177 protein-coding genes, 6 tRNA genes, 1 other RNA gene and 2 pseudogenes (2 of these 186 running past the window's edge) are annotated in these 230686 nt (G+C 60.7%); 83 read left to right on the plus strand and 103 right to left on the minus strand.

Going from position 1 to position 230686, the window contains the following annotated elements; translation table 11 throughout:
- Together ACV8MC_RS23770 and ACV8MC_RS23775 are read left to right on the plus strand one after the other, a co-directional pair.
- Positions 1-1164 carry the end of a PAS domain S-box protein gene (locus tag ACV8MC_RS23770; RefSeq protein ID WP_024012383.1) on the plus strand. 2115 nt of this gene lie to the left of the window's left edge, so 1164 of the gene's 3279 nt are visible here — the last part of the coding sequence; its start codon lies beyond the left edge, outside the window; it ends in the stop codon at positions 1162-1164.
- Between the two features lie 94 nt (positions 1165-1258).
- Positions 1259-2950 carry a molecular chaperone HscC gene (locus ACV8MC_RS23775; protein ID WP_310215419.1) on the plus strand — a complete coding sequence of 564 codons (1692 nt, stop codon included), beginning with the start codon at positions 1259-1261 and terminating at the stop codon, positions 2948-2950.
- On the opposite strand, the gene ACV8MC_RS23780 is transcribed toward ACV8MC_RS23775, so the two are convergent.
- From ACV8MC_RS23780 to uvrB, 13 genes are all read right to left on the minus strand, one after another.
- Positions 2947-5640: a DUF805 domain-containing protein gene (locus ACV8MC_RS23780; RefSeq protein WP_457263743.1), complete on the minus strand. Its 2694-nt coding sequence runs from the start codon at positions 5638-5640 to the stop codon at positions 2947-2949. The two genes, ACV8MC_RS23775 and ACV8MC_RS23780, sit on opposite strands and share 4 nt — an antisense overlap.
- On the minus strand, positions 5637-6332 hold the full coding sequence (locus ACV8MC_RS23785) for a DUF1266 domain-containing protein (protein WP_095179489.1): 696 nt from the start codon (positions 6330-6332) through the stop codon (positions 5637-5639). Before ACV8MC_RS23785 ends, ACV8MC_RS23780 begins: the two co-directional genes overlap by 4 nt.
- A 188-nt stretch (positions 6333-6520) precedes the next feature.
- Positions 6521-6967 (minus strand): Hsp20 family protein, encoded by a 447-nt coding sequence (locus ACV8MC_RS23790; protein ID WP_016773925.1) that lies wholly within the window; start codon positions 6965-6967, stop codon positions 6521-6523.
- A gap of 119 nt (positions 6968-7086) precedes the next feature.
- On the minus strand, positions 7087-8046 hold the full coding sequence (locus tag ACV8MC_RS23795) for a tRNA dihydrouridine synthase (RefSeq protein WP_150635758.1): 960 nt from the start codon (positions 8044-8046) through the stop codon (positions 7087-7089).
- A 175-nt stretch (positions 8047-8221) separates the two neighbouring features.
- Entirely contained in the window at positions 8222-8665 is a 444-nt protein-coding gene (locus ACV8MC_RS23800) for an acyl-CoA thioesterase (RefSeq protein WP_016773923.1), read from the minus strand.
- Positions 8666-8711: 46 nt separating this feature from the next.
- Positions 8712-9545 carry an alpha/beta fold hydrolase gene (locus tag ACV8MC_RS23805; RefSeq protein ID WP_457263746.1) on the minus strand — a complete coding sequence of 278 codons (834 nt, stop codon included), beginning with the start codon at positions 9543-9545 and terminating at the stop codon, positions 8712-8714.
- Positions 9546-9575: 30 nt separating this feature from the next.
- On the minus strand, positions 9576-10115 hold the full coding sequence (locus ACV8MC_RS23810; protein WP_041478525.1) for a TetR/AcrR family transcriptional regulator: 540 nt from the start codon (positions 10113-10115) through the stop codon (positions 9576-9578).
- 181 nt (positions 10116-10296) lie between these two features.
- Positions 10297-10372 (minus strand) — tRNA-Glu (locus ACV8MC_RS23815).
- 80 nt (positions 10373-10452) lie between these two features.
- Positions 10453-10528: transfer RNA gene (locus tag ACV8MC_RS23820), tRNA-Ala, on the minus strand.
- A gap of 53 nt (positions 10529-10581) precedes the next feature.
- Positions 10582-10657, minus strand: a tRNA-Glu gene (locus ACV8MC_RS23825).
- Between the two features lie 79 nt (positions 10658-10736).
- Positions 10737-10812, minus strand: a tRNA-Ala gene (locus ACV8MC_RS23830).
- Between the two features lie 188 nt (positions 10813-11000).
- On the minus strand, positions 11001-12482 hold the full coding sequence (gltX, locus tag ACV8MC_RS23835) for a glutamate--tRNA ligase (RefSeq protein WP_457263748.1): 1482 nt from the start codon (positions 12480-12482) through the stop codon (positions 11001-11003).
- A gap of 277 nt (positions 12483-12759) precedes the next feature.
- A complete protein-coding gene (uvrB, locus tag ACV8MC_RS23840) occupies positions 12760-14775 on the minus strand; it encodes an excinuclease ABC subunit UvrB (RefSeq protein WP_024012378.1) in 2016 nt (671 codons plus the stop codon).
- A gap of 337 nt (positions 14776-15112) precedes the next feature.
- On the opposite strand from uvrB, the gene ACV8MC_RS23845 reads away from it, so the two are divergent.
- A complete protein-coding gene (locus ACV8MC_RS23845) occupies positions 15113-16309 on the plus strand; it encodes an amino acid aminotransferase (protein WP_457263750.1) in 1197 nt (398 codons plus the stop codon).
- A 224-nt stretch (positions 16310-16533) separates the two neighbouring features.
- Positions 16534-16734, plus strand: coding sequence for a hypothetical protein (locus ACV8MC_RS23850; protein WP_056784354.1), 201 nt, complete (start codon positions 16534-16536; stop codon positions 16732-16734).
- Here ACV8MC_RS23850 and ACV8MC_RS23855 read toward each other — a convergent pair.
- Both ACV8MC_RS23855 and ACV8MC_RS23860 read right to left on the minus strand, forming a co-directional pair.
- Positions 16731-16961 (minus strand): hypothetical protein, encoded by a 231-nt coding sequence (locus ACV8MC_RS23855; protein WP_375123386.1) that lies wholly within the window; start codon positions 16959-16961, stop codon positions 16731-16733. The two genes, ACV8MC_RS23850 and ACV8MC_RS23855, sit on opposite strands and share 4 nt — an antisense overlap.
- Positions 16958-17170: a hypothetical protein gene (locus tag ACV8MC_RS23860; protein ID WP_457263753.1), complete on the minus strand. Its 213-nt coding sequence runs from the start codon at positions 17168-17170 to the stop codon at positions 16958-16960. Before ACV8MC_RS23860 ends, ACV8MC_RS23855 begins: the two co-directional genes overlap by 4 nt.
- Positions 17171-17180: 10 nt before the next feature.
- Here ACV8MC_RS23860 and ACV8MC_RS23865 point away from each other — a divergent pair.
- Positions 17181-17256: transfer RNA gene (locus tag ACV8MC_RS23865), tRNA-Asn, on the plus strand.
- A 112-nt stretch (positions 17257-17368) separates the two neighbouring features.
- Here the strand turns inward: ACV8MC_RS23865 and ACV8MC_RS23870 are convergent.
- On the minus strand, positions 17369-18892 hold the full coding sequence (locus ACV8MC_RS23870; protein WP_024012376.1) for a nucleobase:cation symporter-2 family protein: 1524 nt from the start codon (positions 18890-18892) through the stop codon (positions 17369-17371).
- Between the two features lie 301 nt (positions 18893-19193).
- On the opposite strand from ACV8MC_RS23870, the gene ACV8MC_RS23875 reads away from it, so the two are divergent.
- On the plus strand, positions 19194-19529 hold the full coding sequence (locus ACV8MC_RS23875) for a BrnA antitoxin family protein (RefSeq protein WP_457263755.1): 336 nt from the start codon (positions 19194-19196) through the stop codon (positions 19527-19529).
- Here the strand turns inward: ACV8MC_RS23875 and ACV8MC_RS23880 are convergent.
- The 10 genes from ACV8MC_RS23880 to ACV8MC_RS23925 form a co-directional block, all read right to left on the minus strand.
- Entirely contained in the window at positions 19526-20359 is an 834-nt protein-coding gene (locus tag ACV8MC_RS23880) for an arylamine N-acetyltransferase family protein (RefSeq protein ID WP_457263756.1), read from the minus strand. The two genes, ACV8MC_RS23875 and ACV8MC_RS23880, sit on opposite strands and share 4 nt — an antisense overlap.
- Before the next feature lie 100 nt (positions 20360-20459).
- Positions 20460-21254: an exodeoxyribonuclease III gene (gene xth / locus ACV8MC_RS23885; protein WP_457263758.1), complete on the minus strand. Its 795-nt coding sequence runs from the start codon at positions 21252-21254 to the stop codon at positions 20460-20462.
- 83 nt (positions 21255-21337) lie between these two features.
- The gene (locus ACV8MC_RS23890; RefSeq protein ID WP_041478518.1) at positions 21338-22780 is read right to left on the minus strand and encodes a mechanosensitive ion channel family protein; all 1443 of its coding nucleotides are present in this window, start codon (positions 22778-22780) and stop codon (positions 21338-21340) included.
- A 330-nt stretch (positions 22781-23110) separates the two neighbouring features.
- A complete protein-coding gene (locus ACV8MC_RS23895; RefSeq protein WP_150741426.1) occupies positions 23111-23977 on the minus strand; it encodes a pirin family protein in 867 nt (288 codons plus the stop codon).
- Between the two features lie 158 nt (positions 23978-24135).
- Positions 24136-27342 (minus strand): transporter substrate-binding domain-containing protein, encoded by a 3207-nt coding sequence (locus ACV8MC_RS23900; RefSeq protein WP_457263761.1) that lies wholly within the window; start codon positions 27340-27342, stop codon positions 24136-24138.
- A gap of 10 nt (positions 27343-27352) precedes the next feature.
- The gene (locus ACV8MC_RS23905; RefSeq protein ID WP_056784337.1) at positions 27353-27985 is read right to left on the minus strand and encodes a response regulator transcription factor; all 633 of its coding nucleotides are present in this window, start codon (positions 27983-27985) and stop codon (positions 27353-27355) included.
- A gap of 125 nt (positions 27986-28110) precedes the next feature.
- Positions 28111-28545, minus strand: coding sequence for an ANTAR domain-containing protein (locus tag ACV8MC_RS23910; protein WP_041478514.1), 435 nt, complete (start codon positions 28543-28545; stop codon positions 28111-28113).
- Positions 28546-28775: 230 nt separating this feature from the next.
- Positions 28776-31475 carry a magnesium-translocating P-type ATPase gene (mgtA, locus tag ACV8MC_RS23915; protein ID WP_457263763.1) on the minus strand — a complete coding sequence of 900 codons (2700 nt, stop codon included), beginning with the start codon at positions 31473-31475 and terminating at the stop codon, positions 28776-28778.
- Positions 31476-32150: 675 nt separating this feature from the next.
- Positions 32151-33488, minus strand: a complete 1338-nt coding sequence (locus tag ACV8MC_RS23920; protein ID WP_041478512.1) for a lysine N(6)-hydroxylase/L-ornithine N(5)-oxygenase family protein — start codon at positions 33486-33488, stop codon at positions 32151-32153.
- Between the two features lie 133 nt (positions 33489-33621).
- On the minus strand, positions 33622-34104 hold the full coding sequence (locus tag ACV8MC_RS23925; protein WP_016773904.1) for a sigma-70 family RNA polymerase sigma factor: 483 nt from the start codon (positions 34102-34104) through the stop codon (positions 33622-33624).
- A 280-nt stretch (positions 34105-34384) separates the two neighbouring features.
- Here ACV8MC_RS23925 and ACV8MC_RS23930 point away from each other — a divergent pair, with 280 nt between their 5' ends.
- Genes ACV8MC_RS23930 through ACV8MC_RS23940 form a run of 3 tightly spaced genes read left to right on the plus strand, consistent with a single transcriptional unit; the run spans position 34385 to position 38921 of the window.
- Positions 34385-35548 carry an efflux RND transporter periplasmic adaptor subunit gene (locus ACV8MC_RS23930; protein WP_457263765.1) on the plus strand — a complete coding sequence of 388 codons (1164 nt, stop codon included), beginning with the start codon at positions 34385-34387 and terminating at the stop codon, positions 35546-35548.
- Positions 35549-37519 carry a MacB family efflux pump subunit gene (locus ACV8MC_RS23935; protein WP_457263767.1) on the plus strand — a complete coding sequence of 657 codons (1971 nt, stop codon included), beginning with the start codon at positions 35549-35551 and terminating at the stop codon, positions 37517-37519.
- A gap of 7 nt (positions 37520-37526) precedes the next feature.
- A complete protein-coding gene (locus ACV8MC_RS23940) occupies positions 37527-38921 on the plus strand; it encodes an efflux transporter outer membrane subunit (RefSeq protein ID WP_457263769.1) in 1395 nt (464 codons plus the stop codon).
- A 575-nt stretch (positions 38922-39496) separates the two neighbouring features.
- Here ACV8MC_RS23940 and pvdP read toward each other — a convergent pair.
- Positions 39497-41122, minus strand: a complete 1626-nt coding sequence (pvdP, locus tag ACV8MC_RS23945; RefSeq protein WP_457263770.1) for a pyoverdine maturation tyrosinase PvdP — start codon at positions 41120-41122, stop codon at positions 39497-39499.
- Positions 41123-41329: 207 nt separating this feature from the next.
- Between pvdP and pvdM the strand changes: the two genes are divergently transcribed.
- From pvdM to ACV8MC_RS23970, 5 genes are all read left to right on the plus strand, one after another.
- Positions 41330-42694 (plus strand): pyoverdine-tailoring dipeptidase-like protein PvdM, encoded by a 1365-nt coding sequence (gene pvdM, locus ACV8MC_RS23950; RefSeq protein WP_457263772.1) that lies wholly within the window; start codon positions 41330-41332, stop codon positions 42692-42694.
- Positions 42691-43977, plus strand: coding sequence for a pyoverdine-tailoring periplasmic protein PvdN (gene pvdN, locus ACV8MC_RS23955; protein WP_457263773.1), 1287 nt, complete (start codon positions 42691-42693; stop codon positions 43975-43977). Before pvdM ends, pvdN begins: the two co-directional genes overlap by 4 nt.
- A gap of 36 nt (positions 43978-44013) precedes the next feature.
- On the plus strand, positions 44014-44901 hold the full coding sequence (pvdO, locus tag ACV8MC_RS23960) for a dihydropyoverdine dehydrogenase (protein ID WP_457263774.1): 888 nt from the start codon (positions 44014-44016) through the stop codon (positions 44899-44901).
- 109 nt (positions 44902-45010) lie between these two features.
- A complete protein-coding gene (locus tag ACV8MC_RS23965; protein WP_073474054.1) occupies positions 45011-46660 on the plus strand; it encodes a cyclic peptide export ABC transporter in 1650 nt (549 codons plus the stop codon).
- A 115-nt stretch (positions 46661-46775) separates the two neighbouring features.
- Entirely contained in the window at positions 46776-49259 is a 2484-nt protein-coding gene (locus ACV8MC_RS23970) for a TonB-dependent siderophore receptor (RefSeq protein ID WP_177327015.1), read from the plus strand.
- Between the two features lie 907 nt (positions 49260-50166).
- Here the strand turns inward: ACV8MC_RS23970 and ACV8MC_RS23975 are convergent.
- The 6 genes from ACV8MC_RS23975 to ACV8MC_RS24000 all read right to left on the minus strand — a co-directional run bounded on the left by ACV8MC_RS23975 (position 50167) and on the right by ACV8MC_RS24000 (position 76695).
- On the minus strand, positions 50167-51129 hold the full coding sequence (locus ACV8MC_RS23975; protein WP_457263776.1) for an alpha/beta hydrolase fold domain-containing protein: 963 nt from the start codon (positions 51127-51129) through the stop codon (positions 50167-50169).
- 69 nt (positions 51130-51198) lie between these two features.
- Positions 51199-63513, minus strand: coding sequence for a non-ribosomal peptide synthase/polyketide synthase (locus ACV8MC_RS23980; protein ID WP_457263778.1), 12315 nt, complete (start codon positions 63511-63513; stop codon positions 51199-51201).
- Between the two features lie 13 nt (positions 63514-63526).
- On the minus strand, positions 63527-71350 hold the full coding sequence (locus ACV8MC_RS23985; RefSeq protein ID WP_457263779.1) for an amino acid adenylation domain-containing protein: 7824 nt from the start codon (positions 71348-71350) through the stop codon (positions 63527-63529).
- Positions 71347-74748, minus strand: a complete 3402-nt coding sequence (locus ACV8MC_RS23990) for an amino acid adenylation domain-containing protein (RefSeq protein ID WP_457263781.1) — start codon at positions 74746-74748, stop codon at positions 71347-71349. The genes ACV8MC_RS23985 and ACV8MC_RS23990 overlap by 4 nt, the downstream gene beginning before the upstream one ends.
- Positions 74749-74935: 187 nt before the next feature.
- Positions 74936-75919 carry a TauD/TfdA family dioxygenase gene (locus ACV8MC_RS23995; protein WP_457263782.1) on the minus strand — a complete coding sequence of 328 codons (984 nt, stop codon included), beginning with the start codon at positions 75917-75919 and terminating at the stop codon, positions 74936-74938.
- Positions 75920-75954: 35 nt separating this feature from the next.
- Entirely contained in the window at positions 75955-76695 is a 741-nt protein-coding gene (locus ACV8MC_RS24000; protein WP_150741409.1) for a thioesterase II family protein, read from the minus strand.
- A 136-nt stretch (positions 76696-76831) separates the two neighbouring features.
- Between ACV8MC_RS24000 and ACV8MC_RS24005 the strand changes: the two genes are divergently transcribed.
- A complete protein-coding gene (locus ACV8MC_RS24005; protein ID WP_457263784.1) occupies positions 76832-77965 on the plus strand; it encodes a cupin-like domain-containing protein in 1134 nt (377 codons plus the stop codon).
- A gap of 111 nt (positions 77966-78076) precedes the next feature.
- Here the strand turns inward: ACV8MC_RS24005 and ACV8MC_RS24010 are convergent, their stop codons facing one another.
- On the minus strand, positions 78077-79249 hold the full coding sequence (locus ACV8MC_RS24010) for an MFS transporter (protein WP_071171619.1): 1173 nt from the start codon (positions 79247-79249) through the stop codon (positions 78077-78079).
- Between the two features lie 234 nt (positions 79250-79483).
- Here ACV8MC_RS24010 and ACV8MC_RS24015 point away from each other — a divergent pair, with 234 nt between their 5' ends.
- From ACV8MC_RS24015 to ACV8MC_RS24030, 4 genes are all read left to right on the plus strand, one after another.
- Complete coding sequence (locus ACV8MC_RS24015; RefSeq protein WP_457263786.1) at positions 79484-80284, plus strand: glucose 1-dehydrogenase; 801 nt, start codon at positions 79484-79486, stop codon at positions 80282-80284.
- On the plus strand, positions 80277-82103 hold the full coding sequence (locus ACV8MC_RS24020; RefSeq protein ID WP_457263788.1) for a glycoside hydrolase family 15 protein: 1827 nt from the start codon (positions 80277-80279) through the stop codon (positions 82101-82103). Before ACV8MC_RS24015 ends, ACV8MC_RS24020 begins: the two co-directional genes overlap by 8 nt.
- A 389-nt stretch (positions 82104-82492) precedes the next feature.
- Complete coding sequence (locus ACV8MC_RS24025; protein WP_353187689.1) at positions 82493-82882, plus strand: hypothetical protein; 390 nt, start codon at positions 82493-82495, stop codon at positions 82880-82882.
- 12 nt (positions 82883-82894) lie between these two features.
- On the plus strand, positions 82895-83527 hold the full coding sequence (locus tag ACV8MC_RS24030) for a BRCT domain-containing protein (protein ID WP_353187690.1): 633 nt from the start codon (positions 82895-82897) through the stop codon (positions 83525-83527).
- A gap of 2 nt (positions 83528-83529) precedes the next feature.
- Here the strand turns inward: ACV8MC_RS24030 and ACV8MC_RS24035 are convergent, their stop codons facing one another.
- Positions 83530-84552: a GlxA family transcriptional regulator gene (locus ACV8MC_RS24035; RefSeq protein ID WP_353187691.1), complete on the minus strand. Its 1023-nt coding sequence runs from the start codon at positions 84550-84552 to the stop codon at positions 83530-83532.
- Between the two features lie 89 nt (positions 84553-84641).
- Here ACV8MC_RS24035 and inhA point away from each other — a divergent pair, with 89 nt between their 5' ends.
- The 4 genes from inhA to ACV8MC_RS24055 all read left to right on the plus strand — a co-directional run bounded on the left by inhA (position 84642) and on the right by ACV8MC_RS24055 (position 88799).
- Positions 84642-85328, plus strand: coding sequence for an isonitrile hydratase (inhA, locus tag ACV8MC_RS24040; RefSeq protein WP_150635801.1), 687 nt, complete (start codon positions 84642-84644; stop codon positions 85326-85328).
- A 209-nt stretch (positions 85329-85537) separates the two neighbouring features.
- A complete protein-coding gene (locus ACV8MC_RS24045; RefSeq protein ID WP_457263790.1) occupies positions 85538-86329 on the plus strand; it encodes a CPBP family intramembrane glutamic endopeptidase in 792 nt (263 codons plus the stop codon).
- A 102-nt stretch (positions 86330-86431) separates the two neighbouring features.
- Positions 86432-87997 carry a methyl-accepting chemotaxis protein gene (locus ACV8MC_RS24050; RefSeq protein WP_056784262.1) on the plus strand — a complete coding sequence of 522 codons (1566 nt, stop codon included), beginning with the start codon at positions 86432-86434 and terminating at the stop codon, positions 87995-87997.
- A gap of 331 nt (positions 87998-88328) precedes the next feature.
- On the plus strand, positions 88329-88799 hold the full coding sequence (locus ACV8MC_RS24055) for a hypothetical protein (protein ID WP_305382568.1): 471 nt from the start codon (positions 88329-88331) through the stop codon (positions 88797-88799).
- A 172-nt stretch (positions 88800-88971) separates the two neighbouring features.
- Here the strand turns inward: ACV8MC_RS24055 and ACV8MC_RS24060 are convergent.
- Positions 88972-89326: pseudogene (locus tag ACV8MC_RS24060) on the minus strand (DUF6124 family protein).
- Positions 89327-90659: 1333 nt separating this feature from the next.
- The gene (locus ACV8MC_RS24065; protein ID WP_258707853.1) at positions 90660-91340 is read right to left on the minus strand and encodes an alpha/beta family hydrolase; all 681 of its coding nucleotides are present in this window, start codon (positions 91338-91340) and stop codon (positions 90660-90662) included.
- Between the two features lie 92 nt (positions 91341-91432).
- On the opposite strand from ACV8MC_RS24065, the gene ccoN (ACV8MC_RS24070) reads away from it, so the two are divergent.
- From ccoN (ACV8MC_RS24070) to ACV8MC_RS24115, 10 genes are all read left to right on the plus strand, one after another.
- Entirely contained in the window at positions 91433-92857 is a 1425-nt protein-coding gene (gene ccoN, locus ACV8MC_RS24070; RefSeq protein WP_217850964.1) for a cytochrome-c oxidase, cbb3-type subunit I, read from the plus strand.
- A gap of 10 nt (positions 92858-92867) precedes the next feature.
- A complete protein-coding gene (gene ccoO, locus ACV8MC_RS24075) occupies positions 92868-93476 on the plus strand; it encodes a cytochrome-c oxidase, cbb3-type subunit II (RefSeq protein WP_003223389.1) in 609 nt (202 codons plus the stop codon).
- Between the two features lie 3 nt (positions 93477-93479).
- Positions 93480-93677, plus strand: a complete 198-nt coding sequence (locus tag ACV8MC_RS24080) for a cbb3-type cytochrome oxidase subunit 3 (RefSeq protein WP_024012336.1) — start codon at positions 93480-93482, stop codon at positions 93675-93677.
- The gene (gene ccoP / locus ACV8MC_RS24085; protein ID WP_310215322.1) at positions 93674-94627 is read left to right on the plus strand and encodes a cytochrome-c oxidase, cbb3-type subunit III; all 954 of its coding nucleotides are present in this window, start codon (positions 93674-93676) and stop codon (positions 94625-94627) included. Before ACV8MC_RS24080 ends, ccoP (ACV8MC_RS24085) begins: the two co-directional genes overlap by 4 nt.
- A 481-nt stretch (positions 94628-95108) precedes the next feature.
- Positions 95109-96551, plus strand: coding sequence for a cytochrome-c oxidase, cbb3-type subunit I (ccoN, locus tag ACV8MC_RS24090; RefSeq protein ID WP_024012334.1), 1443 nt, complete (start codon positions 95109-95111; stop codon positions 96549-96551).
- The gene (gene ccoO / locus ACV8MC_RS24095; RefSeq protein ID WP_007917161.1) at positions 96551-97159 is read left to right on the plus strand and encodes a cytochrome-c oxidase, cbb3-type subunit II; all 609 of its coding nucleotides are present in this window, start codon (positions 96551-96553) and stop codon (positions 97157-97159) included. Before ccoN (ACV8MC_RS24090) ends, ccoO (ACV8MC_RS24095) begins: the two co-directional genes overlap by 1 nt.
- Before the next feature lie 5 nt (positions 97160-97164).
- Positions 97165-97350, plus strand: coding sequence for a CcoQ/FixQ family Cbb3-type cytochrome c oxidase assembly chaperone (locus ACV8MC_RS24100; protein WP_016775513.1), 186 nt, complete (start codon positions 97165-97167; stop codon positions 97348-97350).
- Positions 97347-98330 (plus strand): cytochrome-c oxidase, cbb3-type subunit III, encoded by a 984-nt coding sequence (gene ccoP, locus ACV8MC_RS24105; protein WP_457263792.1) that lies wholly within the window; start codon positions 97347-97349, stop codon positions 98328-98330. Before ACV8MC_RS24100 ends, ccoP (ACV8MC_RS24105) begins: the two co-directional genes overlap by 4 nt.
- 524 nt (positions 98331-98854) lie before the next feature.
- Complete coding sequence (locus ACV8MC_RS24110) at positions 98855-99109, plus strand: type II toxin-antitoxin system Phd/YefM family antitoxin (RefSeq protein ID WP_056786773.1); 255 nt, start codon at positions 98855-98857, stop codon at positions 99107-99109.
- On the plus strand, positions 99109-99528 hold the full coding sequence (locus ACV8MC_RS24115; RefSeq protein ID WP_252869093.1) for a type II toxin-antitoxin system VapC family toxin: 420 nt from the start codon (positions 99109-99111) through the stop codon (positions 99526-99528). The genes ACV8MC_RS24110 and ACV8MC_RS24115 overlap by 1 nt, the downstream gene beginning before the upstream one ends.
- A gap of 38 nt (positions 99529-99566) precedes the next feature.
- On the opposite strand, the gene ACV8MC_RS24120 is transcribed toward ACV8MC_RS24115, so the two are convergent.
- Positions 99567-100571, minus strand: coding sequence for a metallophosphoesterase family protein (locus tag ACV8MC_RS24120; protein ID WP_457263795.1), 1005 nt, complete (start codon positions 100569-100571; stop codon positions 99567-99569).
- A gap of 483 nt (positions 100572-101054) precedes the next feature.
- Here ACV8MC_RS24120 and ccoG point away from each other — a divergent pair, with 483 nt between their 5' ends.
- The 6 genes from ccoG to hemN all read left to right on the plus strand — a co-directional run bounded on the left by ccoG (position 101055) and on the right by hemN (position 108179).
- Positions 101055-102470, plus strand: coding sequence for a cytochrome c oxidase accessory protein CcoG (gene ccoG / locus ACV8MC_RS24125; RefSeq protein ID WP_073474016.1), 1416 nt, complete (start codon positions 101055-101057; stop codon positions 102468-102470).
- Positions 102471-102483: 13 nt separating this feature from the next.
- Positions 102484-103023: a FixH family protein gene (locus tag ACV8MC_RS24130; RefSeq protein WP_056784237.1), complete on the plus strand. Its 540-nt coding sequence runs from the start codon at positions 102484-102486 to the stop codon at positions 103021-103023.
- A gap of 213 nt (positions 103024-103236) precedes the next feature.
- Positions 103237-105687, plus strand: a complete 2451-nt coding sequence (locus ACV8MC_RS24135) for a heavy metal translocating P-type ATPase (protein ID WP_457263797.1) — start codon at positions 103237-103239, stop codon at positions 105685-105687.
- Between the two features lie 23 nt (positions 105688-105710).
- Complete coding sequence (ccoS, locus tag ACV8MC_RS24140; protein WP_039763029.1) at positions 105711-105923, plus strand: cbb3-type cytochrome oxidase assembly protein CcoS; 213 nt, start codon at positions 105711-105713, stop codon at positions 105921-105923.
- Positions 105916-106599: a sulfite exporter TauE/SafE family protein gene (locus ACV8MC_RS24145; protein WP_041479091.1), complete on the plus strand. Its 684-nt coding sequence runs from the start codon at positions 105916-105918 to the stop codon at positions 106597-106599. The genes ccoS and ACV8MC_RS24145 overlap by 8 nt, the downstream gene beginning before the upstream one ends.
- 197 nt (positions 106600-106796) lie before the next feature.
- Entirely contained in the window at positions 106797-108179 is a 1383-nt protein-coding gene (gene hemN, locus ACV8MC_RS24150) for an oxygen-independent coproporphyrinogen III oxidase (protein WP_236169137.1), read from the plus strand.
- Here the strand turns inward: hemN and ACV8MC_RS24155 are convergent.
- On the minus strand, positions 108176-108658 hold the full coding sequence (locus ACV8MC_RS24155; protein WP_150741395.1) for a hypothetical protein: 483 nt from the start codon (positions 108656-108658) through the stop codon (positions 108176-108178). The two genes, hemN and ACV8MC_RS24155, sit on opposite strands and share 4 nt — an antisense overlap.
- A gap of 154 nt (positions 108659-108812) precedes the next feature.
- Between ACV8MC_RS24155 and fnr the strand changes: the two genes are divergently transcribed.
- Positions 108813-109547 carry a fumarate/nitrate reduction transcriptional regulator Fnr gene (fnr, locus tag ACV8MC_RS24160; protein WP_016773865.1) on the plus strand — a complete coding sequence of 245 codons (735 nt, stop codon included), beginning with the start codon at positions 108813-108815 and terminating at the stop codon, positions 109545-109547.
- 75 nt (positions 109548-109622) lie between these two features.
- Positions 109623-110171 carry an adenine phosphoribosyltransferase gene (locus ACV8MC_RS24165; RefSeq protein WP_024012326.1) on the plus strand — a complete coding sequence of 183 codons (549 nt, stop codon included), beginning with the start codon at positions 109623-109625 and terminating at the stop codon, positions 110169-110171.
- 110 nt (positions 110172-110281) lie between these two features.
- Here the strand turns inward: ACV8MC_RS24165 and ACV8MC_RS24170 are convergent, their stop codons facing one another.
- From ACV8MC_RS24170 to dnaX, 5 genes are all read right to left on the minus strand, one after another.
- Positions 110282-111430 (minus strand): acyl-CoA dehydrogenase family protein, encoded by a 1149-nt coding sequence (locus tag ACV8MC_RS24170; protein WP_150741394.1) that lies wholly within the window; start codon positions 111428-111430, stop codon positions 110282-110284.
- Between the two features lie 192 nt (positions 111431-111622).
- Entirely contained in the window at positions 111623-112225 is a 603-nt protein-coding gene (gene recR / locus ACV8MC_RS24175) for a recombination mediator RecR (RefSeq protein ID WP_016773861.1), read from the minus strand.
- 66 nt (positions 112226-112291) lie between these two features.
- Positions 112292-113326 (minus strand): NADP-dependent oxidoreductase, encoded by a 1035-nt coding sequence (locus ACV8MC_RS24180; protein ID WP_236169138.1) that lies wholly within the window; start codon positions 113324-113326, stop codon positions 112292-112294.
- 260 nt (positions 113327-113586) lie between these two features.
- Positions 113587-113925, minus strand: a complete 339-nt coding sequence (locus tag ACV8MC_RS24185; protein ID WP_003223337.1) for a YbaB/EbfC family nucleoid-associated protein — start codon at positions 113923-113925, stop codon at positions 113587-113589.
- A 66-nt stretch (positions 113926-113991) separates the two neighbouring features.
- Positions 113992-116076 carry a DNA polymerase III subunit gamma/tau gene (gene dnaX / locus ACV8MC_RS24190; RefSeq protein ID WP_457263800.1) on the minus strand — a complete coding sequence of 695 codons (2085 nt, stop codon included), beginning with the start codon at positions 116074-116076 and terminating at the stop codon, positions 113992-113994.
- A 145-nt stretch (positions 116077-116221) separates the two neighbouring features.
- On the opposite strand from dnaX, the gene ACV8MC_RS24195 reads away from it, so the two are divergent.
- Positions 116222-116971, plus strand: a complete 750-nt coding sequence (locus ACV8MC_RS24195; protein WP_095180855.1) for a substrate-binding periplasmic protein — start codon at positions 116222-116224, stop codon at positions 116969-116971.
- 20 nt (positions 116972-116991) lie between these two features.
- Here the strand turns inward: ACV8MC_RS24195 and ACV8MC_RS24200 are convergent, their stop codons facing one another.
- From ACV8MC_RS24200 to ACV8MC_RS24235, 8 genes are all read right to left on the minus strand, one after another.
- Positions 116992-118959 (minus strand): hypothetical protein, encoded by a 1968-nt coding sequence (locus ACV8MC_RS24200; protein ID WP_375123352.1) that lies wholly within the window; start codon positions 118957-118959, stop codon positions 116992-116994.
- 36 nt (positions 118960-118995) lie between these two features.
- Entirely contained in the window at positions 118996-119496 is a 501-nt protein-coding gene (locus ACV8MC_RS24205) for a hypothetical protein (RefSeq protein WP_457263801.1), read from the minus strand.
- A 202-nt stretch (positions 119497-119698) separates the two neighbouring features.
- Positions 119699-119795, minus strand: an RNA gene (gene ffs / locus ACV8MC_RS24210) — signal recognition particle sRNA small type.
- A 131-nt stretch (positions 119796-119926) separates the two neighbouring features.
- Positions 119927-121090: a zinc-binding metallopeptidase family protein gene (locus tag ACV8MC_RS24215; protein ID WP_457263803.1), complete on the minus strand. Its 1164-nt coding sequence runs from the start codon at positions 121088-121090 to the stop codon at positions 119927-119929.
- Between the two features lie 275 nt (positions 121091-121365).
- Entirely contained in the window at positions 121366-123723 is a 2358-nt protein-coding gene (ligA, locus tag ACV8MC_RS24220) for an NAD-dependent DNA ligase LigA (RefSeq protein ID WP_457263804.1), read from the minus strand.
- A gap of 162 nt (positions 123724-123885) precedes the next feature.
- Positions 123886-124749 carry a cell division protein ZipA gene (zipA, locus tag ACV8MC_RS24225; RefSeq protein WP_305382552.1) on the minus strand — a complete coding sequence of 288 codons (864 nt, stop codon included), beginning with the start codon at positions 124747-124749 and terminating at the stop codon, positions 123886-123888.
- A gap of 259 nt (positions 124750-125008) precedes the next feature.
- A complete protein-coding gene (smc, locus tag ACV8MC_RS24230; RefSeq protein ID WP_457263806.1) occupies positions 125009-128497 on the minus strand; it encodes a chromosome segregation protein SMC in 3489 nt (1162 codons plus the stop codon).
- A 2-nt stretch (positions 128498-128499) separates the two neighbouring features.
- Positions 128500-129159 (minus strand): GntR family transcriptional regulator, encoded by a 660-nt coding sequence (locus ACV8MC_RS24235; RefSeq protein WP_457263807.1) that lies wholly within the window; start codon positions 129157-129159, stop codon positions 128500-128502.
- Positions 129160-129427: 268 nt separating this feature from the next.
- Between ACV8MC_RS24235 and xdhA the strand changes: the two genes are divergently transcribed.
- From xdhA to guaD, 4 genes are all read left to right on the plus strand, one after another.
- On the plus strand, positions 129428-130882 hold the full coding sequence (gene xdhA / locus ACV8MC_RS24240) for a xanthine dehydrogenase small subunit (protein ID WP_457263809.1): 1455 nt from the start codon (positions 129428-129430) through the stop codon (positions 130880-130882).
- A complete protein-coding gene (gene xdhB, locus ACV8MC_RS24245) occupies positions 130875-133274 on the plus strand; it encodes a xanthine dehydrogenase molybdopterin binding subunit (protein WP_457263811.1) in 2400 nt (799 codons plus the stop codon). Before xdhA ends, xdhB begins: the two co-directional genes overlap by 8 nt.
- 118 nt (positions 133275-133392) lie before the next feature.
- The gene (xdhC, locus tag ACV8MC_RS24250) at positions 133393-134250 is read left to right on the plus strand and encodes a xanthine dehydrogenase accessory protein XdhC (protein ID WP_323621434.1); all 858 of its coding nucleotides are present in this window, start codon (positions 133393-133395) and stop codon (positions 134248-134250) included.
- Positions 134251-134263: 13 nt separating this feature from the next.
- Positions 134264-135568 carry a guanine deaminase gene (gene guaD / locus ACV8MC_RS24255; protein WP_457263812.1) on the plus strand — a complete coding sequence of 435 codons (1305 nt, stop codon included), beginning with the start codon at positions 134264-134266 and terminating at the stop codon, positions 135566-135568.
- Between the two features lie 249 nt (positions 135569-135817).
- Here the strand turns inward: guaD and ACV8MC_RS24260 are convergent, their stop codons facing one another.
- Complete coding sequence (locus ACV8MC_RS24260) at positions 135818-136582, minus strand: GntR family transcriptional regulator (protein ID WP_007918375.1); 765 nt, start codon at positions 136580-136582, stop codon at positions 135818-135820.
- 358 nt (positions 136583-136940) lie between these two features.
- Between ACV8MC_RS24260 and ACV8MC_RS24265 the strand changes: the two genes are divergently transcribed.
- A complete protein-coding gene (locus ACV8MC_RS24265; RefSeq protein ID WP_457263814.1) occupies positions 136941-138131 on the plus strand; it encodes a benzoate/H(+) symporter BenE family transporter in 1191 nt (396 codons plus the stop codon).
- A 243-nt stretch (positions 138132-138374) separates the two neighbouring features.
- On the opposite strand, the gene ACV8MC_RS24270 is transcribed toward ACV8MC_RS24265, so the two are convergent.
- Positions 138375-138719 (minus strand): YggL family protein, encoded by a 345-nt coding sequence (locus ACV8MC_RS24270; RefSeq protein WP_016773843.1) that lies wholly within the window; start codon positions 138717-138719, stop codon positions 138375-138377.
- A 234-nt stretch (positions 138720-138953) separates the two neighbouring features.
- Here ACV8MC_RS24270 and dacB point away from each other — a divergent pair, with 234 nt between their 5' ends.
- Positions 138954-140414 carry a D-alanyl-D-alanine carboxypeptidase/D-alanyl-D-alanine endopeptidase gene (gene dacB / locus ACV8MC_RS24275; protein WP_041479117.1) on the plus strand — a complete coding sequence of 487 codons (1461 nt, stop codon included), beginning with the start codon at positions 138954-138956 and terminating at the stop codon, positions 140412-140414.
- Positions 140415-140573: 159 nt separating this feature from the next.
- On the opposite strand, the gene ACV8MC_RS24280 is transcribed toward dacB, so the two are convergent.
- Positions 140574-142958 (minus strand): sensor domain-containing diguanylate cyclase, encoded by a 2385-nt coding sequence (locus tag ACV8MC_RS24280; protein WP_457263817.1) that lies wholly within the window; start codon positions 142956-142958, stop codon positions 140574-140576.
- A gap of 144 nt (positions 142959-143102) precedes the next feature.
- A complete protein-coding gene (gene rlmKL, locus ACV8MC_RS24285) occupies positions 143103-145373 on the minus strand; it encodes a bifunctional 23S rRNA (guanine(2069)-N(7))-methyltransferase RlmK/23S rRNA (guanine(2445)-N(2))-methyltransferase RlmL (protein ID WP_024012311.1) in 2271 nt (756 codons plus the stop codon).
- Positions 145374-145903: 530 nt separating this feature from the next.
- Here rlmKL and rmf point away from each other — a divergent pair.
- On the plus strand, positions 145904-146119 hold the full coding sequence (gene rmf, locus ACV8MC_RS24290) for a ribosome modulation factor (protein ID WP_003223300.1): 216 nt from the start codon (positions 145904-145906) through the stop codon (positions 146117-146119).
- A gap of 298 nt (positions 146120-146417) precedes the next feature.
- Here rmf and ACV8MC_RS24295 read toward each other — a convergent pair whose 3' ends face one another.
- Positions 146418-147437, minus strand: a complete 1020-nt coding sequence (locus tag ACV8MC_RS24295) for a quinone-dependent dihydroorotate dehydrogenase (RefSeq protein ID WP_457263819.1) — start codon at positions 147435-147437, stop codon at positions 146418-146420.
- 218 nt (positions 147438-147655) lie between these two features.
- Here ACV8MC_RS24295 and ACV8MC_RS24300 point away from each other — a divergent pair, with 218 nt between their 5' ends.
- The 8 genes from ACV8MC_RS24300 to cobA all read left to right on the plus strand — a co-directional run bounded on the left by ACV8MC_RS24300 (position 147656) and on the right by cobA (position 159533).
- Positions 147656-148867 (plus strand): CmpA/NrtA family ABC transporter substrate-binding protein, encoded by a 1212-nt coding sequence (locus ACV8MC_RS24300; protein ID WP_457263821.1) that lies wholly within the window; start codon positions 147656-147658, stop codon positions 148865-148867.
- Positions 148868-148882: 15 nt separating this feature from the next.
- Entirely contained in the window at positions 148883-149458 is a 576-nt protein-coding gene (locus ACV8MC_RS24305; protein WP_007916390.1) for an ANTAR domain-containing response regulator, read from the plus strand.
- Between the two features lie 562 nt (positions 149459-150020).
- Positions 150021-151232: a nitrate/nitrite transporter gene (locus tag ACV8MC_RS24310; RefSeq protein WP_016773839.1), complete on the plus strand. Its 1212-nt coding sequence runs from the start codon at positions 150021-150023 to the stop codon at positions 151230-151232.
- A gap of 7 nt (positions 151233-151239) precedes the next feature.
- On the plus strand, positions 151240-152913 hold the full coding sequence (locus ACV8MC_RS24315) for a protein kinase domain-containing protein (RefSeq protein WP_457263823.1): 1674 nt from the start codon (positions 151240-151242) through the stop codon (positions 152911-152913).
- A 375-nt stretch (positions 152914-153288) separates the two neighbouring features.
- The gene (gene nirB, locus ACV8MC_RS24320; protein WP_016773837.1) at positions 153289-155742 is read left to right on the plus strand and encodes a nitrite reductase large subunit NirB; all 2454 of its coding nucleotides are present in this window, start codon (positions 153289-153291) and stop codon (positions 155740-155742) included.
- Positions 155739-156056 carry a nitrite reductase small subunit NirD gene (gene nirD / locus ACV8MC_RS24325; RefSeq protein WP_016773836.1) on the plus strand — a complete coding sequence of 106 codons (318 nt, stop codon included), beginning with the start codon at positions 155739-155741 and terminating at the stop codon, positions 156054-156056. The genes nirB and nirD overlap by 4 nt, the downstream gene beginning before the upstream one ends.
- Positions 156056-158767, plus strand: coding sequence for a nitrate reductase (locus ACV8MC_RS24330; RefSeq protein WP_457263824.1), 2712 nt, complete (start codon positions 156056-156058; stop codon positions 158765-158767). The genes nirD and ACV8MC_RS24330 overlap by 1 nt, the downstream gene beginning before the upstream one ends.
- A 13-nt stretch (positions 158768-158780) precedes the next feature.
- Positions 158781-159533 (plus strand): uroporphyrinogen-III C-methyltransferase, encoded by a 753-nt coding sequence (gene cobA / locus ACV8MC_RS24335; RefSeq protein ID WP_353186973.1) that lies wholly within the window; start codon positions 158781-158783, stop codon positions 159531-159533.
- Positions 159534-159621: 88 nt separating this feature from the next.
- Here the strand turns inward: cobA and ACV8MC_RS24340 are convergent, their stop codons facing one another.
- The 8 genes from ACV8MC_RS24340 to ppsA all read right to left on the minus strand — a co-directional run bounded on the left by ACV8MC_RS24340 (position 159622) and on the right by ppsA (position 167853).
- Positions 159622-160656 (minus strand): OmpA family protein, encoded by a 1035-nt coding sequence (locus ACV8MC_RS24340; RefSeq protein ID WP_039762998.1) that lies wholly within the window; start codon positions 160654-160656, stop codon positions 159622-159624.
- A 107-nt stretch (positions 160657-160763) separates the two neighbouring features.
- Complete coding sequence (gene sigX, locus ACV8MC_RS24345; protein ID WP_016773832.1) at positions 160764-161354, minus strand: RNA polymerase sigma factor SigX; 591 nt, start codon at positions 161352-161354, stop codon at positions 160764-160766.
- A gap of 90 nt (positions 161355-161444) precedes the next feature.
- Entirely contained in the window at positions 161445-162269 is an 825-nt protein-coding gene (locus ACV8MC_RS24350; protein ID WP_016773831.1) for a mechanosensitive ion channel family protein, read from the minus strand.
- Between the two features lie 2 nt (positions 162270-162271).
- Positions 162272-162520 carry a hypothetical protein gene (locus ACV8MC_RS24355; protein WP_003223293.1) on the minus strand — a complete coding sequence of 83 codons (249 nt, stop codon included), beginning with the start codon at positions 162518-162520 and terminating at the stop codon, positions 162272-162274.
- Positions 162521-162583: 63 nt separating this feature from the next.
- On the minus strand, positions 162584-163579 hold the full coding sequence (locus tag ACV8MC_RS24360) for a zinc transporter ZntB (RefSeq protein ID WP_016773830.1): 996 nt from the start codon (positions 163577-163579) through the stop codon (positions 162584-162586).
- Positions 163580-163600: 21 nt separating this feature from the next.
- On the minus strand, positions 163601-164092 hold the full coding sequence (gene rraA / locus ACV8MC_RS24365; protein ID WP_039762996.1) for a ribonuclease E activity regulator RraA: 492 nt from the start codon (positions 164090-164092) through the stop codon (positions 163601-163603).
- A gap of 210 nt (positions 164093-164302) precedes the next feature.
- The gene (locus ACV8MC_RS24370) at positions 164303-165292 is read right to left on the minus strand and encodes an alpha/beta fold hydrolase (RefSeq protein WP_252879746.1); all 990 of its coding nucleotides are present in this window, start codon (positions 165290-165292) and stop codon (positions 164303-164305) included.
- A gap of 185 nt (positions 165293-165477) precedes the next feature.
- The gene (ppsA, locus tag ACV8MC_RS24375) at positions 165478-167853 is read right to left on the minus strand and encodes a phosphoenolpyruvate synthase (protein ID WP_056784146.1); all 2376 of its coding nucleotides are present in this window, start codon (positions 167851-167853) and stop codon (positions 165478-165480) included.
- Positions 167854-168027: 174 nt separating this feature from the next.
- Between ppsA and ppsR the strand changes: the two genes are divergently transcribed.
- Complete coding sequence (ppsR, locus tag ACV8MC_RS24380) at positions 168028-168846, plus strand: posphoenolpyruvate synthetase regulatory kinase/phosphorylase PpsR (protein WP_016773826.1); 819 nt, start codon at positions 168028-168030, stop codon at positions 168844-168846.
- Between the two features lie 133 nt (positions 168847-168979).
- Here the strand turns inward: ppsR and prpD are convergent, their stop codons facing one another.
- The 6 genes from prpD to ACV8MC_RS24410 form a co-directional block, all read right to left on the minus strand.
- The gene (prpD, locus tag ACV8MC_RS24385) at positions 168980-170464 is read right to left on the minus strand and encodes a 2-methylcitrate dehydratase (RefSeq protein WP_457263830.1); all 1485 of its coding nucleotides are present in this window, start codon (positions 170462-170464) and stop codon (positions 168980-168982) included.
- Between the two features lie 186 nt (positions 170465-170650).
- Positions 170651-171841, minus strand: a complete 1191-nt coding sequence (prpF, locus tag ACV8MC_RS24390) for a 2-methylaconitate cis-trans isomerase PrpF (protein ID WP_457263832.1) — start codon at positions 171839-171841, stop codon at positions 170651-170653.
- A gap of 52 nt (positions 171842-171893) precedes the next feature.
- Positions 171894-174488 (minus strand): Fe/S-dependent 2-methylisocitrate dehydratase AcnD, encoded by a 2595-nt coding sequence (gene acnD / locus ACV8MC_RS24395; RefSeq protein WP_457263834.1) that lies wholly within the window; start codon positions 174486-174488, stop codon positions 171894-171896.
- A 198-nt stretch (positions 174489-174686) separates the two neighbouring features.
- Positions 174687-175814, minus strand: a complete 1128-nt coding sequence (gene prpC, locus ACV8MC_RS24400) for a bifunctional 2-methylcitrate synthase/citrate synthase (protein ID WP_252869074.1) — start codon at positions 175812-175814, stop codon at positions 174687-174689.
- A 138-nt stretch (positions 175815-175952) separates the two neighbouring features.
- Entirely contained in the window at positions 175953-176846 is an 894-nt protein-coding gene (gene prpB, locus ACV8MC_RS24405; RefSeq protein WP_024012298.1) for a methylisocitrate lyase, read from the minus strand.
- Positions 176843-177565, minus strand: a complete 723-nt coding sequence (locus tag ACV8MC_RS24410; RefSeq protein WP_177180867.1) for a GntR family transcriptional regulator — start codon at positions 177563-177565, stop codon at positions 176843-176845. The genes prpB and ACV8MC_RS24410 overlap by 4 nt, the downstream gene beginning before the upstream one ends.
- A gap of 404 nt (positions 177566-177969) precedes the next feature.
- Between ACV8MC_RS24410 and rloA the strand changes: the two genes are divergently transcribed.
- From rloA to pabB, 4 genes are all read left to right on the plus strand, one after another.
- Complete coding sequence (gene rloA / locus ACV8MC_RS24415; protein WP_041479149.1) at positions 177970-178506, plus strand: retropepsin-like aspartic peptidase RloA; 537 nt, start codon at positions 177970-177972, stop codon at positions 178504-178506.
- A 5-nt stretch (positions 178507-178511) separates the two neighbouring features.
- On the plus strand, positions 178512-180047 hold the full coding sequence (gene rloB / locus ACV8MC_RS24420; protein ID WP_024012295.1) for an osmotic stress tolerance membrane protein RloB: 1536 nt from the start codon (positions 178512-178514) through the stop codon (positions 180045-180047).
- A complete protein-coding gene (locus ACV8MC_RS24425; RefSeq protein WP_056784132.1) occupies positions 180047-181033 on the plus strand; it encodes an alpha-L-glutamate ligase-like protein in 987 nt (328 codons plus the stop codon). The genes rloB and ACV8MC_RS24425 overlap by 1 nt, the downstream gene beginning before the upstream one ends.
- 303 nt (positions 181034-181336) lie before the next feature.
- Positions 181337-182680, plus strand: a complete 1344-nt coding sequence (pabB, locus tag ACV8MC_RS24430; RefSeq protein WP_457263837.1) for an aminodeoxychorismate synthase component I — start codon at positions 181337-181339, stop codon at positions 182678-182680.
- 94 nt (positions 182681-182774) lie between these two features.
- On the opposite strand, the gene thrH is transcribed toward pabB, so the two are convergent.
- Positions 182775-183392, minus strand: coding sequence for a bifunctional phosphoserine phosphatase/homoserine phosphotransferase ThrH (gene thrH / locus ACV8MC_RS24435; RefSeq protein ID WP_457263839.1), 618 nt, complete (start codon positions 183390-183392; stop codon positions 182775-182777).
- A gap of 165 nt (positions 183393-183557) precedes the next feature.
- Between thrH and ACV8MC_RS24440 the strand changes: the two genes are divergently transcribed.
- The 3 genes from ACV8MC_RS24440 (at position 183558) to ACV8MC_RS24450 (ending at position 187194) form a co-directional block, all read left to right on the plus strand.
- On the plus strand, positions 183558-184298 hold the full coding sequence (locus ACV8MC_RS24440) for a phosphoadenylyl-sulfate reductase (protein WP_041479156.1): 741 nt from the start codon (positions 183558-183560) through the stop codon (positions 184296-184298).
- A 574-nt stretch (positions 184299-184872) separates the two neighbouring features.
- Positions 184873-186411: an NCS1 family nucleobase:cation symporter-1 gene (locus tag ACV8MC_RS24445; RefSeq protein ID WP_095180832.1), complete on the plus strand. Its 1539-nt coding sequence runs from the start codon at positions 184873-184875 to the stop codon at positions 186409-186411.
- Positions 186412-186465: 54 nt separating this feature from the next.
- Positions 186466-187194 carry an aspartate/glutamate racemase family protein gene (locus ACV8MC_RS24450; protein WP_150741371.1) on the plus strand — a complete coding sequence of 243 codons (729 nt, stop codon included), beginning with the start codon at positions 186466-186468 and terminating at the stop codon, positions 187192-187194.
- Between the two features lie 131 nt (positions 187195-187325).
- Here the strand turns inward: ACV8MC_RS24450 and ACV8MC_RS24455 are convergent, their stop codons facing one another.
- Positions 187326-188249 (minus strand): LysR family transcriptional regulator, encoded by a 924-nt coding sequence (locus ACV8MC_RS24455; protein ID WP_457263842.1) that lies wholly within the window; start codon positions 188247-188249, stop codon positions 187326-187328.
- A gap of 125 nt (positions 188250-188374) precedes the next feature.
- Here ACV8MC_RS24455 and ACV8MC_RS24460 point away from each other — a divergent pair, with 125 nt between their 5' ends.
- Complete coding sequence (locus ACV8MC_RS24460) at positions 188375-189121, plus strand: 3-oxoacyl-ACP reductase family protein (RefSeq protein ID WP_056784118.1); 747 nt, start codon at positions 188375-188377, stop codon at positions 189119-189121.
- A 62-nt stretch (positions 189122-189183) separates the two neighbouring features.
- Here the strand turns inward: ACV8MC_RS24460 and ACV8MC_RS24465 are convergent, their stop codons facing one another.
- Positions 189184-189879 carry an HAD-IA family hydrolase gene (locus tag ACV8MC_RS24465; RefSeq protein WP_056784114.1) on the minus strand — a complete coding sequence of 232 codons (696 nt, stop codon included), beginning with the start codon at positions 189877-189879 and terminating at the stop codon, positions 189184-189186.
- Positions 189880-190118: 239 nt separating this feature from the next.
- Between ACV8MC_RS24465 and ACV8MC_RS24470 the strand changes: the two genes are divergently transcribed.
- The 6 genes from ACV8MC_RS24470 to ACV8MC_RS24495 all read left to right on the plus strand — a co-directional run bounded on the left by ACV8MC_RS24470 (position 190119) and on the right by ACV8MC_RS24495 (position 197565).
- Positions 190119-194975 (plus strand): RHS repeat-associated core domain-containing protein, encoded by a 4857-nt coding sequence (locus tag ACV8MC_RS24470; protein ID WP_457263844.1) that lies wholly within the window; start codon positions 190119-190121, stop codon positions 194973-194975.
- On the plus strand, positions 194972-195358 hold the full coding sequence (locus ACV8MC_RS24475; RefSeq protein ID WP_081932527.1) for a hypothetical protein: 387 nt from the start codon (positions 194972-194974) through the stop codon (positions 195356-195358). The genes ACV8MC_RS24470 and ACV8MC_RS24475 overlap by 4 nt, the downstream gene beginning before the upstream one ends.
- Before the next feature lie 180 nt (positions 195359-195538).
- Positions 195539-195775, plus strand: a complete 237-nt coding sequence (locus ACV8MC_RS24480; protein WP_457265598.1) for an Imm50 family immunity protein — start codon at positions 195539-195541, stop codon at positions 195773-195775.
- Between the two features lie 277 nt (positions 195776-196052).
- Positions 196053-196466 carry a DUF6896 domain-containing protein gene (locus ACV8MC_RS24485; RefSeq protein ID WP_041479379.1) on the plus strand — a complete coding sequence of 138 codons (414 nt, stop codon included), beginning with the start codon at positions 196053-196055 and terminating at the stop codon, positions 196464-196466.
- Between the two features lie 299 nt (positions 196467-196765).
- The gene (locus ACV8MC_RS24490; protein ID WP_409037392.1) at positions 196766-196924 is read left to right on the plus strand and encodes a DUF6896 domain-containing protein; all 159 of its coding nucleotides are present in this window, start codon (positions 196766-196768) and stop codon (positions 196922-196924) included.
- 419 nt (positions 196925-197343) lie between these two features.
- Positions 197344-197565, plus strand: a complete 222-nt coding sequence (locus ACV8MC_RS24495; protein WP_305382516.1) for a hypothetical protein — start codon at positions 197344-197346, stop codon at positions 197563-197565.
- Positions 197566-197633: 68 nt separating this feature from the next.
- Here ACV8MC_RS24495 and ACV8MC_RS24500 read toward each other — a convergent pair whose 3' ends face one another.
- The 4 genes from ACV8MC_RS24500 to ACV8MC_RS24515 form a co-directional block, all read right to left on the minus strand.
- Entirely contained in the window at positions 197634-197801 is a 168-nt protein-coding gene (locus ACV8MC_RS24500) for a hypothetical protein (RefSeq protein WP_016773805.1), read from the minus strand.
- A gap of 118 nt (positions 197802-197919) precedes the next feature.
- Positions 197920-198339 (minus strand): YMGG-like glycine zipper-containing protein, encoded by a 420-nt coding sequence (locus tag ACV8MC_RS24505; RefSeq protein WP_024012287.1) that lies wholly within the window; start codon positions 198337-198339, stop codon positions 197920-197922.
- A 135-nt stretch (positions 198340-198474) separates the two neighbouring features.
- The gene (locus tag ACV8MC_RS24510; RefSeq protein WP_457263848.1) at positions 198475-198846 is read right to left on the minus strand and encodes a bacteriocin; all 372 of its coding nucleotides are present in this window, start codon (positions 198844-198846) and stop codon (positions 198475-198477) included.
- 312 nt (positions 198847-199158) lie between these two features.
- Positions 199159-199347 carry a hypothetical protein gene (locus ACV8MC_RS24515; protein WP_122698972.1) on the minus strand — a complete coding sequence of 63 codons (189 nt, stop codon included), beginning with the start codon at positions 199345-199347 and terminating at the stop codon, positions 199159-199161.
- A gap of 221 nt (positions 199348-199568) precedes the next feature.
- On the opposite strand from ACV8MC_RS24515, the gene ACV8MC_RS24520 reads away from it, so the two are divergent.
- Entirely contained in the window at positions 199569-199847 is a 279-nt protein-coding gene (locus ACV8MC_RS24520; RefSeq protein ID WP_252885633.1) for a hypothetical protein, read from the plus strand.
- 55 nt (positions 199848-199902) lie between these two features.
- Here ACV8MC_RS24520 and ACV8MC_RS24525 read toward each other — a convergent pair whose 3' ends face one another.
- The 6 genes from ACV8MC_RS24525 to ACV8MC_RS24550 all read right to left on the minus strand — a co-directional run bounded on the left by ACV8MC_RS24525 (position 199903) and on the right by ACV8MC_RS24550 (position 203231).
- A complete protein-coding gene (locus ACV8MC_RS24525; protein WP_016773801.1) occupies positions 199903-200223 on the minus strand; it encodes a YbjQ family protein in 321 nt (106 codons plus the stop codon).
- Positions 200224-200291: 68 nt separating this feature from the next.
- Positions 200292-201572 (minus strand): Y-family DNA polymerase, encoded by a 1281-nt coding sequence (locus ACV8MC_RS24530; protein WP_457263849.1) that lies wholly within the window; start codon positions 201570-201572, stop codon positions 200292-200294.
- Positions 201559-201990, minus strand: a complete 432-nt coding sequence (locus ACV8MC_RS24535) for a LexA family protein (RefSeq protein WP_236169525.1) — start codon at positions 201988-201990, stop codon at positions 201559-201561. Before ACV8MC_RS24535 ends, ACV8MC_RS24530 begins: the two co-directional genes overlap by 14 nt.
- 136 nt (positions 201991-202126) lie before the next feature.
- Positions 202127-202459, minus strand: a complete 333-nt coding sequence (locus ACV8MC_RS24540; RefSeq protein WP_256811932.1) for a type II toxin-antitoxin system HicB family antitoxin — start codon at positions 202457-202459, stop codon at positions 202127-202129.
- Positions 202456-202710 (minus strand): type II toxin-antitoxin system HicA family toxin, encoded by a 255-nt coding sequence (locus ACV8MC_RS24545; protein WP_256811930.1) that lies wholly within the window; start codon positions 202708-202710, stop codon positions 202456-202458. Before ACV8MC_RS24545 ends, ACV8MC_RS24540 begins: the two co-directional genes overlap by 4 nt.
- Positions 202711-203141: 431 nt before the next feature.
- Positions 203142-203231 (minus strand) — tRNA-Ser (locus tag ACV8MC_RS24550).
- Between the two features lie 296 nt (positions 203232-203527).
- Here ACV8MC_RS24550 and ACV8MC_RS24555 point away from each other — a divergent pair.
- The 3 genes and pseudogenes from ACV8MC_RS24555 (at position 203528) to ACV8MC_RS24565 (ending at position 206263) form a co-directional block, all read left to right on the plus strand.
- Positions 203528-204217 (plus strand): crotonase/enoyl-CoA hydratase family protein, encoded by a 690-nt coding sequence (locus ACV8MC_RS24555; protein ID WP_076566844.1) that lies wholly within the window; start codon positions 203528-203530, stop codon positions 204215-204217.
- A 219-nt stretch (positions 204218-204436) separates the two neighbouring features.
- Positions 204437-205159, plus strand: a complete 723-nt coding sequence (locus ACV8MC_RS24560; RefSeq protein ID WP_252869066.1) for a 1-acylglycerol-3-phosphate O-acyltransferase — start codon at positions 204437-204439, stop codon at positions 205157-205159.
- Positions 205160-205291: 132 nt separating this feature from the next.
- Positions 205292-206263 (plus strand): annotated as a pseudogene (locus tag ACV8MC_RS24565) (magnesium and cobalt transport protein CorA).
- Between the two features lie 69 nt (positions 206264-206332).
- Here the strand turns inward: ACV8MC_RS24565 and ACV8MC_RS24570 are convergent.
- From ACV8MC_RS24570 to ACV8MC_RS24580, 3 genes are all read right to left on the minus strand, one after another.
- Entirely contained in the window at positions 206333-207061 is a 729-nt protein-coding gene (locus tag ACV8MC_RS24570; RefSeq protein WP_122602841.1) for an amidotransferase, read from the minus strand.
- A 91-nt stretch (positions 207062-207152) separates the two neighbouring features.
- Positions 207153-209297 (minus strand): 3-hydroxyacyl-CoA dehydrogenase NAD-binding domain-containing protein, encoded by a 2145-nt coding sequence (locus tag ACV8MC_RS24575; protein WP_457263853.1) that lies wholly within the window; start codon positions 209295-209297, stop codon positions 207153-207155.
- Between the two features lie 24 nt (positions 209298-209321).
- On the minus strand, positions 209322-210527 hold the full coding sequence (locus ACV8MC_RS24580) for an acetyl-CoA C-acetyltransferase (protein WP_457263854.1): 1206 nt from the start codon (positions 210525-210527) through the stop codon (positions 209322-209324).
- A 577-nt stretch (positions 210528-211104) separates the two neighbouring features.
- On the opposite strand from ACV8MC_RS24580, the gene ACV8MC_RS24585 reads away from it, so the two are divergent.
- Entirely contained in the window at positions 211105-211926 is an 822-nt protein-coding gene (locus tag ACV8MC_RS24585) for a c-type cytochrome (protein ID WP_252878162.1), read from the plus strand.
- A 60-nt stretch (positions 211927-211986) separates the two neighbouring features.
- On the opposite strand, the gene ACV8MC_RS24590 is transcribed toward ACV8MC_RS24585, so the two are convergent.
- The 10 genes from ACV8MC_RS24590 to ACV8MC_RS24635 form a co-directional block, all read right to left on the minus strand.
- Complete coding sequence (locus tag ACV8MC_RS24590; RefSeq protein ID WP_095180819.1) at positions 211987-212790, minus strand: transglutaminase family protein; 804 nt, start codon at positions 212788-212790, stop codon at positions 211987-211989.
- Positions 212787-213737 (minus strand): alpha-E domain-containing protein, encoded by a 951-nt coding sequence (locus ACV8MC_RS24595; RefSeq protein ID WP_016773788.1) that lies wholly within the window; start codon positions 213735-213737, stop codon positions 212787-212789. The genes ACV8MC_RS24590 and ACV8MC_RS24595 overlap by 4 nt, the downstream gene beginning before the upstream one ends.
- Before the next feature lie 12 nt (positions 213738-213749).
- Entirely contained in the window at positions 213750-215159 is a 1410-nt protein-coding gene (locus ACV8MC_RS24600) for a circularly permuted type 2 ATP-grasp protein (protein ID WP_051600399.1), read from the minus strand.
- A 477-nt stretch (positions 215160-215636) separates the two neighbouring features.
- A complete protein-coding gene (locus ACV8MC_RS24605) occupies positions 215637-215984 on the minus strand; it encodes a ribonuclease E inhibitor RraB (RefSeq protein ID WP_003223226.1) in 348 nt (115 codons plus the stop codon).
- 209 nt (positions 215985-216193) lie between these two features.
- Entirely contained in the window at positions 216194-216427 is a 234-nt protein-coding gene (locus ACV8MC_RS24610) for a hypothetical protein (RefSeq protein WP_095180818.1), read from the minus strand.
- Between the two features lie 289 nt (positions 216428-216716).
- The gene (gene speE / locus ACV8MC_RS24615; RefSeq protein WP_457263856.1) at positions 216717-217592 is read right to left on the minus strand and encodes a polyamine aminopropyltransferase; all 876 of its coding nucleotides are present in this window, start codon (positions 217590-217592) and stop codon (positions 216717-216719) included.
- Between the two features lie 241 nt (positions 217593-217833).
- Complete coding sequence (locus tag ACV8MC_RS24620; protein ID WP_016773784.1) at positions 217834-218025, minus strand: PLDc N-terminal domain-containing protein; 192 nt, start codon at positions 218023-218025, stop codon at positions 217834-217836.
- A 71-nt stretch (positions 218026-218096) separates the two neighbouring features.
- On the minus strand, positions 218097-218627 hold the full coding sequence (locus ACV8MC_RS24625) for a hypothetical protein (RefSeq protein WP_457263857.1): 531 nt from the start codon (positions 218625-218627) through the stop codon (positions 218097-218099).
- 158 nt (positions 218628-218785) lie between these two features.
- Positions 218786-219304, minus strand: coding sequence for an ankyrin repeat domain-containing protein (locus tag ACV8MC_RS24630; protein ID WP_150741359.1), 519 nt, complete (start codon positions 219302-219304; stop codon positions 218786-218788).
- A 94-nt stretch (positions 219305-219398) separates the two neighbouring features.
- Positions 219399-221237, minus strand: a complete 1839-nt coding sequence (locus ACV8MC_RS24635) for a long-chain-acyl-CoA synthetase (protein WP_457263859.1) — start codon at positions 221235-221237, stop codon at positions 219399-219401.
- Between the two features lie 385 nt (positions 221238-221622).
- Between ACV8MC_RS24635 and ACV8MC_RS24640 the strand changes: the two genes are divergently transcribed.
- Positions 221623-221901 (plus strand): DUF3509 domain-containing protein, encoded by a 279-nt coding sequence (locus tag ACV8MC_RS24640; protein ID WP_016773780.1) that lies wholly within the window; start codon positions 221623-221625, stop codon positions 221899-221901.
- 175 nt (positions 221902-222076) lie between these two features.
- Here the strand turns inward: ACV8MC_RS24640 and mtnC are convergent, their stop codons facing one another.
- From mtnC to aroC, 5 genes are all read right to left on the minus strand, one after another.
- Positions 222077-222760 (minus strand): acireductone synthase, encoded by a 684-nt coding sequence (gene mtnC / locus ACV8MC_RS24645; protein ID WP_056784055.1) that lies wholly within the window; start codon positions 222758-222760, stop codon positions 222077-222079.
- Between the two features lie 4 nt (positions 222761-222764).
- On the minus strand, positions 222765-223310 hold the full coding sequence (locus ACV8MC_RS24650; RefSeq protein WP_038861971.1) for a 1,2-dihydroxy-3-keto-5-methylthiopentene dioxygenase: 546 nt from the start codon (positions 223308-223310) through the stop codon (positions 222765-222767).
- Positions 223311-223402: 92 nt separating this feature from the next.
- Positions 223403-224029 (minus strand): methylthioribulose 1-phosphate dehydratase, encoded by a 627-nt coding sequence (locus tag ACV8MC_RS24655; RefSeq protein ID WP_457263861.1) that lies wholly within the window; start codon positions 224027-224029, stop codon positions 223403-223405.
- Positions 224026-225171: an MFS transporter gene (locus tag ACV8MC_RS24660; RefSeq protein WP_024012224.1), complete on the minus strand. Its 1146-nt coding sequence runs from the start codon at positions 225169-225171 to the stop codon at positions 224026-224028. The genes ACV8MC_RS24655 and ACV8MC_RS24660 overlap by 4 nt, the downstream gene beginning before the upstream one ends.
- Positions 225172-225205: 34 nt before the next feature.
- Positions 225206-226297, minus strand: coding sequence for a chorismate synthase (aroC, locus tag ACV8MC_RS24665; protein ID WP_024012223.1), 1092 nt, complete (start codon positions 226295-226297; stop codon positions 225206-225208).
- 130 nt (positions 226298-226427) lie between these two features.
- On the opposite strand from aroC, the gene ACV8MC_RS24670 reads away from it, so the two are divergent.
- Positions 226428-227381 (plus strand): alpha/beta hydrolase, encoded by a 954-nt coding sequence (locus ACV8MC_RS24670; RefSeq protein WP_258707825.1) that lies wholly within the window; start codon positions 226428-226430, stop codon positions 227379-227381.
- A 99-nt stretch (positions 227382-227480) separates the two neighbouring features.
- Positions 227481-228272 (plus strand): hypothetical protein, encoded by a 792-nt coding sequence (locus tag ACV8MC_RS24675; protein WP_125918579.1) that lies wholly within the window; start codon positions 227481-227483, stop codon positions 228270-228272.
- Between the two features lie 58 nt (positions 228273-228330).
- Here the strand turns inward: ACV8MC_RS24675 and prmB are convergent, their stop codons facing one another.
- Entirely contained in the window at positions 228331-229239 is a 909-nt protein-coding gene (prmB, locus tag ACV8MC_RS24680; protein WP_016773773.1) for a 50S ribosomal protein L3 N(5)-glutamine methyltransferase, read from the minus strand.
- Positions 229240-229478: 239 nt separating this feature from the next.
- Between prmB and ACV8MC_RS24685 the strand changes: the two genes are divergently transcribed.
- From ACV8MC_RS24685 to ACV8MC_RS24695, 3 genes are all read left to right on the plus strand, one after another.
- A complete protein-coding gene (locus ACV8MC_RS24685; protein WP_016773772.1) occupies positions 229479-230069 on the plus strand; it encodes a cysteine hydrolase family protein in 591 nt (196 codons plus the stop codon).
- A gap of 131 nt (positions 230070-230200) precedes the next feature.
- Entirely contained in the window at positions 230201-230521 is a 321-nt protein-coding gene (locus ACV8MC_RS24690; protein ID WP_041479344.1) for a hypothetical protein, read from the plus strand.
- Between the two features lie 74 nt (positions 230522-230595).
- Positions 230596-230686: the 5' end (the start) of a Smr/MutS family protein gene (locus ACV8MC_RS24695; protein ID WP_252883427.1), read on the plus strand. 467 nt of this gene lie beyond the right edge of the window; only the first 91 of its 558 coding nucleotides appear in the window; it begins with the start codon at positions 230596-230598; the stop codon falls past the right edge of the window.

The following is a 230686-nucleotide window of genomic DNA, read 5'->3' on the forward strand; positions in this document are numbered from 1 at the left end:
ATCAACGATTCCCTCGGCCACCCGGTCGGCGACACCGTGCTGAAAATCATCACCGCGCGGCTCGAAGCCAGTGTGCGCATGGAAGACACCGTGGCGCGCCTCGGTGGCGATGAGTTTGTGGTGTTGCTCAGCGGCCTCGAAGGATCGCGCAGTGAAGTCAGCGAGCAAGTGCGCGCGCTGGCTGACACCATTCGCGAACTGCTCTCGGAGCCGATGTTCCTCGATGGCCAGCGCCTGCAAGTGACGCCGAGCATTGGCGTCGCGCTGATCCCCGATCACGGCTCGACCCCGACCGACCTGCTCAAACGCGCCGACATCGCCCTGTACCGGGCCAAGGATTCCGGGCGCAACACCACGCAGATGTATCACAACACCATGCAGAAAGCGGCCAGCGAACGCCTGCGCATGGAGACCGACCTGCGCCTGGCGCTGTCGCGCGGCGAGTTCAACGTGCACTTTCAGCCACAGGTCGATGCCCGCGACAACCGCATCATTGGCGCCGAAGCCCTGGTGCGCTGGAATCATCCCGAACTCGGCGCGCAATCGCCCACCGAGTTCATCAAGGTACTGGAAGACAGCGGCCTGATTCTCGAAGTCGGCACGTGGATCCTCGATGAAGCCTGCAACGCCTTCAAACAACTGATCGCACTGAAACTGGTCGACCCGCTCAACTTCAGCCTGTGCGTGAACATCAGTCCCCGGCAGTTCCGCCAGAACGATTTCGTCGAACGCATCGAACACAGCATGACCAGCCACGGCCTGCCCTGCTCTCTGCTGAAACTGGAAATCACCGAAGGCATCGTCATTCAGAATCTGGAAGACACCATCAGCAAAATGCGTCGTCTGAAAAAGCTCGGCGTGAGCTTCGCCATGGACGATTTCGGCACCGGTTATTCGTCGCTGACTTATTTGAAGCGTCTGCCGGTAGACACCCTGAAGATCGACCAGTCGTTCATCCGCGATGCGACCACTGACTCCAATGTTGCCGAGATCATTCGCGCGATTGTCGCGATGGCGCGCAGCTTGGAATTGGAAGTGATTGCCGAAGGAGTGGAGACGCCAGCACAGCTGGCGTTTTTGCAGGGGCTGGAATGCCATTTGTATCAGGGCTATCTGCACAGCCGACCGGTGGGGTTGGAGGATCTGAAAAAACTGCTGCCCTGAATCGGCGGTCGCACAGACTGGCAACAGAGCAACAATTGCCACGGTTTGCGTCAGCCTGTAGGGTCGCGTTTTTTGCGCCGCTTCGAGATCAACCATGCAGGATGCATCCCTTCCCCGCCCGGCCCTGCTGGGCATCGACCTTGGCACCACCAACAGCCTGATCGCCGTCTGGCGTGAAGGCCGCGCCGAACTGATCCGCAACGCCCTCGGCGATGTGCTGACACCGTCGGTGGTCAGCCTTGATGAAGACGACACGATTCTGGTCGGCAAAGCCGCCCGCGCCCGCCTGACCACGCACCCGGAACGCACTGCCGCCGCGTTCAAGCGTTTCATGGGCAGCGACAGGCAAATCCAGCTCGGCTCTCGCCAGTTCAGCCCGGAAGAGTTGTCGGCGCTGGTGCTTGGCTCCCTCAAGCAAGACGCGGAAGCCTTTCTCGGCCAGGCGGTCACAGAAGCGGTCATTTCCGTACCGGCATATTTCAGTGACGAGCAGCGCAAGCGTACCTTGTTCGCCGCCGAACTGGCCGGGCTGTCCGTGACGCGCCTGATCAACGAACCGACCGCTGCCGCCATGGCGTACGGCCTGCACGAACAGAAGTTCGAACGCACGCTGATTTTCGATCTCGGCGGCGGCACGTTCGACGTCACCGTGCTCGAATACGCATTGCCGCTGATCGAAGTGCACGCCTCCACTGGCGACAACTTTCTTGGCGGCGAAGACTTCACCGCAGCCCTGTTGCAGGCCTGCCTGAAAAATTGGCAACTCACCCCCTCAACGATCGATGCACAAGCCATGGCCAGCCTCGGTGATGCCCTCGAACAGCTGAAATGCAAACTCGGCGAAGGCGCGCAGCAGTTGAGCTGGCGGCATGCCGAGCAGACATTCGAATGGGAACTGGATGAAGCCGCTGCAGTGAAAATATGGGAGCCGTTGCTGGCCCGCTTGCGCGCGCCAATCGAACAGGCTCTGCGCGATGCCCGACTGAAACCGCGCGACCTCGACAGCCTGGTGCTGGTCGGTGGCGCCACGCGCATGCCGGCGGTACAGCAAATGGTCGCCACGCTGTTTGGACGCCTGCCTTATCGGCATCTTGATCCAGACACTATCGTGGCGCTGGGGGCGGCGACGCAGGCGGCATGCAAGGCGCGGGACGGTGCGGTTGAGGAATTGATTCTGACCGATGTCTGTCCGTATACGCTGGGGATTTCGACCAATCGTGGCGAAGGCGTCAGTGGCGCGTTCTCGCCGATCATCGAGCGCAACACGGTGATTCCAACGTCACGGGTGCAGCGTTACTCGACGACGTTTGCGCAACAGACTGAAATCCGTATCGCGGTGTATCAAGGGGAACGCCCGTGGGTGCGCGACAATATTTTCATCGATTCTTTCGACATCCAGTTCACCCCTAGTGAGCAACTGCAGAGCCTCGATGTGCGTTTCAGTTATGACATCAACGGCCTGCTGGAAGTAGACGTCACGCTTCTGGAAACCGGCGAACGTTACGGCCACAGCATCGACCGCAGCCCGACCGGACTGGATGAACAGGCGCGCAGAGACAGCCATGCCCGGCTCGCGACGCTCAAAGTCCACCCTCGCGACGCCCTGCCCAACCGCACCCTGCTCGCACGTCTGGAGCGAGCATGGATGCAAAGTCTGGGCGACGAGCGTGCGCGCATTGCCGAGTGGATGGATACCTTCAACACCGTGCTTGCCGGCCAGCAACCCGGCGCAATCGCCAGCCACCGCTCAGCGCTGAATGATGCGCTGGATCAGATGCGTCTTTAGCCGTTCAGTCGCCGCAGAGCCGCCTGCAATCCGCCGGACAACATATCTGCCCCCCCGTCCGGCGGCACGCCGTAGCGATTGGGCAGTTTGTCTCCTGGAAAACCGAAGAGCACCAGCGGCAGGAATGGCAGAAACGGCGACAATCCAAGAAATATCAGCAGTGTCGGTATGCCCCGACCCATATCGTGCAACCGCCGTAGCACTGCCGCGAACAACAGCAGTACGCCAAGCAAAAAGATGACCATCCCGCCAATCGTCGTGCCCGTTATCAGCCCGGCTATTGGGGTTACCACCACGCATCCCAGGACCTGAGCGATAAAAGCCTTGCGCCCCAGCCGTGATCCGAGGCGCCAAAAAGCTTTCGCTGGTACTGGCTGGACATCACTGTTGGCTAACAGCAACCGCTCCGACCACGACAGCAACGCGCAAAGTGCCAAGCGCAAACCGACGCTGTTCTGCACGTCATCCTTACCCTGCTGCAGTTGCCGCAATACTCGCGTTTTCGGCACACCGGCAGCGCCGTAGCGAATCAAGCTCTTGAGCGCATCCAGCGCCTCATAGGCCAATAGTTTGTCGACACCGAAATCCGTCAACACCTTGCGCGGTGGCCACACCGGTTCGCCCTTGATCAGACCGTCGCGAAAGCCTTCGAACCAGTCATCCTCGCAACTGACCGCTTCAATCGACTGCAACAACGCCTGGTGTTGCTCGACGCTCAGGCCTGGATCGTGGTAGAGCACGCCCCAGAACATCAACAAGCCCAAGAGGTCGTCACCGCACGCCGCACGGTCACTTTCGACGCAGGTGTAAAGCAGGGCATTGGCGGGCAGCCTGGCGCTATCGAGGGCCTGCTCCACGCTGAATAATTGTTGCACCAGCAAACCGTGCACAGGATCGTCACCCTGCAGCCAGCCGAGCAAACCGGCGCCATCGCCCTGCTCACGCAGCAAGCGCCGCAATAGCGGCTGCAGTCGGCTCAAAGGATGCGCAGGATTGAACGGCAAACGCTCCAGACACTGCGCATCAATCAATTGCAACCAGCGCTCGGGTTGTTCCAGCAATGCCAGCAAAAACACGGTTTGAGCGTGCCAATCCCAGATCGCCGTTCCCAACCCGATCGGCGGCAAACCTGTCGCGCGCCGACTCAACTGGAGCATGAGATCAAGCTCCGAGAGGTCATTGCCGTCTTTGACCGCACTCAGCTCGAACGCGTCGGCAATGCGTGCAAGCGCCGTGTCGCTATAGGGCCGTAAGCGCTGCAACCACAGACGACAAACCTTGTGCAGCGCACCTTCGGACAACGCGAGCGGCAATTGCGGTGAAAGTGTTTGCGAGTCAGTGAAAGCGCTCATGGCCTGCGCAACAGGCGCCTTGGCCAGCCAGAGCAGATGCTGCCTGGCCTGATACTTGAGGCCGGTCAAAACCAGGCATTCCAGCGCATCCACCGGCAGCGGTTCGTCGACAATCTGCTGCAACAAGGCCGAATCACCACGATGCAGCGCCCAGGCGTGCCGGTACAGACGCAGCAAACGGCTGTCGTGGTTTTCGCCGATCAACTGCGCGAGCAATGGCAGCTCGTCGCCCGCCATGCGCCAATCAACAAAGCTTTGCGCCAGTGCATCAAGCTTGAGCCGTCCGACACCCAACCAACGCGTCAAGGTCTCGGGCCGCTGTGACGGACTGCCATACACCTGGCACTCAGCGCCCAGCTCGTCCGGCCAAACGGCGCAGTCCTCCAGACGATCGAACGCCTGAATCAGCAACGGCAGAAAGGTCGGCTGACGCTTGGCACACAGCTCCAGCAAGCGACTCTCTGCCGCGGGATGGCGATGTTCGCTCCAGAGCCGAATCCAGCATGGAAACGCTTGATCGTCGTGCCCCAACAGACTGTACTGACACGCCAGCAGGTACAGCCAGTCGACGTTATCCGGCGCGGCATCGTGCTGTTCGGCACAGCACTGCAGGAACGTCGGCGCGCCCATCCCCGCTTGGGTGAACTGCACCAGCAACCGCTTGAGGTACGCGGCATCGTTGGGCAACGGCAAGCACGTGTGCCGACTGGCGAACTCGGCGAACTCGTGAAGCGGACGCTGAGTAAAGATGAAATCGAGGCTACGGGCATACCACAGCGACTCGGTCTGTGCCGGCTCTGACCAGGCGCTCATCAGATCCGTGTCGAACGGGTCGGGCGCCTTGATGCGCTGCAAAAAGCCTTCTACCGCTTGCGCATCGTCGAATGCCAAATCCAACAGTTGCTGGTCCCAGGCCATGCGTTGCGCCAACAGATTCGCACAACGGTAGGACAACGGACCGGCGCCGGACAGTCGGTGGTACAAGCCCCAGTTGAGGTCATCGAAAACCTCCAGTGACAAGTCATCCAGCGTCCGGACGAATGCCTGCCACGCCGCGTGATTGAAGCGTCGCGCGGGATCATCCAGCAGCGCACAGAAATCCAAGAAAGCTTGAGGCGCCCGAACGACATTGGCTTGTGCAGCGTCAATCTCGTCTTCAGCCTCTTCCTGCTGCTCTTCACGGGCCAGACGCAGGGCACTCTCGTAGGCCATGCGCAGCGCCTGAAAACCTTCCGGGTCGGTTTCCGGATGGTGCGCCGGCAAACGGGCGCGATAGGCGCTGCGAATCAGGGTTTCGTCAGTAGTCGGTTCAATGCCCAGTCGAATCCAGCAACTCATGACCAGTCGAACTCCCCAAGCGATGCCGGACGAGACGGCGGATCAATATCCATGTGCCAAGGCAGATCGGCGAGAAAGTGTGGAATGTTTTGCGCAAGGCCTCGGGCAATCCTGGTGTTGAAAGCGCTGGTGCCCTCACGACTCATCTCGACCGCCAGTTCATCATCGCTTTTGCTCATGCAGCACCAAAAAGTTCGTCCCACCAGAAAGCCGTTGAAATAAGCCATCCAGCTGCCGTAATGAAACTGCGCCCTCAACGCCAGACGACTGTGCAACCAGTTGCTCTCGGCCAGATCGATCCATTGATTACGCACGGCGCAGCGCAACAGAAAGCCCATGCGGCCGTAATCCCAGGACAGAATGCCGCCGGGACCACAGCTGCCGAAGGTACGGCTGGCAAATTCATGCAGGACGCGCTCGCGCGGGCTCAGATCATTGAGCAACGACTGCCATTCACTCGGCAGGCATCGCTGCCACGCCAGATAGGCCCCGCTGAGGTGCTTGGCATGGCCGTCGTCGGTCATCCATCCGAGCATGTCGAACAACTGTCGGCGATCATCGATACCCCAACTTTCCTTGAGGTTGATGTAACGATCGTTGCAGAACGCCGGGTCGTCATACCCGGCGCCGGTGTTGAGCGCGGCCATTGGTGCGGACAACGCGCACAGCCAGCGCTGTTGAATCTCGTCCATGAAAAAAGGCTCCAGGCCGACCGCTGGGAAATGGGGGTCGGCAAAACTGCGCAGATTGTAAAGAGCCCCGACAACAGCGGCAAACCCTGCATCGCTTTGATTGCGCGCACAAAAAAGGCCCCGACGTATCGGGGCCTTTCGTTCAGCGGCTTATCGCCGATTCGGGCGATTGTGTGTCAGCACATGAATCAATGCTGCAGCGCCGGCTGCTGCGCTCCATTGATCGGGATGCGCTTGGCTTTCGCTTCTTCCGGGATCACACGGAGCAGGTCGATGCTCAGCAGGCCGTTGCGCAGCGCAGCGTCCTTGATCTCGATGTGATCGGCCAGACGGAACGACAGCTTGAAGGCTCGCTGGGCGATGCCTTGATGCAAGAACGTGACGCTCTCGTCAGTGTCACGCTTGCCGCCACTGATGGTCAGCACACCCTTTTCGACTTGCAGGTCCAGGTCTTCTTCCTGGAAACCGGCGGCCGCGACGACGATACGGTATTGGTCATCACCGTGTTTTTCGACGTTGTAGGGTGGATAGCTGCTGCCAGGCTCGTTACGCAGGGCGGTTTCGAACAGGTCGTTGAAACGGTCGAAACCTACCGAGGAACGGAACAGTGGCGCGAGAGAAAATGCAGTACTCATGATTCAAATCTCCTGAAAACAATCAGCAAGGTTTTGTGTCTCCGCGACCCGAATTCGGCATCGCGTAACCCTTAGATAGGGACCGCTGTTTTGATTTCAAGAGAATATTTTGAGATTTTTTATGCGGCTTCGACGAGCGGCAATCCGAGCAAGCGCGAGACTTGATCCGGCTCGGTTTCGCGACGCAGAACAGTGAAAAGCTCGGCGGCTTCCGGGTAGTTGCGCGTCAACATGGCCAGCCATTGCTTGAGGCGACCGGGCGATTGGCGTGCGGTCATCTGCGCCTTGGCCTGCAGCCAGAAGTCCTGAATCAGCGGCATCAGCTCGGCCCAGGTCATCTCGACGACCTCGTCGCCAGCGCGCGCCGCAGCGATCTGCCGAGCGAGATCCGGGCGGGAGACCAGCCCCCGACCGAGCATGATGTCTTCGACACCACTGATTTCGCGGCAACGGCGCCAGTCTTCGACGCTCCAGATGTCCCCGTTGGCGAAGACCGGGACCTTGACCACATCCTGCACACGCGGGATCCACTCCCAATGAGCCGGCGGTTTGTAGCCGTCCATTTTCGTCCGCGCATGTACGACGATGTGCTCTGCCCCGCCTTCGGCCAGCGCCGTGGCGCAGACCAGCGAGCCGTCAGGACTGTCGAAACCCAGGCGCATTTTCGCGGTGACCGGGATGTGCGCCGGGACGGCGCGACGGACATGCTCGACGATCTGGTTGAGCAGCTCCGGCTCCTTGAGCAGCACGGCGCCGCCACGGGATTTGTTGACGGTCTTGGCCGGGCAGCCGAAGTTGAGGTCGATCACTTCCGAGCCAAGCTCGCAGGCCAACGCCGCGTTTTCCGCCAGGCACACCGGATCGGAACCGAGCAATTGCACGCGCAGCGGCACGCCGGACGCGGTGCGAGCGCCGTTGAGCAGCTCGGGGCCGAACTTGTGGAAATAGGCCGGCGTGAGCAACTGGTCGTTGACCCGAATGAACTCGGTCACGCACCAATCGATGCCGCCAACGCGGGTCAACACGTCGCGCAGGATGTCGTCGACCAACCCTTCCATGGGCGCCAGAGCAATTTGCATGGGGAAACACTACTTGAAGAAAAAACGTGCGGCAGTTTACTGGATATCGCACAAATCCGCAGAACTACACATATCTCTGTGGGAGCGAGCCTGCTCGCGAAGGCGGTCTGTCAGTTGACGCATGCGTAACTCACGCGATGCTTTCGCGAGCAGGCTCGCTCCCACAGGGTGAGATTCACATGGCTTCTGCAATCTGGATCGCCGGGCCATAGCCTTCGATAAATTCCGCCGGCATACGCTTGGGCTTGCCGGTCGACAGTTCGATGCACACAAATGTGGTCTGCGCGCGCAACAGGGTGGCGTTGTCGCTGGGGCGTTTGAGCTGGAAATGCCGGGTCATTTTCAGGCGCTGATCCCAATCGACGATCCAGGTCGCCAGTTGCAGTTCATCGCCTTCATAGGCGGCGGCCAGATAATCGATTTCGTGGCGGACAACGGCCATTGCTCGGTCCAGACGCCGGTATTCGACCAGGTCCAGGCCGAGGCGCTGCGAATGGCGCCAGGCGCAGCGCTCGAGCCAGGTCACGTAAACGGCGTTGTTGGCGTGCCCGAGCCCGTCGATGTCTTCGGCGCCTACTTGCAGATCAATGGTAAACGGCGTTGCCCGATCCCAGCCCATGCCCCACTCCCGGTCAAAGTATTCAACCGGGGCAGTGTAACGGAGCTCAGGCTGATTGGCGCGCCTGAAGGCTGCGACCGGCAAGCAGTGATAACACACCATCAATCACTCGAGGGTCGGCCAGCACCCGCTGATGGCCGCCGCTTTCCAGGCGCAGCAGGCGGCTGTCGAACCAGGCTTCGTGAATCAATTGCGATTCTTTGACCGAGACAAAATTGTCGTCCTCGGCATGGACGATCAGGCCGGGCATATCCAGTTGATAGTGGGCCACGTCCAGCGTTGCGGCGCGCATGCCGACGTCCTGCTCGACCTGACGAATAAACGCCGAACGCGCGCGCGGCGGCATGCCGACCATTCGCGCGAAACCGCGCAGCACGCCGAGAATCCGCGACGGTGCGGCGATGCTGACCAGGGTTTCGGTGCGCAGCCCCAATTGCACGGCGAGCATCGCGCTGGCGCCGCCCATGGAATGGCCGATAACCGCTTGCAGCGGCGGCAATTCGGCAGCGGCTTCAAGCATGGCGCGGGCGAACAGCACTACATTGGCTTCTCGCCCAGGGGAGCGACCGTGTGCCGGGCCATCGAGCGCGACGACGGTATAGCCAGCATCAACCAAAGCGTTTATCAGCGAAGCGAATTGCGTTGGCCGCCCTTCCCAACCATGCATCAGCAACACTGTAGGACCTTGGCCCCAACGCAGCGCCGACAGACCGAAGCGCAATGTGATGCGTTCGGAGCTGGCCAACAGCGGCAGCTCCCAATCGCGCAGCGGTAGAGCGCGGGGCGTCATGAACGCCAGACGCATTTTGCTTGCCACCAGTCTCGGTGCAAACCAGCCCAAGGTACCGTTAACGCCACAAACCCACTTCAACGCGTTCATCGCACTCTCCTCAGGCTTGTTGCCTTTAGGTCAACGCACCGCCGACTTGGCGGCGCGCAGCAATCGATCGGATAAATCTCCCGGACCCAGCGCTCTGGCCAAGGCCAGACCACCGACCATCAACGCGACATCGGCCAAAGCCTTGTCGGTGTCCTCAGGGCTGGCCGCCAGTTGCGCGACCATCAATTCCAAATGCTCGTTCAGCGCAATGCGGAACGACTCCGGCAAACGCCCCAGCTCCCCAATCGAGGCCGGGATCGGGCATGCAGCTTCGCTGGAATCCCGGTGTTTGCGTGACAGGTAGAACGCAGCCACCAAAGCGCGACGCTCTTCGCCGGTCAGATCGGCGTCCATGTCGGCAATCAGGTCGCGACGGCGGCCCAGCAGCTGTTTGAACGCCTCGAGCATCATCGCGTCCTTGCTTTCGAAGTGCGCATAGAAGCCGCCGACAGTCAGCCCGGCGGCGCCCATCACTTCACCCACGCTCGGGTCTGCCGGGCCGCGTTGAATCAATGCGGCGCTGGCAGCCTTGAGGATGCGTTCGCGGGTTTGAGCTTTTTTATCGTTCATCGTTGCCTCCGAATATTACGACTAGAATATTATTCGCATAATAATATTCCGCAAGTCATGAATATGACCGCTGGTCTGAAGCACAGTGTAAGGAAAAAGGAGAGTTGGCCAAACGCCGGACAAACAAAAGGGCCATTCAATAATTGAATGACCCTTATAAATCCCGCAGAGCGGGTAATCGTGGCGTCCCCTAGGGGACTCGAACCCCTGTTACCGCCGTGAAAGGGCGGTGTCCTAGGCCACTAGACGAAGGGGACACAAACCCTTCTATACAACTGATCAGTGCTGAGAGCTGATCGATTCAAGGCCGGTGTGGCCAGACCTTGAACTGTAAAATTGGTGGAGCTAAGCGGGATCGAACCGCTGACCTCCTGCATGCCATGCAGGCGCTCTCCCAGCTGAGCTATAGCCCCGGATTTTTCGCCTCGCGGCGGAGTGATCTCTTGCAACATCACTTCTGTAAAACTGGCGTCCCCTAGGGGACTCGAACCCCTGTTACCGCCGTGAAAGGGCGGTGTCCTAGGCCACTAGACGAAGGGGACGCAAACCCTTCTATACAACTGATCAACGCTGAGTGTTGATCGCTTCAAGGCCGGTGTGGCCAGACCTCGAAGTGTAAATTGGTGGAGCTAGACGGGATCGAACCGTCGACCTCTTGCATGCCATGCAAGCGCTCTCCCAGCTGAGCTATAGCCCCTCATCGCTGAGGACGGGGCGAATCTTAAGGGCGTATCGAAAGCCTGTCAAACTTATTTTTGAAAAATTTCAAAATTTTTTGCCGGGATAACAATCACTTACCGCCCTCCCCCGTAAATTCGGGAGAAACGCCGAAGGCAGGATCAAAAGATCGCAGCCTTCGGCAGTCCTGCAGAGAAGCAAAAGCAATCAGGCGATGGCGCCCAAGAGCTTTTCCCATTCCTTGTTTTCTTTCTTCGACACGCCGCCCAGCAGGTCAATCGCCTGGCGCAGACGGAAACGGGTCAGGTCCGGGCCGAGGATTTCCATCGCATCGAGCACCGACACCGAACTGGCCTGCCCGGTGATCGCAGCAAACATCAACGGCATCGCATCGCGCAGTTTCAGCTCGAGGGACTCGACCACCGCCTGGATCGTCGCGGTGATGCTGTCCTTCTCCCACTGCCGCAGGCTTTCCAGTTTCCACAGGATCAATTGCATCAACTGGCGAACCTGATCGCCGGAGAGCTTTTTCGACTCAAACAGCTTGGCATCCGGATTCACGCCGCCGGCAAAGAAGAACCCCGCCAGCGGTGCGACCTGGCTGAACGTTTCAACACGGCCCTGAACGTGCGGCGCGATTTTCATCATATAGTCGGAATTGAACGCCCACTTCTGCACGCGGGCGGCAAACTCTTCCACCGGCAGATCGCGCAGCCACTGGCCATTGAGCCACGACAGTTTCTCGATATCGAAGATCGGCCCGCCGAGGGAAACGCGCTTGATGTCGAAGTTGTCGACCATTTCCTGCAGCGAGAACTTCTCGCGCTCGTCCGGCATCGACCAGCCCATGCGCCCGAGGTAGTTGAGCATCGCTTCCGGCATGAAGCCCATGCGCTCGTAGAACGTCACCGAGGTCGGGTTCTTGCGCTTGGACAGCTTGCTCTTGTCCGGGTTACGCAGCAGCGGCATGTAGCACAGCTCCGGTTGTTCCCAGCCGAAGTATTCGTACAGCAAAATCAGTTTCGGTGCCGATGGCAGCCATTCTTCGCCACGCAGCACGTGGGTGATGCCCATCAGGTGATCGTCGACGACGTTGGCGAGGAAGTACGTCGGCAGGCCGTCGGTCTTCATCAGCACCTGCATGTCCATGCGATCCCACGGGATCTCGACGTCGCCACGCAGCATGTCCGGCACCACGCAGACGCCTTCGCTCGGCACCTTCATGCGAATCACGTGCGGTTCGCCAGCGGCCAGGCGCGCCGCGACTTCTTCCTTCGACAGCAGCAGCGCGCGGCCGTCGTAGCGCGGAGTTTCGCCACGAGCCATTTGCTCGGCGCGCATCTGATCGAGTTCTTCAGCGGTGCAGAAGCACGGGAACGCATGGCCCATGTCGACCAGTTGCTGGCAGTACTTCTGGTAGATGTCGCCGCGCTCGCTCTGCCGATACGGGCCGTGCGGGCCGCCGACATCCGGGCCTTCGCTCCAGTCGATGCCGAGCCAGCGCAGGGCGTCGAAGATCTGCTGTTCGGACTCGCGGGTCGAACGCAACTGATCGGTGTCTTCGATGCGCAGGATGAACTCACCGCCATGCTGCTTGGCAAAGCAGTAGTTGAACAATGCGATGTAAGCGGTACCTACGTGGGGGTCCCCGGTAGGCGATGGCGCGATGCGAGTGCGGACGGTGGTCATGGCTTGTCTCGAAAAAATGAAGAGCAGAACAATCAAGCGGCGAATGGTAACAGGCGACACCCGCCCCGCTCCAGCGGGCAGGGTATTTAAGCCAGATGCCCTAAGCCCTTCGGATGGTGTGAAGGCCATTCGCGAGCAGGCTCGCTCTTACAGAGATACACAATGATCGTTCCCACGCTCTGCGTGGGAAAGCATCCTGTGACGCTCTGCGTCACGCGAGCGATGGGACGCAGAGCGTCCCGGGCGGCATTCCCACGCAGAGCGTGGGAACGATCCCTTAAACCGTAAGCAATCGTTCGCGCAGTTTGGCAATCTCGTCACGCATCTGCGCCGCCGCTTCAAACTCCAGATCCCGCGCCAATTGGTACATCTTCTCTTCCAGCGCGCGGATGCGTTTGGTGATTTCGCTTGGCGAGCGCAGTTCGGCTTCGTACTTGGCGTTCTCTTCGGCGGCCTTGGCCATGCCTTTGCGCTTCTTGCTGCGCGAGCCCGGTACGGTGGCGCCTTCCATGATGTCGGCGACGTCCTTGATCACACCTTTCGGGGTGATGCCGTTTTCCAGGTTGAAAGCGATCTGCTTCTCGCGACGGCGCTCGGTCTCACCAATCGCGCGCTCCATCGAACCGGTCATGCGATCGGCGTAGAGGATCGCCCGGCCATTGAGGTTACGCGCCGCGCGACCGATGGTCTGGATCAGCGAGCGCTCGGAACGCAGGAAGCCTTCCTTGTCAGCATCGAGAATCGCCACCAGCGACACTTCCGGCATGTCGAGGCCTTCACGCAGCAGGTTGATCCCGACCAGCACATCGAACACGCCGAGGCGCAAATCGCGGATGATCTCGACGCGCTCGACGGTATCGATGTCCGAGTGCAGATAACGCACGCGCACGCCGTGGTCGGCGAGGTAATCGGTCAGGTCTTCGGCCATGCGCTTGGTCAGCGTGGTGACCAGCACACGTTCTTCGATCGCCACGCGCTTGGTGATTTCCGAGAGCAAGTCATCGACCTGAGTCAGTGCCGGCCGCACTTCAACCTGCGGGTCGACCAGGCCGGTCGGCCGCACCACTTGCTCGACCACGCGCCCGGCGTGCTCGGCTTCATAGTTGCCGGGGGTCGCCGAAACGAAAATGGTCTGCGGGCTGACTCCTTCCCACTCGTCGAAACGCATTGGCCGGTTGTCCAGCGCCGAAGGCAGGCGGAAGCCGTACTCCACCAGGGTTTCCTTGCGCGAACGGTCGCCCTTATACATCGCGCCGACCTGCGGCACGCTGACGTGGGATTCGTCGATCACCAACAAGGCGTCGGCAGGCAGATAGTCGTAAAGGGTAGGCGGCGCCGCGCCGGCCGGACGCCCGGACAGGTAGCGCGAGTAGTTTTCGATGCCGTTGCAGTAACCCAGTTCGAGGATCATCTCCAGGTCGAAACGGGTGCGCTGCTCCAGGCGCTGGGCCTCCACCAGTTTGTTGTTACTGCGCAGGTATTCGAGGCGCTCCTGCAATTCGACCTTGATGCCTTCGATGGCGTCGAGCAGGGTTTCCCGAGGCGTCACGTAGTGGCTCTTCGGATAGAAAGTGAAGCGCGGCATCTTGCGGATGACTTCGCCGGTCAGCGGATCAAACGCGGAAATGCTCTCGACCTCGTCGTCGAAAAGCTCAATGCGGATCGCTTCCAGATCGGATTCCGCCGGGAAGATATCGATCACATCACCGCGCACGCGGAACGTCGCCCGGGCAAAATCCATGTCGTTGCGGGTGTATTGCAGGTCAGCCAGGCGCCGCAGAAGTGCGCGCTGATCGAGCTTGTCGCCGCGATCAACGTGCAAGACCATTTTCAGATAGGTTTCCGGGCTGCCCAGACCATAGATGCACGACACCGTGGTGACGATGATCGCGTCCTTGCGCTCCAGCAACGCTTTCGTCGCGGACAGGCGCATCTGCTCGATGTGGTCGTTGATCGACGCGTCCTTCTCGATGAAGGTGTCGGACGACGGCACATAGGCTTCGGGCTGGTAGTAGTCGTAATAGGAAACGAAGTATTCAACGGCGTTGTTCGGGAAGAACGCCTTGAACTCACCGTACAACTGCGCGGCCAGGGTCTTGTTCGGCGCCAGAACCAGCGTCGGACGCTGTACCTGGGAGATGACGTTGGCGATGCTGAAGGTCTTGCCCGAGCCGGTCACACCGAGCAATGTCTGGTGCGCCAGTCCGGCGTCAATGCCCTCAACCAACTGGCGAATGGCTTCCGGCTGATCGCCGGCAGGCTCGAAGCGGGTGACTAGCTGGAATTCCGACATACACACCTCTGGATTCGCGGCGCTCCGCGTCAGACGGAGCACCACGAGGACGACCGCAAACGACCGATGTCGCGCAAGAAAAAACCTGGATTGTGCTGAATGTGGTGGCGATTGCCTGACCTTTCAAGGCAAACGTCCTACATCCGGTAAAGAGTCTGACAAAGTCAATCGACTAACGGTCCAGAAATAATCGGAAAAACTTACCCCAAAAGCCGATTCGCCTGTCGCCATTGCGCGGTGATGGCCTCTATACTAGTTCCCCGTTTGTGCACCGCTCTAGTGCATTCGGCTGGAGCGCTACACGTCCCTCCACTCTCCATTCAGAGCCGCCGTAATAATGAGCCTGTTCTCCGCTGTCGAAATGGCACCCCGCGATCCAATCCTGGGCCTCAACGAAGCATTCAACGCCGATACCCGGACCGCCAAGGTCAACCTGGGCGTAGGCGTGTACTGCAACGAAGAGGGGCGAATTCCACTGCTGCGCGCGGTGATCGAAGCCGAGACGATTCGCGTCGCGCAACACGCTTCGCGCGGTTACCTGCCGATCGATGGCATCGCTGCCTACGACCAGGCCGTGCAGAAACTGCTGTTCGGCAACGACTCGCCGCTGATCAGCGCCGGTCGCGTCATCACCACTCAGGCCGTCGGCGGGACCGGCGCGCTGAAGATCGGTGCCGACTTCCTCAAGCAACTGCTGCCGAACGCCGTCGTGGCGATCAGCGACCCGAGCTGGGAAAACCACCGCGCGCTGTTCGAGACCGCTGGTTTCCCGGTGCAGAACTATCGTTACTACGACGCTGCCACCCACGACGTGAACCGTGCCGGCATGCTCGACGACCTCAACGCCCTGCCGAACGGCTCGATCGTTGTCCTGCATGCTTGCTGCCACAACCCGACCGGCGTCGACCTGACCCCGGCGGACTGGAACAAGGTGCTGGAAGTGGTCAAGGCCAAAGGTCACGTGCCGTTCCTCGACATGGCTTACCAGGGTTTCGGCGACGGCATCGATGAAGACGCCGCCGCTGTGCGCCTGTTCGCTGAATCCGGCCTGACCTTCTTCGTCTCGAGCTCGTTCTCCAAATCGTTCTCGCTGTACGGCGAGCGCGTTGGCGCACTGTCGATCATCAGCGAATCGAAAGAAGAAAGCGCGCGCGTGCTGTCGCAGGTCAAGCGCGTGATCCGCACCAACTACTCCAACCCGCCGACCCATGGCGCCAGCATTGTTGCTGCGGTGCTGAACAGCCCGGAACTGCGCGCACAGTGGGAAGCCGAGCTGGCCGAGATGCGCCTGCGCATTCGCGGCATGCGCGAGCAGATGGTTGCCCTGCTGGCGGAAAAAGCCCCGGGCCGCGATTTCAGCTTCGTTGGTCGTCAGCGCGGCATGTTCTCCTACTCCGGCCTGACCACTGAACAAGTGCATCGCCTGCGCAACGAGTTCGGCATCTACGCCCTGGACACCGGCCGCATCTGCGTGGCTGCCTTGAACCAGAGCAACATCAAGGCTGTGACGGACGCGATCGTTCAGGTCATCTGATTTCGCCGCGCGATGAAAAACGGGAAGCCTTTGGGCTTCCCGTTTTTATTTGTCCCTGGAACCGCCGTGCAACCTCTAGACTGCACACAATTCAAATCTGTGGGAGCGAGCCTGCTCGCGAATGCGGTCGACCAGTTGATGTTATGTCATCTGACAAGACGCTTTCGCGAGCAGGCTCGCTCCCACAGGACATGAGCCGAACCCGGAACCTTGCGAGAACCCACATGAAAAACGACAACCTGCGCGCTGACCGTGACGACCTGGATGATTTCGTCCCGCGCGCTCCGGCCAAGCGTGAAAAGAGCCTGGTGCTGCAAGTCGCCACCGGGGTATTCCTCGGTGGCCTGGCCCTGTGGCTGGTGCAACTGGCGGCGACAGCGGTCTATGCCAAGCTGATGCTCGGCACGATTACTTTCGGCAGTTAAGCCAGTTCAGCCGAGCGCTGGGTGGCGGCATCGTCGTAAATCACATACAGCGATTCGGCGACCTGGCTTTTGATGGCCTTGCTGCTTTCGAGACCGAGGACGAAACCTTCGGCCTTGCCGCCGGCGCGGTTCAATTCTTCGGCGGTACTGGCGCCGATGATTGCCTCGAAGAGTTTTTCGGCGTGCGGGCCGATCCCTTTGGGCAGGCTGATCTGTGCAGTGCTCATGCGAGCACCTCGATGTTACGGGTGATTTGAGTCATGGCGCGTACCTTTGCGGCGAATGGCCGGTAGCGCGTGTGACCACTTCCGGGCTGCCATGGTAGACCTCTGAAGTCTTTCTGGTAACCGCCAATCGCTGACAAAATGCCGTCCGTCCCCATGAATCGCAAAAATTGCCAGGCGATGCTTGACTTCTCTTTTTGAATCAGTAACATACGCACCAATTCCGCAATAGCTCAGTTGGTAGAGCAAGTGACTGTTAATCACTGGGTCCCTGGTTCGAGTCCAGGTTGTGGAGCCAAATAGCAAAGCCCCTGAATCGCAAGGTTCAGGGGCTTTTTTGTGGGCGCACGAAAAATACCAAAAGGCCGATCTGTTGGGCAGATCGGCCTTTTCCCTTTCAGACGCAGCGGTCAGACATGTTCGCTGCTTTTCACCTGCACCTTCGGCGCGCCGTGGCCATGATCATGGTCATCCGGCTCGATCACCGGCACTTCCTTGCCATCGCAATCATGCAGCTTGCCGTCGCTGAAGTAATCGCCTTCACGCAGCGCGGCGAGATCGCGATAACGCAGCGTGCGCTCTTCGGCTGCGGCGAACACCGACTGCTGATCCGAGTTGCCGGTCGTGAAGTGGTTGAACGCCAGGTTGAGCAGGATCGCCATGATTGCCGATGAACTGATGCCCGAATGGAAAATCGTCGCGAACCAGCTCGGGAAGTGATCGTAGAAGTTCGGCGCTGCGATTGGGATCATGCCGAAACCGATCGAAGTGGCGACGATGATCAGGTTGACGTTGTTGCGGTAGTCCACCTTCGACAACGTGCGAATGCCACTCGCCGCCACGGTGCCGAACAGCACGATCCCTGCGCCGCCAAGAACCGAAGTCGGCACGGCGGCAATCACCCGCCCCATGAACGGCAGCAGCCCGAGGACGACGAGAAACAGACCGCCGGTGGCCACCACGAATCGGCTCTTGATCCCGGTCACCGCCACCAGGCCGACGTTCTGCGCGAAAGCACTTTGCGTGAACGATCCAAAGATCGGCGCAAACATGCTCGACAGCATGTCGGCGCGCAGGCCGTTGCCCAAGCGTTTGGAATCTACCTTGGTGTCAATGATTTCGCCCACGGCAAGGATGTCTGCCGAGGTTTCCACCAGCGTCACCATGACCACAATGCACATCGACAGGATCGCGGCGAAATGGAAGGTCGGCATGCCGAAGTGGAACGGTGTCGGGAAGCCGAACATGGGACCGGTGGTGACACTGGAGAAATCCGCCATGCCGAGGAACACCGCCAGCACCGTGCCGATGACCATGGCCAGCAGAATCGACAGCCGAGAAATGGTCGCGCTGCCAACCTTGCTCAACAGCAACACCAGCACCAGCGTCACCGCTGCCAGACCGATGTTCTGCATGCTGCCGAAGTCCGGCGCGTGGCTGTTGCCACCCATTGCCCAGCGTGCGGCCACTGGCATCAGCGTCAGGCCGATAGTGGTGATCACAATGCCGGTGACCAACGGCGGAAAGAACTTGGTGATGCGCGAAAACACTGGCGTGATCAGCAAGCCGATCAACGAGGCGGCAATCACCGCGCCCAGCACCGATTGGAAACCGCCCTCCCCGCCACTGCTGACGATCGCGACCATGGTCGCCACACCAGAGAACGATACGCCCTGGACCAGCGGCAGCTGACAGCCAAAAAACGGCAGACCCAGGGTTTGCAGCAACGTCGCCAGCCCCCCCGCAAACAATGAAGCAGCAATCAACAGACCAATGTCCGCCGGCGACAGACCGGCCGCCTGGCCAATGATCAGTGGCACCGCAACGATACCGCCGTACATGGTCAGAACATGTTGCAGGCCGTAAGCCATATTCGCGCCGACCCCGAGGTTTTCGTCCTCGGGCCGTTGGTGTGAAACATGGGGCGTTTTCATGGTGGGGGGTTCCCTGGTTTTTGTTATGCGCACACTGTATTCAATACTCAGGACAAATGTCCATAGAGTTGTATACAACTTGTCAGTCACATAATGGTTAGGTAGCCATCCAACCTTCTAGTCTGCGCTTCTTGCCCCAACAAATTCGGCAACACATCCCCGCTGCGTCCGCGCCAGTGCCCACCAGGCTGAAGTGTCTACGGCGACCGACGGTGTAGTTGCGCTCTTTTTGATGCATATAAAGTATGCATAATGAAATTGAGGAGATTCAGTTACGACCGGAGTTAAGGAGGCTTGACCGATGAAAGACGAATATGACTTTTCCGCAGGTAAACGCGGCGCAGTAGCGCCGAGCAAGGGCAAGACCCGCATCACTATCATGCTTGATGACGCGGTGATCGAAGCGGCGCGTACCGCCGCAGAAACCGAGGGCTTTGGCTATCAGACCGTGATCAACAACACTCTGCGCCATGCGCTGCTTGATGGCGCACGCCAGCAGGAAAGCGCTGACGATTCAGGTCTGACGGGGCAATTCAAGAAAGGCATCACCGCCACCGATCTCAAGAGTCTCGAGAGAAAGCTGTCAGCGGCAATCGGGGAGATCCGTCGCGTATTGGAGCCTGATGTAAAGCCTTAGATGGAGGCTGGCGCGATTACCCGAGCCAGCGCTTGCCGCACACGCGGTGAATCAGGCACTTGAAGATCAAACTCACGCCGCAGCAATTTCATCAGCTCGTCGACATCCGCCACCTCGCGCCGCTCACTGTCCGCGCCCATGTGATGAATGGCAAAACTGCCGTTGTTCAGGGTTTTGCGCCAGCCAGCGCCGGTGCGCGCCACCATCAGGCGCTGGGCAAAAGGTGACTCGGGATGCGTCGAGACGTACCAGTTGCCGACGGTGTAATCGATGTCTTCCTGGCGCTGCAGATCAAACAGGTACATCGGCCGCCACTCGCCTGCGACCTGGGCGCGCAGCAGGTAGCCATCGGTTTGCTTGTCGATGCAATAGGGTTCGTGTGGGGTGGGTTGTTCATGTTCGCTGTCGAGCAAAAGCGGTGCGGTCGGCACCATGCCGCCAAAGCCGACGTCGGTGATGTAACGCACTGCGTCGATGGTGACCAGGCTCAAACGATGGGTTCGCGCCGTCCAGCTGCCTTCCGGTTGATTCATCACGACGCGCCCGCTGATCGCCCGCGCGTCGAAGCCCAATTCAAGCAGCAGCGCATAAAACAAATGGTTGAGTTCGTAGCAGTAGCCGCCCCGCCCTTGCTGCAGCACCTTGCTTTCGATGGAGTCCAGGTCGATCGACACCGGTTCACCCATGATCGTAGCCAGATTTTCGAAAACAAATTCGGCGGTATGGCGCAGTTGCAACTGACGCAACGTATCCAGTGTCGGTGGCGGCGGCGCATCGAAACCCAAACGTTGCAGATACAGATTGGTATTGCTCAGCCGTAGCGCACTCATTGCTCGATCCTTATGCATGGGCCGCAGAACACTGCGTGGATATTGCCCTGTATACGGGATCAGGCACGGCTTCCGACAATTGATTTCGCCAATCGCCCGCTCAGCGCTTTTTCCGCGAAGCGATGCGAATCCATGTCGGTGCATGGTCGCTGGCGTGCGGTTCGTTGCGCACCCAGGCGTCGACGCCGGCATCGTGCAGATACGGGCTCAATGCCGGGTTGAGCAGCAGGTGGTCGATGCGCAGGCCGGAGTTGGTTTGCCAATGGTTACGGAAATAATCCCAGAAGGTGTAGATGCGTTCTTCGGGATACACGTGGCGCAGGGAATCGGTCCAGCCCTGGCCCAGCAGGCGCTGATAGCACTCGCGGCTTTCGGGTTGCAACAAAGCATCCTTGAGCCAGGAGCGGGTGTTGTAGATGTCCATGTCGGTGGGCACGACATTGAAGTCACCGGCGAGCACCACCGGGTGATCGCTGCTTTGCAGGTCTTTGGCGTAATTGATCAGACGCTCGAACCAGGCCAGTTTGTAATCGAATTTCGGCCCCGGCTGCGGGTTGCCGTTGGGCAGATACAGGCAACCGACCAGCACACCGTGCACCGCCGCTTCGATATAGCGGCTGTGCGTGTCATCGGGATCGCCGGGCAAACCGCGTCGACTCTCCAACGGCTGCGCATCACGCGCCAGAATCGCCACGCCATTCCATGACGCCTGGCCCTGCCAGATCGCGCCGTAACCGGCGGCCTCCAGTTCGGCGGCGGGAATTGCGCTGTCGACTGACTTGAGCTCTTGCAGGCAGGCGATGTCCGGCTGCTCGCGCTTGAGCCATTCCAGCAGATTCGGCAGCCGCGCGCGCATGCCATTGACGTTGAAGGTGGCGATTCGCAGGTTTTTCATCGTCTGCAACTCCTGCCCGGTGGGATTGCAAATTGTGACCCTGAGAACGCCGCGCAGGTTGCATCGAATGACAATGCGACAGCTCAGACGCGATTACGCAGCCATTGCAGGAAGCCTCTTTTCGGCGCGACCACGGGCGCTTCCTCGGTCAGCGACTGCGCCTTGTGCAGGCGGAAATCGAGCAACGCCTGCATCGCATCATGGATGTCATGGCGCGCGTCCAGGCACGGTTTCAGGTAGGACTTCTCGATGCGATACAGGGCGCAGAAAGTCTTCGCGGAAAAATCCGCCGGCAGCGCGGTGTCGGAGAGAATCCCGGCCTCGCCGATCACCTCGCCCGGCCCCATGCGCCCGGATTCCAGGGGTGCACCATGGCGCTTGAGCGTCACCGAAACCACGCCGGATTCAATGATGAACAAATGATCGCTGACCTCCCCGCCCGCCAGAATCGTTTCGCCGGCGCGGAAGGTTTGCAGGGTCATGTTCTGGCTGAAGGTGTCTTTCTCTTCTTCACGCAGAGTCGAGAAGATCGGTGAGCTTTCTAACAACGCCCTTGGCCGCGACAACTGCGGTGCGGCGCTGGTCTCGTTGCTCGACAGCAGGTTGACGCCGGAGGCCTGCAAATGCCGGTAAGCGAGGTCGAACAACTGATTGCGCACCACGCGCTTCTCGCCCATCGAGGCGACAAATCCACTGATTTCGTATTCCGCGCCGCCGCTGGCAGAACTCTTCAACGATACGCTCGGCGCCGGCGTGTCGAGCAATTGCCGGCAACCCTGCATTGCCCGCTCCAGCGCCTCGATCACTGAGCTGGGCCGGGCATGGGGGCTGACAGGCACGCTGACGGAAACGCCGAACATATTGCTCGGTCGGCTGAAGTTGATGATTTTGGCTTTCGCCGCCAGCGAGTTGGGTATCACGGCCATGCTGCCCTGGCTGGTTTGCAGACGCGTGGCGCGCCAGTCGATGTCGGTGACGCGGCCCTCGGTGCCGTCGATGGAGATCCAGTCATCGAGTTGATAGGGCTTGGTGGTGTTGAGGACGATGCCGGAGAACACGTCGCTCAACGTGCTCTGCAAGGCCAGACCGACGATGATCGCCAACGCGCCGGACGTCGCCAGCACGCCTTTGACCGGCAGATCGAGCACGTACGCCAGCGCCGCAATGATCGCGATGAGGAAAATCACCGCGCCGAGCAAGTCCTGCAACAGCCGGCCGGTATGGCCGACCCGCTGCATCATCACCGCGCCGATCAACACCGTCAGGGTGCGTGCACCAAACAGCCACCAGCCGATCTGCAACCCGGTCGCCGCCAGATGCAGCGGCACGTTGTCGGCCCACGGCGCCGGTTCCATCGGGTTGAGACCTTCGTTGAACAGCACAATGCTGAACAGGGCGAAAATCAGCACCCGCACCAGCAGCTTCCATTCGCTGCCGCGAGAGCTGATCAGCCGCCACAGGCCAAGATCGAGCAGGATCAGGATCAACGCGCTAAACAACGGGTGTTCGGTCAGCAGAGACAGCATCAAACAACTCCGACAAAGGCCAATCGCGAGAAGATCGCACAGATTGGCACAGTGTAGGAGCAATTGATTTCGGTGGATGAACCGCCGCTTGAAAACACTGCGAAACCCTGTAGGAGCTGACGAAGGCTGCGATCTTGAAGATGTGGGACGCGGAGCGTCCCCGGCTGCATTCCCACGCAGAGCGTGGGAACGATCAGACGCTGAAAAACCTGTGGGAGCGAGCCTGCTCGCGAAGGCGTCCTGTCAGTCACTACCTCTTCGACTGAATCAGAGCATTCGCGAGCAGGCTCGCTCCCACAGGGGAGTTTCAGTTGCCAGTAAAGCTCGGGGTCAGGCGTGCATCCGGCCAAAACGCCCGGACTGGAAGTCGGCGAAGGCCTGATGAATTTCCTGCTCGGTGTTCATCACAAACGGGCCATGGCCGACGATCGGTTCGTCGATCGGCTCGCCGCTGAGCAGCAATACCACCGCGTCTTCGCTGGCCTGGAGAGTGAGTCGATCACCGTCGCGTTCGAACAGCGCCAACTGCCCGACCCCTACCGATTCCGCGCCGTTGACCTGCACCGAACCCTTCAACACCACCAGTGCGGTGTTGCGTCCTTCGTGCAGATCAAGCGTCAGCAGCTTGCCGGCATTGAGGCGCAGATCCCAGACGTCGATCGGCGTGAAGGTGCGCGAAGGTCCGGTGTGCCCGTCGAATTCACCGGCGATCAGACGCAGGCTGCCGGCGTTGTCCTTGAGCGCGATGCTGGGAATGTCGCGGTCGAGAATGGTCTGGTAACCCGGCGCGGCCATTTTGTCCTTGGCCGGCAGGTTGACCCACAGCTGGACCATTTCCAGCTTGCCGCCGGTTCTGGCGAAATTCTCCGAATGAAACTCTTCATGGAGGATGCCGGACGCTGCGGTCATCCACTGCACGTCGCCCGGGCCGATGGTGCCGCCGCTGCCGGTGGAGTCACGGTGCTGCACTTCGCCGTCGTAAACGATGGTCACGGTTTCGAAACCACGGTGCGGGTGCTGGCCGACGCCACGCTGTTCAGTGGTCGGGGTGAATTCGGCGGGACCGGCGTGATCGAGCAGCAGAAACGGGCTGATGTGCTTGCCCAGGTTGTCGTAAGAGAAAAGTGTGCGCACCGGGAAACCATCGCCGACCCAATGGCCGCGCGGGCTGGTGTAAATGCCGATGATGTTTTTCATGGGGTCTCCAATGGGTAAATGCATTGGATTAAGCCTAAAGGCATATCGAATATTCGACTAGACGGTGAAAACCGGCTTGAGTGTTCCATGTGCAGAACAATTGGGTCAGCAGCGCGCATTTCGCGAGCAGGCTCGCTCCCACAGCAGACTGCATTGGTTCAGAGGCACCGTGCGAGGCCGTGCATGGCGTCGCGCAGCTTGCCGATGGCACGCTCGATAAACGCGTTATCACCGTCTCGGCACGCCGTGTCCAGATCTGCACACGCCGCAACAACCCGCGCAGCGCCGACCATTTGCGCGCCGCCCCTGATGCGATGGGCCAGCTCACGCAGGCCGTTGCGGTCGCCGACGTGGATATGATCCAGAGCCTGGAGATCATCACGCAGGCTGTTGCCGACTTCCTTGCGCAAACGCTCGATCAACGAGTGATCGGTCCCGGCCATCTGCTCCAGGGCACTCAGGTCAATCTCGACCGACTCGGCGCCAGGCGGTTCATCTTCGTGAAGCTCGCAACGGCGGGCGCCGTTCATGGCTTCAGCCAGATCATGCAAGCGAATCGGTTTGAACAGGCAGCCGTCCATGCCGGCATCCAGACAGCGCAGGCGCTCTTCGATCTGCGCGTTGGCCGTAAAACCGAGGATCAGACAGGGCCTGCGGCCGCTGGCGGCTTCTTCGTTGCGAATCGCCTGTGCCAGCTCATAGCCATTGCGTCGCGGCATGTTGCAGTCGGTGATCACCACATCGAAGGCCTGGGTTCGCCAGCGGTCCAGCCCCTGTTCTCCGTCGCCCACGTCTACCGTGCGATGCCCCAATTCACTCAGTTGCCAGCACATCAGCAAGCGATTGACCGGGTGATCGTCCACCACCAACACGCTTAATACACACGTCGCGGCCGCCGCCTCGGGCGTTGCCAGTGTGGTCGTCACCGACGTCAGCAGCGGCAACTGGATATTGATTTTTACTCGCGTGCCTTGCCCGAGATCACTATCGAGACCCAGCGTGCCGCCCATCATTTCGCAGAGATTACGGCTGATCACCAGCCCCAGGCCGGAACCGCTGCGCGCCGCTTGAAGGCTATTGCTCGCTTGAACGAACGGGCTGAACAGGCGCTTTTGATCTTCAGCACTTATACCGATGCCGCTGTCTTCGATCAGCACTTGCACACTCACTTGCTCGTGCGATATCGCAACGATCTGCAGACGCAGGCTGACCTCGCCTGCCTCGGTGAATTTGATCGCATTGCTCAACAGGTTGGACAGCACCTGTTTGAAGCGCGTCGGATCGATCAGCACATCCACGTCGGCGCGCGGATCAAGCTCGATGCGCCACAACAAGCGTTTCTGCCGCGCCAGCCCTTCGAACACTCGACATACCGACGACACCGTCTCCCGCAGGTTGGCCCGCTCGGGCGCGAGGGACAAGTGCCCCGATTCGATACGAGCGATATCGAGAATGTCGCCAATCAACGCCAATAATTGCTGGCCGGCATTCGACGCCACCTGAATGGCGAGTCGATCGGTCACGCCCTCCTCTGCGCGCTTGAGGGCCAGTTCGAGCATGCCGATCAGGGCGTTCATCGGCGTGCGGATCTCGTGGCTCATGGTCGCCAGAAAAGTGCTCTTGGCCCGACTGGCTTCGTCCGCCGCGTCTTTGGCCTGTTGCAGTTGCAGCAACCATTGCTGACGCTGGTGGATCTGCCGGCGCTGCCAGCCAATCCACAGCAGTGCCAACAGAAGCAAGGCAGCTGCGCTGGCGAAACCAAGCAGAATCTCCTGACGGTGGCGCAGCCAGTAGCTGTTCTCGACCACTACATCGTGGCTCCAGCGCTCCACCAGTTCATCCATTTGCTGCGGCGCAATGCTCAGTAACGCCTTGTTCAGGATCGAGTGCAGCAATGCCGATTGCGGCGCCGTGGCCAATGCGATGCGCGCCGGCTGATCGCCAACGGTGCCGGTAATTCGCAGGCGATCGCGGTACTGCCGGGCAATCAGAAAACGCGCCACCAGCAACGAGCTCACCGTTACGTCGACCTGTCCTCGGGCAATCAGCGCCATGCCTTCGGCGGGGCTTTTCACTTCGACCAGACGTAGTCCGGGCACGCGTTGCAGCAGGTATTCGCGCAACGGGTGGCCGCGATAGATGGCCAGGCGTTTGCCCGCCAGGTCGTCGAGCGGCAATGGATGTGGCCCGTTCGCCGCACTGACCAGCACGAACGGATTGTTCAGATAGGCGCGGGTGAATTGCAGCTGCGCTTCCCGCTCGGTGCTCGGCGTCACCACCGGCAGGACATCAAGTTCACCCGCCTGGAGCTGCTCGAACTGATCGTTCAACGAGGTGCCACGCACGATCTCGAAATTCAGCCCGCTGCGCTGAGCGATGAGGCTCAACAACTGCGCTGCCAGGCCGTTGAAGCGTCCCTCGGCATCGAAAAACGCCAACGGCGCGAAGTCTTCGACCGCGCCCACCCGCACCACCGGGTGCTGATCAAGCCACTGCTGTTCAGCGGCGCTGAGCTGTACCCGCGACTGTTCGGCCATCTCGGCGAGGCCGACGCTCCAGCGCTGTTCGATCAGATGCCGACGCTCCATGGGCACGGCCAGCAAGGCCTTGTCGACGATGCGTTTGAGCACCACATCGCTGCGCAACAACGCAAAGGCGAACGGATTGGCGTCAAGCCCCGACGGCCCGGCCAATTGCAGGTCGTTGCGATAGTTGGTGTTGATCAGATAATTGGCGCTGATGAAGTCGCCCAGGTACACGTCGTCGGCACCGAAGGCGACCGCGCCGAGTGCATCCATGGCCGAAGCATAAAGCTGCACGTGGGCGCCGGGGTAGAACGCCTGAACATGGGCCAGTGGCAGGTAATCCTCGACCATGGCGATGCGTTTGGCCGTCAGGTCGGCGGGCAGCTTCTCGTCGTGGCGCGTGACCAGCATCGGCTGATCTTCAGCATAAGGCCGCGACAGAATGAAGGCCGGATCCGCCGCTTCGAAACTGTTCGAGGTGCCCAAGAGTTCGACATCGCCGCGCTTGAGTGCGGCCATCAGTGCCGGCCGATCGGCGAAACGCCGCACTTCGATCCTGATGCCGAGCAGTTGCGCCAGCAGATCGGCGTAATCGGCGGTCAGCCCTTCCAGCTCATGCTGTTGGCGGGTGATTTCGAAGGGCGGGTAATCCGGGCCGGAGATGCCCATGCGCAAAACTGGATGCTCACGCAGCCACTGGCGCTCCCGATCATCGAGGCGGACCTGGATACCCCCAGGTTCGAGGCGCGCCAGCACCTCCAGTGTCTGCGGCTGATCATTCGCCCAGACCGAGGCGGCAAGCCCCAGCCAAATCCCTAAAACCCGCAGTCCCTGCGTCATGTCGAGGTACTCAGATCAAGTGATTGCGCTTGGCGAACTCACGCAGAAGCACCAGCGAACCCAGGCCAAGTTTCGCCATCATGCGGGTCTTGTAGGTGCTGACAGTCTTGTGACTCAGGTGCATCTCCTGGGCGATGGCTTTGTTTGGTTTGCCCAACGCCAGGTTCACGAAAATGCATAACTCTCGATCGGACAGCTGAGCGATCAGCTCCTGTTCAGTGCGTTGAACCGCGTTGTACAGACCGCTGGTATTGGGCAACGCGGAGAAATAGGTGTGGCCGGACATCAGCGCCTTGATAGCATCGTGCAGCAGCGTCAGATGATTGCTCTTGGTCACGTAACCCCGCGCGCCCGCGCGCAAACAGCGCTCCTGGTAATGCGTGGGCTCATGCATGCTGAACACCAGGATCCGACAGCGTGCCGTCGGCGCTTTGATCTGGATTCGCGTCAGCACTTCCAGCCCGTCCATGGACCCCAACCCGAGATCGAGCACGACCAGGTGCGGATCATGCGCGCAAATCAACGGCACGACTTCATTGCCATTGGACGCTTCATGAATCTGCGTGAAGCCTTGAGCCTGCAGGACGATTCGAATGGCCGCGCGCACGACTGGGTGATCATCGACGATCAGCGCTGACTTCATTGGTACTCCTGCAAAATCGAAGACACCGCAACAGTCTGTCCCGGAGTCGGTGGCCGCGCCGGCACTGTTACATGGATGAGCAAGAGAATCACCTGTCAGGTCTGACAGTTGTGCAGAGTGGTTTTTTATGCATTGGCATGGCGCAACGACGCGTGAGAGTCGGGCGGTGCCTGGCGTTCGTCGCAAGCTTCGACTCTCGCCATCACCTGCCCGATGAGCTGTGAATTGGGCAATGGCGTCGGGCTGATCTGCGCGTTTTCCTGAGCAAACCCCGCAACCGCCAGCAAGGGCGCCGACGGTTCGTTGTAGATCAGAGCGTGGCGAACCTGTGGGTGATCGAGCAGAAAGCCCGACAGATCGAGGGAGCCTGCCGCCAGCTCGGCATTGATCACCAATACATCGAACGGCTCGCAGCCGTAGTCGACCAGGGTCAACAATTCGCCGAGATTCTGCACCGGGGCGACGCGGTAGTAGCCGAGCGAGTTGAACAGGCGCTCGATTTTCATGCGATGAAAATGCTGCGGGTCGGCGATCAGGATGCGCAACGCTTTGTTGCTCATGGTCATTCTCCCGGTGAGGTTTGGGGAGGGCAAGACTACGCAAGCGCCGGGGATAGCTCTGTAGGACTTTTCCTAAAAATCCGCTCATTCATCCGGCGGCCCCGACGCACCAATATCCCCTGTGGGAGCGAGCCTGCTCGCGAAGGGGCTATACCAGTCAGAGACGTATTGACTGACACGGCGCCTTCGCGAGCAGGCTCGCTCCCACAGGGGAGAGCATTCCATGGCTGCTATTGCCAGCCGAATCGACGGATGTAGAAGCCTTTCACCGCTTGGGTCAAAGCCATGTACGCGAGCAGAATCATTGGCAGAAACGCGAAATACAGCGACGGCAGCGCCTGCAATTTGAAGTAATGCGCCAGCGGCCCCATTGGAAGGAAGATGCCGACTGCCATGATAATCGCCGTCATCACCATCAGCGGCATGGCTGCACGGCTTTGCAGGAACGGAATCTTCGGCGTGCGGATCATGTGCACGATCAGCGTCTGGGTCAGCAACCCGACCACGAACCAGCCGGACTGGAACAGTGTCTGGTGATCCGGGGTATTGGCGTCGAACACGTACCACATCAAGGCGAATGTCGTGATGTCGAAGATCGAACTGATCGGGCCGAAGAACAGCATGAAACGCCCTACGTCAGCCGGCTGCCAGCGCTGCGGCTGTTTCAGCATCTCTTCGTCGACGTTATCGAACGGAATGGCAATCTGCGAAATGTCGTACAGCAGGTTTTGCACCAGCAGGTGCATCGGCAGCATCGGCAGGAACGGGATGAATGCACTGGCCACCAGCACCGAGAACACATTGCCGAAGTTGGAACTGGCAGTCATCTTGATGTACTTGAGCATGTTGGCGAAGGTACGCCGCCCCTCGAGCACGCCCTCCTCCAGCACCATCAGGCTTTTTTCCAACAGGATGATGTCCGCCGCTTCCTTGGCGATGTCCACCGCGCTGTCCACGGAAATGCCGATGTCGGCGGTGCGCAGCGCCGGCGCGTCGTTGATACCGTCGCCCATGAACCCGACCACATGGCCGTTGCCCTTGAGCACACGGACGATGCGCTCTTTGTGCGACGGCGTGAGTCTGGCGAAGACGTTGGTCGTCTCGACCGCCACCGCAAGCTCAGCATCGCTCATGCGCTCAATGTCATTGCCCAGCAGCAAACCCTGTTGGGCGAGGCCGACCTCGCGGCAGATCTTTGCTGTGACCAGCTCGTTGTCACCGGTCAACACCTTCACCGCCACGCCGTGCTCGGCCAAGGCCTTGAGCGCTGGCGCGGTGCTTTCCTTCGGCGGATCGAGGAACGCCACGTAACCGATCAGCGTCAGTTCCTGCTCATCGGCCAGGCTGTAAATCTCGCGGCCTGCTGGCATTGAGCGAGCCGCGACCGCCACCACGCGCAGACCTTCAGCGTTGAAGGCGCCGGTGACCTGGCGAATTCGCGCCAGCAATTCATCGCTCAATGCCTCATCAACTTCGCCGTGACGCACCCGGCTGCACACCGCCAGCACTTCTTCCACCGCGCCTTTGCAGATCAATTGGTGGGGCTGACCGCGGCCCTCCACGACCACCGACATGCGCCGGCGATTGAAATCGAACGGGATTTCATCGACCTTGCGAAATGCACTGCCGACTTTCAATTCGCGATGGATTTCGACGTGTTCCAGCACCGCCACATCCAGCAGGTTTTTCAGGCCGGTCTGGTAGTAGCTGTTGACGTAGGCCAGTTCCAGCACATGGTCAGAATCCTCACCCCAGACGTCGACATTACGCGCGAGAAAGATCTTGTCCTGAGTCAGGGTGCCGGTCTTGTCGGTGCACAGCACGTCCATGGCGCCGAAGTTCTGGATCGCGTCGAGGCGTTTGACGATGACTTTTTTGCGCGACAGAAATACGGCGCCTTTGGCCAGGGTCGAAGTGACGATCATCGGCAACATTTCCGGGGTCAGGCCGACGGCAATCGACAGCGCGAACAGCAGCGCTTCGGTCCAGTCGCCCTTGGTGAAACCGTTGATGAACAGTACCAGTGGCGCCATGACGAACATGAAGCGGATCAGCAGCCAGCTGACCTTGTTGACGCCCTGCTGGAACGAGGTCACCGCGCGGTCCGTCGCGCCGACCCGTTGCGCCAACGCACCGAAATAGGTGCTGTTGCCGGTGGTGAGAATCAGCGCAATCGCGCTGCCGGAGACAACGTTGGTGCCCATGAACAGAATGTTGTCCAGCTCCAGCGGGTTACGCGTGTCGCGATCGGTCTGCCGGGTGAATTTCTCCACCGGCATCGATTCACCGGTCATCGCTGCCTGGCTGACGAACAGGTCCTTGGCGCTGAGCACGCGGCAATCGGCGGGAATCATGTCGCCGGCCGAGAGCACGATCAGATCGCCGGGCACCAGTTGCCTGATCGGCAGCTCCCGGCGTGGGCCATCGCGGCGCAGCACCGTAGCGGTGTTGCTGACCATGGCTTTGAGCGCATCGGCGGCCTGATTGGATTTGCTCTCTTGCCAGAAGCGCAGCAGCGTCGACAGCACCACCATGGAGAAAATCACCACGGCCGCCTTGAGGTCTTCGGTCAGCCAGGAGATCACCGCGAGCAAGGTCAGCAGCAGGTTGAACGGATTTTTGTAGCAGTGCCACAGATGGGTCCACCACGGCAGCGGCTGCTCGTGTTCGACTTCGTTGAGGCCGTGTTGCGCGCGCAGTGCATCGGCCTCGACCTCGGTGAGCCCCTCGCCGTGCGTGCCCAACGACGACAGCAGCGCGGCGCTGTCGGCATGGGCGGCAGCCACCAGCGTACTGGCCAGCGTCGGCGGCACTTCACGGTTGACCCTGGTGTCGTTGATCGAATCCAGCAACGCGAGGCGACGGAAGTGCCGGGCGATGTGACGGCTGCGCAGAAAGCCTGCGAAAAATTCCTTGAGTGTAAGTTTCATGGCTGTGTCCCCTGTGGTCAGCCGGGAAACCGTCGAGCAGGTACCGCCGCGCCCTGGCACCGGGACAACCGGCACGGCAAGGCGTAGCGCGCCCGTCGGGAATGACAGGCGTGTCGATAGGCGGCGCTGACGACTGAGGTCGCCATCACGCTTGGTTCAGCGTCGTTGAGAAGGACGTCGAGACACGATCCGGAACGGGTCGTGCACGGGATGCCGCTGCTCGCTGTTACGGCGAGACAACGGCAGGGAAAGGCTGCGCGTTATCTTGCCGAGAATCTGCCGGTGATCGAGACCGGCCGACAACTGTCACTCGAACAAGTACCCACTGTGGGTCTCCGCAATTGATGAAAACGCGCGCAGCTTACGCCCGCAGCGAAACGGCTGGAAGAGGTGTTTGCCGGGAATGTGGCGGGTGTTCAGGAAGGGTTCAGAATTTCCCCGCGATCGTTCCTACGCTCAACGTAGGAACGCCTCATCGGACGCTCCGCGTTCGGCTTCTGAAAGGGACGCGGAGCGTCCCGGCTGCATTCCCACGCAGAGCGTGGGAACGATCATATGTAGGGCTTTCCATGGCCCCTTCGCGAGCAGGCTCGCTCCCACATTTTGCCCTGCGTTCACAGATCCATTGTGGGAGCGAGCCTGCTCGCGAAAGCGGTGTGACAGGCGCCGCAGAACTCAGCTGGCAGTCGCCAACAGCAACTCCGCCACAGAACGGCTGTGCCCGCGCTGTTTGCCATGCTCGTACAACGAGCCAGCGATTTCATCGGCGCGAATCGGCAGCACCGACAGCAGCGTATCGCTCAGGCCATGGCTGGCCTGGCAGAAGCCCTGCATATATATGCCGGCCTTGCAGCGCTCGTCGGTGATCAGTTTGTAGTTGCGATCGACTTCGAATTCGCCGAGATATTCCTCCAGCGGCGCGAGCAATTTGCGGTGCATCTGGCGCTCGTAACCGGTGGCCAGCACCACGGCGTCATAGATTCGCACCGTGACTTCCCCGGTGGCGTTGTTGCGCACGGCCAGTTCGATGCCGTTTGCCGTCGCAGTGGCGCTCTCGACGGTGGTCAGGGTGCGGAACGCATGGCGGGCAATCCCGGAAACCTTCTGCCGGTAGAAGATGCCGTAGATGCGTTCGATCAGGTCGATGTCGACCACCGAATAGTTGGTGTTATGGTACTCGTTGACCAGACGCTCGCGCTCGACGCTGTTCTGCTGGAACACCAGATCAGTGAATTCCGGCGAGAACACTTCGTTGACGAACGGGCTGTCGTCCGCAGGCTTCAAGGCCGAGCCGCGCAGGATCATGTCGACCTGCACCGACGGGAATGAATCGTTCAGATCGATAAAGGCTTCCGCCGCGCTCTGTCCGCCTCCGATGATGGCGATGCTCATCGGTTGATTGTTCACGCAAGGCTGTCTGGCCATTTGCGACAGATACTGCGAATGGTGGAACACCCGATGATCGCCCTTCAGCGCCTTGAACGCCTCCGGAATGCGCGGCGTGCCGCCAGCGCTGACCACCACCGAACGCGTGGTGCGCACGAATTGCTGGCCGTCGCTGCCCCGGGAAATCACCCGCAACGCTTCAACCTGCTGGTTGTGCAACACCGGTTCGATAAACTGCACTTCTTCACCATAACGGCTCTGCTCGGTGAACTGCCCGGCCACCCAGCGCAGGTAGTCGTTGTACTCCATGCGGCATGGATAAAAAGTGCCGAGGTTGATGAAGTCGACCAGACGCCCGTGGTGCTTGAGGTAATTGACGAAAGAATACGGGCTGGTCGGATTGCGCAGGGTCACCAGGTCCTTGAGGAAGGAAATCTGCAACTCGCTCTGCGTCGACAATGTATTGCCGTGCCAGCTGTAGGTGGCCTGCTTGTCGAGGAACAGCACATCCAGTTCGCCCTGGATCCGGCCGCGCTCTTGCAGGGCGATGGCCAGTGCCAGGTTCGAAGGGCCGAAACCGACGCCGATCAGGTCGTGAACGATGGGCGATGCAATTGCCTGTGTCATTTCCAGTGTCCTCTGGATGAACCCCTCAACGCGGGGAAATAAAGCCTGGGTGGCCTGACCGGCCTGAATCAGGTCAGCAGGTCGTCTGTTGAGTAGGAACGAGGACGATGAAAGGAAATTTAACCGGCGCGGATCACTGGCCATCCCATTGCTGGATGCGCAGGCGGCAATGTTTCATGGCGTTGACGATGTGTTTTTCCACCAGCGCCCGGGAGATGCCGAGGGTCTGGGCGATTTCCGGATGGGACATTCCTTCGATCTTGCGCAGCAGAAAACTGTCGCGGCACAGCGGCGGCAACTCGGCCAGTGCGCGCTGGAGCATTTCCAGGCGCTGTCCGTGATCAAGGGTGCCGTGAGGCGAGGGAGTGAAATAGCGCTCTTCGTTATCGAGCACGTCCAGCGATTCGACCTGCCGCAGCGCGTTGCGGCGGTGATCGTCAATAACCAGGTTCAACGCGGTGCGATAAAGGAAGGCCCGTGGTTGTTCGATCGGCACCTCGCTGGAGCGCTCCAGCACGCGTACGTAGGCGTCATGCACCACATCCTCGGCGACCTGACGGTTGCCCAGTCTGGCGTTGAGGAAACACACCAGCTCACGATAGTAGTTTTCCAACATGACTCCCGACCGCATCGATGCCGTTTCTGTCCTTGAGCGCACTGATCAGACCTGCGGATCACGCAGTAGCAAGATAGTGGCAACTTGAGGTGCGTAATTTATAGTAATTCTCATATAGATTTAAAGAGTTGATTCCATATCCCGGACAAATAGTCGTCGCCCGGCGTGCGGTAACTCGATGTGTCTGCGGCTAAATTCCGTCGCCCATGCCTCGTTTACAGGACAGCCCCTGTGTCTGTCGTGCCTTGCGACGGGCCGCAACCACTGGCCGGAACCCTGCATGAATCGTCCCCGCCCCGCCCGTCGCTCGCTGTTTGCCGCCCTCTGTCTGATTCCCGTGATCGCCGTTGCTGCCTGGCAGGTTTTGCCACCCGGTCGCGACGCCGTTGCCACTGTGCAGGTCAGCCGGGGCGATATCGAAAACAGCGTGACGGCGCTCGGCACCTTGCAGCCCCGCCGCTACGTGGATGTCGGCGCACAGGCTTCGGGGCAGATTCAGAAGATTCACGTCGAGGCTGGCGATACGGTCAAGGAAGGCCAGTTGCTGGTGGAAATCGACCCGTCGACACAGAAAGCCAAGCTCGATGCCGGGCGCTTTTCCATCGAAAACCTCAAGGCGCAGTTGCAGGAGCAACGCGCCCAGCACGATCTGGCGCAGCAGAAATACCAGCGCCAGCAGAAACTCGCCGCCGGTGGCGCCACCCGCGAGGAAGACGTGCAGACCGCCCGCGCCGAGGTCCGTGCGACCCAGGCGCGCATCGACATGTTCCAGGCGCAGATCCGCCAGGCCCAGGCCAGCCTGCGCAGCGACGAAGCGGAGCTCGGTTACACGCGCATCTACGCGCCGATGAGCGGCACCGTGGTCGCCGTCGGTGCGCGCGAAGGCCAGACCCTCAACGCGCAGCAACAGACCCCGCTGATCCTGCGCATCGCCCGACTGTCGCCGATGACGGTATGGGCCGAAGTTTCGGAGGCCGACATTGGCCACGTCAAACCGGGCATGACCGCTTACTTCACCACCCTCAGCGGTGGCACTCGGCGCTGGAGCAGCACGGTGCGGCAGATCCTGCCGGTGCCACCACGTCCGCTTGAACAGAATCAGGGCGGCAGCCCTACCAGTGGTCGCAGCGGCAGCGAACGGGTGGTTCTTTATACTGTGCTGCTCGACGTCGACAACGCCGATCACAGCCTGATGACCGACATGACCGCCCAGGTGTTCTTCGTCGCCGAACAGGCGCAAGACACCCTGACCGTGCCGACTGCTGCCCTGCAACCGGGCTCGCGTCCGCAGTGGCAGCGGGCGCAGATCGTCGCTGCCAACGGTGATATTCAAACGCGGGAAGTGCGCACCGGCATCAACGATCGCCTGCGCACCCAGGTGCTGGAAGGTCTGGCCGAGGGCGAGCATGTTCTCAGCGCGCCGGCCGCTGGTCATGGAGGCTGAATGCACACGCCTCTGATCGACCTGCGGCAGATCCGCAAAGCCTACGGCGGTGATGACAGCCCGCGGGTGGAAGTGCTGCGCGGGATCGATCTGTCGATCCACGCCGGCGAATTCGTTGCGATTGTCGGCGCCTCCGGTTCAGGCAAATCGACGCTGATGAACATCCTCGGCTGCCTCGACCGACCGACCAGCGGCGAATACCGCTTCGCCGGGGAAAACGTCGCTCATCTGGACAGTGATGAACTGGCCTGGCTGCGCCGCGAAGCGTTCGGGTTTGTCTTTCAGGGCTATCACCTGATCCCGTCCGGCTCGGCGCAGGAAAACGTCGAGATGCCAGCGATCTATGCCGGCACCCCGGCCGCCGAGCGCCATGCCCGAGCTCACGCGCTGCTGGAACGTCTCGGTCTCGGCACTCGCACCGGCAATCGTCCGCACCAACTTTCCGGCGGCCAGCAACAGCGGGTGTCGATTGCCCGTGCGCTGATGAACGGCGGCCACATCATCCTCGCCGACGAGCCGACCGGCGCCCTCGACAGCCACAGCGGCGCTGAAGTGATGACCCTGCTCGACGAACTCGCCGATCAGGGCCATGTGGTGATCCTTATCACCCACGACCGCGAAGTGGCGCAACGGGCCAAACGCATCATCGAAATCCGCGACGGCCTGATCATCAGCGACAGCGCCGAGCACGCGTGCGCGCCGCCTGCGGCCAATCCGGGCGCGTTGCAAGCGGTCGACCTGCGCCAGCGCCTGAGCAGCGGCAGCAACCAGACCGGCGCCTGGAAAGGTGAACTGGTGGACGCTGTACAAGCGGCCTGGCGAGTGATGTGGATCAACCGCTTTCGCACCGCGCTGACCCTGCTGGGCATCGTCATTGGCGTGGGCTCGGTGGTGGTCATGCTCGCCGTCGGCGAAGGCAGCAAGCGTCAGGTCATGGCGCAAATGGGCGCGTTCGGCTCCAACATCATTTACCTCAGCGGCTCGGCGCCGAACCCGCGTACGCCGGAGGGCATCATCACCCTCGACGACGTCGCCGAACTGTCCGCCCTGCCCCAGGTGGAACGGATCATGCCGGTCAACGGCTCGACCGCCGGGGTGCGCTTTGGCAACGCCGACCACAGCAGCTACGTCGGCGGCAATGACACCAACTTTCCGCAGATTTTCAACTGGCCGGTGATTCAGGGCAGCTACTTCACCCAGGCCGACGAGGACAGCGCCGCCGCCGTCGCGGTGATCGGCACCAAGGTTCGCGACAAGTTGCTCAAGGATGTCGCCGACCCCATCGGTCAATACATCCTCATCGAAAACGTGCCGTTCCAGATCCTCGGCGTGCTTGCGGAAAAAGGCGCCAGCTCCGGCGACTCCGATAGCGACAACCGCATCGCCGTTCCCTACTCGGCGGCGAGCACGCGCCTGTTCGGCAGCCGCAATCCGCAATACGTGGTGATCGCGGCCAAGGATGCGCGCAAGGTCAAGGACGCCGAACAGGCCATCGAACAGGCGATGTTGCGTCGGCACCACGGCAAGAAGGATTTCGAGCTGACCAACAATGCCGCGATGATCCAGGCCGAAGCGCGCACGCAAGGCACGCTGTCGCTGATGCTGGGGGCAATTGCGGCGATTTCCCTGCTGGTCGGCGGTATCGGCGTGATGAACATCATGCTCATGACCGTACGCGAACGCACCCGCGAGATCGGTATTCGCATGGCCACCGGCGCCCGTCAGCGCGACATCCTGCGGCAGTTTCTCACTGAAGCCTTGATGCTCTCGGTGGTCGGTGGTATCGCCGGGATCGGCCTGGCGCTGCTGGTCGGCGGCGTGTTGTTGCTCAGCGGCGTGGCGATCGCCTTTCAAGGGCTGGCGGTGATCGGTGCGTTTGCCTGTGCGCTGGTCACCGGCGTCATTTTCGGCTTTATGCCGGCCCGCAAAGCTGCCCGGCTTGACCCGGTCACGGCCCTTACCAGTGAATGATCGACCTATGAAAGTGCGACTGACGTTCCTCGCCGCCAGCCTGTTGCTGGCAGCCTGCAGCAGCCCGGCGCCGCGCCTCGACAGCGGCGTGCAACCACCGAGCGCGTGGCAGTCCGCCGACAGCCATGGCGCGCTGCAGAGCAATCGACAATGGTGGACGCAATTCGGCAGCCCCGAGCTGGCGCGACTGGTCGAACAGGCGCGGCTGGGCAGCTACGACCTCGCCGCCGCCGTGGCACGGGTCAGACAGGCCGAGGCCAGCGCAACCATTGCCGGCGCCCCGCTGCTGCCCGAACTCAAGGCCGGGCTGAACGCCAACCGGCAGAAACTGATCCACGGCAAGGGCTACAGCCAGTTGGATGTCAGTCCCGAGAATCGCTCGCTGGATTATTACGATGCCGAGCTCAGCGCCAGTTACGAAATCGATTTCTGGGGCGGCAAGCGTGCCGCGCGCGACAGTGCCGTGTTCGCTGTGCAGGCCAGCGAGTTCGACCGCGCCACCGTCGAGCTGACCTTGCTCAGCGGCGTCGCCAACAGTTACACCCAGGCCCTGGCCCTGCGTGAGCAGGCGCGCATTGCCGAACTCAATCTGAAAAATGCGCAGAATGTGCTGCATCTGGTGCAGACCCGTTTCGACGCCGGCAGCGCCACCGCGCTGGAACTGGCCCAGCAGAAAAGCCTGGTGGCTGAACAACAGCGTCGCCTACCGCTGGTGCAACAACAGGCCCGCGAAGCACTGATCAGCCTCGCCGCCCTGCTCGGCCAACCGGTGCAAGCGTTGCCGTTGCCCGAGCAATCCTTCGCCCAATTGCACTGGCCGGACATCGCCAGTGGCGTGCCGAGCGACTTGCTCAGTCGGCGTCCGGACATTGCCAGCGCCGAGGCCAGACTGGCGGCGGCGCAGGCTGATGTCACCGTCGCCCGCGCCGCGATGCTGCCGAAAATCACCCTGACCGCCAGCCTCGGCAGCGGCGCCGACCTTGCCGCCGACCTGCTGCGCACGACGTTCTACAACCTGTCCTCGGGGCTGACCGCGCCGATCTTCAACAACGGCCGCCTCAGCGCCGAACGCGACAAGGCCAAGGCGCGGCAGGATGAACTGCTGGAGACCTATCGCGGGGCAATCATCAACGGCTTCGCCGACGTCGAAAAAGCCCTCAGCAGCATTCGCGGCCTCGACGAACAACGGCAATGGCAAAGCGAAGAACTGAACCAGGCACAGACCGCTTTCGACATCGCCCAGAGCCGCTACCAGGCCGGCGCCGAAGACCTGCTCACCGTCCTGCAAACTCAGCGCACGCTATATGCGGCGCAGGACATGAACGTGCAACTGCGCCTGTCGCGGTTGCAGGCGAGCATTGCCTTGTACAAAGCGCTGGGGGGTGGTTGGGAAGTGATCTAAGGGCGATGCGTCGACTGAACTGACGCCTTCGCTGGCAAGCCAGCTCCCACAGGGATCAGGGTAAATCTGCTGTTCATTCGTATCTTTGAGATAGCTATCGCGAGCAGGCTCGCTCCCACAGAAAAGCAAAGCAGCGCAGCTGCCCGCGGCGAAGCCGCCCCACTCAACAATGAGCGTTAGCTCGAGTGCTTTTGATCTTGATCTACCGGCGACGTCGGAAGGCTGAGCGGAGGGATTGATCCGGGCGTGGGAGCGCAGCGACCGTCTGGCGCAGCCAGACACAGCGGAAGGAGGTGCAGCGAAGCAAACCGTAGCCGCTGCGCCCGGATCGATCCCGCAGCGAAGGAACCCGAGCCTGCGAGGGCCGAACGCAGGAGCAAGCGTTTTTTTGCTTACTTTTTTTAGGCGTTTGTAAAAAAAGTGAGTCGCCGTAAGGGCGAAACCTTAGGTAGTCGTTACCGCAGCGATGGATATGTACTCACTCAAAATGCCCCCACCGCCCCAAAAAAAGCCTCCGCGAGCAGGCTCGCTCCTACAAGGGATTGCGACCAATTCAGAGTGTGTGTTGAACCAATCTAGAGCTGTCGGCCCTTGACCTTCAGGTGTCGCGCATACCAAGGGCGCTGTGGCACTTTGCGGAACAGCCCGGTCATGTTGTCTTCATCGCCGAAGGTGATGCGCAGTGCCAGTTTCATGGTCTCCGGGTCCATCTCCACTGAGCGTCCGACTTGCAGGCCGGGCACGGTGCTGCAGCCGTGGGTGTCGGGGCCGAGCCAGGGGTCGGCGACTTCCACCCAGCGTCCCGGTGCAAACCACGGCACGCCGTTGACTTCCAAACGACTCACTTCGCCCGGGTGAAAACGTTCATGGGCGCGGAACCAGTCTTCCAGGCGGTCATCAATCCAGCCATGGAAACGCCAGAACACCGGGTTTACATGGGAGGAAAACGGGTCGCCGAGAAAGTCGTTTTCCGGCGCATACCAGCGCGCGGCGAAGTCCGCCTGATCGCGCGCCATCGGCACCGGAATGTCGTTGGACGGATCACGCGCCACCGAGGCCCAGCGCATGTGCAGCCAGTCGTGCAGGCCCAGTTCGACTTCCGAACCGAACTGGCCAAGCGTCAGTTTCGACAAATAACGCGGATCACGGTACTGCGATTCCCAAACCAGAAAATTGCTCTGAAAAGTCTCCGCCGCTTTGATGTCGCTGACCCACTTGGTGTACTCGTCATCGCCCTCGGCCAGCCAGGTCGGCGGCAGGGAATTGCCGTCGTGATTGTCGAAATAACGCGCGAAGCCCTGGCGGTCCCGTTCCAGCTCAGGCTGCGGCTGCGGAAACGCCGGCCAGGAAGGCAAATCCTGCATCGAGCGGGCGATGCCGAGCATGTGCCGATGCATAAAGAAAAAATCCACGCCCGAGCCATTGCGATCCTTGCTTGGCCCACGGGCGTCGCGCTCTTTGTCACGCGGCCCGGGCTGCCAGCCGATGCCGCGCAGCGCTTCGCGTTTTTTCTCCGGGAGCTTGTGCCACTTGTCGCGGGTGGCGTGCCAGAGCTGGTGGAACAACCGATGCTCGGGCGCCACCAGCCAGGCCAACAGTTGCGGATTGAGCCCGGTGCGTTCGCGGGCTTCGGGAAAGCGTCGCTTGATGGCGATAAACTGATTGTCCAGCTCGGGCAACGCCAACGGCCGATCCAGGCGCAAGACCTGCCCGGTGAACGTGGCGCTGCCGGCATTGCCGAACGCCGCCCAGACCTCATCCAGTCTGACTTTGAATTCATACACCGGCGGTGCAAGTGGCGCATCGGTGCGCAGCAGGCGCCAATACATCTCGGCGCCGTTGCCCGGTGCCAGATCGCCAATCACTTGATAACGCACAGGCCCTTCGGCACGCAGATTCGCTCCGGTGTCGAGATAACCGCGCAGGCCGCGACCACGGTGGGCGATGTCGAGAAACAGCTCCAGGCCTTGCGCCGGCAAACCATCAAGCCCGGCCGCCGCACCGGTAAAGCGAATGTCCCAGACCCCACGCAAATTGTCCGCCAGCTGTTGCCCGGCGGTGTCCGCCAGATCGACCGTGGCCTCGCCCGGGGTGATCGGAAACTCCTCGCGGGTCAATTCACGATGTGCATAAAAAGCGGCAGGCAGCGCGGCGCCCGTGAGTGCCATGCCCGCCATGAACCAGCGTCGAGAGATCGTCATTGCCCTACCTGTGTCAGCCATGAAGCAGGCTTTATCCAAGCTAGAACGTTTGCTCGGCGGGGAAATTTACGCCGCCGGCAAAACATCCCTGCGCCGCTGCCGGGCATTTGTAACGCGCGCCTAAATTAGCCCTGCGGCCACTCGTTCTTCCCAGATAGCAAAGGCCCCTGCGCCTGTACCTCGACGGCGAACCTGAATGAGATGGCAATGACAAAACCGCGTTGGAAAAAGGCTCTATTCATCGGCCTGCCGCTGGCCCTGGCGATCAGTGCCGGCGCAGGATTTCTGGCCTGGGATTACTGGAACAACCCCGGCTATCCGGTGAAGGTGATGAAACAGGCGACGGAGTTGCAGGATCGCCTGCTGTCGTTCGACAGCCACATCACCGTACCGCTGAGTTTCGGCAGCCACGACCACGAAGCCGACAAGGATGGCTCGGGCCAGTTCGACCTCATCAAGGCCAATCGCGGACGCCTGTCCGGCGCGGCGCTGACGGTGTTCGGCTGGCCGGAAATGTGGAACGGCCCGAACGCCCCGCACCGTCCCACCGAGGGCTTTGTCGAAGAGGCGCGCAACCAGCAGGAAGTGCGCTACAAGATCATTTCCGGGATCGTCCGCGACTTCCCCAATCAGGCCGGCATCGCCTACACGCCAGATGATTTCCGCCGCCTGCACGGCGAAGGCAAGTTTGCGATTTTCATCAGCATGCTCAACGCCTACCCGCTGGGCAATGACCTGAGCAAGCTCGACCTGTGGGCCGGGCGCGGCATGCGCATGTTCGGTTTCAGTTACATCGGCAACAACAGCTGGGCCGACTCGTCGCGGCCGCTGCCGTTTTTCAATGATTCGCCCGACGCCCTCGATGGTCTGTCGGACATCGGCAAACAAGCGGTGCAGCGCTTGAACGATCTGGGCGTGATCATCGATGTGTCGCAAATGTCGACCAAGGCCCTCGAGCAAGTCGCCGAACTGAGCCGCACACCGCTGGTGGCCTCGCACTCGGCGCCCCGGGCGGCGGTGGATATCCCGCGCAACCTCAGCGACAAAGAACTGCAACTGATCAAAAACAGTGGCGGCGTGGTGCAAGTCGTCGCCTTCTCGCAATACCTGAAACCGCTGACCCAGGGCACGCAGGACAAACTCAATGCGTTGCGTGCGCGCTTCGATCTGCCGCCACTGCCCAATCTGGCCATGGCACTGATGCCGGGCGATCCGATCATCACCGCCTGGTCGGAACAGAAGCTCGGCCAATACGCCAGCGGCCTCTACGCGATCCTCGAAGAAGAACCGAAAGCCACCCTCAAGGACTTCGGCGACGCCATCGATTACACAGTGCGCAAGATCGGTATCGACCACGTCGGTATCGCCTCGGACTTCAACGACGGCGGCGGCATCAAGGGCTGGGAAAACGTCGGCGAGATTCGCAACGTCACCGCCGAACTGCTGCAGCGCGGCTACTCCGAAGCGGACATCGCCAAGCTCTGGGGCGGCAACTTCATGCGCGTCTGGGATCAGGTACAAAAAGCCGCGAAACCGGCGCTGGCGTCGCGCCAGAAGGTGGCGCGACCATGACCGATCGTCGCACTTTCCTCAAGCAGGCCGGCCTGCTCGCCGCCGCCCTGCCCCTGGGCGCCAGCCTGACTACACCGGCGGCCGTCGCTGCCGTGCCGACTGCCTCGCGGGACAAATGGGCGCAGTTGCGTCAAATGTTCGATCAGGATCCTCAGGCGATTCACTTCGCCAATTTCCTCGTCACCTCGCACCCCAAACCGGTGCGCGAAGCGATCGAACGCCATCGCGCGGCGCTGGATCTGAATCCGGGTCTGGCGATGGATTGGGATCTGGGCGTCACCGAGAAGCGCGAAGAAAACGTGCGCCACTGGGCCGGCCAGTATCTGCAAGCCAAACCGGCGCAGATCGCCCTGACCGGCAGCACCACCGAAGGCCTGGCGATGATCTACGGCAGCGTGCAGGTGCGCGCGGATCAGGAAATCCTTACCACGGTTCACGAGCACTACTCGACGCGCAATATTCTCGATTTCCGCAGCCGGCGTGACGGCACGCGCGTGCGCAAACTCAAGCTGTTCGAAACCCCGCAGAGCATTTCTCTGGATCAGGTGCTCGACACGATCAATCGCAATATCCGCCCCGAAACCCGCGTGCTGGGCATGACCTGGGTGCATTCGGGCAGCGGCGTGAAGCTGCCGATCCGCGAAATCTCGCAATTGGTCGACGAGCACAACCGCCAGCGTGCCGATCAGGATCGGCTGATCCACGTGGTCGATGGTGTGCACGGTTTTGGCGTCGACGACTTGAGTTTCCCGCAGATGAACTGCGACTTTTTCATCGCCGGCACGCACAAGTGGATGTTCGGCCCGCGCGGCACCGGCATCGTCTGCAGCCGCACCGAAGAACTGAAATACGTCAGCCCCAGCGTGCCGACCTTCTCCGAGGCCACGGCCTTCTCGACCATCATGACCCCGGGCGGCTACCACGCCTTCGAGCATCGCTGGGCGCTGGACGAAGCCTTCAAGTTGCACCTGCAGCTGGGCAAAGCCGAGGTGCAGACGCGCATTCATCAGCTCAACAGCTACCTCAAGCAACGCTTGCAGGAGCACCGCAACATCGAATTGGTCACCCCGCTCGCCTCGCAGTTCTCCGCCGGTTTCACCTTCTTCCGGATCAAGGGCCAGGACAGCGATGAAGTAGCTGCCTGGCTGATGCAGAACCGGGTGATCTGCGACGCGGTCAGCCGCGACGTCGGGCCGGTGATTCGCACCGCGCCGGGCTTGCTCAACAGCGAAGCCGAAGTGGATCGCTTCATGGACATCCTCAGCACCAAGCTGCGTGCCTGACCCTCGACTGCCGTTTTCCTTTCAAAGAGACGACCCATGAAAAAGCCTCACGCGTCACTCCTCTCCAAAGCCCTGCCCGCACTGGCGCTAAGCGCCCTCTGCGCTGCCCTGTTGCCCGGCACCGCGCACGCGGCGACAGCACCCGCTGCGGGCAAAGTGTTCAAGGATTGCAAGGACTGCCCGGAAATGGTCGTGTTGCCGACCGGCAGTTACACCATGGGCACGCCGGACGATGAGGTCGGCCGCCAACCCGACGAAGGCCCGCTGCACACGGTGACGTTCAGCAAACCATTCGCTATCAGCCGCTCGCAGGTGCTGGTGGGCGAATGGGACGCCTATGTGCGCGAAACCGGCAACAAGCCCTACGACTTCGATGACCGCCCCGGCCGCCGCTGCACCGCCGGCAAGCCGGAATTCAAACAGACGCCCCGCGACCCGGCGGTGTGCATGAACGTCGCAGAAGCCCAGGGCTACATCGACTGGCTGTCGAAAAAGACCGGGCACGCCTATCGCCTGCAAAGCGAATCGATCCGCGAATACGCCGCCCGGGGCGGCAGCACCGGGCCTTTCCCGTTCCCGTTCGATGAGGGCAAGGATTACCAGATCTCCAAACACGCCAACACCTATGGCGCAGCCGACGGCTACAACTTCACCTCGCCGGCCGGCACCTTCCCGGCCAATGCGTTTGGCGTGTTCGACGCCCACGGCAACGTCTACGAATGGACCGCCGATTGCTATCACCCGGACTACTCCGGAGTGCCCGCCGACGGTCGCCCATGGACCCAGGAAAACTGCGAACGCCAGGTCATTCGCGGCAACGACTGGGGCGAGGCGCCGATCTTCTCGCGCTCGGGCAACCGCAACAGCAGCTGGCCGACCAGCAAGGGCGACTGGCTGGGCTTTCGCGTAGTGCGCGACCTCTGATCCCGCCCTCGACGAGCGCAGCCACGCCTGCGCTCGGTTAAAGAAACTCCGCGACCATTCGTTTTCCTTAAGTACCGGCACTCCCTCCGCATCGAAGCAGGAATCCTCCATGACCAAGCCTACGCGTGGGGCGATCAACGAATTGTTCGCCCTGCTCAAGCCCTTCCGCCTGATCGTCTCGGCGTCCATCGTGCTCGGCATGCTCGGCGGCCTGAGCGTCACCGTGCTGCTGGCGACCATCAACAACGCCCTGCATTCCGATGACGGCCTGACCCGCACCGTGGTGATGATCTTTGCCGGCCTCTGTGCCCTGGCCCTGCTGACCACGATCCTGTCGGACATCGGCACCAACTACGTCGGCCAGCACATCATCGCCAAACTGCGCAAAGAGCTGGGGGAGAAAGTCCTGTCGGCGCCGATCGACCAGATCGAACGCTATCGCAGCCATCGCCTGATTCCGGTGCTGACCCACGACGTCGACACCATCAGCGACTTCGCCTTCGCCTTCGCGCCGCTGGCGATTTCCATGACCGTGACCCTCGGCTGTCTAGGCTATCTGGCCATGCTGTCGTGGCCGATGTTCCTGATGATGCTGGTGGCCATCGCCATCGGCACCACCATCCAGGCCATCGCCCGGGCCAAAGGCATGCGCGGTTTCTACGCCGCCCGCGATTCCGAAGACGAACTGCAGAAGCACTACAACGCAATTGCCGAAGGCGCCAAGGAACTGCGCATTCACCGCCCGCGCCGCCAGCGCATGTTCGTCGCCGGCATTCAGAAAACCGCCGAGAAAATCTGCGACACCCAGATCAGATCGATCAACACCTTCGTCATCGCCAAGTCGTTTGGCTCGATGCTGTTCTTCGTCGTCATCGGCATGGCCCTGGCCCTGCAATCGCTGTGGCCGAGTGCCGACAAAGCGGTGATGAGCGGTTTCGTTCTGGTGCTGCTGTACATGAAGGGGCCGCTGGAGCACCTGATCAGCACCCTGCCGATCATCAGCCGCGCGCAGATTGCCTTCCGCCGCATTGCCGAACTCAGCGAACAGTTCTCCTCACCGGAGCCGCACCTGTTGCTGCAGGATCAGGGCAGCAAGCCAGCCGCCGTCAACAGCCTGGAACTGCGCAACGTGCGCTACGCCTTCCCGCCCGTGGAAGGCAGCGAGCCGTTCCGCCTCGGCCCGGTGAACCTGCGCATCGAACAGGGCGACATTGTGTTTATCGTCGGTGAGAACGGCTGCGGCAAGACCACGCTGATCAAATTGCTCCTGGGCCTGTACGCGCCGACCGAGGGCGAAATTCGCGTTAACGACAAGCCAATCACTGCGGTCAATCGCGATGATTACCGGCAGAACTTCACGACGATCTTCGCCGACTACTACCTGTTCGATGATCTGATTCAGGGCGATCGTGAAGTGCCGCAGGATGCCACCCGCTACCTGGAACGTCTGGAGATTGCGCACAAGGTCAGCGTGCGCGACGGCGCGTTCAGCACCACCGACCTGTCCACCGGCCAGCGCAAACGCCTGGCACTGGTCAACGCCTGGCTCGAAGAGCGCCCGGTGCTGGTGTTCGATGAATGGGCGGCGGATCAGGACCCGACCTTCCGGCGGATCTTCTATACCGAGCTGCTGCCCGACCTCAAGCGTCTGGGCAAGACCATCATCGTGATTTCCCACGACGACCGTTACTTCGACGTCGCCGATCAACTGGTGCGCATGGAGGCCGGCAAGGTCAAAAGCGAACTGCAAACCGCTTGATCGAAGCAGCCGCGACCGGGCCGGAGAAAAAACTTTTCCGGTTTGCCGCGGCTTCCTCGTCTTAATGAGATGAATAAGAACCATTAACAACTATACCTGCCAAGGTCTTAACCTCATGTCCGCATCCCGTTTCATGCTTCGCCCTCTGACTCGAGCCCTGCTGATGCACGGCGCGACCCGCACACGCCTGGCCGGTAGCGGCCTGGGTCTGGCACTGACCCTTGCAGCAGCGCCGTATGTCCAGGCCCAGGAATGGACCCTGAACATCCCGGCCCAACCGCTGGCCCAGGCCCTGCAAACCCTCGGTCAGCAGACCAGCCTGCAAATCATCTACAGCCCGGAAAGCCTGCAAGGCCTGCGCTCCAGCGCCCTCAATGGCCGCTATCAGGATGACGAGTCGCTCAAGGCCATGCTCAGCGGCACCGGCATCCGCTATCAGCGTGACGGCAACACCGTCACCGTGCTCGGCCCGGCCACCAGCGGCAGCGCGATGGAACTGGCGCCGACCAACGTCAACGCCAACCGCCTCGGCGCCACCACCGAAGGCAGCAACTCGTACACCACCGGCGGCGTGACCATCGGCAAGGGCGTGCACTCGCTGAAGGAAACGCCGCAATCGGTCACGGTGATGACCCGCAAGATGCTCGATGACCAGAACCTCAACACCATCGAACAGGTGATGGAGAAGACCCCGGGCATCACCGTCTACGACTCGCCAATGGGCGGCAAGTATTTCTACTCGCGCGGTTTCCGCATGACCGGCCAGTACCAGTACGACGGCGTGCCGCTGGACATCGGCAGCAGCTACGTGCAGGCGGACAGTTTCAACAGCGACATGGCCATCTACGACCGCGTGGAAATCCTCCGCGGCGCGGCGGGCATGATGAAGGGCGCCGGCGGCACCGCCGGCGGCGTCAACTTCGTGCGCAAGCGCGGCCAGGACACCCCGCACACGCAACTATCGCTGTCGGCCGGCACCTGGGACAACTACCGCGGCCAGGTCGACACCGGCGGCCCGCTGAACGACGCCGGCACTGTCCGTGGCCGCGCCGTGGTGACCCAGCAGACCCGTAAGTATTTCTACGACGTGGCTGAACGCCGCGACCAGATCTACTACGGCGCCCTGGACTTCGACCTCAGCCCCGACACCACCCTCGGTCTGGGCATGGCCTATGAAGACGTCGACGCCACCCCGTGCTGGGGCGGCCTGCCGCGCTACGCCGACGGCTCCGACCTGCACCTGAAACGCTCCACCTGCCTGAACACCTCGTGGAACAACCAGCGCAGCAAACGCGCCACCTACTTCGCCGACGTCAAACACCAGTTCAACGATGACTGGTCGCTGAAAGTCGCCGGTGTGTACTCGCGCAACACTCAGGACATGGAATATTCCTTCCCGAGCGGCACAGTGCCATTGGGCGCCACCGCCACCAACACGCTGATGCTCGGCAGTACCTATGACTACGATCAGCGCGACTACGGTTTCGATGCTTACGTCGATGGCAAATTCGACGCCTTCGGCCAGCAGCACGAACTGATCGTCGGCGCCAACGCCAGCCGTTCGCACAAGGACGACTTCTATGCGGTGGCCGCGTTGCCACAGCGCCAGAACGTGTTCAACCCGAACCACAACATCCCGCAGCCGGATGAAAGCTACTACCTGGCCAACGCCTCCCGTGGCGGCCCGGTGGACATGCACATCAAGCAATACGGCGCCTACTCGATCGCCCGCCTGAAACTCGCCGACCCGATGACCCTGGTACTCGGCAGCCGGGTCAGCTGGTACAAATCCGACACTGACTCGGTGCAGTACTTCCGTGGCGAAGGCACCGAGGTCAACACCCAGTCCACCGAAACCGGCCAGGTCACGCCCTTCGCCGGCCTGCTCTACGACCTCAACGACAACCTGACCGCCTACGCCAGCTACACCGACATCTTCACCCCGCAAGGCTCGTACAAAACCATCGACGGCAGCACGCTCAAGCCGCTGATTGGCCAGAGCTACGAGCTGGGGATCAAGGGTGAGTGGTACGACGGTCGTCTGAACACCACGTTCAACCTGTTCCGCACCATCCAGAAAGATGCGGCCCAGGATGACCTGCGGTGCGAAGACAGTTCGTGCCAGATCAACTCGGGCAAGGTCCGCGCCCAGGGCTTTGAAGCTGAAGTCAGCGGTGAAGTGATCGACCGCCTGCAACTGTTGGCCGGTTATACCTACACCCAGACCAAGGTGCTGGAAGATGCCGATGCCACTCAGGATGGCGCGGTCTACAACTCTTACGTGCCGCGTCACCTGTTGCGCGTCTGGGGTGATTACGCCCTGAGCGGGCCGCTGGACCGTGTGACGATTGGTGCGGGGGTCAATGCGCAGACGGGCACCTACCGGGTTTCGCCTCTGGGCGGCGACAATGTCGATGGCGCGGGTTATGCGGTCTGGAACGGTCGCATTGGTTATAGGATTGATGACACCTGGTCGGTGGCGTTGAACGGCAACAACCTGTTCGACAAGCGTTATTACGCGACTATTGGTACCGAGGGGTTCGGTAACTTCTACGGGGATCCGCGCAATTTTGTGATGTCGGTGAAGGCTGATTTCTGATTTTTTGATTTGAGCTGTGAGAGAGCCCCGCATTGTGAGATGCGGGGCTTTTTGGTTTTTGGTTTTTGGTTTTTGGGATTGGGGATTGGGGGGCATATCCGTTGCTGCGGTGAAGGCTACTTAGGGTTCCGCCCTTACGGCGGGTCACTTTTTCCAAACGCCGGAATGCCGGCCCAGCGAAAAGTAACCAAAAAGGCTTTGCCCCGGCGTACGGCCCGCTCGCTGGGGCTCGGGGTACCTTCGTTACGGGACCGATCCGGGCGCAGCGGCTCCGGTTGGCTTCGCTGCACCTACACTCGCTGTGTACGACTGCGTCGTACGGTCGCTGCGCTCCCACCCCCGGATCGATCCCGTAACGAAGCCTGCCGAAGGGGCAAAAGATCAAGAGCCAGAGCAAAAGCCCCTCACCCTAGCCCTCTCCCGAAGGGAGAGGGGACTGACCGAGGTGTTCAGGCGAAATACGCCGACTTGCGATATCGAGTCGAATGCAGATTCTGAAAAGCCCGCAAATCGGCTCCCTCTCCCTCGGGAGAGGGCTGGGGTGAGGGGCGAATCCAACACAGATCCAAAGCAGACCACACGCTTTTCACCACTCAACAATGAGCGTTAGCTCGAGTGCTTTTGATCTTGCTTTTGATCCACCGGCGACGTCGGAAGGCTGAGTGGAGGGATTGATCCGGGGGTGGGAGCGCAGCGACCGTTTGGCGCAGCCAAACACAGCGAGTGTAGGTGCAGCGAAGCAAACCGGAGCCGCTGCGCCCGGATCGATCCCGCAGCGAAGGAACCCGAGCCTGCGAGGGCCGAACGCAGGAGCTAGCGTTTTTTGCTTACTTTTTTTGGCGCTTGTAAAAAAGTAAGTCGCCGTAAGGGCGAAACCGCCAGCAGCAACACCAAAAAAAACGGATATTCACCCCATCCAAAAAGCCCGCGCAAGCGCCCCACCCACCCTCGAATAAACCTGCAGAACCCCAGGCACCACCGCCCCCAACCGCAACAAATCATGAGTCAACCCGGCACAAATCTCGACCTCGACCTCAACCCCCTGCCCACGCAGCCTGTCGACATAAGCCTGCCCCTCATCCAGCAACGGATCAAACCCCGCCAATACGACAATGGCCGGCGCCACCCCACGCAAATCCTCCGCCAGCAACGGCGAAAAACGCCAATCCAGATAATCCTCCGGCCCCCGCGCGTAGTGCTGATAAAACCACTCCAGCGTGTCGTTCTCCAGCAGGTACCCCTCGCCAAACAACAGCCGCGAATCATGCACCCGCGAAGCATCGGTCACCGGATAACACAACAACTGCGCCTTCGGCGCGATAGCCACCGTGTGCGGCTGCCGCACCGCCTGAATCGCCAGCACCGTCGCCAACGTGGCACCCGCGCTGTCGCCACCAAACGCAACGCGCGAACCATCCAGGCCGAGGCTCGCAGCCTCTTCGGCCAGCCAGGCCAAAGCGTCCTCGCCATCCTCCAGCGCTGTCGGAAAGCGATGCTCCGGCGCCAGTCGATAACCGACCGAAAGCACCGCACACGGCGTGCGCTGACAAAACTCGCGGCAGACGCCGTCGTGGGAATCCAGACTGCCAACGACAAATCCGCCACCGTGGAAATACACCAGCACCGGCAGCGGCGATTCAACACCGCTGGGCCGATACAAACGTAACGCCAGCGCCGCACCGTCACGGGCCTGTGTTTCGATCTCGGTGACTTCAACATCCTGCGGCGCCGGCCAGCGCAGTTGCGCGGTGGTCTGCTCGAAGGTGGCGCGGGCCTCGCTCGGGGTCAGTTGGTGCATGGCCGGCAGGCCGGCGTCCTGGCTGTCTTGAGCGAGGTCGAGGAAAGCTTCCAGATCAGGGTGTAACGACATCGTTAAAAATCCTTGTATCCGCAATAGGACGGGCGCGCCTGGGCAGCGCCCGCGCAAAAGACCGGGCGATCAACCCACACGCGCCATGCAATGTTCGATCAACGCTTCAAGTTCACGCTGGTAATCGCTCATCAGCGCATCCATGGTGCCGGCGCGGTAACGCTGGCTGCTGTAGATGCAGCGCAAGGCCAGTTGCCCGTCATAGACCTGGCCGACGATTTCCAGCCAGTTGCCCAGGTTGGCCTTGAGGCTGTAGTTGTCGCCGGTTTCTTCCAGTGCCGGCACCAGCAACGCCTGTTCATCGAAGCTCTGGTCGAACTGCCCGAGGTAGTTGAACGTCACCCGTGCCTGCGGCAATGCAGCCAGTTGCGCCGAGATTTCCGGCCCGGCCAGATGACGCAGCACGCCATAGCCGATGCCTTTCTGCGGTACGCCCGCCAGTTGCGCCTGCACATCGATGATCGACTGGCCGATGTCATCGCTGTCCGGGCGCAAACGCACCGGGAACATGCTGGTGAACCAGCCGAGGCTGCGGCTCAGGTCGATCGATTCGAAGAGGTCTTCGCGCCCGTGCCCTTCAAGCAAAATCAACGCCGACGGTTGCTGGCTCCAGCGGCACAGGGCGCGACTGAGCGCTGACAACAGCAAGTCGTTGATCTGCGTGCCGTACACCGCCGGGGCCTGTTTGAGCAGTTGTTCGGTGTGCTCGCGGGACAGCTTGAGCCGCGCCTGCGCCTGTTGCCGCACGAGGTTCTTGCCGCGCGGGTTGTCGCACGGCAGATCAACGCTGGGCTGATCCAGTTGCTCCAGCCAATAGCTCAATTCCTGCTCGGCAATCACCGGCGCCTGCGCCTGCAATGCCTCGGCAAACGAACGATAACTGCTGGTGCGAATCGGCAGCTGCGGCGCCAGCCCCTGCACGCACGCCTCATAAGCGACTTTCAGATCGTCGAGCAGAATCCGCCACGACACGGTGTCGACCACCAGGTGATGAATCACCACCAGCAAGCGCGCCTGGCCATCCGGCAACGCCACATGCATGACCCGCCAGACCGGTCCGTCATCGAGTTTGAGGCTGCGCTGCGCGAGGTTGGCCAAGGCTTCGACCTCTTCGCTGCTTTGCGCTTCACGGCGCCACAGCACAGCCTCGTCGGACGCGCAGCTGCTATAGCGCTGCAACCAGCGCCCGCCGTCATCGGAAAAACGCAGGCGCAACGAATCGTGATGCTGTTCGATCAAGCCCAGCGCCTGTTCCAGGGCATCGAGATCTAGCGGCTGACGTGCGCTGAGCAGCAACGACTGGTTGTAGTGATGCGCCTCGGCCATGCCTTCGGCGAAGAACCATTGCTGGATCGGCAGCAAATTGAACGCACCCTCTGCGGCAACCTGAGTCTGGTCCGGCAACGCTTGCCCGGCGCCCTCCTTCGCCACTTGCTGCTCGACAATGCCGGCGATGGTTTGATAGCGCATCAGATCACGCAGCTTCAGCTCCATCTGCAGGGTCGGGTGGTTTCTCACCCGCGAGATCACTTGCAGGCTGAGGATCGAATCGCCGCCCAGTTCAAAGAAGTTATCGCTGATACCGACCTGCTCGACCTGCAACACCTGCGCCCAGATTTCCGCCAGCAGGCGTTCCTGCTCGGTGCGCGGGGCAACATATTCGTCGCTTTTGAACTCCGGCTCCGGCAAGGCCTTGCGATCGAGCTTGCCGTTGGGCGTGACCGGGAACGCGGTGAGGCAGACGATCTGCGCCGGCACCATGTATTCCGGCAGCGAAGCGCGCAGCCCGGCCTTGAGTTCATCGCCGATGTCTTCACCGCTGGCGGTGACCACGTAGCCGATCAGTTGCTTGCCGGAGGCATTGTCGCGGGCAATCACCAGCGCATCGCTGACCGCCGGCAACTGACGCAGGCTGGCCTCGACTTCGCCTAGCTCGATGCGGAAGCCACGGACCTTGACCTGATGGTCGATGCGCCCGACGTAATCGACCACCCCGTCCGGGCGACGACGCACCAGATCGCCGCTGCGGTACAGGCGCTCGCCAGGGGCAAACGGGTTGGGCACGAAGCGCTCGCCGGTCAGATCGGGGCGGCCGTAGTAACCACGGGCGACGCCGTAACCGCCGATGTACAACTCACCGGCAAAACCCGGCGGCAGCGGATTCAGATCGTCGTCGAGCACGTACAACGAACGCGCACCGACCGCGCGGCCAATCGGCGCGTATGCCGCTTCGCACTGCTGGCTGATGGCGACTTTCCAGAGCATCGGCGTGACCACGGTTTCGGTCGGGCCGTAGCCGTTGGTGAAGTATTGCGGACGCAACGCCGCTTTCACCTGTTCGAAGGTCTGCTCCGGCACCGCATCGCCACCGAAGCAGTAGATGCGTACCGGTGGCGGCGCGATGCCGCTGGCGGCTGCGTACTCGGCCAGTTGCTTGAGATAGGCCGGCGGGAAACAAGCGATGGTCACGCCGTAATCGTGCAGGGCCTGATAGGTCTGCTCCGGCGTCCACAGGCATCCGTCACGGATCACCAGACGACCGCCGCTGTACAAGGTACTCAGCCAGCGTTCATGAGCGCCGTCGAAGGCGAAGGACATGAAGTGCAACTCGCGACTGCTCGCGTCCATTTCGTACAGCTCAGCGATGGCCTGGCAGTGCATGCTCAGCGGTCCCTGGGTGACGGCCACGCCTTTCGGCCGTCCGGTGGAGCCGGAGGTGTAAACCAGATACGCCAGGCTCTGCTCGTGAACATCGCAGACCGGTGCGGCATCGCTGTAAAGACTGCGATCGAGTTGATCGATTTCCAGACGCAACACGCCATGCGGCGCCGGTAACGTCGCCCGCAGGCTGGTTTGCGTCAGCAGCAGGGCCATGCGCGAATCTTCGATCATGTACGCCAGACGCTCGGGCGGGTAATCGATGTCCAGCGGCACGTACGCCGCACCGCTCTTGAGCACGGCGAGGAAACTCACCAGCATTTCCAGCGAGCGCGGCAACGCCACGCCGATCACCACTTCCGGCCCGGCGCCATGGGCGATCAGGCACTGCGCAAGTCGATTGGCCTGCCGCTCCAGTTCGGCGTAGCTCAGGCTTTCGCCGGCGCATTGCACCGCGATCGCGTCGGGCTGCTGTTGCGCATGACGACTGATCAGCTCCGGCAACAGGCGAGGCTCATGGCGGTGCGCCGGCTCGGCACTCCAGGTCTGCGCCGCTTGCCATTGTTCGGCGGACAGACGCTGCAAGTTGCCCAGCCGCTCATACGGCGCGGCCATCATCGCCGCGAGGGTGTTTTCCAGGGTCAGGCGAATGCCTTGCACCGCCTCGGCGCTGAAGTGGCTGCGCAGGTACAGGTACTCGATCGACAACTCGTCGCCGAGCATCACCGCAAGGTCCATCGGCACGTTGGTCACGCCATGGCCGATGGATTTGCCAAAGGTCAGCTCGGTGTCGGTTTCTTCCTGCAAGCGCTCGTCGATCGGGAAGTTCTCGAACACCACGATGCTGTCGAACAGCGCCTGACCTCCGAGGTTCGACCAGCGCTGCACATCGGCCAGCGGTGCCTGGGAGTAATCGCGAATGTCGAGGTTGTACGCCTGCACTTCGCCCAGCCAGTCGGCCAGGCGCTGATCGGCCTGCGGCGTCTGAATGATCGGCAAGGTGTTGATGAACAGGCCGAGCATGTTGCCGACTTTCGGCAGACTTTCCGGACGCCCCGATACGGTGGCGCCGAAGGTCACCGTCTGCTGGCCGGTGTAGCGTTGCAACAGCAGCAGCCACGCGCCCTGAATCAGCGTGTTGGGGGTGATGCGCAAATCGCGGCAGAACTCCAGCAGGCGCGCGGTTTGCGCCTTGTCCCAATTCGAATAGAGCGCATCGTGACCGGTAACGTCGGCACTGTGGCGCGGGTGCATCGCCTGACTCAGCGCAGTCGGTTCGTTGACCACCGCCAGACGCGCCTTCCAGAACAGCTCTTGGGCATCCTGATCCTGCGCCTGCAACCAGGCAATAAAGTCGCGATAGCGGCCGTTCTCGCCAGTCACCTGGCCCGTGGAATAGAACTGCAAGACCTCGCCGAACAACCGCGAACTGCTCCAGCCGTCCATCAGAATGTGGTGGCTGGTCCAGATCATCTGGTACTGCTCGTCGCCCAGCTGCAACAGGGTCACCCGCTGCAAACGCGCCACGGACAAGTCGAAGCCCAGTGCGCGGTCGGCGCTGGCGAACTCAGCAATCGCCGCCTCGCTGCAATCCTGCCCACGCCAATCGAGCACCTGCATCTGCAACGGTACATGGCGATGCACCACCTGCAGCGGTTTGGCCAGCCCATCCTGCCAATGGAAACTGGTGCGCAGGATCGCCTGCCGCACAATGATGAATTCCCAGGCCTGGCGGAAACGCTCCACGTCGAGGCCCTTGATCGGCAGGCTGACCTGTTGCACGTAGAGGCTGCTGCCGTTATCCGACAGCGTATGGAACAGCATGCCTTCCTGCATCGGCGAGAGCGGATAGACGTCTTCGATCAGTTCCGCCGGCACCGGCAAGGCATCGAGTTGCGCCTGATCCAATTGCGCCAACGGGTAGTCGCTGACGCTGGCGGATTGCGCGTCTTCAAGCGAAACCACTGCGGCCAGTTTCTGCACCGTCTGCTGCTGGAACAGGTCCTTGGGCGTGAAGCAAATGCCCTGCTGACGCGCGCGGCTGACCAGTTGAATCGAGATGATCGAATCGCCGCCGAGGGCGAAGAAATTGTCGGTCACGCCGACCTGCTCGATCTTCAGAATGTCCTGCCAGACCTCGGCCAACTGCTGCTCCAGCGCCGTCGAAGGCGCGACGTAATCGCGTTGTGCCTGATTGGCATCCGGCGTCGGCAAGGCCTTGCGATCAAGTTTGCCGTTGGGTGTCAGCGGCAACTGTTCGAGGAACAGCCACTGCGCCGGCACCATGTAGTCCGGCAGATGCGCCTTGAGCGCGGCTTGCAACTCAGCACTCAGGGCGTCCAGTTGCGCAAGACTCTGATCAGCCTCGGCCGGCACCACATAAGCCACCAGTTGCTGGCCGCCAACGCCGTCCACCGCCAGCACCACGCCTTCGCGCACACTGGCCTGGGCCAGCAGACGCGCTTCGATTTCCCCCAGTTCGATACGGAAGCCGCGCACCTTGACCTGATGGTCGATGCGGCCGACGTATTCGATACGGCCGTCGTCCATGAAACGCGTCAGGTCGCCGGTGCGGTACATGCGCTCGCCGTTGCTCGCCAACGGGTTGGGCACGAAGCGCTCGGCGGTCAGGCCCGGGCGCAACAGATAGCCACGGGTGATGCCCTCACCGGCCAGATACAGCTCCGCTGCGATGCCGAGCGGAGCTGCCTGCAATTGCCCGTCGAGCAGGTACGCGGTGGTGTTGCGCAGTGGCCGGCCGATATTGGCCTGGCCGCCGAGTTCGCGGCGGGTCCAGGTCGAATACGTGGTGTCTTCGGAAGGCCCGTACAGATCGTAAACGTGGGCAACCGAAGTCTCGCGGTACAAGGTGTCGACCAGCGCCTGCTTGAGCGGCTCGCCGGCCAGATTGATGATGCGCACGCCCGGCGGGATCTGGCCGATGCGTTGTAGCGCGGCAATCGCCGATGGCACGGTGTTGATCAGACGCACCTGATCACGCTCGGGCAAGTCCGCCAGCTCCAGGGCATTGCGCGCCATGACCATGGACCCGCCGCGCGCCAGGGTGACGAAAATCTCCCACACCGACAAGTCGAAGCACACCGACGTCGAGGCCAGCACGCCTTGCAGATCGTCCTCGCTGTAGACCTCGGCGGACCAATCAATCAGCGCCTGTACGTTGCGATGGGCGATGGCCACGCCTTTCGGTTTGCCGGTGGAACCGGAGGTGTAGATCACGTAGGCCAGATTGGCCGAGTCGGCGCGCGCCGGCAGGTTGTCCGGCGCTTGCGCGGCGAACGCCTCACCGCCGGCCTCGACCAGCACCACCTGCGCTTCGGTGGACGGCAGTTGCGCCAGCAAGGCTTGCTGGGTCAGCAGGACTTTCGCCTGGCTGTCGTCGAGCATGTAGGCCACGCGGTCGGCCGGGTAGTCCGGGTCCAACGGCACGTAGGTGCCGCCGGCCTTGAGCACCGCCATCAGGGCGATCACCAGTTCCGCCGAACGCGGCAGCGCCACGCCGACGCGCACTTCGGCGGTGACACCCAGCGTCACCAAATGCCGGGCCAGCTGATTCGCCCGCAGGTTCAGTTCGCCATAGCTCAGGGCCACGCCGGCATGACTCAACGCCAGTGCCTGCGGATGCGCTGCGACCCGTGCTTCAAAGCTCTGCGAGATCAACCGCTCGGCCGGATAAGCCGCGTGATTGTCGTTCCACTGCGCCAGCGTCTGACGCTCGGCCAGCGGCAGCAGACCGATCTCGCCGAGTGCACGCTGCGGCGCTGCGATAAATTGCTCGAGCACTTCACGCAAATGCGCCGCCAGACCAAGCACGCTGCGCTCGGCGAAGTGCTCGGTGAGGTAGTTGAAATCGAGGTTGAGCACTTCGCTGGCACCAGCGATCAGGGTCAGGCCGTAGTTGGTCTGTTCACGATGCTCCAGACCGGAAAAGCGCAGCCCGCCCGGATTGGCCTCCAGCGCTTCTGACACCGGGTAGTTCTCGAACACCAGCAAAGTGTCGAACAGCGCTTCGCCACTCAATGCGGCCAGACGCTGAATGTCCTGCAACGGCGTCTGTTCGTAGTCGCGCAACAGCAGGTTCTTGTCCTGCACGCTGCGCACCCAGTCGCCCACACTGAGGGTGGCCTGCGGGCTGGCGATCACCGGCAGAGTGTTGATGAACAGCCCCAGCTGTTCTTCGATGCCCGGCAAATCCACCGGACGCCCGGATACCGTGGCGCCAAACGCAACGGTGGCCTGGCCGGTATAGCGCTGCAACACCAGCAGCCATGCCGCCTGCACCAGGCTGTTGAGGGTCACCTGTTGCTGACGGGAGAAGCTGTTCAGACGCTGGGTCAACGCTTCATCGAAATGCAGACGATGCATCTGTTTGCCCGGCCCCGGCACGGTGCGTCCGTGGCAGGCGGAGGCCAGTCGGGTCGGCTCGTCGAGTTCGGCCAGTTGCCCGCGCCAGAATTCCTGCGCGGCCGCCTTGTCCTGGCCCCGTAGCCACACCAGAAAATCCCGATAGCGACCCTGCGCGCTCGGCACCGGCTGTCCGGCGTAATCCTGCAGCACCTCGCCGAACATCCGCGAGTTGCTCCAGCCATCCATGAGGATGTGGTGGCAGGTGAAAATCAGTCGATGGCGATCGTCGGCAGTGCGCAGCAGGCACAGGCGCAACAGCGGCGGATTCTGCAGATCGAAGCCACGTTCGCGGTCGGCCTGCGCCCGTGCTTCAAGCACCGCCGGCAGATCGGCGGCATCGCGCACATCGATTTCCGGCATTTCCAGGGTCAGTTGGCGGTTGATCACCTGCAACGGCGCATCGAGGCCATCGCGGCCCCAGATGAAACCGGCGCGCAGCACTTCATGGCGATCGACCACCCGTTGCCAGGCTTGCTGGAACCGCGCGACGTCGAGGCCGTCGATGTCCAGCAGCATCTGATAGACGTAGGCGCTGGCATCCGCGTCGTACAGGCTGTGGAACAGAATGCCCTGCTGCATCGGCGCCAGCGGGTAGATGTCCTCGATGCGCTGGGCGGCGATCGGCAGGCTGTCCAGATGCGCCTGGGACAAACCGGCCAGCGGCACGTCGGACGGAGTCAGCCCCCCGGAATGACTGAGGCAGTGGTCGATCAATTCGCTCAGCGCCACTTCGTAGGCACGGGCCAAACCGACAATGGTCGCCTCTTCGAAAACGTCGCTGCTGTAGGTCCAGGTCAGGCTCAACTGGCCCTGATAAACCCGGCCATCGATGGTCAGCCAGTTGGCCATCGGCGCGTTCGCGTCCTGACCGGCGCCCTTGTCCTCGGTGGCCGGCCGCCACAAGGCGTCTTCATCGAAGTTGTTATCGAACTGGCCGAGGTAGTTGAACGTCACCTGCGGTTGCGCCAGTTCATGGAGTGCCGCTTGTGCTTCGGCGGTGCCGAGATAACGCAGCAAGCCATAGCCAATGCCCTTGTTGGGGATCGCGCGCAGTTGCTCCTTGATGCCTTTGATCGAGGTTTCCAGGCTGGCGTTTGGCGTCAGGCGCACCGGGAACATGCTGGTGAACCAACCCACGGTGCGGCTCAGGTCGATGTCATCGAACAGGTCTTCGCGGCCATGGCCTTCGAGCTGCACCAACGCGCTGTCGCTAGCGGTCCACTCGCAGAGCACCCGCGCCAGTGCGGTCAGCAGCAGGTCGTTGACCTGAGTGCGGTAGGCCGCCGGGGCCTGTTGCAGTAACTGGCGAGTGCGTTCGGCGTCCAGCCGCGTGTCGACGCTGCGTTCGAAGCGGTTGTTCAACTGGCCCTGCGGATTATCCAGCGGCAAACCGAGCGGAACGTCGCGCAACTGCTCGCGCCAGTAGCTGAGTTCGCTGCCCAGCGCCGCGCTGCGCGCATGTTCTTGCAGGCGCAAACCCCAGTCCTTGAACGCGCTGGTCTTGGCCGGCAGATGCACGCTCTGTCCGCTGCTGATCTGCTGATAGGCGTTCTGCAGGTCTTCGAGCAGGATCCGCCACGACACGCCATCGACCACCAGGTGATGAATCACCAGCAACAGACGCTGACTGGCGTCCGGCATATCGATCAGCGCCGCGCGGATCAGCGGGCCGTTGTGCAGGTCGAGGCTGCGTTGCAGGTCCAGGCACAGTGCTGGCAGTGCCGCGCTGTCGTCCAGCGTAAAGCTGCGCAACAAGTCTTGTGGCTGATCCGCCGCGCCGTGGCTTTGCTGCCAGCCCTGCTCGGTTTGGCGATAACGCAGACGCAAGGCGTCATGCTGTTTTTGCACCTGCGCCAGGGCCTGTTGCAGCGCCGCAGCTTGCAGGGTTTTCGCCGGGGCCAGCAGGATCGACTGGTTCCAGTGATGCCGCGCCGGGATGTCGCTGTGGAAAAAATATTGCTGGATCGGCGTCAGCGGCGCGTCGCCCAGCACTTCACCCTGCTCCGTCTGCACCGCGTCGCTCTGCTGCGCGACGGTGGCCAGACGCTGCACGGTCTGATGCTGAAAAATGTCCTTGGGCGTAAAGCGAATGCCGGCCTGCCGCGCGCGGCTGACCACTTGAATCGAAATGATCGAATCGCCGCCCAGCTCGAAGAAATTATCGTGAAGCCCGACCCGCTCGACCTTGAGCACGTCCTGCCAAATCTCCGCCAGACGCTGTTCCAGTTCGCTGCGCGGCGCCGCATAAGCCTCTTGCACTTGCGCAACGTCCGGCTGCGGCAGTTGTTTGCGATCGAGCTTGCCGTTGGCGGTCAGCGGCAGACGGTCGAGGAACGCCCAACTGACCGGAACCATGTAATCCGGCAGGGTTTCGCGCAGGTGCGCCTTGATCGAATCGCGCAGGGCGCCCTGCTCGTCCGCGTTCACTGCCTCGACGGGCACGACCCAGGTTGCCAGTTGCTGGCCGCTGAGGCCGTCCACCGCCAGCACCACCGCTTCGCGCACCTGTGGATGCTTGAGCAGTTGCGCTTCGATTTCGCCGAGCTCGATGCGGAAACCACGGATCTTCACTTGGTGGTCGATACGACCGATGTACTCGATCACCCCGTCGCCGCGCAGGCGTGCGAGGTCGCCGGTACGGTACAGACGCTGGCCGGCCTTGCGGTTGAACGGGTCCGGCACGAAGCGGGTGGCGCTCATGCCAGCCTGATTCAGATAACCACGAGCGAGACCGGCGCCAGCGATGTACAACTCACCGATGCAGCCTTGCGGCACCAGGTTGAGCGAGCTGTCGAGCAAGTACCACGACAGGTCGACAATCGGCGCGCCAATCGGGCTGCTGTGATTGCTGTGCAGATCCGCCAGCGACAATGGCCGGTAGGTCACATGCACGGTGGTTTCGGTGATGCCGTACATGTTGATCAGCGTCGGCGCGCGGTCGCCAAAACGCTCGAACCACGGGCGCAGATTCTGTACTTCCAAAGCCTCGCCGCCGAACACCACGTAACGCAGGGCATTGCTGCGCGCAGATTCACAGGCAACCTGCATCAACGGCTTGAATGCCGACGGCGTCTGGTTCAACACCGTGACGTTTTCATCGCAGAGCAGCGTGTAGAAATCCTCCGGCGAACGGCTGACGTCGTGGGGCACCACCACCAGTTTGCCGCCGTACAACAGCGCGCCGAAAATCTCCCACACCGAAAAGTCGAACGCGTAGGAATGGAACAGCGTCCAGCTGTCCTGCGCGCCGAAATCGAACCAGTGCGCGGTGGCGCTGAACAGGCGCATCACGTTGCCGTGCGGCAGCAACGCGCCCTTGGGTTTGCCGGTGGAACCGGAGGTGTAGATGACGTAGGCCAGATTGTCCGGCGTGGTCAGGCATGGCGGGTTGCTTGCGATGCCGTGCTCCGGCGCCTGATTCAGATCGAGGCAGATCAGCCCCGGCGGCAGCGGCAATTGCCCGAGCAAATGGCCCTGGGTCAACAGCAATTGAATACCGCTGTCGTCGATCATGTAGCTCAAGCGGTCATCCGGGTAGCTCGGGTCCAGCGGCACATAGGCGCCGCCCGCTTTCAGCACCGCGAGAATGGCGACGATCATGTCCAGCGAACGCTCCACCGCCACGCCGACGCGCACGTCCGGGCCGACGCCCTGCTCGAGCAGCGTATGCGCCCACAGGTTGGCGCGGTGATTGAGTTCAGCGTAAGTCAGGCGTTGCCCGGCAAAGCTCACCGCCACCGCATCGGCATGCCGCTCGGCCTGGGCCTCGATGGCTTGCTGGATGCACTGGGTCAGCGGTTGTTCAATCAGCGACGGATTCCATTGCGCCAACAGCTGTTGCTGCTGGCCGGCGTCGAGCATCGGCAATTGGCCGATGCACCGGGTCGGCTCGGCGACGATCGCCTGCAACAGCGCGGTCCAGTGTTGCGCCAGTCGCTCGATGGTCGCTGCGTCGAACAGGTCAGTGGCGTACTTGAGCACGGCTTCGATGCCGTGGGCCTGCTCGGTGGTGTTGAGGGTCAGGTCGAACTGCGCGGTCTGGCTCTGCCATTCCAGCGGTTCGATGTTCAGGCCGTTGAGGCGTGTGGCGACGCTTGCGCGGCGCTCGGCCTGGTGGTTGAACATCACCTGGAACAGCGGACTGTGGCTGAGGCTGCGGCCCGGCTCCAGCGCTTCGACCAGTTGCTCGAAAGGCAAGTCCTGATGCGCCTGCGCCTCCTGCGCGGTCTGTTTGACCTGACGCAGCAGTTCGACAAACGGCAGCTCTGCGTCGATGTCCGCCTTGAGCACCTGGGTGTTGACGAAGAAGCCGATCAGGCGCTCGATTTCCACTCGGCCACGGTTGGCCACCGGCACGCCGACACGGATGTCGCTTTGCCCGCTGTAGCGATGCAGCAAGGCCTGAAACGAAGCCAGCAGCAACACGAACAGGGTGACGTTTTCCTGCCGGGCAAAGGCCTTGAGGGCATGGCTCAGCGCCGGATCAAGAATCAGGTTATGGCTGGCGCCGGCGAAGCTTTGATCGACCGCGCGCGGGCGATCCAGCGGCAACTCCAGCACCGGTTGTTCGCCGCCGAGTTTTGCCTGCCAGTAGGCCAGCTGCCGCTCCTGCTCACCGGCCTCCATCCACTGGCGCTGCCACAAGGCGTAATCGGCGTATTGAATCGGCAGCGCCGGCAGACCGGCGTCGTGACCGAGGTTGAAACCGGCATAGAGCTGCACCAGTTCCTCGATCATCACTTGCAGCGACCAGCCATCGGAAACGATGTGATGCAGGGTCAGCACCAGCACATGCTCAGCGGGGTTGACCTGTAGCAGCGCGGCACGCAGCAACGGGCCGTGCTGCAGGTCGAAAGTCTTCTGGCTCTGGGTCTGGACGAAAGCCTCGATCGAACGCTCCGGGTCATTCGCCAGATCAGCGCTCAGGTGATGAATATCGAGGGTAAAAGGTCCTGCGGGCAGGACCACTTGCAAGGGTTGCGCGCTGTCTTGAGAGAACACCGTGCGCAAGGTTTCGTGGCGCTCGATCAGCGCCGCAATGCTGCGTTCCAGTGCCGGCACATCCAGCGGCCCTTGCAAGCGCAGGGCCGTCGGAATGTTGTAGGCCGCGCTGTGCGGTGCCCACTGCCAGAGGAACCACTGGCGCTGCTGAGCGTAGGACAGCAACAACGGCTCTTCAGCCGTGCGCTTGAAAACCGGGGCAATGTCAAAGAGGTTGACGCCTTTCTGCTTGAGCAGAACCGCCAGAGCCTTTCTTTGCTTAGCCGAAAGTTGTCCTACCGACTCGATTAACTCTTGCACGCGTTTTTCCCTCTCAAGAAATCAGTTTTTCCAGATCATCGAGGGATAGACGTTTGAGGGCCTCCAGTGATTTAGCCAATTCATCCTGAACGGGCGACATTTCGACGCGCAGCGCTTCGATCCGCGCGCAGAAATCCTTGAGCGTGTCGGTTTCGAACAGCGCCTTGAGCGGCACCTTGTCGCCCAGACGTTCCTGCACCCGGGTCACCACCAGCGTCGCCAGTAACGAATGGCCGCCGAGCTGGAAGAAGTTGTCCGCCAGCCCTACCCGCTCGACTTCCAGCACTTGCTGCCAGATCGTCGCGACCTCCCACTGCAAGTCGCTTTGCGGTGCCTGGTATTGCTCCTGCGTCGGGCTCTCGCCCAACGCCATCAGCGCCTTGCGATCGAGCTTGCCGTTGGGCGTCAGCGGGATCGCGTCGATCAGGTGCAGATGCCCCGGCACCATGTGCGCCGGCAAGCGACTGGCCAAGGCATTGCGTACCCGCTCGGTCAGCGTCGACCGCTCGCTGTCCGGCGCGGCGACGAGGTAGGCATGCAGGTGTTTGCCAGCGGCGCCGTCCTGCGCCAGTACCACCGCTTCGCCGATATCGTCGAGTTCCAGCAGACGCGCTTCGATCTCGCTGAGTTCGATGCGGAAACCGCGAATCTTCACCTGATGGTCGGCGCGACCGATGTACTCGATGTTGCCCTCGTCGCCCTGGCGCACCAGATCGCCGGTGCGGTACAGGCGCTCGCCGTTGCTCGCGTAAGGATTCGGCACAAAGCGTTCGGCGGTCAGCGCGGCGCGGCGCAGATAGCCGCGCGTCACCCCGGCACCCGCCAGATACAGCTCGGCCGCCACGCCCTCGGGCAGCGCCTGCAACTGACTGTCGAGCAGGTAGGCCACGGTGTCGTCCAGTGGCCGGCCAATGTTCGCCCGGCCCTGCGGCGTGCGCAGGGTGAAGGTTGAATAAGTGGTGTCCTCCGACGGCCCGTAGAGGTCGTAGACCTGCTGCACCTGAGTGCTGGCGTAGAGGCTGTCGACCAGACTCTGCTTGAGCGGCTCGCCGGCCAGATTGATGGTGCCGACCGAAGTCGGGATCTGCCCGGCCCGTTGCAACGCGGCAATCGCCGACGGCACAGTGTTGATCAGGGTGACCTGCTCGCGCGCCGGCAAATCCGCCAGCGCCAGAGCGTTGTCGGCCAATACCAGACAGCCTCCGCAGGCCAGCGTGACGAAGATTTCCCACACCGACAGATCGAAGCAGATCGAGGTCGAGGCCAGCACACCGCGCAATTGTTCTTCGCGATAGACACCCGCTGACCACTGAATCAGCGCCGACAGATTGCCGTGGCTGATCGCTACGCCTTTCGGCTTGCCGGTGGAACCGGAGGTGTAGATCACGTACGCCAGATTTTCAGCCGCGAGGTTAACCAGCGGCGCAGTCGCCGGGTATTCGCTGGCGACGTTCTCGTCCACCAACAGCACCTGCGCACTCAACGACTCGGGCAGCATCGCCAACGCCGCCGGCTCAGTGAGCAAAACAGCGGCGCGGCTGTCGTCGAGCATGTGCAGCAAGCGTTCCTGCGGGTAATCCGGGTCCAGCGGCACGTAGGCGCCACCGGCCTTGAGGATCGCCAGCAAGCCGACCAGCATGTCCGGCGTGCGGCGCATGCACACGCCGACGCGCACTTCCGGCCCGACGCCCATGCCTTGCAGCTTGTGCGCCAGACGATTGGCTCGGGCATCGAGGTTTTGGTAAGCGATGGATTGCTCAGCGAACAGCACCGCGTTCGCCTGCGGTTGACGTTGCACTTGCGCGGCAATGTACGCCAGCACCGTGCGTTGATCCGGCGCGGTCGCGGGTGCCTTGCCCCACTCGATCGCTTGTTGCCGTTGTGGCTCGGCGAGCAGTTGCAGCGCCCCCAGCGGCTGCGTGGCGTCGGCGAGGAACTGCTCGAGCAGGCCTTGCAACTGCGCACTCAACGCATTGATCGCTTGAGCGTCGAAACTGGCCTGATCGTAACTCACGCCCAGACTCAGCTCGCGGCCGGTGACCGCCACCAGCGTCAGCGGATAGTTGGTCTGTTCCTGCCGGCGGATTGCCGAGAATTTCAGGCCGGTCTGCGGACCCTGAGCCAAGGCCTCGGCCATCGGGTAGTTTTCGAACACCAGAATGCTGTCGAACAACGCGCCGGCACCCGCCCCGGCCCAGCGCTGAATGTCATACAGCGGCGTGTGTTCGTGCTCGCGCAAGGCCAGGTTGAGGTCTTGCACCTGTTGCAGCCATTGGCTGACGCCGATCTCCGGCGATGGCGCCGCCACCACCGGCAAGGTGTTGATGAACAGACCGATCTGCTGCTCGACACCCGGCAAATCCGTCGGCCGTCCGGCGACCGTCGCGCCGAACGCCACGTGATCCTGGCCGGTGTAGCGCTGCAACAGCAACAGCCACGCCGCTTGCACCAGCGTATTAAGGGTGACTTTCTGCTCGCGGGCGAAGCGGTTCAGTTCTGCGGTCAGCGGTTCGCTGAACACATGCTCGTGATCGGCATAGCCGCTAGCCGCGTGCCTGACCGGCATGGCACTGGCCAGTCGCGTCGGCTCTTCGAGATCCGCCAGCGCCGTGCTCCAGAACTGCCGACTGGCTTGCGGATCGCGCTGGCCGAGCCATTCGATGTAATCGCGATAACGCCCCTGCCCTGTGCTCGGCACGATGCCGGCGTAACGTTGCAGCACTTCGCCGAACAACTGCGAAGTGCTCCAGCCGTCCATGAGGATGTGATGGCAGGTGTAGATCAGGTGATGAGTGTGCTCATCGATGCGCACCAACGTCACGCGCAACAGCGGTGCGTCGAGCAGATCGAAACCGTTGTGCAGATCTTCAGCGGCGAGATGATCAAGCGCGGCATCCAGGCCAGCGCGACCGCGCCAGTCCTGCACCTGCCACGGCATCTGCACACGGCTGCGGACCACCTGCACCGGCGCGGCGGCATCCTGCGGCCAGACGAACGCCGTACGCAGAATATCGTGGGCTTCGAGGGTCTGCTGCCAGGCCTGGCGGAAGCGCTCGGCGTCGAGCTGCTCGACATCGACGCGCAGCTGATTGGTGTAGGCCGGGCTGTCCGGCTCGTTACGGCTGTGGAACAGAATGCCTTGCTGCATCGGCGACAGCGGGTACAGATCGACGATGTCACGCGGCGCAATCGGCAATGCCGACAGCTGCGCCTGGGTCAGGTTGGCGAGGTTGAAATCCGAAGGAGTCACGCCACCTGCGCCGCTCGCGCAGCAATGTTCGATCAGGCGTTGCAGTTCGCGGCGATAGGCCTCGGCCAGCGCCTCGATGGTCTCGGCGCGGTACATGCCGGTGCCGAAGGTCCAGGTCAGTTCCAGCTCACCACCGAGGACCTGACCGTCAACACTCAGCCAATTGCCCAGCGGCGCTTGCCCATCCTGATTGGCGCCAGTGCCGTCGCTGCTTGGTAAGAACAACGCGCCCTGCTCAGCGCTGAACGCGCCGTCGAACTGACCGAGGTAATTGAAGGTCACCCGTGGTTGCGCCAGCGTCTGCAACTCGGCAGCACGCGTGAGGTAACGCAGCACGCCATAACCGATGCCTTTGCCCGGCACGGCGCGCAGTTGCTCCTTGATCGCACACAGCGATGCAGCGGGATTGGCCTGCGGGGTCAGGCGCACCGGGAACAGGCTGCTGAACCAGCCGACCGTGCGGCTCAGGTCGATGTCGTCGAACAGGTCTTCACGACCATGGCCTTCGAGCTGGATCAACACCGAAGGCTGCTCGCTCCAGTCACACAACACCCGCGCCAATGCGGTCAGTAACAGGTCGTTGATTTGCGTGCGGTAGGCCGCCGGGGCGACTTTCAGCAGTTTGTCGGTCAATGTCTGGCTCAGGCGCGTACTGGCGCGGGCAGCCTGGGCGCGGGTCTGGCTGTCCTCGGCGAAATCCCGTGGCAGTGCCGCGTCAGCCGCCGCCAGGGTCTGGCGCCAATAAGCGCTTTCGGCCGCCAACGTTTCGCTCTGTGCATAACGATGCAACTGCTCGGCCCAGTTGTGCAGCGAACTGTTCTGGCCCGGCAACACCGGCGCCGTCCCCGCCGCCAATGCCTGGTAAGCCTGCTGCAAGTCCTCAAGCAGAATGCGCCACGACACGCCGTCGACCACCAGATGATGGATCACCAGCAACAAGCGCTGCTCGGCGTTCGGCAGGTTGACCAGCACCGCGCGCAGCAAGTGCCCGCGTTGCAAATCCAGGCTGCGCTGCGCCGCGTCGGCCACGGCCGGCAAGGCATCGAGGCTGTCCAGCTCGCGTACCCAGAGCAATTCGGCATCACCCTGCGGCTGCGGCAGTGCCTGCCAGTGATCGCCCGACTGCACAAAGCTCAAGGCCAGCGCTTCGTGCTGTTCGACCAACGTCGCCAGCGCCTTGCGCAAATGCACGGCGTCCAGCGCCAGGGTCGGTTGCAGCATTACCGACTGGTTCCAATGCTGGCGCTGGGCAATCGGCGTCTCGAAGAAACGCACCTGAATCGGTAGCAACGGCAACGGCCCGCGAGCCACTGGTGCGGCGACGGCAGCCGGTTTGGCTTCGATCAGTCTGGCCACGGCAGCCAGTTGGCCGATGGTCTGTTTTTCGAACAACTGCTTGGGGCTGAGCTTGATGCCCTGGCGCTTGGCCCGGGCGATGATCTGCAAGCTGAGGATCGAGTCGCCGCCCAGTTCAAAGAAGTTATCGCTGCTGCCGACCCGCTCAAGCTTGAGCACCTCAGCCCAGATCGCGGCCAGTTTCTCTTCGATCTCACCGACCGGCGCGACGAACTGCTGGCTGACCACGCCGGGCACTGGCAAGGCACGCTTGTCGAGTTTGCCGTTGGCGGTCAGCGGCAGCTTTTCCAGCAACACTAACTGCGCCGGCACCAGGTAATCCGGCAGCCGCGCCTGCAATTGCTCGCGCAGATCCTGCGCCTGCACCTTCGCGCCCGCTGCCGGCACGCACCATGCCAGCAGTTGCAGGCGCGCCGGATCGTCATCCAGTGGCAGCGCGAGCACGGCGGCTTCGCTGACACCGTCGAGGCTGAGCAACACCCGCGCGACTTCCGCAGGCTCAACACGGTAGCCGCGCACTTTGACCTGATCGTCGGCACGACCGATGAATTCCAGCGCCTGCTCGCGATTGCGCCGGACCCGGTCGCCGCTGCGGTAGACCCGCGCGCCCGCTGCGCCGAACGGGTCGGGCAGGAAGCGTTCTGCGGTCAGCGCTGGCTGATTCAGGTAACCAAGGGCAACGCTGTCGCCGCCGATGTACAGCTCACCGGCGACCTGATCGGCTACCGGGTTGAGCACATCGTCGAGCACATAGACATGGGCACCGGCCAACGCCGTGCCGACCGGAACACTGCGTGCTTGCGCGGCAAGCACTTCGACCTCATGGGTCAGCACGCCCACGGTGGTTTCGCTCGGCCCGTAGTGGTTGATCAGGCGGCAGCCCGGCTTAAGTTGCTGAACGCGCTCGACCAGCGCCGGCGAACAGGCTTCGCCGCCGACGATCAGCGCGTGTTCCGGCAACGCATCGGCAGGCTTGGCCGCCTGCAACAGCGCGGCGAGATGTCCGGGGACGATTTTCAACACGCCAACGCGATGGCGGGCCATGTATTCGGCAAAGCGATCCGGATCGAAGCCGAGTTCTTCCGGCAGCACATGCAGCAATCGGCCCGAGCACAACGCGCCGAACAGCACCGTGAAGCCAAGGTCGGCGGCGATGGTCGAGACCAGCGCCATGCTCGCCTCCGGCGCCGGCGCCAGACGCTCGAGTACACCGCGCACATAACTGCCCAGCGCGCCGTGGCTGACCAGCACGCCCTTGGGTTGCCCGGTGGAACCGGAGGTGTGAATCACGTAGGCCGGCGACTGCGCATACAGCGTCAGCTCAGGCGCGGATGCCGGCAGTGACTGCCATTGCCCCGGCGCAAACTCCAGACCCTGACAGCCCTCAGCCGCCAGTTCGCTGAGCCGTGCGTCGCCTTCAGCACCGATCAGCGCCCGCGCCTGGGCAGCGCCGAGCATCTGTTGCAGGCGCGCGCTTGGCGCCTTGACGTCGAGCGGCATGTACACCGCGCCAGCCTTGAAAATCGCCAGCAGACAAGTCAGCCAGTCCAGCGAACGCTCCAGCAGCACCGCCACCGGTTCGCCGACACTGACGCCCTGCGCACGCAAATAATGGGCGAGACGGTTGGCTTGTTCATCCAGCGCCTGGAAAGTCACCGTTTGCTTGAGATCCCGAGCGGCCAGCGCCAGCGGCTGCCGGGCCACTTCACGCGCCCAGTGTTGCAACACCGTCAACGCCGGTTCGCGGTGAATGGCAAGCACAGCAGGCCGCCGCGTGGCCACGGTGTGCAATGGCGCCTGCGGCGAGTTGAGCAACTGTGTAAACAGGTCCAGCAACATCGGCACAAAACCGGCGACCGTTTCAGCCCGGTAGAGATCGCTGGCGTAGGTCATCTGACCGTGGATCAGTGCGCCGTCGTCGGTGATGTCCAGGGCCAGATCGAAATGCGTGCCGTCCTTGGCCAGCGGGTATTCGCTGACGGTCAGGCCGGGCAAGGCCATCGAGCGTTGTTTCTGCATGCCGACGTTCTGGTTGAACTTGGCCTGGAACAGCGGGTTGTGGCCCAGGGTGCGTTCGGCGACCAATTCGTCGACGAGTTGCTCGAACGGCAACTCCTGATGTGCCTGTGCGCCGAATGCCGCTTCACGCACATGCGCCAGCAAATCGGCGAAACTGCCGCGCTCATCGACCTGGCAACGCAGCACCTGGGTGTTGACGAAGAAACCGATCAGTCCCTGGACTTCGGCGCGGCCACGGTTGGCATTCGGCACGCCGACACGAATGTCGCGCTCGCCGGCCAGACGCGAAAGGAACAGCGAGAACCCGGCCAGCACCAGCATGAACAGGCTGATGCCCTGGCTGCGGGCGAAGACGTTGAGCTGTTGCGACAGGTCGGTGCCGAAATCAAAGCTCAGGGTCTGTCCTGCAAAGCTTTGCGTCAGCGGTCGGGCAAAGTCCGGCGCCACTTCCAGCAGCGGATGTTCGTCGCCCAATTGCTGACGCCAGTAGTCGAGCTGGCGTTCACCCTCGCCGGCCTCCAGCCAGCGCCGCTGCCAGATCGCATAGTCGGCGTATTGCAACGGCAGCGCCGGCAATTGCGGCTCGCGCTGCAGGCTGAACGCCTGATAGCACTGCACGAATTCCTTGACCATGACGTCCATCGACCAGCCATCGGAGACGATGTGATGCATGCTCACCACCAGCACGAACTCATCGTCGGCCAAAGCAAACAGGCTGGCGCGCAACAGCGGGCCGTGGCGCAGATCGAACGGTTGCGCGGTGACGTCTTGCACGTGTTGCGCGAGCAGTTCTTCGCGCTCTTGCGCGGCGGTGCCGGTCAGATCGAAGCGTTGCAGCGCAATACTTTGCTGCTCGAGGATCAGCTGATGCGCTTGATCGCCGTCGGTGTGAAACACCGTGCGCAACACTTCATGGCGCGCCAGCAGATGATCGAACGAGCGGCTCAGGGCTGACTCATTCAGCGAACCTTTGAGACGCAAGCCAGCGGCCATGTTGTACGCGGCGCTGTGCGGTTCCAGTTGCCACAGGAACAGCAGGCGTTGCTGGGCGAACGACAGGGGAATCTGCCCGCAGTCGTGGCGGCTGACCGGCAACGGCAACAGGCTGAAGTCCTTGCCCTCCTCGCGCAGTTTGGCGAGAAAGAGCCGACGCTGTTCCAGCGGCAAGCCGACGAACCTTTTTGCAATACGTTCCGCCATCGTGCCGCTCATACTTCTTCTCCTTGCAAAGCATTCATGAACTGATCCATGTCGGACCAGTCGTCGTCGCCGCTCACCTCGGCCAGTTGCCCGAGCACCTCGGCGAGATCCGCCAGCAGCGGGTTTTCGAACAGGCTGCGCAGTGGCAGCACCACGCCCATCTGCTCCTTGACCCGGGCAATCACCTGCGCGGCCAGCAACGAATGGCCGCCCAGCTCAAAGAAGTGATCGTCCAGGCCCACACGCGGCACGTGCAGCACCTCGGCCCAGACCTGCGCCAGACACTGCTCGGCCGGCAATTGCGGGGCGCGGTAATCGCCCTGCAACTGCGCAGGATCCGGCGTCGGCAAGGCCTTGCGGTCGAGCTTGCCGCTCGGTGTCAGCGGCAGGTTCGCCAGCAACAGCAGATGCCCCGGCACCATGTAATCCGGCAGGCTGGCTTGCAGCGCGGCGCGGGTCTGCTGACGGAATGCCGCTTGCGTCGCCGCGCTGGCGAGCACCGCAGGTTCTGTCACAACGTAGGCGACCAGTTGCGCACCGCCCGCGAACGGCACCGCCAGCACCACTGCTTCGCGAACGCCCGGACATTGCTGCAGGCGCGATTCGATCTCGCCCAGTTCGATGCGGAAGCCGCGAATCTTCACCTGATGATCGACCCGGCCGACGTACTCCAGCGCGCCATCGCCGCGCAGCCGCGCACGATCGCCGGTGCGGTACAGGCGCTGACCGTCGGCGAAAGGGTCGACAATGAACCGCTCAGCGCTGAGGCTCGGCTGACGGTGATAACCGCGCGCCAGCCCCGGCCCACCGATGTACAACTCGCCCACCGCGCCTTGCGGCAGCAGGTTCAGATCATCGTCGAGCACGTACAGACGCCGCGCCGCCAGGCGCTTGCCGATCGGCATGCCGCGCCACGACACGTCCTGCGCGGTCAGCGCGGTGCAGTCATGAATCGTCGAGACCACCGTGGCCTCGGTCGGGCCGTAGGTATTGAGCAGGCGCACATGGCCGAGCCCGGCCTGTTGCCACAAGCGCAAACCGTCCACCGCCATGGCTTCACCGCCGACGTGAATCTGCCGCAGCGCGCCGAAACTTGCCGGCGGTTTCGCCGCATATTCCTGCACCAGCCAATACCAGTAGGCCGCTGGCAGATCAGCCAGGGTAATGCCCTGATCGATGATCACCTGATGCAGCGTCGCGCTGTCCCACAGCGGTGCATCGCGCATGACCACGCTGGCGCCATGGCACAGCGGCGGGAAAAACTGCTCGACGAAACCGTCGAAACTGCTGGTGGCGAATTGCAGAACCCGGTCGCCTTCGCGCAGATCGCTGTAATCGATGGCGCGGGCAATGAACTCGCTCAGCGCGCCATGACTGACCGCCACGCCTTTCGGCCGTCCGGTGGAGCCAGAGGTGTAGATCACGTAAGCGAGGTTGTCGGCTTCGACCGTGACCGGCAGGTTGTCGCTCTGCTCGCTGGCGGGCAACTGCTCCAGACACAGGCATTCGATGCCGTCGAGCGGCGGCAGGCTGGCGAGGCTTTGCTGGTCGCCGAGCAACAGTTGCAAACCACTGTCAGCGAGCACATGGCGCAAGCGTTCGGCCGGGGTCTGCGGATCCAGCGGCACGTAGGCGCCGCCGGCCTTGAGCACGGCCAACAGCGCCATCGCCAGTTCCAGCGAACGCCCCAGCGCAACACCGACCAGCACGTCCGGGCCGACACCCTGTGCGCGCAAATGGTGGGCCAGACGATTGCTGCGAGTGTTGAGTTCGTCGTAGCTGAATGCCGGCGCAGACGCTGTGGCCAACCGCACCGCCGGCGCTTGCGCAGTCCGTGCGACTTGCGCTTCGAACAGGCTTTGCACGCTAGTGAAACGAGGCGCTGGCGCGGTGGCCTGGATCAACCCGTGGCGTTCGCTGTCGGCGAGCATCGCCACTTCGCCGATCAACTGCTGCGGATCGCGGCACACCGACTGGAGAATGTTGCGCCAATGCCCGGCCAGCGCGGCGATGGTTGAAGCATCAAAAATATCCGTGGCGTAAGTGAAGGCAGCAAACAATTGCTCGCCCTCCTCGCGAGTGTCGAGCATCAGGTCACTGGTGGCCGCATGTTGCCGGCCGCTGCCGGCCAGTTGCTCCTCGCTCAAATAGCCCACGCGCAAACCCGAGGCCAGTTGCGCCTGGTGCAGATCGGTGACCAGCGGCTGGTGGTTGAACATCACTTGGAACAGCGGATTGTGGCTCTGGCTGCGCGCCGGTTGCAGGGCTTCGATCAGGGCGTCGAACGGCAGATCCTGATGGGCCTGGGCGCCGAGGGCGGCCTGGCGCAGGTTCTGCAGCAACTCGGTGAAGGGCGTTTGTGCGGTGACCACGCTGCGCAGAATCTGCGTGTTGACGAAGAAGCCGATCAACCCTTCGGTTTCACTGCGGGTGCGGTTGGCGATCAGCCCGCCGACACGAATATCGGTCTGGCCGCTGTAGCGATGCAACAGGGTCTTGAACGCTGCCAGCAACACCACGAACAAGGTTACGCCCTGACGCTGGGCAAGGTTTTTCAGCTCTTCGCGCAGGGGTGCGTCGATCACCGTTTCCAGGCGTGCGCCCTGATGACTGGACTGCGCCGGATAGGCGCGATCGGTGGGCAATTCCAGCACTGGATGTTCGTCGCCCAGTTGCGTGCGCCAGTAGTCCAATTGCCGCTCGCGCTCACCGGCCTCCAGCCAGCTGCGCTGCCACAGTGCGTAGTCGCGGTAATGCACGCTCAACGGCGCCAGCGTCGGATCACGCCCGGCGACCAACGCGTCGTAAGTGCGCATGAATTCGTCGATCAGAATGTTCATCGACCAGCCGTCGGCGATGATGTGATGCAGGGTCAGCAGCAGCACATGTTCCTGCTCGGCCAGGCGTAACAGACGCAGACTCAGCAGCGGGCCGTTCTGCAGGTCGAAGGCCTGGGTCGCCTCGGCCATCATGTGCTGCTGCGCCAGCGGCCAGCGCTGCGCTTCGGGCACCGTGCTCAGGTCAGTGACGGGCAGTTTTAGTGGCTTTGGTTCGGCCACACGCTGGAAGGCCCGCTCGCCGTCCTGGCCGAAGGTGGTGCGCAAACATTCGTGGCGCGCCGCCAGACGGCTGAAGGCCTGCTCCAGTGCCTCGACTTGCAACTCACCATCCAGACGCACCGCCATCGGCAGGTTGTAGGCGGCGCTGGTCGGCTCCAGCTGCCAGAGAAACCACATGCGCTGCTGCGCGTAAGACAGGCCGTCACGCTCGGCGATGCCGTCGCAGGCGGTCATGGGCAGCTGCGCAAAATCGATGCCTTCGCGGGCCATGCCGGCTAGGAACAGACGGCGTTTGTCCTGGGGCAATTCGATAAAGCGGCGGGCTAGTTTCTGTGCGTCTGCGGCATTCATGCGTGGAGTCCTTGCTGATCGGCGGCGTGACCTGGAGACCCGGTCGTATCAACAAGAACGAATGGCCGGCGCGATGATTTAGCGCGCCAGCGGCAATCACGGCCCGACGGTTCAAAGGCCAGACAGACAAATGCCGAAGCCGGTACAGGCCCGGATTCGGCATTTGAGTTGAAGGGTTGCGAACAGGTCAGCGCACGTCCTGCGAATGCCCCTCGGCCATGGCCACGATGACTTTGCGCGGCCCTTCGAACGGTGAGCGCGCGTGAGCCGAGAGCATGTTGTCGAGCATCAGCACATCGCCCTCCTGCCAGGGGAAACTGATCGCACAGTCGTCGAGCACCGCGCGAATCTGCGCCAGCACATCGTCTTCGATCGGCGAGCCGTCGCCGTAGTAGACGTTACGTGGCAGGTCTTCTTCGTCGACGATGTCGAGCAAGCTTTCGCGCACATCCGCTGGCAGGTTGGAGATGTGAAACAGGTGCGCCTGATTGAACCAGACGTGGTCGCCGGTCACCGGATGCACCGCCACCGCCTGACAGGTCTGCCGCGTGCGCAGCTCACCGTCGTCCTTCCACTCGCAGACAATGCCGTGGGCCTTGCAGTAGGCCTCGACGACTTCTCGGTCTTCGGTGTTGAACACGTCTTCCCAGGCCACATCGAGGCCATTGCCGAAGTTGCGCACGTACATCAGGCCTTTGCTGACGAACCGCTCGCGGATCGCCACGGGGATGCGCCGGTAGACTTCGCGGCTGTCGGCAATCGGCGTCTCACCGCCGGACCTGGCGGCGATCATGCTGTAGAACCAGATCTTCATCGGCCAGTCGCGGGAATAGGCCTGCTCGTTGTGCAGCGGAATGCTTTGGTGCGCCGGGTATTCGGTGGAGGTGTACACGCCTTGGGTGACGTTGGTACGCGGCGTCGAGCCGAACTCGTAGTTGAGCAATGGATGGCCGAAACTCGCGGCAAACTGGCGAAACTGCTCGGCGCCGTCGAGGCGGAAGCCGCGAAACAGCACGCCACCGTCGCGCAGCAGATGCTCGTCGACCAAGGCCTTCAATTCATCGAATACCGCCAACAGATCGGTGTCGGCATCGCTTGCTTCGACCAACAGCGGCAAACGTCCGCGCTGCGGCAGCAGTGGCCGCACGGAAAATCCCAGAGCAACAGCCATGACTGGCCTCCTGAAAATGATAGATGGGTCGCGTCTCAGAACGCCGGTTGCGCGGCCTGCGCATGGCGCCGGTGATGCACTTCCAGATGCGTCTTGATCGTGCGAATGACCCGCGCTTCATGTTCATGAATGAAGAAATGCCCGCCGGTCATCATGTCCACCGAGAAGCTGCCCAGGGTCTCCTTGCTCCAGCCGATCAGTTGCTCGGTGGTGGCGCGGTCTTCCTTGCCACCGAGCACGTGCACCGGGCAATTGAGTAGGGGCCGCTCGGCAGGCGTGAAGCGCCCGCACATCATGAAATCGGCGCGCAGCACCGGCAGGGTCAGGCTCATCAATTCCTGATTGGCGAGGATTTCTTCGCTGGTGCCCTGAAAGGTGCGCAACTGTTCGATGAGTTCCTCATCGCTGCGCGGTTCGGCAAAGCCTCGGTCGTAATCGCTGCGCATGGACGGTGCGGCGGTGCCGGAGGCGAACAGCGCCAGCGGCTCCGGCACACCCAATTCGCGAAAGGCATGGGCCATTTCGCAGGCGAGCAACGCACCGAGGCTATGCCCGAACAACGCATACGGGCCTTGCAACCCCGGCTTGTGCTCGCGCGCCAGTTGCCGCGCCAGTGCGCGCATGTCGGTTTGCAGCGGTTCATCGAACCGCGCGCCACGTCCCGGCAGTTCCACCGGTTGCAATTGCAGCCACGTCGGCAGTTGACGCCGCCAGCGGCTGTAAACCATGGCGCTGGCGCCCGAATAGGGCAGGCACAGCAATGTCAGCTTGGTCACCGCGCTTTCCTTGAAAAATGTGTCTGCAAGAAAGACGGATCACTCGCCGGACAAATTAGTCGCCCGGTCGCTAAATTCCCCCGCCAGCCGCTCGTTGCCTGTTCAGGAAAAAAACAACAATCGCGAGGGAATCACCGTGGACCTGCAGAGCATTCTGGGCAAGTTGTTCGCCAACGCCGGCGCGGTCGGCATCGAGGGGGTTTTCCAGTTCATCTTCAGTGCGCAACAGGCGTACTGGTATGACATCAAGACCAGCCAGCGCACCGCAGCCGGTCGCCACCCCAGCCCGGACGTGACCATCGAAGTCGCGGAAAAGGACTTTTTGGGGATCATGGCCGGCGTGGCCAACGTCGAGGAACTGTTCGCCAGCGGGCGCCTGAAGATCGGCGGCAACATGGGCCTGGCGACAATGCTGCCGCAGATCATCGACCACGCCCGCCAGGGAGGCGGCACGGTGGAAAAGGTCGACATGAACAAGCGCTACCCGACGCCGCCACGCTTCAGCGAAAAGCTCACTGCCGCGCTGCCTCGGCAGACCAGCGTCGAACGTCGCACACGCGCCGAGTTGAGCCGGCACGAATTCGAAACCCGGTATCTGCCCAACGGCATTCCGTTGGTGATCAGCAATGCCCTGCACGACTGGCCACTGTTCAGCCTGAGCCGCGAGGAGTCGCTGGTGCATTTCGCCGAACTGCAGGGCATCACCCGTCATGGCGATTACGTGAAGAAGACCTTTTCCACCGAGCGTGATTTCCGCTCGACCTCGATGGCCGAATTCATCGCCTCGCTGGACAGCCCGGCGGTCAAAGGCGCGGATGGCGAGCCGCCGGCGTACATGGGCAACAACATCCTGCCCGCGCAATTGTTGCAGCAGATCCAGTACCCGCCCTACTTCGACACGTCGCTGTTCATTCCGCCACGTATCTGGATCGGCCCCAAGGGCACGCTGACGCCGTTGCACCGCGATGACACCGACAACCTCTTCGCCCAGGTTTGGGGGCAGAAAAAATTCACCCTTGCCGCGCCGCATCACCGCGAGGCACTGGGCACTTGGTCGACCGCGCCCAAGGGTGGCCTGGATGGCTGCGATTTCAACCCCGATGCGCCGGACTATGAACGCTTCCCGGCAGCGCGGGAGGTGACGTTTTTGCGGGTGACGCTGGAGGCTGGGGATCTGCTGTTCCTGCCCGAGGGCTGGTTCCATCAGGTGGAGTCCGTGTCGACTTCGTTATCAGTCAACTTCTGGGTCAACTCAGGACGCGGCTGGTAACACCGCAAAATAACTGTGGGAGCGAGCCAGCTCGCGAAGGCGTTGTATCAGGTATGAAGATATTTACTGACACACCGCCTTCGCGAGCAGGCTCGCTCCCACAGTGGAATTTCATTTCAAGTGACGGAAACTTTGGAACGCTGAAATCAGCACCACCGCCCCCGCCGCAATCGCCAGCCAGAATCCGCTGCGCGCGCCAAACGCATCGACCAGCGCGCCGGAACCGGCGGCGCCGATCGCCACGCCGATGCTCAGTCCGGTCACCAGCCAGGTCAGGCCTTCAGTCAGTTTGGCCGGCGGCACGATGCGTTCGATCAACGCCATCGCAACAATCAACGTCGGCGAAAAGAACAGTCCGGCGATAAATACCGCGATCGACAAGCCGAGGATGTTGCTCGCCAAAAGCAGCGGCAGCGTGGTCACTGCCGTCGCCACGCCGCCGTAGAGAAACAGGCGCGGCAGCGGCAGTTTCGAACGCATCGCACCGAAGGCGATGCCGGCCAGGCATGAGCCGATCGCGTATACCGACAAGACAATACTCGCCGCTGCCGGCTGGCCCTGGTGCTGGGCGAAGGCGACGCTGACCACATCGATCACCCCGACGATCACGCCCATCGCCAGCATCAACGCCAGCAGCCATTGCACGTCGGTCGAGCGAATGATCGAGCCCTGATGCTGCGACTCCTGCGCGTGCACCGGTGGTTCGGTGCTGCGCTGGGCGACAAACGCCGTCACGCCGATGGCCAGGGCCAGCAGCGCCGCCAGCGGCCCGGCCTCGGGAAACACCGCGACCGACAAGCCCACCGACAGCGGCGGCCCGACGATAAAACACACTTCGTCGAGCACCGACTCCAGCGCATACGCCGTCTGCAATTGCGGCTGGCCACGATAGATCTCGGTCCAGCGCGCCCGCACCATCGCCGACATGCTCGGCATGCACCCGGCCAGCGCGGCAAAGACGAACAAAGTCCAGTCCGGCGCCTGCAAACGCGTGCACAGCAGCAACATCAATAACCCGCCGCCACCGGTCAGCGCTGCGATCGGCAGCACCCGCCCCTGACCATAACGGTCCACCAACCGCGATACCTGCGGCGCGCAAAACGCCGTGGCCAAGGCAAACGTCGCCGCCACCGCCCCCGCCAGCGCATAACCGCCGTTCAACTGCGCAAGCATGGTGATGAGGCCGATGCCGGTCATGGAAATCGGCATGCGCGCCAGCATCCCGGCCAGCACAAACGCACGGGCGCCGGGGGCGGTGAACAATTCGCGGTAGGGGTTTGCCATCGATTGCAGCCTCATCAGGGGCGGCCAAGTTGCCATAGCCTTGAATGCCGTGGAAGCGCGCAATTGTTAGCGGTCTGTGAAGGCCCCTTCGCTCGCACATTCGAAATGCCGTCCCCCGGTGGGAGCGAGCCTGCTCGCGAAGGGGCCGGCGCAATCACCGCATCCAGCAAATGAACTCTCAGCGTCTGCCATCAGTCAGCTACTTAAGTCTCTGGAACCAAGGCGCGAATCGTCATGCAGATTTCCCTCGCTCATCAGGTGGCGCTGGTCACGGGTGCCAGCTCCGGCATCGGCCATGCCGCCGCCAAAGCACTCGCTGCGGCCGGTGCTGCGGTCGTGATCAACTACAACAGCAGCGCTGAACCTGCGGAAGAACTGGCCGCGCAAATCAACGCCAAGGGCGGCAAGGCCCTCGCTATCGGCGCCGATGTTTCGAAAGAAGAAGATGTCGAGCGGCTGTTCAAAGAGACCGTCGAAGCCTTCGGCTCGCTGGACATTCTGGTGGCCAATTCCGGCCTGCAAAAAGACGCCGCTGCCGTGGACATGACGCTCGACGACTGGAACACGGTGATCGGCGTCAACCTCACCGGGCAGTTCCTCTGCGCACGGGCGGCGTTGCGGATTTTCCAGCGTCAGGGCGTGCGCGAAGGCGTGTCGCGCGCGGCGGGCAAGATCATTCACATGAGTTCGGTGCACCAGCGCATTCCATGGGCCGGGCATGTCAATTACGCGGCGTCCAAGGGCGGCGTCGATCAATTGATGCAGAGCCTCGCCCAGGAAGTCAGCCACCAGCGCATCCGCATCAACAGCATCGCGCCCGGTGCGATCAGCACGGCTATCAACACAGAAGCCACTGAAGGCGCGGCCGGCGACAAACTTCTTGAGCTGATTCCGTACGGGCGCATCGGCGATGTCGAGGATGTCGCCAACGCAGTGGTTTTCCTCGCTTCCGACCTGTCCGATTACATCGTCGGCACCACCCTGTTCATCGATGGCGGGATGAGCCTCTATCCGGAGTTTCGCGGCAATGGCTGAGCCTGAAATGGAACAACAAAGTCCCATCGGTGCCCACGGCATCATCGGCGACATGCGCAGCGCCGCACTGGTCAATGACAAGGGCAGCGTGGATTTTTTCTGCTGGCCGGAGTTCGACAGCCCGACGATCTTCTGCTCGCTGCTCGATACCCCTGAAGCAGGGATTTTCCAGCTCGCGCCGGACTTGCCGGATGCACGCCGAGAACAGATTTATCTGCCCGACACCAATGTCTTGCAGACCCGTTGGCTGAGCGAACACGCAGTGGTGGAAATCACCGATCTGTTGCCCATCGGGGACGATGTCGACGCCCTGCCGCTGCTGATGCGCCGGGTGCGCGTGGTCAGCGGTTCGGCAACGTTCAATCTGCGTTGCGCGGTGCGCCACGACTACGGCCGCGCCGACACCCGGGCAGAAATGGACGAAAAAGACGTAACGTTCCACGCCGCTGGCCAGCCGTCGATACGCCTGGCTTCAGATCAGGCAATGCAGATCGATGCGCAAGCGGCCGTCGCGCAGTTCACCCTCAAGCACAATGAAACCGCCGCGTTCATGCTCGGCGGCAGCGACGATCCGCGTTTTGCCGAAGGCGCCGGCGAGTTGTGCATGGAGCGCACCCTCAAATACTGGCGCGGCTGGATCGGCCAATCCAACTATCGCGGGCGCTGGCGGGAAATCGTCAATCGCTCCGCCCTCGCCCTGAAACTGCTGACCTCGCGTCGCCACGGTGCGATTCTCGCCGCCGCCACCTTCGGCCTGCCGGAAACTCCCGGCGGCGAACGCAACTGGGATTACCGCTACACGTGGATCCGCGATGCCTCGTTCACGGTTTACGCGTTCATGCGCCTGGGCTTTGTCGATGAAGCCAACCACTACATGCAATGGCTGCGCGGACGGGTCAGCGATTGCTGCGGCAAACCGATGAAGCTCAACATCCTCTATGCCATCGACGGCCAGCAGGAGTTGCCGGAAACCGAGCTGACGCACCTGGCCGGCCACGGCGGCGCGCAACCGGTGCGCATCGGTAACGGCGCTTATGACCAAATCCAGCTGGATATCTTCGGCGAGCTGATGGACGCCGTGTATCTGGTCAACAAGTACGGTGATGCGATCTCCCACGAAGGCTGGCGGCATGTCGGCGAAGTGGTCGATCAGGTCTGCGAAAACTGGCAGAGCGAAGATGTCGGCATTTGGGAAATGCGCGGTGAGACCCATCATTTCCTGCACTCGCGGCTGATGTGCTGGGTGGCGCTGGACCGGGCGATCCGTCTGGCTTCCAAGCGTTCGCTGCCGGCGCCGTTCGCCCGTTGGGATGACACCCGGCAAGCGATCTACACCGACATCTGGGAAAACTTCTGGGACGAAGAACGCGGGCATTTCGTTCAGTACAAGGGCGGTACCGCACTGGATGGCTCGATGCTGCTGATGCCGCTGGTGCGCTTCGTCAGCGCCAAGGATCCGCGCTGGCTGTCGACCCTCGAAGCGATCGAAAAAACCCTGGTGCGCGACGGCATGGTCTATCGCTATCGCAACGAAGACGCCAACATCGACGGCCTCAGCGGCACCGAAGGCGCGTTCGCCGCGTGTTCGTTCTGGTACGTCGAATGCCTGGCCCGCGCCGGCCAGGTGGAAAAAGCCCACCTGGAGTTCGAGCAATTGCTGCGATATGCCAATCCGCTTGGGCTGTACGCCGAAGAGTTCGACAGCCATGGCCGGCATCTGGGCAACACGCCGCAAGCGCTGACGCATCTGGCGCTGATCAGTGCGGCGAGTTTTCTTGATCGCAAGTTGAGTGGCGAGAAGAGTTCCTGGCAGCCGTAGGGCTGTTTTTTCGTCAGCGCATGTCAGACCTATCCCTGACTGGACGGGATTTTTCCACAACGGGCCTGCCCGCCAGCCAACGGCAACAGGCCCATACCTAACGTGAAACCTGCACGGCGGTTATGTCTGGCGACAGTCTGTGTAAAAACTGCGCCTACAAAAGCCACACACGTTACGTTGAAACGCTTCCCGCTACGTACGCTTACACGCCGAAATACCTTGTTGCCAGCCGTTACATCCACACCTACCATCCAACGCAATGGTCGAGATAAGAAGCCAATACCTCAGTCAGTTCCTTCTCCCTCTGGGAGAGGGCTAGGGTGAGGGGCTTTTGATCTTTTACGGGCACAGCGGAGCTGTCCAACCACACCCGAATTCAAGGAAGCGGAATGCCTCATCACGTCCAGCGCACCATCGACTCCCCTCTTCGCACCGGGCTGAGCCGCACCCAGCTCTGGGAAGCCGCCGACCAAGGCCTGATCAAATGCTGGGAAATCGGCCGCCAGCGCGCCGAACGCTTTCCCGAACTGGCCCAGCGCTGCTTGGCCGATGAACTGCCGGTGCTTGGCTGGAAGGGTGGCGTCAGTCGCAGCCTGAAAAAAAACGAGAAGTACGGCTCACTGAAATATCTGGCGCAGTGGCAGGGTCTGCGCGGTGAGGATCTGGATATTGATCTTGCGCAGGAGCGTTCTCTGATGTGTTCGCGGACGAAGATGAAGGTGACGTTTACGCCGGATCGGACGAAGTATTTCAATCAGGTGGCGGAAGTTGAGGCTTAAGGAGAAGCAGAGATGGTCGATTTGCATCAGGAGTTTCAAAGCAGCGGTTTCTTTCACGAAGCGCGTATTGATCGTCGCTCTGCGGATGCCTTGGTTGGTGTCGCAGCGGGACTTGCCGCCGACGGCAAGATCAACCAGCAAGAAGCAGAATTTCTCAAGACATGGATTGAAACTCATCTGGTTCATCTAAGCGATCCGGTGGTTAACATCCTTTACAAGCGCCTTGCCGAGATGCTCAGCGATGGCGTGCTGGATTCGGATGAATCAGTGGAGCTTTTGGGAATGCTTCATCAGTTTGCCGGGCTGCCCGTAGGGTCAATCCAAACCTTTACAGCGCCAAATGCCCTACCCTTCGATAATCCTTTCCCAACCTTGAGCTGGACGGATCGCGTCTTTCTTTTTACCGGCGTCATGGCTTACGGGCCGCGTAAGGAATGCGAATTGCGCGTGACTGAGCGAGGAGGACTGATCGGTGGCGCCGTCAGCAAAAAAATTCATTATCTGGTGGTAGGCAGCATCGGTAATGAGCAATGGCTTCACAGTACCTACGGCACCAAGATCAAAAAAGCCGTCGAACTTCGGGACAGCGGCGTACCGATAGCAATCATCAGTGAAGACCATTGGCAAAAAGTGTTGTTTGGTTAGCCTTAGGTCATTGGTCGATCTTCATCAATAGGACCCAAAACGCCTGAAGGCATTGGATCTGTTGCAACGCTGACCGAAAACCGCTCCCGATAAGCCTGCGGCGTCACGCCAATCGCTCGCAGAAAACTGCGCCGCAGCGTCTCTTCACTGCCAAAGCCGCAATTGGCGGCGATGCGTTTCACCGGCAAGCCGGTATCGCTGAGCAGTCGGCGGGCGGTTTCGACGCGGATCAATTCGATCGCCCGCGCCGGGGTCTGGCCGGTGTCGGCGCGGTAGTGGCGGATGAAGCTGCGTTCGCTCATGCCAGCCTGTTCGGCGAGGGTCGGGATGCCGAGGTCGCAGGTCAGGTTCTCGGCGATCCAGGCGTGCAGTTCATCGAAGCGGTTGCCCTGTTGTTGCAGCGACAGCGTCACGCTGAACTGCGACTGTCCGCCCGGGCGTTTCAGGAAGACGACCAAGTGCCGGGCGACGTCGAGGGCGATATCGCGGCCGAGGTCTTCTTCGACCATGGCCAACGCCAGATCGATACCGGCCGTGACCCCGGCGGAAGTCCATACCGGGCCGTCGTTGATGAAAATCGGATTGGCTTCCACGTGCAGATTGGGATGTTGCGCGGCCAGTTGCTCGCAGCGCGTCCAGTGGGTGACCACGCGGCGGCCATCGAGCCAGCCGCTGGCCGCGAGTAGAAAGGCCCCGGTGCATACCGAAGCCACGCGCCGGCAGCCGCGCGCATGTTCGCGTACCCAGTCGACCAGTTGCAGATCTTCCGATGCCGCATAAATGCCCCAGCCACCCGAGATGATCAATGTGTCGCTGGGCGTTTGCGGCAACGGTTCTGCGAGCACCGCCAACCCCGCCGATGACATCACCGCCCCGCCGCCGCTGGCGATCACGCTCGGCGCATAGGGTGTGGGCAAACCGCGCTGGCGAGCCAGATCGTTGGCCGAGGCGAACACCTGCAGCGGCCCGGTGACATCGAGAATCTGCATGTTGGCAAACGCGAGGACGTGAATGGCTTTGGGCATTTGGCGTAATTCGTGGGGTGATTGGCGTATGCGCCAGAACCTACCCGCCTACAGTGAAGTCGTCCACTTCTTTCAACGGAGCAAGAACGATGACGCTGCAGATCGGTTTTCTGTTATTCCCGCAGGTTCAGCAACTCGACCTCACCGGCCCCTACGACGTCCTCGCCTCGTTGCCCGGCGTGCAGGTCCACCTGATCTGGAAGGATCTGATGCCAGTGACATCCAGCACCGGGCTGCTGCTGAAACCGACTACGACTTTCGAGGATTGCCCGGATCTGGACGTAATCTGCGTGCCCGGCGGCAGTGGCGTCGGGCCGTTGATGGAAGATCAGCAGACGCTGGACTTCATTAAACATCAGGCCGCCCAGGCACGTTACGTGACCTCGGTGTGCACCGGCTCGCTGGTGCTCGGCGCGGCGGGCCTGCTGCAGGGCAAACGTGCGACCACGCATTGGGCGTATCACCAGTTGCTGCCGACGCTGGGCGCGGTTGCGGTGAAGGATCGGGTGGTACGCGACGGCAATCTGTTTACCGGTGGCGGAATCACCGCCGGGATCGATTTCGCCTTGGTGCTGGCGGCGGAACTGGTCGATGCCGACACGGCGCAACTGGTGCAGTTGCAACTGGAATATGCCCCGGCACCGCCGTTCAATGCCGGCAGCCCGGACGTGGCGCCGATCGCGGTGGTCGATGAAGCGCGGTTGCGCGCGGTGCCGTCGTTGAAGCTGCGTACCGAGATTACCGAACGCGCAGCGGCCAAACTGGGCCTGCGCTGATATCCAGCCGAATGCAAAACCTGTGGGAGCGAGCCTGCTCGCGAAGGCGGAGTGTCAGGCGCCAGTGACGTCATCTGGAAGACCGCATTCGCGAGCAGGCTCGCTCCCACATTTGATTTGTGTCTGGCATGACTGCCACACCTTCACTTGTCCCACCTCCCTCGCCCGTGTAGAAAGCCCCTTCCAGAAATCTCGCACAAGGACTTTCGATGAAGGCGCTGCCCTGGCTCTACCTCGCGTTGCTCGGCCTCGGTTACGGATTGGCCCTGAGCTACGGCCAGCTCGGTTGGCTCGCATTGATCTCCGTGGGGCTTTTGCTGTTCGCCGCATTCGCCGTGCGCCAGCAACAAGTGCCAGTCGCGCGTTGGCTCGGCCATGGCCTGTTCATCGTTCTGGCCGTGGCACTGGCGCTGCACTGGCTGCCGGGCTTCGCCAACGGCCGCGTGATCAATCCGCAACGTTTCACTGACAACGCCGTGCCGTTCGCGATGTACTTCAATCTCGACAAACCGCTGGTGGGCTTCTGGTTGCTGCTGGTTTGTCCGTGGATCGTCGCGCGGCGATCGTTGCGCCTGACGGTCTATGCCACCGCCCTCGCCCTGACGCTGTGCGCGATTCTCGCCCTCGGCGGCGCGCTTTTACTTGGCGTGATCGCCTGGGCACCGAAATGGCCGGATCAGGCCTGGCTGTGGGTGCTGAACAATCTGCTGCTGGTGACGCTGGTCGAGGAAGCGCTGTTTCGCGGCTATATACAGGGCGGGCTGAGCCGTCGCTTCAAGCACCTGCCCTACGGCGACAATCTCGCGCTGCTGTTGGCCTCGCTGTTGTTTGGTCTGGTGCATGCCGGCGCTGGCTGGACCTGGGTGTTGCTGGCGGGACTGGCCGGGGTCGGCTATGGTCTGGCCTACCGTTTCGGCGGACTGGGCGCGGCGATCGCCACCCATTTCGGCCTGAACCTGTTGCACTTCGGCCTGTTCACCTATCCGATGCTGGCCAGTTGACGCAAGCGCGGTTTTGCGACGGCGTACTTAAATCTGAAAAAAAACTTCAATAAAAACCTGTCGGCGCCGACAACCATTCAAAGCCTTGCGGATTGAAAAACCATGCGTAACAACCAGCCCATTACACAACGCGAGCGGACCTTTCCAGCTCAGCAACGGTTGATTTCCACCACCGATGCCAAGGGCGTGATCACCTACTGCAACGACGACTTTGTCGAGATCAGCGGGTTTTCGCGGGAGGAACTGATCCGGGCGCCGCACAATCTGGTCCGTCACCCTGACGTGCCGTCGGCGGTGTTCTCGCACATGTGGGGCACACTGAAACAAGGCTTGCCATGGATGGGCATCGTCAAGAATCGCTGCAAATCCGGTGACCACTATTGGGTTAACGCCTACGTCACACCGGTGTTCGATGGCAGCCAGGTGATCGGTTACGAGTCCGTGCGCGTCAAGCCCACCGCCGAACAGATCCGCCGCGCCGAAGCGCTCTACCAACGCATCAACCAGGGCAAGTCGGCGATTCCATCGACGGACAAATGGCTGCCGCTCCTGCAGGACTGGCTGCCGTTCATTCTGGTCAGCCAGCTGAGCTTCATGATCGGCGCGACGCTGAACTCGCAGTGGGGCTTCGCCCTCGCCGCCGGTCTTTCGGTGCCGTTGGGCCTGATGGGCCTGCAATGGCAGCAACGCGGGCTCAAGCGCCTGCTGCGCCTGGCCGAACAGACCACCTCCGACCCGCTGATCGCGCAGATGTACACCGACAGCCGTGGCGCCCAGGCGCGTCTGGAAATGTCGATCCTCAGCCAGGAAGCGCGCCTGAAAACCTGTCTGACCCGCCTGCAGGACACCGCCGAGCACTTGACCGAACAGGCCAAGCAGTCCGACGCCCTGGCGCACAACAGCTCCACCGGCCTGGAACGCCAGCGCGTGGAAACCGAACAGGTCGCCACCGCCGTCAACCAGATGGCCGCCACCACCCAGGAAGTCGCCAGCCACGTACAGCGCACCGCTGACGCCACCCAGGAAGCCAACCGCCTGACCGGCCGCGGCCGCGACATTGCCGGGGAAACCCGCGAAGCGATTCAGCGCCTGTCGGTGGTCGTCGGCGAAACCGGCCTGACCGTGACGCAACTGGCCAAGGACAGCGACGAAATCGGTGGCGTGGTCGACGTGATCAAAGGCATCGCCGACCAGACCAACCTCCTCGCCCTCAACGCTGCGATTGAAGCAGCGCGTGCCGGTGAAATGGGCCGTGGTTTTGCGGTCGTGGCTGACGAAGTCCGCCAACTGGCGCAACGCACCAGCGAATCCACCGGGCAGATTCACGCCCTGATCGCCAAGTTGCAGCAGACTGCCTCCAGCGCCGTGCAAACCATGGAAGCCGGGCATCGCCAGGCTGAAGAAGGCGTGGCGCGGGTCCTGGAAGCGGATCAGGCACTGGTCGGCATCAGCGAAGCGGTGGCCAACATCACCGACATGACCACCCAGATCGCCGCCGCGACCGAAGAGCAAAGTGCCGTGGCTGAAGAGATCAGCCGCAACATCAGCAATATCTCGGAACTGGCCGATCAGACCTCGGAACAAGCGCACAACTCGGCGTTGCTCAGTGAAGAACTGACGAAGACGGCCAACACGCAGTATTCGTTGGTGGCGCGGTTTAACCGCTGATTGGAAGGCTGGAATGAAAAAACCCGGATGGCGTGAGCCTTCCGGGTTTTTTCTTGTGTCAATGAACTACTCAATAGGATTTGAGTAGGTTGAGACTGTGCTTGAGTAGTTCAGTCATGCATTGCGCCGCCTGCCAAACCCAGACATCTAATATTGAACTTCATCAGAAAGTTTTGCGCTGCACATTCGGAAATCCTGGCGAAAATCCACAGAATACAGCGTATGTCTACTGTCAGGTCTTACAGTAGACATTCAAGTTTCAGGGGCATATCTATAAATTGTTGAACAGATGGTTTTCATTGTTATCACGATATGACCAAGGAGCTAAAAAATGAGCAAACATAGCATCCTCATCCCAAAACCAGGTGCCATTCCAAAACAGTCTAATGTTTTCACTTGGCAATTCGGCACCAACCCTGAAACCACGGCCACTATAATTTCTTTTGAGCTACGTCATTTTATTCCGACGGGCGAAAAGAGCTGGTCAATCTCAGGATCTACAGGAACACTGGAGGAGAAGAACATCTTTCTCTACTCTTTCTCGATCCCCTATACCAGTGACGCCCCGTTCCATAAAACTTATACGTTAGAAGACGGGCTGACATTCCAGCACGGCCACTCGTCACCTGGACCCTCTGGGTTTTATGGATTTACTTATGTTGATGCTGATGAAGCCACGGTCACTATCGACATCCATCCCACCAAGGGGATTGCTAAAGGTACATTTGAAGCAAAGTTCAAAAGCCATGGATACCGAACGCAGCCTATAGGTACTTTCAACTTGCTTAGGGATGATTTGTGATTTTTCGCGACAACGTTTCGATCAGATTGCATCCCCGCCCTTTTAGCCGTATGGCGCTTCGCGAACAGGCTCACTCCCACACTGGATCTGCGCTGATCACAGATTAGGTGCCAGACACCAATCCCCTGTGGGAGCGAGCCTGCTCGCGAAGAGGCCATAACAGCCAGCGAAATTATTGAGGCAACTTCAGCTTATCCAGCAGTCGATTGACCAACAGTTCGTTGAGCATGATCACCTGTTGCAGCGCCAGCAGTGGTTTGCGTTCCGGGCCGCCTATCGAGTTGGCGATGTTACCGGCCATGGCATGCGCGTATGAAAGCGACTCGCAGGCCTCGACCAACAGGGTTTCGTCATCCAGCGTGGGGTCCCCGACATAGATCGGGCGATATTTTGGAGAGCTTGGTGGAGCGGCCAGATCTTCGGGTTTGAGGTAGTAATCGAGGGCGCGGTCGGTGGCTTCCTGGATTTTTTGCGGATCGAGAGCGCGGTCGTGGGGGGGGTGGCGGGTTGGGGGTGACTTTGAACATGGGCGTACTCCGGTTTCGAATATTGGGAGCCAACACCCTCGCTACCAAACGAAAGGTGGTGGTCATACGCAGGTTGGTAGACCGGTCGAAACAGGAAACCCGGCGCTCACAAAGGAGCCCCACGCATGCCCACCATAAAAGTCGAGCCCCGAAACGGGACTGCATACGGTGACGCTATACAACGGTTTCGACGCGGGCTACCAAACCCCATCACTGTTTCTCAGTGACAGACAAACGATATAGCCCGCCGCCTAGACGCGTAAGCCGGCGGATTCTGGCGTAGGCGTAGGCAATGGCGCAAGGAGTTGTAGCCGGGATGGCGTAACGGGTCGTGTAGTTTAAACATTGGTATTTGATGATGTTTAAGTTCAGAGATTGCCTCTGACAGGCAGGTGGTTTGATGTCGTCTGGAAGGGAGCTTTCGCGAGCAGGCTCGCTCCCACATTTGGATCGGGTACATCAGTGAGGGATTGGTCGGCTTGGAGGCCGCCATCGCTGGCAAGCCAGCTCCCACAGGGATTTGGTCCAAACGGTAGAGATTGGTCGACTGGGAGACCGCCATCGCGAGCTGGCTCACTTCTCCAAGGAGCGCGGTGTACATCAGGAAGAATCAGGTCGGCTGTCAGACCGCCTTCGCGAGCAGGCTCGCTCCCACATTTAGATCGGGTACATCAGTGGGGGATTGGTCGGCTTGGAGGCTGCCATCGCTGGCAAGCCAGCTCCCACAGGGATTTGGTCCAAACGGTAGAGATTGGTCGACTGGGAGACCGCCATCGCGAGCTGGCTCACTTCTCCAAGGAGCGCGGTGTACATCAGGAAGAATCAGGTCGGCTGTCAGGCCGCCTTCGCGAGCAGGCTCGCTCCCACAGAAAAGCAAGGCAGCGCAGCTGCCCGCGGCGAAGCCGCACCACTCAACAATGAGCGCAAGCTCGAGTGCTCTTGATCTTGATCCACCGGCGACGTCGGAAGGCTGAGTGGAGGGATTGATCCGGGGGTGGGAGCGTAGCGACCGTCTGGCGCAGCCAGACACAGCGGAAGGAGGTGCAGCGAAGCAAACCGGAGCCGCTGCGCCCGGATCAGTCCCGGAGCGAAGGAACCCGAGCCTGCGAGGGCCGAACGCAGGAGCTAGCGTTTTTTGCTTACTTTTTTAGGCGCTTGTAAAAAAGTAAGTCGCCGTCAGGCGAAACCGCCAGCCGCAGCTCCCGAAGCAACGGATATGCCCCCAAGAGCAAGATCAAAAGCTAGCCCCCTCACCCCAACCCTCTCCCCCAAGGGGGCGAGGGGGAAAGGGAGCAGGTCTTCATGCAACGCAAAATCCCGGCCCGGCTCAAAATCAGTCACCGAGAAATTCAGCCACCTTCTGCGCAGCACCCGCCAAATGATCGGAATGCGTAAACCCAGAAACCTTCAACGGCTTCAAATCATGATCCCCCGCCACCAACCAAAACACCTCAATCCCCGGCGCTAACGAATACCCCTCAACCGCCTCGCGATTCCCCAGAGCGTCCCGCTCTCCCTGCACAATCAACGCCCGCGTGCGCAACGAAGCCAAATGCTCAACCCGAGGCTTCTCCGGCTTCCCCACCGCATAAAACGGATATCCCAGACACACCAACGCATCCACCCCCAACTCATCCGCCACCAGACTCGCCATCCGCCCACCCATGGACTTGCCGCCAATCGCCAACGGCCCAGCGACATGACGCCGCACAAGCGCAAACACCTCCCGCCAGCAATCCAACAGTTTCGGCGCAGGATTCGGCGGCCGCTTAACCCCATCCACCCGCCGCTGCGCCATATACGGAAACTCAAAGCGCAACACGTTGACCCCAAGCCCGGCAAGGCGCCCAGCCATGTCGTTCATCCAGTCGCTATCCATCGGCGCCCCCGCCCCGTGCGCCAGAATCAGCGTTGCCGAAGCCTCACCAACAGCGGCATCCCAAAGCCACCCATGATCGAGCACACACTGCGCCCATTGATCCCCGTCAATACTGGCCTTGTGCTGTTTGTCCATGCTTGCCTCGCTTTTAGTCTGCCTATAACTCCAGGCGAAGGATTCGCGTCGTTTGCGCGCGCTCACTTCGGCTGAACCGTGGATGGGGAACCATGAACACTTCTATCAGTACCGCCTACAACTACAAGGTGGTCCGCCAATTCGCCATTATGACGGTGGTGTGGGGCATCGTCGGCATGGGCCTCGGGGTTTTTCTCGCGGCGCAATTGGTCTGGCCGGAACTCAACTTCAATTTGCCCTGGACCAGTTTCGGCCGTCTGCGCCCGCTGCACACCAACGCGGTGATCTTCGCCTTCGGTGGCTGCGCGCTGTTCGCCAGCTCTTTCTATTCGGTGCAACGCACCTGCCAGACGCAATTGTTTGCGCCGCAAATCGCCGCGTTCTGCTTCTGGGGCTGGCAACTGGTGATCCTGCTGGCGGCGATCAGCCTGCCGCTGGGTTACACCAGCTCCAAGGAATACGCCGAACTGGAATGGCCGATCGACATCCTGATCACCATCGTCTGGGTCGCCTACGCGATCGTGTTCTTCGGCACGATCATGCAGCGCAAGACCAAGCACATCTATGTGGGCAACTGGTTCTTCGGCGCGTTCATCATCACCGTGGCGATCCTCCACATCGTCAACAACCTTGAGTTGCCGGTGAGTTTCACCAAGTCCTACTCGGTGTACGCAGGTGCAACCGACGCCATGGTGCAGTGGTGGTACGGCCACAACGCTGTGGGCTTTTTCCTCACCGCCGGTTTCCTCGGCATGATGTATTACTTCGTGCCGAAACAGGCCGAACGTCCGGTGTATTCGTATCGCCTGTCGATCGTGCACTTCTGGGCCTTGATCACCCTGTACATCTGGGCCGGCCCGCACCACTTGCACTACACCGCGCTGCCGGACTGGGCACAGTCACTGGGCATGGTGATGTCGCTGATCCTGCTGGCACCGAGCTGGGGCGGCATGATCAACGGCATGATGACCCTCTCGGGCGCCTGGCATAAGTTGCGCAGCGACCCGATCCTGCGCTTCCTCGTGGTGTCGCTGGCGTTCTACGGCATGTCGACCTTCGAAGGGCCGATGATGGCCATCAAGACTGTCAACGCCCTCTCCCACTACACCGACTGGACCATCGGCCACGTTCACGCCGGCGCCCTCGGCTGGGTAGCGATGATCTCGATCGGCGCGCTGTACCACATGATCCCGAAAATCTTCGGCAAAGCGCAGATGCACAGCGTCGGCCTGATCAATGCGCACTTCTGGCTGGCGACCATCGGCACCGTGCTCTACATCGCCTCGATGTGGGTCAACGGCATCGCCCAGGGCCTGATGTGGCGCGCGGTCAACGAGGACGGCACGCTGACTTACTCCTTCGTCGAAACCCTGGTGGCCAGCCATCCGGGCTTTGTCGTGCGGCTGATCGGCGGGGCGATTTTCTTAAGCGGCATGTTCCTGATGGCTTACAACACCTGGCGCACCGTGCGGGCCTCGCAGCCTGCCGACGTCGTCGCTGCCGCGCAGATGGCCTGAGGAGTCCGCCATGAAACACGAAACGATTGAAAAGAACGTCGGCCTGCTGATGCTGTTGATGGTGTTCGCCGTGAGCATCGGCGGCCTGACCCAGATCGTCCCGCTGTTCTTCCAGGACGTCACCAACAAACCGGTGGAGGGCATGAAGCCATACACCGCGCTGCAACTGGAAGGTCGCGACATCTATATCCGCGAAGGCTGCGTCGGTTGTCACTCGCAGATGATCCGTCCGTTCCGCGCCGAAACCGAGCGCTACGGGCACTACTCGGTGGCCGGCGAAAGCGTCTGGGATCACCCGTTCCTGTGGGGTTCGAAACGTACCGGTCCGGACCTCGCCCGCGTTGGCGCGCGTTACTCGGATGACTGGCACCGCGCGCACTTGTACAACCCGCGCAACGTCGTGCCGGAGTCGAAGATGCCGGCCTACCCGTGGCTGGTCACCCAAGCGGTCGACAGCAGCCACACTGAAACCAAGCTGAAAACCATGCGTACCCTCGGCGTGCCGTATACCGATGACGACATCAGCGGCGCGGTCGCCAGCCTCAAGGGCAAGACCGAAATGGACGCCCTCGTTTCCTACCTGCAAGTGCTCGGCACTGCGATCAAGAGCAAGAGGTGAGCCATGGTCATTGAAATGAGTGCAGGCCTGATCCGCGGCCTCGGCACGGTCGTGGTGTTCGTCGCCTTCATCGGTTTGACCTTGTGGGTGTTCAACCGCAAGCGCACCCCGGAATTCGCCGAAGCACGCCTGCTGCCGTTCGCCGACGAGCCACTACCCGAAACAATTTCAGCCCCTGAAACAAGGAGTACCCGGCCATGACCACCTTCTGGAGTACGTGGATCTGCGTACTGACCATTGGCAGCCTGATCGGCCTGACCTGGCTGCTGATCGGCACCCGCCGGGGCGAGACCAAGGGCAGTGTCGACCAGACCATGGGCCACAGCTTCGACGGCATCGAGGAGTACGACAACCCGCTGCCGCAGTGGTGGTTCATGCTGTTCGCCGGCACGCTGGTGTTCTCGGTGGGTTATCTGATTCTCTATCCGGGCCTGGGCAACTGGAAAGGCATCCTGCCCGGCTATGAGGATGGCTGGACAGGCGTGCACGAATGGGAAAAGGAAATGAACAAGGCGGACGCCCGGTTCGGGCCGATCTTCGCCAAATTCGCGGCGATGCCGCTGGAAGAAGTGGCCAAGGATCCGCAGGCGCTGAAAATGGGCGGTCGTCTGTTCGCCTCCAATTGCTCGGTGTGCCACGGCTCGGATGCCAAGGGCGCGTTCGGCTTCCCTAACCTTGCCGACAGCGACTGGCGCTGGGGCGGCGATGCCGAGACGATCAAGGCCACCATCATGGGTGGACGGATGGCGGCAATGCCGGCCTGGGGCGAAGTGCTCGGTGAGGCCGGGGTGAAAAACGTTGCCGCCTACGTGCGCCACGAACTCGCCGGCCTGCCGCTACCCGCCGACAGCAAGGCAGACCTGCAAGCCGGACAGCAGGCGTTCAGCACCACGTGCGTGGCTTGCCACGGCGCAACTGGCCAAGGCACCCCTGCCATGGGCGCACCGAATCTTACCCACCCGGCCGGCTTCATTTATGGCACCAGCCTGACCCAACTGGAGCAGACCATTCGCCATGGTCGTCAGGGGCATATGCCGGCGCAGAACGAGATGTTGGGCAACGACAAAGTGCAATTGCTCGCCGCTTATGTGTACAGCCTGAGCCACGGATTGAACACAGAAAAACTGATAACTGAAGACAGCAAGAAATAGCAATTGCGTACACCACTGCCGCAGCTTTCTCGCTGCGGCAGTTTCCCGCCCCTTTGCGACGCATTGTCGCACCCCTTGGATCCTCTCCTTTCGGAACCCCGGATTCGGGTCTACGCTTCATCGAAGCGGACCGGCTGAAGTCGGTTTCCAGATCAATCCCGAACGATGCGCACCGTGAACCGGTTGATGGATTCGCCGCAAACGCAGGTAGATAACGGCTGTTGCGCCGATCGCCCGCAATTTCCCGATCACGACCTGTGAACGGGCACCGTTGACGGCGATCCGGATTGCGAGCTTTTTACGCGCACTGCGACATTTTGTCAGAGGCCATTTTTGACCCTACGCGGCGCATGGAAAGGCCGCAGAATCAGCGTTGGAAAGCATTGACCCAGGTCATGGCGCGTTGCAATGACCCCCTGCTTTATACATACTTGCGGCCGATTTTATCCCTATAAAAATACCCAAACCGTGGAACCTTAGAATGAGCACAGCAATCAGTCCGACTGCTTATAACTATAAGGTAGTCCGCCAGTTCGCCATCATGACGGTGGTCTGGGGGATCCTTGGCATGGGGCTCGGTGTCTTCATTGCCTCGCAACTGGTCTGGCCGGAACTGAACTTCGGTCTGCCGTGGACGAGCTTTGGACGCCTGCGCCCGTTGCACACAAACCTGGTGATTTTCGCCTTCGGCGGTTGTGCACTGTTTGCCACTTCCTACTATGTCGTGCAGCGAACCTGCCAGACGCGACTGATTTCCGACAGCCTCGCGGCCTTTACCTTCTGGGGCTGGCAAGCGGTCATCGTCGGCGCAATCATTACCTTGCCGCTGGGTTACACCACCACCAAGGAATACGCCGAGCTGGAATGGCCGATCGCCATTTTGCTGGCCATTGTCTGGGTCACCTACGGTCTGGTGTTCTTCGGCACCATCACCAAGCGCAAAACCAAGCACATCTATGTCGGCAACTGGTTCTACGGCGCGTTCATCGTCGTCACCGCGATGCTGCACATCGTCAACCACATGTCGCTGCCGGTCAGCCTGTTCAAGTCGTACTCGGCCTACTCCGGCGCCACTGACGCGATGATCCAGTGGTGGTACGGCCACAACGCGGTGGGCTTCTTCCTCACCACCGGTTTCCTCGGGATGATGTACTACTTCGTGCCGAAACAGGCCGAACGCCCGATCTACTCCTATCGTCTGTCGATCGTGCACTTCTGGGCGCTGATCACCCTGTACATCTGGGCTGGCCCGCACCACCTGCACTACACCGCCCTGCCGGACTGGGCGCAATCGCTAGGCATGGCGATGTCGATCATCCTCCTGGCGCCAAGCTGGGGCGGCATGATCAACGGCATGATGACCCTGTCGGGCGCCTGGCATAAGTTGCGCACCGACCCGATCCTGCGCTTCCTCGTGGTGTCGCTGGCGTTCTACGGCATGTCGACCTTCGAAGGGCCGATGATGGCGATCAAGACCGTCAACTCGCTCTCGCACTACACCGACTGGACCATCGGCCACGTCCACGCCGGCGCCCTCGGTTGGGTAGCGATGATCTCGATCGGCGCGATCTACCACATGATCCCGAAACTGTTCGGCCGGGCGCAGATGCACAGCACCGGGCTGATCAACGCGCACTTCTGGCTCGCCACCATCGGCACCGTGCTCTACATCGCGTCGATGTGGGTCAACGGCATCACCCAGGGCCTGATGTGGCGTGCAATCAACGATGACGGCACCCTCACCTACTCGTTCGTCGAAGCGCTGCAGGCCAGCCACCCGGGCTTCATCGTCCGCGCGCTGGGCGGTGCTTTCTTTGCCAGCGGCATGCTGCTGATGGCTTACAACGTGTACCGCACTGTCCGTGCGTCGGATCCGGTTGAAGCCGAAGCCGCCGCCAAGATTGCCGTCGTTGGAGCTCACTGATGAAGCATGAAGCTGTCGAGAAGAATATTGGCCTGCTGGCCTTCTTCATGGTCATCGCCGTCAGCGTCGGTGGCCTGACCCAAATTGTTCCGCTGTTCTTCCAGGACGTCACCAACAAGCCGGTCGAGGGCATGAAGCCGCGCTCGGCGCTGGAACTGGAAGGCCGCGACGTGTACATCGCCAACGGTTGTGTCGGCTGCCACTCGCAGATGATCCGCCCGTTCCGCGCTGAAACTGAACGCTATGGCCACTATTCGGTCGCCGGTGAAAGCGTCTGGGACCACCCGTTCCTGTGGGGTTCCAAACGTACCGGCCCGGATCTGGCCCGTGTGGGCGGTCGTTACTCCGATGACTGGCAACGTGCGCACTTGTACAACCCGCGCAACGTGGTCCCCGAGTCGAAAATGCCGGCTTACCCGTTCCTCGTGGAAAACAAGCTCGACGGCAAGGAAACCGCGAAAAAAATGGAAGTCTTGCGCACCCTCGGCGTGCCGTACACCGACGAAGACATCGCCGGTGCACAGGATGCCGTGAAGGGCAAAACCGAAATGGACGCGCTGGTGGCCTATCTGCAAGGCCTGGGCACCATCATCAAAAGCAAACGGTGAATCTGATGGATATCGGGATGATTCGAGGCCTGGGCACCGTTGTCGTGATGGTGGCCTTCATCGGTCTGGCCTTGTGGGTGTTCAGCCCCAAGCGCAAGTCGGAATTCGACGATGCGACCATGCTGCCTTTTGCCGATGATCCCGAAGCCATCAAGCACGTCGAGCAAGCTTCTAGGAGTAACAAAGAATGACTACATTCTGGAGTCTGTACGTCACAGTCCTCAGTCTCGGTACGATCTTCGCCCTGACCTGGCTGCTGCTGTCGACCCGCAAGGGCCAGCGCAGCGAACAGACGGACGAGACGGTCGGCCACTCCTTCGACGGGATCGAGGAGTACGACAACCCGCTGCCGATATGGTGGTTCATGCTGTTCGTCGGCACCATCATTTTTGCCCTGGGTTATCTGGTGCTGTACCCGGGTCTGGGCAACTGGAAAGGTCTGCTGCCGGGCTACAACTATCTGGATACCGAGAAACAGACCGCGTTCGCCAACGGCCAGACCGGCTGGACCGGCGTCCACGAGTGGGAAAAGGAAATGGCCCGTTCGGACGCGCGCTTCGGTCCGATTTTCGCCAAGTTTGCAGCGATGCCGATCGAAGAAGTCGCCAAGGATCCGCAAGCACTGAAGATGGGCGGCCGTCTGTTCGCGTCCAACTGCTCGGTGTGCCACGGTTCCGACGCCAAGGGTGCCTATGGCTTCCCCAACCTGACCGACGCCGACTGGCGCTGGGGCGGTGAGCCGGAAACCATCAAGACCACCATCATGGGCGGCCGCCACGCGGTGATGCCGGCGTGGGCTGAAGTGATCGGTGAGCAAGGCGTGGCCGATGTGGCTGCTTACGTGGTGACCAACCTCGACGGGCGCAAACTGCCGGAAGGCACCAAGGCCGACCCGGCCAACGGCCAGAAACTCTTCGCCGCCAACTGCGTGGCTTGCCACGGCCCTGCCGGCAAAGGCACGCCGGCCATGGGTGCGCCTGACCTGACCCATCCGGGCGCATTCATCTACGGCTCAAGCTTCGCGCAACTGCAGCAGACCATCCGTTACGGTCGTCAGGGCCAGATGCCTGCGCAGGAACAACTGCAGGGCAATGACAAGGTGCACCTGCTGGCGGCGTATGTTTACAGTTTGTCCCATGGTGAAAAAACACCGGAGGCGAAGGCTGAGTAAGGCCAACGCTTGAAGCAAAAAAGGCCCCGCCAATGGGAATTGACGGGGCCTTTTTGCATGCTCGCATTCATGATTCGAAACGCTTGCTCAATGGACCTGAGCTGCGATGCACGGTAGGTTTTTTCGCCCGATAAGCCTATCGGGTCCACTTCAAGGATGAAGCCCCAATGTCGAAAGATCACCAAAGCACACTGCAAAATCAGCCTCAACCCGGCTCTACCCACAGGGCAGGGTTCGAACGAACACCTGTGAAACCGTTACTCAAGGTATCGCAGCAAACCATGAACAGCCCCGGCCACGGTGGCGGACTCGACGGCCTCGGCGGCGGTAGATTGCTCTGACAAGGGCAGCAAAAACACCGAATTTACGCCCTGTATCCAGTGCCTCACGCCTTGGCGGGAGGCGCCTTCGCCGGTGCCCTTATGAAATTGACAAACCGATCGTCCCCGACCTGCCTTTCCGATTGCGGTGAAAACCTCAAAATAGTAACGTTCCTACATCAGAATTTCTGGAGGCCAAACATGATGGCCATCACCACCATTTCCAGCCGCGAGTTCAATCAGGACACCAGTGCAGCCAAAAAAGCCACGCGTCAAGGTCCAGTAATCATTACTGACCGAGGCAGGCCTGCCCACGTATTGCTCAGCATTGAGGAGTACCAGAAACTGACCGGTTGCGAGACCAGCATCGTTGAGCTACTGGCGATGCCGAATGCGCTTGAAATCGAATTCGAACCCGAGCGCGCTGTAATCACTCCTCGCAGCGTGGACCTTTCCTGATGTTCCTACTGGATACCAATGTAGTTTCCGAGCTGCGGAAAAAACAAGCCGACAGGCATGTGGTGAAATGGGCAAACAGCGTTTCCCCAGCCAGCCTGTATCTATCTGCAATCACTGTGCTGGAACTGGAAACGGGCGCCCTGCGTATCGAACGTCGTGACCCTTCACAAGGCCAGCTGCTGCGCAACTGGCTGGAACATCACGTCAAACCGGCGTTCTCTGGAAGAATCCTGCCTGTCGATACCAGCGTCGCCACCCGGTGCGCACGATTGCATGTTCCCGACCGCAGCAGTGAATGCGACGCCTTGATCGCCGCCACCGCGCTTGTGCACGGGCTTACGCTGGTAACTCGCAACATTGCGGACTTTCAACTCAGCGGCGTCAATCTGATCAACCCATGGATCGCTGCCAATAACTGACTGCTGAACACCCCGCCCTATCACCGGCGGGGCTTTTTTCATGGGCGTTGGGCAAAGATTGAATGCACAACCGTGGTATCGATCAGCGTCCGCTCACGCCACTGGTTGTTCTTCACCAGATAGATCTGCAAATGCTTGCGATCCTCGGTGAAATTCGCAGTCAGGTAGGTTTGCTGAGAGGTGCTTCCGCTGAGATACATGGGGACGCTGCCTTCCCAGTAGGAACTTCCTCCCTCGGTATGCAGGTGGCCGGCGAAAATGGCCGTCACCTGGTACTTGTTGACCATGTCATGGAAACGCTTCTTCTGCTCGGGGCTGCCCTGGTGCCGCAAGGGTTTATGCATATTGATAATGATGGCGTAGCCCGACGCTCGCGCCAGTCGCAGATCGGTCTCGAGCCAGTCCAGTGCGTCGTTGATTTCGAACGTTGTCGGGTTCAACGGATGAGCAATCCGGGTGGTGTAGGTCGGCTCGTTATTAAGCTGAACCATATGCACTTCGCCGATATTTTTCGAATAGGCGAGACTACCGGCATACGTCCTGCTCAGAAAACCGTCAGTGATTTTCAGATCAAAGTTATCGACTTTACCTTCATGATGTTCTTTGAACTCGACAATACTTCCTGCAGCACAGTTATTGGTAAAGCAATCATCAACATTGTTTTCATAGTCGTGATTGCCCAAGCCGTAAAGATATTCACCCTTGAAGTGCCTGTTCAGCGAATCCTTCATGAACGAGCGCTGCCAGCCATGACCAAAAGCGGTTATATCGCCATTGATCATCAAAGGAACCCGCGCTTGGGAGCCGTGTAGATTTCTGAATTCGGCAATGCTTGCAAGTTGGGTTTCAATCAGCCATTTCGAGCGCGCCGTGAATTCTGAATCCGATTCGGGCTCGCGGATATCAGTCTTGTCTGTCCACGGATATTGAGTATCCGAAGCAAAGACCATATGTTTCGGCATGCCAGTTGTAGCCTGAGCGGTAATAGCCGAAGCTACCAGACAAGCACCCATAAAGGTGCTCATGAATTTATTCAAAGCCATGCTTGAAATTCCATTTCAATTAATTTTCGGTACGCAAAAGAAGTTTCGCGCGAACAGAACTTATTCGAATACCGCGAAAACTTCAAAGCCTTCACCTACAACAATCGAGTGAATATATTTCAGACCCAACAACTTACAACATACGAATCAATAGAAACCCGTAGCGTCCGGCCTGAGTTGTCGCCTGGACGAAAACAATCACGGGTGTTATTCAACTTGCGAAATCAACGGCAGTGGCGTGAACAAACAATTGAAAGGATGAACTAGCCACTTCGGCAAAAGCGTCCATACTCAACAAGTCAATTGATCTGCGTCAGGCTTTTGCGCAATCGCTACACCATCCGCATTTTTTACCCAACGCGACCAAAGGTCGCACCCTTGAGCCAGAGCGGCAGGCGTATCATCGCGCTACTGCAACAGCCTTTTTGACCTCGGTTGGCACGTATCGACCGAGGCATTTTTCCACTGCCGTGGGATGCAATGATGAGCAATCAGATTCCGGTACACGACGTCACGCCACCGAGCAAGAACGCGAACAACAGCGTCGATCTTTATGCCTCACGAGAAAAAATCTACACCCGTGCCTTCACAGGCCTGTTCCGCAATCTGCGGATGCTTGGCGGTGCGGCGTTGTTTCTGCTGTATTTCGGCACGGTGTGGCTGAACTGGGGCGGTCATCAGGCGGTGTGGTGGAACCTGCCGGAGCGCAAGTTCTTCATCTTCGGCGCGACTTTCTGGCCACAGGATTTCATCCTGCTCTCGGGCCTGTTGATCATTGCCGCGTTCGGCCTGTTCTTCATCACTGTCTATGCCGGGCGCGTCTGGTGCGGGTATACCTGCCCGCAGAGCGTGTGGACGTGGATTTTCATGTGGTGCGAAAAGGTCACCGAAGGCGACCGCAACCAGCGCATCAAGCTCGACAAGGCGCCGATGAGCGCCAACAAATTCCTGCGCAAGCTGGCCAAACATTCGCTGTGGCTGTTGATCGGTTTTGTCACCGGCATGACCTTTGTCGGCTACTTCTCGCCGATCCGCGAACTGGTCATCGAATTTTTCACCGGTCAGGCCGATGGCTGGTCGTATTTCTGGGTCGGTTTTTTCACCCTCGCCACGTACGGCAATGCCGGTTGGTTGCGTGAGCAGGTGTGCATCTACATGTGCCCGTATGCGCGCTTCCAGAGCGTGATGTTCGACAAGGACACGCTGATCGTTTCCTACGACCCGCGCCGTGGCGAAAGCCGTGGGCCGCGCAAGAAAGGCATCGACTACAAAGCCCTGGGGCTGGGCGATTGCATCGACTGCACGATGTGCGTGCAGGTCTGCCCGACCGGCATCGACATCCGCGATGGCCTGCAGATCGAATGCATCGGCTGCGCGGCGTGCATCGACGCTTGCGACAGCATCATGGACAAGATGGATTACCCGCGCGGCCTGATCAGCTACACCACCGAACACAACCTCTCCGGGCAGAAAACCCATAAACTGCGACCGCGCCTGATCGGCTACGCCGTGGTGCTGCTGGCGATGATCAGCCTGTTGGTCGCCGCGTTCTTCATGCGTTCACTGGTCGGCTTCGACGTCAGCAAAGACCGCGTGCTGTACCGCGAAAACGCTGAAGGCCGGATCGAAAACGTCTACAGCCTGAAGATCATGAACAAGGATCAGCGCGACCACACTTACCTGCTGCAAGCCGAGGGCCTGCCGGACCTGCGCCTGCAAGGCAAGCGCGAGATCAAGGTTGCCGCCGGGGATATCGTCAGCATGCCGGTCGAGTTGTCCAGCGCACCGGAACAACTGCCATCGAGCACCAACGAGGTGAAATTCATCCTCAAGGATGCCGATGACGACAGCGTCCACGTTGAAGCCAAGAGCCGATTCATCGGCCCACAAATCCGTTGAGAGAATTTTGAACATGCCCGCTGCAAACGCCGCAAGTCCTTGGTACAAGCACCTCTGGCCGTGGATCATCATCGCGATTCTCGCCTGCTCGGTGGCCTTGACCCTGTCGATGGTGACCATCGCGGTGAACAACCCGGACAATCTGGTCAACGACAACTATTACGAAGCAGGCAAAGGCATCAACCGTTCACTGGATCGCGAGCTGCTGGCGCAAACCCTGAAGCTGCGTGCAGCGGTGCATCTGGATGATGTGACCGGGGAAGTCGACTTGCGCTTGAACGGTGACAGCCAGCCGCAAACGCTGGAGCTGAACCTGATCTCGCCGACCCAGCCGGAGAAGGATCGCAAGATCGTTCTGACCCGCAGTGGCAGCGAGAGCGGGCGCTACATCGGCCAGTTGAGCGACAAGGTCGAAGGGCGGCGCTTTGTCGAGTTGCTCGGCAGCCAGGACGAGCACGTGTGGCGCATGTTTGAAGAAGAATTGGTCAGTCATGACAAGGAACTGCTGCTGGGTGATGAGCCATTGCAGGGTGCGGAAGATCTGAAGAAGTGAATCAAAATCAAGAGCCCCTCACCCTAGCCCTCTCCCGGAGGGAGAGGGGACTGATCTCGGTTGCTTGGAAGCGGGGCGTATGACAGTGACAATGTCGGCGACTGAAGCCGCTCTTCAGGCTCACATCGATCGGCTCCCTCTCCCTCCGGGAGAGGGCTGGGGTGAGGGCAAGCGAACACCCCCAATGCAAGGGCTCACACCCTCATCAATGCCATGACCAGTCCAATCCCCTGCTACCACTGCGCCCTGCCCCTCCCGTCCGGCAGCCGCTTCACCGCCGTCGTCCTCGGGCAGGCCCGGGAGTTCTGCTGCCCGGGCTGTCAGGCGGTGGCCGAAGCCATCGTCGCCGGTGGTCTGGAAAGCTACTACCAGCATCGCAGCGAAGCGTCGGCCAATCCCGAAGCGCTGCCGGTGCAACTGAGCGATGAACTGGCGCTGTACGACCGCGCCGACGTGCAGCAGCCCTTCGTGCGCCACGAAGGCGATCTGGCTGAAACCACGCTGTTGATGGAAGGCATCAGTTGCGCCGCTTGCGGCTGGCTGATCGAGAAACACCTGCGCACCCTGCCCGCCGTCGCCGAAGCGCGGTTGAACCTGTCCAACCATCGCCTGCATGTGCGCTGGGCCGACGCACAATTGCCGCTGAGCCAGATCCTCGCCGAGCTGCGCCACATCGGTTACGCCGCCCACCCGTACCAGGCCGACCGCGCCAGCGAACAGCTGGCCAGCGAGAATCGCCTGGCCCTGCGCCAGCTCGGCGTCGCCGGGTTGCTGTGGTTTCAGGCGATGATGGCGACCATGGCTACCTGGCCGGAATTCAACATCGACCTCAGTCCCGAGCTGCACACGATCCTGCGCTGGGTCGCGCTGTTTCTGACCACACCGATCGTGTTCTACAGCTGCGCGCCGTTCTTCAAAGGCGCGATGCGCGATTTGCGTACGCGCCACCTGACCATGGACGTTTCTGTTTCACTGGCGATCGGCAGCGCTTACATCGCCGGGATCTGGACATCGATCACCGGGGTCGGCGAGCTGTACTTCGATGCAGTCGGCATGTTCGCGCTGTTTCTGCTCGCCGGACGCTATCTGGAACGCCGCGCCCGCGAACGCACCGCTGCTGCCACCGCGCAATTGGTCAACCTGTTACCGGCCTCGTGCCTGCGCCTGGATAGCGTTGGCCAGAGCGAACGCATCCTGCTCAGCGAGTTGCGTGTGGGTGAGCGGATTCTGGTGCAGCCGGGCTCGATTCTGCCGGCTGACGGCAAGATCATCGACGGTCAGTCGAGCATCGACGAATCGCTGCTGACTGGCGAATACCTGCCGCAGCCACGCACGCTCGGCGATGCTGTTACTGCGGGCACGCTCAATGTCGAAGGCGCATTGACCGTGCAAGTGCAGGCGCTGGGACAGGACACGCGTCTCTCCGCGATCGTGCGCCTGCTTGATCGCGCTCAGGCGGAGAAACCGCGTCTGGCCGAAATCGCCGACCGCGCCGCGCAATGGTTCCTGCTGCTGTCGCTGATTGCCGCAGCAGTGATCGGCGTGCTGTGGTGGCAACTGGATTCCTCACGGGCGTTCTGGATCGTCCTCGCCATGCTGGTGGCGACCTGCCCGTGCGCGCTGTCGCTGGCGACGCCGACCGCCCTCACCGCCGCCACCGGCACCCTGCACAAACTCGGCCTGCTGCTGACCCGCGGCCATGTGCTGGAAGGCTTGAACCAGATCGACACGGTGATTTTCGACAAGACCGGTACGCTCACCGAAGGCCGCTTGGTGCTGCGCTCGATTCGCCCGCTCGGCGCGCTCGACAGCGAGCAATGCCTGAGCCTCGCCGCTGCGCTGGAAAACCGCTCGGAACACCCGATCGCCCGCGCTTTCGGTCGCGCGCCGCTGGCCGCCGAGGACGTGCACAGCACACCCGGTCTGGGCCTTGAAGGCGTGGTCGGTGAGCAACGCTTGCGCATCGGTCAGGCGCCGTTCGCCTGTGCCCTGAGCGGCGCGGCGCTGCCGTCAATGCCTGATGAAGCCGGACAATGGTTGCTGCTCGCCGACACTCAGGGGCCGCTGGCATGGTTCGTCCTCGACGATCGCCTGCGTGACGATGCCCCCGCCCTGCTCGCGGCCTGCAAAGCGCGGGGCTGGCGCACCTTGCTGTTGTCCGGCGACAGTTCGCCGATGGTCGCCAGTGTCGCCGCCGAACTGGGCATCGACGAGGCCCGTGGCGGCTTGCGCCCGGATGACAAACTGCAAGTGCTGCAACAACTGCACAAGGAAGGGCGCAAGGTGCTGATGCTCGGCGACGGCGTCAACGACGTGCCGGTGCTGGCTGCGGCCGATATCAGCGTGGCCATGGGCTCGGCCACCGATCTGGCGAAAACCAGCGCCGATGCAGTGTTGCTGTCCAACCGCCTTGACGCTCTGGTGCAAGCCTTCACGCTGGCGCGACGCACGCGCCGGGTAATCATCGAAAACCTGCTGTGGGCGGCGCTGTACAATGGCCTCATGTTGCCGTTCGCCGCCCTCGGCTGGATCACTCCGGTGTGGGCGGCGGTCGGCATGTCGATCAGTTCGCTGACCGTGGTGCTCAACGCCCTGCGCCTGACTCGTCTGCCGAGCGCACCGGCCGCCAGCACCGCAACAGCAACCCGCCCGCTGCCGGCCTGAGCCGCGCGGGCCTGGAGTTACCGATGCCAGCTCTCTATGTGATGATTCCCGCTGCCTTGCTCATCGTCGCCATCGCCGTGTACATCTTCTTCTGGGCGGTGGACAGCGGTCAGTACGACGACCTCGACGGCCCGGCACACAGCATCCTTTTTGACGATCAGGACCCCAACCACACCGCTGCGGTGGACGAAGCCAACGCCGGCAAACCGGACGACAAGGCGCCACCCCATGCTTGAACTGGCGCCGCTGCTGGTCTCGGCGCTGATCCTCGGCCTGCTCGGTGGCGGCCACTGTCTGGGTATGTGCGGCGGTCTGATGGGCGCGCTGACCCTGGCGATCCCCAAGGAGCAGCGCAGCCGGCGCTTTCGCCTGTTACTGGCGTACAACCTCGGGCGGATTCTCAGTTATGCCACGGCGGGACTGCTCATCGGTCTGGCCGGCTGGGCCGTCGCCAACAGCCCGGCGGCGCTGTTCATGCGCGTGCTGGCCGGTTTGCTGCTGATCGCCATGGGTTTGTACCTCGCCGGCTGGTGGAGCGGGCTCACCCGTATCGAAGCGCTCGGGCGTGGCTTGTGGCGTTTTATTCAACCCGTGGCGAATCGTTTGCTGCCGGTTTCCAGCCTGCCGCGTGCCTTGCTGCTCGGTGCGCTGTGGGGGTGGCTGCCGTGCGGGCTGGTTTACAGCACCTTGCTGTGGAGCGCGAGTCAGGGCAATGCGCTGGACAGTGCGTTGCTGATGCTCGCTTTCGGCCTCGGCACCTGGCCGGTACTGCTCGCCACCGGGCTGGCGGCTGAGCGGGTCACGGCGATCCTGCGCAAACGCAGCGTGCGCATGGCCGGCGGGTTGTTGGTGATTCTGTTCGGCTTATGGACCCTTCCCGGCCCGCATCAGCATTGGCTCATGGGCCATTAAATGTGTGGCGCGGCCTTCGCGAGCAGGCTCGCTCCCACAGGTCTTGAGTACGCTGCAAATCCAATGTGGGAGCGAGCCTGCTCGCGAAGACGCCCGCACGAACAACACAAATCCTCGCCGTTGATGCAAATCAAGATGCCCTGTAACGCACTCCCCTAGACTCGCCACACTGCCAGCCTATCCGGGGGAATGCCCGCATGCTCGACGCCATTCGTTGGGACTCTGATCTGATCCGCCGCTACGATCTGGCGGGGCCACGCTACACCTCGTACCCGACTGCCGTGCAATTTCACGGGCAGGTCGGCACTTTCGACCTGTTCCATGCCCTGCGCGACAGCCGTAAGGCCCAGCGGCCGTTGTCGCTGTACGTACATGTGCCGTTCTGCGCGAACATTTGCTACTACTGCGCCTGCAACAAGGTCATCACCAAGGATCGCGGCCGCGCGCAACCGTACCTGCAACGGCTCGAACAGGAAATCCAGTTGATTGCCTGCCACCTCGACCCGGCGCAAACCGTCGAGCAGCTGCATTTCGGTGGCGGCACGCCGACTTTTCTCAGCCACGACGAACTGCGACAGCTGATGGCGCACCTGCGCAAGCATTTCAATTTGCTCAACGATGATTCCGGCGATTACGGCATTGAAATCGACCCGCGCGAAGCCGACTGGTCGACCATGGGCCTGCTGCGCGAACTGGGTTTCAACCGGGTCAGCATTGGCCTGCAGGATCTTGACCCGGCGGTGCAGCGCGCGGTCAATCGCCTGCAAAGCCTGGAAGAAACCCGCGCGGTGATCGATGCGGCGCGAACCCTGCAATTTCGCTCGATCAACATCGATCTGATTTATGGCCTGCCCAAGCAGACACCCGACAATTTCGCCCGCACCGTCGAGGAAGTGATCAGCCTGCAACCGGATCGCCTCTCGGTATTCAACTACGCGCACCTGCCGGAACGCTTCATGCCGCAACGGCGAATCAACAGCAGCGAACTGCCGAGCCCGGCGCACAAGCTGGAAATGCTCCAGCGCACCATCGAGCAACTGACCGCTGCCGGCTACCGTTACATCGGCATGGACCACTTCGCCCTGCCTGATGACGAACTGGCGATTGCCCAGGAAGAGCACACCCTGCAACGCAACTTCCAGGGTTACACCACCCACGGCCATTGCGACCTGATTGGCCTGGGCGTGTCGGCGATCAGCCAGATCGGCGATCTGTACTGCCAGAACAGCAGCGACCTCAACGCGTATCAGAACAGCCTGGCCAGCGCGCAGCTGGCGACCAGTCGCGGTCTGGTGTGCAACGCCGACGACCGCTTGCGCCGCGCAGTGATTCAGCAGCTGATCTGCAATTTCAAACTCGAGTTCGCCGAGATCGAGCAGCAGTTCAACATCGATTTTCAAGGCTACTTCGGCGCGCTCTGGCCGCAGTTGCAAGGTATGGCCGAGGATGGCCTGATCAGACTCGAGCGCGAGCGCATCGAGGTGTTGCCAGCGGGCCGATTGCTGGTGCGCTCGGTGTGCATGGTCTTTGATGCGTACCTGGAGCAGCAGAACCGCCAGCGTTTCTCGCGGGTGATTTAAGGCTTGGTCAGCAACGAGCCGACTTTGAGGTTCTGGTCAGGATTGAGCGCCGACTGGTTCATGACTTTCGACAGGGCGAGGTTGGCGGTGATCAGGCCACTGTTGAGGGCGGCGATGGCGCCCCGCAGTGCGGCGAGCTTGTTGATCTTTTCCTCGGTGGAGAGGGTTCTGTCTGACATGACCGCCGCCATGCGCGCTTTTTTCTCGATGATTTCTTTTTGGATCTTGCGAATCATCTTCAGCAACTGCTGGATGTTCTCCGGCAAGCCACTGTTGTCGATGTCACTGTTTTCGCCGCCGACAGCGGCGGATTTGGCGATGGCCGCGCCGGACAGCGACACTTTGACGCCCTCGACCAAGGTCGGGGTTGCCGTGTGCGACAAGTCTTCATCGCGATCGATTGCAGCGTCGGTGCTGGTCATCTCCGGCGAAGCAGCAACGCCGCTGCTGCCGGGGCTTAGCGTACCAATGGCGGTCATCGGGGCCTTCCTTGGTTGAGTGCTGATAGCGGGTTATCGGCCGCCGGTGCTGCGGCTTTATGTCTGTAGGACAACGCCGCCACGTGCTGGCCTGAATGTCCTCCCGTGGGTTACCCTTACGGCTTATGTGTGTTTTCCCACAAGGATTGAAGAAATGTCCGAGCCAGTCAAACTGCGCGCTCACAACCAGGCCCACTGCAAGGATTGCAGCCTGGCCCCGCTCTGCCTGCCACTTTCTCTGAATCTGGAAGACATGGATGCGCTCGACGAAATCGTTAAACGCGGCCGCCCGCTGAAGAAAGGCGAATTCCTGTTCCGCCAGGGCGACACCTTTGATTCCGTTTATGCAGTCCGCTCTGGTGCGCTGAAAACTTTCAGCCTGAGCGATGCCGGCGAAGAACAGCTGACCGGTTTCCACCTGCCGAGCGAACTGGTAGGACTGTCGGGCATGGACACCGAAAAACACCCGGTCTCGGCCCAGGCGCTGGAAACCACTTCGGTCTGCGAAATCCCCTTCGAGCGCCTTGATGAACTCGCGCTGCAATTGCCACAACTGCGCCGCCAGTTGATGCGGGTGATGAGCCGCGAGATTCGTGACGACCAGCAAATGATGCTGCTGCTGTCGAAGAAAACCGCTGACGAGCGCATCGCTACTTTCCTGGTCAACCTGTCGGCACGCTTCCGCGCTCGCGGCTTCTCGGCCAACCAGTTCCGCCTGAGCATGTCGCGCAATGAAATCGGTAACTACCTGGGCCTGGCGGTGGAAACCGTGTCGCGGGTGTTCACCCGTTTCCAGCAGAACGAGCTGATTGCCGCAGAGGGCAAGGAGATCCATATCCTCGACCCGATTCAGCTGTGCGCGCTGGCCGGCGGTTCGATCGAAGGCTGATCACGACCCGCGGTTGAGCGAATCGTTTCAGCCGCGGGTATACTGCGCCGTTTGCAGCCCTGCCAGGACACCCCGATGGTCTTCGACTCCTTCGACATCAAATCTCTGATCCGCCCCGTGATCGACTTCCCGAAACCGGGCGTGATCTTTCGCGACATCACCCCGCTGTTCCAGTCGCCGACGGCCCTGCGCCTGGTGATGGACAGCTTCGCCCATCGCTACGTCGAAGCCGACTTCACCCACATCGGCGCCATGGATGCCCGTGGTTTTCTGATCGGTTCGGTACTGGCCTATCAGTTGAACAAGCCGCTGGTGCTGTTCCGCAAGCAAGGCAAACTGCCGGCGGACGTACTGGCCGAAGGTTACGCCACCGAGTACGGCGAAGCGTTCCTGGAAGTGCACGCCGACAGCCTGTGTGAAGGCGATTCGGTGGTGATGTTCGATGACCTGATCGCCACCGGCGGCACGCTGATCGCAGCGGCCAACCTGATTCGCCGCATGGGCGCGCGGGTGCATGAAGCGGCGGCGATCATTGACCTGCCAGAGCTGCAAGGTTCGCAGCGCTTGCAGGACATGGGCATTCCGACGTTCTGCCTGACGCAGTTTGCGTTGACCGATAAATAAACAGCGTCTGACAGGCCGCTTTCGCGAGCAGGCTCGCTCCCACAGGGGAATGCATTTCAACTGTGGGAGCGAGCCTGCTCGCGAAGGGGCCGGCAGCTACACCGCAGGACTTAGAGCCCCATCTGCTTGCTGATGATTTCGTTCATCACTTCCCGCGTTCCGCCGCCAATCGACAGAATGCGATTATCCCGATACAGCCGCTCCACCAGGCTTTCACGCATGTAACCGAGCCCGCCAAGGATCTGCACGGCTTCGGTGGTGATCCGGTCCGAGGTGTCGGTGGCGAAGTTCTTCGCCATGGAAATCTCCTTGATCACGCTCTGCCCCGCCGCCATTTTCGCTGCTTGCCGATATGTGAACTCCCGCGACACTTCCAGCGCCGTGGCCATTTCGGCGAGCCGATGTTTGATTACCTGAAACTTGCCGATGGGTTTGCCAAACGCCTCACGCTCGCGCGCCCACTTCAGGCTCTCCTCCAGCGCCAATTGCGCCGTCATGTTGGCCATCAGCGCCAGCGCCAGGCGTTCGCTCTGGAAATTGCCCATGATGCAGGCGAAGCCCATGTTCTCGGCGCCGATGAGGTTTCCTACAGGCACGCGGCAATCGTCGAAGAACAATTCAGCCGTGTCCGACGCCCACCAGCCCATTTTCTTCAACTGCCTACCGACACTGAACCCCGGCGTGCCCTTCTCGATCAGCAACAAACTGATGCCGCCAAACCCCGGCGCACCGGTGCGCACCGCGACGGTGTAGAAATCGGCGCGCACGCCGCTGGTGATAAAGGTCTTGCTGCCGCTGACCCGGTAGAAATCGCCGTCACGCACGGCGCGGGTTTGCAGGTTGGCGACGTCGGAACCGCCACCGGGTTCGGTAACCGCCAAGGCGCTGATCTTTTCGCCGCTGAGCACTTGGGGGACGACCCGCTCTCGCACTTCAGGCCGCGCCCATTTGACGATCGGCGGCAGGCCGATATCCAGCGAACCCAGCCCCGCCACCAGCCCGCCTGAGCCACAGCGCATCAGCTCCTCACTGGCGGCGACCTTGGCGAACAGATCGCCTTCATGGCTGCCGCCAAGCGCCTCGGGATAGCCGATACCGAGAATGCCCGCCGCACCGGCCTTGAGGTACAGCTCACGGGGAAAGCTTTCGGCTTCTTCCCACTGATCGATGTCCGGCAGGATCTCGCGTTCGACAAAACGTCTGACGCTGTCGCGGACCAATTGGTGGCTGGGGTCGAAGTATTCCTGAAAGGCAGGCATGGGCGAGCTCCACGGAGGGGTTCGCCGACGTTAACCGAGCGCTTGCTTGGTTATCAATGAAATTGTGTGAATCAGATGGACCGTGGTGCGCCATTCGCGAGCAGGCTCGCTCCCACATTGGTTTTGTGTCGTTCACAAATCCCCTGTGGGAGCGAGCCTGCTCGCGAAGGCGTCAGTTCAGACGCCGCAAATTCAGAGGGAAATCGGTTTACGCCCCGCAAACGAATGCGCCAGCGTGCCGCCATCGACCAGCTCCAGCTCACCGCCCAGCGGCACGCCATGGGCAATCCGCGAGGCGACCAGGCCTTTGTTGTTGAGCAACTGCGCGATGTAGTGCGCCGTCGCCTCGCCTTCCACTGTCGGGTTGGTGGCGAGGATGACTTCGGTAAAGGTCCCCGCCTCTTCAATCCGCGCCATCAGTTGCGGAATGCCGATCGCTTCCGGCCCCAGGCCATCCAGCGGCGACAAGTGCCCCTTGAGCACGAAATAGCGGCCACGGAAGCCGGTCTGCTCCACCGCATAAACGTCCATCGGCCCTTCGACCACGCAGAGCAGCGTGTCATCGCGGCGCGGGTCGGCGCATTGCGGGCAGAGGTCGTCTTCGGTCAGCGTGCGGCACTGGCGGCAATGGCCAACGCCTTCCATGGCCTGGCTCAAGGCCTGGGCCAGACGGGTGCCACCGCTGCGATCACGTTCGAGCAACTGCAACGCCATGCGCTGAGCGGTTTTCTGACCCACGCCTGGCAAGGTGCGCAGAGCGTCGATCAGTTGGCGAATCAAAGGGCTGAAGCTCATGGGTAAACAGTCCGACTAAACAACGAGACGCGGTTTATACCCGCGCCTCTGGCCAGCGTCAAATCCTCAGTCCTGGGCGACCCGGACCACCAGTTTGCCGAAGTTGCGCCCTTCCAGCAGACCGATGAACGCCTCGGGCGCCTGCTCCAGGCCTTCGACCACGTCCTCGCGGAACTTCACCTTGCCGTCGCGTACCCACGGCACCATGTGGCTGATGAATTCCGGCTGACGATCACCGTAATCGTCGAAGACGATGAAGCCCTGAATCCGCACACGCTTGGTGAGCAAAGTGCGTTGCAGCATCGGCAGACGATCCGGGCCGGTCGGCGCCTCGGCGGCGTTGTAGCCGGCGATCAGGCCGCACAACGGGATGCGCGCCTTGGGGTTGAGCAACGGCAAGACCGCGTCGAAGACATGGCCGCCGACGTTCTCGTAATAGATGTCGATGCCGTTGGGACAGGCTTTGGCCAGTTGCTCGGCAAAGTCATCGGCCTTGTGGTCGATGCAGGCATCAAAACCCAGCTCCTCAACGACGTATTTGCACTTCTCGGCCCCACCGGCCACACCGATCGCGCGCAGGCCTTTGATCTTCGCCACTTGCCCGACCACCGAGCCGACGGCGCCGGACGCCGCGGCCACCACCAGGGTTTCGCCCTCTTTCGGCTGGCCGATGTCCATCAGGCCCATGTAGGCGGTCATGCCCGGCATACCCAGCACCCCGAGGGCCATCGACGGGCTCGGCAGGCCGGCCGGGATCGGCATGATGTTGCGACCGTCGCTGATGCTGTGGCTCTGCCAACCGGTGGCGCCAACCACCAGATCACCTACGTGAAATTTCGGATGATTGGACTGCTCGACCCGGCTGACCGCACCACCGGTCATGACTTCGCCGATTTGCACTGGCGCAGCGTAGGACGGAGCGTCGCTCATGCGCCCGCGCATGTACGGGTCGAGTGACAGGTACAGGGTTTTCAGCAGAACTTGACCGTCCTGCAGATCCGGCAGCGCCTCGCGCTCCAGACGGAAGTTCTCCGGGGTCGGCGCGCCGCTCGGGCGCGAGGCGAGGACGAAGCGTTGATTGAGGGTGAGAGGGTCGGACATGTCAGCGTCTCCTGTGAATGGGGAATTCGGTGTATAGGGAGCAGACCTTGGTAGCGGTGGTGTGTTCGATGTTTCTTCAGTTGTGCCGAGGTGACTTCATTCGCGAGCAGGCTCGCTCCCACACTTGGAAATGCAATCCCTGTGGGAGCGAGCCTGCTCGCGAAAGCGTCAGTCTGCGGCACATGCCCATCAGGCAGAAACAAAAATGCCAGGCACAATGCCTGGCATTTTGTGTAGCTCATCTGCCGCGCAATGGCGAATCAGAACGGCAGTTTCATACCCGCCGGCAGGTTCATGCCGGCGGTCATGCTGCCCATTTTTTCCTGGCTGTTGGCTTCGATCTTGCGCACGGCGTCGTTGACGGCGGCAGCGACCACGGCTTCCAGCATTTCTTTGTCGTCTTCGCTCAGGCCTTCGACCAGGCTTGGGTCGATGCTCACGCTTTTAACGTCGTGACGACCGGTCATCACCACGGTGACCATGTCGCCGCCGGCCTTGCCGGTGACTTCGGCGTTGGCCAGTTCTTCCTGCATCTTGGCCATTTTTTCCTGCATCTGCTGCGCCTGCTTCATCAGGCCGGCCATGCCACCTTTCATCATGGGAATCACCTCAAACGTACTTGGATAAAACAGCGCCCGGCCATCGAGGCCGAGCACCTTCAGTTATTAGCCTTGGGTGACCAAGGCGTCGACAGGTTCAATAGTATCGCTTCGCACCACCGCGCCGAACTGCTGAACCATCTGCTGGATGAACGGATCACCGTGGATCGATTCCTCCGCCTCACGCTGGCGATTGGCGCGGCGGCGCGAGGCGGCCTGGGCCGGAGTTTCCTGTTCGGGCTTGATCAGCTCGATGGTCAGCGTCAGCGTGCGCCCGTGGAACTGGTTCAACGCGTCGTTGAGACGACGCTGTTGCGTGGCGTTGAACAGCGCGCTGTGGGCCGGATCGAGGTGCATCAACCAATGATCGCCGTCGACCGCAATCAACGTGCAGTTGGCGGCGATGCTGCCGGTCATGCCGGAAATCGGCAGCTTCGGGAACAGCTCCAGCCATTGCAGGGCCAGGCCGGTGGCCGGCGCGGCGGCAGGTTCCGGCTCGGGCTCAGGCTCGGGATCGGCGGCGTGTTCGCTGGCCAGTTCGTCGAGGTAGCTGTAGGCCGAATCCATGTCCGGCTCGATGTAGTCTTCATCCAGCGGCGGTTCGTCGTCCATGTCCATGCCCGGCGTAGCGGCATCGACCTCGGCGACGGACGGCTCGGGAATTGGCGCAGCGGCCCACTCCGGCGCATCCGGCACCACGCTGTCCGGGGTCGGCAGCGGCATCGGCGGCAGCTCGGGCTGCTCGCCAGCGGTTTCCAATACCGGCTCGACGGCGGGTTGTTGAACGGGCGCAGGCTCGGCCTCGGCTTCCACCGGGTCGTTCCACGGCAGATCGACCATGGTTTCGACGGCGACTGGCTCAGGCTCCGGGTGCGCTTCGACAACCGGCACAACCGGTTCTGGCTCGGCAGCAGGCGCTGCTAACGGTGCGGGCGCGGGTGCTGGCGCAGCAGCCGCAGCGACCACCGGCGCAGGCTTCGGCGCGGCAGCCACTGAGTTTGCGGAATCAACTGTGGCCTGGCTGATCCCCACTGGCTTTAGCGGTTGCCTCGGCGCGTCCGCCGTATCCGCCGGGCGGAACGCGAGCATCCGCAGCAAGACCATCTCGAAACCGCCACGCGGGTCCGGCGCCAGCGGCAAGTCGCGGCGACCAATCAGGCCCATCTGGTAATAGAACTGCACGTCTTCGGCCGGCAACGCCTGGGCCAGGGCCAATACGCGATCACGGTCGCCGTGGCCATTGTCGACCCCTTCCGGCAACGCCTGAGCGATGGCCACGCGGTGCAGCACGTTAAGAATTTCCGAGAGCACGCCGTTCCAGTCCGGACCTTGCTCGGCCAAGTGACGCACGGCTTCGAGCAGCGCCTTGGCATCGCCCTCGATCAGCGCATGCAGCACGTCATAGACCTGACCGTGATCCAGCGTGCCGAGCATGGCCCGCACGTCGGTCGCGAGGACCTTGCCTTCACCGAACGCGATGGCCTGATCGGTCAGGCTCATGGCGTCGCGCATCGAGCCGTCAGCAGCGCGACCAAGCAGCCACAGTGCATCGTCTTCGAACGGTACGTTTTCTGCGGTCAGGACGTGGGTCAAATGCTCGACCACACGCTCGGGCGTCATGTTCTTCAGGGAGAACTGCAGGCAGCGCGAAAGAATCGTTGCCGGAAGTTTCTGCGGATCGGTGGTCGCCAGGATGAACTTGACGTAGGGCGGCGGCTCTTCGAGGGTTTTCAACAGCGCATTGAAGGAATGGCTGGAAAGCATGTGCACTTCGTCGATCAGGTAGACCTTGAAGCGCCCACGGCTTGGCGCGTACTGCACGTTATCGAGCAGTTCGCGGGTGTCTTCGACCTTGGTGCGGCTGGCGGCGTCGATCTCGATGAGGTCGACAAAACGGCCTTCATCGATCTCGCGGCACACCGAGCACTCGCCGCAGGGACTGGAGGTGATACCTGTCTCGCAGTTCAGGCACTTGGCAATGATCCGCGCGATGGTGGTCTTGCCGACCCCGCGCGTCCCGGTGAACAGGTAGGCGTGGTGCAGCCGTTGGCTGTCCAAGGCATTGATCAGAGCCTTGAGCACATGGGTCTGGCCGACCATTTCGCGGAACGAGCGTGGACGCCATTTACGTGCAAGAACCTGATAACTCATCGAAAACCGTCGCAGCGAAGGAAGCAGAAGCGGCTAATGCTAGCGGAGCAAGGGCAAAATTGCATCCGGTGTCCTCGTCTAATATGGCTAAGCTCTATCAGCAGAGGCTTTTATCAGCTCGGGATGGGGAATTACCGGAGCGTCTATGCGGTGGGCCGTGGCGGCATTGCTGGGTATCAGCCTCAACGCGATGGCAGCGCAAGCGCCGTTGCGCTTCGCCGTGCCGGACAGTTGGGCGATGCCGATGATGCAACTGCAAAGCGGCAGACCGACCCAGGGCATCCTGCACGACGCCCTGCTCAGCCTGGCGACCCAGGTCGGCGCGCCAGCGCAATTCGTCGTCCTGCCGCGCGCGCGGGTACAGAGCGCCATGGAGCACGGCGACATCGACGTGCGCTGCTATGCCGCACAGTCGTGGCTGCCGAATCAGTCCGGCGATTACATCTGGAGCGTGCCGTTGTGGTTTCAGCGCGACCTGCTGATCAGCCGCAAGGAACAACCGGCGCAGATCGATCCCGCCCGGCTGCCGCGCCAGGCCATCGGCACCGTCCTCGGTTACAGCTACCCTACCCTGCAACCGCTGTTCGACGCTGATCAGTTGCAACGCGAAGACGCGCGCAATCAGGAGCAGGTACTGGAAAAGCTGCTGGCCGGGCGATACCGCTATGCGGTGAGCAATCAGTGGACCCTGGACTGGATCAATCAACGCCTGCTGCCGGAGCAGCAGTTGCAGGGGGTCGCGGTGCTGCAGGAACAGAATATCGGCTGCTATGTGAGGAACGACCCGAACGTGCCGGTGCAGCGGATCCTGCGCACGCTGCTGCGCATGAAAATGTCCGGCGAGATCGACGACATTATCCGGTTGTACACCGGCGCCTCTTCAACCACACCCTAGCTCCCACAGGGTTGGCCTGGTCAATAACCGTGCGACTCGCGGAATTTCGGCTCGCGGCTGTGGTGATAATCGATCCACTCGACCACGTCGTAAGGCAGATAGAGCTGCTGCCGGGCACGGGACACGGCGATGTACACGGCACAGATGCGCTGATCGAACTCGTAGGCATCCTTGAATTTCTCGTTACTGAGCAACGTCCGGGTCAACAGCACGCGCTTGAACTCCATGCCGCCAGCCCGCTCGGCCATCATCAACAGGCAGGCTTTGCCTGGCTCGATGATCTTTTGGCTCAGGCGAGTCAGGTCGGCAATCATGAAGCCGTTTTGCAACTGCGCCTCGATCCACAAGAAAGCTTCATCGAACTGGTTGGCGGCGCGCACCTGCTGCCAATCAGCCATGTCGCTGAAATACGGGTGCGGTCCTTTCTCGCTGGACCCGGCGTTGTAGAAATCGCGGCGGAACAGCTCGATGGCGGTGGTCATGAAATGCTTGATGTCGTCCTGCGCTTCCCGGTCGGGAAAACTGAAGGCGCAACTGGAGTCGTGCAGATGGATGGCCCACATCATCGTGTCCCAGGGTGACGCGGTCAGCACCACGCAACCTTCGGGCGGCACGAAGGCTTGCGGGTAGTACTCGATATCGACGTCGGCGTGACGAGCGCCTTCGAACGGCACTTTGCTCTTGTGCGTGTGGCGCGAGATCAGCGGATTGACCAGGCGCTCGACATTGCGCCCCGAACGCACCGAATAGCAGATATCGCTCTGACGAACTTCACGCTTGCGCTTGGGCGCCTCGCCCGTGGCCTGCTGATACTCATCGCCGAGGGTGATCAGTACCTGCTGCCCGCGCTCGATGATTTGCAGCAGCGACGCCGGCACGTCCTGGCTTTCGTCGATGATCACATGGGTGTAGCGCGGCGGCACGCGGCAACCGGCCAGACTGGCGCGCTTGATCATGAGCAACGTCGGAAAACCGCTCTGGCTGGCCCACGACGGATTGGCCTCGAGATATACCCACAGGCGACTGGAATATTCCAGCAGCGCCTGTGAGTCTGCGCCGGTCAACGGCTGCTGAAAATGCGGCAGGTGCCTGGCGGATAGCGTGTGATCTCTTGAGGCGCAATACAGCTCCAGCACGCGCAGACAAACCTCCAGAGTGCCCTGCCCATCGTGGTGGCGAAAGCCGAACATATTCAGTTCCTGCGCCAGCGCCTGCCTGCTCGGGATCCGCGCTGGCGTCCTGGCCATGTGCGATCGGGGGCCAAGCAACTGGGCCTGGGCAAAATCGTAGAAGGTCTGGCCAATTTCCGTGTCGTGCACCTGCACGATGTGCTTGCGCAACGTCGCCAGTTTCGCCGGGGTGCGCGCCAGTACCAGGGTGCGTTTCGAGCGCAGGCATTCGATCAGCGCGCTGAGCATGTAACTCTTGCCGATGCCCGCATAACCCTGCACGTGCAGGTCTTCGTCGAGGTTGGCACGGAAGGTTCGCAGCAGCTTGTCCTGCGCCGCGCTTAACCAGTGCTCGCGCTCGCGTGGCGTGACCATTTGCTGGCTGAACGGATTGTTCTGTTGCTGATGGCGAATTTTGTAGTCCACATCCCACTGCCCGCCGGGCAACAGATATTCCTGTGCGGCGACTTCATCGGCCATGAGAAAGCGCAGGTTCAGGCCTTTGAGCGCATTGAGGCCGAAATACAATTTGCGCGAATCGAAAAGACGCCGCGCCTCTGCAAGCAGTCCCGCAGATCCGGAGCGCCGGGAGGTGACAGACCAGTCAATGAGTCTGGCGAGAATTTTCTCCGCTGCGCTGGCGCTCAGGTCCTTTTCCGTGGCCTGGGCAAGGTTCTGGATGACCAGCACCGCCGCCAGTTCCGGGTCGCTCAGGTTGGCGAGTGTCGCGTCACCCTCGGGCTGCAACAGCGCCGTACACACATCATGGGTGATGGGCAGAAATACCGGGGTGGCCAAATCAAAATGTTCCGGGTGCATACAACCTCGCCGCCTGGGCCTTAATACAACACCAGATCAGTCCTGGTCATTCTCGTCGGGCATTTCATGGGACTGCGGCAAGTTTCCTTCACTGCCGGCCTCGGGGCTGATGCGCAGCTCGAAGGAGTAGTCGCCGAGCGTGCCGGACATGCCGCGTCGTTCAGTGCCGCTGGCCACCGCCGCCGCATCGATCTGCGCCTGCACTTCGTAGAGCGCCATTTCCAGCAGTTTGCGCAGGTGTTCAGGGTTTTGCGCGGTGGCTTGCAGCTGCAGGTCGTACTTTGCGGTCAGCGAGTCTGATGCGTGCTCGACGATCGCCGATTGTGCCTCCACCGGGACCGACTGTTCAGGCTCTTCTGCCGCGTTGAAAACAGCAGATGCCGCCAGAATCGCAGCGTGTTCTTCATCCATCAGGTCGAGCACTCGCGACAGTTCCAGCGTGCGCTCGGGCTGATCCTGCATCTGTGCTTTGACTTCCAGACGACGTAACTGCCATTCGCGCAGCTTTTCCCGGGTCAGATCGTCAATTTCACCCACTTGCCTTACCTCTCAATGCCAGGCGAGGGAGTATGCCACTGTTCGCCTTCAACAGCCGCACGGGTACCGGGGCGCTGTGCTGCTGATCCGCGCGTTTCTGATGGCGGAGCAACGCCACTAGCCAAATCGCAGGCATAAAAAAACCGCAGTGGGCAAACCCATGCAGTTCTCTGAATTCTCGGTAGGTTCGTTAAGGTGGTGCCCCCACCAGCCACACCCCGGCACACAATGTTCCCGCTGTGGCTGCTTCCTTCCGGATCTGACCAGGTTCACGGGTAATCGTTGCGGGGGGACCGATGGGGTCACCATAACGACGCTTGCCTGTCGGCGAGCCGCGCCATTGTACCTGTCTGAGATGAAGTTACAACCGTTGGTTGCAGATAAAAAACCTGAACGGCTTCAAGGACATAAACATCACGGCCTGCGACACCTACAAGGCCAGCACCTCATCCGCCCTGCCGCCCGCCTGCTGGATCACCAGATGAATGAAGTGCAGCTTGGCGATCGCCGCTGCCGGCAGTACGAACGGATAGAAATCCGGCTGGCCCATGCTGCGCGACAGTTCGTTGAGCATGCCCGCCAGCTCGATCCACGCATTGACGAATGACAGGAAAGCGCCACCGCCGGGGTGCTCCGGGTCGTACAGGGTGCTGGTCGGAAACGGCTGATAGTCAAAGTCCATTTCCCGCGCGCTCATGCCGAAGCCCAGCGCAGTATCCACGGCGTCCATCATGTGCAGGTAGTGCGCCCAGGTTTCCGCCCAGTCTTCCCACGGGTGCATGGTCGCGTAGGCACTGACGTAGTGCTGCGGCCAGTCCAGCGGTGCGCCTTGCTGGTAGTGCCGGTCCAGCGCGTCGGCGTAACTGGCGCGTTCGTCGCCGAACAGATTACGGAACGCCTCCAGCCAAGGGCCGTTGGCGATGAGGCGATCCCAGTAGTAGTGGCCGACCTCATGGCGAAAATGCCCGAGCAGCGTGCGGTAAGGTTCGTGCATCGCCGCCCTGACCTGCTCACGATGCGCATCGTCGGCCTCTTTGATGTCGAGGGTGATCAGGCCGTTGGCATGGCCGGTCATCGGCGCGTTGCCTTCGAGGTCGACACCGATGAAGTCGAAAGCCAATCCGGTTTCTTCGTCGACGGTTTTCGGGATGACCGGCAAGCCGAGGGTGATCAGTTGCGCGACCAGTCGACGCTTGGCGATTTCGACCTTGCGCCAGCGTTCGGGATTTTCCGCGACGGAGAGATCAGGGATGGTGCGGTTAAGGCTGCAAGCGATGCACAAGGTGTCGTGATCGTTGGCCGGCAGCAGCCAGTTGCACGCGGCGGGCATGTCGAGGTTGGCGCAGCGGCGGAACAGTCCGGCGTCGGGATCGACGTCGAGCGTCCAGGTGCCCTCTTCCGGCCCCGGCTGCAGCGAGGTCAGTCGACTTTGTTCAGGTTGATAGCCAAGCAAGGCGTTACAGGCCAGGCACTGACTGTTGCGAAAGAACAGCGACTGGCCGCAACGGCACGGCCAGACTTTGCTGTTGCGCGAGGATCCGGCCACGAACGGCGCGATGATGCGGGAACTGAGCTGCTCGAAAAAACGGTGCATGGCGATCTCTCCCTGGGACTGGCCAAGACTAGATCATTCTGAAGACAACATCGTTCCCACCCATAACCGCGCAGCCGGGTGATAGCACCATTGTGGCGAGGGGATTCATCCTCGCTCGACTGCGCAGCAGTCGCAAAAAACCGTACACGCGATACAGATGAAATGATCGGTCGCAGGGTCTTGGGGTCGCTGCGCAACCCAGCGGGGATAAATCCCCTCGCCACAGGTGTCCATCCGGAGAGGGGTAAATCCCCTCGCCACAGGGGTTCATCCGGTCAGACAGCGACGCCGTGGGTTTTGAGGAAGGCGATAAACGCTTCCTCGTCCATGACCTTCACACCCAGCTCGTTGGCCTTGGTCAGTTTCGAGCCGGCACCCGGGCCTGCGACCACGCAATGGGTTTTCGCCGACACCGAACCGGCGACCTTGGCACCCAGGCTTTCGAGATGATCCTTGGCCACATCCCGGCTCATCAGTTCGACCTTGCCGGTCAGCACCCAGGTTTCCCCGGACAGCGGCAGACCTTCGACGACTTTCTTCTCGCTCTGCCAATGCATGCCGAAATCGCGCAATTGCTGCTCGGCCTGCTCGGCCAGTTGCCGATGCTCAGGCGAGGCGAAGAACTCGCGTACCGAGTTGGCCTGCTTCTCCGGCAATGCCTGGCGCATGTCCAGCCAGTCAGCGTTCATCGCCGCTTCCAGCGAACCGAAGCGATCGGCGAGTTTCTGCGCACCACCGGGGCCGACGAAAGGAATGTGCAGTTTGTCGAGCAAGCCGCCCAACGTGGTACTGGCGGCGAATTCGGCGCCCAACTCGCCCTGATCCTGAATCTGCAAACCATGGCCGAGCAATTCGCTGATGACCTGCTGGTTGTGCGCATCCTCAAAGAAACTGTGGATCTCGTGCGCCACTTCCAGGCCGACATCCGGCAGATAGGTCAGCACATGCGGCAAAGCCTGTTGCACGCGCTCCAGTGAACCCAGCGAACGCGCCAGCACCTTCGCCGTCTCTTCGCCGACATCGGGAATGCCGAGGGCGTAGATGAAACGTGCCAGGCTCGGTTGCTTGCTGTCTTCGATGGCTTTGAGAAGCTTGTTGCTTGATACCTCGGCGAAGCCTTCCAGATCGACGATGTCGTCGAACTTCAGCGCATACAGATCGGCCGGCGAACTGACCAGACCTTCGTCGACCAGTTGCTCGACGCTCTTGTCGCCCAAGCCTTCGATGTCCATGGCCCGACGCGAGACGAAGTGGATGATCGCCTGTTTCAGTTGCGCACCGCAGGCCAGTCGGCCGACGCAGCGATAGACCGCGCCTTCGCTGAAGGTTTCCTTGCCCTTGCTGCGCTTGACCAGTTGCGTGCGTTCAACGTGCGAGCCGCACACCGGGCAGCGTTGAGGAATGGCAACCGGGCGCGCGTCATCGGGGCGACGCTCGGTGATTACCTGCACCACTTGCGGAATCACATCGCCGGCGCGGCGGATGATCACCGTATCGCCGATCATCAGGCCCAGCCGCGCGACTTCGTCCATGTTGTGCAACGTGGCGTTGGCCACGGTGACGCCGGCGACTTTCACCGGTTTCAGGCGCGCCACGGGAGTTACCGCACCGGTGCGGCCGACCTGGAATTCCACGTCGAGCAGCTCGGTGAGTTCTTCCATCGCCGGGAATTTGTGTGCGATCGCCCAGCGCGGCTCGCGGGCGCGGAAGCCCAGTTCACGCTGGTCGGCAATGCTGTTGACCTTGAACACCACGCCGTCGATTTCATAGGCCAGCGAGTCACGGCGCGCGCCGATGTCGCGGTAATACTCAAGACACTCGTCGATGCCCTTGGCCAGCTTCAGTTCGTGACTGATCGGCATGCCCCACTTCTGCAACTGCTTGAGGTTTCCGATGTGGGTGTCGGCAATATCGTGGGACACCTGGCCAATGCCGTAGCAACAGAATTCCAGCGGACGATTGGCGGTGATCTTCGAATCGAGCTGGCGCAGGCTGCCTGCTGCCGCGTTGCGCGGGTTGGCAAAGGTCTTGCCGCCGATTTCCAGCTGCGAAGCATTGAGGCGCTCGAAACCGGCCTTGGACATGAACACTTCACCGCGCACTTCCAGCGTCGCCGGCCAGCCTTCGCCATGCAGCTTCAGCGGAATATTGCGCACAGTGCGCACGTTGACGCTGATGTCTTCGCCGGTGGTGCCATCGCCACGGGTGGCGCCGCGCACCAGCAGACCATCCTGATACAGCAGGCTGACCGCCAGGCCATCAAGCTTCGGCTCGCAGCTGTATTCCACCGCCGCGCCGCCACCAAACAGATCGCCGGCCGGCACGTCGAGGCCTTCGTTGACGCGGCGATCGAACTCGCGCATGTCGGATTCTTCGAAGGCGTTGCCGAGGCTGAGCATCGGGATTTCGTGACGCACCTGAGTGAACGCAGTCAACGCCATGCTACCGACGCGCTGGGTCGGCGAATCGCTGGTGATCAGTTCCGGGTTGGCCGCTTCCAGTGCCTTGAGCTCGTGAAACAAGCGGTCGTATTCGGCATCGGGAATGCTCGGCTCGTCGAGAACGTGATAGCGATAGTTGTGCTGATCCAGCTCAGCGCGCAGCTCTAGAATGCGGGTTTTGGCGGCGGTCATGGGTGTTCTCTCATAAAGCAAAAGAGCAGCCGAGGCTGCTCCAGTTTTATTCCATTATCGGCGGCGGGGCCAGAAGATCGCAGCCTCGTTGCACTCGTCAGCTCCTACAGTATCGCGATCCTCTGTAGGAGCTGCCGAAGGCTGCGATCTTTTGATCTGGCCTTAGCGCTTCTGGGTCAATGCGCGGCGTTCGAATTCGACGATGCGCTGACGGTAATGCTCAATCGTCTGCGCGGTCAGTACGCTGCGCTGATCGTCTTTCAATTCGCCGTTCAATTCCTGGGACAGCTTGCGGGCTGCCGCGACCATCACGTCGAAGGCCTGCTTCGGATGACGCGGGCCTGGCAGACCGAGGAAGAAGCTCACCGCCGGGGTGCTGAAGTGGTCAATGTCGTCCAGATCGAAGATACCCGGCTTGACCGCGTTGGCCATGGAGAACAGCACTTCGCCGTTGCCGGCCATGCTTTCGTGGCGGTGAAAAATGTCCATCTCGCCGAAACGCAGGCCGCTTTCGAGAATGTTCTGCAACAGCGCCGGGCCTTTGAAGCCGGCCGGGTCGCGGCAGATCACGCTGATCACCAGGACTTCTTCGGCTTGCGGCTGATCTTTTTCCGCCACGGCCGCTGCAGGCTTACTGTCTTCGGCGAAATCGTCGTCACGGCTGCTGAAGCTCGGGCCGCCGTCCAGATCGAGGTCGAGGTTCAAGTCGCCCTGCGCCGGGCCGTTGCTGCCGCGCTTGGCACGTTTCGAACCGGATTCACGCGGCTCGCGGGCTTCGCGGTTGGGCATGCTCACCGACGGCAGATCGTGCTCGTCCAGTTGCGGCTCTTTGTGCGTATCCAGGACGCGGGCCGGGCCCAACAGCTCGGCGCTGGTGTCCTCGTCCGGCAGATTGGACAGGCTCCGGTCGAGACGGAATTTCAGCTTTCCCTTGCCGCCGCGCATACGGCGCCAGCCATCGAAAAGAATACCGGCTATCACAATGATGCCGATGACGATCAGCCACTCGCGCAGACCGATTTCCATGTAATCCCGTGCCTCTATAAAAAATGCTGAAAAATAAGGGGTTTACACTGCGTAAACCGCTTTAAAACGTGGCGCCAACTCTATGTTCTGACAGGCGTTTTGCCCACGTATACGAAAAATTGACATTAAACTAGCACGACCAAAGACAACTTTACACCGTCTGTCTCATTTGGCTTGCGCGAATATGTCGATTGGCCATCCAGCCGATGTCAGTAAAAAGTCCTACAGACCTCCAAAACTATTCCGACATCACACCGACTCAGGCATCCACCATCGCCATCGCCTCCTCGACATCCACCGCCACCAGTCGCGAGCAGCCCGGCTCATGCATCGTCACGCCCATCAACTGTTCGGCCATTTCCATGGCGATCTTGTTGTGGGTGATGTAGATGAACTGCACGGTCTGCGACATCTCTTTGACCAGGCGTGCGTAGCGTCCAACGTTAGCGTCATCCAGTGGCGCGTCAACCTCATCGAGCATGCAGAACGGCGCCGGGTTCAACTTGAAGATGGCAAAAACCAGGGCCAGTGCAGTCAGGGCCTTTTCGCCGCCGGAGAGCAAATGGATGGTGCTGTTCTTCTTCCCGGGCGGCTGCGCCATGATCGTCACCCCTGTATCGAGTAGATCTTCGCCCGTCAGTTCCAAATACGCGCGCCCGCCACCGAAAACTTTCGGGAAAAGTGCCTGCAAACCGCCGTTGATCTGATCAAAGGTATCTTTGAAACGGTTGCGGGTTTCCTTGTCGATCTTGCGGATGACGTTTTCCAGGGTCTCCAGCGCCTCGACCAGATCGGCGTCCTGCGCATCCAGATAACGTTTACGCTCCGATTGTTGCGTGTATTCATCGATGGCCGCGAGGTTGATCGCACCCAGGCGCTGAATCCGCGCGTTGATGCGTTCGAGTTCTTCTTCGGCCTCGCGTTCACTGGCTTGCGCCGTCAATGTGGCGAGCACACCGTTGAGATCGTAGCCATCTTCGAGCAGTTGATCCTGCAAAGCCTTGCGCCGTACGGTCAGCGCCTGCCATTCCATGCGCTGTTGTTCGAGCTGGCCGCGAATCAACTGCGATTGCTGCTCGGCCTGGGTGCGGCGTTTTTCCGCGTCGCGCAATTCACGATCGGCGTCTTCCAGGGCGATCTGCGCAGTCTTGAGTTCTTCATCGACGGTCATGCGCTTGTCGAGCAACTCTTCGAGCTTGAGGCGCAACTCTTCCAGCGGTGCCTCGCCCTCCTCCAGATTCAGACTCAACTGTTCGCGCTTTTCAGTCAGGCGTTCGGCCTGCATTTCCAGACGCTCCAGCGCCTGCCGGGTGGAATCGTGCTGGGCACGCAGCGAGCCGAGACGCACGGCCAATTGATGGGCGTGATCCTTGTGCTGCCGGGCTTCCTGACGCACGCGATCAAGGCGCTCGCGCAGGCTGTCGCGCTGGGCCAGCAGCAACTCGCGCTGCTCGGTGTCGAGCGCCATGGCGTCCAGCGCTTCCTGCAATTGCATGCGCGCTTCGCCGACCTGTTCGTGCTCAAGCTCGCGCTGTTCGGCGAGTTCGACCAGTTCTTCATCGAGACGGGTGCGGCGCAATGTCAGCTGTTCGGCTTTGGCCTTACCGGCGGACAACTGCGCTTTCAGTTCGCCTTGCTGGCGCGCTTCGTCCTGCAGCAAGCGGCGCAGATGTTCGCGGCCGTTTTCCTGCTGGCGCTGTTGCGCGCGCAAGGTTTGCAGGCGGGTTTCCATGGCCTCGACGGTGGCTTCGCGCTCTTCGCGTTCAAGCTGCAAGTCTTCGATTTCCTGGCCACGGGCGAGCATGCCGCTTTCCGCTTCGCTGGCGCGACGTACGCGTAAAAAGTGTCGACCCACCCAATAGCCATCGCGGCTGATCAGGCTCTGCCCGGCGCTCAACTGACCGCGCAAGGCCAGTGCCTGTTCAAGGCTGTCGACTGGTTTGACCTGACCAAGCCACGGCGACAGATCGATCTGCGCCTCGACTTTATCCAACAGGCTGCCCGCCACTCGCACGCCATCGCTGGCCGGGCTGAGCAGACGCAAGTCGCCTTGGGTGAAACCGGACAAATCAAAACCGCTGAAGTCGTCGACCAACACCGCTTGCAGATCGGCGCCAAGCACGGTTTCCACCGCCAGCTCCCAACCCGCCTCGACCTTCAGGCCCTCGGCCAGACGCGGACGCTCGGCGAGGTTGTGTTCCTTCAACCATTCAGCAGTGCCAGTGCCGGGATCGAGCGCGGCCTGCTGCAAGGCTTCCAGCGATGCCAAACGCCCGTTGAGCCGCTGCAGATCGCCCTGCGCCTGCTGCTGGGCGGTCAACGCCTGCTGCAATTCCTGACGCAGTTGTTCGAGCTTTTCGACCTGCGCTTCTTCGCTGGTCTGCAAATCTTCGAGAGTCGCTTCGGACTCGGCGAGCTGCTCATTGAGCGCCATGATCGCCGCGTCTTCCGGGTCGGCGGACAGCAACCCGCGCTCTTCAGCGAGGCGCTTCTGTCGGTCAGCCAGACGCTCCATGCTGCTTTCCAGCTGCTGGATTCGCGATTGCTGGACTTCAGCCTGACGGCGCGGTTCGGCAGCGGTCAGGTTGAAAGCATCCCACTGCTCCTGCCAGCCGTGCATGGTGGTTTCGGCTTCTTCGAGGGCCGCAGCGGCTTCCTCGGCGGCGGCGCTGGTAACTTCCTGCTCGGGGGTGAGCATGTCCAGCTCTTCGCCAAGGGTCAGCAACAGCGTGCGGTCGTGGCCAAGGTGCGATTCGGTCTCCAGACGCGCGCGCTCGGCTTCTTTCAGATCGTCCTGCAACTGGCGCAACCGCTGCTGGCCATGCTGAATGCTCTGCTCGACCCGGGCGATGTCGCCGCCGACCGAATAGAAGCGGCCCTGCACCAGATTGAAGCGTTCGGACAGGTCGTGGTGACCGTCGCGCAGGCGCTCGATGGCCGCATCAGCGTTACGCTGTTCAGCGACCAGCGCTTCGAAGCTGACTTCCTGATTGCCGATGATCGACTCGCGCTGGCCGACCTGCTCGTTAAGATCCTGCCAGCGCAGCGCCGACAGTTGCGCCTTGAGCTGACGCTCTTCGGCCTTGAGTTCCTGATACTTTTTCGCGGCCTCGGCCTGACGGTGCAGACGTTCGAGCTGGCGCTCCAGCTCTTCGCGCAGGTCGGTCAGGCGGGCGAGGTTCTCGTGAGTGCGGCGGATGCGGTTTTCAGTCTCGCGGCGACGCTCCTTGTACTTGGAGATGCCCGCCGCTTCTTCGATGAAATTGCGCAGGTCTTCCGGCTTGGATTCGATCAGCTTGGAGATCATCCCCTGTTCGATGATCGAGTAGCTGCGCGGGCCGAGGCCGGTGCCGAGGAAGATATCGGTGATGTCGCGCCGACGGCATTTGGTGCCGTTGAGATAATAAGTGGTCTGGCTGTCGCGGGTAACTTTGCGGCGAATGGAAATCTCCGCATAGGCCGCGTATTCGCCGAGCAGCGTGCCGTCGGAGTTGTCGAAGACCAGTTCGATGCTCGCCTGGCTTACCGGTTTGCGGCTGGTCGAACCGTTGAAGATGACGTCGGTCATCGACTCGCCACGGAGGTTCTTCGCCGAACTTTCGCCCATCACCCAGCGCACGGCGTCGATGATGTTCGACTTGCCGCAACCGTTTGGCCCGACGACCGCCGCCATGTTACTGGGGAAGTTCACCGTGGTCGGGTCGACGAAGGATTTGAACCCCGCCAGTTTGATGCACTTCAGCCGCACGCTCAGGCAACCGTCAGCGCAGACACCACCAGATCGCAGCTGCGCTGGGCATACGCCGTGAGCACGATGCGGATCTGCGGCAAATCACGGGCGAGTACGGCGGCGAGCAAGCGTTCGAACAGTTCGAGGAATTCGCTCATTTCCGCCTTGCGCTGTTCGAGGGCGAGGAAATACGCGCGGCTCATCGCCGGCTGGAGGTTCTCGACGGTTTCTTGCAGGTACGGATTGTTGGCAAACGGATAGGCGGCGCGCATCACCGCAAAGCTGTCATCGACGAAGCTGCGGATATCGCCGCGTTCGTAATTGGCGGTCAGGCGCTGCTGGATCTGCACGAACGGCGCCATGTCCGACTGCACTTGCCAGCCATTGGCCACGGAATTGCCGAGCAGGATGTACAGCTCGCTCATCAGCGTGCACAGGCTCTGCACCTTGTGCGGCGTCAGCTCGGTAACGTGGGCGCCACGACGCGGCAGGATCGCGATCAGGTGACGGCGCTCGAGGATCAGCAAGGCTTCGCGGACCGAACCGCGGCTGACGTTGAGCGCCAGCGTGACCTTCTGTTCCTGGATGCGCTCTCCCGGCTTTATTTCGCCACGAATGATGCGTTCGGCGAGGTGGTGAGCGATTTGCTCGGCGAGGCTGTCCGGCGCCTTGAACGTCATGGTTGTCCTTCAAACTCTATCGATCTGCACAAGCGGCGCAGTGTAGCGCAAATGCGCGGTCATGGCGGAGTGCCCACTCAGCGGTTTTTGGCACGAATCCCGCAAAAAAGCGCAGTGACCGATGAAGGTCAATACTGAATAGACACGCTGTTGATCGACGAAACGGATTTTCCTGACCTTTAAGTCAGAAAACCATTGACCGAAAAGTCAGACCTGCTAAATTCGGTTCACGTCGGTTAACAACAATAATGAGTCTGCGAGGCCTTCCGTGATCCAGTTTTTACTTAACCAGGAACTCCGTAGCGAGCACGCCCTGGACCCGAATCTGACTGTGCTCAATTACCTGCGTGAACACGTGGGCAAGCCCGGCACCAAAGAAGGTTGTGCCAGTGGCGACTGCGGCGCCTGCACCGTGGTGGTTGGCGAGTTGCAGACCGATGACACCGGGCGTGAACATATTCGCTATCGCAGCCTCAACTCGTGCCTGACCTTCGTTTCGTCGTTGCACGGCAAACAACTGATCAGCGTCGAAGACCTCAAGCACAAGGGCGAACTGCACAGCGTGCAGAAAGCCATGGTCGAGTGCCACGGTTCGCAGTGCGGCTTCTGCACCCCCGGTTTTGTGATGTCGTTGTTCGCCCTGCAAAAGAACAGCGATGCGCCGGATCAGGCCAAGGCCCACGAAGCACTGGCCGGCAACCTCTGCCGCTGCACCGGCTACCGGCCTATTCTCGCCGCTGCCGAACAATCCTGCTGCGGCAAGCCAGCGGATCAGTTCGACGCCCGCGAAGCCGAAACCATTGCCCGCCTCAAGGCCATCGCGCCGACCGATATCGGTGAACTCAACAGCGGTGACAAACGCTGCCTGGTGCCGCTGACCGTCGCTGACCTAGCCGATCTCTACGACGCTTATCCCCAAGCCCGCCTGCTCGCCGGCGGCACTGACCTGGCACTGGAAGTCACCCAGTTCCACCGCACCCTGCCGGTGATGATCTACGTCGGTAACGTCGCCGAAATGAAGCGCATCGAAACCTTCGATGACCGCATCGAAATCGGCGCCGCCACCGCCCTCTCCGACTGCTACGAGGCGTTGAATGCCGAGTACCCGGACTTCGGCGAACTGCTGCACCGCTTCGCCTCGTTGCAGATCCGCAACCAAGGCACCCTCGGCGGCAACATCGGCAACGCCTCGCCGATCGGTGACTCGCCACCGCTGCTGATCGCCCTCGGCGCGCAGATCGTGCTGTGCAAAGGCGAAACCCGCCGCACCTTGAACCTGGAAGATTACTTCATCGACTACCGCGTCACCGCGCGCCAGGAAAGCGAATTCATCGAAAAAATCATCGTCCCGCGCGCCAGCGCCGAGCAGTTGTTCCGCGCCTATAAAGTGTCGAAGCGACTGGACGACGACATCTCCGCCGTCTGTGCTGCGTTCAATCTGCGCGTGGAAAATGGCGTGATCAGCGACGCCCGGGTGGCCTTCGGCGGCATGGCGGCAATCCCCAAACGCGCTGCGCATTGCGAAGCCGTGCTGCTTGGTCAGCCGTTCAATAACGCCGTGATCGAACGCGCCTGCGCCGCGCTGGCCGAAGACTTCACGCCACTCTCGGACTTCCGCGCCAGCAAGGAATATCGCCTGCTCAGCGCGCAGAACCTGCTGCGCAAATACTTCATCGAACTGCAAACACCGCACATCGAGACTCGGGTGACCGCTTATGTCTAACCATCACGCCGTAGAGAAGACTCAAGCTGAACTGGCCGAACTGTTCGCCCAGGACCTGACCACCGGTGTCGGCCGCAGCGTCAAGCACGACAGCGCCGCCAAGCATGTGTCCGGTGAAGCGCAGTACATCGATGATCGGCTGGAATTTCCCAACCAATTGCACCTGTATGCGCGCCTGTCGGACCGTGCCCACGCGAAAATCCTCAGCATCGACACGTCGCCGTGCTACGCCTTCGAAGGCGTGCGCATTGTCATCACCCACGAAGACGTGCCGGGCCTGAAGGACATCGGCCCGCTGATGCCGGGTGACCCGCTGCTGGCCATCGATGACGTGCAGTTCGTCGGCCAGCCGGTGCTGGCAGTCGCGGCGAAAGACCTGGAAACCGCGCGCAAGGCAGCAATGGCCGCAATTATCGAATACGAAGATCTGGAACCGGTGCTCGACGTCGTCGAAGCCCTGCGCAAACGCCATTTCGTGCTCGACAGCCACACCCATCAGCGCGGCGACTCGGCCTCTGCACTGGCCACGGCTGAACACCGCATTCAGGGCACGCTGCACATCGGCGGCCAGGAGCACTTCTATCTGGAGACGCAGATCTCCTCGGTGATGCCCACCGAAGACGGCGGCATGATCGTCTACTGCTCGACGCAGAACCCGACCGAAGTGCAAAAACTGGTCGCCGAAGTGCTCGACGTGTCGATGAACAAGATCGTCGTCGACATGCGCCGCATGGGCGGTGGTTTCGGTGGCAAGGAAACCCAGGCTGCGAGCCCGGCGTGCCTGTGCGCGGTGGTCGCGCACCTCACCGGCCAACCGACCAAGATGCGCCTGCCGCGCGTCGAAGACATGCTGATGACCGGCAAGCGCCACCCGTTCTACGTCGAGTACGACGTCGGTTTCGACAGCAGCGGCCGTCTGCACGGGATCAACATGGAGCTGGCCGGCAACTGCGGCTGCTCGCCGGACCTGTCCGCCTCGATCGTTGACCGGGCGATGTTCCACTCGGACAACTCCTACTATCTCGGCGATGCCACCATCAACGGTCACCGTTGCAAGACCAACACCGCCTCGAACACCGCTTATCGTGGTTTCGGTGGCCCGCAAGGCATGGTCGCCATCGAGGAAGTGATGGACGCGATCGCCCGGCACCTGAAGCTCGACCCGCTGGCGGTGCGCAAGGCCAACTACTACGGCAAGACCGAGCGCAACGTCACCCACTACTACCAGACCGTCGAGCACAACATGCTCGAAGAGATGACCGCCGAACTGGAAGAAAGCAGCCAGTACGCCGAGCGCCGCGAAGCGATCCGTCGCTACAACGCCAACAGCCCGATCCTCAAAAAAGGCCTGGCGCTGACGCCGGTGAAATTCGGCATTTCCTTCACCGCCAGTTTCCTCAATCAGGCCGGTGCGCTGATCCACATCTACACCGACGGCAGCATCCACCTGAACCACGGTGGTACGGAAATGGGTCAGGGCCTGAATACCAAAGTCGCTCAGGTCGTGGCGGAAGTTTTTCAGGTCGAAATCGATCGTGTGCAGATCACCGCGACCAACACCGACAAAGTGCCCAACACCTCGCCGACCGCTGCCTCCAGCGGCGCCGACCTGAACGGCAAAGCCGCGCAGAACGCAGCACAGACCATCAAGCAACGCTTGGTCGAGTTCGCCGCGCGGCACTACAGGGTCAGCGAAGAAGACGTCGAATTCCGCAACGGCCACGTGCGGGTGCGCGAGCAGATCCTGACCTTCGAAGCGCTGATCCAGCAGGCGTATTTCAATCAGGTTTCGCTGTCGAGCACTGGCTTCTACAAGACCCCGAAAATCTATTACGACCGCAGTCAGGCGCGGGGCCGTCCGTTCTATTACTTCGCCTTTGGCGCAGCCTGCTGCGAAGTGATCGTCGACACCCTGACCGGCGAGTACAAGATGCTGCGCACCGACATCCTGCATGACGTCGGCGCCTCGCTGAACCCGTCGATCGACATCGGTCAGGTCGAGGGCGGTTTCGTGCAAGGTATGGGCTGGCTGACCATGGAAGAGCTGGTCTGGAACAACAAAGGCAAGCTGATGACCAACGGCCCGGCCAGCTACAAGATCCCGGCGGTGGCGGACATGCCGCTGGATCTGCGAGTGAAGCTGGTGGAAAACCGCAAGAACCCGGAAGACACGGTGTTCCATTCCAAAGCTGTCGGTGAACCGCCGTTCATGCTCGGGATCGCCGCGTGGTGTGCGATCAAGGATGCGGTGGCGAGCCTCGGTGATTATCAGCATCAGCCGAAAATCGACGCCCCGGCGACGCCGGAGCGGGTGTTGTGGGGTTGCGAGCAGATGCGTCAGCTCAAAGCGGTGAAGGCTGTCGAAGCTGAAACCGAGCTGGCTCCGCTCTAGGACCGAGGCGCGGCCATTCGCGAGCAGGCTCGCTCCCACATTGGCAATGCATTCCAAATGTGGGAGCGAGCCTGCTCGCGAAGAGGCCGGCACAGACAACGAAGATGTCGAGGTGAACATGTACAACTGGATCGACGCCCTCGCCGACCTGCAGAATCAGGGCGAGCCCTGTGTGCTGGTGACGATCATCGAAGAACTCGGTTCGACGCCACGCAACGCCGGCTCGAAAATGGTCGTCAGTGCCGACCGCCTGTTCGACACTATTGGTGGCGGGCATCTGGAATTCAAAGCCATGCAGATCGCCCGCGAGATGCTCGCCAGCGGTAAGCAGGACACCCATTTGGAGCGCTTCAGCCTCGGCGCCAGTCTCGGCCAGTGCTGCGGTGGCGCTACGGTGTTGCTGTTCGAACCGATGGGCCAGGTGCAGGCGCAGATTGCCGTGTTCGGTGCCGGCCATGTCGGTCGCGCCCTCGTGCCGCTGCTGGCCAGCCTGCCCTGCCGGGTGCGCTGGATCGATTCGCGCGACGCGGAGTTCCCCGAACACATTCCCCACGGCGTGCGTAAAATCGTCAGCGAAGAACCGGTGGACGAAGTCGATGATCTGCCTGCCGGCAGCTACTGCATCGTCATGACCCACAACCATCAGCTCGATCTGGAGCTGACCGCGGCGATTCTCAAGCGTAACGATTTCACTTGGTTCGGCCTGATCGGCTCGAAAACCAAACGCGCCAAATTCGAACACCGTCTGCGTGATCGTGGTTTCGACCCGAGCGTGGTGCAGCGCATGCGCTGCCCGATGGGCATCGGCGAAGTCAAAGGCAAACTGCCTGTGGAAATCGCCATCTCCATCGCCGGCGAAATCATCGCCACTTACAACGCCAATTTCGGCCAGCACAGCGCCCGCGCCGAACCGATTGCCCGATTGCTGCCCGCCTCGCGCCGCAGTCAGGCCGCCAAACTCAAAGCCTCAAACTGATTAGAGAACCCTCATGCCTCTGACTCGCAAAGCCTACCGCGCCGCCATCCTGCACAGCATCGCCGACCCTGCCGAAGTCGGCATCGAAGCCTCCTATGAATATTTCGAGGATGGCCTGCTGGTGATCGACGACGGCAAGATCAGCGCCCTCGGCCACGCCAGCGAACTGCTGCCGACCCTGCCGGCGGATATCGAGATCAACCATTATCAGGATGCGCTGATCACCCCGGGCTTTATCGACACACACATTCACCTGCCGCAGACCGGCATGGTCGGCTCCTACGGCGAGCAACTGCTCGACTGGCTGAACACCTACACCTTTCCCTGCGAAAGCCAGTTTGGCGACAAGGCTCACGCCGACGAAGTGGCCGATATTTTCATCAAGGAACTGCTGCGCAACGGCACCACCACGGCGCTGGTGTTCGGCAGCGTGCATCCGCAATCGGTGAATTCGTTTTTCGAGGCGGCCGAGAAGCTCGACCTGCGCATGATCGCCGGCAAGGTGATGATGGACCGCAATGCCCCGGACTATCTGGTCGATACCGCCGAATCCAGCTACGTCGACAGCAAGGCGCTGATCGAGCGCTGGCACGGCAAGGGCCGCTTGCACTATGCGGTGACGCCGCGTTTTGCGCCGACCAGCACTCCGGAACAACTGACCCTGGCCGGGCAACTGCTGACGGAATACCCGGATCTGTACATGCAGACCCACATCAGCGAAAACCTCAAGGAAATCGAGTGGGTCAAGGAGCTGTTTCCGGAGCGCAAGGGCTACCTCGACGTCTACGATCACTACCAACTGCTCGGCGAGCGCTCGATATTCGCCCACGGCGTGCACCTGTGTGACGAAGAATGCGCGCGGCTGGCGGAAACCGGCTCGGCGATCTCGTTCTGCCCGACCTCGAACCTGTTCCTCGGCAGCGGCCTGTTCAATTTGCCGATGGCCGAGAAGCACAAGCTCAATGTCGGCCTCGGCACCGACGTCGGCGGCGGCACCAGTTTCTCCCTGCTGCAAACCCTCAACGAAGCCTACAAGGTCATGCAACTGCAGGGCGCGCGGTTGAGCCCGTTCAAGTCGCTGTATCTGGCAACTCTGGGTGGCGCGCGGGCGCTGCGTCTGGAAGACAGGATCGGCAATCTGCAACCGGGCTCCGATGCCGACTTCCTGGTACTGGATTACAACGCCACGCCGCTGCTGAGTTATCGCTTAAAGCAGTCGAATAACATTGCCGAGACATTGTTTGTGTTGATGACCTTGGGCGATGACCGGACGGTGCAGCAGACTTACGCTGCGGGGGCGCTGGTGCATCAGCGCTAACCTCTTCGCACTGATCGTTCCCACGCTCTGCGTGGGAATGCAGCCCGTGACGCTCCGCGTCACTGGACGCGGAGCGTCCCTAGAGGCGTTCCCACGCAGAGCGTGGGAACGATCATCCCCGGTGGTGTTTACCACGGAGGATTTTTGTTGCCGGTCAGGTTGTCTTCGCGAGCAGGCTCGCTCCCACCTTTGAAATGCATTCCCCTGTGGGAGCGAGCCTGCTCGCGAAAGCCGCGACTCGGTTTCAGCTTAGAGCTTGGCCGCTGGACGCCCCGGCTTCTTGGTCTGCAACAAGTGCGAGAACACCGCATGCAGATCATCCGACGCGCCTTCCTCGTCGAGGTTGAGCTTGCTGTCGATGTGATCCATGTGATGCATCATCAGGTTCACCGCCAGTTCACCGTCGCGCTTTTCAATGGCGTCGATCAACTGCGTGTGTTCATCGTACGAGCAGTGCGAGCGGTTGCCGCTTTCATACTGGGCGATGATCAGCGAGGTCTGCGAAACCAGGCTGCGCTGGAAGCTGATCAACGGTGCGTTCATCGCCGCTTCCGCCAGTTTCAGGTGGAATTCGCCTGACAGACGAATACCGGCACCGCGATCGCCGCGCGAGAAGCTGTCGCGCTCATCGTTGACCATCTGCCGCAATTCGGCGATCTGCTCGGCCGTGGCGTGCTGCACGGCCAATTCAGTGATCGCACGCTCGACCAGACGGCGGGCGAGGAACACTTGACGCGCTTCTTCAACACTCGGGCTGGCTACGACGGCGCCACGATTCGGCCGCAACAGCACCACGCCTTCATGGGCCAGACGCGACAGCGCGCGGCGAATGATGGTGCGGCTGACCCCGAAGATTTCCCCCAGCGCCTCTTCGCTCAACTTGGTACCGGGCGCCAGACGCTGTTCGAGGATGGCCTCGAAGATATGCGCGTAGACAATATCGTCCTGGGTTCCGCTGCGGCCGGCTTTGCCTGCTCGCGGTTGTTTCTTGAGGGGTTGCAACTGTTCGTTCATGGGCACTCGAGTCGGGAAAACTGCGGCGAATAGACCGTGACTGTAATACGGCACAGTAGGTCGCTGGCAAGTATCGCGTAAAAAACAGCGCGATTGTACACAATGAATGGTGGCAACACGACTGTACGGCTGTTTGCGCCTGCGGCTGTATTGCAACGGTTTGTCAGGTTTGAGTTTAGGCTTGATCGCAGAATCCGCTGCATGACCGCAATCCCCCGTGGGAGCGAGCCTGCTCGCGAAAGCCATTTCACATTCACTATGAATGTTGACTGACATAGCGCTTTCGCGAGCAGGCTCGCTCCCACAGAGGTTCTGTGTTGTGGCGGACATCTCCATTGGTATAAGGAACACCGCCGTCATGACCGACGCCACCCACGCCCGCCTGCGCCCTCTGGCCGACACTTCGCCTTCCGCCATCGTTGCCGGTTTCATCGCGATGATGACCGGTTACACCAGTTCGCTGGTGCTGATGTTCCAGGCCGGGCAAGCGGCCGGCCTGAGCAGCGGGCAGATTTCTTCGTGGATCTGGGCGATTTCTATCGGCATGGCGTTGTGTTCGATCGGCCTGTCGCTGCGCTATCGCACGCCGATCACCATCGCCTGGTCGACCCCCGGCGCAGCGTTGCTGATCACCAGCCTGGGCGGAGTCAGTTACGGCGAGGCGATCGGCGCATACATCACGTGCGCGGTGCTGGTGACGATCTGCGGCCTGACCGGCAGCTTCGAACGGCTGGTAAAAAAGATCCCGGCCTCTTTGGCGGCAGCTCTGCTGGCAGGGATTCTGTTCAAGATCGGCAGCGAAATCTTCGTCGCCGCGCAACACCGTACCGGGCTGGTGCTGGGAATGTTCTTCACTTATCTACTGGTCAAGCGCCTGTCGCCACGCTATGCGGTGCTCGCAGCGCTGCTGATTGGCACTGCGCTGTCGGGCTTCATGGGGCTGCTGGATTTCAGCGGCTTTCACCTGGAAGTGGCCACCCCGGTGTGGACCACGCCGCACTTCTCCCTGGCCGCTACCATCAGCATCGGCATTCCGCTGTTCGTGGTGGCGATGACCTCGCAGAACATGCCCGGCATCGCCGTGCTGCGCGCCGATGGCTATAACGTCCCGGCCTCGCCACTGATCACCACCACCGGCATTGCCTCCCTGTTGCTGGCGCCGTTCGGCTCACACGGTATTAACCTCGCGGCGATCAGCGCGGCGATCTGCACCGGTCCGCATGCCCATGAAGATCGCAACAAGCGATACACCGCAGCGGTGTGGTGCGGGGTGTTCTACGGGATTGCCGGGGTGTTCGGCGCGACGTTGGCGGCATTGTTTGCGGCGTTGCCGAAAGAACTGGTGCTGTCGATTGCGGCGCTGGCGCTGTTCGGCTCGATCATCAATGGCTTGAGCATTGCCATGAGCGAGGTGAAAGAACGGGAAGCGGCGTTGATCACCTTCATGGTCACGGCGTCCGGGCTGACGCTGTTTTCCATTGGTTCGGCGTTTTGGGGGATCGTGGCGGGGGTTTTGACGCTGGTGATTTTGAATTGGCGCAGAGCTTAAGATCAAAAGCCCCTCACCCTAACCCTCTCCCAAAGGGAGAGGGGACTGACCAAGGTGCTCGGAAGATATACGCCGACGAGGGATATCAAGTCGAACTCACATCCCGAAAAGCCCACAGATCGGCTCCCTCTCCCTCGGGAGAGGGCTGGGGTGACGGGCGAGTCCACCATCAAATCCAAGCCGTATCACCTAAACACCAGACGAAAAAAAACGGCGACCCTCAGGTCGCCGTTTTTTTCAGTATCACTTAGCCGCGTTGATCGGCTTTTCCGGATACCACACATCCAGCAGCGGGCTGACTTCGTACTTGGTCAGCTCGGAGCGGTTTTTCAGCCAGGCTTCAACGGCAGCGCGCTGCTCTTCGTTGACCGAGCCACGCTTCTGCAGGCACACCAGACCGAAGTCGTCGCCGCCAACATAACCCAGACCGTTGGCTTCCATGGCTTCTTTGATGAATGCTTCGAGGAAAGCGTCAATGGCTTCTTCGGACAAGTCTTCTTTGAAGTCCAGGTTCAGTTCGAAACCCAGCTCTTGAAATTCATCTACGCACAGTTTTTTGCGCAGACGCTGGGAACGGTTAGTCGCCATTGGAACAATCCTCTTAAGTAATAACGGCCGGCACTTTACCAGTTTAAGCCGGCGATTGCCCGACTCTCTGGTCGCTGCGGCCGACCGCCTGTAAAAAAATAACCACTTGGCCGGCCCCGACACGGCACAAGCTGTTACAGCTTGGGGCATAATGCCGACACTTTCATGACCACTGAGGGCCTTTTCATCCATGTCCTCGTCTTTTTTCCCCTCTTTTGCAGGGTTTTATTGCATATGATCAAATCGTTGCGTCCACTGTTTCTCGCCGGCCTTCTTCTGCCTCTGGCCCTGCCTGTCTCCGCTGCCACCATCAACACTTCCCTCACCCCGAACGTCGAAAAAGCCCTCAAGGCCAGCAAGCTGCAGCCCACTGCGCTGTCGCTGGTGATGGTGCCGCTCGACGGTCCGGGCACGCCGACGGTGTTCAACGCCGACGTCTCGGTCAATCCGGCCTCGACGATGAAACTGGTCACCACCTACGCGGCGCTGGAAATGCTCGGGCCCAACCATCAGTGGAAAACCGAGTTCTACACCGATGGCACCCTGAGCGGCGGCATTCTCAACGGCAACCTCTACCTCAAGGGCGGCGGTGACCCGAAGCTGAACATGGAAAAACTCTGGCTGTTGATGCGCGACCTGCGCGCCAACGGCGTCACGCAGATTACCGGCGACCTGATCCTCGACCGCAACTTCTTCGTGCAGCCGCAATTGCCGGAATTCAACGATGACGGCAACGACGACAACAAGCCGTTCCTGGTCAAGCCCGACTCGCTGCTGGTCAACCTCAAGGCCCTGCGCTTTGTTGCGCGCAATGACGGTGGCCGCGTGTTGATTTCCGTGGAGCCGCCGATCGCGAACATCCGCATCGAAAACACCGTCAAAGCCCTGCCGTCCAAGCAATGCACCGGCGGCGTGCGCTACAACCCGGTGCCGCAGGCCGATGGCAGCGTGACCGTGACCGTTGGCGGCCAGTTGGGCGAAGGCTGCAGCTCGCAGACTTATCTGTCGCTGCTCGACCACGCGACCTACACCGCCGGCGCCGTGCGGGCGATCTGGAAGGAACTGGGTGGCAGCATTCAGGGCAAGGATCGTCTGGCGCCGACGCCGAGCAGCGCCAAACTGCTTGCCCGTGCGTACTCGCCGGATCTGGCCGAGATCATCCGCGACATTAACAAATACAGTAACAACACCATGGCCCAGCAGCTGTTCCTCAGCCTTGGCCAGCGTTTCCGCAACGATGCCGACGGTGACGACGCCCGGGCTGCGCAGCGCGTGGTGCGTCAGTGGCTGGCGAAGAAAGGCATCACCGCGCCGCATCTGGTGATGGAGAATGGCTCCGGTCTGTCGCGGGCCGAGCGGGTCAGTGCACGTGAGATGGCCAACATGCTGCAAGCCGCCTGGCACAGCCCGTACGCCGCCGAGTACATCAGCTCGCTGCCGATTGCCGGCACCGACGGCACCATGCGCAAACGCCTGAAAACCACGGCGATGCGCGGCGAAGCCCACGTCAAGACCGGCACCCTGAACACCGTGCGCGCGATCGCTGGCTTCAGCCGTGACGTGAACGGCAATACCTGGGCGGTGGTAGCGATCCTCAACGACAAGGCCCCGTTCGGCGCCTCGTCGGTGCTCGATCAGGTGCTGCTGGATCTGTACAAACAGCCGAAACTGCCGCAGACCGCTTCGGTGCTGTAAGCGCAGCAGGTGCAATTGTGGGAGCGAGCCTGCTCGCGAAGGCGTCGGTTCAGTAAGCATGTTCAGTGACTGTCACACCGCTTTCGCGAGCAGGCTCGCTCCCACAGAAAATCAGCGCCAGGTCCCCTCTGCCCCACAGGGTCAGGTGTCAGGTTCGAATCAGCACATCTCCCGCTCAACCCGATCCCGGCCATTCTGCTTCGCTGCATAAACCCCTGAGTCAGCGCGCAGCAACAGCGCATCCGCGCCCTCCCCCGGGCGCCAGCTGGCGATGCCGAAACTCGCGGTGACCAAGCCGACCACATCCACCGGCGCGCTACGCAAACCTTCCCACAACTCCATCGCCAGCATGTAGGCGTGTTCACCGTCGATGTCCGGGCACAGCACCATGAATTCTTCGCCGCCCAAACGGCAGAATACGTCGGTGCGGCGCAAGCGATGGCCGATCCGTTCGCAAACTGCTTGCAGCACGCGGTCGCCGACAGCGTGGCCGAACTGATCGTTGATGCGTTTGAAGTGGTCGATGTCGAGCATGATCACCGACAACTCACCGCCGCCACGCTCGACCCGGGCCATTTCGGTGGTCAGGCGTTCCTGGAAATAGCGGCGGTTGTGTATGCCGGTCAGCGAATCGGTGATCGACAACGCGCGCAATTCTTCTTCCACGCGCTTGAGATCGGAGATATCCGAGATGTAGCCGTGCCACAGCACCCCGCCGCCCGGCAGTTCTTCAGGCGTCGCCTCGCCGCGCACCCAGCGCAGGCCGCGTTCAGGCAGTTGCACGCGGTATTCCTCGCGCCACGGGCTGAGGTTTTCCGCCGATTCGCGGATCGAGCTGCGCACGCGAATCGCATCCTGCGGGTGGATACGACTGAAGATCGCCTCGGAGTCGAGCAGCAGCACATCCGGCTCCAGCTCGTAGATTTCCCGGATGCCATCGCTGGCGTAGATCACGCTGAAGCGTCCGTCGAATTCCATCTTGAATTGGTAGATGCCACCGGGAACATGGGCGCTGAGCTTCTTCAGCAATGTGTCGCGTGCTGCCAGCACCTCGTGCACGCGTTTGCGTTCGGTGATGTCGATGCAGATCGCCAGATGACCGACCCACAGGCCTTGCTCGTCAAGCACCGGGGTGGCGAGCATGTTCACCGGCAGGTGACTGCCATCGCTGCGCACCAGTGTCCACTCGCGCGCTTCATGGCCGCCGACTTCGCCGCCCTCGACCAGCATCGCGTGGCAAGTCGGAATACTTTTGCCGTAGCGCGCACTCAACTCGGCCGAACGCGCCGCCAGTTCCCGTGGCAAATGCAGGTTCTCCAGGGTCATGCGCCCGACCACTTCGGCGCTGCTGTAGCCGAGCATTTGCTCGGCGCCGGGATTGAAAGTGTTGATCACCCCGCGCAGGTCGGTGGCAATGATCGCGACCTGAGTGGCGGCATTCAGCACGCCGCGCAACTGACCGTGGGTGCCGCGCAGTTCCTGCTCGCGCTCGTGCAATTCCTGGGTGCGCACCTCGACCAGCCGCACCGCGCGCTGGCGCTGGCTGACCAGCACGTAAAGCAAGGCGCTGAGCAATGCGCTGAGCAAGCCGCCAAGAATGATCACGCTGCCCACCGACGAATGGTTGGCCTGCATGAACGCCTCGCTCGGAAGGATATCGACCTGATAGTCGTGGTCGGCCATGCGCAGCAAGCGCGTCGCTGCCAGATCGCCGGGCACCGCCTCGTTGCTCGATTCGAACAGCGCCTCGTGCTGATCCTGGGTCGACAGGTCGAGAATGCGCACCGACAGGTAATCGTGCAGGGCATCGGGCAAACCATCGGCGAGCAACTGGCGCATGCTGATCACCGCCATCACATAGCCGAACGGCTGCGATTCTCCGGCGCGACTGACCGGCGCCAGTAGCAACACCCCACGCGCGTAGGACGGCTCAATCCCGACAAGATGCATCGGTTGCGACACCGCCATGCTGCCGAGCTGGTCGGCGCGTTGCAGGGTTTCGCGGCGCAAGGGTTGGGCGAGCAAGTCATAACCCAGTGGTGGCGCCAATCGGCTTTGGGTCTGGGTGTACAGCACCGGCACATATGCGTCACGCGCTGCCGCCAGTTGCAGCTCGCCATTGGCGTCGAGCTCGCGAATGGTGAAGTTGCTCAGGCCTTCGTCACGCACCTGCTGTTCGAACGCGGCGCGTTCGGCACCACTGACTCTCGGGGCATAGGTATAGGCTTGGGTGCGCAGCAATAAAGGGCGGGAGTAGCCGTCGAATTCGGCGCGGGACACCGACTCGGAGTTGGCGAAGAACCGGCGCAGACTATCGAGACGTTGCTCCTGGTCCTGAAAACGTTCGGCGATACGGCTGTAGCGTTCGTTGGCCAGCAGTTGAAAGCGCTGACGCGATTGTTGCTGAAACTGGTTGAAGGTGCCCCACGCGAGCAGCCCGGTGAGAATCCCGCCGGCAAGCAACACCAGCAAAGCGACCAGCCAGGCTGAGACGTCTTCACTGATGAAACCGAGGATTTTCGGGCGCACGGGGTGCAACGGCATAAGCACGACTCACTCCGCCAGATTCACGGGAAAACCCCATTGGCGGTGTGTGAGTTATAGCTATTAGCCACTAATTTAGCCAGCACCGCTGGATCCACCGAGCCGTTAAAAATCAAGGCTCTGTGGATCCAACCAGTGAAAGCGTCAACGAGCCGTGATTTTCCAGGCGCGGTGGATCTTGGTATTGCGGGCGAAATCCGGATCAATGGTCTGCGCACTGATTTCCTCGACCGCATAACGCTCGGCGAGGTTTTCCTCCAACTGGAACTTGCGGAAGTTGTTGGAGAAATACAGCACGCCACCCGGTGCCAGCCGCGCCATCGCCAAGTCGATCAACTGCACCTGATCGCGCTGTACGTCGAAGATGCCTTCCATGCGCTTGGAGTTGGAGAACGTCGGCGGGTCGATGAAGATCAGGTCGTATTCGTCACGGCTGCTTTCCAGCCACGCCATCACATCACCCTGCTCCAGACGATTCTTGTCCGAGAAGCCGTTCAGCGACAGGTTGCGTCGCGCCCAGTCCAGATAGGTTTTCGACAGGTCGACGCTGGTGGTGCTGCGCGCGCCGCCCTTGGCCGCGTGCACGCTGGCGGTCGCGGTGTAGCAAAACAGATTGAGGAAGCGTTTGCCGGCCGCCTCTTTCTGAATGCGCATGCGCATCGGCCGGTGATCGAGGAACAGGCCGGTGTCGAGGTAATCGGTGAGGTTGACCAGCAACTTCACGCCACCTTCATTGACCTCGACGAACTTGCCCTGGGCCGCCTGACGCTCGTACTGCTTGGTGCCGCTCTGCCGCTCGCGGCGCTTGACCACCACGCGGTTCTTGTCGACGTTCAACGCCTGCGGTATGGCCGCCAGCGCATCGAACATGCGCGCCGAGGCTTTTTCCGGGTCGATGGATTTCGGCGCGGCGTATTCCTGAACGTGCACCCAGTCGTGGTACAGGTCGATGGCCATTGCGTATTCCGGCATGTCGGCATCATAGACGCGGTAGCAATCGATACCTTCGCGCTTGACCCACTTGCCCATCGCCTTGAGATTTTTCTGCAAGCGATTGGCAAACATCTGCCCGCCTTCGCTCAGGCGCGGCTGTTCGATCACTGGCGCCGGGGCTGGCGTCGGCTTGATCGGGTTGCCGTTCTTGTTGAACTTGCGCTCTTGCGGCTCGTCCGGGGTCTGGTCGTAAGCCGCTTGCTCGCGCTCGGCCTGGCGCTGTTCCGGAGTGCGGCGTTCGCCAGTGACGAACTGATCGGGCAGAACCTTGATCAGCAGCAGCTTGCACGGCAGCGCGCCGTTCCAGAACGAATATTGTTTATGGCTGCGGATACCCATGCGTTTGCCTAGATCCGGGGCGCCGGTGAACACCGCCGCTTCCCAGTTCAGGCAGGCCTGACGCAGACGCTCGCCGAGATTCTGGTAGAGATACAGCAGGCTGGCTTCGTCACCGAGACGCTCGCCGTACGGCGGGTTGCAGATCACCAGACCTTTCTGGTTCTGGTCCGGGCGCGGCTCGAAGGTCGCCACTTCGCCCTGGTAGATCTTGATCCACTCGCTGAGGCCGGCACGTTCAACGTTGTTGCGGCCTGGCTGAATCAGTCGTGGATCGGCTTCGTAACCGCGAATCCACAGCGGCGGTTTGGCCAGACCGGCAGCGGCGCGCTCGACGGCTTCTTCGTGGAGTTTTTTCCACAGTGCCGGCACGTGACCGAGCCACGCGGTAAAGCCCCACTGCTCGCGACGCAGGTTCGGCGCCATGTCGGCAGCGATCATCCCCGCTTCGACGAGGAACGTACCGACACCGCACATCGGGTCAGCCAGTGCGCCACCTTCGGCGGCAATGCGCGGCCAGCCGGAACGAATGAGGATTGCCGCCGCGAGGTTTTCCTTCAGCGGCGCGGCGCCCTGCTGCAAGCGATAGCCGCGCTGGTGCAGGCTGTGGCCGGACAGGTCGAGGGACAGAATCGCTTCGCCGCGATCCAGTCGCAGGTGAATGCGCAGGTCCGGGTTGAGTTTGTCGATGGATGGACGATCGCCCTGTGGCGTGCGCAGTTTGTCGACGATGGCATCTTTGACTTTCAGCGCGCCGAAGTGGGTGTTGTCGATGCCCGAGCCGTGGCCGCTGAATTCGACGGCCAGGGTGCCGTCGCTGAGCATGTGATCCTGCCAGTCGATGTCGAGCACGCCGTGGTAGAGGTCTTCGGCGTCCTTCATCGGGAAACGCTTGAGCACCAGCAACACACGGTTGGCCAAACGCGACCAGAGGCACAGGCGATAAGCGGTTTCCATGGTCGCCATGCCACGCACGGCGGAGGTGTGCTCGCGCGCTTCTTCAAGGCCAAGCCCGACGGCTTCCTCGATGAGCAGGCCTTCAAGGCCTTTGGGGCAAGTGAGGAAGAGTTCGAAACGATCGGACATGGTAATTCCAGAGCCTTTGGCTAGTGGGCCGGCAACGCATTGCCGACCCGGTTTTCAATCAGGCGCTTTTCTGAAAGAGCGCCCGCGTGGCACGAAGGTGTGCCGTTCCATCCCCGCTGCTCGGGTTAAAAGAGCTTAGATGCCGGGACAGATAAAAAAGTTGGTGAAACAAAAAGACTGAAAGCGACCCTTCGTCGAATATTACCCAAGCGCAAACGTGGGTCATTCTCACTAAAGGATTAACCCCCTGAGCCAGCGGGGCGCCGATCATACCGGGGTTTGCGCAGTGAACGTTGAATAAATACGCGGTTACTTATCGCAATAGCATCCTTTACGTTACGTGCTTATGACAAAACGATCATTCCCTCGGTGTGACTCATTGGTTAGAACTGAACACAGGTTGACGTCGCAACGGCGTCAACACCTTGGCTCGCCACGCCGGCAGCGAGCCGCACGATGGCAGGTTTTTTCTGCCAGACCTCAATTGAGGTCAACGCGACACTACAGTCAACAAGTGAGGGAAACACCCTATGAGAAGACTTAAGCGTGATCCGTTGGAAAGAGCATTTTTGCGCGGATATCAATATGGCGTTGGTGGCAAATCCCGTGAGCTTTGCCCATTTACTCTACCGTCGGTACGTCAAGCCTGGATCAACGGCTGGCGAGAAGGACGCGGCGACAACTGGGACGGTATGACCGGCACTGCGGGAATCCACAGACTCAACGAACTTCACGCCGTCGGCTGACACAGGGCATTTATTCCGACACGACAATCTGAATTTGCATTGAATTAACCACGCACGTCCCTCCCGGACGGCGGGCTACGGCCCAGGGGCTCCTTCGAGGAGCCCTTTTTTATGCCTGCAAAAAGGGTTAACAGGGATCCACGTGGCGAGGGGATTTATCCCCGCTCGGCTGCGCAGCAGTCGCGAAGTCCGAACTTCAATCTACCTGGCATATCACTGTGGAAGGTTTGGGGCTGCTGAGCAGCCCAGCGGGGATAAATCCCCTCGCCACAAAGGCTCCCCAAGGCCTCGGCAATCCTCAGCGCAACGCGGCGATGGCGTCTACCGATTCACGAATCAGCGCCGGGCCTTTGTAGATGAAGCCCGAATAGATCTGCACCAGGCTCGCGCCAGCAATAATTTTCTCCGCCGCGTGTTTGCCCTCGGTAATCCCGCCCGCAGCAATGATCGGCAAACGCCCGGCCAATTCGCCCGCTAGCACCTTCACGGTATGGGTGCTCTTTTCACGCACCGGCGCACCCGACAGACCGCCCGCCTCGTCGCCATGCTCCATGCCTTCGACGCCGACACGGCTAAGAGTCGTATTGGTGGCGATCACCGCATCCATGCCGGTTTCGATCAACGCCTGGGCGACCTGCGCAGTTTCTTCGTCGGTCATGTCCGGCGCGATCTTGATCGCCAGCGGCACATGCTTGCCGTGACGCAGAGCCAGTTCGGCGCGGCGCGTGGCCAGGTCCGCGAGCAATTGTTTGAGCGAGTCGCCGAACTGCAGGCTGCGCAGGCCCGGGGTATTCGGCGAGCTGACGTTGACCGTGATGTAACTGGCGTGGGCGTAGACCTTGTCCAGGCAGATCAGGTAATCATCCACCGCGCGCTCGACCGGGGTATCGAAGTTCTTGCCGATGTTGATGCCCAGCACGCCTTTGTATTTCGCCGCAGCGACCCGCGCCAGCAGGTTATCCACGCCAAGGTTGTTGAAACCCATGCGGTTGATGATCGCCTCGGCTTCCGGCAGGCGGAAGATCCGTGGTTTCGGGTTACCCGGCTGCGGACGCGGGGTCACGGTACCGATTTCGACAAAGCCGAAACCCAGCTGCGCAAAGCCGTCGATGGCCGCGCCGTTCTTGTCCAGACCTGCCGCCAGCCCTACCGGGTTCGGGAACTCCAGGCCCATGACGGTCACCGGCATTTTCGCCGGAGCCTTGCACAGCAAGCCGTTGAGGCCCAAACGTCCACCCGCGCCGATCAGATCCAGCGACAGATCGTGGGAGGTTTCCGGGGAAAGTTTGAACAACAGCTGACGGGCCAGGGTGTACATGGGCGGCAATGACTCGGGCGGCGAAAAGAGGCGGCGATTATAGCCGGGCATCGTCCCCCGGCGCGAGGCGCCTGCGCGAATCAGGCGACTGGCATATGCCTTGCACCACCCCGCTCATCAGTCTGCCGACCAATGACGGCGCGCAGGCCAGGACAATGGCGTCGTCCCCGGGTTTTGCCTGCGCAGAATCCGGGACGACGTTTTTTTTGAGGTAGCGTATGAACGAAACGTCCTTGGGGCCTCTGGCCTGGGTCAATGGCAGCGATGCGCCGGAAAAGAGCGCGATCAATCTCGGATTCATGGCGCTGAGCGACTGCGCCTCGGTGGTGGTCGCCGCCACTCAGGGCTTCGCCCAACCCTACGGCCTGACCCTGAACCTCAAGCGTCAGGCGTCATGGGCCAACTTGCGCGACAAGCTGGTCAGCGGCGAACTGGATGCCGCGCACAGTCTGTACGGGCTGATTTATGCGGTGCACCTGGGCATCGGCGGTGTCGCCCCGACCGACATGGCGGTGCTGATGGGCCTGAACCAGAATGGCCAGAGCCTGAACCTGTCCCATGGCTTGCAACAGGATGGCGTGAACAGTCCTGAAGCGCTCGATCAGCATGTGCACCAAAGCCGCGCAAAACTGACCTTCGCCCAGACCTTCCCCACCGGCACCCATGCGATGTGGCTTTATTACTGGCTGGCGAGCCAGGGCATTCATCCGTTGCAGGACGTCGACAGCGTGGTGGTGCCGCCGCCGCAAATGGTTGCGCACCTGCAAGCCGGGCGCATCGACGGCTTTTGCGTCGGCGAACCGTGGGCGGCCAGCGCCGTGCAGCAGAATCTCGGTTTCACCCTGGCGACCAGCCAGAGCATCTGGCCCGACCACCCGGAAAAAGTCCTCGGCTGCACCCGCGAATTTGTCGAGCAATACCCCAACACCGCGCGGGCGCTGGTCATGGCCATTCTTGAGGCCAGCCGCTTCATCGAAGAAAGCCCGGAAAACCGCCGCAGTACCGCGCAATTGCTCAGCGCCACCGAATACCTCGACACCCCCGCCCCGTGCATCGAGCCGCGTTTCATGGGGGATTACGCCGATGGCCTCGGCAATCGCTGGCAGGACCCGCATGCGCTGCGTTTTCACGGCGGTGGCGAGGTCAATCTGCCGTACCTCTCCGACGGCATGTGGTTCATGACCCAGTTTCGTCGCTGGGGTCTGTTGCGCGAGGATCCGGATTATCTGGCCGTCGCCCGTCAGGTTCAGCGTCTGGATCTGTATCGCGAGGCCGCCAGCGCGGTCGGCGTTGCGACTTCGTACGCAGACCTGCGCAGCAGCCAGTTGCTCGACGGCAAGGTCTGGGACGGCAGCGACCCGGCGGGCTATGCGCGCAGTTTCAAACTGCACGCCCTGAACGACACCGCCCCCCTTCTCGCCCAGCGCTGACAGGAGACCGCGAACATGTTGCGCATTCTGCTGATCAACGACACCGCGAAAAAAGTCGGACGCCTGAAAGCGGCGCTGACCGAGGCCGGCTTCGAAGTGATCGACGAGTCCGGCCTGACCATCGACCTGCCGGCGCGCGTCGAAACGGTGCGCCCGGACGTGATCCTGATCGATACCGAGTCACCGAGCCGCGATGTCATGGAGCAAGTGGTACTGGTCAGCCGCGACCAGCCCCGGCCGATCGTGATGTTTACCGATGAACACGACCCGGGGGTGATGCGTCAGGCGATCAAGTCCGGGGTCAGTGCCTACATCGTCGAAGGCATTCACGCACAACGGTTGCAGCCGATTCTCGACGTGGCGATGGCGCGCTTCGAGAGTGACCAGGCCTTGCGCGCGCAATTGCAGGCCCGTGACCAGCAACTGGCCGAGCGCAAGCGCATTGAACTGGCCAAGGGTTTGCTGATGAAGATGAAGGACTGCAACGAGGAAGAGGCCTATACGCTGATGCGCCGCCAGGCGATGAGCCGCCAGCAGAAGCTGATTCAGGTGGCGGAGCAGATCATTGCCATGAGCGAGTTGCTGGGCTGAAGTTTTCGCTGCAAATCAAGAGCCCCTCACCCTAGCCCTCTCCCGGAGGGAGAGGGGACCGACCGCGTTGTCTGGCGCTGTCCGCCGACCTGAACGACCGAGTCGATTATGGATTCACTCGAAATCGTTCAGATCGGCAAATGATTCGGCCATCCCCCGCTCGGTTCCCTCTCCCGGAGGGAGAGGGGACCGACCGCGTTGTCTTGCGCTGTCCGCCGACCTGAACGACCGAGTCGATTATGGATTCACTCGAAATCGTTCAGATCGGCAAATGATTCGGACATCCCCCGCTCGGTTCCCTCTCCCTCTGGGAGAGGGCTAGGGTGAGGGGCTTTTGCTTTTCAGCTGTTGGCACAAATCTCGCTAAGTAAACCGCACAGGTAACCAACGGCGGTTGCCCCACCTACGACAAAGACGTCGCTCACCCCGTTCGCCCCTCGGCGAATCAGGTAGCGGCGTTTTTGCGTTTTGGCCCCACAGAACGGGGCCGGTGGTGCGGCCGTGAGGCGCTCCACCTGCTGTGCATGACTCCTTTCGAGACTCTTTTCAGCCGAGGTGCGCGATGAATTCAAGCTTCTGGAAATCCGGCCATACCCCGACCCTGTTCGCGGCCTTTCTGTATTTCGACCTGAGCTTCATGGTCTGGTACCTGCTCGGCCCGCTGGCGGTGCAGATTGCCGCCGACCTGCACCTGACCACCCAGCAACGCGGCCTTGTCGTCGCCACGCCGATTCTGGCCGGCGCGGTGTTGCGCTTCGCCATGGGCATGCTCGCTGATCGCTTGTCGCCGAAGACCGCCGGGCTGATCGGCCAGGTCATCGTCATCTGCGCGCTGTTCGGCGCCTGGAAACTGGGCATCCACAGTTATGAACAGGCGCTGATCCTCGGCCTGTTCCTCGGCATGGCCGGCGCGTCGTTTGCCGTGGCCCTGCCGCTGGCCTCGCAATGGTATCCGCCAGAGCACCAAGGCAAAGCCATGGGCATCGCCGGTGCGGGCAACTCCGGCACCGTGTTCGCCGCGCTGCTGGCGCCAGTGATTGCCGCCGCGTTCGGCTGGAGCAATGTCTTCGGGTTTGCCCTGATCCCGCTGGTCCTGACTTTGGTGCTGTTCGCCCTGTTGGCAAAAAACGCTCCCCAGCGGCCAAAGCCGAAAGCCATGGCCGACTACTTCAAGGCCCTCGGTGATCGCGACAGCTGGTGGTTCATGTTTTTCTACAGCGTCACCTTCGGCGGCTTCATCGGCCTGGCGAGTGCCCTGCCCGGTTACTTCAACGATCAATACGGTCTGAGCCCGGTAACCGCCGGTTACTACACCGCTGCCTGCGTGTTCGGCGGCAGCCTGATGCGGCCATTGGGTGGCGCGCTGGCCGATCGCTTCGGCGGCATCCGCACCTTGCTGGCGATGTACACCGTCGCTGCCATCTGCATCGCAGCGGTGGGCTTCAATCTGCCAAGTTCCTACGCGGCGCTGGCGCTTTTCGTCTGCACCATGCTCGGCTTGGGCGCCGGCAACGGTGCGGTTTTCCAACTGGTACCGCAGCGTTTTCGTCTGGAGATCGGCGTGATGACCGGGCTGATCGGCATGGCCGGCGGAATTGGCGGCTTCGCCCTGGCGGCCGGCATGGGCGCGATCAAGCAAAGCACCGGCAGTTATCAATTGGCGCTGTGGTTGTTCGCCAGCCTCGGCGTGCTGGCATGGTTTGGCCTGCACGGCGTCAAGCGTCGCTGGAGAACCACCTGGGGTTCGGCGGCGGTGACAGCGGCGCGGGTCTGAGGCCCCAATGGCCCTGCAACTGAGCTTCGCCGAAGCCAGCGCCACCGGCCCGCGCGCGGAGAATCAGGACGCCCTGCGTTCAGTGACACCGGCGCCGGCACTGGCGGTGAGCAAGGGTTATCTTTTCGCCATCGCCGACGGCGTCAGCCAGTGCGCCGATGGCGGCCTAGCCGCGCGTTCGACCTTGCAGGCCCTGGCGCTGGACTACTTTGCCACGCCGGAAACCTGGAGCGTGGCCCAGGCGCTGGATCGCCTGCTGCTCGCGCAAAATCGCTGGCTGCAGGCCAACGGCGGCGGGCAACCGCTGCTGACCACGGTCAGCGCGCTGGTGATGCGTGGTCGACGCTTCACCCTCGCCCATGTCGGCGATTGCCGGGTCTATCGCTGGCACGCCGAGCGCTTGCAGCGCATCAGCGAGGATCACGTCTGGGAGCAACCGGGCATGCAACACGTGCTCAAACGTGCGCTCGGGCTCGATCAGCATCTGGTCCTGGATTTCCTCGACGGCGAACTGCGTGAGGGCGAAAGCTTCGTGCTGCTCAGCGACGGCGTCTGGTCGACCTTGGGCGATACCGCGATCGCGGCGATTCTGCGCGATCAAGTGGATCTGCCCAGCGCGGCGCAAACCTTGGTCAACGCCGCGCATCTGGCCGGCAGTCAGGACAACGCCAGTGCCCTGCTGGTGCGCGTCGATGCGCTGGGCGAAGCGAGCATCGGCGATGCGCTGGTGCAATTGCAGCAATGGCCGCTGCCGCCGGCGCTGAAACCCGGGCAAGCGTTTGAAGGCTGGCAGGTGCAAGGCATCATCGGCCAGAGCCAGCAATCATTGCTGTATCGCGTGCTTGATGGTCAGGGCCAGTCTTGGCTGTTGAAGACCTTGCCGACGCGCCTGGCCGACGACCCGCAAGCCGGGCAGGCGCTGCTGTCCGAGGAATGGTTCCTAAAGCGCGTGGCCGGCCGGCATTTTCCGCAAATCCATGCCTGCACTCACCGTCAGCATTTGTATTACGTGATGCGCGAATACGCCGGGACGACGCTGGCCGACGTGTTTCAACACAGCGGCCCGTTGCCTTTGGCGCAGTGGCAGGACATCGCCGAGCGGCTGTTGCGCGCGGTCGGGCTGCTGCATCGGCGGCAGATTCTGCATCGCGACATCAAACCGGAAAACCTGCTGTCAGGTGACGATGGCGAGCTGCGCCTGCTGGATTTCGGTCTGGCTTACTGCCCCGGGCTGTCGCAAGACGCGCCGGCGACGCTGCCGGGGACGCCAAGCTTTATCGCCCCCGAAGCGTTTCGTGGCGAACCACCGAATGCGCAGCAGGATTTGTATTCAGTCGGCGTCACTCTCTATTACCTGCTCACCGGGCATTTCCCCTATGGCGAGATCGAAGCGTTTCAACGGCCCCGATTTGGCGTGCCGGTGAATGCCAGTCGCTATCGCCCGGACTTGCCGGACTGGCTGGCGCAAAGTCTGGAACGCGGCGTCGCCGCCGATCCGCAGCAACGCTTCGAAACCGCTGAAGAGTGGCTGCTGGTGCTGGAACAGGGTGAGCGGCAAAGTTTGAGTGTGCGGCCCCGGCCTTTGTTGGAGCGGGAGCCGTTGAAGGTCTGGCGGACGATGGCTTTGGTGTCGTTGCTGGGGAATGTGGTGCTGCTGGTTCTGTTGTTTCATCAGCCCTGAAAAGATCGCAGCCTTCGGCAGCTCCTACAGTTGGTTGCGTACACCTGTAGGAGCTGCCGAAGGCTGCGATCTTTTGATCCTGCGCTCCAAAAAAGCGCAACACGCCTCGAGAAAGTGCATCGAGCCAGCTCCAATCGGGCAAAAAAACCAGCAATTGCGGCGCCATAACAAGTTGGCACAACCACTGCATTACCCCAATCACCATACATAAAGCCCAACCTTCAACGACGAAGGCTGCGCTTCCCGAGAGAACGGGACCAGGACAAAGGCGTCCTCGCTAGGCAACTAGCGGGACGCCTTTTTTTGTTTGCGCAAAATTTGTCGAGCAAGGCCCGACGGCCCACCAGAGGCCAGCCGCAGCTCCCGGAGAACCTGATGAAAAAACTCAAACTGGTGATGATCGGCAATGGCATGGCCGGGGTCCGTACCCTGGAAGAACTGCTCAAGCTGAGCGACGAGCTCTACGACATCACCGTCTTCGGCGCCGAACCGCACACCAACTACAACCGCATCCTGCTGTCGCCGGTGCTGGCCGGTGAGCAGACCTTCGAAGAGATCGTGCTGAACGACCTCGACTGGTACCTGGAAAACAACATCAAGTTGCTGCTCAACCGCAAAGTGGTGGAGATCGACCGGGTCAAACGCCGGGTAATCGCCGAGGACGGCACCGAGGCCGAGTATGACCGTCTATTGATCGCCACCGGCTCGACTCCGTTCATCCTGCCAATCCCCGGCAACACCTTGCAGGGCGTGATCGGTTATCGCGACATCGCCGACACCCAGGCCATGATCGACACCGCCAGGACCCACAAGCACGCCGTGGTCATCGGCGGCGGTCTGCTCGGCCTCGAAGCGGCCAACGGCCTGATGCTGCGCGGCATGCACGTGACCGTGGTGCACCTCGGCGAATGGCTGCTGGAGCGGCAACTGGACAAGACCAGCGGCCAGCTTCTGCAATCGGCGCTGGAATCCCGTGGCCTGCATTTTCGCCTGTGCGAACAGACCCAAGCCCTGCACGACGCCGGCAATGGCCGGGTCGGCTCGGTGCAGTTCAAGAACGGCGACATCATCCCTGCCGATCTGGTGGTAATGGCCGCCGGCATCCGTCCCAACACTGAACTGGCAGAAAAGGCCGGCATTCCGTGCAATCGCGGGATTCTGGTCAACGACACCCTGCAAACCTACGACCCGCGCATCTACGCAATCGGCGAATGCGCCAGCCATCGCGGCATCGCCTACGGTCTGGTCGCACCGCTGTTCGAACAGGCCAAGGTCTGCGCCAATCACCTCGCGCAACTGGGTTTCGCTCGCTATCAGGGCTCGGTGACTTCGACCAAATTGAAAGTCACCGGCATCGACCTGTTCTCCGCCGGCGATTTCATGGGCGGCGAAGGCACCGAGACCATCACCCTCTCCGACCCGATCGGCGGTGTGTACAAAAAACTGGTGATCAAGGATGACGTGCTGGTCGGCGCCTGTCTGTACGGCGATACGGCAGATGGCGGTTGGTATTTCCGGCAGATTCGTGAGAATCACGCCATCGGCGAAATCCGCGATCACCTGATGTTTGGAGAAAATGCATTAGGCGACGTAGGACATCAGGGCCAGGACAAAGCCATGGTCATGGCCGACAGCGCCGAAGTCTGCGGCTGCAATGGTGTGTGCAAGGGCACCATCGTCAAGGCGATCCAGGAACACGGCCTGTTCAGCGTCGATGAAGTGAAGAAACACACCAAGGCTGCGAGCTCCTGCGGCTCCTGCGCCGGGCTGGTCGAGCAGATCCTGATTAACACCGTCGGTGGCGCGGCGGACGTCAAACCGAAAAGCGAAAAAGCCATCTGCGGTTGCAGCGACCTCAACCACGGGCAGATTCGTCAGGCGATCCGTCAGGAACACCTGCTGACCATCGCCGAGACCATGAGTTACCTGAACTGGCGCACACCGAATGGCTGCGCGACCTGTCGCCCGGCGCTCAACTACTACCTGATTTCCACCTGGCCGGGCGAGGCCAAGGACGATCCGCAATCGCGCCTGATCAACGAACGCGCCCACGCCAACATCCAGAAGGACGGCACCTATTCGGTGGTGCCGCGCATGTGGGGCGGCGTCACCAACCCATCAGAACTGCGCCGAATCGCCGATGTGGCCGACAAGTACAACGTGCCGATGGTCAAGGTCACCGGCGGTCAGCGCATCGACTTGCTGGGGATCAAGAAACAGGATCTGCCCGGCGTCTGGAAAGACCTCGACATGCCGTCCGGCCACGCCTACGGCAAATCCATCCGCACGGTGAAAACCTGCGTTGGCAGCGAGTTCTGCCGTTTCGGCACGCAGAACTCGACGCAACTGGGCATCGAGCTCGAGCACGACCTGTTCAACATGTGGTCGCCGCACAAGGTGAAGCTGGCGGTGTCCGGTTGCCCACGCAACTGCTCGGAAGCGGGCATCAAGGACGTAGGAATTATCGGCGTCGACTCCGGCTGGGAGATGTACATCGGTGGCAACGGCGGGATCAAGACCGAAGTCGCCGAGTTCTTCGTCAAGCTCAAGACCGCCGAAGAAGTCCGCGAATACAACGGCGCATTCCTGCAGCTCTACCGCGAAGAAGCCTTCTACCTTGAGCGCACCGTGCATTACCTGCAACGGGTCGGCATGGAGCACATCAAGAAGAACGTGCTCGAAGACGCCGAGCGGCGCAAGGCCCTGAACGAGCGCCTGCAATTCTCCCTGTCGTTCGAACAGGACCCATGGAAAGAGCGCCTGGCGCAGCCGCAACTGAAGAAAGAATTCGACGTGATCCCCGTGAAAAACCTGGAGGTGCCGGCATGAACTGGCTCGACATCTGTGCGCTGGAAGAGATCAACGCCCTCGGTTCGCGGATCATTGCCGGGCCGAAAGGAGACATCGCGATTTTTCGTACAAGCGACGACGAGGTTTTCGCCCTCGATGATCGCTGCCCGCACAAGGGCGGCCCGCTGTCGCAAGGTCTGATCTATGGCAAGCGCGTGGCCTGCCCGCTGCATAACTGGCAGATCGACCTCGAAACCGGCGAAGCCCAGGCGCCGGACATCGGCTGTGCGCACCATCATCCGGCGCGGGTCGAGAATGGCCGGGTGCAACTGGCCCTGCGGGACGCCATCTGATGAACCGCCAGACGACCGCCTCGACCTGCTGTTACTGCGGGGTCGGCTGCGGCGTACTGATCGAGCATGACGGCGAGCGCATCCTCGGCGTCAGCGGCGATCCGGCGCACCCGGCCAACTTCGGCAAACTGTGCAGCAAAGGCTCGACGCTGCACCTGACCGGCGACCTCGCCGCCCGCGCCTTGTACCCGGAACTGCGCCTGGGCAAAGGCCTGGCGCGCAGCCGTACTGACTGGGATACCGCCCTCGACCACGCGACCAACGTGTTCGCCGAAACCATCGCCGAGCACGGCCCGGACAGCGTGGCGTTCTACATCTCCGGACAGTTGCTCACCGAGGACTACTACGCCTTCAACAAACTGGCGCGGGCGCTGGTCGGCACCAACAACATCGACAGCAATTCGCGGCTGTGCATGTCCTCGGCGGTGGTCGGCTACAAACGCAGCCTCGGCGCCGACGCACCGCCGTGCAGTTACGAAGACCTGGAGCTGAGCGACTGCGTGATGATCGTCGGCAGTAACATGGCCTACGCCCATCCGGTACTTTTCCGTCGACTGGAGGAAGCCAAATCCCGTCGCCCGCAGATGAAAGTCATCGTGATCGACCCGCGTCGCACCGATACCTGCGATTTGGCTGACCTGCACCTGGCGATTCTTCCGGGCACCGATGTCGCTTTGTTCCATGGGATTTTGCATCTGCTGCTGTGGGAAGACTGGGTCGATCGCGATTTCATCAAGGCGCACACCGAAGGCCTCGCCGAACTCAAGACACTGGTGCGCGATTACACCCCGCAAATGGTTTCGCAACTGTGCGGCATCAGCATCGAGCAACTGCAGCAATGCGCAGAATGGGTCGGCACTGCGCCGAGCTTCCTGTCGCTGTGGTGCATGGGCCTGAATCAGTCCACCGCCGGCAGCGCAAAAAACAGCGCGCTGATCAATCTGCACTTGGCCACCGGGCAAATTGGCCGTCCCGGTGCAGGACCTTTCTCCCTGACGGGTCAGCCAAACGCCATGGGCGGGCGGGAAACCGGCAGTCTGTCGAATCTGTTGCCGGGCCATCGCGATGCCGGCAATGCGGAACATCGCGCCGAGGTGGCGGCGTACTGGGGCGTGGAGAGCTTGCCCGAGGCGCCGGGCCTGAGCGCCATCGAACTGTTCGAAAGCCTGCGCAGCGGCAAAATCAAAGCACTGTGGATTGCCTGTACCAATCCGGCGCAATCGATGCCTGATCAGAGCGCAGTACGCGCAGCGCTTGAGGCCTGCCCGTTTGTGGTGTTGCAGGAAGCCTTTCGCACCACCGAAACCGCTGCGTTTGCGGACCTGCTGTTACCCGCCGCCAGTTGGGGCGAGAAAGAAGGTTCGGTGACCAACTCCGAACGGCGCATTTCCCACGTGCGCAAAGCGGTTGTCGCACCGGGCGAAGCGCGGCCGGACTGGGCAATCACGGTGGATTTCGCACAGCGTCTGGAGAAACGTCTGCGCCCCAGGCAGCCGAGCCTGTTCGCTTTCCATCAACCTTCGCAGTTGTTTGATGAATTCAAAGCGCTGACCCAAGGGCGAGACCTGGATCTGTGCGGAATCAGTCATGCCTTGATCGACGAGATCGGCCCGCAGCAATGGCCCTTCCCTGCCGGCGCCCGCCAAGGCACGCCACGACTCTACGAAGACGGCGTCTTTCCTACGGCTAGCGGCCGCGCGCAATTCATTGCCGATCCGTACCGCGCCGCCAAGGAACAACGCGACGCGCGCTTCCCGCTGACTTTGATCACCGGTCGCCTGCGTGACCAGTGGCACGGCATGAGCCGCACCGGCACCGCCGCGCAATTGTTCGGCCACGTCAGCGAAGCCGTGCTGAGCCTGCACCCTGACGAAATGCGTCGGCACCGCTTGCAGCCCGGTGATCTGGTCAATTTGAAAAGCCGCCGTGGCGCGGTGATTGTTGCGGTCGGCAGCGACGACAGCGTGCGTCCGGGCCAGGCGTTTCTGCCGATGCACTGGGGCGATCGCTATCTTAAGGGCGGTGTTAACAAGCTGACCTTGCCGGCGTTTGATCCGCTGTCCAGGCAACCGGAGCTCAAGCACAGCGGCGTGCGTCTGGAGGCAGTCAACCTGCCGTGGCAATTGTTCGCCTTGATCGAGGGTGATGTTCAGCGGCATTTCGAGACGCTACGACCGCTGTGCGAGGCGTTTTCCTACGTCAGCCTCAGCCTTGTCGGGCGTGAGCGGCCAGCGTTGCTGATACGCGCTGCACACGCCGAGGCGCCGGGTCCACAGCTGCTGGGCAAGATCGACCAATGCCTGTCCTTGCTGGATGGCCCGGTTCTGGCCTATGACGATCCGCGTCGCGCCATTGGCAAGCGGGTGCGTATCGAAAACGGCCGTATCACTGCGATTCGCCTCGCCGGCGAAACCCTGGCGCAACACTGGCTGCAAAGCCTGTGGCTGGAGGGCCGTGCCGACCAACAACTGCGGCGCTGGCTGCTCGCGCCGATGAGCGCGCCGCCGGGCGCTGTCGGCGCCATTGCGAGCGACAAGACCTTGTGCAATTGCGAAAACGTCAGTCTCAACGCAGTCTGCGCCGGCATTCGCCAGGGACTGGATCTGCAAGGCCTGAAAAACAATCTCCGATGCGGCACGCAATGCGGTTCCTGCGTGCCGGAAATCAAGCGTCTGCTGGCTGCCGAAGCGCGGCCGGTCGCGGTCATTTAACGAGGACAACACCATGAATGCGAAAGTCTGGCTGGTGGGCGCAGGCCCTGGCGATCCGGAGTTGCTGACGCTCAAAGCGGTGCGGGCGTTGCGCGAGGCCGATGTGGTGATGATCGATGATCTGGTCAACGACGCCGTGCTGGAACACTGCCCGACTGCGCGGCTTATTCCCGTTGGCAAGCGCGGCGGCTGCCGTTCGACGCCACAGGCATTCATTCATCGGCTGATGCTGCGTTATGCACGCCAAGGCAAATGCGTGGTGCGCCTCAAGGGCGGCGATCCGTGCATTTTCGGTCGCGGTGGCGAAGAAGCGCAGTGGTTGCGCGAGCGTGGGGTTGAAGTGGAACTGGTCAATGGCATTACCGCCGGGCTGGCCGGGGCGACGCAGTGCGATATTCCGCTGACGTTGCGGGGCGTGGCGCGCGGAGTAACGTTGGTGACTGCGCACACCCAGGATGACAGCCAGTTGAACTGGCAGGCGCTGGCGCAAGGCGGGACGACGCTGGTGGTTTACATGGGCGTGGCCAAGCTGGGCGAGATTCGTGATCAGCTGCTGGCGGGAGGGATGGCGGCGGATACGCCGGTGGCGATGATCGAAAACGCCTCGTTGGCGCATCAGCGTGAATGTCGCAGTGACCTGAGTGCGATGGCTGAGGATGCCTCGGCGTTTGAATTGAAGAGCCCGGCGATTCTGGTGATTGGTGCGGTGGCTGGTGTCGTGCAAGAGCAAAAGATCGCAGCCTTCGGCAGCTCCTGCACGGCGTAACGCGCGCACGCGCTTTTAAGCGGCGAAGCCAAATCGCAGACAAAGAAAAGCCCGGCCTGAGCCGGGCTTTTCCATCAGCGGCAGCTAATTACTTAGCTTGAGCTTCAACCTGCGCTTCTACGCGACGGTTTACAGCGCGGCCAGCTTCAGTTTTGTTGTCAGCAACTGGGCGGGATTCGCCGTAGCCAACAGACTGAACGCGGGACGATTCAACACCGTACTGGTTGGTCAGAACTTGCTTAACGGCGTTTGCACGACGCTCGGACAGTTTCTGGTTGTAAGCGTCAGGACCGACGGAGTCAGTGTGACCTTCAACAGTAGTGGTGGTGGATGGGTACTGCTTCATGAAGTCAGCCAGGTTTTTGATGTCGCCATAGCTGTTAGGCTTGACTACCGACTTGTCGAAGTCGAATTTCACGTCCAGCTCAACACGAACAACTTCAGCAACTGCTGGGCAGCCATCAGCGTCAACGGTTACGTTGGCTGGGGTGTCCGGGCACTTGTCAACGTTGTCGCAAACGCCATCGTTGTCGCTGTCGGAGCAGACTTCAGCAGGTGCTGGAACTGGAGCAGCAGCTGGCTTGGAGCCGCCACCGAAGTTCACACCGATACCGACGCTAGGAGCCCACTCGGTGTCGCCCTGGTCGATGTTGTACTGAGCTTCAACGCCGGCACGGGCGTAGAAGTTCTCGGTGAAGTACAGCTTGGCACCGCCGCCAACGTTGGCGAAGGTGGAACGGTTACGACCGTTCGAACCGTTCTGGTCGATGCTCTGGTCAGAGAAACCGGCCGAAACGTATGGACGAATCATGTCGCCTGGGTTGTTGAAGTGGTACAGAGCGTCCAGAGCGGTGTTAGCGCCTTTGACGTTCTTGCCATCGTCGGCACGTACGTTGTGCACTTCGTCGTAGCCCAGACGCAGTTCAACGTCGTCGGTCAGGAAGTAACCGATCGAACCGCCGAACAGGTTGCCGTTGTTCTTGAAGTTACGAGCGCTGTCGAATTGTTCTTTCTTAGCGAAGCCTTCGATTTCAACTGCGCCTTGGCCTTGTGCCAGAGCGCCGAACGAAGTGGCGGCAATCAGAGAACCAATGGCCAAGCCCAAGGTGTTTTTCAGTTTCATCCGTTAAATCCCCATCTGGTGATTGTGAAGCAGTCCCGCAAACCGGGGGACAACTCGGCGGCAAGTCTATCAGAACTTGCCTACACGTAAGAGATATTTGCGCTGAACTAAGTTTCAGCAATGCCTGCAAATTTCTCACGCAATTTATCTAGAGCGCGTTTGTAACGCATTTTTGTCGCACTCAAACCCATGTGCATGATGTCTGCGATCTCCTGAAACTCCAGCTCTGCGACAAATCGTAGCACCAGAATTTCGCGGTCAATCGGATTCACATACACCAGCCAGCGATCAAGCCCACCCTTCTCCTCCGGCTTCGGCGCCTTTTCTTCAGACGCTTCTTCAAGAGGGTCCAGACTGAGAGCGTCCATCAAGCGACGCTTACGCCGTTCCTTCCGATACTGCGTGATGCATTCGTTGTAAGTGATGCTGTAAAGCCAGGTTTTGAACTTCGATTTCCCCTCGAAGTTCTTCAGGCCGTACAGCACCTTCAGCATCACTTCCTGACAGACATCGTCTGCGTCGCGATCGTTCCCAAGATATCTCGCGCAGACGTTAAATAATGTTCGCTGGTAACGCCGCATCAACTCTTCGTAGGCGCGCGTTACGTGAAACAGCTCGGTATGCGAGCGCGCGACCAACTCCTCATCAGAGAGCTCGCGGGGGTCGTAGCGCGTGGATAGCGGTTGGGCTTTATTCAAAACAAGTCGTGCCGACAGTCAGGTCAATGTCCGCCACAACCAGCCTCGGCTGGCATTTTGCGGCGGCATACATTAGCAGGGTTTGCCGGTTTAGCGGCTACTCACATGCTGTTCCAGCAGGATCCGATTGGAGAGAGAGACTAGCTCACCCTCATCGGTCAGCAATGTGGTTTTAACCGTGCCGATCTCTTCGATCTGGCCTTCGACCTCGCCAACACGCACTTGTTGCCCAACCTCATACAGCTCACGCACATAGATTCCCGCAAGAATCTGACCGGCAATTTCCCGGCTTCCCAAACCCATGGCCAGCGCAACTGCCAGACCAACGGTAATCAAAACGATGACAATTACATGGTTCAGCAGGTCGGTCTTGACCTCGAGCTGGCTGATCGCCACCGAGATACTGATGATAATGACCAGCCCCTGCGCGATCCGTCCCAACCCGGAAGCGTAGTCCAGGCCTACGCCTTCTGCTGCGCCGCGCACCAGCCCGTTGGCCAGTTGCGCCAGCAGGACACCGACCAGCAATACCAGCGCGGCGCCGAATACTTTCGGCAGATACAACGCCAGCATGTCCAGCGTAGCTGAAACTCGCTCAAGGCCAAGGGATTCTGCCGCGGAAACCAGAAAAATCAGCAGAACGAACCAGTAGACGATTTTACCGATCAGCGTCGAGATCGGCACCTGCAGCCCGGCCCGCGACATCAGCTTGGTCAGCCCGGTGCCGCCCATCAGACGATCAAGGCCGAGTTTGGCGAGCAATTTGGAGAGCAAGGTGTCGAGCAGTTTGGCCACGACGAAACCCAACAGCAGCACAACCAGTGCGCCGAACAGGTTCGGAATGAAGTTAGCGACTTTGGTCCACAACGCAGTCATTGCAGTGACGAGGCTCTGAGTCCAGAGATCAAGTTCCATATTCAATCAGCCTTATCAGCAGTGCGAGCAGTGGTTTTACGAAGACGGGAAACCGGCGAGACATGCGCCGAGCCATTGTTCAGGGCGATCATCAGCGCGGGCAGCCAGCGGCCCAGCAGGCTGAACAGATCACCGGCGCCGACCTGGCGGTTGGCGGTTTTGAGTACGCGGCCCAGGCAGGCATCGTCGTCGCGGCTGGACGGCGAAGCGTTGAGCATGTCGCGCAAAGACTGTTCAAACGGATCGTGCATACGCACCTCTCGTGATGTCTGTGAAAGACGCGGGCAGTTTTACTCGGGTCACATACGCCATGTTCACACCCAGCGCAATCGACGGAACAACCACCACTGACCGAACGCCAGGGCGAGTACCGTCAGGCAGGCAATCAGGAAACCATACGGGCTTTCGGCAAACGGAATACCGCCGACATTGATGCCCAGCAGACCGGTGATGAAACTCATCGGCAAAAAGATGCAGGTAATGATGCCGAAGCGGTACATGGTGCGATTCATGTGCACGCTCAAACGCCGATCTTCGGCCTCCAGCACAAGCCCCACACGCTCTCGAGTCAATTCGAGCTCTTCCAGATAACGGGTCAGGCTGTTGTTCAATTCGTTCCAGTAGTCGGCGTCGTCTTCGACGAACCACGGCAATTTTATCCGCGTCAGCTGTCCAAAAATATCCCGCTGTGGCGCGAGAAAACGCTTCAGCCCGGCCGCTCTGCGGCGGATGTGCAAAATGGCCCCGTGCTCGGGCGTATACCGTTCGTCGGCGTCGAGTTTTTCTTCCTCTTCATCGACCACTTCCGACAGGCACGTGACCAGATCCTGCACTTTATTGGTGAGGAACTGCGCCAGATACAGCATCAATTCAGAAGACGTTTTCGGACCTTTGCCCTCCCCCAGCAGCGCCAGCAACTCATCTGTAGCGCGCAACGGACGCAAGCGCAGGGAAATCACGCGCTGAGCGGAGGCAAAAATCCGCACCGAGACCATGTCTTCCGGCTCGGCGCCCGGGTTGAGATTGACCCCGCGCAGAAACAGCAGCAGCTCGGAGTCGGGCAATGGCAACAGACGCGGGCGGGTGTTCTCTTCCAGCAGCAGATCGCAGGTGAATTCGTTGAGCCCGCTGGATTTGCGCAGCCAGGTTTGGGTCTGCGGATGGCTGCGATCCCAGTGCAGCCACAGGCTTTCATGGGCCTGCAGCTGCAAATCGTCGAGCTCAGTCCGGGCTATCGAACGCGCACCGCCCTTGCCGTCCAGTACCAGGGCATGTACCAGCCCCCATTGCGCGTTTTCTTCCTCGAACATCCGCATCCCTTGTCGAAAACCTTATTCAGGCATTTTCAGCGGAGTCGGCGAAACGATCACGCCGTTGTTGTCCGCATAAATGTACTGGCCCGGGTGAAACGTCACACCGGCGAAAGTCACCGGGACGTTGAGGTCGCCAATGCCGCGCTTGTCGGTTTTCATCGGGTGACTGGCCAGCGCCTGCACGCCGAGATCGGTCTGGGCAATGACGTCGACGTCACGGATGCAACCGTAGATCACCAGCCCTTCCCAGCCGTTCTGCGCGGCCTTGGCGGCGATCATGTCGCCCAGCAGGGCGCGGCGCAGCGAACCGCCGCCATCAACCACCAGCACTTTGCCTTTGCCGTTGAGTTCGGCCTGCTCCTTGACCAGCGAATTGTCTTCGAAGCATTTGATGGTCACGATTTCGCCGCCGAAGGAATCCCGGCCGCCGAAATTGCTGAACATCGGTTCCAGCACCTGCACCAGCTCCGGGTAGGCGTCGCACAGATCAGGCGTAAGGTAATGTTCCATCGAAAAACTCCTGTAACAAGGAAGACGATCAAGGATGCCGCATTCTGAGGAGACGAGTTCCGGCGGTCGCTGTTTACCTTAGTCCATGCCATGGTCGCTGACGCAACCTGAACAAACCCTGAAACGTAATAGCTAAACAGTCACGAAATATGACCAGAACCGCACAATGCGTCATATCTTAGCCGCAAGCCAGGCTGAACGGAACGCCCCTCACACTGCGGCGGCCAGATTCGCTGGCTGCGCAAGCAACGGTGTCTGCTGATCCTTCAACCAGCGCGCCACCAGCGGCCACACTTCAGCCTGCGCTGCTTTGCTCACCAGCATTTCGACATGGCCGAAATTATCCGAGAAGCCCTGCTCGCGGCCCAGGTTGATGAACTGCTTGCACTCTGAGCCGATCTGCTCGAACAGCTTGCGGCAGGCCCACGCCGGATCCTGATGATCGCCCGCTGCCGTCACCGCCAGCACCGGTACCTGAACCTCGGCAAGCCCGGCCCACCAGTCCTTGTCCTTGTCGCCGAAGCGTCCGAACAAGCCGTACCAGCGCATGCTTTCGATGGCCAGGCCGATCGGCTCGTCTTCCGGACCGCGTTTGAGGCGTGAGCCGGACAGCTGCGCGAACCGCTTGAGAATGAAGCGCCCGCCCCACTCCACCGGTGGGATTTTCAACGGCCAGTAGGTGCGGCTGACCTGCGTGCCGAAAAACGCCGCCGAGGCCACGGCCGGTTCGCCGAGATATTCGCCACCGAGCGCCGCCGCCAGGGTGATGCCGCCGAGCGAATGGCCGATCCAGTGCGGGATCTGTCCGCTCTGCTCACGCACGAACGCGGCAATCGCCGGCAGATCGTAACGGGCGTAGTCGGCCACGCGGTTGCGCCGATAGTCTTCGTTGCGCTGGGACAGGCCGTGACCGCGCATTTCCGGAATCCACACGTCGAAGCCAAGCCGGGTCAGATACGCGCCGAGACCGAGGCCTTTGGGGGAAAACCAGAAGCGCCGATTGGAAAAGCTGCCGTGCAACAGAATCACCGGCACGCCGCGTGGCGCCGTGTCATCGGCCATGCCCAAACGGGTGACGGCGATTTCCACGGACCAGTCCGGGCTGTTGCCGGGTTTCAATCGATAGACGTCTTCGCTCAGATCGCCGCGCCGCTCGGCGCTGATCAGCGCGACAGGAAACAGGTTGCTGCTGCTTTGCATAATGCTCTTGCACAAAAAAGGGCGGCATCCGATGGAGCCCGCCCTACTTCAATCTCAAGGCCCGGCCCATGTGGGAGCGAGCCTGCTCGCGAAAGCGGTGTATCAATCAACATCCATGGTGAATGTTGCTCCGTCTTCGCGAGCAGGCTCGCTCCTACAGGGGGCGCGGCCCGTTCACATGTTGATCAAGCCTGCGCCTGACCTTCGGCGAGGAAGAACCAGGTTTCCAGCACGGTGTCCGGGTTCAGCGACACGCTCTCGATGCCCTGTTCCATCAGCCACTTGGCCAGATCCGGGTGGTCCGAAGGACCCTGACCGCAGATGCCGATGTACTTGCCAGCCTTGTTGCAGGCCTGAATGGCGTTGGCCAACAGCTTCTTGACCGCTGGATTACGTTCGTCGAACAGGTGCGCGATGATCCCCGAGTCACGGTCCAGACCCAGCGTCAGTTGGGTCAGGTCGTTGGAGCCGATCGAGAAACCGTCGAAGAATTCGAGGAATTCCTCAGCCAGAATCGCGTTGGATGGCAGCTCGCACATCATGATCACGCGCAGACCGTTCTCGCCACGCTTCAAGCCGTTTTCGGCGAGCAGATCGACCACCTGGCTGGCTTCGCCGAGAGTACGGACGAACGGCACCATGATTTCCACGTTGGTCAGGCCCATCTCGTTGCGCACGCGTTTCAGCGCGCGGCATTCGAGCTCGAAGCAATCGCGGAAAGATTCGCTGATGTAACGCGAAGCGCCACGGAAGCCCAGCATCGGGTTTTCTTCTTCCGGCTCGTAGAGCTTGCCGCCGATCAGGTTGGCGTATTCGTTGGACTTGAAGTCCGACAGACGCACGATGACTTTTTTCGGCGTGAACGCTGCAGCCAGGGTGCTGATGCCTTCCACCAGTTTGTCGACGTAGAAGTCGACGGGGTCGCTGTAACCAGCAATACGCTTGTCGACGCTGTCCTTGATTTCCTGCGGCAGACCGTCGTAGTTCAACAGCGCTTTCGGGTGCACGCCGATCATGCGGTTGATGATGAATTCCAGACGCGCCAGACCGACGCCGGCGTTCGGCAATTGGGCGAAGTCGAAGGCGCGATCCGGGTTGCCGACGTTCATCATGATCTTGAACGGCAGCTCCGGCATGGCGTCGACGGAGTTCTTCTTGATGTCGAAGCCCAGTTCGCCTTCGAAGATGTAACCGGTGTCGCCTTCGGCGCAGGATACGGTCACGCCCTGGCCATCCTTCAGCAGCTGGGTGGCGTTGCCGCAACCGACCACCGCCGGAATGCCCAGCTCACGGGCAATGATCGCCGCGTGGCAGGTACGTCCGCCACGGTTGGTGACGATGGCGCTGGCGCGCTTCATCACCGGTTCCCAGTCCGGGTCGGTCATGTCGGAAACCAGCACGTCGCCCGGCTGGACCTTGTCCATTTCCGAGACGTCTTTGATGATCCGCACTTTGCCGGCGCCGATGCGCTGGCCGATCGCCCGACCTTCCACCAGCACGGTGCCGGTTTCTTTCAGCAGGTAACGTTCCATGACGTTGGCCTGGGTGCGGCTTTTCACGGTTTCCGGACGGGCCTGCACGATGTACAGCTTGCCGTCGTCACCGTCCTTGGCCCACTCGATGTCCATCGGGCAGCCGTAGTGCTTCTCGATGATCATCGCCTGCTTGGCCAGCTCGCTGACTTCGGCGTCGGTCAGGCAGAAACGCGCGCGTTCGGCCTTGTCGACATCGACGGTTTTGACCGAACGACCGGCCTTGGCCTCGTCGCCGTAGATCATCTTGATGGCTTTGCTGCCCAGATTGCGACGCAGGATCGCCGGACGACCGGCCTCCAGTGTGCCTTTGTGTACGTAGAACTCATCCGGGTTGACCGCGCCTTGTACGACGGTTTCGCCCAGGCCGTAAGCGCCGGTGATGAACACCACGTCACGGAAACCCGATTCGGTATCGAGGGTGAACATCACGCCGGCGGTGCCGGTTTCCGAACGCACCATGCGCTGCACGCCAGCCGACAGGGCGACCAGTTTGTGGTCGAAGCCCTGGTGCACGCGGTAGGAAATCGCACGGTCGTTGAACAGCGAAGCGAACACCTCTTTGGCGGCGCGGATTACGTTTTCCACACCACGGATGTTCAGGAAGGTTTCCTGCTGACCGGCGAACGAGGCGTCCGGCAGGTCTTCGGCGGTAGCAGAAGAACGCACGGCCACGGCTACGTCAGGGTTGCCCGCCGACAGCGCGGCGAACGCGGTGCGGATCTCGGTGTTGAGTTTTTCCGGGAATTCGGCGTCCATGATCCATTGGCGGATCTGCGCGCCGGTCTTGGCCAGGGCATTGACGTCGTCGACGTCAAGCGCGTCGAGGGCCTTGTGGATCTGCTCGTTCAGGCCGCTCAGTTCGAGGAAGTCACGATAGGCCTGAGCCGTCGTGGCGAAGCCGCCGGGGACCGAAACACCGGCGCCTGCCAGGTTACTGATCATCTCGCCCAGGGATGCGTTCTTGCCCCCCACATGCTCAACATCGTGTTTGCCGAGCTTATCGAGGGAAACTACGTACTCTACCAAGGTGATCTCTCCACTAACTGTGTTGGAAAAGCTCAGAAACCGGCGGCCCGGGGGAGCCTTGGCCGGTTGTATGGCCTGGACCTGGAAAATAAGTGAGAATGCGGGCCAATGGCGGCCGGCAAATCGCGCCTATCATATCCAGAAATGCTCATCAGCTTAAGGCCCAAGGTGCAAATGAAACGATCTGCTTTCTTCATCTCCGATGGCACCGGCATTACCGCCGAAACCCTGGGTCAAAGCCTGTTGGCGCAGTTCGAAAACATTACCTTCAGCAAATTCACGCGGCCCTACATCGACAGCGTGGAAAAAGCGCGGGCCATGGTACAACAAATCAACAAAGCCGCTGAAACCGACGGCTTTCGGCCGATCATCTTCGACACCATCGTCAATCAGGACATTCGTGAGATTCTCGCAACGTCCAATGGTTTCATGATCGACATTTTCTCGACCTTCCTCGCGCCGCTCGAACAGGAGCTTACCGAGCACTCTTCCTACACCGTCGGCAAGTCCCATTCCATCGGGCACAACTCCAATTACATGGAGCGCATCGAGGCGGTGAACTTCGCCCTCGACAACGATGACGGCGCGCGCACCCACTATTACGACAAAGCCGATCTGATACTAGTGGGCGTGTCGCGATGCGGCAAAACGCCGACGTGTCTGTACATGGCCATGCAGTTCGGTATCCGCGCGGCCAACTATCCGCTGACCGAAGACGACATGGAGCGCCTGACCCTGCCGACGGCCCTGCGCGCCCATCAGCACAAGCTGTTCGGCCTGACCATCGACCCGGACCGCTTGACCGCGATCCGCAACGAGCGCAAGCCCAACAGCCGTTATTCGAGCTACGCCCAGTGCGAATTCGAAGTGCGCGAAGTGGAGAACCTGTTCCGCCGCGAGAACATTCCGCACATCAATTCCACGCATTTCTCGGTGGAAGAGATTTCGGCGAAGATTCTGGTGGAGAAAGGGGTTGAGCGGCGGTTCAAGTAGGTTTGCGGTGCCTGATCTGACGCTATCGCGGGCAAGCCCGCTCCCACAGGTTCTGAAGGTGTTCACAATTTCTGTGTTCATCACCATTCCCTGTGGGAGCGGGCTTGCCCGCGAAGAACGATAACGCGGTCTGTCAGAGCACAAACAGGTCGATGAATCGATTCACCGCTGTGGCTTCCAGCCGCGCCTGATCCTCACAGAGCGCAAATATCTCAGCGCAACGCTGCCCGGCAAACCGCGTGGCCAGGTTGGCCTTGAACTTGTCCTCCAGCAACGGAATACCTTCGGCGCGGCGGCGGCGATGGCCGATCGGGTACTCCACCACGACGTTCTCGGTGCTGCTGCCGTCCTTGAAAAACACCTGCACGGCATTGGCAATCGAGCGTTTGTCGGGCTCAAGGTATTCGCGGGTGAAGCGCGGTTCTTCAACGATGAGCATTTTTTCGCGCAGCACATCGATGATCGGATGCGCCTTGTGGAAGTCGTCTTCGTAGTGCTCCGCCACCAGATTGCCGAATGCCAGCGGCACGGCGGTCATATATTGCAGGCAGTGGTCGCGGTCGGCTGCGTTGGCCAGCGGGCCGACCTTGGAAATTATGCGGATCGCCGATTCATGGGTGGTGATGACAATGCGGTCGATCTCGTGCAGGCGATTGCGCACCTGCGGATGCAGGGTCACCGCCGCCTCGCACGCCGTCTGCGCATGGAATTCGGCGGGGAAACTGATCTTGAACAGCACGTTTTCCATCACGTAACTGCCGAACGGCCGGGAAAAGCTGAAAGCGCGTTTGTCCGAGGGTTTCAGCGCCAGATCGTTGTTGGTGTGGCTGAACGAAACGTCATAGAAGCCCCACTGCTTCGCGCTCAAAACTCCGGGAATGCCCATCTCGCCGCGCATGGCGATGTCGGCCAGCCTTACGCCGCGACTCGCCGCATCCCCCGCCGCCCAGGATTTGCGCGAGCCAGCGTTCGGCGCGTGACGATAGGTGCGCAGCGCCTGACCGTCGGCGAAGGCATGGGACAGCGCCGACAGCATCTGCTCGCGATTGGCACCCATCAGTCTGGCGCTGACGGCGGTCGAGGCGACTTTCACCAGAATGACGTGGTCGAGTCCAACCCGGTTGAAGGAGTTTTCCAGAGCGATCACGCCTTGAATCTCGTGGGCCATGATCATCGCTTCCAGCACATCACGAACCGTCAGCGGCGCCTCACCGTGGGCGACGCGTTCCTGCGACAGGTGATCGGCTACGGCGAGGATGGCACCGAGGTTGTCCGATGGATGCCCCCATTCGGCGGCAAGCCAGGTGTCGTTGTAATCGAGCCAACGGACGATGCAGCCGATGTCCCACGCGGCCTTAACCGGATCGAGGCGATAACTGGTGCCCGGCACTCGTGCGCCGAACGGCACCACCGTGCCTTCGACGATCGGGCCGAGGTGTTTCGTGCATTCGGGAAAACGCAGAGCCAGCAGACCGCAGCCCAGCGTGTCGATCAGGCAGTTGCGCGCGGTGTTCAGCGCTTCGGCGGATTCGGGCTTGAAGGTGAGGACGTAGTCGGCGATGTCCTGCAGAACTGCGTCGTAATCGGGGCGGTTGTTCAGGTCGACGTTGGCGCTCATGTTCGATTCACTCGTGAAGTGGTTCGTTGATGGGACCTCGGTTCAGGGCTAACGATTTCTTATGATTGAAATGCAATCCACTGTGGGAGCGAGCCTGCTCGCGAAGGCTGAGCGTCAGTCAACATTTGCATGTCTGATGCATCGCTTTCGCGAGCAGGCTCGCTCCCACAAGGATATTGCTGTTGCTTAAAAGCAATCGCCGGGCACGCGGACATAGCCTTCCATGAGCACCCGCGCACTGCGACTCATGATGGCTTTCTTCACCACCCATTCGCCATTCTCCAGCGTCGCCTCGGCGCCCACGCGCAACGTCCCGGACGGATGTCCAAAGCGCACGGCATTGCGCTCGACGCCGCCGGCAGCAAGATTGACCAACGTGCCGGAAATCGCCGCCGCCGTGCCGATCGCCACCGCTGCCGTGCCCATCATCGCGTGGTGCAGCTTGCCCATCGACAACGCGCGCACCAGCAGGTCCACATCACCAGCAGCGATCGCTTTACCACTCGACGCTACGTAATCCGCAGGCTTGGCGACGAACGCAACTTTCGGCGTGTGTTGCCGCTTGGCGGCTTCTTCCAGATTGGCGATCAGCCCCATCCGCAACGCACCGTAGGCACGAATGGTCTCGAACATCAGCAGCGCTTTTGGATCGCCGTTGATCGCGCCCTGGAGTTCGGTGCCGGTGTAGCCAATGTCTTCGGCGTTGACGAATATCGTCGGGATCCCGGCGTTGATCATGGTCGCCTTGAACGTGCCGACACCCGGGACCTCAAGCTCATCGACCAGATTGCCGGTGGGGAACATCGAGCCACCGCCGCCCTCTTCTTCCGCCGCCGGATCCATGAATTCAACCTGCACTTCGGCCGCCGGAAAGGTCACGCCGTCGAGTTCGAAATCACCGGTTTCCTGCACTTCGCCGTTGGTGATCGGGACGTGGGCAATGATGGTCTTGCCGATGTTGGCCTGCCACACACGCACCACCGCCACGCCGTTGTGCGGAATGCGGCTGGCGTCGACCAGACCGTTGCTGATGGCGAACGAACCGACCGCCGCGGAGAGGTTGCCGCAGTTGCCGCTCCAGTCGACGAACGGCTTGTCGATCGACACTTGGCCGAACAGGTAATCGACGTCGTGATCGGCGCGGGTGCTTTTCGACAGGATCACGGTTTTGCTGGTGCTCGACGTCGCGCCGCCCATGCCGTCGATCTGCTTGTCGTACGGGTCGGGACTGCCGATCACTCGCAGCAACAAAGCGTCGCGCGCCGGGCCTGGAACCTGCGCTGCTTCGGGCAGATCCTTGAGGCTGAAGAACACGCCTTTGCTGGTGCCGCCGCGCATGTAGGTGGCAGCGATTCTGATTTGTGGTGCGTGTGCCATGGTGCTCCTTACCGAAGGCATGGGACTTGAAATCCCATGCCCACACGTTGATTTAAACGGCGACCGCCGAGCCTTCGAGGAAGTCCTGCGCGAAGCGCTGCAACACGCCGCCGGCCTCGTAGATCGACACTTCTTCAGCGGTATCGAGACGGCAGGTCACCGGCACTTCAACGCGCTCGCCATTCTTGCGATTGATCACCAGCGTCAGATCCGCACGCGGTTTGCGTTCGCCGATCACGTCGTAGGTTTCGCTGCCGTCGATGGCCAGGGTGTGGCGGTTGGTGCCGGGTTTGAATTCCAGCGGCAACACGCCCATGCCCACCAGGTTGGTGCGGTGAATGCGCTCGAAACCTTCAGCGGCAATCGCCTCGACGCCGGCCAGGCGCACGCCTTTCGCCGCCCAGTCGCGGGACGAACCCTGGCCGTAGTCAGCGCCAGCGATGATGATCAGCGGCTGCTTGCGCTGCATGTAGCTTTCGATGGCTTCCCACATGCGCATGACCTGGCCTTCCGGCTCGACACGCGCCAGCGAACCCTGCTTGACCTTGCCGTTTTCCACGACCATTTCGTTGAACAGCTTCGGATTGGCGAACGTCGCGCGCTGTGCGGTCAGGTGGTCGCCACGGTGGGTGGCGTAGGAGTTGAAGTCCTCTTCCGGCAGGCCCATTTTCGCCAGGTATTCGCCGGCGGCGCTGTCGAGCATGATCGCGTTCGATGGCGACAGGTGATCAGTGGTGATGTTGTCCGGCAGCACCGCCAGCGGGCGCATGCCCTTCAACGGACGGGCGCCGGCCAGTGCGCCTTCCCAGTACGGCGGACGGCGAATGTAGGTGCTCATTTCGCGCCAGTCGTACAACGGCGCGACTTTCGGCCCGGTGTCTTCATGCACGGCGAACATCGGAATGTAGACCTGACGGAACTGCTCGGGCTTGACCGACGACTTCACCACCGCATCGATTTCTTCGTCGCTCGGCCAGATGTCCTTGAGGCGGATTTCCCGGCCATCGACCACGCCCAGCACATCCTTCTCGATATCGAAACGGATGGTCCCGGCGATCGCGTAGGCAACCACCAGCGGCGGCGAAGCAAGGAATGCCTGTTTGGCGTACGGGTGAATGCGGCCGTCGAAGTTGCGGTTGCCGGAAAGCACTGCGGTTGCGTACAGATCGCGGTCGATGATCTCTTGCTGGATCAGCGGATCGAGGGCGCCGGACATGCCGTTGCAAGTGGTGCAGGCAAATGCCACAACGCCGAAACCGAGCTGTTCCAGCTCAGTGGTCAGCCCCGCTTCATCGAGGTACAGCGCCACGGTTTTCGAACCGGGCGCCAGCGAGGATTTGACCCACGGCTTGCGGGTCAGGCCGAGCTTGTTGGCATTGCGCGCCAACAGGCCGGCGGCGATGACGTTGCGTGGGTTGCTGGTGTTGGTGCAGCTGGTGATGGCGGCGATGATCACGGCGCCGTCGGGCATTTGCCCCGGCACGTCATCCCACTGGCCGGAGATGCCTTTGGCCGCCAGATCCGATACCGCGACGCGGGCGTGCGGGTTGCTCGGGCCGGCCATGTTGCGCACCACCGAGGACAGATCAAAAGTCAGGCCGCGCTCGTATTGCGCGCCTTTCAGGCTGTCAGCCCAGAGGCCGGTCAACTTGGCGTATTGCTCGACCAGTTGCACTTGCTGGTCTTCACGACCGGTCAGTTTCAGGTAATCGATGGTCTGCTGGTCGATGTAGAACATCGCCGCCGTGGCGCCGTATTCCGGGGCCATGTTGGAGATGGTCGCGCGGTCGCCGAGGGTCAGCGCTGCTGCACCTTCACCGAAGAACTCCAGCCAGGCACCAACGACTTTCTGTTTGCGCAGGTATTCGGTCAGGGCCAGGACCATGTCGGTGGCGGTGATGCCCGGTTGCAACTTGCCGGTCAGTTCGACGCCAACGCTTTCCGGCAGGCGCATCCACGACGCGCGACCGAGCATCACGCTCTCGGCTTCGAGGCCGCCGACGCCGATGGCAATCACACCCAGCGCATCGACGTGCGGCGTGTGGCTGTCGGTGCCGACGCAAGTGTCGGGGAACGCCACGCCTTCGCGCACCTGAATCACCGGGGACATTTTCTCCAGGTTGATCTGGTGCATGATGCCGTTGCCCGGCGGGATCACATCGACGTTCTTGAAGGCCTTTTTGGTCCAGTTGATGAAGTGGAAACGGTCTTCGTTGCGGCGATCTTCGATGGCGCGGTTCTTCTCGAAGGCCTGGGCATCGAAACCGCCCGCCTCGACGGCCAGCGAGTGGTCGACGATCAATTGCGTCGGCACCACCGGGTTGACCTGCGCCGGGTCACCACCCTGCAAAGCGATGGCGTCACGCAGACCGGCGAGGTCGACCAGCGCGGTCTGGCCGAGGATGTCATGGCAGACCACCCGCGCCGGGAACCACGGAAAATCGAGGTCGCGCTTGCGTTCGATCAGTTGCTTGAGCGAATCGGTAAGCGTGGCCGGGTCGCAGCGACGCACGAGGTTTTCCGCCAGCACGCGGGAGGTGTACGGCAGGGTGTCGTAGCTGCCGGGTGCAATCGCCTCGACCGCCGCGCGGGTGTCGAAGTAATCCAGCGGCGTGCCGGGCAGGTTCTTGCGGAATTCTGTGTTCATCGGGTCAGGACTCGGGTCACGGTGGTTGCAAAGGGTGGGCCAGAAACCTGAGTTACACACCGTCCACTATGGGAGCGAGCCTGCTCGCGAAAGCGGTATATCAGTCGACATCAATGTTGAATGTCAGTCCGTCTTCGCGAGCAGGCTCGCTCCCACAGGGTCTAGCGGTGTTCTCTGGTTCCGGGTCAGCCCACCATTTCAGCGACGTTCGATTGGCACGAACTTGCGCTGTTCGACGCCGGTGTACTCGGCGCTTGGGCGGATGATGCGGTTGTTGGCGCGTTGTTCGAACACGTGCGCGGCCCAGCCGGTCAGGCGCGAGCAGACGAAGATCGGCGTGAACAGCTTGGTCGGGATGCCCATGAAGTGGTAAGCCGAGGCGTGATAGAAGTCGGCATTCGGGAACAGTTTCTTCTGCTCCCACATGGTCTTGTCGATGGCCTCGGAAACCGGGAACAGCACCTTGTCGCCGACCTCGTCCGCGAGTTTTTTCGCCCAGCCCTTGATCACCTCGTTGCGCGGGTCGCTGTCCTTATAGATCGCGTGGCCGAAGCCCATGATTTTGTCCTTGCGCTCGAGCATGCCGAGGGTGCCTTTGATCGCCTCTTCCGGCGACGAGAAGCGCTCGATCATTTCCATCGCCGCTTCGTTGGCGCCGCCGTGCAATGGACCGCGCAGCGAACCGATTGCCGCTGTTACGCAGGAATACAGATCGGAAAGGGTCGAGGCGCAAACCCGTGCGGTGAAGGTCGAGGCATTGAATTCGTGCTCGGCGTAGAGGATCAGCGACACGTTCATGACTTTGACGTGCAGTTCGCTCGGTTTCTTGCCGTGCAGCAAATGCAGGAAGTGGCCGCCAATGGTCGGCTCGTCGCTGACGCAGTCGATGCGCTTGCCGTCGTGGCTGAAGCGATACCAGTAGCACATGATCGCCGGGAAAGCGGCGAGCAGGCGGTCGGTCTTGTCGCGCTGTTCGGCGAAGTCCTTCTCCGGTTCGATGTTGCCGAGGAATGAGCAACCGGTACGCATGACGTCCATCGGATGCGCGTCAGCCGGAATGCGCTCAAGCACTTCCTTGAGCGCCTGCGGCAGGTCGCGCAGCTTGCTAAGTTTGCTTTGATAGTCGGCCAGTTGCGCTTTGGTCGGCAGTTCGCCGTACAGCAGCAGATACGCGACTTCTTCAAATTGCGCGTCGGCGGCCAGTTCACGCACGTCGTAGCCGCGATAGGTCAGCCCGGCTCCGGCCTGGCCCACGGTGGACAGTGCGGTTTGCCCGGCTACCTGGCCACGGAGCCCGGCGCCACTGAGTACTTTTGCTTCGGCCATTGTGTTCTCCAATCTTCTTGAATTTGTATGGGGAAAACTTGTGGGAGCGAGCCTGCTCGCGAAAGCGCTGGATCAGTCGACATCAATGTTGGATGTCAGTCCGTCTTCGCGAGCAGGCTCGCTCCCACAGGGTTTTGTTCAGCCTTTCTTCTGTGCAAACAACGCATCGAGCTTCTGCTCGAACGTGTGGTAATCGATACGATCGTAGAGCTCCATGCGAGTCTGCATGGTGTCGATTACATTCTGTTGCGTGCCATCGCGGCGGATCGCCGTGTAGACATTTTCCGCCGCCTTGTTCATCGCGCGGAATGCCGACAGCGGATACAGCACCAGAGAAACGTCGGCGCCGGCCAGTTGTTCGGTGGTGTACAGCGGCGTTGCGCCGAACTCGGTGATGTTGGCCAGGATCGGCGCTTTCACGCGGTTGGCGAACAGCTTGTACATGTCCAGCTCGGTAATCGCCTCAGGGAAAATCATGTCAGCGCCGGCCTCGATGCACGCCGCCGCACGATCGAGTGCCGACTCCAGACCTTCCACCGCCAGTGCGTCGGTACGCGCCATGATCACGAAGCTGTCATCGGTACGGGCATCGACGGCGGCTTTGATGCGATCGACCATTTCCTGCTGGCTGACGATTTCTTTATTGGGGCGATGGCCGCAGCGCTTGGCGCCAACCTGGTCCTCGATGTGAATCGCCGCCGCGCCGAACTTGATCATCGACTTGACCGTACGCGCGACGTTGAACGCCGACGAGCCGAAACCGGTGTCGACATCCACCAGCAGCGGCAGGTCGCAGACATCGGTGATGCGGCGCACGTCGGTGAGCACGTCGTCCAGCCCGGTGATGCCCAGGTCCGGCACGCCCAGAGAACCTGCGGCTACACCGCCACCGGACAGGTAGATCGCCTTGAAACCGGCGCGTTTGGCCAGCAGCGCGTGGTTGGCGTTGATCGCGCCGACCACTTGCAAAGGATGCTCGCTGGCGACCGCATCGCGGAAGCGCTGGCCCGGCGTGTTCAGGTTGGAAGTCATGCATCACCTCGTTCAGTGGCTGTCTTGTTGTGGGCGCCGTCCTCGTAGTGACGGGCGATGTTGCGTTTCGAGGCGCCGATGTGGCGGCGCATCAACAATTCCGCGAGTTCGCCGTCACGGTCGGCGATGGCATCGAGAATGCGGTGGTGTTCGGCGAAGGCCTGGTGCGGGCGATTCGGCGTGGTGGAAAACTGGATGCGGTACATGCGCACCAATTGATACAGCTCGCCGCAGAGCATCTGCGTCAGCGTGCGATTGCCGCTGCCCTGGATGATCCGGTAATGAAAGTCGAAATCGCCTTCCTGCTGGTAATAACCGACGCCGGCCTGAAACGCCGCATCGCGCTCGTGGGTTTCCAGGACCCGGCGCAGTTCGTCGATTTCCTCGACACTCATGCGCTCGGCGGCGAGGCGGCAGGCCATGCCTTCGAGGGATTCACGGATTTCGTAGAGTTCGATCAATTCGGCATGGCTGAGCGAGACCACCCGCGCACCGACGTGCGGCACGCGCACCAGCAGGCGCTGGCCTTCCAGACGATGGATCGCCTCACGCAGCGGACCTCGGCTGATGCCATAGGTGCGCGCCAGCTCCGGCTCGGAGATCTTGCTGCCCGGGGCGATTTCGCCTTTGACGATTGCGGCCTGGATACGCCGGAAGACGTTTTCCGACAGCGTCTCGGAATCGTCGCCACTGATGACCGGGGGATCGAGTTGATCCAGCATGATTGTCGACACCTTTAAATCCAATGCGGCAAAAACTAGCCAATCTGGCCAGATGAGTCAAAGGATAAATAGGTATTGTCGACAATCGTCTAATAACCGCTGCCAATCGTTCATCTATTACTGTGGGAGCGAGCCTGCTCGCGAAGGCGGCAGGTCAGTCGGCTTCTGCATCGAATGACACAGCGCATTCGCGAGCAGGCTCGCTCCCACAAGGGTGGCACCCCTTGCAGGTTTTGGGTCGGCGCAAGCGCTGGCGCCATAAAACCACCGTGCTAGAATGCCGCCCGCATTTGCGGGTCTTTAGTACGGCTTGCCATAAAAAGCTGCCAGGCACACGCGGGGGCTTGCGCACGGTTGCGCGGGCACCTGAACCGATAACGGAACGCTGCGCACCAGGATTTATGAGACTCAAGCCTTTCCCCACCTTTTTTGCTCTGTTTTGCCTGCCCGGCCTCGCCGCCGCGGGGGAAAAAACCGTGTATGGCCTCAACGAATACGCTTCGCTTGACGGCATCAATCTCGAAGTCGCGGCCAAACTCGACACCGGGGCGAAAACCGCCTCGCTGAGCGCCCGCGACATCAAACGCTTCAAACGCAACGGTGAGTCCTGGGTACGTTTCTACCTGGCCATCGACACCGCGCATTCACACCCCATCGAACGGCCGCTGGCGCGAGTCAGCAAGATCAAGCGCCGCGCCGGCGACTACGATCCGGAAGAAGGCAAGCAGTACACCGCCCGTCCGGTGATCGAGCTGGATATCTGCATGGGTTCGGCATTGCGCAGCATCGAAGTGAACCTCACCGACCGAAGTGCGTTCCAATACCCGCTTTTGATCGGCTCCGAGGCGCTGAAACGCTTCGACGCGCTGGTCGACCCCAGTCTTAAATACGCTGCCGGCAAACCTGCCTGCACCATCGCCGCTCATACCGCCGAGTAATTTCCATGCGTTCTCTAACCTTCCACCTGAAAATCCTGATCGCCGTGCTGGTGCTGCTGGGCGTTTCGGTTACGGCCTATCAGATTTTCGTGCTCGGCATCCCGGTGACCGAAGACGCCACCGACGACCTGTGGAACATCGACGCCAAGGTCGAGTTCGTCGCCAGCACCAAGGATCCGGTAAAGATCCAGATGTTCGTGCCGCCGTTGAGCCGCGATTACGTCAGTCTCAACGAAAGCTTCATCTCCAATAACTACGGCGTCGCGGTGAACCGCATCGACGGCAACCGCAAGGTGACCTGGTCGGCCCGTCGCGCCAAGGGCAACCAGACGCTGTATTACCGTCTGGTGCTGACCAAGCGCTACACCGCGGAAAAATCCAAGGTCAAAGGCCCGACCTTCCGTGACAGCATGGTCATCGAAGGCCCGGAAAAGATCGCCGCCGAAGCCCTGCTCGCGCCGATCCGCCAACATTCGGCCGACGTCGAAACCTTTATTGGCGAGGCGATCAAGCGCGTCAACAACGTGAATGACGACAACGTCAAATTGCTGCTGGCCGGCGATCCGTCGACTTCGCACAAAGCCAAGATCGTCGAACTGCTGCTGTCGATTGCCCACGTTCCGGTAGAAAAAGTCCACACCATCCGCCTCGTCGCCGATCAGCCTCAGACTCCCGAACTGTGGCTGCGCAGCTTCAACGGCAACGACTGGCTGTACTTCAACCCGGAAACCGGTGAGCAAGGCCTGCCGACCGATCGCCTGCTGTGGTGGACCGGTGACGAAAACCTGATCACCGTCGACGGCGGCAAGAAAGCCAACGTGACCTTCAGCCTGAACAACAGCGAGATGAACGCGATTCGTCTGGCCAAGCTGACCGACGAAAACACTGACGCCAACTTCCTCGATTATTCGCTGTACGGCTTGCCGCTGCAGACCCAGCAGACCTTCATGATCATGGTGATGATCCCGATCGGCGTGCTGGTGATCCTGATCCTGCGCAACCTGGTCGGCCTGCAGACCCTCGGCACATTCACCCCGGTGCTGATCGCCCTGGCCTTCCGCGAAACGCAGCTGGGCTTCGGCATCCTGCTGTTCACAGTGATCACCGCGCTGGGCCTGTCATTGCGCTCGTATCTCGAACATCTGAAGCTGCAAATGCTGCCGCGCCTGTCGGTGGTGCTGACGTTCGTGGTGGTGTTGATTGCGGCGATCAGTCTGTTCAGCCACAAGCTGGGGCTTGAGCGTGGCTTGTCGGTGGCGCTGTTCCCGATGGTGATTCTGACCATGACCATCGAACGTCTGTCGATCACCTGGGAAGAACGCGGCGCCAACCATGCGCTGAAAGTCGCCATCGGCACGCTGTTCGCCGCCTCTCTCGCACACCTGATCATGACCGTGCCGGAGCTGGTGTACTTCGTGTTTACCTTCCCGGCGATCCTGCTGATTCTGGTCGGTTTCATGCTGGCGATGGGTCGCTATCGCGGCTACCGCCTGACCGAACTGGTACGTTTCAAGGCCTTCCTGAAGAAGGCTGACGCCTGATGTTCGGTTTCTGGAAGACCTGGAAGGCCCTCGAGGCGCGCGGCATCATGGGCATCAACCGCCGAAACGCGGACTACGTGCTCAAGTACAACAAGCGCAGCCTGTACCCGATCGTCGATGACAAGATCCTGACCAAGGAACGCGCCATCGCCGCCGGCATTCATGTGCCGGAGCTGTACGGGGTGATCTCCACCGAGAAGGAAATCGACAAGCTCGACGAGATCATCGGCGGGCGCAGCGACTTCGTGATCAAACCGGCGCAGGGCGCGGGTGGCGACGGCATCATCGTCATCGCCGACCGCTTCGAAGGCCGTTATCGCACGGTGTCGGGCAAGATCCTCGCCCACGAGGAGCTGGAACATCACATCTCCAGCATCCTCACCGGCCTGTACTCGCTGGGCGGCCACCGCGACCGCGCGCTGATCGAATACCGTGTGACCCCGGATCAGATCTTCAAAAGCATCAGCTACGAAGGCGTGCCGGACATCCGCATCATCGTGCTGATGGGTTACCCGGTGATGGCGATGTTGCGTCTGCCGACCCGCCAGTCCGGCGGCAAGGCCAACCTGCACCAGGGCGCCATTGGCGTCGGCGTCGATCTGGCCACCGGCCTTACGCTGCGCGGCACCTGGCTGAACAACATCATCACCAAACACCCCGACACCACCAACGCGGTGGATGGCGTGCAACTGCCCTACTGGGACGGTTTCATGAAACTCGCCGCCGGCTGCTATGAGTTGTGTGGGCTGGGTTATATCGGCGTGGACATGGTGCTCGATCAGGAAAAAGGCCCGCTGATCCTCGAGCTGAATGCGCGGCCGGGGCTGAACATTCAGATCGCCAACGATTGCGGCCTGACCTTGCGTACCCACGCGGTTGAAGCGCGGCTGGAAGAGCTGAAGGCGCGGGGCGTGACGGAGTCGGTTGAAGAGCGGGTGGCGTTTACCCAGGAGATGTTTGGGCATATTCCAGCTGTCGAAGGCTAAAAGCTCAAGAGCCCCTCACCCTAACCCTCTCCCAAAGGGAGAGGGGACTGACCGAGGTGGATGTTGGAGGTACGCCGACCTGAACGTCTTGAGTCGAACTCAAGCTTTGAAAAGCATGAAGATCGGCTCCCTCCCCCAAGATATCGAGCCGAACCCAAGTTTTGAAAAGCCCCCGATCTGCTCCCTTTCCCCCTCGCCCCCTTGGGGGAGAGGGTTGGGGTGAGGGGGAGGCTTTTGACTTTGATCTGGCAGCGCAGAGGACTACAATCCCCACCCCGCCTCAACGGCCGATCTGCCCCGCCCATGCTGACCTGCTCCGTACACCCACTGCCCTACCGCGCCAATCCGGCCGACTATTTCGCGGCCATTCGCAACGCACCCGGCGCCGTGCTGCTCGACAGCGGCCGGCCGAGCGCTGAACGCGGCCGTTATGACTTGCTCAGCGCTTGGCCGCTGGAACAACTGGCGGTGTTGCCGGACGAGAGCGGCGCGCATTTCCTCCAGCGCCTGCGTGACAATCTCAGCCGCTTGGGCGAAGCACAATTGCCTGCCGGGTACCAATTGCCGTTCGCCGGCGGACTGATCGGTTATTTGAGCTACGACTTCGGCCGGCATCTGGAAAACCTGCCGAGTCAGGCACTGGATGACCTGCAACTGCCCGATGCGCGTTTTGGCCTGTACGACTGGGCGCTGATCAGCGATCACCACGGGCAAACCAGCCAACTGGTCTTTCATCCTTCGCTTGTCGACAGTGAACGGCAGCGATTGGTCGCGCTGTTCACTCAGCCGCAAGTTGACGCGATGGCTCCCTTCAAACTGAGCGCCCCGATGGCCGCTGATATTTCGGCCGACGATTACCGTCAGGCGTTCGAACGCATTCAGGAATACATCCAGGCCGGCGACTGCTATCAGGTCAACTTCGCGCAACGCTTCCGCGCGCAATGCCAGGGCGATCCGTGGCTGGCTTACTGCGCTTTGCGTCAGGCCTGCCCGACGCCGTTCTCCGGCTTCCAGAGCCTGCCCGACGGCGGCGCGGTGCTGAGCCTGTCACCGGAACGTTTCGTCAGAGTCAGCCAGCGCCAAGTCGAAACCCGACCGATCAAAGGCACTCGCCCACGCGGCCTGACTCCAGCCGAAGACGCTGCCAACGCCGCCGAACTGCTAGCCAGCCCCAAGGATCGCGCGGAAAACCTGATGATCGTCGACCTGCTGCGCAACGACCTCGGGCGCACCTGCCGCATCGGCTCGGTGCGGGTGCCGGAGTTGTTCAGCCTGGAGAGCTATCCGAATGTGCATCATCTGGTCAGCAGCGTGACCGGTGAATTGGCGACGGATCGTGATGCGCTGGACCTGATCGCTGGCAGCTTCCCCGGCGGCTCGATCACCGGCGCACCGAAGATACGGGCGATGCAGATCATCGACGAGCTGGAGCCAACCCGGCGCGGTTTGTATTGCGGATCGTTGCTGTACCTGGACGTGCGCGGTGAGATGGACAGCTCCATCGCTATTCGCAGTCTGTTGGTCAAGGATGGCCAGATGTGCTGCTGGGGCGGCGGCGGGATCGTCGCCGATTCGGACTGGCAGGCGGAGTATCAGGAGTCGATGACCAAAGTGCGGATCCTGCTCGATACCCTGCAAAACCTCTAAAAACTTAAAAGCTTCGCGAGCAGGCTCGCTCCCACAGGGAAATGCATTCCAAATGTGGGAGCGAGCCTGCTCGCGAAGGCATCCTTCCAGACAACTACAAACTCAACTCTCTATTAGAGGCCTTGAGAAATTCCTGCTTCAGCTCTTCAAACGTATGCACCGCCGGAAACTGCGGAAACTCGCGAATCACGTTATCCGGCGCGTGAAACAGAATCCCCGCGTCCGCCTCGCCGAGCATGGTCGTGTCGTTGTATGAATCCCCCGCCGCGATCACCCGGTAGTACAGGCTCTTGAACGCCAGCACCGACTGACGCTTGGGATCTTTCTGGCGCAGTTGATAGCTGGTCACCCGCCCGCTTTCGTCAGTGATCAAGCGATGGCAAAACAGAGTCGGGAAGCCCAGCTGGCGCATCAGTGGCTGTGAAAACTCATAAAAGGTGTCCGAGAGAATCACCACCTGAAAGCGCTCGCGCAGCCAGTTGACGAACTCCACCGCGCCGTCCAGCGGTTTGAGCGTGGCGATCACTTCCTGAATATCCGAGAGCTTGAGGCCGTGCTCGTCGAGGATGCGCAAACGCTGCTTCATCAATACGTCGTAATCGGGAATGTCCCGGGTGGTGGCCTTGAGGGCGTCGATTCCGGTTTTTTCGGCGAAGGCGATCCAGATTTCCGGTACCAGTACCCCTTCAAGATCCAGGCAAGCAATTTCCACAAGACACTCCCGTTTATAGTGATTATTTGAGTCAAGCGAGGCCGAACTCTAGCGTCTGCACCCGAGGCGCGCAACGCAGAGGACGCCCCGGCCGCGGCAGCTTTTTGTTACCATCGGCCCCCTATAGAGCGCCCGAGCGCCACTGACCTGTAGGAAGCCGACCTGATGAGCCCAACGTTCGACGTCGTGGAACTCGCCACGACCTATGCCAACAAATCCGCCCAGGACATCCTCAAGCTCGCCTTCGCCGAGTTCGGCGATGACTTGTGGATATCTTTCAGCGGCGCCGAGGACGTGGTGCTGGTGGACATGGCGTGGAAGCTGAACAAGAACGTCAAAGTCTTCAGCCTCGACACCGGCCGCCTGCATCCGGAGACTTACCGTTTCATCGAGCAGGTGCGCGAGCACTACAAGATCGATATTGAAATCGTCTCGCCGGACTACACGAAACTCGAACCGTTCGTGAAGGAAAAAGGCCTGTTCAGTTTCTACAAGGACGGCCACGGCGAATGCTGCGGTATCCGCAAGATCGAGCCGCTGCGCCGTAAGCTGTCCGACGTCAAAGCCTGGGCCACCGGCCAGCGCCGCGACCAGAGCCCGGGCACCCGCAGCGCTGTGGCGGTGCTGGAAATCGACACGGCGTTCTCGACACCGGAACGCACCCTGTACAAGTTCAACCCGTTGGCGCAGATGACCAGCGAGGAGATCTGGGGTTACATCCGCATGCTCGAACTGCCCTACAACAGCCTGCACGAACGCGGCTTCATCAGCATCGGCTGCGAACCCTGCACCCGCCCGGTGCTGCCGAACCAGCACGAGCGTGAAGGCCGCTGGTGGTGGGAAGAAGCCACGCAGAAAGAATGCGGGTTGCATGCGGGGAATATCATCAGCAAGAGCAAGGTCTGATCCCCCATTTATAGAAAGACCTGTGGGAGCGAGCCTGCTCGCGAAAGCGCAGTTCCAGTCAACGTTTCAGTTGCCTGATCCACCGCATTCGCGAGCAGGCTCGCTCCCACATTGATATGTGCCAGGCACGCAAAAGGTGTACACAAGGTTGTCACCATCGGTGCCATTTATGTGTGCACTTTCAGTTCTGACGCCCTGAAAAGTTACACTCCCCAGCAGAATCCCCATCTGCTAGCCCCTCTGCAAACTCCCTCCCCTGAAAAAAATTCCTGTCCAATCGATCAATTTATATCGCCGGTTTTTCAGCGACTTATGCTGCATCGATAACTATTCGAAATGAACGTGGCTGCCCATAGATTCATAACTGGCATAAATCTGGCTTTATCGCATACATGTTTTGTATACAAAACTGCAAAACATGCACACTTTCGATCCGCAAGCCTGAAGCGCCCTATCCCGTACAGGCTGCAGATGCCCCGTAACCAGTGATGTTTTCACCGCCGCGACGAAGATTTGTCGAGCCTGAGCGCTCATGCACAGTCATCGCGGGAGTGAACGTCAGGAGCCTGCCGGAATGCGTACAAGTCTTTCGAATAACATCGTGCTGAATCTGCCCTCCTCCACGCTTGATCAACCGTTGCCCGATGACGGACTGAGCGAGCCGCTGCAACTGAGCCCGCGTCTGCACAACAGCGATCTGGCGCCGACCAAAGCCGAAGGCCGACGTTGGGGCCGGTACAGCATCTTCGCCCTGTGGACGAATGACGTGCACAACATCGCCAACTACTCGTTCGCCATCGGCTTGTATGCACTGGGTCTGGGCGGCTGGCAGATTCTGTTGTCGCTGGGGATCGGCGCGGCGCTGGTGTATTTCTTCATGAACCTGTCCGGGTACATGGGGCAGAAAACCGGGGTGCCGTTTCCGGTGATCAGCCGGATCAGTTTTGGCATCCACGGTGCGCAAATTCCTGCATTGATCAGGGCGGTTATCGCCATCGCCTGGTTCGGTATTCAGACGTACCTCGCTTCGGTGGTATTCCGCGTCCTGCTGACCGCCGTGCATCCCGGCTTTGCCGAATACGATCACGACTCAATTCTGGGCCTGTCGAGTCTGGGCTGGGTGTGCTTTGTAGCAATCTGGCTGGTGCAACTGGCGATCCTCGCCTACGGCATGGAGATGGTGCGCCGTTACGAGGCATTTGCCGGGCCGGTGATTCTGCTGACCGTAGCCGCACTCGCCGGGTGGATGTACTTCCAGGCCAACGCGACCATTGCCTGGTCGATCCGCGAGCCGCTGACCGGGGGCGAGATGTGGCGCAACATTTTTGCTGGTGGCGCGTTGTGGCTGGCGATCTACGGCACGCTGATCCTCAATTTCTGCGACTTCGCCCGTTCTTCGCCGTGCCGCAAAACCATCAAAGTAGGAAATTTCTGGGGCTTGCCGGTGAACATTCTGGTATTCGCCGCGATTACCGTACTGCTGTGTGGCGCGCAGTTCCAGATCAACGGGCGGATCATCGAAAGCCCGACCGAGATCATCGCTTCGATCCCCAACACGTTCTTTCTGGTGCTCGGCTGCCTGGCTTTTCTGATTGTCACCGTTGCGGTGAACATCATGGCCAACTTCGTTGCCCCGGCGTTCGTCCTCAGCAACCTGGCGCCGAAGTACCTGACCTTCCGCCGCGCCGGGTTGATCAGCGCGACCATCGCCGTGCTGATCCTGCCGTGGAACCTCTACAACAGTCCGCTGGTGATCGTGTATTTCCTGTCGGGCCTCGGCGCCCTGCTCGGCCCGTTGTACGGGGTGATCATGGTCGACTACTGGCTGATCCGCAAAGGCCGGATCAACGTGCCGCAGCTCTACAGCGAAGACCCCAACGGCGCTTATTACTACAGCCGCGGCATCAATTTCCGCGCGGTGGCGGCGTTTATTCCTGCGGCGCTGATCGCCATCGTTCTGGCATTGGTGCCCGGTTTCCACAGCGTCTCGCCGTTCTCCTGGCTGATCGGTGCCGGCATCGCCGGCATGCTTTACCTGATCATCGCCAAGCGCCAGACCCATTACGCCGAAGTCAGCGGTGAATGCATCGCTGTGGATAACGTCAGCCACTGATCCCTTCGCGGCCCGGTTTTCGGGCCGCACCACTGCCCGCAATAAGGATTTTCCATGCGTATTCTCGTGGTCAACGTCAACACCACCGAATCCATCACCGACGCCATCGCCCGCTCGGCACAGGCCGTCGCTTCGCCCGGTACCGAAATCGTCGGCCTGACGCCGTACTTCGGCGCCGAATCGATTGAAGGCAATTTCGAAAGTTACCTGGCCGCCATCGCCGTGATGGATCGAGTGATGTCTTACGATCAACCCTTCGATGCGGTGATCCAGGCCGGCTACGGCGAACATGGCCGCGAAGGTTTGCAGGAACTGCTCAACGTGCCAGTGGTAGATATCACTGACGCGGCGGCCAGCACCGCGATGTTTCTCGGCCATGCCTACTCGGTGGTGACCACGCTGGATCGCACCGTGCCGCTGATCGAGGATCGGCTGAAATTGTCCGGCCTGTGGGATCGCTGTGCCTCGGTGCGCGCCAGTGGTCTGGCAGTTCTGGAGCTGGAACATGAACCGCAGCGCGCACTGGAAGCGATCGTGCAGCAGGCCGAACTGGCGGTGACCCAGGACAAGGCCGAGGTGATTTGCCTGGGCTGCGGCGGCATGGCCGGGCTGGACGAGCAGATTCGCCGGCGCACCGGCGTGCCGGTGGTGGATGGCGTGACAGCCGCCGTGATGATTGCCGAGTCGCTGGTGCGTTTGAAGTTGTCGACGTCGAAGGTTCGCACTTATGCCACGCCACGGCCGAAGAACATTGTTGGTTGGGCGCAGCGCTTTGCTCGATAAACCGAGTTATCGTTCATCGCGGGCAAGCCCGCTCCCACAGGGTTTTGTGTTGTTTGCAAGATGTGTGAACAACTCAAAACTTGTGGGAGCGGGCTTGCCCGCGATAGCCGCAACTCGGTTTGATGCCTGGCTCAGATAGCACTAAACCGCCGCCCCAGTCCCTGCTCAGCAAACTGTTCAATCACGAAATCCACAAACGCCCGGGTCTTGCCCGGCAACAATTTGTGCTCGGCGTAATAGATCGAAATGTTGCCGTCATCGACAAACCAGTCAGGCAGCACTCGCTGCAACGTCCCTGCGTGAAGATACGCGACCGCAAACGGCATGCTCACCAGCGCAATGCCCAAACCTTGCATCGCCGTTGCACAGGCAGCCTCGGAATCACTCATGGTCATCCGCGCCCGCAATGTCAGCGGACTGTGTTGCTGATCGCGGTGAGTCAGTTGCCAGGAGCGCACGCGCCCGGTCTGCGGTGAGCGAATCAGAATGCCGTCGTGTTGCCTAAGGTCATCGGGATGGCTGATCGGCGCATGTTTTTGCAGATAGTCCTCTGATGCCACCAACACCCGATGCGCCGGTGTCAGCCTGCGCGCAACCACGCCTTGTGGCAGTTCAAAGCCGCCGCCAATCGCTGCGTCGAAGCCCTGCCCGATCAGGTCGACCTGGCGGTTATCGAAATGCCAGTCCGGGTTGATCGCCGGATAGCGCCGCAAGAACTCACCGAGCAGCGGCACGATATACAGACGACCGAACACCGTGCCCATGCTGACTTTCAGCGTGCCGGCCGGTTGCCCGCCGGCACTGGCCAGATTGGCCACGGCATTCTGGATGGTGGTCAGGCTGGCGCCGACTTCATTCAAAAACAGCTGCCCCGCTTCGGTCAACGTCAGGCTGCGGGTACTACGCTGGAACAGCCGCACGCCAAGCCGCGCCTCCAGTTTCGCCACGCTCTTGCCCACCGCCGCCGGGGTCAGGCTCAAGCGTCGCGCGGCTTCGGCAAAGCTGCCGACTTCGGCGCTGCGCACAAAGCATTCGATACTGCTGAACGTTTCCATGATCGCCACTATAAACTTCTGGTTTACACAGACTATAGCAATCATGGTCTACACGGTTGTCGATGCCAGGCCGATACTCGGCACCAACACCAAGGCATTCCGCCTTGAACACTTGGAGATCGAACATGACCACTCAACACCTCAGCGGCAAAGTCGCTCTGATTCAAGGCGGTTCGCGCGGCATCGGCGCGGCCATCGTCAAACGTCTGGCCGCTGAAGGCGCCGCTGTCGCTTTCACCTACGTCAGCTCCGCCGCCAAAGCTGAAGAACTGCAGAACAGCATCACCGGCAACGGCGGTAAAGCCTTGGCGATCAAGGCAGACAGCGCCGATGCCAGCGCGATTCGCCACGCCGTCAGCGCCACCGTCGAAGCGTTTGGACGCCTGGACATTCTGGTCAACAACGCCGGCGTACTGGCCATCGCGCCGCTGGAAGACTTCAAACTCGAAGACTTCGATCAGACCCTGGCCATCAACGTGCGCAGCGTGTTCATCGCTTCGCAGGAAGCGGCGAAACACATGGGCGAAGGCTCGCGGATCATCAACATCGGCAGCACCAACGCCGACCGCATGCCCTTCGGCGGTGGCGGTGTCTACGCGATGAGCAAATCGGCACTGGTCGGCCTGACCAAAGGCCTTGCCCGCGATCTCGGCCCTCGCGGCATCACCATCAACAACGTGCAACCTGGGCCGGTCGACACCGATATGAACCCGGCCCATGGCGAATTCGCCGACAGCCTGATCCCGCTGATGGCCGTCGGTCGTTACGGCACCGCCGATGAAATCGCCAGCTTCGTCGCCTACCTGGCCGGGCCGGAAGCCGGTTACATCACCGGTGCCAGCCTGACCATCGACGGTGGTTTCGGCGCCTGACAGACCGGCAAGAAAAAACGCCGCCCTTCTTTACAAGAAGGACGGCGTTTTTGTGCGGACGGTCAAGCCAGTTCCAGCGTCGGCAAGCCAAAGGCGCTGGGCATAAATGCTTTCAGCGAGCGGATAATGCCGTCAGCGTGAGCATATTTCTCATCAGCCATCGCTGCGTCGGGGATGGCGATTGCGGTCATGCCTGCCGCTTTCGCGGCGGTGACGCCGAACGGCGAATCCTCGAACACCAGACAATCCCCGGGCGCGATGCCCAGGCGCCGGGCGGCGGTGAGGAAGATATCCGGCGCCGGTTTGGCCGCGCCGACTTCCGGATCGTCCGCCGTGACGATGAAATCGAACAGCGCAAACCACTCACGGTGCAAGGTGGTTTTCTGCCCGAACGACTGGCGCGACGAACTGGTGCCGACTGCGATCGGGATGTTGTGCGCCTTGAGGTGACGCACCAGCGCTTCGGCCCCCGGCATCGCTTGCGCCTTGGGGAAACGCTCGCGCATCAGCGGCTCGCGGATCTGCAGAAATTCTTCCGGAGTGATCGGTAACTCCAACGCCTGCACCACGTAGTTGGCCAGATCATTGGCACCGCGACCAATGATGTTCTGCTTGACGCTCCAGTCGAAGGTTTTCCCGTAGCGCCCGGCAATCAGCGAGGTGACCTCGGTGTAAATGCCCTCGGTGTCGAGCAGCAAACCGTCCATATCGAAAATCACGGCCTTGATCGGGCCGAACGTCTTCAGCGGTGCATTCATCATCGGATCCGTTAACAAAGACATCCCGGGCGACAGGCAACGTGCCGCAACGCGGATCTGATTAATGGGTTCAGCAGCATAGCGAGGCCGATGGACATTGAGCAACGGGCAATGCCATCGACGCCTTTTCGCATTTAGCGAAAACTCCTACAGACACTGCCTACTTCCCCGACTTCTTTCCTTTTTGATCCCCCGCAAAGTCCGCGCTCCCGTTTCTTCATCTGCGCGAGCGACTGCGAATGTTTCAACCCGATCAGCTCCTGGCCCTGAACAACAGCATCGGACTGCTGGTGGTGGCCGCCCTGAATCCGAAGCAGCCAGATTTTGAAGCGCTGATCGACGAGTTCCGCCTGTGCCTGAACAACTACGACGCCTGGGCCGAGCAGTTCTGGACCGGGACGGCGCTGGACATCGAGCAGGTGTTCAAGGTTGGCAATGACGTACAACTGAGCGCGCCGATCACTTCGCGCGCACCTGTCAGCTCATCGGTGGTCATGTGTCCGGCCAGCGGGCCGCTGACCCTGGTGCATCTGTTTGAAGCAGCGCGCTTCGTGCCGATCGGCGACACCCCGGTGACCCTCGAACCGCTGCTCAGCGACGTCGACGGCGTGCTGACCTTCGGCGAACCAAAGCGCTACACCATTGGCCCGAGCGGGATCCTCGAGGTGACCGATTGCATGCGCGGCCAGCGCTATCGCGTCACCTTCTTTCCCAACGTTTCCTCCGCCCATGTCCGCGCCCTGTATGCCTCATATGAAGGGGTCATTGCCGGCCTTGAAGGCTGGCTGCGCAGCGAATGGACAGGCTTCCAGCCGCAGTGGACGGAGTTTTCCAGCGCCGGTTTTCTTGATCGTTACGGGCAGTTGCAGCGGGCCGATTGGCGCGGCCTGGAAAAAGCCCTGAATGGCGTCTGGGATGACATTCAACAGCTGTTCGCCCTACTTGCCGATCTGCAGGAGCACAGCGCAAAGCTCCTCGAATACCTGAGCGAAGTCGAACTCGAGGCGCTGCTTGCCGCTTCAAACGAAGCGATCGCCAACGCCTTGTTGATGCTCAGCGACGAGCCGTTGTTGTTCATTCATCTGGCCGCGTTCACCAGTTGGCTAAAAATGCTGCCGCCGCAATACCTCGCCGAGGTGGTGGCCGAAGTTCGCACCGAGTTGCTGATCAGCTTCCTGTTGATGCGCGTGGCGGGCGGTGCCGGCGTATCGCTGCGTTTGAGCAGCAAGGTCCTGGCGAAGATCAAATCGCCAAGGGCGCGGGAGTGGCTGGCCGCCTCAGCCTTGCGTCTGGCTGAGCTGACTTCGACACCGGAACTCAAACAGCACGCGAGCACGCTGAAGCCGCTGATGTTCCATGCCCGCGAAGTGGAGCTGAAGCCGACGCCATCGATTCCGCTGAACATTCGTCAGGCCGACGCGGTGGTGCTCCGCGTGCCGAATCCGGCGCCGCTCGCGCGGGAAAAATCCCAGGGCATGGCGCGCCTTGAGCGCCACGAGCCCCACGACGACGTCCCCGATCAAGCGAAAAACCCCAACGGCGATGCCGCCGACTGCGTCCCCAATACCTGCAAAAACGGCTGCCCGGTGTCGATGGTCACCGGCGAAGAACTGCTGACCCTGACCGACGCGGTGCTTGATGGCGTGCTGCCCTTCGAGTTCACCCGCTTGTACCGCAGCAGCGCAGTCGAGATCGACATCGGCCTGGGTTTCGGCTGGAGCCACACGCTGGCCCATCGCCTGGCCTTCGACGGCGATGGCGTGATCTGGATCGACCACGAAAACCGCCGCACCCGTTTTCCCCTGCCCAATGTCGCGCGCCCGGCGATCCACAACAGCCTGTCGCGGGCGGCGATTTTTCTCGGTGCTGAGCCGGAAGAATTGATCCTGGCGTTGGCCGGCGACAGCGCGCGGTTCTACCACTTTCGCGCCGGCCGGCTGACGGCGATCAGCGATGTCTACGGCAATCGTCTGACCCTGCAACGCGATCGCTCCGACCGCATTCAGCGTCTGGACAACGGCGCCGGCCGCGCCCTGCTGTTGCGTTATGACCGCGCGCAACTGGTGGCGATCGATTATCAGGTGTTCGTCCAAGGCGAGTGGACCACCGAGCAAACCCTCGCCACCTACAGCTTCGATGCCCGGCAACGCCTGCTGACCGCGACCAACGCGGTCGGCGACAGCGAACGCTACGACTACGACGACCATCACGTCATCCTCCAGCGCCAGCTGACCGGCGGCGCGAGCTTCTTCTGGGAGTGGCAGCGCGAGGGCAAAGCGGCGCGCTGCGTGAGGCACTGGGCGTCGTTCTCGCAGATGAACACCCGTTACGTCTGGAACGATGACGACGCCAGCGTGACAGTGCATTACGTCGACGGTACCGAAGAAGTCTACGTCCACGACGAGCGCGCGCGGCTGGTGCGGCAGGTCACGGCCGATGGAGGTGAGCAGCTCAAGGCCTATGACCAGCAGGGCCGGTTGATCGCCGAGCAGGATGCGTTGGGCGCGGTTACCGAATACCGCTACGACGAGGTCGGACGGCTGATCGCGCTGATTCCGCCGGACGATGCACCAACGTCCTACGAGTACCGCAACGGTTTTCTCTACAAGCGTTGCCGTGGTGATGCGGTGTGGATCTATCGGCGCAACGCTGAAGGCGCCGTCACCGAAGCGGTCGATCCCGACGGCCAGGTCACCCATTACTACTACAACCTGCGCGGCCAATTGCTGTCGCTGCGCTATCCGGACAGCAGCCGCCACCGCTGGGTGTGGAACGAGCTCGGCCAGCTCATCGAAGAAACCCTGCCGGACGGCGGCGTGCGGCGTTTTTCCTACGATGCGCTGGGCCGGCGGATTACCACCCAGGACGAATTTGGTGTTGTCAGTCGTCAGCAGTGGGACGCGGCCGGCCGACTGATCCTGACGACTTCTCCTACGGGCAGCACGCGCGCCTACAGCTACGGCGCCTACGGCCAGATCACCGCTGAGCGCGATGAACTCGGGCGCATTACCCGCTACGAATATGACGATGATTTGCACCTGGTCTCGCGACGGATCAATCCCGACGGCACCCGCGTGCAGTACCGCTACGACCATGCGCGGTTGCTGCTGACCGAAATTGAAAACGAGTCAGGGGAAAAATACTGCCTGGATTACACGCCGACCGGATTGATCCGACAGGAAACCGGGTTTGATGGGCGGCGCACGGCGTATGCCTACGACCTCAACGGGCACCTGCTGGAGAAGACCGAGTTTGGCGAGCAGGGTTTATCGCTGGTCACCCACTACCAGCGCGATAAGGCCGGGCGCTTGCGGGTCAAAACCCTGCCCGATGGCGCCAAGATCCGCTACGACTACGACCGCCTCGGGCGCTTGGTTGCCGTTGATGACGGGCAGAACCATCCTCTGGCCTTCGAGTACGACCGTCAGGACCGGCTGATCACCGAGCATCAGGGCTGGGGCACCTTGCGCTACGCCTATGACGCCTGCGGTCAGCTCAAACGCCTGCGTCTGCCGGACAACAGCAAGCTCGACTATCACTACGCCAAAGGCGGTGCGCTGTCAGCCATCGACCTTAACGGCACGCCGCTCACGCGCCACGTCTACCAGTCCGGTCGCGAACAGCAACGCCAGCAAGGCTTGCTGCTCAGCGAATACTCCTACGACGATCAGGGCCGCTTGCTCGCCCACGCTGTAGGCCATCGCCACGCCTCGCTGTACCGCCGCGATTATGCCTACAGCGCCAACGGCAATCTCGAGCACATTGCCGACAGCCGCCACGGCCAGCGCACCTATGGCTACGACGCCCTCGACCGGTTGATCCGCGTACGTCACTCGCGCGACGAACTGCCCGAATCCTTCGCCCACGACCCGACCGGCAACCTGCTGATGCAGGACCGCCCCGGTCCCGCGCAGATCAAGGGCAATCGCCTGTTGATGCAAGGCGACCGTCATTACGACTACGACGCCTTCGGCAACCTGATCCGCGAACGCCGTGGCCACGGCCAGACCCTGGTCACCGAATACCGCTACGACTGCCAGCACCGCCTGATCGGCCTGACCCGCCCCGACGGCCAGACCGCCACTTATCACTACGACGCCTTCGGCCGGCGCATCCGCAAAACAATCGACGGCGCCGTCACCGAATTCTTCTGGCAAGGCGAACACCTCGTCGCCGAAAGCAGCGCCACGCAATACCGCAGCTTCCTCTACGAACCCGGCACCTTCCGCCCACTGGCGATGCTCGACGGCAAAGGCCCGAAAAAAGCCTGCCCGTTCTACTACCAACTCGACCACCTCGGTACTCCGCAGGAACTCACCGACTACAGCGGCGAAATCGTCTGGTCCGCGCAATACGACGCCTACGGCAAAGTCGCCGCCGTCACCCTCGCCGGCGAAGACTACCTCGACCAACCGCTGCGCTTTCAGGGGCAGTATTTCGATGTTGAAAGCGGATTGCATTACAACCGGCATCGGTATTACGACCCAAGGCTTGGACGGTATTTGACGCCGGACCCGGTGAAGCTGGCGGGTGGGTTGAATCAGTACCAGTACGTGCCGAATCCGACGGGGTGGGTGGATCCGTTGGGGTTGACGTCCAACTGCCCTCCGCCGAATAAGCCTAGGTGTGAGGTGCCGGGGGCGAGTGATAGGGTTAAGGTTGATGAGGGGGAGCCTGATGCACCAGCGCCTAAGAAAAAGCAGGAATATCTGTACCGAGGAGATTCAAGAGACCCGTCCGATGTTTTTGTGAACGGATTCAAAAGCAAGGGAGACAGTGAGGACTTATTCCTCCACTCCATTGATAGCGATTTTCCTCCAAGCGGCTTTATCAGCACCTCCCCCTCTCGAGACGTGGGAAAAGAGTTTGCTACCAGCTTTTTTACAAAAACCGGGTTTCTTTATACTTTGAAGAGAGTCAATGGCTATGATTTGAAGCAAGAATTAGGAAACCGATACAAATTTTCCCGAGAACAGGAATTCGCCGTCCCAAAAATCATCAAAAACGAAGATATTCTAGGCGCCACGATAATTATTGATGATGGGCGTGACTTTGGTTACTCCATCCCGAATCCATATAGGAAAATTGACAAATGATTTCGGAATTCAAAATTATCGTAGAAAAAGAATATGCAATCAAAGATGTAGTTCTGATTTGCGACAGCGAGAAAATAAGCATAACTCTAAACCTGGACGGTTTATCGCCAAAAACATACGCCGGCAAAAATTTTTATCATTGTTTCGGTTTGGTCCGAAAGGACAACCCTCTAGTAACTTTCTTTTGCAAAGGCTCAAAGCTAAATGTTCACCCCTCGAGCTTATCATCACAAATGTCTCTTGGATTAAAAGCTTATGAATTGACAAATGGAGCAGAACCATCACTAAAAGACGTAGTGTCGATATTTGACTACGAAAATGAAAACCTAACAAACTCGCCAGAATTACAGAGGGAATTTTTCTTACAGTGGATAGGGACTTAGGGGAAGAAAGACATATCTCGCGACGACAGAATGGACAAATGGCGCCCATGTGAATATTTAGAAAAACGCAGGCCGAGCATTAACCAACACTACATGAAGACGCTTTCTAGAAATAGATCGACAGAGTAAAAGAAACACATGAAATACTGGAATGAGATAAATGGCAGAAAATTCTTCAATATGGTCTTCAGCCGAAATATACCTATCGGAGAGATTAAGCTCTTCACTCTAAACATAGACAATAATCTTTCAACACTGACTCTGGCATTTGACATCAGAGAAATTCCAGACACGCCTCCGAAGAAGTGGGAATCCATAGAATACAATGCTTGCCGCATAGGGATAACGTGCAGTGAAGTTACAAGCTTCGGGAAAAATTTCAATTATCCATTCAAACTATTGAGAGCAGGCACTTAGTTTGCGTTGCATCAGAGAATTTCGAGATAAAATTCATTACATCATCATTGAGATTAAGAGAACCTAGCATCTACTTAACAGAGTCACTTTTCTAAACATCACGCATCAAACACTCCTCGCGCAGCGCCTGCAAGACCAAAAGCAATATCACCAAGGCTGAAAATCACTACCACCCCAAAGAGCACTCAGCAATTTTTAAACAATAAAAATGCAATCCAGCCAGCCAGCCAGCCAGCCAAATCATTGGACTAAATATTTCGCAAAACCGGAGAAAAAAATGAGTGACCAAGATCAAACTTTGGATACCCTGATACATGACTTTATTTCTATGGTAGAGACAAGCACGCTTATATTTGAAAAAAAATTTGGCACTCGGGACATTCGAAGACTTTGGCATACCAAGGCGATAAAGCGTCGCGGGAGAGTCACTCGAGGCGTTAAATATGAACTGCACGGCATTGGCTGCCGCATTAATCTATCGACAGGAACTGTAGATTTTGACTATGGGCCTAATGGTGAAATCAATGGGTTTGATATTTGCCGCTTATACTTCTTTGCTTGTGAAAGACCATCTAAATATAGAAAATACTGCGACAAAAAAATAATCGAAAAAGAATTCGCCGAATACATAGATCTAAAAAAAATCAAGAAAATTTCCTTAATTAGCAACTTGTATATATGGTCCAACTGAAAAAAACGAATAGACCAAAACACATAAAATCAACCTGACTTCCGCACCTGCTTGTGAGACAAACACCAAAATTCACAACGTAAAAATCATTAGAAATATTGGGAAACCATTTTTGAGACAAGAGTGAATGAAACATGTCAGCCTAAAAAGACTCGATATCGATCGACTGGATGACAATAGAAAAACATGAGTAACAATATGATACATCTCGAAGACTTGATCAAAGACTTCCTCAGCAAAGTTGAAGAAGGAACAACGCTATTACAAGAAAAATTTGGCACTCGAAACATCCTAAGACTTTGGGGAGCGGCAAAATAGAAAGTTGCGGAGAAGTCATCGATGGCGTTGAATATGAACTACACGGCATAGGCTGTGCTATTCATTTTCCCACTGAATCAGTGGATTTCGATTACGGTTCGAATAACAGGATCGATGGTTTTGATGAGTGGCGCCTTTAAATGTACGCCACCGACAGACCTGAAGAGTACAAAAAATACACTGACATAAATTTTCTTGAGAGCGAGTTCAAGTCTTATATAGACTCAGGCAGAATCAAAAAAATATCGCCCTCCGATGACCTCTATGAATTAATCGACCCGCCGGAAAACCTCTGAAAACGAGACTTAAGCGCCTGCTGACTCAGGCCATTATGGCAAAGTCCAACTCATAAAAAACTTCACTGATCACCTCAATCCTCTGAAAGAAAACGAGAGCATGGCTCGCAGATGACTAAGAAATACCCGCGCATATTGTAGAGATCGACCCAATCATCGAAGAAATGGTCCTACTCAGCATCAACGGTGTGACTGTGAGATGCTTCGCAGGCCACTGCCCGTCAGTAATCGAAGTAGGTGAGACCTACTCAGCCGAGTTCGAAATGGTGCTGCCGGACGAAATAGACATCTCAAAATGTGATGGCAGCGAAACACGTGTCAAGATGATTGACAATGGTTTCTCATGCGAGATTTACGGGCGCTTAGAAGGCGATACGCTCAAGTCGTTCGTCGAATTTGCGGATCAAGATATCCACTTCGATTTTCCGCACCTCAATGGTCAGTTTGTAAAAATCAGAGCACAAAGAATCGACGTCTCATTCTGAGGAACAGATTTTCTGTAGGGCCTGCGGAGTCAGGCCCTTAAACCATCATTCAAAACCTCAACCCCACCTCACTGCTCATCCCCATCCTCCTCATACTCCATATCCGCCTCATCCGCATCATTCAACGGCACCGTAGCATCGTCCATCAGCGACCCGGGATCTTCATTCCCCGGATCATTGATAAACGGCAAACCACTCGGGCCCTTCTCTTCTTTGCCTTCGGTTTCGGGAGTCATGGCGCACCTCTTGAGCGTGTGGGATGTATCACGTTCGAAAAGCCCTGCCGCCAATCGTTCCTCTGCCTGACGGCCAGACACAAAAAACCCGGCGCCAGGCCGGGTTTTCGTTGATCAATCAGCGATGTTTATTTTTGTGTTTGTTCTTGTGCTTGTGGCCGCCGGAATGAGATCCGCCGTCGTCGTCGCCAAGATTGTTACCTACCGCGCCGCCTGCTGCGCCGCCCAGGCCCGCGCCAATGGCGGAGCCGGTGGAGCCGCCGAGGCTGTTGCCGACGACCGAGCCCCCTGCTGCGCCAAGACCGCCGCCAATCGCGGCTTCGGTGCGGTTGCGTTTGTTCGCGCCGACGGCACTGCCGGCCGCGCCGCCAACACCTGCGCCGACCGCTGCGCCCGTGCTGCCGCCAAGTTGTCCGCCAACCACATTACCCAGCGCACCGCCGAGACCACCGCCTACGGCAGCGGTGCCGTCTCCGGCCGCCATCGCGCCCTGCGCCACGACCAAGCCAAAAAACAGTGCAGATAATGACAATCGCATATGAACCTCGCAGTTCCCGAATCGGGACAGTCCGCCCAAGCGGGGCGTATGCAGATTGGAGATGATTTCGCATGAAACGTTCAGCCATGAAAAAGCCCGACATCGAGTCGGGCTTTTTCTGACAGGCCATCAGTCTCAGTGGCGCTTGTGACCTTTGCCCAGGTTGCTGCCGACTGCGCCGCCGGCCGCGCCGCCCAGACCTGCACCGATGGTGGCGCCGTTGCGGCCGCCCAGGCTGTTGCCGATCACCGAGCCACCGGCTGCACCGACACCGCCGCCGATCGCCGCTTTGGTGCGGCTGCCCTTGCGTGCGGCGACGGCACTGCCCGCTGCGCCCGCAACGCCAGCGCCAATTACGGCGCCGGTGCTGCCGCCCATTTTCTGACCGACCACGTTACCCAGCGCGCCACCTAGGCCACCGCCCAGCGCAGCGGTGCCATCACCGGCAGCCATCGCACCTTGAGCAACCAGAAGGCCAAAAACCAGAGCAGGCAGTGTTAAACGCATGACGAAAACCTCAAATAAACGGGATGACGAAAAGGAGCGGGATTTAATGCGCTCGGCCCAGGAAAGTCCAGACGCAGGCGACAGCGTCGTTTGGACCGCGATCAGGGAAAAGGTTTTATGCCGGGCAAAAAAAAGCCCGCTGGGGAGACGGGCTGGAGACTTGCTTTCTAACGGATGGCTTCACACTACGTTGGCCAACGTGAAAAGTTTGTGAAAAAAAACCGACATTAATGTCAATGCCTGCCAGAGATTTCAAACCCCTATTCTTGCGCACATAAAAAACCCCGTTCAGTGACGGGGTGCAGGATGAAATCACTTTCTGGTCCTTGTCGTGACCTTGGGCAGGAATTTCGCTTTCGGCCCTTTTGGGGCCGTGGATTTGATTTTGCCGATGCTCACCGGATCCTCGCCAAACCCCGACTGATACTCCGACTGACCGCAGCGCACACAGTTGTTGAATGAAAACTCAGCGCCATCATCTTCGATAAATGGACCTGACATAGACTCTCCCCTACGCAACCGGGTCGACACCGACAAAACAGTTTTGCCTGGAAAATATCGTCCCTCAGTGCTTTTGAGACTAGCCGGTCACTACTGGACTTGCCGTTCAGAAAGGCTGATCACCGACGAATGGACAAAAGCGACGTGAACGATCATTCGCTAAAGATTTCCATCGAACGGCCGCTGCCCTGACTCCTACCAATGAATCTCAAGGAGAGATCATGCAGATCAATGGATTCCCGAACATGCCAGTCGTAAAACTCACGGACGAGCAGATCGCTGCCGGCAAGGCCGGTGCGGAAAAACTCAAGGAAAAGATCGCCTCGGGTGAAATCACCGTCAAATACCCGGACAAACCGCTTCTGCAACCGGGCGTCGTCTACCATCCCAGCGAGCCCGCACCATCGGCGCAGCCTGACGGGACACCGCCCCTCGTTGCCATCGATACACCGCTGACCTATGACTCAAGAGGCGCTGTGTTGCTCAAGCCACAAGGCTGATTGACGCGAAAAAGCCCACTCGTTGTGCGAGTGGGCTTTGCCTTGAACACAATAATCAGCGCAGCTTCACCGCAGTTCCGGTGACGAACACCACGACCATGCCGCCCTTGCCTGCCGGCATGCTGATCTCGAAGTCCACGCCGACCACCGCGTCAGCCTGCAATGCCCGCGCCCGATCCTTCAGTTCGTCGGTGGCCTGAATGCGTGCTTCTTTAAGAGCCCGCTCCAACGTCTGCGACCGCCCGCCAAAAAAGTCGCGCATGCCCGCAAACATATCGCGGATCACGTTGACGCCCTGCACAGACTCGGCGCTGACGATGTCCAGATAGGCCGTGATCTGCCGCCCCTCGACGGAATGAGTGGTGGAAATGATCATGAAAGTCGTCCTTTTACTGCAAAAGTGAAGGCGGCGATTGTAACGCGGCACCAGATCTGGCCCGTGCCTCAATTGGATTTAACCACCCACAATTGATCCAGCTTCGTCGTAAAACTCGAACTCATCATCTCCCGCCGCATGCCCCAGGCCGGATCCGCCGGCACACTCCCCGCTCGCAACGTTCCATGCCCCCAGCGCTGATTGATCTGGTCCAGCACGCCCATTACCCTCTCCGCCGCTTGAGGTTGGGACTGTGCAAACAGGTCTTCGGTAAATTCTCCGGGCTGTCGCAGATCCATCAACAGCACCTCAGCCTTGCTGTACTTGAACCCCGGCCGGAACAATCGATCGATCGCTTCGCTCGCCACCTTGCTCAGCAATCGCACATCATTGGTCGGATAAGGCAACTCGATCAGCGCGCCATTGGCGTACTTCGCCTCTTCCGGATTGAACATGCCGGTGCGGATACTCACGCGGATCTTTTTGCACAGCGAACTCTGCGCACGCAGCTTTTCCGCCGCTCGATGCACATAAGTAGCGACGGCTTCCTTGATCGGCTCGATGGTAGTCAAACGGTTGCCAAACATGCGGCTGCTGCAAATTTCCTGCTTCGGCGGTTCTGTTTCCGACAGTTCCAGACAGGATGTGCCGCCCAGTTCGCGCGCGGTCTTCTCGATCACCACGCTGAACTTGCGCCGCAGTGTCCACGGATCGGCCTTCGCCAGGTCCATCGCACTTCTGATTTGCATGCTTTCCAGATGAGCTTTCATCCGCCGTCCGACGCCCCACACTTCACCGACATCGGTATTGCGCAGCACCCAGTCGCGTTTGGACGGATCGCAGATGTCGACCACGCCGCCGGTATGCGCTTGCAGGCGTTTCGCGGTGTGGTTGGCGAGCTTGGCCAGCGTTTTCGTCGGGGCGATGCCGACGCCGACCGGGATGCCGGTGCGCTTATAAACGGCAGAGCGAATGGTTCGGCCAAAACCTGTCAGGTCCCCAGGAATGCCGCTGAGATCGGCGAACGCCTCATCAATGCTGTAAACCTCGACCGCCGGCACCATGGATTCGATGATCGTCATCACCCGTTCGCTCATGTCGCCGTACAACGCGTAATTACTGCTGAACACCTGAATGCCGTGGCGGCGCAGATCATCACGAATCTGAAAGTACGGCGCGCCCATTTTCACAAAAGGTTTGGCATCGTAGCTGCGCGCGATCACGCAGCCATCGTTGTTGCTCAGCACGACAATCGGCGTCTTCGCCAGATCGGGCCGGAACACTCGCTCACAGCTGGCATAGAAGCTGTTGCAATCGATCAGCGCGAAGACCTGCTCACGATTTGCCATGGTCGCGCACGCTGTAAGTCACCACGCCCCAGATAACCAGCTCATCCCCTTCCATCACGTAGCGAGGCGGGTATTTGCTGTTGGCCGAAAGAAGAATGATCGTGTTCTCGCGCATGTGCAGGCGCTTACAGACAGGTTCGGAGTTGAGACCGGCGATGACGATATCGCCGTGCTCGGCATTCAGGCTGCGATCAACAATCACCAGATCACCGCAAAATATCCCGGCGTCCTGCATGCTCTCGCCTTCGATCTTCGCCAGATAAACGTGCGGCGCACGAATATCAAAAACCTCGTCCAGAGAGATGTGCTTTTCAATGTGATCAGCCGCCGGCGAAGGAAAACCGGCGGGAATCCGAAACGAATACAGCGCAAGCTGTTCGCCCGCGCCTGACAAAGGGCCGAGGATGGTGACGCTCATGATACGAACCTGATAGTGAGTTTACTGTATGCGCATACAGTAAACTCGGGACGGTTCGGGGGGTCAATGAGGCGTGTAGGAGATTTCGACGGGTGACAGGGTTTTGTACAACTGCTGCCGAAATTGGGTTTCGCGGCTACGCGTGGACTTCACGATCGAGCACGTCTGCAACCCATTGATTGATGCTCTTGTGAGCAAGCTGCGCCTTTACAGCGACAGTCGCATGCAGCGCTGGTGCCAAACGCAGGCTCAGATTTCCCGAATAGGGTTTCTGCGGTTCGCGACCGAGCCTGGCGCAGGTTTCGAGATAATCAGTCACGGCCTCCTGAAACGCGTTTCGCAGTTCTGCCACCGACTCTCCATGGAATCCAACGACGTCCTTGATACCGGCGATGTGGCCGACAAAGAGGCCGTCTTCGTCGCTGTATTCAATCCGGGCGGCATAGCCGTTGTAGTTCATTACATTCACGGGATGACTCCTGCTTGCTCAAGGAAAGCCCGAGCGTCACGCACCTGATAGGGCTTCGCTTCTTTGTCTGGGTGGGGCCGGTGAAACGTCACGACCACACCGTTCAATTCAAAACGCACTCTAGAGCCGCTGCCTTCGATGGTCTGGGCGCCTACTGCGCCGAAGAGGGATTCCATACGAACCCACTCCAGGTTATTTGGGACCGGCCTTGAAAAAATAGCTTTAAGCGTGCCGAGCTGTTTGTTGTTCATGGTATTAGATCATGATACCGCGATAATAGGGCAACTGGGTCAAACCGCAATTACGAGGAGAAAGCCTGCTTTCTGCGGAAAACGTATTTCCTGATGGGATCGCTGCAGACTGGTACTGCATCAGGATAACGAGAGACTCAACGCGCGGTTGTAGGCGAATTCTGCGAGTTGTGTGAGGAAGAGCGACTTTTCCGTTTCCAGCAGGCAGTGCTCTTTTCCGAGTACCAGAATTGGGACACCGCTATATCAGCGCGGATATTCTTGGCGAGAAAAGGTGAAGGGCTCAAGGGAGCTGTGCGCTTGGCGCATCCATCCAAGGCACAAACAAACCGACACTGAGTCGGGTTATTTTTGATATTCACTTTTTGGGCTTTCAGAAACGCAAAACCCCTGAAAACTCTAAGTTTTCAGGGGTTTTGTCGTTTCAAATTTGGCGGTGAAGGAGAGATTCGAACTCTCGATACAGTTTCCTGTATACACACTTTCCAGGCGTGCTCCTTAAGCCACTCGGACACTTCACCGTATCTCTGCAGACATGTTCTGTCTGTCGAGGCGCGCTAATGTAGTCGAAAGCTTTTCCGATGGCAAACTTTTTTTCAGAATTTTCATGCGCTTAAGAGAGGCCGTTGCGTTCAGCCAGAGCGGACGATGGCAAACCCGCCAATCTCGGGTAAACCGTGCGCTTCCTTTATAGAAGGCAACACGCGCGCAGCGCTGGCCGAAGCGCAAAACGGTGACTGGTAGGTCAGTCACGGCGCTTTACCTGGCTTGCGGCGGTGGGTAACGTCTGCCCATCTTTCTAATAAGGAATAGCGTCATGAGCGAGTTGATTGCCTACCACCTCGAAGACGGTATCGCGACCCTGACCCTGAACAATGGCAAGGTCAACGCGATTTCTCCGGATGTGATTGCGGCGTTTAATGCGGCGCTGGATCAGGCGGTGGCGGATCGCGCCGTGGTGATCATTACCGGGCAGCCGGGGATTCTTTCGGGTGGTTATGACCTGAAGGTGATGACGGCCGGCCCGAAAGAGGCCGTTGCGCTGGTGACAGCCGGTTCGACCTTGGCGCGCCGCCTGCTCTCTCACCCGTTCCCGGTGATCGTTGCTTGCCCGGGGCACGCCGTGGCCAAGGGTGCTTTCCTGCTGTTGTCCGCCGATTACCGCATCGGTGTCGACGGCCCGTTCAGCATCGGTCTGAACGAAGTGCAGATCGGCATGACCATGCACCATGCCGGTATCGAGCTGGCACGCGACCGCTTGCGGCGTTCGGCTTTCCATCGCTCGGTAATCAATGGCGAGATGTTCGATCCGCAAAGTGCCGTTGATGCAGGCTTCCTCGACAAAGTCGTCACTGCCGAAGAATTGCAGGGCGCCGCGCTGGCTGCCGCGCGTCAGTTGAAGAAGATCAACATGCTGGCGCACAAGAACACCAAGCTCAAAGTGCGCAAGCAACTGCTGGAAACCCTCGACGACGCGATCCTGCAGGATCAGCAACATCTGGGCTGACTCGTACAAAATCTGCCGGTAAGAGAATAGCCCGACCTTGGTCGGGCTTTTTCTTACGTTCAGCGTTGAAGATTCGCTGAAAGCTCTAGGACGCGCCTGACAGGCAATGCTGAAACATGCGCTTAAACATCGGCCATCTCCGGACTCTATAGCGGCAATTGCCGAAAACAGTGCACATCCGTACACTGCGCCACCTTTTGTCCCGGTGGGCCTGCAAAAATGCTGTTTGTGTTTCGTATGTTGTTGATGGGCCTGCACTTTATTCTGGCCGGCGTGCTGGGCGTGATCCTTGGATTGTGCCGCCCGTTCAACCCGGACAACAGCCGACTCTGCGCCCGCCTCTACGCTTTGCCGGCGATGTGTATCTTGCGTTTGCGGGTCAGGTCCGAGGTCAACGGTTTGATGAACAAGCCCGACAGTTGCGTGATCATCGCCAACCATCAGTCAAACTACGATCTGTTCGTGTTCGGCAATGTCGTCCCTCGTCGCACCGTTTGTATCGGCAAGAAGAGCCTGAAGTGGGTGCCGTTGTTCGGCCAGTTGTTCTGGCTGGCCGGCAATGTGTTGATCGACCGTGGCAATGCGCACAAGGCGCGGCAGTCGATGCTGACGACGACCCACACCTTGCAGAACGAAGACACCTCGATCTGGGTGTTTCCGGAAGGCACCCGCAACCTCGGTGAAGATCTGTTGCCGTTCAAGAAAGGCGCGTTCCAGATGGCAATTGCCGCCGGCGTGCCGATCGTTCCGGTGTGCGTGAGCAGCTATATCAAACACATGCGCCTGAATCGCTGGCGCAGCGGCAACGTTCTCATACGTTCCTTGCCGGCGATTCCTACAGTCGGAATGACCATGGACGACATGCCCATGCTCATCGAGCGATGCCGCGAGCAGATGCGCGAGTGCATCGAGTCGATGGATCGGCAACTGCAAGCCGCGTGAAACCAAACCCGCCCCGTGCGGGTTTTCTTTTGCCGGGTGAACTGTAGAAGTTTCACTGACTCTCAAGCAGCGACACGGCTAAGCTGAAGCCTAGTTTCCCTGCCATCTGCCAAGAAGAAGTGAATCACCACCATGGGTCGAGTTGTTGCTGCTGCGGTGTACAGCGAGGGTAAGAAAGTCACCAATATTGCGCTGGACGAAGGTGCTGCCTGGGCGGCCAAACCCGGCCACTTCGTGTGGATCGGCCTGGAAGAACCGGACGCACAGGAATTATCCAACCTGCAACGTCAGTTCAACTTGCATGAACTGGCCATCGAAGACGCGCTGGAAAAACACAGCCGACCAAAACTGGAAACCTTTGGTGACGCACTGTTTATCGTCACCTACTCACCGGTTCGCGAAAACGGCGTTTTGCAATTCATCGAAACGCATATCTTCGCCGGCAGGGGTTAAATCATTACCGCACGCAACGGCCATTCCGCGTCGTACGCCTATGTGCGTCAACGCTGTGAAGCGCGTCCGCTGTTGCTCGAGCACGGAGAGGATTTCGTCCTCTATGCGCTGCTCGATTTCGTCATCGAGAACTATCAGCCGGTGGGCGAAGCGATCCACGCCGAGATCGATGAGCTGGAGCGCAACGTCTTGTGTAGCGCCCTCAACGAGCGCGACATTCAAAAGCTGCACGGTCTGCGCCGCGATGTGGTGCGCTTGCGTCGGTACGCGGCACCGATGGTGGAGATCGGCGAGGAGCTGCAAAAGCTCAGTTTCCCGTTCATCGACAAGAACATGCGCCCGTACTTTCGCGATGTGCAGATTCATGTAACGCGGCAGATGGAAGACCTGACCACGCTGGCGGACATTGCCAGCCAGACCATCGAGATTGGCGTGTTGCTTGAGGCATCACGGCAGAGCGTGGTGCAACGCAAGTTTGCAGCGTGGGCGGCGATTCTGGCGTTCCCGACAGCGGTGGCGGGGATCTACGGAATGAATTTCCAGAACATGCCGGAATTGACCTGGCACTACGGTTATTTTGCAGTGCTGGGGTTTATTGCGGTGGGGTGTGTGAGTTTGTGGGCGAGCTTCAAGCGGTCCGGGTGGCTGTAGCCGGGACCGCGTTGCCCCGGAGATTCGCGAGCAGGCTCGCTCCCACAGGGATTGTGGGAGCAGGCCCTTTTAGCGTTGAGCCGTTTCTGGTTTGTGCGCCACGAACCGCATCATCCACTCCGCAACCGTAGCGCCATGATGTTCCTGCTCTAGGCTCGCAACCCCCTTGCTGTAGATCTGCGAGCCCAGCGCTTCCTGGCGCAGGTCGAGCAGCGCGCGCGAGTAATCGTGAATGAATTCCGGGTGACCCTGGAAGCACAGCACTTGATCGTTGATGTGATACGCCGCGAACGGGCAGAAATCGCTGGACGCGATGACCGTGGCGTTTTCCGGAAGCTCGGTTACCTGATCCTGATGACTGATCAGCAGTGTCAGCTCTTCGCGCACCGGGCTCATCCACGGCGCCTTAGCTGCCAGCTGATAGCTGTGAGTGCCGACGCCCCAGCCTTGGGACGCACGCTCACTCTTGCCACCAAGCAGTAGCGCCAGCAATTGATGGCCGAAGCATACGCCGAGCAATTTGTCGCCGCGTTCGTAGCGATTCAAAAGGTAGGTCTTGAGGGTCTGGATCCACGGATCCGTGCCGAACGAATCGGCCTTGCTGCCAGTGACCAGGTACGCATCGAAAGTCTCGTCGTCACTTGGGTAATCCCCTTTCACCACGTTATAGACAGTGAACTCAGCGGCGATCGGTTGCTGCGAGAACAGGCGCTGGAACATCTGCCCATAGCCCTGATATTGGTCAATCAATTCGGGCCGCAGGATGTCGGTTTCGAGAATGCAGATGCGCAGCGACATAAAAAATACCTGACACGTGATGGGAATAATGAACACCCAGAGCCTGCCCTGAAACACCCGGCCAAGGCAAGCCCCGAAATGCTCGCTCGCCCTAGAACATTTCACCTTTCGCCGCTTTGTCCAGCAGCAGCGCTGGCGGGGTAAAACGTTCGCCGTATTGCTCGGCCAGATACTGCGCGCGGGCGATGAAGTCCTTCAGGCCATACTGGTTGATGAACTGCAGCGCCCCGCCGGTCCACGCGGCGAAACCGATGCCGAAGATAGAACCGACGTTGGCATCCGCCGTCGAGGTCAGCACGCCCTCCTCCACACAGCGCACGGTTTCGATGGCCTGCACAAACAACAGCCGATCACGCACATCCTTCGCAGAGATCTGTCCGTCGGCCTTCTCGAAGCGCGTTTTCAGCTCCGGCCACAAATGCTTCTGCGCGCCCGCTGGATACTCATAAAAACCGCCTCCGGCAGCTTTGCCCGGTCGCTTGAATTCATTGAGCATCAAGTCAATCACGGCGAAGGCCGGGTGCTCAATCAGCGGTTTGCCTTCTGCCTGCAAGTCCTTGGCCGTCTGCTGACGGATATGGCTCATCAGGCTGAGGGAAACTTCATCGGAGATGGCCAGCGGCCCGACCGGCATCCCGGCCTTGCGCGCTTCGGTCTCGATCATCGGCGCACTGACACCCTCGCCGAGCATGGCGATGCCCTCGTTGGTGAATGTGCCGAAAACCCGCGAGGTAAAGAAGCCGCGACTGTCATTGACCACGATCGGAGTTTTCTTGATTTGCAGAACGAAGTCGAAACCGCGAGCGAGAGTTTCGTCGCTGGTCTGCGCGCCCTTGATGATTTCCACCAGCGGCATTTTTTCCACCGGACTGAAGAAATGCAGGCCGATGAATTTGCTTTGATCGGGCACGGCCGTCGCCAGGCCGGTGATCGGCAGGGTCGATGTGTTGGAGGCGATGACAGCGTCGCCACCCACCACCTGTTGCGCGGCGGCAGATACCTTGGCTTTGAGCTGGCGATCCTCGAACACCGCTTCGATGATCAGATCGCAACCGGCCAGATCGGCATCGCTTTCGCTCGCAACGATGCGCGCCAGCACCGCCTCGCGCTGTTCGACAGTCAGCTGGCCACGGGCAACTTTTTTATCCAGCAGCGCCGCGGAATGCGCCTTACCTTTCTCGGCAGCAGCGAGATTGATGTCCTTGAGGACGACTTCGATACCGGCCGAGGCGCTGACAAACGCGATGCCCGCGCCCATCATTCCGGCGCCGAGCACGCCGACTTTCCGGGTTTTATAGGGCGCAAAACCTTGCGGTCTGGAACCGCCGGCGTTGATTTCGTTCAACTGGAACCAAAACGTGCCGATCAGGTTTTTCGAAATCTGCCCGGTCGTCAGCTCGGTGAAGTAGCGGGTTTCGATCAGGTGCGCGGTGTCGAAATCGACCTGAGCGCCCTCCACCGCCGCGCATAGAATCTTCTCCGGCGCCGGCAGGGTGCCTTGAGTTTTCGCGCGCAGGATCGACGGCGCAATCGCCAGCATCTGCGCCACTTTCGGGTTCGATGGCGTGCCGCCAGGTATCTGGTAGCCCTTAACGTCCCAGCGTTGCACTGCCGCCGGATTGGCGAGAATCCAGGCGCGCGCCTTGGCCAGCAGCTCATCGCGATCCGATGCCAGTTCATCAATCAGCCCGGCCTGCAACGCCTGTTGCGGGCGCACCTTCTTGCCTTCAAGCAAGTACGGCAGGGCTTTTTCGATGCCGAGCATGCGCACCATGCGCACCACCCCGCCGCCGCCCGGCAGCAGGCCCAGGGTCACTTCCGGCAGACCGAGTTGCACCGAAGCGTCATCAACAGCAATGCGGTGGTGACAGGCCAGACAGATCTCCCAGCCGCCGCCCAGCGCAGCGCCGCTGATCGCCGCGACAACCGGTTTGCCGAGGGTTTCCAGGCTGCGCAATTGCGCCTTGAGAGTCAGCACCATGTCGTAGAAAGCTTTGGCTTCGGGCTTGCCAACCTTGATCAATTCATTGAGGTCGCCGCCGGCAAAAAAGGTTTTCTTCGCGGAGGTGATGATCACTCCGGCGATGCTGTCTTTCTCGGCCAGCAAGCGGGCAACGCAAGCGGCCATGGCCTCGCGGTACACGGCGTTCATGGTGTTGGCGCTCTGGCCCGGCATGTCCATGGTCAGCACGACGATAGCGTCCTGGCCTTTTTCGTAACGAATGGCTTCGCTCATAACAGGGTTCCTTGAAGTCGGGGCTCAGAGGCGTTCGATGATGGTGGCAATGCCCATGCCTCCGCCGACACACAGCGTCGCCAGGCCGTAGCGCAAGTTGCGCGCTTCCAGTTCATCAAGCAGGGTGCCGAGGATCGCGCAACCGGTGGCGCCCAGCGGGTGGCCCATGGCGATCGAGCCGCCGTTGACGTTGACCTTGCCCGGGTCGACGGCCATGTCCTTGATGAATTTCAACACCACCGAAGCAAACGCTTCGTTGACCTCGAACAGATCGATGTCCTCCACGCGCAGTCCGGCCTTGGCCAAGGCTTTGCGGGTCGCCGGCGCTGGGCCGGTGAGCATGATGGTCGGATCTGTGCTGGTGACGGCCGTGGCGACGATACGCGCGCGTGGCTGCAGCCCCAGCGCGCGGCCCTTGGCTTCGGAGCCGATGAGCATCAGCGCCGCACCGTCGACAATTCCGGAACTGTTGCCCGGCGTGTGCACGTGGTTGATCCGCTCGACATGGCTGTAGACCCGCAACGCCGTGGCGTCGAAGCCCATTTGCCCGATCATTTCGAAACTCGGCTTGAGCTTGCCCAGGCCCTCGAGGGTAGACTCGGCGCGGATGAACTCATCGTGGTCAAGCAGGATGATGCCGTTCTGATCCTGCACCGGCACCAGCGACTTGTTGAACGAGCCGTCGGCCAGCGCTCGTGCGGCTTTTTGCTGGGAGTGCAGTGCGTAGGCATCGACATCCTGCCGGCTGAAGCCTTCGAGGGTGGCGATCAGATCGGCGCCGACGCCTTGCGGAGTGAAATGGCTGTGCAGGTTGGTCTGCGGGTCCAGTGCCCAGGCGCCGCCATCGCTGCCCATTGGCACCCGCGACATCGACTCGACGCCGCCGACCACCACCAGATCCTCGAATCCTGAGCGCACTTTCATCGCGCCAAGATTCACCGCTTCCAGACCCGAAGCGCAGAAACGGTTGATCTGCACACCGGCGACGCTGACGTCCCAGTCGGCCACTTGCACCGCCGTCTTGGCGATGTCCGAACCTTGATCGCCGATCGGCGTGACGCAGCCAAGGACGACGTCATCGACCTGACTGGTATCCAGCGCGGTGCGCGCCTGCAAAGCGCTCAGCAAACCCGCCACCAGGTTGACCGGCTTCACGCTGTGCAGCGCGCCATCGGCCTTGCCTTTGCCACGCGGAGTGCGTAACGCATCGAAAATCAAAGCTTCAGTCATGACGTCCTCGAACCTGATTTATTGTCACTTCACTTTCGCCCTGCGCCGACTGGCAAGCAATGACCACATTGCTCAAAGCGCTTGACGCACACGCTCAGACGGACGGTCATCGGACCTCAGGTGAACCGGTTCAGGTCGTCGAGTTGTCTAGCCAGCGGGCGGCAAAGAAGCTGGCAATACGCCTCATGCCGTTTTAAAAGCTTTTTTCAAGATCCCCATATGAAATGGATCTAAGCGAAGAGTGACGCGGGCTCTAAGGTGAACATGTACGCCATCGTCGTCGGGTTTTGCCGAGACGGGCGTGCTTCAACAGGAAGTGCAACGCGTGCCGTCAGGGAAATGCAGTCAGGCATGCATCAGGAAATAACAATAAAGGCGGTCAAGCCATGTTCAAACAACCGAAAGTACGTCAAGCAGGACTCATTCTTTTCGCCACGACGCTGTTGTTGATCTTGCCGAATCTGACCAAGGTCATCGGCTGATTCAAACGTCGCGTGCTGTATATCGCCAATGAAAATGTGACTGGCCCGCTACCCGGGCCAGCGTGGTTGTGCCAACCTTTGCGCACTTCCTCGACATGGACGGCGATCATTTGAAAACGCTCATTGCGCTCGGTGCCTTGCTGCTGAGCTTGCCCTTGTCCGCCGCACAACTGGATCTGCAGTTGGGCGCAAACAGCCGCACCTGGCAGACCGAAGAGCTGCTCAAGCATCCTCAGCTGCAAACTCTCACGATCAACAATGATGTTTCCTATAAGAAGGACATGACCTATCAGGCCGTGCCGCTGGCCGCATTGCTGACGGGGGTCAAGCCGGAGGATCACTTGCAGGCGGTGGCGCTGGATGGCTTTGCCGCAGAGTTGGCCGCCGCGCCCTTGCTGAACAAGGACGGCGCGCGGGCATGGCTGGCGATCGAGGATCCGGCGCAGCCGTGGCCACCGCTGTCAGCCGGCAAGCACAGCGCCGGGCCGTTCTATCTGGTCTGGACCGATCCGCAGGCGGGCAATATCAGCCCCGAGCAGTGGCCGTTCGAAGTCGCCAGTATCAAGCTGATGGCCCCGGTGGCCCAACGCTTTCCTGCCCTGCTGCCCGATCCTGCCTTGAAGGCCGATGATCCGGTGAACCAGGGTTTTGCCCTGTTTCAGAAAAATTGCCTGGCCTGCCACCGGCTGAATGGTGCCGGAGACGCGCAGTTCGGTCCGGATCTGAATATTCCGTATAGCCCGACCGAGTATTTCGGGGCGGATTTCTTGAAGCGCTACATCCGCGATCCGCAGAGTTTGCGTCAGTGGCCGCAGGCGAAGATGCCGGGGTTTTCTGCTGAGGTATTGCCGGATACAGATCTTGAAATGCTGGTGGGCTATCTCAAGCATATGGCCGGGCGCAAAGTTAAGCCGTAAGCCTTAGGGTGTTATTACTGGCCTCTTCGCTGGCAAGCCAGCGATAGCGGTATCCCGAATCTATTGTTGCTGCACGGAAATAACCGGTGTCGGCGAGACGAACACCTTCGCATGCATCTGCTCGCAGCCGCCGCCCCGGCGCATGCCACGAACCGGGCAGGCATCGAGATAATCCAGGCCCACCGCCAGCTTCAGGTGTCGCTCCGGGCGCGCCAGCTGGTTGGTCACGTCGAAGCTGTACCACGCGTCATCCAGCCACGCTTCCGCCCAGGCATGACTGGCCAGATGCTCGCAATCTTCGCTGTACAGATAACCCGACACGTAACGCGACGGCACCCCGAGACTGCGGGCGCAGGCTAGGAAGGCGTGGGCATGATCCTGACAGACCCCGGCCCGACCGGCGAAAGCTTCGGCGGCGCTGGTGTCGACTTCAGTCGAGCCCGGCGTGTAGCTCATGTGCTGATTCAACCCGTGCATCAAGTCGATCAGCGCGGTGCGATCACGCCGTTGCTTGCAGTTCTTCTCGGCAAACTCGCGCAAGGCTTCATCGGCTTCGGTCAGGCGCGTGAAGCGCAGGAACGGCAGCGCCGACTGGCTCTCATGTTCGGCCTCGCGCAATTCGTCGATATCGACCTGCCCCCGGGCGCCAATGATGATCGCTTCGTGCGGCTCGTCCATGGTCAGCACATGCAGGATGTTGCCGAACGGATCGAGCTGCGCACGCACCGGACGCGGCAAGTCGAGTTGCCAACTGAGGACATGCTGACGCTCGCTGTCGTGGGGTGTCAGGCGCAGGTACTGGATGCTCGCGCGCACCTGATCTTCGTAGTGATAGGTGGTCTCGTGGCTTATGGAAAGTCTCATGCAGCCTCCAGGTAGGAACTGTGAATGGCGTTGCCCAACTGGCGCACCAGCGGGATGAATTCGGTCAGCCAGGCGTGCAGGCCTTCTTCGAGAATTTCGTTGATGCCGGTGTAACGCAGGCGCGCGTCCATTTCCGCCGCCAGGCGTTGTGCCGGGCGGCCGTTGGCGCCGGGCAGTTGCGCGAGGATCTGGTCAATCTCTTCTGTACAGGCACGCAGCGAACGCGGCACATCGGCGCGCAACAGCAGCAATTCGGCGACATGCCGGGCGCCGGGCGCGTCGCGGTAGATTTCGGTGTAGGCCTCGAACGACGACAACGCCCGCAGCAGCGCACTCCACTGGTAATAAGCGTGCGCGGTGCCATCGCTGACCGCTTCGGCCTGATCGCCGGCCATTTCGTAACGCGCATCAAGCAGGCGCAGCGTGTTGTCCGCGCGCTCGATAAACGTGCCCAGACGAATAAAGCGAAACGCGTCGTTGCGCATGATCGTGCCGTAAGAGGCGCCGCGAAACAGGTGCGAACGCTCCTTGATCCATTCGCAGAAACGACTCATGCCATAGCGGCTCAAGCCCTGTTCGGCGATGCCGCGAATTTCCAGCCAGGTCGCGTTGATGTTTTCCCACATGTCCGCAGTGATTCGCCCGCGCACGGCATGGGCACTGGCCCGCGCTGCACCAAGGCAGCTGTAGATACTGGCCGGGTTGGCCGCGTCCAGTGCGAAGAAATGCAGCAAGCGCTCTGCGTGCAGGTCGCCGTGGCGTTCAAGGTAATCGTCCAGGGTGCCGGTGATCAGCAACGGCATGGCGAGTTCATGCAGACCATCGCCGCGCCCGTCCTGCGGCATCAGCGACAGCGAATAACTGATGTCGAGCATGCGCGCGAGATTCTCCGCACGCTCCAGGTAACGCGACATCCAGTACAGATCCGAGGCAGTTCTACTTAACATGGCAAGCTTCCTTCAATCCTCGACTACCCAGGTGTCCTTGGTCCCGCCGCCCTGGGAGGAGTTCACCACCAGGGAGCCTTCACGCAACGCGACACGGGTCAAACCGCCAGGCACCACACGGGTTTCGCGGCCGGACAGCACGAACGGACGCAAGTCGATATGGCGCGGCGCGATGCCGTTTTCGACAAAGGTCGGACAGGTCGACAGCGATAGTGTCGGTTGCGCAATGTAGGCATGGGGTTTGGCTTTGATGCGCTCGCGAAAGGCATCGATTTCCGCTGTCGTCGCGGCTGGCCCAACGAGCATCCCGTAACCGCCGGAGCCTTGGGTTTCCTTGACCACCAGTTCCGGAAGATTGGCCAGCACATGGGACAGCTCGGACGGGTTGCGGCACTGCCAGGTCGGCACGTTTTTCAGAATCGGCTCTTCGTCGAGGTAGAAACGGATCATGTCGGTGACAAACGGATACACCGATTTATCGTCGGCCACGCCGGTGCCGATTGCGTTGGCCAGCACCACGTTGCCGGAACGATAGGACGACAGCAGCCCCGGCACACCGAGCATCGAGTCCGGGTTGAATGCCAGAGGATCGAGGAAGGCATCGTCGAGGCGGCGATAGATCACGTCGACCGCTTTCGGGCCATCGGTGGTGCGCATGAACACCTTGTCGTCACGCACGAACAGATCTGCGCCTTCCACCAGTTCAACGCCCATTTCCCGCGCCAGAAACGCATGTTCGAAGAACGCGCTGTTGAAGCGTCCCGGCGTCAGCACCACCACGCTGGGATTGTCGATCGGGCTCGAGCTTTTGAGAGTGTCGAGCAGCAGATTGGGATAGTGATCGATCGGGGCAATGCGCTGGGCGGCGAACAGTTCGGGGAACAGGCGCATCATCATCTTGCGGTCTTCGAGCATGTAGCTGACGCCACTGGGTGTGCGCAGGTTGTCTTCGAGAACGTAATAAGTGCCATCGCCATCGCGTACCAGATCGACGCCGGAGATGTGCGAATAGATATCGCGGTGCAGATCCAGACCTTGCATCGCCAATTGGTATTGCTCGTTGGCCAGCACCTGTTCGGCGGGAATAATCCCGGCCTTGATGATGCGCTGCTCGTGGTAGAGGTCGGCGAGAAACATATTCAACGCCTTGACCCGCTGGATGCAGCCGCGCTCGACAATCCGCCATTCACTGGCCGGAATGCTGCGGGGAATGGTGTCGAACGGAATCAGGCGCTCGGTGCCCTGCTCGTCGCCATAGAGCGTGAAGGTGATCCCGGCCCGGTGAAACAACAGATCGGCCTCGCGGCGGCGCTGCGCGAGCAGCTCGTCGGGCGTCTCGGCCAGCCAGCGGGCAAATTCCCGGTAATGCGGGCGGACCAGGCCGCCGGCATCGTACATCTCGTCAAAATAGGTGCGGATCATGCCGTACTCCTTGTCACTCCGGACATACAGGCCTTCGCAAGGCCCGTGCCATCGGCATAAACGCTTTGATTTCAATCGGTTGTAGATCCACGCCGAACGCTGCGCACCATTCCTGTGCGGCAAATGCCCCGGCCCGATTGCCCCCGCTTCATTGCGACGCACTGCATCGCCTATCACCAGCATAGTCAGAGTTGATTTCACTGCCCGGCCACGACTGCGGATAATCCGCGCATTCGCTGCAAAACTTCCCCGGCACGCCGCCGCGGAGGAGACAGCTCAACTGATCTGAACTGCCTTGGCAGCCCCGTCCCGACAGGACTTTATTGCACACCCGTCTTCCCTTTTAGCCACCCTCTCCGGTGGCTTTTTTTTGCCCGGGATTCTTGTTTCAGGGTTTTGCTACTGCGGTGTGCAGAAGCCAGAAACGACAACGGCCGACCCGAAGGTCAGCCGTTGCCCGACAAACAATGCGCAATATCAATTCAACCGGTAACGATTGCGCACCTCCTGCTTCACGCCCCAACCCTCGATAATGCCGCCCAGCGGTTCGACCACGGCAGAAAAGCCTTGCTCGAAATCGCCGATGTCGTCATAGGTTGCGTACATCACTTTGCTCAATTCCAGCGACCAGGCGCCGTCGTCGCGCGCACTGACCTGGGCATTGATGGATTCACCGCGAAATTTGCCTGCTGCCCTGCGCGCCCGCTCCTCGTCCGGGAAAATCGCGTAGAACTCGATGGGATGGAACCGGGAAAAATCGAAGCCGCCTTCTTTCATGCGGCGCAGAACGTTGCTGCTGATGTCTTCTTGATAGGCTGTGCTCATGAATCGTCCCCCTCGATTGATGGATAGACTTTCCGTATTCCCGCCCCGGGCCTTTTGGCCTAAGTACTACGGCAACGTGGTTGCGCGCGGGAAACAAGCATGTAGCTGACAAGACCAGACCTTAGCGATCCATTCGCTGATCTCGCTTGCAGAGTAGCCCCAAGAGAGCGCCGCTGCCAAGGCCTGGTTTACGAGATGACAGGAAGTGTTCAGACAGGGGTGATGCTGAGGATTTCGATGCCGTTCTGGGTCTTGAGGTTTTTCACCTCGGCATCGGTGGTGCGCCCTTGCAGGTCGTTGAGATCCAGCTTGGCGGCAACCGGAAGAAGCCGCTCCTTGATCAGCCGGGCGGCTTCATCATCGGACGGGCATTCCTCACGTTCGAAGACTTCATCAACAATTTCGCCGTGATCATCCACGAAAGTGACTTTCCACTTTTGCATCAGTGCCTCCTCGATCAACCCGTAAATGGGCTTACCTCTATCTCGACTTTTTTCCGCGAGAGTTGGTTCAAAAGGATTACAGCCGCCAACGGTGAAAATAACCATCCAATCGATAGGGCGGACTTCTGTGGCGAGGGGATTTATCCCCGTTCGGCTGCGCAGCAGTCGTAAGACCGTCCATTGCGGTTTAACGGAGACACCGCGCCGGCCGGTTCAGGGATGCTGCGCAGCCCAACGGGGATAAATCCCCTCGCCACAAAAGCTCCCTTGCAGAGCGCCTTCAGCGTGATCAGTCGTTGCTCGGCTTGTTGACCGCTTGCAGCACGTATTGCGGCAAGGCGAACGCGCCGATGTGGATTTCCGGATTGTAGTAACGGGTGACGATGCCGCTGCCGATGAAGCGCTGTTGCAGGGTTTCACGGCTGAGCTTGCGGTAGGCCGGGTTGGTCGAGCCCCAGGCGAAGGTCATCGAGCCGCCGATGTAGGTCGGCACGGCGGCCTGGTAGAAGTGCCAGTCCGGGAACAGGCTGCGCAGGCGACCGGCGGTGGTTTTGACTTCGTCGATTTGCATGAACGGCGTGCCGTTCTGAGTCACCAGGATGCCGCCTTCGTTCAGGCAGCGGTGGCACGCCTGGTAGAAATTCTCCGAGAACAGCACTTCGCCCGGGCCGATCGGGTCGGTGGAGTCGGAGATGATCACGTCGAATTTTTCAGTGGTGGTGGCGACGAAACGCATGCCGTCATCGATCACCAGGTTCAGGCGCGGATCATCGTAGGCACCGGCGGAATGGTTCGGCAGGAATTCCTTGCACATGTCGACCACGGTGCCGTCGATTTCGACCATGGTGATGTGTTCGACGCCGGCGTGCTTGGTCACTTCGCGCAACATGCCGCCGTCACCGCCGCCGATGATCAGCACGCGCTTGGCAGCGCCGTGGGCGAGGATCGGCACGTGGGTGAGCATTTCGTGGTAGATGAATTCGTCGGCTTCGGTGGTCTGGATCACGCCGTCCAGCGCCATCACCCGGCCCATGCGCGGGTTCCGGAAGATCACTAGATGCTGGTGTTCGGTGCGCACTTCGTGCAGCAGTTTTTCCATGCGAAAACGCTGGCCGTAGCCTTCGTAGAGGGTTTCCAGGTACTCGCTGGTCTTGGTGACGGTCATGGTCAAGTGCTCCGATAAATGCGCGGGCGCCATCGTGGGGACGATTGCCCGGGAAAGGCGCGCATTCTACGTTGCCGAAGATGACAGGTCGAACCTCCGGTTGTTTTTTACCAGCGCAAACCACTGTGGGAGCGAGCCTGCTCGCGAAAGCGGAGTATCAGTTGCCGGTGATGGCGACTGACACAACGTCTTCGCGAGCAGGCTCGCTCCCACAGGGATGACCGTGTGATCGAAAATCAGCTCAGATCCGGACGTTACCCCGTGGCCCGGCAATAGCCCAGATGATCAGGCCCAGCACCGGCAGGAGGATAATCAGCAACACCCAGACGATTTTCATCCCGGTGGAGGCGCCGCTTTTGAGCACATTGATGATGGCCCAGATATCGAGGGCAAGGATGATCAGGCCAATCAGACCGTTGAACGTGGAACCCATGGTGTCGCTCCAGAATAGTGGCATGCACTTTTAGGATAGACGGTCGCGCGCAGGGTTCCCTTTTATTGCGTTCAGACGTGAACGGCGACCTTCAAGGCTTCCAGCGCTGGCGCAGCGGCGATGCCAATCTCGGCGCATAGCTCCAGCACGCGGGGCACATCGTTGCCGTAGACCAGGACCATTTGCAATTCATCGTCGAGCAACTGGCTGAAGTTCATCAACGTGTAACCGCCGTTTTCCTTGTTCAGGCTGCTCATCTGCACCTGGATGCGGTTGAATGCGGTCAGTGCTTCGGTCTTGGCAAGTTGTTTGGGCTTGAGGTTGAAATCCACGCCGGGGCCAAACGAAGCAACGATTTGTGCGAACAGATCGACATAGGTATCGGCCTGGAACAGCACAGTTTCCGGCAGGCTGCCGACCACTACCCACTCACCCAGCGGGATCGGGAATGTGTCGTCGTAGTTGATGTCCGGATTGGCGGCCAGAAAAGCATTGGCATCGGCGTAGGCCTGCGCGGCTTCGTCGGCCACTTTCAGGATCTCGTCCTCGCCCATGCAGCCGGAGCTGATTTTGCTGATGAGTTCGACGAGTGCGGCTTTCATGAGGGCGGATCCTGTAGTGACAGTAGAATTTCGGGCGCGAAGAATAGCGCAGAAAAGCAAAAGATCGCAGCCTTCGGCAGCTCCTACAGGTCCTGCGTTCACTTGGCGAACGCATCAAGTGTAGGAGCTGCCGCAGGCTGCGATCTTTTGATCGTTTATCAGGCCAACAACTTTTCCAGCTGCGCAGTGGTATCGACTGCACCCATGGTCCGCGCCGCATCCAGCGCGGTCACGCCATTGGCGTCCTTGGCTCTCGGGTCAGCACCCTGGCCGATCAGGTAATCGACGATTTCAACGCGGTTGAACATCGCCGCCATCATCAGCGCCGTGCGGCCGTCGAAGGAAGAACCTTCAATCTCGGCGCCCGCCTCGACCAGCGCCTTGACCACCGCCAGATCGCCTTTGAACGCAGCGCCGGCAATCGGGCTCTGGCCGTTGCCATTACGCATTTCCGGATCGGCTTTGTGTTTAAGCAGAACCTTCACCGCATCAACATGGCCGTAGTAGCTGGCGAGCATCAACAGGGTGTCGCCCTTGCTGTTTTTCAGGTTCACCGGCAGTCCGGCGGAGACAAGGCGATCAAGCATCTCGGCATCACCGTCGCGCGCCTTGTTGAAAACCTGCTCGGTGAATTCGGCAGCTTCCTCAGGGGTCATCTGGCGGCTTTGGTCAGACATGTGGCACTCCATTTCGGTCTATCGGAAGCCGACAGTTTCCCGAGCGCGACGGTGCCTGTCACTCGGTTTTTTCCGAGCGTCCCGATAGCCACGCTCAATACCGATGTTTGCCCTGTTGAATTTCAGCGAGGATTTGCTCACTGACATGCACGTAAGTTTCGCTGCCGGGCAGCCAGGCGAAGATCGGGTCATCGCCTGTGAGCCCGGGGTCAAAGCCTTCTGTTTTCAGGCGAGTCTTCTGGTACTTGAACGTGCCGGTGGTTTCCATTTTCACTTTCACCCGCAGGAACAACGGCACGGCATAAGCCGGCATACGTTGCCGGACGAAACTCAGCAATTCAGCGAAATCCAGCGTGGCCAAGGATTCCGCAGGAGTGATGGCGGCCATTCCGGCGCGCCCGTTGGTGTTGGGGATTTCGACACCGTAGGCCACGGCTTCAGCAATCAATGGATGTTGCAGCAACAGGTTCTCGACTTCGGTGGTCGACACGTTTTCACCCTTCCAGCGATACGTATCGCCGAGGCGATCAACAAATTGAGCATGGCCGAAACCGATGTTGCGCAGCAGGTCGCCGGTGTTGAAAAAGCGATCGCCCTTGTTGAACACATCGTGCAATACGACGCGGGCGGTTTTCTGCGGATCGGTGTAACCGTCCAGCGGCGCTTTTTCGTCGATCCGCGCCAGCAGCAGGCCTTGCTCGCCCTTGCCGACCTTGCGCATGAAACCATCTTCGCCGCGCAACGGCTCGCCACTGTCATGGTCGTAAGCGACCAGTTCCCAGGCCATCAGGGAAAACCCGACGGTGTTGTCGAAATTGAGGATGTTGGTGAAACCGATGTTGCCGTCGCTGGCCGCGTACAGCTCACAGATATGCTCCACCGCAAAACGTGATTTGAACTCGGCCCAAGCACCAGGACGCAGGCCATTGCCGATCATCTTGCGCACATCGTGACGGCTGTCATCGACGCTGACCGGTTGCTCGACCAGGTAGCGGCACAATTCGCCAACATAGCCGATGGTGGTCGCGCGATAGCGGCGCACATCATTCCAGAACTGGCTGGCGCTGAATTTGCGGCGGATGGCGAAACCCGAGGCGCCGTTGATCGCCGATCCCCAACACACGCACAGACCTGTGGCGTGATACAGCGGCAAGGTGCAGTAAACGACATCATCCGGGCGCATATCGAGGGCGATCATGCCGAAGCTCGCCGAACTGCGCATCCACCGTCCGTGCTTGAAAACCCCGGCCTTGGGCAGACCGGTGGTGCCGGAGGTGTAGATGTAGAAACACGGATCGTCGAAGAATACTTGCGCGCTGCTCGGCGGGTTATCGCTGCTGGCGTCAGCACTGGCGCTGATCAGATTGACGTAATCCTCGGGCGCGATGCCCGGGTGGCTGTATGTGTCCTGATCAGCGACAAACCAGGTGCGGGGCGCTGCGATCGCTACCTGATCACGCACGCCGGCATAGGCAGCGGTCAGTTCTTCCCCGACCACGATGGCCGCAGGCGCAACCAGATTGATGCTGTGAACAAGCGTGTCGCGCATCAATGAGGTGTTGAGCAGCGCACTGACCGCGCCGAGCTTGGCCAGCGCCAGGATTGTCACCAGTAATTCCGCACGGTTCTCGATGAACACCGCGACCACATCGCCTTTGCCGATACCTTGCTCGCTCAGATAATGCGCAATGCGATTGGCCCACTGATTGACCTGTGTATAGGTCAAGGCAACGTCGCCCTGCAACAACGCCGCACCATCGGGATTGCGCAGCGTCGCCTGCTCGAACGTCCAGCCCAGGCCACACGTTTGGGTCGGATCCGTAACGTTGGCCACTTTCATGCCTTTGACCACCCGGGGGATGGCCTTGGCGATCATCGGCAGTTTGCGGAGCATCATGCCCCAGGTAATCGTGTCGCTTGGTGCGTGACGCATGAAAGCTCCCCGTTCGATCTTGACGTGCAGACCGCTGTTCTTGTTATCGGGTAATGACTGCGACCGACGCGTTTACGCCATGGGTCGAGAAGGAAAGTACGTCAGTGCTCGCGGGGCTGTACACGCGGTTTTTGCAATGATTTGTATCCCGTCGCGCCTCCGGGGAAGAGCGGATTCTGGTACGGACGTTTGGTTCCGTTGTACGGAGAAAAATCACGCAAAATGCAGGATGCACGATGGCCATTCATGCAGATTGCACGACGCCTGCAAAATGCACTACTTTCAACTCGTTGATTTTAAAGGGAATTTATTCGCATCAATACTGGCACAAACGCTGCAACTACCTCCGCATGCTTGCCATTCAAGTACATACGGAGCTGATGACATGAGCCTGATTCAAGAAAAATTTACATCGCTGTTCTCCAACTACGAAGTCAGCACTGCCCCGCGTCCTGACGGTGGCATCCTGCTCACACTGCGTAGCAGCGACGGCAAAGTCTTCAAACGCGCCCTCTCGTATCAGCAACTGCATGCCGGTGACCAACTGTCGTGGGCGATCAGCGCGATCCGCCGCGACCTGGCCGAACAAGCCAGCGAGCTGCCGCAAATTGCGATGCTGCAGAGCCAGCAGCGTTTTGCTCTGCCGACCTATCACTCGCTGTAATTGGCTTTAAACAAAAACAGGCCGTGGAGCATGCGCTTCACGGCCTGTTTTTATGTGCGCATGATTTTTGTAGGAGCTGCGGCACGCTGCGATCTTTTGATCTTGATTTCATGCGTAAATCGAAAGATTGCAGCCTCGTTTCACTCGACAGCTCCTACAGGGATGTGTGCAATGGTCAGAACGCTTCCGGTTCGATCCCGGTAAAGCTGTCCACCGTCACGTGTCCTGCCAACTCACCGCCTTCACGCGCCAGGCCACAGGTTTTCATGCCGGCTGACTGGGCAGCGTCGAGCTCTTCGACGATATCCGAGAGGAACAGGATTTCATCGGCTTCAACACCCACCGCCTGTTGAATGTTGCGGTAGGACTGCGCCTCACGCTTCGGCCCTGATGTGGTGTCGAAATAGCCGCTGAACAGCGGTGTCAGATCCCCCGCCTCCGAGCAACCGAAAATCAGTTTCTGCGCCTGGATCGAGCCGGATGAGTAAACAAACAGTTGATAACCGGCCGCATGCCAACGTTGCAGCGCTTCAACAGCATCCGGATAAACATGCCCTTTCAGCTGCCCGGCCTGATAGCCCTGCGCCCAGACCATGCCTTGCAACGCCTTGAGCGGCGTGGCTTTGCGGTCTTCAGCGATCCAGCTCAAGAGGATTTCAACAACCCGCTCGACATCGGCCTGCGGCTCGTTGCTGTCTCGGCGCACGGCGTCGAGCTGTTCGGCGACATCAGCACGCGAAGCGTTCTGGCGCACAAAGTCGGGCAAATGTTCGGCGGCGTAGGGAAACAGCACGTCGAAGACGAAACTCACCGCGCTGGTGGTGCCTTCGATGTCGGTGAGGATGGCTTTGATCGACACGGTTTCAGTCCTCCAGACGCGGGAAACGACCGGCGATGTCTTCGCCGGTGAAATTGGCAACCCAGCCTTCCGGGTTGTTGAACAGACGAATCGCTACGAAATGCGGATGCTCGCCCATGTCGAACCAGTGCTTGGTGCCGGCGGGAACCGAGATCAGATCATTTTTCTCGCAAAGCACGGCATAGACGTAATCGTCGATATGCAGGGTAAACAAGCCACGACCGGCGACGAAAAATCGCACTTCGTCTTCGCCATGGCGGTGCTCTTCGAGGAACTTGGCGCGCAGCTCGGCTTTTTGCGGATGATCACTGTTGAGGCTGATCACATCGACCGTAATGTAACCGCGCTCAGTCATCAGTTTGTCGATCTGCTCTTTATAAGCGCTGATGACCTCTTCCTGACTGGCGCCGGGCTGAATCTTCGCGGCGGCCTGCCAGCGGTCGAAACGCACGCCCTGCTCGGCCAGCGTCGAGGCGATATCTTCGAAATGGGTCAGCACCTTATTGGGAATCTCAGGGCTGGAAACGTGATAAACGGACAGGCTGCTCATGGGCAATTCCTCGGTAGCGGCGGCGCCGTCCGGCTCTTGAAGACCGGTCGGGCGCCGCATGGCATCAGGCAAACAGGCTGTTTCAGATGAACTCAGCCTTGGCGGTTCATGACGCTGCGGGTTTTCAACTCGCATTCAAACAGGAATTCAAAAGCCTCGATCTGCCGCAGCGCGTCGCTCATCTGCGCGCCCCATGTGTAGAGACCATGGCCGCGAATCAGATAACCGACGCAATCGGGATGGGCGTCGAGCCAAGGCTGCACCTTGGCGGCGAGGCGCGCAATGTCCTGATCGTTGTCGAAAATCGGCACACGCACCCGTGATTCATGGGTGGAAATACCGCTGAAGGCTTTTTGCAGTTCGTAGTCTTCGAACTCGATGAAATCTTCCGGGGTCAGGCGCGACAGCACCGTGGCATTCACCGAATGGGTGTGCAGCACCGCACCGATTTCCGCGCGCCAACTGTAGAGCTGGGTGTGCAGCAAGGTTTCGGCGGAGGGTTTCTTGCCCGGCTCCAGGCTATTGCCGGACAGATCGGTAGCGAGCACGTCATCCACACCCAACTGGCCCTTGTGCTTGCCCGATACGGTCAACAGCGCTTCGCTCGGCGACAGGCGTGTCGAATAGTTGCTGCTGGTAGCTGGCGACCAGCCACGGCCATATAGAAAAAGCCCGGCGTCAACGATCTGCTGGGCGAGCTGTTCACGACTAAGGCTCATGGCCTGTCCTCTTGCATACATGTGGCAATGATAACGGCAGCGGCAAGCGCTGCGAGACTGGCAATACTAAAGGTCAATGTTGCGCCGAGGGCATTCCAGCTGTAGCCGGAATACAGCGCGCCGAGCGCCCCGCCGGTGCCGGCCAGTGCCGCATACAGCGCCTGGCCCTGGCCTTGCTGGCGGGCGCCGAAACTACGTTGCACGAAAGCGATGGCAGCCGCATGAAAGCTGCCGAATGTCGCTGCATGCAACACCTGGGCGAACAACAACACCCAGAGAAACTCCGCAAACGAACCGAGCAGCACCCAACGCAACGCCGCCAGAAGGAAGCTCGCCAGCAGCACCCGGCGCAGGGAAAAGCGCGCCAGAATGCGACTCATGGCCATGAACATCAGCACTTCCGCCACCACACCCACGGCCCAGAGCATGCCGATGACGCCACGGCTGTAACCGAGGCGTTCAAGGTGCAAAGTCAGAAAGGTGTAATACGGCCCGTGGCTGACCTGCATCAGCGCGACGCAAGCATAAAACGCCAGCACGCCGGGATGACGCAATTGCTTGAGGAAGCCCTCACCCGTCGGCCGATTGCCTTGCGCGGGCTGCGCATTCGGCACCCACAGGCTGCTGAGAACGATACCGGCCATGATCAGCACCAGCGCAGCCGGGTAGATGTCCAGACTCAGCCATTCGAACAGCCGCCCCAGCACTACCACTGTGATGATGAAACCGATGGAGCCCCACAGGCGAATCTGGCTGTAGCGCGATGTTTGCCCCTGCAGATGCGCGAGGGTAATGACTTCGAACTGCGGCAGCACTGCATGCCAGAAGAACGCATGCAGGGCCATGACCATCGCCAGCCAGGCGTAGGTCTGGCTGACGAAAATCAGCGAAAAGGTCAGCAACGTACAGACCGCACCAAAGCGCACGATGGCCAGACGCCTGCCGGTGTAATCGCCGAGCCAGCCCCAGATGTTCGGCGCCACGCAGCGCATCAGCATCGGAATCGCCACCAGCTCGCCGATGCGTGCGGCGCTGAAGCCGAGGTGATCGAAGTACAGCGCCAGAAACGGCGCTGTCGATCCGAGCAAGGCGAAATAGAACAGATAGAAACTGGACAACCGCCAGTAAGGAAGCGCCGCCACGCCCGTTATGCCGCGACGGCTTTGAGCGCAGCCATCAGAGCTGGCCCAGCACCGGCGTGCTCACGCGCACATCGGCGTTCTGCCCACGGTGGCGCAGCAGGTGATCCATCAGCACGATGGCCATCATCGCTTCGGCGATCGGCGTCGCGCGGATGCCGACGCATGGGTCGTGACGACCCTTGGTGATCACGTCGACCGGGTTGCCATTCACGTCGATCGAGCGGCCCGGGGTGGTGATGCTCGAGGTCGGTTTCAATGCCAGATGCGCAACGATTGGCTGGCCGGACGAGATGCCACCGAGGATGCCGCCGGCGTTGTTGCTGAGGAATCCTTCCGGCGTCAGTTCATCGCGGTGTTCGGTACCACGCTGGGCGACACAGGCGAACCCGGCGCCGATCTCGACGCCCTTGACCGCGTTGATGCTCATCAGCGCGTGGGCCAGTTCGGCGTCGAGGCGATCGAAGATCGGCTCGCCAAGACCCGGCATCACGCCTTCGGCGACCACGGTGATCTTCGCTCCGACCGAGTCCTGATCGCGGCGCAACTGGTCCATGTACGCTTCCAGCTCCGGGACCTTGTCCGGGTCAGGACTGAAAAAGGCGTTTTCTTCGACCGAATCCCAGGTCTTGAACGGAATTTCGATCGGGCCGAGCTGGCTCATGTAACCGCGAATCACGATGCCCTGACTGGCCAGATACTTCTTGGCGATCGCACCGGCCGCCACGCGCATGGCGGTTTCCCGCGCCGAACTGCGGCCACCGCCGCGATAATCGCGTTCGCCGTATTTGTGGTGATAGGTGTAGTCGGCGTGAGCCGGGCGGAACAGGTCCTTGATCGCCGAGTAGTCCTTGGACTTCTGGTCGGTATTGCGAATCAGCAGGCCGATCGAGCAACCGGTGGTGCGACCCTCGAACACGCCGGAGAGGATTTCGACTTCATCGGCTTCCTGGCGCTGGGTGGTGTGGCGGCTGGTGCCAGGCTTGCGGCGATCGAGGTCGCGCTGCAGATCTTCCAGGGAAATCTCCAGGCCCGGCGGGCAGCCGTCGACAATGGCGACCAACGCCGGACCATGGCTTTCGCCAGCGGTGGTGACAGTGAACAACTTGCCGTAGGTATTGCCGGACATGCAGGACGCTCCGTGAAATCAAACCCGAATTCTTGATGCGCGCCAGTATACGCAGGCTAACCGAGTAGTTCATCCTCGAACCTTAGTGGTGCTGGCGAGTCCAACCGGCACCTTGACCAATGATGGCGTGATGATGCTGCGAGTTCTGATCTTGAGTCTTACCCTCTTTACCGGCTTTGCCCAAGCGACAGTCCTACAGCGCCCAGTCACTCTGGACACCGGCAGTGGCGAACTTTTCGGTTCGCTGTTGCTGCCCAAGTCCGACAGCCCGGTGCCGATTGTTCTGATGATTTCTGGCTCGGGTCCTACAGATCGCGACGGAAACAACCCCGACGGCGGGCGCAATGACAGCCTCAAGCGCTTGGCCTGGGTGCTGGCCAAACACAACATCGCCAGCGTGCGCTATGACAAGCGCGGCGTCGCCGCGAGCCTGGCGGCCGCTCCTGATGAACGTGATTTGTCTGTAGAAGGCTACGCGGCGGACGCCGTGGCGTGGGGGCAGAAGCTCAAGGCCGATCCGCGTTTCGGCAAACTGATTCTGCTCGGCCACAGCGAAGGCGCGCTGATTGCCAGCCTCGCCGCGCCGAAGCTGGACGCAGCGGCGGTGATCTCGCTGTCCGGCAGCGCGCGCCCGGTCGATCAGGTAATCCGCGAACAGTTGGCGCGCAGCCTGCCGCCGCCACTGATGCTGCGCAGCAACGAACTGCTCGACAGCCTCAAGGCCGGCCATACCGATGACAACGTGCCGCAGCCGTTGCAGGTGATCTTTCGCCCGAGCGTGCAGCCGTACCTGATTTCGCTGTTCCGTCAGGACCCGGCGCAGGCCTTTGCCCAGTTGAAAATGCCGGCGCTGATTGTCCAGGGCAGCAACGACATTCAGGTCGGCACCGAGGACGCGAAGCTGCTCAAGGCGGCGAAACCGGACGCGCAAATGACGGTGATCGAAGGCATGAATCACGTGCTGCGCATCGTCCACAACGACATGAAGCGGCAATTGGCCTCCTACAAGGACCCGAATTTGCCCCTGGCCGCCGAACTAGGCGCCGCCGTCATCGAATTTATTGACGGAATTCGTGCAAGTTAACTGCGTTTTACCCTCCAGCCTCACAGAAAACGGCCGATAAGCCTTTGTCGCCAGCGCAACGTCTGGCGGCAAGCAGGGCTTGGACAGGATCTCGCCGTTATGACTGAAACCCAGACTTCACCCGACACCAGCGCTGAAAAAGACGCACCGCCAGCGGTCGAACTGCCGTGGGCGGACGTTCAGGCCGAGCACCACAAGATGCTCCGCCTGGCGCCGCTGCAGACCGACCGCAATACCGGCGGCCGGCCGTTGCGCTTTGTCGAATTCGGTTACGCCGAGCGCAACAGCAAAGAGCGCAGCCTGATGCGCATGGCGATCAAGCTGCCCAACCAGCGCGTGCGCAAAGAGCAGAATCATCTGGATGTGTGGGTCGACCACGCGAGCAAACGGGTGAGCTTCGGTCCCGATAGCGGCTTGCAGATTGAACCGCTGAATCGCGGTATCGGCCGCTTCATGGCTGCGCAAGGCATCAATTGGGCGAAAAAACGCTGGCCCGGCTACACCGTCGACGGCATGGACCTGAACAACAAGGACGCGCTCAACGAAGACACTCGCTTGCGCCGCGACCATTTCCTGCGCGTGCACGGTTTCGATGTGGCTTACGCCGACGCCCAGCATTTGAAAGGCAGCATCAAGGCGGTGCAGGTCGGTGATCTGCTTGGTGACTGGAACAGCGAAAAGCTGCAGATCGTCGAAATTCTTGAAGCCGCGCAGATGCTGCAGCAGGCCGAACAGAATCTCGCCGAGCAGGAAGTGAAGCTGAAGAAGCAGGAAGAAAAAGTCAGCAAGTTCAAGCGCGAAGATGCCGGGCTGCGTTTCACCATTACGTGTCTGGTGGCGTTTGCGGTGTTTCAGGCGGGGTTGTTGATCTGGATTGCTACGCACCGCTGAGGGCTTGAGCGCGTACTGATCGTTCCCATGCTCTGCGTGGGAACGATCTGTCACAACCTTAGACGCGGGACGCGAACAGGGCCTGATGCGCGCGGCACTGCTCCGCTGTCAGCATGAACACACCATGCCCACCACGCTGGAACTCCAGCCAGGCGAAATCGACTTCCGGGTACAACGCCTCGACGTGCACTTGGCTGTTGCCCACCTCGACAATCAGCAAACCCTTCTCGGTCAGGTGATCCGCCGCTTCGGCGAGCATGCGCCGGACCAGATTCAGACCATCATCACCGCAGGCCAGACCGAGTTCCGGCTCGTGCTGATATTCGTCCGGCATGTCGGCGAAATCTTCCGCATCGACGTAGGGCGGGTTCGACACGATCAGGTCGAAACGCTGACCCGGCAAGCCATCGAAGCCATCACCCTGCACCGTGTAGACGCGCTCATCGACGCCATGGCGCTCGATGTTCTGATTGGCCACTTCCAGCGCCTCGAACGACAGGTCCGCGAGCACTACCTCGGCATTCTGGAATTCGTAAGCGCAAGCAATGCCGATGCAGCCGGAGCCAGTGCACAGGTCGAGAATCCGCGCCGGTTCGTTGCCGATCCACGGCGCAAAGCGGTTTTCGATCAGTTCACCAATCGGCGAACGCGGGATCAACACGCGCGGGTCGACGATGAACGACATGCCGCAGAACCAAGCTTCACCGAGCAGATAGGCGGTGGGAACGCGATCCTCGATGCGGCGCTTGAGCAAGCGCTGCAGATTGACCAGTTCGTCATCTTCCAGCGCGCAATCAAGATAGCTGTCGGCGATTTCCCAAGGCAGGTGCAAAGCGCCCAGTACCAACTGGCGCGCCTCGTCCCAGGCGTTGTCGGTGCCATGACCGAAAAACAGATCCTCCCCATGGAAGCGGCTGACGGCCCAACGGATGTGGTCGCGCAGGGTACGAAGTCGGGAAGTGATCACGGCGTAGAACTCCAGAAAAAACGACTGGCGATTCTAGCAGCCAAAACGCGCGACGACGACGCAGGAAAAACCGCGCGGCAACGGTAGGAGATTTCTTTTTTTTGCATCAGGCATTGAACGGAACGTGTAACTTGACAAGGCTGCAGGCCAAGAACGACGGCGCCTACGATGGTAGCGATTCACAGAACCGCTCAGCCAGAGGACAATGTCGCAAAAGCCCCACCCCGAGGAGCCCCAGAATGTCCGTTCCAAAAACGATGTTTCAACTCAGCGGCCGCGGTTACGCAGCGGCCACACTGAGCCATGCCACCGTGGTCATCATCGATGCCCAGAAGGAATACCTCAGTGGCCCGCTGGCCCTGAGCGGCATGGACGCGGCCGTCGCGAACATCAAACAAGTGGTTGCCGCAGCCCGTGCCGCCGGTCGGCCGATCGTGCACGTGCGTCATCTCGGCACCGTGGGTGGCCTGTTCGACCCGCAGGGCGAACGTGGCGAGTTCATCCCTGGTCTGGAACCACAGGGTGATGAAACCATTATCGGCAAACTGCTGCCGAGCGCGTTCCATGGCACCGAACTGCTCGAGCGCCTGCAGAACCTCGGCTCGCTGGACCTGATCGTTTGCGGTTTCATGAGTCACTCCAGCGTCAGCACCACCGTGCGCGCGGCGAAGAATCTAGGTTTCCGCTGCACCCTGGTCGAAGACGCCTGCGCGACACGCGATCTGCCGTTCAAGGGCGGTGTACTCAGCGCCGAACGCGTGCAGGAAGCGGAAATGGCGATCATGGCCGACAACTTCGCCACGCTGGCCAAGACTCAGGACCTGATCTGATCCTGCCCTTGCGAGCGGTGCGTTGGCGCCGCTCATCCGCTATATCCGCTGATTTGCCGCAAATGCCATAGCCTCAGGAACAACCCGGTCAACTCCCGGTCGAAGGGCCGATACCATTGAGGAAGGTCGGAATGAAGTTATCCGATGGATTTGACGCACGCCGTTTGCGGCCCAAAGGCCAAAGCAACTGGCGTTTTCGATTTGGCGCGGCGATCTCGGCCATTCTGGCGACGTTCGGCGTGCTGCTGGCGATGGCCGGGGCAGCCAGCCTGCTCGGCCGCCCGCCGGCGCTGGGTGACCTGAACGCATCACCGCTGGGCTCGGCAATCATGCTCGCCGTCGGCTTGCTGTTTCTGTATTTCGGCGTTGCCCTGTGGCGCCGCTGCCGCCGTCGCGCACGGCAATCGCGGGAACTGAACATGGCCCCGCATCTGATGAAAAAACACGACTGACCCAACGGCCTGGCTTTTTGCCGGGCCGTTTTCTGTCGACTTGGGTAAACTGGCCGCCCTTCGCGGAGGCTGACATGCAAGACGACGATTTTTCTCTGTTCAAAAGTGCGATCCAGGGCGTCAAGCCGATCAAGCACGACCGCGCCGACACCGGCAAACCCAAGG

It is taken from the genome of Pseudomonas sp. PK-RTE-24, from assembly GCF_054052265.1.

What these genes read in the sequence shown, in the direction of transcription:
- ACV8MC_RS23775 (WP_310215419.1), top strand. Translation starts at nt 1,259, where the DNA reads ATGCAGGATGCATCCCTTCCCCGCCCGGCCCTGCTGGGCATCGACCTT.
- ACV8MC_RS23780 (WP_457263743.1), bottom strand. Translation starts at nt 5,640, where the DNA reads ATGAGTTGCTGGATTCGACTGGGCATTGAACCGACTACTGACGAAACC.
- ACV8MC_RS23785 (WP_095179489.1), bottom strand. Translation starts at nt 6,332, where the DNA reads ATGGACGAGATTCAACAGCGCTGGCTGTGCGCGTTGTCCGCACCAATG.
- ACV8MC_RS23790 (WP_016773925.1), bottom strand. Translation starts at nt 6,967, where the DNA reads ATGAGTACTGCATTTTCTCTCGCGCCACTGTTCCGTTCCTCGGTAGGT.
- ACV8MC_RS23795 (WP_150635758.1), bottom strand. Translation starts at nt 8,046, where the DNA reads ATGCAAATTGCTCTGGCGCCCATGGAAGGGTTGGTCGACGACATCCTG.
- ACV8MC_RS23800 (WP_016773923.1), bottom strand. Translation starts at nt 8,665, where the DNA reads ATGGGCTGGGATCGGGCAACGCCGTTTACCATTGATCTGCAAGTAGGC.
- ACV8MC_RS23805 (WP_457263746.1), bottom strand. Translation starts at nt 9,545, where the DNA reads ATGAACGCGTTGAAGTGGGTTTGTGGCGTTAACGGTACCTTGGGCTGG.
- ACV8MC_RS23810 (WP_041478525.1), bottom strand. Translation starts at nt 10,115, where the DNA reads ATGAACGATAAAAAAGCTCAAACCCGCGAACGCATCCTCAAGGCTGCC.
- gltX (WP_457263748.1), bottom strand. Translation starts at nt 12,482, where the DNA reads ATGACCACCGTCCGCACTCGCATCGCGCCATCGCCTACCGGGGACCCC.
- uvrB (WP_024012378.1), bottom strand. Translation starts at nt 14,775, where the DNA reads ATGTCGGAATTCCAGCTAGTCACCCGCTTCGAGCCTGCCGGCGATCAG.
- ACV8MC_RS23845 (WP_457263750.1), top strand. Translation starts at nt 15,113, where the DNA reads ATGAGCCTGTTCTCCGCTGTCGAAATGGCACCCCGCGATCCAATCCTG.
- ACV8MC_RS23850 (WP_056784354.1), top strand. Translation starts at nt 16,534, where the DNA reads ATGAAAAACGACAACCTGCGCGCTGACCGTGACGACCTGGATGATTTC.
- ACV8MC_RS23855 (WP_375123386.1), bottom strand. Translation starts at nt 16,961, where the DNA reads ATGAGCACTGCACAGATCAGCCTGCCCAAAGGGATCGGCCCGCACGCC.
- ACV8MC_RS23860 (WP_457263753.1), bottom strand. Translation starts at nt 17,170, where the DNA reads ATGTTACTGATTCAAAAAGAGAAGTCAAGCATCGCCTGGCAATTTTTG.
- ACV8MC_RS23870 (WP_024012376.1), bottom strand. Translation starts at nt 18,892, where the DNA reads ATGAAAACGCCCCATGTTTCACACCAACGGCCCGAGGACGAAAACCTC.
- ACV8MC_RS23875 (WP_457263755.1), top strand. Translation starts at nt 19,194, where the DNA reads ATGAAAGACGAATATGACTTTTCCGCAGGTAAACGCGGCGCAGTAGCG.
- ACV8MC_RS23880 (WP_457263756.1), bottom strand. Translation starts at nt 20,359, where the DNA reads ATGAGTGCGCTACGGCTGAGCAATACCAATCTGTATCTGCAACGTTTG.
- xth (WP_457263758.1), bottom strand. Translation starts at nt 21,254, where the DNA reads ATGAAAAACCTGCGAATCGCCACCTTCAACGTCAATGGCATGCGCGCG.
- ACV8MC_RS23890 (WP_041478518.1), bottom strand. Translation starts at nt 22,780, where the DNA reads ATGCTGTCTCTGCTGACCGAACACCCGTTGTTTAGCGCGTTGATCCTG.
- ACV8MC_RS23895 (WP_150741426.1), bottom strand. Translation starts at nt 23,977, where the DNA reads ATGAAAAACATCATCGGCATTTACACCAGCCCGCGCGGCCATTGGGTC.
- ACV8MC_RS23900 (WP_457263761.1), bottom strand. Translation starts at nt 27,342, where the DNA reads ATGACGCAGGGACTGCGGGTTTTAGGGATTTGGCTGGGGCTTGCCGCC.
- ACV8MC_RS23905 (WP_056784337.1), bottom strand. Translation starts at nt 27,985, where the DNA reads ATGAAGTCAGCGCTGATCGTCGATGATCACCCAGTCGTGCGCGCGGCC.
- ACV8MC_RS23910 (WP_041478514.1), bottom strand. Translation starts at nt 28,545, where the DNA reads ATGAGCAACAAAGCGTTGCGCATCCTGATCGCCGACCCGCAGCATTTT.
- mgtA (WP_457263763.1), bottom strand. Translation starts at nt 31,475, where the DNA reads ATGAAACTTACACTCAAGGAATTTTTCGCAGGCTTTCTGCGCAGCCGT.
- ACV8MC_RS23920 (WP_041478512.1), bottom strand. Translation starts at nt 33,488, where the DNA reads ATGACACAGGCAATTGCATCGCCCATCGTTCACGACCTGATCGGCGTC.
- ACV8MC_RS23925 (WP_016773904.1), bottom strand. Translation starts at nt 34,104, where the DNA reads ATGTTGGAAAACTACTATCGTGAGCTGGTGTGTTTCCTCAACGCCAGA.
- ACV8MC_RS23930 (WP_457263765.1), top strand. Translation starts at nt 34,385, where the DNA reads ATGAATCGTCCCCGCCCCGCCCGTCGCTCGCTGTTTGCCGCCCTCTGT.
- ACV8MC_RS23935 (WP_457263767.1), top strand. Translation starts at nt 35,549, where the DNA reads ATGCACACGCCTCTGATCGACCTGCGGCAGATCCGCAAAGCCTACGGC.
- ACV8MC_RS23940 (WP_457263769.1), top strand. Translation starts at nt 37,527, where the DNA reads ATGAAAGTGCGACTGACGTTCCTCGCCGCCAGCCTGTTGCTGGCAGCC.
- pvdP (WP_457263770.1), bottom strand. Translation starts at nt 41,122, where the DNA reads ATGACGATCTCTCGACGCTGGTTCATGGCGGGCATGGCACTCACGGGC.
- pvdM (WP_457263772.1), top strand. Translation starts at nt 41,330, where the DNA reads ATGACAAAACCGCGTTGGAAAAAGGCTCTATTCATCGGCCTGCCGCTG.
- pvdN (WP_457263773.1), top strand. Translation starts at nt 42,691, where the DNA reads ATGACCGATCGTCGCACTTTCCTCAAGCAGGCCGGCCTGCTCGCCGCC.
- pvdO (WP_457263774.1), top strand. Translation starts at nt 44,014, where the DNA reads ATGAAAAAGCCTCACGCGTCACTCCTCTCCAAAGCCCTGCCCGCACTG.
- ACV8MC_RS23965 (WP_073474054.1), top strand. Translation starts at nt 45,011, where the DNA reads ATGACCAAGCCTACGCGTGGGGCGATCAACGAATTGTTCGCCCTGCTC.
- ACV8MC_RS23970 (WP_177327015.1), top strand. Translation starts at nt 46,776, where the DNA reads ATGTCCGCATCCCGTTTCATGCTTCGCCCTCTGACTCGAGCCCTGCTG.
- ACV8MC_RS23975 (WP_457263776.1), bottom strand. Translation starts at nt 51,129, where the DNA reads ATGTCGTTACACCCTGATCTGGAAGCTTTCCTCGACCTCGCTCAAGAC.
- ACV8MC_RS23985 (WP_457263779.1), bottom strand. Translation starts at nt 71,350, where the DNA reads ATGAGCGGCACGATGGCGGAACGTATTGCAAAAAGGTTCGTCGGCTTG.
- ACV8MC_RS23990 (WP_457263781.1), bottom strand. Translation starts at nt 74,748, where the DNA reads ATGAATGCCGCAGACGCACAGAAACTAGCCCGCCGCTTTATCGAATTG.
- ACV8MC_RS23995 (WP_457263782.1), bottom strand. Translation starts at nt 75,919, where the DNA reads ATGGCTGTTGCTCTGGGATTTTCCGTGCGGCCACTGCTGCCGCAGCGC.
- ACV8MC_RS24010 (WP_071171619.1), bottom strand. Translation starts at nt 79,249, where the DNA reads ATGGCAAACCCCTACCGCGAATTGTTCACCGCCCCCGGCGCCCGTGCG.
- ACV8MC_RS24015 (WP_457263786.1), top strand. Translation starts at nt 79,484, where the DNA reads ATGCAGATTTCCCTCGCTCATCAGGTGGCGCTGGTCACGGGTGCCAGC.
- ACV8MC_RS24020 (WP_457263788.1), top strand. Translation starts at nt 80,277, where the DNA reads ATGGCTGAGCCTGAAATGGAACAACAAAGTCCCATCGGTGCCCACGGC.
- ACV8MC_RS24025 (WP_353187689.1), top strand. Translation starts at nt 82,493, where the DNA reads ATGCCTCATCACGTCCAGCGCACCATCGACTCCCCTCTTCGCACCGGG.
- ACV8MC_RS24030 (WP_353187690.1), top strand. Translation starts at nt 82,895, where the DNA reads ATGGTCGATTTGCATCAGGAGTTTCAAAGCAGCGGTTTCTTTCACGAA.
- ACV8MC_RS24035 (WP_353187691.1), bottom strand. Translation starts at nt 84,552, where the DNA reads ATGCCCAAAGCCATTCACGTCCTCGCGTTTGCCAACATGCAGATTCTC.
- inhA (WP_150635801.1), top strand. Translation starts at nt 84,642, where the DNA reads ATGACGCTGCAGATCGGTTTTCTGTTATTCCCGCAGGTTCAGCAACTC.
- ACV8MC_RS24045 (WP_457263790.1), top strand. Translation starts at nt 85,538, where the DNA reads ATGAAGGCGCTGCCCTGGCTCTACCTCGCGTTGCTCGGCCTCGGTTAC.
- ACV8MC_RS24050 (WP_056784262.1), top strand. Translation starts at nt 86,432, where the DNA reads ATGCGTAACAACCAGCCCATTACACAACGCGAGCGGACCTTTCCAGCT.
- ACV8MC_RS24055 (WP_305382568.1), top strand. Translation starts at nt 88,329, where the DNA reads ATGAGCAAACATAGCATCCTCATCCCAAAACCAGGTGCCATTCCAAAA.
- ACV8MC_RS24065 (WP_258707853.1), bottom strand. Translation starts at nt 91,340, where the DNA reads ATGGACAAACAGCACAAGGCCAGTATTGACGGGGATCAATGGGCGCAG.
- ccoN (WP_217850964.1), top strand. Translation starts at nt 91,433, where the DNA reads ATGAACACTTCTATCAGTACCGCCTACAACTACAAGGTGGTCCGCCAA.
- ccoO (WP_003223389.1), top strand. Translation starts at nt 92,868, where the DNA reads ATGAAACACGAAACGATTGAAAAGAACGTCGGCCTGCTGATGCTGTTG.
- ACV8MC_RS24080 (WP_024012336.1), top strand. Translation starts at nt 93,480, where the DNA reads ATGGTCATTGAAATGAGTGCAGGCCTGATCCGCGGCCTCGGCACGGTC.
- ccoP (WP_310215322.1), top strand. Translation starts at nt 93,674, where the DNA reads ATGACCACCTTCTGGAGTACGTGGATCTGCGTACTGACCATTGGCAGC.
- ccoN (WP_024012334.1), top strand. Translation starts at nt 95,109, where the DNA reads ATGAGCACAGCAATCAGTCCGACTGCTTATAACTATAAGGTAGTCCGC.
- ccoO (WP_007917161.1), top strand. Translation starts at nt 96,551, where the DNA reads ATGAAGCATGAAGCTGTCGAGAAGAATATTGGCCTGCTGGCCTTCTTC.
- ACV8MC_RS24100 (WP_016775513.1), top strand. Translation starts at nt 97,165, where the DNA reads ATGGATATCGGGATGATTCGAGGCCTGGGCACCGTTGTCGTGATGGTG.
- ccoP (WP_457263792.1), top strand. Translation starts at nt 97,347, where the DNA reads ATGACTACATTCTGGAGTCTGTACGTCACAGTCCTCAGTCTCGGTACG.
- ACV8MC_RS24110 (WP_056786773.1), top strand. Translation starts at nt 98,855, where the DNA reads ATGGCCATCACCACCATTTCCAGCCGCGAGTTCAATCAGGACACCAGT.
- ACV8MC_RS24115 (WP_252869093.1), top strand. Translation starts at nt 99,109, where the DNA reads ATGTTCCTACTGGATACCAATGTAGTTTCCGAGCTGCGGAAAAAACAA.
- ACV8MC_RS24120 (WP_457263795.1), bottom strand. Translation starts at nt 100,571, where the DNA reads ATGGCTTTGAATAAATTCATGAGCACCTTTATGGGTGCTTGTCTGGTA.
- ccoG (WP_073474016.1), top strand. Translation starts at nt 101,055, where the DNA reads ATGAGCAATCAGATTCCGGTACACGACGTCACGCCACCGAGCAAGAAC.
- ACV8MC_RS24130 (WP_056784237.1), top strand. Translation starts at nt 102,484, where the DNA reads ATGCCCGCTGCAAACGCCGCAAGTCCTTGGTACAAGCACCTCTGGCCG.
- ACV8MC_RS24135 (WP_457263797.1), top strand. Translation starts at nt 103,237, where the DNA reads ATGACCAGTCCAATCCCCTGCTACCACTGCGCCCTGCCCCTCCCGTCC.
- ccoS (WP_039763029.1), top strand. Translation starts at nt 105,711, where the DNA reads ATGCCAGCTCTCTATGTGATGATTCCCGCTGCCTTGCTCATCGTCGCC.
- ACV8MC_RS24145 (WP_041479091.1), top strand. Translation starts at nt 105,916, where the DNA reads ATGCTTGAACTGGCGCCGCTGCTGGTCTCGGCGCTGATCCTCGGCCTG.
- hemN (WP_236169137.1), top strand. Translation starts at nt 106,797, where the DNA reads ATGCTCGACGCCATTCGTTGGGACTCTGATCTGATCCGCCGCTACGAT.
- ACV8MC_RS24155 (WP_150741395.1), bottom strand. Translation starts at nt 108,658, where the DNA reads ATGACCGCCATTGGTACGCTAAGCCCCGGCAGCAGCGGCGTTGCTGCT.
- fnr (WP_016773865.1), top strand. Translation starts at nt 108,813, where the DNA reads ATGTCCGAGCCAGTCAAACTGCGCGCTCACAACCAGGCCCACTGCAAG.
- ACV8MC_RS24165 (WP_024012326.1), top strand. Translation starts at nt 109,623, where the DNA reads ATGGTCTTCGACTCCTTCGACATCAAATCTCTGATCCGCCCCGTGATC.
- ACV8MC_RS24170 (WP_150741394.1), bottom strand. Translation starts at nt 111,430, where the DNA reads ATGCCTGCCTTTCAGGAATACTTCGACCCCAGCCACCAATTGGTCCGC.
- recR (WP_016773861.1), bottom strand. Translation starts at nt 112,225, where the DNA reads ATGAGCTTCAGCCCTTTGATTCGCCAACTGATCGACGCTCTGCGCACC.
- ACV8MC_RS24180 (WP_236169138.1), bottom strand. Translation starts at nt 113,326, where the DNA reads ATGTCCGACCCTCTCACCCTCAATCAACGCTTCGTCCTCGCCTCGCGC.
- ACV8MC_RS24185 (WP_003223337.1), bottom strand. Translation starts at nt 113,925, where the DNA reads ATGATGAAAGGTGGCATGGCCGGCCTGATGAAGCAGGCGCAGCAGATG.
- dnaX (WP_457263800.1), bottom strand. Translation starts at nt 116,076, where the DNA reads ATGAGTTATCAGGTTCTTGCACGTAAATGGCGTCCACGCTCGTTCCGC.
- ACV8MC_RS24195 (WP_095180855.1), top strand. Translation starts at nt 116,222, where the DNA reads ATGCGGTGGGCCGTGGCGGCATTGCTGGGTATCAGCCTCAACGCGATG.
- ACV8MC_RS24200 (WP_375123352.1), bottom strand. Translation starts at nt 118,959, where the DNA reads ATGCACCCGGAACATTTTGATTTGGCCACCCCGGTATTTCTGCCCATC.
- ACV8MC_RS24215 (WP_457263803.1), bottom strand. Translation starts at nt 121,090, where the DNA reads ATGCACCGTTTTTTCGAGCAGCTCAGTTCCCGCATCATCGCGCCGTTC.
- ligA (WP_457263804.1), bottom strand. Translation starts at nt 123,723, where the DNA reads ATGACCGCCGCCAAAACCCGCATTCTAGAGCTGCGCGCTGAGCTGGAT.
- zipA (WP_305382552.1), bottom strand. Translation starts at nt 124,749, where the DNA reads ATGGAAATCGGTCTGCGCGAGTGGCTGATCGTCATCGGCATCATTGTG.
- ACV8MC_RS24235 (WP_457263807.1), bottom strand. Translation starts at nt 129,159, where the DNA reads ATGACGTTCAAGGCGCCGGACAGCCTCGCCGAGCAAATCGCTCACCAC.
- xdhB (WP_457263811.1), top strand. Translation starts at nt 130,875, where the DNA reads ATGTCTAACCATCACGCCGTAGAGAAGACTCAAGCTGAACTGGCCGAA.
- xdhC (WP_323621434.1), top strand. Translation starts at nt 133,393, where the DNA reads ATGTACAACTGGATCGACGCCCTCGCCGACCTGCAGAATCAGGGCGAG.
- guaD (WP_457263812.1), top strand. Translation starts at nt 134,264, where the DNA reads ATGCCTCTGACTCGCAAAGCCTACCGCGCCGCCATCCTGCACAGCATC.
- ACV8MC_RS24260 (WP_007918375.1), bottom strand. Translation starts at nt 136,582, where the DNA reads ATGAACGAACAGTTGCAACCCCTCAAGAAACAACCGCGAGCAGGCAAA.
- ACV8MC_RS24265 (WP_457263814.1), top strand. Translation starts at nt 136,941, where the DNA reads ATGACCGACGCCACCCACGCCCGCCTGCGCCCTCTGGCCGACACTTCG.
- ACV8MC_RS24270 (WP_016773843.1), bottom strand. Translation starts at nt 138,719, where the DNA reads ATGGCGACTAACCGTTCCCAGCGTCTGCGCAAAAAACTGTGCGTAGAT.
- dacB (WP_041479117.1), top strand. Translation starts at nt 138,954, where the DNA reads ATGATCAAATCGTTGCGTCCACTGTTTCTCGCCGGCCTTCTTCTGCCT.
- ACV8MC_RS24280 (WP_457263817.1), bottom strand. Translation starts at nt 142,958, where the DNA reads ATGCCGTTGCACCCCGTGCGCCCGAAAATCCTCGGTTTCATCAGTGAA.
- rlmKL (WP_024012311.1), bottom strand. Translation starts at nt 145,373, where the DNA reads ATGTCCGATCGTTTCGAACTCTTCCTCACTTGCCCCAAAGGCCTTGAA.
- rmf (WP_003223300.1), top strand. Translation starts at nt 145,904, where the DNA reads ATGAGAAGACTTAAGCGTGATCCGTTGGAAAGAGCATTTTTGCGCGGA.
- ACV8MC_RS24295 (WP_457263819.1), bottom strand. Translation starts at nt 147,437, where the DNA reads ATGTACACCCTGGCCCGTCAGCTGTTGTTCAAACTTTCCCCGGAAACC.
- ACV8MC_RS24300 (WP_457263821.1), top strand. Translation starts at nt 147,656, where the DNA reads ATGAACGAAACGTCCTTGGGGCCTCTGGCCTGGGTCAATGGCAGCGAT.
- ACV8MC_RS24305 (WP_007916390.1), top strand. Translation starts at nt 148,883, where the DNA reads ATGTTGCGCATTCTGCTGATCAACGACACCGCGAAAAAAGTCGGACGC.
- ACV8MC_RS24310 (WP_016773839.1), top strand. Translation starts at nt 150,021, where the DNA reads ATGAATTCAAGCTTCTGGAAATCCGGCCATACCCCGACCCTGTTCGCG.
- ACV8MC_RS24315 (WP_457263823.1), top strand. Translation starts at nt 151,240, where the DNA reads ATGGCCCTGCAACTGAGCTTCGCCGAAGCCAGCGCCACCGGCCCGCGC.
- nirB (WP_016773837.1), top strand. Translation starts at nt 153,289, where the DNA reads ATGAAAAAACTCAAACTGGTGATGATCGGCAATGGCATGGCCGGGGTC.
- nirD (WP_016773836.1), top strand. Translation starts at nt 155,739, where the DNA reads ATGAACTGGCTCGACATCTGTGCGCTGGAAGAGATCAACGCCCTCGGT.
- ACV8MC_RS24330 (WP_457263824.1), top strand. Translation starts at nt 156,056, where the DNA reads ATGAACCGCCAGACGACCGCCTCGACCTGCTGTTACTGCGGGGTCGGC.
- cobA (WP_353186973.1), top strand. Translation starts at nt 158,781, where the DNA reads ATGAATGCGAAAGTCTGGCTGGTGGGCGCAGGCCCTGGCGATCCGGAG.
- ACV8MC_RS24340 (WP_039762998.1), bottom strand. Translation starts at nt 160,656, where the DNA reads ATGAAACTGAAAAACACCTTGGGCTTGGCCATTGGTTCTCTGATTGCC.
- ACV8MC_RS24350 (WP_016773831.1), bottom strand. Translation starts at nt 162,269, where the DNA reads ATGGAACTTGATCTCTGGACTCAGAGCCTCGTCACTGCAATGACTGCG.
- ACV8MC_RS24355 (WP_003223293.1), bottom strand. Translation starts at nt 162,520, where the DNA reads ATGCACGATCCGTTTGAACAGTCTTTGCGCGACATGCTCAACGCTTCG.
- ACV8MC_RS24360 (WP_016773830.1), bottom strand. Translation starts at nt 163,579, where the DNA reads ATGTTCGAGGAAGAAAACGCGCAATGGGGGCTGGTACATGCCCTGGTA.
- rraA (WP_039762996.1), bottom strand. Translation starts at nt 164,092, where the DNA reads ATGGAACATTACCTTACGCCTGATCTGTGCGACGCCTACCCGGAGCTG.
- ACV8MC_RS24370 (WP_252879746.1), bottom strand. Translation starts at nt 165,292, where the DNA reads ATGCAAAGCAGCAGCAACCTGTTTCCTGTCGCGCTGATCAGCGCCGAG.
- ppsR (WP_016773826.1), top strand. Translation starts at nt 168,028, where the DNA reads ATGAAACGATCTGCTTTCTTCATCTCCGATGGCACCGGCATTACCGCC.
- prpD (WP_457263830.1), bottom strand. Translation starts at nt 170,464, where the DNA reads ATGAGCGCCAACGTCGACCTGAACAACCGCCCCGATTACGACGCAGTT.
- prpF (WP_457263832.1), bottom strand. Translation starts at nt 171,841, where the DNA reads ATGGCACACGCACCACAAATCAGAATCGCTGCCACCTACATGCGCGGC.
- acnD (WP_457263834.1), bottom strand. Translation starts at nt 174,488, where the DNA reads ATGAACACAGAATTCCGCAAGAACCTGCCCGGCACGCCGCTGGATTAC.
- prpC (WP_252869074.1), bottom strand. Translation starts at nt 175,814, where the DNA reads ATGGCCGAAGCAAAAGTACTCAGTGGCGCCGGGCTCCGTGGCCAGGTA.
- prpB (WP_024012298.1), bottom strand. Translation starts at nt 176,846, where the DNA reads ATGACTTCCAACCTGAACACGCCGGGCCAGCGCTTCCGCGATGCGGTC.
- rloA (WP_041479149.1), top strand. Translation starts at nt 177,970, where the DNA reads ATGAGACTCAAGCCTTTCCCCACCTTTTTTGCTCTGTTTTGCCTGCCC.
- rloB (WP_024012295.1), top strand. Translation starts at nt 178,512, where the DNA reads ATGCGTTCTCTAACCTTCCACCTGAAAATCCTGATCGCCGTGCTGGTG.
- ACV8MC_RS24425 (WP_056784132.1), top strand. Translation starts at nt 180,047, where the DNA reads ATGTTCGGTTTCTGGAAGACCTGGAAGGCCCTCGAGGCGCGCGGCATC.
- pabB (WP_457263837.1), top strand. Translation starts at nt 181,337, where the DNA reads ATGCTGACCTGCTCCGTACACCCACTGCCCTACCGCGCCAATCCGGCC.
- ACV8MC_RS24440 (WP_041479156.1), top strand. Translation starts at nt 183,558, where the DNA reads ATGAGCCCAACGTTCGACGTCGTGGAACTCGCCACGACCTATGCCAAC.
- ACV8MC_RS24445 (WP_095180832.1), top strand. Translation starts at nt 184,873, where the DNA reads ATGCGTACAAGTCTTTCGAATAACATCGTGCTGAATCTGCCCTCCTCC.
- ACV8MC_RS24450 (WP_150741371.1), top strand. Translation starts at nt 186,466, where the DNA reads ATGCGTATTCTCGTGGTCAACGTCAACACCACCGAATCCATCACCGAC.
- ACV8MC_RS24455 (WP_457263842.1), bottom strand. Translation starts at nt 188,249, where the DNA reads ATGGAAACGTTCAGCAGTATCGAATGCTTTGTGCGCAGCGCCGAAGTC.
- ACV8MC_RS24460 (WP_056784118.1), top strand. Translation starts at nt 188,375, where the DNA reads ATGACCACTCAACACCTCAGCGGCAAAGTCGCTCTGATTCAAGGCGGT.
- ACV8MC_RS24465 (WP_056784114.1), bottom strand. Translation starts at nt 189,879, where the DNA reads ATGAATGCACCGCTGAAGACGTTCGGCCCGATCAAGGCCGTGATTTTC.
- ACV8MC_RS24470 (WP_457263844.1), top strand. Translation starts at nt 190,119, where the DNA reads ATGTTTCAACCCGATCAGCTCCTGGCCCTGAACAACAGCATCGGACTG.
- ACV8MC_RS24475 (WP_081932527.1), top strand. Translation starts at nt 194,972, where the DNA reads ATGATTTCGGAATTCAAAATTATCGTAGAAAAAGAATATGCAATCAAA.
- ACV8MC_RS24480 (WP_457265598.1), top strand. Translation starts at nt 195,539, where the DNA reads ATGGTCTTCAGCCGAAATATACCTATCGGAGAGATTAAGCTCTTCACT.
- ACV8MC_RS24485 (WP_041479379.1), top strand. Translation starts at nt 196,053, where the DNA reads ATGAGTGACCAAGATCAAACTTTGGATACCCTGATACATGACTTTATT.
- ACV8MC_RS24495 (WP_305382516.1), top strand. Translation starts at nt 197,344, where the DNA reads ATGGTGCTGCCGGACGAAATAGACATCTCAAAATGTGATGGCAGCGAA.
- ACV8MC_RS24500 (WP_016773805.1), bottom strand. Translation starts at nt 197,801, where the DNA reads ATGACTCCCGAAACCGAAGGCAAAGAAGAGAAGGGCCCGAGTGGTTTG.
- ACV8MC_RS24505 (WP_024012287.1), bottom strand. Translation starts at nt 198,339, where the DNA reads ATGCGATTGTCATTATCTGCACTGTTTTTTGGCTTGGTCGTGGCGCAG.
- ACV8MC_RS24510 (WP_457263848.1), bottom strand. Translation starts at nt 198,846, where the DNA reads ATGCGTTTAACACTGCCTGCTCTGGTTTTTGGCCTTCTGGTTGCTCAA.
- ACV8MC_RS24515 (WP_122698972.1), bottom strand. Translation starts at nt 199,347, where the DNA reads ATGTCAGGTCCATTTATCGAAGATGATGGCGCTGAGTTTTCATTCAAC.
- ACV8MC_RS24520 (WP_252885633.1), top strand. Translation starts at nt 199,569, where the DNA reads ATGCAGATCAATGGATTCCCGAACATGCCAGTCGTAAAACTCACGGAC.
- ACV8MC_RS24525 (WP_016773801.1), bottom strand. Translation starts at nt 200,223, where the DNA reads ATGATCATTTCCACCACTCATTCCGTCGAGGGGCGGCAGATCACGGCC.
- ACV8MC_RS24530 (WP_457263849.1), bottom strand. Translation starts at nt 201,572, where the DNA reads ATGGCAAATCGTGAGCAGGTCTTCGCGCTGATCGATTGCAACAGCTTC.
- ACV8MC_RS24535 (WP_236169525.1), bottom strand. Translation starts at nt 201,990, where the DNA reads ATGAGCGTCACCATCCTCGGCCCTTTGTCAGGCGCGGGCGAACAGCTT.
- ACV8MC_RS24545 (WP_256811930.1), bottom strand. Translation starts at nt 202,710, where the DNA reads ATGAACAACAAACAGCTCGGCACGCTTAAAGCTATTTTTTCAAGGCCG.
- ACV8MC_RS24555 (WP_076566844.1), top strand. Translation starts at nt 203,528, where the DNA reads ATGAGCGAGTTGATTGCCTACCACCTCGAAGACGGTATCGCGACCCTG.
- ACV8MC_RS24560 (WP_252869066.1), top strand. Translation starts at nt 204,437, where the DNA reads ATGCTGTTTGTGTTTCGTATGTTGTTGATGGGCCTGCACTTTATTCTG.
- ACV8MC_RS24570 (WP_122602841.1), bottom strand. Translation starts at nt 207,061, where the DNA reads ATGTCGCTGCGCATCTGCATTCTCGAAACCGACATCCTGCGGCCCGAA.
- ACV8MC_RS24575 (WP_457263853.1), bottom strand. Translation starts at nt 209,297, where the DNA reads ATGAGCGAAGCCATTCGTTACGAAAAAGGCCAGGACGCTATCGTCGTG.
- ACV8MC_RS24580 (WP_457263854.1), bottom strand. Translation starts at nt 210,527, where the DNA reads ATGACTGAAGCTTTGATTTTCGATGCGTTACGCACTCCGCGTGGCAAA.
- ACV8MC_RS24585 (WP_252878162.1), top strand. Translation starts at nt 211,105, where the DNA reads ATGGACGGCGATCATTTGAAAACGCTCATTGCGCTCGGTGCCTTGCTG.
- ACV8MC_RS24590 (WP_095180819.1), bottom strand. Translation starts at nt 212,790, where the DNA reads ATGAGACTTTCCATAAGCCACGAGACCACCTATCACTACGAAGATCAG.
- ACV8MC_RS24595 (WP_016773788.1), bottom strand. Translation starts at nt 213,737, where the DNA reads ATGTTAAGTAGAACTGCCTCGGATCTGTACTGGATGTCGCGTTACCTG.
- ACV8MC_RS24600 (WP_051600399.1), bottom strand. Translation starts at nt 215,159, where the DNA reads ATGATCCGCACCTATTTTGACGAGATGTACGATGCCGGCGGCCTGGTC.
- ACV8MC_RS24605 (WP_003223226.1), bottom strand. Translation starts at nt 215,984, where the DNA reads ATGAGCACAGCCTATCAAGAAGACATCAGCAGCAACGTTCTGCGCCGC.
- ACV8MC_RS24610 (WP_095180818.1), bottom strand. Translation starts at nt 216,427, where the DNA reads ATGCAAAAGTGGAAAGTCACTTTCGTGGATGATCACGGCGAAATTGTT.
- speE (WP_457263856.1), bottom strand. Translation starts at nt 217,592, where the DNA reads ATGACCGTCACCAAGACCAGCGAGTACCTGGAAACCCTCTACGAAGGC.
- ACV8MC_RS24620 (WP_016773784.1), bottom strand. Translation starts at nt 218,025, where the DNA reads ATGGGTTCCACGTTCAACGGTCTGATTGGCCTGATCATCCTTGCCCTC.
- ACV8MC_RS24625 (WP_457263857.1), bottom strand. Translation starts at nt 218,627, where the DNA reads ATGAAAGCCGCACTCGTCGAACTCATCAGCAAAATCAGCTCCGGCTGC.
- ACV8MC_RS24630 (WP_150741359.1), bottom strand. Translation starts at nt 219,304, where the DNA reads ATGTCTGACCAAAGCCGCCAGATGACCCCTGAGGAAGCTGCCGAATTC.
- ACV8MC_RS24635 (WP_457263859.1), bottom strand. Translation starts at nt 221,237, where the DNA reads ATGCGTCACGCACCAAGCGACACGATTACCTGGGGCATGATGCTCCGC.
- ACV8MC_RS24640 (WP_016773780.1), top strand. Translation starts at nt 221,623, where the DNA reads ATGAGCCTGATTCAAGAAAAATTTACATCGCTGTTCTCCAACTACGAA.
- ACV8MC_RS24650 (WP_038861971.1), bottom strand. Translation starts at nt 223,310, where the DNA reads ATGAGCAGCCTGTCCGTTTATCACGTTTCCAGCCCTGAGATTCCCAAT.
- ACV8MC_RS24655 (WP_457263861.1), bottom strand. Translation starts at nt 224,029, where the DNA reads ATGAGCCTTAGTCGTGAACAGCTCGCCCAGCAGATCGTTGACGCCGGG.
- aroC (WP_024012223.1), bottom strand. Translation starts at nt 226,297, where the DNA reads ATGTCCGGCAATACCTACGGCAAGTTGTTCACTGTCACCACCGCTGGC.
- ACV8MC_RS24670 (WP_258707825.1), top strand. Translation starts at nt 226,428, where the DNA reads ATGATGCTGCGAGTTCTGATCTTGAGTCTTACCCTCTTTACCGGCTTT.
- ACV8MC_RS24675 (WP_125918579.1), top strand. Translation starts at nt 227,481, where the DNA reads ATGACTGAAACCCAGACTTCACCCGACACCAGCGCTGAAAAAGACGCA.
- ACV8MC_RS24685 (WP_016773772.1), top strand. Translation starts at nt 229,479, where the DNA reads ATGTCCGTTCCAAAAACGATGTTTCAACTCAGCGGCCGCGGTTACGCA.
- ACV8MC_RS24690 (WP_041479344.1), top strand. Translation starts at nt 230,201, where the DNA reads ATGAAGTTATCCGATGGATTTGACGCACGCCGTTTGCGGCCCAAAGGC.